This is a genomic window from Phytobacter sp. RSE-02, from assembly GCF_040578655.1.
Taxonomy (GTDB): Bacteria; Pseudomonadota; Gammaproteobacteria; order Enterobacterales; family Enterobacteriaceae; genus Phytobacter; species Phytobacter diazotrophicus.
Genome location: NZ_JBEULY010000010.1, coordinates 1 through 170,236, shown reverse-complemented (window position 1 = coordinate 170,236; position 170,236 = coordinate 1). Strand labels below are relative to the sequence as shown.

Sequence of the window (170,236 nt, the reverse complement as noted above, 5' to 3'; positions counted from 1 at the left end):
CCAACATGATTGCCACCGACTGGCGTCAGATGGGGCACACGCTGTCGCTGCAGTCGGTGGATATCCCGCTGGCGGACCCGCACTTCTGGACCATGCAGGGCTCCGTGCGTGTGGCGCAGATGTGCCACGAGTTCGGCCTGACCTGGGGCTCCCACTCCAACAACCACTTCGACATCTCACTGGCGATGTTCACCCACGTGGCGGCCGCGGCGCCGGGTAAAATCACCGCCATCGACACCCACTGGATCTGGCAGGAAGGCAACCAGCGTCTGACCCGAGAGCCGTTTGAGATTAAAGGCGGGATGGTGCAGGTGCCGACAACGCCGGGTCTGGGCGTGGAGCTGGATATGGATCAGGTGATGAAGGCGCACGAGCTGTATCAGAAACACGGTCTGGGCGCGCGCGACGATGCAATGGGGATGCAGTACCTTATCCCCGGCTGGACGTTCGACAACAAACGTCCTTGCATGGTGCGTTAATGGAATTGCCAGCCCATGCCCGGGCTGGCATTTTCCAGAAGCTTCCGGGTATATGCTTGCGGCAGTGAATATGCGTAAGGATGGCTTATGAAAATAGTTATCGCACCTGACTCTTATAAAGAAAGTTTGAGTGCTCTGGATGTGGCGACCGCGATTGAAAGCGGGTTTCGCGAAATTTTCCCGACGGCTGAATATGTAAAATTGCCGGTTGCGGATGGTGGAGAAGGGACGGTTGAAGCCATGGTTGCCGCGACCTGCGGGCGCATCGTTTCGGTTACAGTCAAAGGCCCGCTTGGCGAACACGTCGACGGATTTTATGGCCTGTCAGGCGACGAAAAATGTGCATTTATCGAGATGGCGGCGGCCAGTGGCCTTGAACTGGTGCCACCCGCGCAACGCGATCCGCTTGTCACCACCTCATGGGGAACCGGCGAGCTGATTCGCCATGCGCTGGACGCAGGCGTAAAGCATATCATCATCGGGATTGGCGGCAGCGCCACCAACGACGGTGGAGCGGGGATGGTGCAGGCGCTGGGGGCGAAATTGCTGGATAACGAAGACCAGCAGATTGGCCCGGGCGGTGCGGCACTGGAAACGCTCGCCAGGATCGATATTCGTGAGCTGGACAAACGTCTTGCGCAGTGCCGCATTGAAGTGGCCTGCGATGTGACGAACCCGCTGACGGGTAAAGAGGGAGCTTCGGCAATCTTCGGTCCGCAAAAAGGCGCGACACCGAAAATGATCGCCCGGCTGGATCAGGCGCTGGGGCACTATGCGAAGATCATTGCCCGCGATCTGGATCAGGATGTGCTGAACCTTGCAGGTGGTGGCGCGGCAGGGGGAATGGGTGCTGCGCTGTACGCATTCTGCGGCGCGGAACTGCGTCAGGGTATTGAAATCGTGACCGATGCGTTAGCGCTGGATAAACATGTTGCTGATGCCGACCTGGTGATCACTGGCGAAGGTCGTATTGATAGCCAGACGGTGCACGGCAAAGTGCCGGTTGGCGTTGCGAAAGTGGCGAAACGCTATAACGTGCCGGTTATTGGCATTGCGGGTAGTTTGACGGCGGATGTGGGTGTTGTGCACGATCACGGTATCGATGCGGTTTTCAGCGTGATTTATAAAATTTGTACGCTGGAAGATGCGCTGGCCAACGCCGGTGAAAACGTGCGTATGACCGCGCGTAACGTGGCGGCTGTACTGAAAATTGGGCAGGGCAGATAAAACGCTTTGTCCTGGTTATTACCCTCTCTTGTGGGAGAGGGTATCAGGATTATCCCATCATTTTACGGGCATCGCGGGTAACGTTATCCATCTCATCAAGCAGTTCCAGAAACTCCGGTTCCAGTTCCTCAGCAGGCACACCGCTGCGTAACTGATGCTCAATAAGCTGACAGAGGTTTTTCAGCCGCGGTACGCCGCTGTAACCACAGCTTCCATGTAGTTTGTGAATCAGATCCAGCAACCCTTCTGGCGCCTCGCCAACCAGTTGTTCTTCCACTTTGTTGCGAATCTCAGGCAGGAAAGCCACCAGCATTTGCAGCATCTCGCGCGCCAGATCCGGTTTTCCCGCCGCCTGACGCAGCGCCAGTTGCCAGTCCAGCGTCACATCCGCCGGCACATCGGGTTCGACAGGCTCCGGCGCTGCAACAACATTACTGGCCAGCGCGCCGGGCTTGTAGCGCAGCAGCAAATTGTAAAGCTTGTCTTCTTCAATCGGCTTTGCCAGATAGTCATTCATGCCTGCGCTCAGCAGCTTCTCTTTCTGCCCCGCCATAGCATGGGCGGTCACCGCAATCACCGGCGTTTGCTGTTGATGCGGAAGCTGGTGAATCAACTCACAGGCGCGGATACCGTCCATGCCTGGCATCTGAATATCCATCAAAATGAGATCGAACTGCATCTGCCTGGCCCTTTCCACCGCCTGAGGTCCACTGTCGCACAATTCAACCTGTTGCACCTGGTCTTCAAGCAGCGCACCGATCAATTTCAGGTTGGCAGGGTTGTCATCCACCGCCATCACCGTCATCGGCAGCTTGCTCATATCTACCGAGTCCATCTGACGGGTTGAACAGCAATACTCTGTCAGGGCGGGCAGCAGTCGCGTTGAGGTTAACGGTTTGAGCAGACAAGCCGCCGCGCCATCTTGTTTCAGCGCTTCGGCGTTAATCTGGGCGTGGCAGGGCAGCGCCAGCAGCAGATGATCGGTCATCGCCGCGGCGGCAGCGAGTTTCTCATGCTGCATGGTCAGCGGTTCATGGAACGTGACCGGAACAGACAACAGCAGAATGTCATAGTGATCCGGCGGTAGCGCTGAGAACGACGGACTGTAAATTACCTCAAGTGGTGTGGTGCTCAGTACATCCAGCGTGCTTTGTGCCGCGGCGGCGTTCGGTTCGATATAGGCAAGGCGTTTACCCGCCAGACAACCGGTAACAGGGCCTTCGGAAACCGCGTTCGGGTTCAGGTCCAGGTTGATATGGAACCAGAAGGTGGAGCCGCGATTAGGCTGGCTGTGGAAAGAGATGTCGCCACCCATTTCGTTGACCAGCCGTTGGGTGATAACCAGCCCCAGGCCGGTACCGCCGTGGCGACGTGAAATACTGGCATCGGCCTGGCGGAATGCCTGGAACAGGCGCGACTGATCCCGCTCCGGAATACCAATCCCGGTATCGCGGATTTGCACCTCAATTTGCACTTTATTGTTACTTATCGAGCGCCGTTCAACGTGGATATCGATATTACCGTTTTCGGTGAATTTGATGGCATTGCCCACCAGATTGGTGATCACCTGTTGCAGTCGCAGCGGGTCGCCAATGACGTTATCCGGCACATCATTTTTGATATTTAGCGTCAGCTCCAGCCCCTTATCGTGGGCGGAATGCGCCAGCAACGTCACCACATCATCCAGCGCGCTGCGTAACGGGAACGGGATACTCTCCAGAATCAGTTTCCCGGCTTCAAGTTTCGAAAAATCAAGCACATCGTTGATGATAGCCAGCAGGTTGTTGGCCGAGCGTTCAATGGTCAGCATATGGTCGCGCTGGGTGGGATTCAGCTCCGATTTCAGCGTCAGGCGGGTGAAACCGATAACCCCGTTGAGCGGCGTACGCAGCTCGTGCGACATATTGGCCAGAAACTCAGATTTAATACGCGCCGCTTCCTGGGCGCGCTTTTTCGCCAGGTCCAGTTCAACGTTCTGGATCTCCATCTGCTCCAGGGTTTCGCGCAGATCCGAGGTGGACTGATCGATATTGTGCTGCATCTCTTCGTGATAGGCCGCCAGCGACATTGCCATTGAATTAATGCCGTTCTTAAGCATGTCCAGCTCGCCGAGCATAAACCCTTCCACCCGGCTGTCCAGTTGGCCGCGGCGGATACGGTCAACCGTGTTAACCATATTGCGAATCGGCCCGGTGACATCGCGCATGAGTCGCCAGCCGAAAATGAGCGCAATACCGATACAGAACAAAATCATCAGGCTTGAGATGAAAATTTCTTTGTACTGTTGCAGACGAACGGATTTGAGATCCAGTTCCAGCGCCACATACCCCAGCATATTACCGGCGGGCTTGGCATCGGATATGGCGGACTCATCCGGCGAGTAACCCTCCGAGATGATAGGCGTGCGCAGGATCATCAGGTCTCCTTTACGCGTTACGCTTAATCGCCGGGGGAGTGCAGACCCGTCTGCGAGGCGTAACTCACCCGGATCGAGTTGAAAATTTGAGGTAACGAACAGATGATTTTGCTCATCATAAATGGAAATGCCGCGCACGATTTCGGAATGGCGACGGTGCAATACGCTAATCAGTTGCCCAATAGCCTCACGGTCTTGCAACGTCATGCTGTATTCGCTGGAGACGGCGAGCGGTTCAATGATACTGGCACCTGCGTCTTCCAGTTGACGCTGTAAGTCGTTATAGCGGTGAACGACGAAGAAGATACTCAACAGCACACCGATCAATACGGTCGGGGCGAGGATCAGGATCATCATGCGCGCACGCAGGCTGTAGTTGGTCATGGGGTTCCGTTATGGGAGAATGTGGCCATTATCTGTAATTGAGAAAATTCTCGGCAATGGCGCAATTCTACTCTGCAAAACGGCGCGTGACGACGCGTCAGATCATAACTGTCACAGTAAACGACCTCGATCCCTTTGGGCAGGGGGTTGCGCGACATAATGGTAAGGCGTTGTTTATCCCCGGATTGTTGCCGCAAGAAACGGCGGAAATTACCCTGATTGAAGACAAGCGACAGTTTGCTCGGGGTGAAGTAAAACGCCGTCTGAACGACAGTCCTGACCGTGTTGCGCCGGTATGTCCTCATTTCGGGGTCTGCGGCGGCTGCCAGCAGCAGCATGCGAGCGTGGTCCTGCAACAGCGTAGCAAAAGCGCCGCCCTTGCCCGTTTAATGAAGCACGATGTCGAAGAGATTATCTGCGCGTCGCCCTGGGCCTATCGGCGTCGGGCGCGCCTGAGTCTAAGCTGGCAGCCTAAAACTCAGCGTCTGGAGATGGGGTTTCGTAAGGCAAATGCCAGCGACATCATTAACGTCTCACGTTGCCCGGTCCTGGTGCCCCGTCTTGAGGCATTACTTGCGCCCTTGCACACCTGTCTGGCGAGCCTAAAAGCGGTGCGCCATTTGGGGCATGTTGAACTGGTGTTGGCGGATAATGGTCCGCTGATGGTTTTGCGCCATACAGCGCCGCTGAGTGCTGCTGACCGGGAAAAACTGGAACGCTTTTCGCATTCCGAGGGACTGGCGCTTTTTCTGGCGCCCGAAAGCGAGATACTTGAACAGGTTACGGGAGAATCTCCCTGGTATAACGCTGACGGGCTACGCTTAACGTTCAGCCCGCGGGATTTTATTCAGGTCAATGACGGCGTAAATCAGCAAATGGTTGCCCGTGCGCTGGCATGGCTTGATGTGCAGCCGGACGAGCGCGTACTGGATCTTTTCTGTGGGATGGGCAATTTTACCTTACCGTTGGCAAAAATGGCGGCAAGCGTGGTGGGCGTTGAAGGGGTTGGCGAACTGGTCGCGAAAGGGCGTGAAAATGCCCGACAAAATGGTTTGCAGAACGTGACCTTTTTTCACGAAAATCTGGAAGAAGATGTCACAAAGCAGCCGTGGGCGCGTCAGGGTTTTGATAAAATACTTCTTGATCCCGCTCGTGCGGGTGCCGCTGGTGTTATGCAATACATTGTAAAATTAGCGCCCGGCAAAGTAGTGTATGTTTCCTGTAATCCGGCGACGCTCGCGCGTGACAGCGAAGCGTTAGTCAATGCGGGTTACCAGATTAAGCGGCTGGCGATGCTGGATATGTTCCCGCACACTGGGCATCTGGAATCCATGGTGTTATTCGAGCACAAGTGATTAATTTCGGCTTGTCGAGTTCGACAGGCTCGGTCCCTTAAAGGAGAGGACAATGGTTGCGGTAAGAAGTGCGCATTTGAACAAAGCGGGTGAATTCGATCCTAAGAAGTGGATCGCCAGTCTGGGTATCTCCAGCCAGCCGTCGTGTGAACGCTTAGCCGAAACCTGGGAATATTGTCTGCGACAAACACAGGGACATCCTCACGCCGATCTGCTGTTATGGCGCGGTGTTGAGATGGTGGAAATCCTCTCCATGCTCAGTATGGATCTCGATACGCTGCGAGCGGCGCTGCTGTTCCCGCTGGCAGATGCCGATGTCGTCAGTGAAGATACCCTGCGTGAAAGCGTGGGCAAATCGATTGTCGAGCTTATCCATGGCGTCCGGGATATGGCGGCTATTCGGCAGTTGAAAGCCACCCATACCGATTCCGTCTCCTCTGAGCAGGTGGATAACGTGCGGCGTATGCTGCTGGCGATGGTGGACGATTTCCGCTGTGTCGTCATCAAGATTGCCGAACGTATTGCCCATCTGCGTGAAGTGAAAGAAGCGCCGGAAGACGAACGCGTGCTGGCGGCGAAAGAGTGTACAAACATCTACGCGCCGCTGGCCAACCGCTTAGGGATCGGCCAGCTCAAATGGGAACTGGAAGATTACTGCTTCCGCTATCTGCATCCGGCGGAATACAAACGCATCGCCAAATTGCTGCATGAGCGCCGTATCGACCGCGAACACTATATTGAAGAGTTTGTTGGGCACCTGCGTTCAGAAATGAAAGAAGAGGGCGTAAAAGCCGAGGTTTATGGCCGTCCTAAGCATATTTACAGCATCTGGCGCAAAATGCAGAAGAAGCATCTCGCCTTCGATGAACTGTTTGATGTCCGGGCGGTGCGCATCGTTGCCGAGCGTCTGCAGGATTGCTATGCCGCGCTCGGTATCGTCCACACCCATTATCGCCACCTGCCGGATGAGTTCGATGATTATGTCGCGAATCCGAAACCGAACGGCTACCAGTCTATCCACACGGTAGTTTTAGGGCCGGGGGGCAAAACCGTAGAAATCCAGATTCGTACCCGGCAGATGCATGAAGACGCCGAGCTGGGCGTGGCCGCGCACTGGAAGTATAAAGAGGGCGCAACGACAGGCACCAACAGCGGCGGGCGTGGTTATGAAGACCGCATCGCGTGGCTGCGTAAACTGATTGCCTGGCAAGAAGAGATGGCCGATTCGGGCGAAATGCTCGACGAGGTACGCAGCCAGGTGTTCGATGATCGGGTCTATGTGTTTACGCCGAAAGGCGACGTGGTGGATTTGCCTGCCGGCTCCACGCCGCTCGACTTCGCTTACCATATCCACAGCGATGTGGGGCACCGTTGCATTGGGGCGAAAATCAGCGGACGTATCGTACCGTTCACCTATCAGTTGCAGATGGGCGATCAGATAGAAATCATCACCCAGAAGCAGCCGAACCCGAGTCGTGACTGGCTGAACCCGAACCTGGGGTACGTTACTACCAGCCGTGGCCGTTCCAAAATCCACGCCTGGTTCCGTAAGCAGGATCGGGATAAAAACGTCCTGGCAGGGCGTCAGATCCTTGATGACGAACTGGCACATCTCGGTATCAGCTTGAAAGAGGCAGAAAAACAGCTACTGCCGCGTTACAACTTTAACGATCTGGAAGAGCTGCTGGCGGCGATTGGCGGCGGCGATATTCGCCTCAACCAGATGGTCAACTTCCTGCAGTCGCAGTTCAACAAGCCGAGCGCGGAAGAGCAGGATGCCGCGGCACTGAAACAGTTGCAGCAGAAAACCTACGCGCCGCAAAATCGCAGCAAAGATAATGGCCGGGTAGTGGTGGAAGGGGTGGGTAACCTGATGCATCACATTGCGCGCTGCTGCCAGCCGATCCCCGGTGATGACATTGTTGGTTTTATCACCCAGGGCCGTGGGATTTCTATTCACCGGGCGGACTGTGACCAACTCGAAGAGCTGCGCACCCACGCGCCTGAGCGCATCGTCGATGCAGTGTGGGGGGAAAGCTACTCGGCAGGTTACTCGCTGGTGGTGCGTGTGACCGCCAACGATCGCAGCGGATTGCTGCGCGATATCACGACCATTCTCGCTAACGAGAAAGTTAACGTTCTGGGCGTCGCCAGCCGCAGTGATACCAAAGAGCAACTGGCCACTATCGATATGAATATTGAAATCTACAACCTGCAGGTGCTGGGCCGTGTGCTTGGCAAGCTGAACCAGGTGCCGGACGTTATCGACGCGCGTCGATTGCACGGCGGTTAAATCCACTCTTCTGTAAGCCGGGTAAGGCGACGCCGCCACCCGGCATTTTTTTTCATCAGGACAGAACTATGACTCAAATCACCCGCCTGCTGGGTATCATGCAACGTCTGCGCGATCCGGAAAATGGCTGTCCGTGGGATAAAGAACAGACCTTTGCCACCATCGCACCCTATACCCTGGAAGAAACGTACGAAGTGCTGGATGCCATTTCCCGCGAGGATTTCGACGATTTACGCGGCGAATTAGGCGATTTACTGTTCCAGGTGGTGTTTTATGCACAAATGGCCCAGGAGCAAAATCTGTTCAACTTCGACGATGTGTGTGCGGCCATCAGTGACAAGCTGGAGCGCCGTCATCCGCATATTTTTGGTGACGCGCAGGCGGAAAACAGCAGTGAAGTGCTGGCCCGCTGGGAGCAAATTAAAAGCGCTGAACGCGCCGAAAAGTCACAGCATTCCGCGCTGGATGACATTCCTCATAGCCTCCCGGCATTGATGCGTGCCCACAAAATCCAGAAGCGCTGCGCAACCGTGGGCTTTGACTGGACCTCCCTGGGGCCGGTGCTGGACAAAGTCTACGAAGAAATCGACGAAGTGATGGATGAGGCAAAACAGGCTGTCGTGGATGAGGCGAAACTGGAAGAAGAGATGGGCGATTTGTTGTTCGCAACGGTCAATCTTTCGCGTCATTTGGGGGTAAAAGCGGAAGTCGCCTTGCAAAAAGCGAACCTGAAATTTGAACGTCGTTTCCGCGAAGTTGAGCGGATCGTTGCCGCTCGCGGCCTGGAAATGAGCGGAATCGACCTGGAAGCGATGGAAGAGGTATGGCAGCAGGTAAAACGCCAGGAAACTGATATCTAAAGATATTATGCTTTCAAGTGCGATTTGTATGATTTTTTAAATAACAAGCGCTTGATTTACGTCAAAATCATTTTGCTGAAAGTGGCTATTTTCTCACTCCTTATTACAGGTGAGGTTAGGGATAAGGGGTGAGAATGAAAGTTTGTGAGGCACGCCCTGTTCAGGTATACTACTTTCCCGTCCTGGTTATTCCATCGTTTCACCCTAACTTCTCAGGTTCAGCATGACAACGAACTATATTTTTGTGACCGGCGGGGTCGTATCCTCTCTGGGTAAAGGCATTGCCGCAGCCTCCCTCGCAGCCATTCTTGAAGCCCGTGGCCTCAATGTGACCATGATGAAACTGGATCCGTATATTAACGTCGATCCGGGTACCATGAGCCCAATCCAACACGGGGAAGTGTTCGTTACCGAAGACGGCGCTGAAACCGATCTGGACCTGGGTCACTATGAGCGTTTCATCCGCACCAAGATGACCCGTCGTAACAACTTCACGACTGGCCGTATCTATTCCGAAGTGCTGCGTAAAGAGCGCCGTGGCGACTACCTGGGCGCGACCGTTCAGGTTATTCCGCACATCACCAATGCTATCAAAGAGCGCATCATCGAAGGCGGTGAAGGCCATGATGTAGTGCTGGTGGAAATCGGCGGTACCGTAGGCGATATCGAATCGCTGCCGTTCCTCGAAGCGATTCGCCAGATGGCCGTTGAAGTGGGTCGCGAACGCACATTGTATATGCACCTGACGCTGGTGCCTTACATGGCCGCTTCGGGTGAAGTCAAAACCAAGCCGACCCAGCACTCAGTAAAAGAGCTGCTTTCTATCGGTATTCAGCCTGACATTCTGATTTGTCGTTCCGATCGTGCCGTGCCGGCAAACGAGCGTGCAAAGATTGCTTTGTTCTGTAATGTTCCGGAAAAGGCGGTTATCTCCCTTAAAGACGTCGATTCCATTTATAAAATTCCGGGCCTGTTGAAATCGCAGGGGCTGGACGATTATATTTGTAAACGATTCAGCTTGAACTGCCCGGAAGCAAATCTGGCCGAATGGGAACAGGTTATTTACCAGCAGGCGAACCCGGTAGACGAAGTCACCATCGGTATGGTCGGTAAGTACATTGAACTGCCGGATGCCTATAAGTCAGTTATCGAAGCGCTGAAACACGGTGGCCTGAAAAATCGTGTTACCGTCAACATCAAACTGATCGATTCGCAAGATGTTGAAACACGTGGTGTCGAAATTCTGAAAGGTCTGGATGCTATTCTGATCCCTGGCGGTTTCGGTTATCGCGGTGTGGAAGGTAAGATCGCCACCGCACGCTACGCGCGTGAAAACAATATTCCTTATCTGGGCATCTGCCTGGGGATGCAGGTTGCGCTGATCGAGTTTGCTCGCAACGTTGCAGGTATGGAGAATGCCAACTCGACGGAATTTGTGCCAGACTGTAAGTACCCGGTTGTGGCGCTCATTACCGAATGGCGTGATGAAGAAGGCAAGATTGAAGTACGTTCGGAAAAGAGCGATCTCGGTGGCACCATGCGCCTCGGCGCACAGCAGTGCCAGCTTGGCGACGACAGCCTGGTCCGTCAACTGTATGGCGAGCCGACCATTGTCGAACGCCATCGCCATCGCTATGAAGTGAACAATCTGCTGTTGAAACAAATTGAAGCTGCGGGTCTGCGTGTTGCAGGCCGTTCCGGCGATGATCAGTTGGTCGAGATCATCGAGGTGCCAAATCATCCGTGGTTTGTCGCTTGTCAGTTCCACCCGGAATTTACTTCTACGCCGCGTGACGGGCACCCACTATTTGCAGGCTTCGTGAAAGCCGCCAGTGAGTACCAGAAGCGTCAGGCGAAGTAAGAGTTAGAACGGCAGTGCACCCAAATGGGTGCACTGTTTGTCTGGAGTTTTAGTTTAACTTGTACTGAGGAAATCCTAATGTCCAAAATCGTTAAAGTCATCGGTCGTGAAATCATCGACTCCCGTGGTAACCCGACTGTTGAAGCCGAAGTACACCTGGAAGGTGGTTTCGTTGGTCTGGCAGCTGCTCCGTCAGGTGCTTCTACCGGTTCCCGCGAAGCGCTGGAACTGCGTGATGGCGACAAATCTCGCTTCATGGGTAAAGGCGTACTGAAAGCGGTTGGCGCGGTTAACGGCCCGATCGCTCAGGCAATCCTGGGCAAAGATGCCAAAGATCAGGCTGGCATTGACAAGATCATGATCGACCTGGACGGTACTGAAAACAAATCTAACTTCGGTGCTAACGCAATCCTGGCTGTTTCTCTGGCGACTGCTAAAGCTGCTGCTGCCTCTAAAGGCCTGCCGCTGTATGCACACATCGCTGAACTGAACGGCACCCCGGGCAAATACTCCATGCCGGTTCCGATGATGAACATCATCAACGGTGGTGAGCACGCTGACAACAACGTAGACATTCAGGAATTCATGATTCAGCCGGTTGGAGCGAAATCCCTGAAAGAAGCGGTACGTATGGGTTCAGAAGTGTTCCATAACCTGGCTAAGGTTCTGAAATCCAAAGGTATGAACACGGCTGTTGGTGACGAAGGCGGCTATGCGCCGAACTTGGGTTCTAACGCTGAAGCGCTGGCTGTTATCGCAGAAGCTGTTAAAGCTGCGGGTTACGAGCTGGGCAAAGACATCACTCTGGCGATGGACTGCGCGGCTTCTGAATTCTACAAAGACGGTAAATACGTTCTGGCTGGCGAAGGCAACAAAGCATTCACCTCCGAAGAATTCACTCACTTCCTGGAAGACCTGACCAAACAGTACCCGATCGTGTCCATCGAAGATGGTCTGGACGAGTCTGACTGGGCTGGCTTTGCTTACCAGACCAAAGTTCTGGGCGACAAAATCCAGCTGGTTGGTGACGACCTGTTCGTAACTAACACCAAAATCCTGAAAGAAGGCATCGAAAAAGGCATCGTTAACTCCATCCTGATCAAATTCAACCAGATCGGTTCTCTGACCGAAACTCTGGCTGCGATCAAAATGGCGAAAGACGCTGGCTACACTGCTGTCATCTCTCACCGTTCTGGCGAAACTGAAGACGCTACCATCGCTGACCTGGCTGTTGGTACCGCTGCTGGCCAGATCAAAACTGGCTCTATGAGCCGTTCTGACCGCGTTGCTAAATACAACCAGTTGATTCGTATCGAAGAAGCTCTGGGTGAACAAGCGCCGTACAACGGTCGTAAAGAGATCAAAGGTCAGGCATAAGCCTGTCTTTCTCTGAAATGAAAATGCCAGCCCTCGGGCTGGCATTTTTTTACCTGCAATAACCGTTATTTAAAATCGACAGCCATTTGCTGCGGAATGGAAAGTCCGCGGGTGGTCTGTACGCACTGAGCGATATAATCGGTAAAGCGTGGCGGCTTCGGCATGCCCAGCTCTATGAGCTTGTCATTGCTAAAGCGGACATTCAGCATGGCGAACGCACCGTACAAACGCATGGCTTTAAGCATCAAGCGCTCGTTGCAGGGCCCGAAGATGTTTTTCAATTCACGGCGCATCTTTACCAGCGTCTCGTAGCTGACCTGCGTGTAGACATCTTTAACCGGCACCGTTTCCAGCGCGGACGCCATCGCGGCATCAATATCAGAAAACTTCACGCTGTTCTCTTCGCCTGCGGAGATATGAATGACCTCACCCGCCGGGATGTCGCTTTTCAGCATCATGATCAACGCGTCGGCGCAATAGTCCACCGGCACCACGTCAATACGGTCTTCCAGTGAGCACATAAATTTTTGCAGCATCAGCGCCATGCTGAATACCCAGAAGATACTGCTGGAGGGCTGGCAGCCGTAATGCGTATGCCCCACCACGATAGAGGGACGTGCGATAACCAGCGGCAGATCCGGATAGGTTTTGCGCATCAGGTGTTCGATGGTGGATTTGGAGTGGGTGTACTCCACCAGATGCTCGGCGTTTTCTTTGAATTCCTGGCTCTCATAGACCAGCGAATCGGCTTCTGGCGCACACGACATAGCAGTACCGACATGCAGGAAACGCTGTAACCCCTGTACTTTTGCCATACGTCCGGCAAAGGCCAGAGTGCCTTCAACATTCACTTTCCAGATGAGCGGGTTGTTGCCAAAAGAGGCGACGGCTGCGCAGTTCAGCACGTGGGTGACACTGTCCAGACGTGGGTCGTTCAGAAATTGCTCCGGCGTACCCAGATCACCGATGATGATATGTTCGCAGGTCAGACGGGAGAGGATAGATTCGCTGATGTTGAATTTGCGCATGTTCTCTTTTACGCGCTCAACGCCAGCCTGGCTATCCGTTGCCCTGACTAAAAGTAAATAGTTGATTTGACTATCATCATTAAGTATTTTCTCAAACACTGCACCACCGAGGAATCCGGTGACGCCGGTGATCAGTAGAGTTTTCATGATCGCATGCTCATTGTTGTTAATTCGCGGATTGTATTCAGCGAAAATTAAACAATGCTTAAATAAGAGAGGCGGGAATAAATCGATTTCTTAAGGTAATTTTAAGCTTTAAATGCGGAACAAGGTTAATTGGACAGGCAAACGCAGAAATAAATTCATTAAAAATAAAAATATTTATAACATATTGAAATTAAATCGTTTTTATTCTCTGGTTTAGCGTTTTGTTTTAATGGTTTTTTTATTTAAATGAGCGTTATTGAAATAATTAATTACAAATAAAATGATGCTAAGCCTGTTATCCATTGTCCATTTTTTTGCTTTATTTCGATGACAATCACGCAACATTTACCCCTGCCTCAACTCGCCCTCAAGAGCGAAATCTGTAATAATTAATGTTTTCCCCGATCAGAGTTGATTATGCAGTACCCGATTAATGAGATGTTCCAGACCTTGCAAGGCGAGGGCTATTTTACCGGCGTTCCCGCCATTTTTATTCGTTTACAGGGATGCCCGGTTGGTTGCGCCTGGTGCGACACCAAACACACCTGGGATAAGCTTGAAGATCGGGAAGTCTCCCTCTACAGCATTCTGGCCAAGACCAAAGAGAGCGATAAATGGGGCGCGGCGAGCAGTGAAGATCTGCTGGCAATTATTGAGCGTCAGGGCTGGACTGCGCGCCATGTGGTGATTACCGGCGGCGAACCTTGTATCCACGATCTGATTCCGTTGACTCATCTTCTGGAAAAACAGGGGTTCAGTTGCCAGATTGAGACCAGCGGTACCCATGAAGTGCGCACATCTCATGCGACCTGGGTCACCGTGTCACCGAAGGTGAATATGCGCGGAGGCTATGACATCCTCCAGCAGGCGCTGGAACGCGCCGATGAGATCAAACACCCGGTTGGACGTACCCGAGACATTGAGGCGCTTGATGAGCTTCTGACGCAACTGACCGATGACAAACACCGTGTCATTGCACTGCAGCCTATCAGCCAAAAAGACGACGCCACCCGCTTGTGCATTGAAACCTGTATCGCCCGCAACTGGCGGCTGTCGATGCAAACGCATAAGTATCTGAATATTGCCTGATTCGGTTTCTGCCGGTGTTATTGCACCGACAAGACAGGTATTACCTGAGCGCCCGGCCTTATGGCCGGGCGTTTTCGTTTACCTGCCCGGCGGGCACGGTATAGATTTGTGAAACAACGCTGTTCGGTAAAATCAGCTTTTGCCTGCGGCGTGTTTTTATTTTTATTAATAATCAATGGGTTAATTATTCAGCTTGCGTCGATAAAATCGGTAGAATTTGAGCTGTAATAAATGATTCTATAATTCAATGGGTTATATTTAGAGTGTTCCCCGCGCGAGCGGGGATAAACCGTACCTCATCGAAACCTACAGCAACCCCGGTGAGTGTTCCCCGCGCGAGCGGGGATAAACCGCGTTTTGGTTACTGGCTTCATGCCCAGCGATGGTGTTCCCCGCGCGAGCGGGGATAAACCGCATCCCTGCTAATTACGAGCGCCTGCTCAAGTGTGTTCCCCGCGCGAGCGGGGATAAACCGCAATCGTGACTCTGCGGCGCGCGCATCCTGAAGTGTTCCCCGCGCGAGCGGGGATAAACCGTCAGATACCAGGCTACGCACTCAGCAAAAAAAGTGTTCCCCGCGCGAGCGGGGATAAACCGTGCTGGCCGTTGTGCATTCGCATCCGGATGCCGTGTTCCCCGCGCGAGCGGGGATAAACCGTCACCGTTGGTCAGGCCGACAGTCAGTACCAGGTGTTCCCCGCGCGAGTGGGGATAAACCGCAGTCATTCATTACACCGAGGGGCGGGAAGAGGTGTTCCCCGCGCGAGCGGGGATAAACCGCGTAAAGCAGCGCATCAATGAACTGACTTACAGTGTTCCCCGCGCGAGCGGGGATAAACCGCTAAATGCGATGGGGGTCAAAACCGCCCTCGAGTGTTCCCCGCGCGAGCGGGGATAAACCGGCACCGTTCAGGCTGAATCATTTATCGGTGATGTGTTCCCCGCATGAGCGGGGATAAACCGGCGGTCATTGCTATCCAGCCCACGTCGAGTTCGTGTTCCCCGCGCGAGCGGGGATAAACCGTGCCATAAAATCAGCGCACTCAGGTGCGCTGACGACACAGAAGCGAAATTACTCGCCGCGGTAGATACACCCTGCGGTGCAGGTCTCTTTGATCATCACGGCGCTCAGCAGCGGAACGATGGGTTTCAACTGATCCCAAATCCATTTTGCCAGTACTTCGCTGGTCGGGTTCTCAAGGCCCGGGATATCATTAAGATAGTAGTGATCCAGACGATCATAGGTCGGTTTGAACGCCGCCTTAAGCTCAGCAAAATCCATGATCCAGCCCGTATGCGGATCCACCTCTCCGGTGATCTCCAGACGCACCATAAATGAGTGACCATGAAGACGACCGCATTTATGCCCGGCTGGAACATGTGGCAAACGGTGAGCGGCTTCAAACATGAAATCTTTAAATAACGTGGTGGACATTCTGAACTCTCTGACTGGCTAGAAAAACCGCGGCATGGTAGCCGAAATGACCTTTTTTATCATTAACTAAAATCGGCAAAAGCGATTAACCGTTACGCTTTGCCTGATGACCTGTATTTTTCCATTATAAATCAATATATTAATTAATCTGTTTTACTGTTATAAACTATGAATAAAACAGGTTAGTTCTTTTGGTTATTTATTATTTCCAACCTTTCTTTAATTGTTATTATCCCCGCCGTTAACCTTACTTTCTCTTCTGCTTTTATGGCGCTGACAGGGCGTATAAGCAGCTTTTGCTTACTGGAACATAACGACGCATGACGACTCAGGTCCCACCTTCCGCTTTGCTTCCGCTGAACCCGGAGCAACTGGCACGCCTTCAGGCGGTCACAACCGATTTAACTCCCACCCAGCTTGCCTGGGTTTCCGGCTATTTTTGGGGCGTGCTGAACCAGCAACCCGGTGCGGCAGTTGCAACGGCAACACCAGCGGCGGCCGAGACCCCGACCATTACGCTACTTTCCGCCTCGCAAACCGGTAATGCCCGTCGCGTTGCGGAAGCACTGCGTGACGATCTGCTGGCGGCGAAACTCAACGTCAAACTGGTGAGCGCGGGCGACTATAAATTCAAACAAATCGCGAACGAAAAATTGCTGGTTGTTGTTGCTTCCACACAAGGGGAAGGTGAGCCACCGGAAGAGGCCGTTGCGTTACATAAGTTCCTGTTCTCGAAAAAAGCGCCGAAGCTTGATGGCACTGCTTTCGCCGTGCTGGGGCTTGGCGACACGTCTTATGAATTTTTCTGCCAGGCAGGCAAAGATTTTGACAGCAAACTGGCTGAACTGGGTGCCGAGCGCCTGCTGGATCGCGTCGACGCAGACGTTGAGTTCCAGGCCGCCGCCGCTGAATGGCGCGCGCGCGTAGTTGAAGTACTGAAAGCACGAGTCCCGAAAGAGACGCCGGCCCAGGCCGCTGTGACGGCAACGGGGGCGGTGAATGAGGTTTTCTCCAGCCCTTATACGAAAGAAGAACCGCTGACCGCGACTCTTTCAGTGAATCAAAAAATCACGGGTCGTGACTCAGAAAAAGACGTGCGTCATATCGAAATCGATCTGGGCGATTCCGGCCTGCGCTATCAGCCGGGCGATGCGCTGGGCGTCTGGTATCAGAACGATCCCGCGCTGGTGAAAGAGCTGGTTGAGCTGCTGTGGCTTAAAGGCGATGAACCGGTCAGCGTCGACGGCAAAACTCTGCCGCTGTCCGAAGCGCTGCAGTGGCATTTCGAATTGACGGTCAACACCGGCAACATCGTGGAAAACTATGCCACTCTGACCCGCAGCGAATCACTGTTGCCGCTGGTGGGCGATAAGGCCAAATTACAGCACTATGCGGCGACCACGCCGATTGTGGATATGGTGCGTTTCTCCCCGGCACAACTGGATGCCACTGCGCTGATTGGCCTGCTGCGTCCGCTGACGCCGCGTCTTTACTCCATCGCCTCTTCGCAGGCGGAAGTGGAAACCGAAGTGCACGTCACTGTCGGTGTGGTGCGCTATGACATTGAAGGCCGCGCGCGTGCGGGTGGGGCGTCGAGCTTCCTCGCCGATCGCGTGGAAGAAGAGGGCGAAGTGCGTGTGTTCATCGAACATAACGATAATTTCCGTCTGCCTGCCAACCCGGAAACGCCGGTCATCATGATTGGGCCGGGTACCGGTATCGCACCGTTCCGCGCTTTTATGCAGCAGCGAGCGGCAGACGGGGCAGAAGGCAAGAACTGGCTGTTCTTCGGCAACCCGCACTTTACGGAAGATTTCCTCTACCAGGTTGAGTGGCAGCGTTACGTCAAAGAAGGCGTGCTGAACCGTATCGATCTGGCCTGGTCGCGTGACCAAAAAGAAAAAGTATATGTACAAGACAAACTGCGTCAGCAAGGCGCGGAACTGTGGCGCTGGATTAATGACGGTGCGCACATTTATGTCTGCGGCGACGCGAATCGCATGGCGAAGGACGTTGAGCAGGCTTTACTGGACGTGATTGCCGAATTTGGCGCGATGGACGCCGAAGCGGCGGACGAATATTTAAGTGAGCTGCGCGTAGAGCGCCGTTACCAGCGAGATGTCTACTAATGAGTGAAAAACATCCAGGCCCACTGGTGGTCGAAGGTAAACTGACAGACGCCGAGCGCATGAAGCTGGAAAGCAACTATCTGCGCGGGACCATTGCAGAAGATCTTAACGACGGGCTGACCGGCGGCTTTAAAGGCGACAACTTTCTGCTGATCCGTTTCCACGGCATGTACCAGCAGGATGATCGTGATATTCGCGCTGAGCGTGCTGCACAGAAGCTGGAGCCGCGTCATGCGATGCTGCTGCGCTGCCGCCTGCCGGGAGGCGTGATCACCACCAAACAGTGGCAGGCGATTGATAAGTTCGCCGCTGAGAACACTATTTACGGCAGTATCCGCCTGACCAACCGTCAGACGTTCCAGTTCCACGGCATTCTGAAAAAGAACGTGAAACCGGTACACCAGATGCTGCACTCCGTTGGTCTGGACGCCCTGGCGACCGCTAACGACATGAACCGTAACGTGTTGTGTACCTCCAACCCGTACGAGTCAGAATTGCACGCCGAAGCCTATGAATGGGCGAAGAAGATCTCTGAACATCTGCTGCCGCGTACCCGCGCTTACGCAGAGATCTGGCTCGATCAGGAAAAAGTGGCGACCACCGATGAAGAGCCGATTCTCGGTCAGACCTATCTGCCGCGTAAGTTCAAAACTACCGTGGTTATTCCGCCGCAAAACGATATCGATCTGCACGCCAACGACATGAACTTTGTCGCGGTCGCGGAAAACGGCAAACTGGTGGGCTTTAACCTGCTGGTGGGCGGTGGTCTTTCCATCGAGCACGGTAATAAGAAAACCTATGCCCGCACGGCGAGCGAGTTTGGATATCTGCCGGTTGAGCATACGCTGGCGGTTGCCGAAGCCGTTGTCACCACTCAGCGTGACTGGGGTAACCGTACCGACCGTAAAAACGCGAAAACCAAATATACGCTGGAGCGTGTGGGTGTTGAGACCTTCAAAGCGGAAGTTGAGCGTCGTGCAGGTATCAAATTCGAACCGATTCGTCCGTATGAATTTACCGGGCGCGGCGATCGCATTGGCTGGGTGAAAGGGATCGATAATAAATGGCATCTGACGCTGTTTATCGAAAACGGTCGTATTCTCGATTATCCGGGGCGTCCGCTGAAAACGGGTCTGCTGGAGATCGCGAAGATCCATAAAGGCGAGTTCCGTATTACGGCAAACCAGAACCTGATCATTGCCGGTGTGCCGGATAGCCAGAAGGCGAAAATCGAAAAAATCGCGCGTCAGAGCGGCCTGATGGATGCCGTAACGCCGCAGCGTGAAAATTCGATGGCCTGTGTGTCATTCCCGACCTGTCCGCTGGCGATGGCCGAAGCAGAGCGCTTCCTGCCGTCGTTTATCGATAAAGTAGAAGAGGTGATGGCGAAGCATGGTTTGAGTGATGAGCATATCGTGACGCGCGTTACGGGTTGCCCGAACGGCTGTGGCCGCGCGATGCTGGCGGAAGTGGGCCTGGTGGGGAAAGCGCCTGGTCGCTATAACCTGCATCTGGGCGGTAACCGCATCGGTACGCGCATCCCGCGCATGTTCAAAGAGAACATTACCGAGCCGGAAATCATTGCCTCGCTCGATGAACTGGTAGGGCGCTGGGCGAAAGAACGCGAAGCGGGTGAAGGGTTCGGTGATTTCACCATCCGTGCGGGCATTATCCGCCCGGTGCTCGACCCGGCGCGCGATCTCTGGGATTAAGCTTCCTTGCCTTCCCCCTCTCCTTAGGGAGGGGTGAAGGAAGTAAACATACGAGAGGTAATTATGTCCGTACTCGATCTATCTGCCCTGAATGCTCTGTCGAAAGACGACCGCACGCTGGCGCTGGCGGAGGCTAACGCCCAACTGGAAGCGCAAACCGCAGAGGAACGCGTGGCCTGGGCGCTGGAAAATCTGCCGGGTGAGTATGTGCTTTCGTCCAGTTTTGGTATCCAGGCGGCGGTGAGTCTGCATCTGGTGAATCAGGTGCGCCCGAACATTCCGGTTATCCTGACGGACACAGGTTATCTGTTCCCGGAAACCTATCAGTTTATTGATGAACTGACCGAGAAGCTCGGCCTGAATCTGCAGATTTACCGTGCGCCGCAAAGCCCTGCCTGGCAGGAAGCACGCTACGGCAAGCTGTGGGAGCAGGGTGTTGAGGGTATTGAAAAATACAACGACATCAACAAAGTTGAGCCGATGAACCGGGCGCTGAAAGAACTGAACGCCCGGACATGGTTTGCGGGCCTGCGTCGTGAGCAGTCCAGTAGTCGTGCCAACCTGCCTGTGCTGGATATTCAGCGCGGTGTTTTCAAAGTGCTGCCGATTATCGACTGGGATAACCGTACGGTGTATCAGTATCTGCAAAAACACGGCCTGAAATATCACCCGCTGTGGGATGAAGGCTATCTGTCTGTGGGCGATACGCACACCACCCGTAAATGGGAACCGGGCATGGCAGAAGAGGACACCCGCTTCTTCGGCCTGAAACGCGAGTGCGGCCTGCACGAAGGCTGATTTTTGGCTTTTCAATAAATAGATAAGATAAGCGCCCGGCTAACCACCGGGCGTTTTTTATGGGTTATACGCTGGTGAAATGAGAGTTTGTACATGGTGTGGTTTTCTTTAATGAGTAAAATCAAATAATTACTGATCTTAAAAAAGACGGAAATGTTGGTAGAATTTTGGAAGTGGTAATTGCTGTTTAAATTTAATGAGTTACGTTTAGAGTGTTCCCCGCGCGAGCGGGGATAAACCGCATTCGCACGCAGGCCAAGCTGGCAACCGTGTTCCCCGCGCCAGCGGGGATAAACCGCTGACGCCTCAACCCAAAATTAATATCGGTGCGTGTTCCCCGCGCCAGCGGGGATAAACCGGCGGTCATTGCAATTCAACCGACGTCGAGTTCGTGTTCCCCGCGCCAGCGGGGATAAACCGTCCAGCTGAAATGATCCACAGTTCCAGGCCGGGTGTTCCCCGCGCCAGCGGGGATAAACCGGGGATTCGCTCACCCTGAAAACGGGGGCTATAGTGTTCCCCGCGCCAGCGGGGATAAACCGGATATGAGCGAAATCGGCTTCGGTGGAACCTCGTGTTCCCCGCGCCAGCGGGGATAAACCGCGGTAACTCCGATCCCGCACTGCTGAGCAAAGGTGTTCCCCGCGCCAGCGGGGATAAACCGGTACTGAGGACGCCAAGGCGGTCGCTGTCTACGTGTTCCCCGCGCCAGCGGGGATAAACCGCAACGGGCGACGCATAAAAACCCGCACATCAAGTGTTCCCCGCGCCAGCGGGGATAAACCGGCGAAATGGTTAATTGAGGCTGCGGAAACATAGTGTTCCCCGCGTCAGCGGGGATAAACCGGCTAATGAATTTCTGACTCAGTGTGAAATAGCGTGCCCCCGCCCCAAACCCCATCTCCATGTCCGATTCCGGACATATTCCCACGCACGGATTCTGCTATCGTATTGGCGCCATTTGGGATGGCGTTAATTTAATCACTCAGGGATATTACAATGAAAAAGATCGCGCTGGCGGCGCTGCTGATGGGTATGTGCGCTGCGTCTTATGCGGAAACCGAAACCTGCAAACAATACTTCGCTGAAATGGACAGCTTCATTAAAGAAGCGTCAAAACATGAAGAAGCGAAAGCGCAGGTGGACATGCTGAAAACCCAGCTCGCGGAAGGCAGAAAACAGCTTGAGACTTACAGCGTAGAGCAGCAGGATGCAGGCTGTAAGCAGGGACTGGCGGCAGTAAAACAACTGAATGCCTCACTGGGCATCAAATAACAAAAAGGGAGCCGATGCTCCCTTTTTTCGTTTTTACGAACGGCAGATTTACTTTGTCCCCGCCTTTGCCAGTTCTTTGACCAACGGCAGCATAATACGCACTACATCGCGGCTGCGTCGGTCGATACGCCCCGGCAGGGCTTGATCGATATGCGGGACGTTATCGAGCTTGATGTTATGCCAGCTCACGCCATCCGGGAAGGATTTCGATTTCGCGCGCTGCTGATAGCCATCCTTTTTCCCCAAATTCCAGTTGGTGGCCTCAACGGATAGCACCGGAATACCGGCATTATCAAAGACTTCTGCATCATTGCAGCAGCTTGTTCCCTGAGGATAATCAGGATTAAGGCCCGGATTGGAGGTCGCGCTAATCCCCAGAGAGCGTGCGATAGCCAGCGCCCTGTCCCGGGTGAGCTTACGCACCGATGCGGGGGTTTTCTTACCGCTGTTGAAATAGAGATTATCGCCGACAATAAGGTTATCGAGATTAATCACCAGCAGCGTTTGCTTTTTCTCGTGCTCACTCATGCGTTTGAGGAAGTTCTCGGCCCCGAGGTTGCCTTGCTCTTCACCGCTGGTTGCCACAAAGCGAATAGTGTATTCCGTTGGCACCGATTTCAGTTGTTCCGCCAGCTCCAGCATCGCCCCCACTCCTGAGGCGTTATCATCGAGCCCCTGTAGCGTCAGACCACCCAGATTATTGTCGGTATCCGCATCGCTGCGCGGCGCGTAGGTGTCCAGATGCGCCACAATAATGATCTGCTGTGGGTGCTTGCCTTCATGCGCGGCAATAACGGTGCTGCCGGTGACGTTCTGCCAGTTGTGCTGATTACTACGAGAAGCCCAACTGTAGCGGCTGTTGAATTTGCGGATGTCACTCTGATAGCCCATCTGCGCAAACTGCTGGCGTATATAATCCGCTGCGAGCATTTCAGCCGGCGAGCCGGTCATGCGGCCAGGAAAATAGGTGGCGATATGGCGCGCCTGATTACTTGCAAATTCACCGGGATGAGGTGCTCGTGCCTGAGCAGAAAAAATAAAGCATACGCCGAGTGCCAGGGCCGCGGTACGGTGGCGCAATGCGGAGAGCATAGAGAGTCCTTTTACGACAAAAATTTTATCGCGCTTAGTATGAAACTGTGACCCGGTTTACACAATTTCATTTGTTCTTAACTCTGCAAAAATGTGGTGGTTAAGCACTTTTTGGCATTTGCTTTTTTATCTCGTTATTCCTTTGCGGAACTACTCATTCCAATTCGTAATTTCATTCACTCTACTCTCCCCCCTATAGTCCCACTATTACTGGTTGTGAGTGAGTTGTTGCCCTGTGGATTACCTTCCTTTATTTGCTGACGTCAAAGACCGCCCCGTGTTGGTTGTCGGTGGTGGCGACGTTGCCGCTCGTAAGATTGCTTTTTTACGCCGCGCGAGGGCACGCGTGCTGGTGGTGACAAAACATCTCGAACCCTCACTACAACAGTTGGTGGATGAGCAAGAGATCCACCTGCTGGCGGATACGTTCAATGAATCTCAACTCGACAACGTCTTTCTGGTAATTGCGGCAACGGATGACGGGGACGTCAACCGTCGTGTCTTTGACGCCGCAAATGCCCGCCATCGTCTTGTCAACGTGGTTGATGACCAGCCGCTGTGCTCATTTATCTTCCCGTCGATTGTTGACCGCTCGCCGCTGCTTGTGGCTATCTCTTCCGGCGGCAACGCACCGGTACTGGCGCGATTGCTGCGTGAAAAAATTGAAGCGTTGTTGCCCGCGAACTTAGGCCGTATGGCTGAGGTGGCCGGGCGCTGGCGCACGCGCATTAAAGCATTTCGTAAAACCACCGATGAACGTCGTCGTTTCTGGGAGAGTGCCTTTCGTGGCCGCTTTGCCAGCCTGATGGCGGCGGGCAAAGAGCAGGCTGCGGAACAGGTGCTGGCTGATGAACTCGCGAAACCGGGCAGTAGCACCGGCGAAATCATTCTGGTTGGCGCGGGGCCCGGTGATGCCGGGCTGCTAACGTTGCGTGGTTTGCAGGTTATCCAGCAGGCTGACGTGGTGTTTTACGATCATCTGGTAACCGATGGCGTGCTGGAACTCGTACGCCGCGATGCGGAACTGATCAGCGTGGGTAAACGCGCAGGCTCGCACCTGGTTGCGCAGCATGACACCAATCGCATGCTGGTTGAGGCCGCGCAGGCGGGCAAAACCGTGGTGCGGTTGAAAGGCGGCGACCCGTTTATCTTTGGTCGCGGTGGCGAAGAGTTACAGGCGGCTGCGGCGGCAGGTATCCCCTTCCAGGTGGTGCCCGGCGTGACGGCGGCATCCGGCGCGACGGCTTACGCAGGCATTCCGCTGACACACCGCGACTACGCGCAAAGTGCCACCTTTGTTACCGGACATTACAAAGCCGACAGCGCACCGTTTGACTGGTCGCAACTGGCGCAAAGTCGCCAGACGCTGGCTATCTATATGGGTACGATGAAAGCGGCAGAAATTGGCGAACAACTTATCGCTCACGGGCGAGAGGTACAGACACCGGTCGCGGTGATTTCGCGCGGCACACGGGCTGACCAGCAGGTCAGAACCGGCACATTACAACAACTTGAGGAACTGGCGAAAGATGCGCCAATGCCCGCCCTGCTGGTCGTGGGCGAGGTGGTACAACTGCATCATGAACTCGCCTGGTTTCAACACACGACAGGCCCGGAAGCGTTTGACGCCTCCGTGGTGAATCTGGCTTAAGGAACGGTTATGGATCAAAAACGACTCACTCACCTGCGACAACTGGAAGCCGAAAGCATCCATATCATTCGCGAGGTGGCCGCCGAATTCTCCAATCCGGTGATGATGTATTCCATCGGTAAAGACTCCAGCGTGATGCTGCATCTGGCGCGTAAAGCCTTCTATCCTGGTACGCTGCCATTCCCGCTGTTGCATGTGGACACCGGCTGGAAATTCCGTGAGATGTATGAGTTCCGTGACCGCACAGCGAAAGCGTATGGCTGTGAGCTGCTGGTGCACAAAAACCCGGAAGGGGTGGCGATGGGCATTAACCCATTCGTCCACGGCAGCGCCAAGCACACCGACATCATGAAAACCGAAGGGCTTAAGCAGGCGCTGAACAAATACGGTTTTGATGCGGCCTTCGGCGGCGCACGCCGTGACGAAGAGAAGTCCCGCGCCAAAGAGCGAATCTACTCTTTCCGCGATCGTTTTCACCGCTGGGACCCGAAAAATCAGCGTCCTGAACTGTGGCACAACTACAACGGCCAGATTAACAAAGGCGAGAGCATCCGCGTTTTCCCGCTCTCCAACTGGACTGAGCTGGATATCTGGCAGTATATCTACCTGGAAAATATCGAAATTGTTCCGCTGTATCTGGCCGCAGAGCGCCCGGTGCTGGAGCGCGACGGCATGCTGATGATGATCGACGACGATCGTATCGACCTGCAACCTGGCGAAGTGATCGAACAGCGGATGGTGCGTTTCCGTACGCTTGGCTGCTGGCCGCTGACCGGCGCTGTGGAGTCCGAAGCGCAGACGCTGCCGGAAATTATCGAAGAGATGCTGGTTTCCACCACCAGTGAACGTCAGGGCCGCGTGATTGACCGCGACCAGGCAGGCTCCATGGAGCTGAAAAAACGTCAGGGATACTTCTAAGGAGCCGCCATGAATACCACTATTGCCCAACAAATTGCCAACGAAGGCGGCGTCGAAGCGTACCTGCACGCACAGCAGCACAAAAGCCTGCTACGTTTTCTGACCTGCGGCAGCGTCGATGACGGGAAAAGCACCCTGATTGGCCGCCTGTTGCATGACACGCGCCAGATTTATGAAGATCAACTCTCTACGCTGCACAATGACAGCAAACGTCACGGCACCCAGGGGGAAAAACTCGACCTGGCCCTGTTGGTCGACGGCCTGCAGGCGGAACGTGAGCAGGGGATCACCATCGACGTGGCGTACCGTTACTTCTCAACCGAGAAGCGCAAATTTATCATTGCCGACACCCCCGGGCACGAACAGTACACCCGTAATATGGCTACCGGTGCGTCAACCTGTGACCTCGCGATCCTGCTGATTGACGCCCGTAAAGGCGTGCTGGATCAGACCCGTCGCCACAGCTTTATCTCCACCCTGCTGGGCATTAAACACCTGGTGGTGGCGGTCAATAAAATGGATCTGGTCGGCTTTAGCGAAGAGACCTTTGAGAACATTCGTCAGGAGTATCTGACCTTTGCTGAACAGCTACCGGGCAATCTGGACATTCGCTTTGTGCCGCTGTCGGCGCTGGAAGGGGATAACGTCGCCAGCCAGAGCGCCAACATTCCGTGGTACAGCGGCCCGACGCTGCTGGAAGTCCTCGAAACCGTCGAAATTCAGCGCGTTGTGGATACCCAGCCTATGCGTTTCCCGGTGCAGTACGTTAACCGCCCGAACCTCGATTTCCGTGGCTTCTCCGGTACGCTGGCCTCGGGCAGCGTGAAGGTTGGCCAGCGCATCAAAGCACTGCCGTCTGGGGTGGAATCCACCGTTGCGCGCATCGTGACCTTTGATGGCGATCTACAGGAAGCCCATGCGGGTGAAGCGATTACCCTGGTACTTAAGGACGAGATCGACATCAGCCGTGGCGATCTGATCCTGGATGCCCAGGAGAGCGTGCCTGCGGTGCAGAGCGCGTCCCTCGACGTAGTCTGGATGGCTGAGCAGCCGCTGGCGCCAGGGCAGAGCTTTGACATCAAAGTGGCCGGTAAAAAGACCCGCGCCCGTGTCGACGCCATTCAATATCAGGTAGATATTAACAATCTCACCCAGCGTCAGGTGGATACGCTGCCGTTAAACGGTATCGGTCTGGTCGATTTGACCTTTGATGAGCCGCTGACCCTGGATGCGTATCAACAAAACCCGGTGACCGGTGGTGTTATCTTTATCGACCGCCTGAGCAACGTGACCGTAGGCGCCGGCATGGTGCGTGAAGTGCATCAGCAGGAGACGACTGTACCGTCGCAGTTCAGCGCCTTTGAGCTGGAGTTGAATCAGCTTATCCGTAAACATTTCCCACACTGGGGCGCGCGTGATTTGCTGGGAGGTAAGTAATGGCCGCTCATGATGAGAACGTCGTCTGGCATCCTCATCCGGTGACTGTTGCGCAGCGTGAGCAACTCCACGGCCACCGTGGGGTTGTGCTGTGGTTTACCGGGCTGTCTGGTTCCGGTAAATCGACGGTAGCGGGGGCGCTGGAAGAGGCATTACATCAGCAGGGTGTCAGTACTTACCTGCTCGATGGCGACAATGTGCGTCACGGCCTGTGTAGCGATCTGGGCTTTAGCGATGAAGACCGCAAAGAGAACATTCGCCGGGTCGGGGAAGTCGCCAGCCTGATGGCTGATGCCGGGCTGGTGGTGCTGACCGCGTTTATCTCCCCGCACCGTGCTGAGCGGCAGATGGTGCGTGAGCGCGTGGGGGAGGGGCGTTTTATTGAAGTTTTCGTGGATACGCCGCTGGCGATTTGCGAAGCACGCGACCCGAAGGGACTTTATAAAAAAGCGCGCGCGGGGGAGTTACGCAACTTCACCGGCATCGACGCCGTTTACGAAGCGCCTGAGACACCCGAAGTTCACCTGCAAGGTGAACAATTGGTAACAAATTTGGTGAGCCAATTATTAGACCTCATGAGACGGGACGATATGATCAGATCCTGAGACAGTGCCGGGGATACGCAGAACGTGGGGCGTATCCTGTTTCGTCGGCCAGTCAGTTAATGGGATCAGATATGCGTAATAGTCAGAACATCACCATCTCAAGGTCGGATACCATCACGACCAGCGAAGAGACCACCTGGTCCCTGCCTGGGGCCGCAGTGGGCTTTTTCGCGTGGCTGTTGGCGCTGGCTATCCCTTTTCTGATTTACGGTCCTAACACGCTGTTCTTCCTCCTCTACACCTGGCCTTTCTTCCTTGCGCTGATGCCCGTTTCGGTTGTGGTGGGTATCGCCCTGCATTCCATCGTCAATGGCAAGCTGCTCTACAGCATTGTCCTCACTGCGCTCACGGTTGTGGCCATGTTTGGCGCGTTGTTTATGTGGCTGATGGGCTAAAGCCATCCATACTTCAAACCGTAACTCACATTAAGACGATGTGTCCTGGGGACAACCCTACGGAAAGGTGCGTAAATATGTTACATTCTGTCGCGGTGACTTGTTATCACCCGGCCCCGGTGTGGAGTCTGAGAAAAAGTTATGGGATGATGATGCCGTTTTTCAGGGGGCAGGATGGGTAAACTAACGCTGCTATTGCTGGCTTTGCTGGTCTGGCTACAGTATTCACTGTGGTTTGGCAAAAATGGTCTTCACGACTATAGCCGTGTCAGCGAAGATGTGGGCGCACAGCAGGCGACAAACGCCAAATTAAAAGCGCGAAACGATCAACTCTTTGCTGAAATTGACGATCTCAATGGCGGCCAGGAAGCGATTGAGGAACGCGCTCGCAACGAATTAACGATGACCAAACCGGGCGAAACCTTTTATCGTCTGGTGCCGGACGCGTCCAAACGCAACCAGGGGTCAGTACAGAACACACAAAATAATCGATAAACAATCCCGGGTTTACGACATGTCTGTAATTATTCCGGACGTTTGTGCGGTGGTGCCGGCTGCCGGATTTGGCCGCCGCATGCAAACGGAATGTCCCAAGCAATATCTTTCCATTGGCGATAAAACGATCCTCGAACATGCGGTGGCGGCCTTGCTGGTCAACCCGAACGTGGGGCGTGTCATTATCGCCGTCAGCCCCGGTGATGAGCGCTTTGCCCGCTTGCCGCTGGCGCAACACCCCGCCATTACCGTTGTGGCTGGTGGCGCTGAACGTGCGGACTCCGTACTGGCGGGGCTGAAAGCCGCGCAAGGGGCACAGTGGGTGCTGGTGCATGACGCCGCACGTCCTTGCCTGCATCAGGATGATTTAAATCGCCTGCTACAACTGCGTGAAACCAGCCGGGTCGGCGGTATTCTTGCCGCACCGGTTCGCGACACCATGAAGCGTGCTGAACCTGGTAAAACGGCTATTGCCCACACCGTTGAGCGTAACGATTTATGGCATGCGCTCACGCCGCAATTTTTCCCTCTGGAACTCCTCCACGACTGCCTGATGCGTGCGCTCAACGAAGGCGCGACCATCACCGATGAAGCCTCGGCACTCGAATATTGTGGATTCCACCCGGAACTGGTCGCCGGACGCGCGGATAATATTAAGGTGACGCGTCCTGAGGATCTGAAACTTGCAGAATTTTATCTCACCCATTCTTAACACCAGGAGAAGGCATAATGCGCATTGGACACGGTTTTGACGTACACGCATTTGGCGGCGATGGCCCCATTATTATCGGTGGCGTTCGCATTCCCTGGGAGAAAGGCCTGCTGGCGCACTCCGATGGCGACGTCGCGTTACATGCGCTGACCGATGCCCTGTTAGGCGCGGCGGCGTTGGGGGATATTGGTAAGCTGTTCCCGGATACCGACCCGTCGTTCAAAGGGGCAGACAGCCGTGCGCTGCTGCGCGAGGCATGGCGTCGCATCCAGGCCAAAGGCTACGTGATTGGCAATGTGGACGTTACTATCATCGCGCAGGCACCGAAAATGTTGCCGCATATCCCGCAGATGCGCGTATTTATCGCCGAAGATTTGGGCTGCCATATGGACGACGTGAACGTGAAAGCAACCACGACCGAGAAACTCGGTTTTACCGGACGTGGCGAAGGTATTGCCTGTGAGGCGGTGACGCTCCTGCTTAAGGCGGCGAAATGACCGACTTCGACCAGCTCACCTATTTGCACGGTAAACCTGCGGCTAGCGGTTTACTGAAAGCCAATCCGGAAGATTTCGTGGTTATCGAGGATTTAGGCTTCGAACCCGACGGTGAAGGTGAACATATTCTGGTGCGAATTCTGAAAAACGGCTGCAATACGCGCTTTGTTGCCGACGCGCTGGCGAAGTTCCTTAAAATACACGCCCGTGAAGTCAGCTTTGCCGGGCAGAAAGATAAACACGCGGTGACCGAGCAATGGCTGTGCGCGCGCGTGCCGGGTAAAGAGATGCCGGACCTGAGCGAGTTTCAGCCGGAAGGCTGTAAAGTGCTGGAATATGCCCGCCATAAGCGCAAACTGCGTTTAGGCGCGCTTAAAGGCAACAGTTTCACCCTTGTGCTGCGCGAAATCAGCAACCGCGACGACGTGGAATCCCGCCTGCAGGCAATCCGCGAGGGCGGCGTACCGAACTATTTTGGTGCGCAACGTTTTGGCATCGGCGGCAGCAATCTACAGGGTGCGCTACGTTGGGCACAAAGCGATGTCCCGGTACGCGATCGTAATAAGCGCAGTTTTTGGTTGTCGGCGGCACGCAGTGCATTGTTTAATCAGATTGTTAGCGAGCGCCTGAAAAAAACAGACTTTAATCAAGTTGTTGACGGCGATGCGCTACAATTATCGGGGCGCGGAAGTTGGTTTGTGGCGACCGCAGAAGAGCGTGCTGAGCTGCAGACGCGCGTTGATGATAAAGCGCTGATGATTACCGCTTCAATGCCGGGAAGCGGCGAGTGGGGAACGCAGGGCGAAGCGCTGTCATTTGAGCAGGCCGCCGCTGCCGATGCGCCTGAGCTGCAGGCGTTGCTGGTGCGTGAAAAGGTTGAGGCGTCGCGCCGCGCAATGCTGCTCTTTCCGCAACAATTAAGCTGGAACTGGTGGGATGATGTGACCGTCGAGTTACGCTTCTGGCTGCCGGCAGGTAGCTTCGCCACCAGTGTGGTAAGGGAAATTATCAATACATTGGGTGATTATGCGAATATTGCTGAGTAACGATGACGGGATTCATGCGCCAGGTATTCAGACGCTGGCAAAGGCCCTGCGGGAGTTTGCCGACGTACAGGTCGTGGCTCCCGATCGTAACCGTAGCGGCGCATCCAACTCGTTAACGCTGGAATCCTCCCTCCGAACTTTCACCTTCGAGAACGGCGACATTGCGGTGCAGATGGGCACCCCGACCGACTGTGTCTATCTGGGTGTCAACGCGCTGATGCGCCCGCGCCCGGACGTTGTCGTCTCTGGCATTAACGCCGGGCCGAACCTCGGGGATGATGTTATCTATTCTGGTACTGTCGCGGCAGCGATGGAAGGACGCCATCTGGGCTTTCCGGCCCTGGCGGTGTCGTTAAACGGCCAGACGCATTACGAGACAGCCGCGGCTGTCACCTGCTCCATTCTGCGTGCGCTATCGCGCGAGCCGTTACGTACCGGGCGTATTCTGAATATTAATGTCCCGGACTTGCCGCTCAGTGAAATCAAGGGTATTCGTGTTACCCGTTGCGGTAGTCGTCATCCTGCGGATAAGGTTATTCCGCAGCAGGATCCACGAGGCAACACGCTTTACTGGATTGGCCCTCCGGGCGAGAAATACGACGCCGGGCCGGATACCGATTTTGCCGCCATCGATGAGGGTTTTGTTTCTGTCACCCCGCTACACGTGGATTTAACCGCGCATAGCGCGCATGATGTGGTTTCGGGCTGGCTGGATCGCGCCGGAGTGACTGAACGATGGTGAACAGACGCGTACAAACGCTGCTTGATCAATTACGCGCGCAGGGCATTACCGATGAGCATGTGCTGGAAGCCATCTCTCTGGTACCGCGCGAGAAATTTATCGATGAGGCGTTTGAACATAAGGCCTGGGATAACGTGGCGCTGCCTATCGGCCAGGGCCAGACTATCTCTCAGCCTTATATGGTGGCGCGGATGACGGCTTTACTCGAGCTGACGCCGCAATCCAGGGTGCTGGAAATTGGCACGGGGTCTGGTTATCAGACTGCAATACTGGCGCATCTGGTGCATCACGTTTGTACGGTTGAACGCATTAAAAGCCTGCAATGGCACGCACGACGTCGCCTTAAACAACTTGATTTACATAATGTTTCAACTCGACATGGCGATGGCTGGCAGGGTTGGCAGGCAAGGGGTCCATTTGATGCCATTATTGTCACCGCCGCACCGCCAGAAATTCCGGCGGCGTTGATGTCGCAACTGGATGAAGGCGGCATTCTCGTTTTACCTGTGGGCGACGAGCAGCAACTTCTTAAACGTGTTCGTCGGCGGGGAGGCGAATTTGTAATCGATACCGTGGAAGCCGTGCGCTTTGTGCCGCTGGTTAAAGGCGAACTGGCCTGATAAACAGATTTTTCCTGATGTTTTCATGCCGCATCAGCGTATGGTGGGCAAATTTGCCGAAACCGTTCACGGTTAATTTTAAGTCATTGGTAGCTAACACATTCCTGGGGGATAAATGAGCACGGGAAGCCCTAAATTCACCGTAAGCCGTGTTGCGGCACTATCACTGGTTTCTATCTGGCTGGCAGGCTGTACAAGCTCCAGCAACGCACCCGCTCCGGTCAGTTCGGTAGGTGGCAATACCAGCTCCAGCAGCAATTCCGGAATGTTAATCACTCCGCCACCAAAAATCGGTACCGCGTCACAGCCGCAAATTCAGCCCGTACAGCGCCCGGTACAGACCGCGCCTGTTCAGTCTGTTCCGGAACAGCCTGTTCAGACTGTTAATGGCAAAATCATCTATAACCGTCAGTATGGGAACATTCCGAAAGGTAGCTATACCGGCGGCAGTACCTATACCGTAAAACGCGGTGATACTTTATTTTATATTGCGTGGATAACCGGGAACGATTTCCGCGATCTTGCCCAGCGCAACCATGTTGCTGCACCTTACGGTTTGACAGTGGGTCAAACCTTGCAAGTGGGTAATGCATCAGGTACGCCAATAACGGGCGGAAACGCGATAACTCAGGCAGATGCGAGCGCACAAGGAATTGTCTCAAAACCTGCACAAAATTCCACCGTAGCTGTTGCTTCAAAACCAACAATTACGTATTCTGAGGATTCAGGTGAACAAAGTGCTAACAAAATGTTGCCGAACAACAAGCCTGCGACCCCTGTCACAGCGCCTGTTACGGCTCCAACTGTCAGCACGACCGAACCGACCATCAGCAGCACGTCAACCAGTACGCCGATTGCTTCCTGGCGCTGGCCGACAGATGGCAAAGTTATCGACAACTTCTCTGCTACCGAAGGTGGCAACAAAGGTGTTGATATCGCAGGTAGCAAAGGACAGGCAATCGTCGCGACCGCAGATGGACGCGTCGTCTATGCCGGTAACGCGCTTCGCGGTTACGGTAATCTTATTATCATCAAACATAACGATGATTACCTGAGTGCCTACGCCCATAACGATACGATGCTGGTCCGGGAACAACAAGAAGTTAAGGCGGGGCAAAAAATCGCTACCATGGGTAGCTCCGGAACCAGTTCTACACGCTTGCATTTTGAAATTCGTTACAAGGGGAAATCCGTAAACCCGCTGCGCTATTTGCCGCAGCGATAAATCGGCAAAGTGGTTGAACCGTTCCTCATTGTTGTCGTTGCAGCGCGCGCAGATGCCGCTGCAATGGTCAGTAATGAAGTGCTTTTCAGGTGCTTTGTCCAGGGATCACGGGTAGGAGCCACCTTATGAGTCAGAATACGCTGAAAGTTCATGATTTAAATGAAGATGCGGAATTTGATGAGAACGGAGTAGAGGCTTTTGATGAGAAAGCCTTAGTTGAAGAGGAACCCAGTGATAACGACCTGGCCGAAGAGGAATTGTTATCGCAGGGCGCTACCCAGCGTGTGCTGGATGCGACTCAGCTTTATCTTGGGGAAATTGGTTATTCCCCACTGCTAACGGCCGAAGAAGAAGTTTATTTTGCACGTCGCGCTTTGCGTGGTGACGTTGCTTCGCGCCGCCGCATGATCGAAAGTAACCTGCGTCTGGTAGTGAAAATTGCCCGTCGTTATAGCAATCGTGGCCTGGCGTTGCTGGACCTGATTGAAGAAGGGAACCTGGGCCTGATCCGTGCGGTTGAAAAATTCGACCCGGAACGTGGTTTCCGTTTCTCCACCTATGCGACCTGGTGGATTCGTCAGACTATTGAACGGGCGATTATGAATCAAACCCGTACTATCCGTCTGCCAATCCATATTGTTAAAGAGCTGAACGTCTATCTGCGTACCGCGCGTGAGTTGTCCCATAAACTGGACCACGAACCGAGTGCGGAAGAGATTGCCGAACAACTCGACAAGCCGGTCGATGATGTGAGTCGCATGCTGCGCCTCAACGAGCGTATCACCTCGGTGGACACACCGCTGGGCGGTGATTCCGAGAAAGCGCTGCTGGATATCCTGGCCGATGAAAAAGAAAACGGCCCGGAAGACACAACGCAAGATGACGATATGAAACAGAGCATCGTCAAATGGCTGTTCGAACTGAACGCCAAACAGCGTGAAGTGCTGGCACGTCGTTTCGGTCTGCTGGGATATGAAGCAGCAACGCTGGAAGATGTGGGTCGTGAAATCGGTCTGACACGCGAGCGCGTACGTCAGATTCAGGTTGAAGGTCTGCGCCGTCTGCGTGAAATCCTGCAGGCGCAAGGGCTGAATATTGAAGCGCTTTTCCGCGAATAAGTATTGAACATCAAAAGGCCGGTCAAATGACCGGCCTTTTTCTTGCGTGCTTTCCGGCTTAACGCTTATCTGCCGCCAGCAGCGGTGGGATCGTAGGCACCTGCGGCGCGTCATCAATATCTTTTTGCGTCATACGAAACGCCTCCGGATAGTGTTCGCGGCTGGTGCGGCGTAGTGGTTCGGTATCGCGCCAGGTATACAGACAATGCTGGCACTGATAAACGGTCCAGATACCTTTCACCGGTGAGGTTGCCATCACCTCAATGTGTTCATCGGCACAACGTGGACAAATCATTCTCTTCTCCTTATTTACGTGCGGCCAGCATGGCGGTCAGTTTTTCAACCCACTCTTTGGTTTCAGGGAGATCCTGTACCGGTTGGCTGTAGTGACCGCGCGTATCCGGTGCGACCGGCGTCGTCGCGTCGATAATCAGTTTGTCGGTAATGCCTGCCGGGCTTGAGCCAGGATCCAGTTCCAGCACCGACATATTCGGTAACTGCACAAGATCGCCTGCCGGGTTCACTTTTGACGACAGCGCCCACATCACCTGTGGCAGGTTGAACGGGTCAACGTCTTCATCGACCATAATGACCATTTTTACATAGCCCAGACCGTGCGGCGTGGTCATAGCGCGCAGGCCCACCGCGCGGGCAAAACCGCCGTAGCGTTTTTTGGTGGAGATGATGGCCAGCAGGCCGTGGGTGTACATGGCATTCACAGCCTGCACTTCCGGGAACTCAGCTTTTAACTGTTGATACAGGGGGACGCAGGTCGCCGGGCCAATCAGGTAGTCGATTTCAGTCCACGGCATACCCAGGTAAAGCGATTCAAAAATCGGTTTTGTGCGATAAGAGACTTTATCGATACGCACGACCGTCATATTGCGTCCACCGGAATAGTGACCGGTAAATTCGCCGAAGGGGCCTTCGATTTCGCGTTTACGCCCCTCGATAACCCCTTCGAGGATCACTTCCGAGCCCCACGGTACATCAAAACCGGTGAGCGGCGCGGTGGCGATGGGGTAAGGACTTTCGCGCAGCGCCCCGGCCATTTCGTATTCTGACTGATCGTATTTCAGCGGCGTGGCACCCATCAGGGTGATGATCGGATCGTTCCCGAGCGTGATCGCAACCGGCAAGTCTTCGCCACGCTCCTCCGCTTTATGCAGATGTAGCGCAATGTCGTGCATCGGCACCGGCTGCAGGCCCAGTTTGCGTTTGCCTTTCACTTCCATACGGTAGATGCCGACGTTTTGCTTACCAAAATGGTCAGGATCGACCGGATCGCGGGAGACAACGCAGGCTTTATCAAGATAGAAACCGCCATCGCCATCGTTCAGACGAAACAGGGGCAGGATGTCAAACAGGTTTATCTCTTCACCGTCGACGGTATTTTCCGCCCACAGCGGATTTGCGCGGCGCTCCGGTGCGACAGGGAAGGTATCCCAGCGGCGAATAAACTCGTCAATCTGCTTTTTAACCGGCGTGTTCGATGGCAAACCCATAGAGATCGCATGATTCTGCCAGGAACCAATGGTGTTCATTGCCACGCGCGCATCGGTAAAGCCGCGAATATTATCGAACCACAGTGCAGGTGCGCCGTCGCCGATACGCCCGGTGGCATTGGCCGCCGCCGCAATATCTGGCTCGGCGTTAACCTCTTCACTGATTTTCAGCAGTTGCCCCTGATCATCAAGGGCCTGCAAGAAGCTTCGTAAATCATCAAAAGCCATATTCTTTCTCCTGTGAAAAATGCTGTGCCGCCTGCAGGCCCTCCCAACGGCGTGCTTTGCGGTGCTCCAGACCAAACTGGTCAAGCACGCGGGTCACGATATGTTGGGTAATGTCATCAACGGTCTGCGGATGGTTGTAATACGCGGGCATGGGAGGGACCATCGCCACCCCCATGCGGGAAAGCGCTAACATATTTTCTAAATGAATGGTGCTAAGCGGCATTTCACGCGGGACGAGCACCAGTTTGCGGCCCTCTTTGAGCACCACATCGGCGGCGCGACCGACCAGCCCTTCGGCGTAGCCCGCACGGATACCTGCCAGCGTTTTCATGCTGCAGGGAATAATTATCATGCCGTCGGTATGAAACGAGCCTGAGGAGATGGTGGCTGCCTGATCGGCCGGGTTATGAGTGACATCTGCCAGTGCCGCCACTTCGCGGGCAGTCCAGGGCGTTTCCAGTTCAATGGTGGCTTTCGCCCACTTCGACATCACCAGATGAGTTTCAACCTCTGGCATCTCCCGTAGCGCTTGCAATAACGCCACGCCCAATGGTGCGCCGGTTGCCCCCGTCATCCCGATTATCAGTTTCATTCACCACCTCAATAATTGTTCGTATGCGAACGTTTTGAGATAACCTACTCCTGAGGATCGTCACAGGCAAGATTGTTCGTATACATGCGCATTTTTTGCTAAAAAAAGTCGCGTTAAAATTCGGCAAGTTAATGGCTATCATAGGGAGGAGAAACCCATAACGGAGCATTCATGGAGTTAAGAAAAGAGGCCTTTCACCTGCTACGTCAGCTATTCCAGCAACACACGGCGCGCTGGCAACAGGTACTGCCGGAACTGACCAAACCACAATATGCGGTGATGCGTTCTATTGCCGAAAATCCCGGTATTGAACAGGTCGCCCTGACGGAGGTGGCGGTCAGCACGAAAGCGACCCTCGCGGAAATGCTCAGCCGTATGGAGACGCGTGGTCTGGTCCGCCGTGAGCACGATCCGGACGATAAACGACGCCGTTTTTTATTTTTGACCGAGGAAGGTGAAGCGGTGCTGAAAGCGAGCATCCCGGTGGGTAATGGCGTGGACGCAGAGTTTCTTGGCAAGTTAAGCGAGGAAGAACGTGAGCAATTCACGCAGCTTGTTCGTCGGATGATGCGCTGAGTCAGTAGGGAAGGGCAGGAAACAAACCGGACGGAGTGTTTCCTGCAAAATACGACGTATTAGTTCAGCGTGTATTCCAGCGAGATTTCCGCATTCAATACTTTCGATACCGGACAACCGGCTTTGGCTTTCTGAATGGCTTCATCAAATTTAGCAGGGTCGGCACCCGGTACTTTTACCGCACTTTTCAGGGCGACTTTGGTAATCGCGAACCCGCCGTCAACCTGGTCCAGCGTGACGGTTGCCGTTGTGTCGATACTGTCTGCCGTGTAGCCTACTTCGCCCAGAATGAGCGAAAGCGCCATTGAGAAACAGGCCGCATGTGCCGCGCCGATCAGCTCTTCCGGGTTAGTCCCCTGAACGCCTTCGAAACGGGTGTTGAAGCCATAAGGAAGTTGTTTAAGGGCACCGCTTTCTGTTGAAACAGTCCCTTTCCCACGTTTCAGATCACCTTCCCAGTGAGCCTGCCCTTTCTTGTGAATTGCCATAGCATGGTTCCTTTTCATTATTGAGAGAAATCAGTCGAGACAAATAAAAAGTATAGAAGCCGATATCGGGCTTGCCTGGCATTCGGGGAAATTATTCGATAAAGCATGGCCCGCAAGGTCATTGCGGGCCGGGGGAGTTAGACGAGGCTTTTCAGGCGGTAAATCCACTCGAGCGCCTGACGCGGCGTGAGGGAATCGGGGTCCAGATTTTCCAGCGCTTCCATTGCCGGGCTGGTCTCTTCCGGTACGGCTAACAGCGACATCTGCGTACCATCAATCTGCGTGGCGCCAGCACTCGGCGACAGGCTTTCCAGCTCGCGCAATTTTCCACGCGCGCGCTTGATCACCTCTTTAGGAACACCTGCCAGTGCGGCAACCGCCAGACCATAGCTTTTGCTCGCCGCACCATCCTGCACGCTGTGCATAAAGGCGATGGTGTCGCCATGTTCCAGCGCGTCAAGATGGACATTGGCCACGCCTTCCATTTTTTCTGGCAATTGGGTGAGTTCGAAATAGTGGGTGGCGAACAACGTCAACGCTTTGATTTTATTGGCCAGATTCTCTGCACAGGCCCAGGCCAGCGACAGACCGTCGTAGGTAGAGGTGCCGCGACCAATTTCATCCATCAGCACCAGGCTGTTTTCCGTGGCGTTATGCAGGATATTGGCCGTTTCGGTCATCTCCACCATAAAGGTCGACCGCCCGCTTGCCAGATCATCTGCCGCGCCCACACGCGTAAAGATGCGATCAATAGGGCCAATTTCCACCTTCTGCGCCGGAACGTAGCTGCCGATATACGCCAGCAACGCGATCAGCGCCGTCTGGCGCATGTAGGTACTTTTACCACCCATATTCGGCCCGGTTATGATTAGCATCCTGCGCTGGGGTGAAAGGTTCAAGGGGTTGGCGATAAACGGTTCATTGAGCACACGCTCCACGACCGGGTGACGGCCTTCAACGATACGAATACCGGGTTTATCGCTGAATGTCGGACAGCAGTAGTTCAGCGTGTCCGCACGCTCTGCCAGATTGACCAGCACGTCCAGCTCTGCCAGCGCCGTGGCGCTCTGCTGCAAATCGCCAAGGTGCGGCAGCAACATGTCGAACAGTTCATCATAAAGCTGTTTTTCCAGCGCCAGCGCTTTGCCTTTTGAGGTCAGAACCTTGTCTTCATACTCTTTCAGTTCAGGAATAATGTAGCGCTCGGCATTTTTCAGCGTTTGACGGCGAACATAGTGAATGGGGGCAAGATGGCTCTGCCCGCGGCTAATCTGAATGTAATAGCCGTGTACGGCGTTATAGCCGACTTTAAGGGTATCGAGACCGAGCTTTTCGCGCTCGCGAATTTCCAGCCTGTCGAGGTAGTCCGTTGCGCCGTCTGCCAGCGCTCGCCACTCATCGAGCTCGGCATTGTACCCCGGCGCGATAACGCCGCCATCGCGCACCAGCACCGGTGGGGCATCAATGATGGCGCGTTCCAGCAGTTCACGTAACTCCGTAAACTCACCCATTTTTTCCCGCAGGTTTTGCACCGGCTCGCTCTTCACCTGCGCCAGTTGGGCGCGCAGCTCCGGCAGTTGCTGGAACGCATGGCGCATGCGCGCGAGGTCGCGGGGTCTGGCAGTTCGCAGTGCCAGACGGGCAAGAATACGTTCCAGATCGCCAACCTGACGCAGGACTGGCTGCAATTCACCGGTGTTTTCCTGCAATGCGCCAATGGTCTGCTGACGTTCCAGCAGGGTTTTGGTGTCGCGTACCGGCATATGCAGCCAGCGTTTGAGCATACGGCTACCCATCGGCGTGACCGTGCAGTCGAGCACGGATGCCAGGGTGTTTTCGATACCGCCCGCCAGGTTCTGGGTTATTTCCAGGTTGCGGCGCGTGGCGGCATCCATAATGATGCTGTCCTGCTGGCGCTCCATGGTGATGGAACGAATGTGGGGCAGGGCGGTGCGCTGGGTATCTTTGACATACTGCAACAGACAACCCGCAGCGCAGAGGCCGCGCGGGGCATTTTCCACACCAAAGCCAACCAGATCGCGGGTACCAAATTGCAGATTGAGCTGCTGGCGTGCGGTGTCGATTTCAAATTCCCATAGCGGGCGACGACGCAGGCCACGACGACCTTCAATCAGCGATGTTTCGGCGAAGTCTTCGGCATAGAGCAACTCAGCGGGGTTAGTGCGCTGCAGTTCTGCCGCCATGGTTTCACGGTCAGCGGGTTCACTGACGCGAAAACGCCCGGAGCTAATATCCAGCGTGGCATAGCCAAATCCTTTGCTGTCCTGCCAGATGGCCGCCAGCAAGTTGTCCTGACGCTCCTGCAATAACGCTTCGTCGCTGATGGTGCCGGGGGTGACGATACGCACCACTTTGCGCTCAACCGGCCCTTTGCTGGTGGCCGGATCGCCGATTTGCTCGCAAATGGCGACCGATTCACCCAGGCTGACCAGTTTTGCCAGATAGTTCTCTACCGCGTGATGCGGCACCCCGGCCATCGGGATGGGTTCACCTGCGGAAGCGCCGCGTTTTGTCAACGAGATGTCCATCAACTGAGATGCACGTTTCGCATCGTCATAAAACAGCTCGTAAAAGTCGCCCATGCGATAGAAGAGCAGGATATCCGGATGCTGCGCTTTCAGTTTCAGATACTGCTGCATCATTGGCGTGTGGGCGTCGAAATTCTCTAGTGTACTCATCAGTTTATGATGTCCATTTTCTTAAATTTTAATGAGTTAGTGATATTTGTTGTTCTCATTGAGTTTCACGTCTCATTGATTTTTATGAATGCCGGGGCATTTCATAAATGCGCAGATTGCATGATAACGGAGTCTGTGAGGGAGGAAAACCAGAGGGAAGGCCGCTGTCGTTTAAAACGAGAGAAATGATGAGGTCTGGTGACAAAGCTAAGGCTATCTGTTCTTTGCTATAACGGATCTTTTTCATGACGAGATGCCTCTCTGTAAGATGGAAGAGAGGCCGACGATTTCAGTTTAGACTGGCACTGTTTCCATGGAGAAGCGCATTCCCTCAGTTCGGTGATAGCCGGGTCAGCATCAGAATAAAGGGAATGGTCACCGCTGCCAGCACCGTTTGCACGGAAATAATCCCGGCGGAAAGCCGATGATCACCACCGAGAAGCTTGGTCATAATATAGGCAGAAGGCGTACAAGGCAGGGCATTAAATAAGACGACGGTGGCCAGTACCGGCCCGGAAATGCCCAATTCAACGCCAATAAAGAGTGTGATAACCGGCACCAGTAATAGTTTCACAAATGACGACTGTAATACTGGCCCGTGCGCCGAGCGTGCGGCTTGCAGATCGAGCCCCGCGCCTACCGCCAGTAAGCCCAGAGGCAGCGACGCGCCGCCGAGAATATGCAGAATATTGCCGATCACATCAGGAAGTTTGAGCGTACTGACATTAAACGCCAGCCCCGCAACCACCGAGATAATCACCGGATTACGTACCAATGCTCTGACAATCTGCCCTACGCCTGGCCTTTTCCCTTGCCCGTAATGCATTAAGATGATGATAGACGCGACATTCAGCAGGGGAATAGCCACGGCGATACTGATAGATGTGACCGTCAACCCGGTACTGCCGTAAGTGGACGCAGCCGCTGCAACGCCAATATAGGTGTTAGGGCGTAGCGCACCCTGAATGACGGAAGAAAAGACGGTTCCCGGCTGGCTTCGCCATATCCGCCACAACCAGAGTGAAATTGCGGCAATCACCACTGCGCCCAGAATCGACCACGCTATAGGCCTGACCGGGAAATCATTCAGGCTCGCCGTCGCCACCTGAGAAAACATCAGCGCCGGAAACAGCCAGAAATAATTAAGCTTTTCGCAAGGCAGCCAGAACTGATGATCAAGCAGGTTTTTGGCCCGCAGTACAAATCCCATGACGATCAGGAACATCACCGGAGCAAGCGAATACAACGTTGTCATCATTTCTCAAATGTATCCTTCCGTTAGTACCGCCAGACCGTAAACGGCGCTAACAAGTAAAACTGCCATGTTCATGCTCCCTGTAAATGGATATGTGTTTTATGACAGTTTTTTGACACTCTTTTAAATGATAATTTTTACTTTTATATATCATTTAATTATTTATAAAAGTTTATATTATATTGTTTCTTGTCCGCACCTTCATGACTGCGCTGCCTGACGCCAGTAATTAGAATTCAGAAGTAAAGCTAATTTTGGGGCGATAAACAACCCTTTTATCCAGGAGAGACATCAAATAAATTTATTAAGCAATTTTTATTTCTGTATTAAATACGGTATACGGTGAATATTATAGGGCGCGGATGTTCTATACGTCTGGGGTTCTATAACCATCAATTGTATATCATTTTTTAAAGGGGGATTTAATGGCGATATCATCGGTTTTTAGATGGGGCTCAATGTGTTTATGCCTCTGGCAGGATAATGTTTCATCCTTAAACCTTTGGCGCGGTTGATTTATAAAATGTCTGAACATTTATCTCCAGAGAATGAATGAGCTTCATGGACATCAAATGAGCCCGAAGAACAAAGAGATAGTTATCAATCTGTGCATCGGTTAAATGGAAAAAGGGCGAAAGATTGTGTAGCGCAACATATCTGTTTATAAATTGCTCTGCCCTGGGTGAAATATCGTGATGATTGAATGAGGGCATGACATCTAATAAAAGGACTAATTGTGTTGGCCGGTATTCAGTATTTTCCTGAACATTGCCTGACCTGATTCCCTCCAGGGTGATAAGGACAGTATCGGCTTCATCCACTACGGCCTGCACGTTATCCTGAATCCAGCAGGGAAACTTTCTTGCCAGCAGATTTGCACGTTCTGTTTCTCCGGCTGAAAGAAAAACATGAGCGTATGGATCAAGGCGGAACAATTCGACCAGAAAGTTTTCAGTCAGATCATTTACCCCAAGGATGCCAATTCGCGTCATATCGTCACCTTTTTGCCGTTATGTTTATTCAAATAAACAACGTTTTGCGCTGTTTAAAAAATTCAGAGAACTATTTACCCTGGTTTATTTACCATTTCGCCAGGTCGTAAAGATTGTCAGCCACCGCCCAGGGCAGCCTGACGGGCCTCGTCTCAGACCACCAAACAGGTCTATCTCCCGGATTGCATTGAGATTGGTTTCATATGAATTGCCGTAGCGATTATAATCCGGCGTTGAGCAGGGCACCTGACCCAACGGCGTTTCAACCGACTGATAAGCGCGGGCCGCTTGTTCGCTGATATTTCCTGAGGTAAGCCGTGCCGCCGTCGCAACTCCCGGCCTACCCGGGTGCAGGCACCCACTATCAGGGCAAATGTATATAGCGGAAACATGAAGGACCCTTGAGTCGAATTTGAATTGTGACCACATTACCAAATGGTCACTCGTTGTCAATCAGGCTTCATTGAGCTAAGCTGGAAAAATGACTAAACAGATAAATGAACACCCTTCAAGGGGACCTTCCGACCATAGCGTTCGTGAACAGGTCGTTGAAGCGGCCACAGAGCATTTCGGCCACTTTGGTTACGAAAAAACCACTGTCTCCGATCTCGCCAAAGCCATCGGTTTTTCAAAGGCTTATATTTATAAATTTTTCGACTCCAAACAGGCGATCGGTGAAGTGATCTGCGCTAACCGGCTGGCGATGATCATGGAAATTGTCGATGCCGCGATTGCGGAGGCACCGACCGCCGCTGAGAAAATAAGACGATTATTCAGGGCGTTGTCAGAATCGGGCAGCGATTTGTTTTTTCGTGACCGTAAGTTATACGACATCGCGGCCGTTGCGGCGCGTGACAAATGGCCTTCTGCGCAAGCGCATGAGCAACGACTGCGACAGCTTATTGAGCAGATCATTGTTGAAGGGCGTCAGGCTGGTGAATTCGAAAGAAAAACGCCACTGGACGAGGCGGCGGATGCAATCTTTATGGTTATGAGGCCTTATATCAGTCCGGTTCAATTGCAATATAATCTGGAAACTGCCCCGGTAGCGGCTGCGTTGCTGTCATCACTGATCCTGAGAAGTTTGTCTCCCTGAGTTTGTGACTATTGACAAATATGGTCACTAGTTAGAGTATGGGTTTCTGTCCTTTTTAATAAATTAAGGGAACCCATGCTCGGGCTTAAACCAGTCACCCTTGCTGTTTGCCTGTTGCCGTTTGCACTTGTGGCCTGCGGTGACGCTTCCGATAACAGTGACCCACGCAGCCTGCCACCTCTTGTCAGGTCGGCTGTAGCAATCAACGCAACCGATTATTCCCGCGCTTTTACGGGGGTGGTTGTTGCACGTATCCAGAGCGACCTTGGTTTCAGAGTTCAGGGCAAAATCCTGGAACGTCTTGTTGATACCGGTCAGACCGTGAAACGAGGCCAGCCGTTAATGCGTCTGGACCCCGTGGATCTGAGCCTGCAGGCTCAGGCTCAACAGCAGGTTGTCGCCGCAGCAAAAGCGCGCGCCCGACAGACAGCGGACGACGAATCGCGATATCGCGGTCTGGTCACTACCGGAGCTGTATCGGCATCCGCTTACGATCAGATTAAAGCCGCCGCAGATACGGCCAGGGCTGATCTCAGTGCCGCCCAGGCGCAGGCAAATGTGGCGCAAAACGCCATGAGCTACGCAGTCCTGGTGGCCGATGCTGACGGGGTGGTGATGGATACGCTGGCCGAACCAGGTCAGGTCGTCAGTGCCGGACAACCGGTTATCAGGCTTGCCAGAGCCGGTCAGCGCGAAGCGGTCGTCCAGTTACCTGAGACGCTTCGCCCGGTTGTTGGAAGCGCGGCACAGGCGTCTCTGTACGGTAGTGATGAACAACCTGTTTCCGCGACGTTACGGCTGCTTTCTGATGCAGCCGACCCCCTAACGCGTACGTTTGAGGCAAGGTACGTGCTCAACGGTCCCTTGTCTGGCGCCCCTCTGGGATCCACTGTCACCATCCATATTGCGCAGAGCAGAGCATCCCAGCCGTTGCTGCAGGTGCCTTTAGCCGCTGTTTTTGACGCAGGTAAAGGCCCGGGCGTCTGGCGCATTTCAGGCAATCCCGCCAGAGTGGCATGGCGTCCCGTACAGATCGTCAGCCTCGGGGATGATGCGGCAAGTGTGACCGGCAGCCTTAAGCCCGGCGAACAGGTCGTAGCGCTGGGCGCTCATCTGCTGCATGACGGTGAGACAGTCCGGTTGGCGAAGCAGAGCGATGTCAGTGTCGGCGGGAGTCAGCCATGAGTCGTGGGCGTTTTAACCTTTCCGCGCTCGCCGTGCGCGAGCGTTCAGTTACGCTGTTTCTTATCTTGCTGATCACCGTTGCTGGTATTCTCTCGTTCCTTGGACTGGGGCGTGCAGAAGACCCGCCTTTTACGGTTAAGCAGATGACCATCATTTCTGCCTGGCCCGGAGCAACGGCTCAGGAAATGCAGGACCAGGTAGCCGAACCGCTGGAGAAGCGTCTCCAGGAGCTCAAGTGGTATGACCGCACAGAGACCTACACGCGTCCCGGTCTGGCTTTTACCATGCTCTCCTTGCTGGACAGTACTCCCCCCTCAGAGGTCCAGGAAGCGTTCTATCAGGCACGCAAAAAACTCAGCGATGAGGCTAAAAATCTGCCGTCAGGGGTGTCTGGACCAATGGTCAACGATGAGTTCTCTGATGTCACGTTTGCGCTCTTTGCGCTGAAGGCAAAAGGTGAGCCACAGCGGCTACTGGTACGCGATGCCGAGTCATTACGCCAGCGCTTATTACATGTTCCCGGGGTGAAAAAGGTCAATATTATCGGTGAGCAGGCCGAGCGAATTTTTGTCTCGTTCTCCCATGATCGCCTGGCAACCCTGGGTATCTCACCGCAGGATATCTTTGCTGCTCTGAACAACCAGAACGTGCTGACGCCTGCTGGTTCGATAGACTCTCGTGGGCCGCAGGTTTTTATCCGTCTGGATGGGGCGTTTGACAAACTGGAGAAAATTCGTGAAACGCCGATTGTGGCGCAGGGAAGGACGCTGAAGCTTTCTGATGTGGTGACGGTCGAGCGCGGCTACGAAGATCCGGCAACCTTTATGGTGCGCAATCAGGGTGAACCAGCACTTCTGCTGGGTATCGTGATGCGTGAGGGCTGGAACGGTCTGGAACTGGGTACAGCGCTGGATAAGGAGGCCGCCAGCATCAATGCCGACATGCCACTCGGCATGACATTCACAAAAGTCACCGATCAGTCCGTTAACATCAGTTCCGCCGTAGACGAGTTCATGATCAAGTTTTTTGTGGCGCTACTGGTCGTAATGGTGGTCTGCTTTCTCAGCATGGGCTGGCGTGTGGGTGTGGTGGTTGCCGCTGCTGTGCCACTGACGCTGGCTGTCGTCTTTATGGTCATGGCGGCGACAGGTAAAAACTTCGACCGTATTACCCTGGGCTCGCTTATCCTGGCGCTCGGTTTACTGGTGGATGACGCCATCATTGCCATCGAAATGATGGTGGTGAAGATGGAGGAGGGATATGACCGAATAAAAGCCTCGGCGTATGCCTGGAGCCACACCGCTGCGCCTATGCTGGCCGGTACGCTGGTCACGGCCGTTGGCTTTATGCCCAACGGTTTTGCGCAATCCACGGCGGGTGAATACACCAGCAATATGTTCTGGATTGTGGGGATTGCTTTGATCGCCTCCTGGGTGGTGGCGGTAGTCTTTACCCCCTATCTCGGGGTGAAAATGCTGCCAGATATCAAAACGATTGAAGGGGGGCATGATGCTATCTACAACAGCCGACGCTACAACCGTTTCCGTCAGTTGCTGAAGCGGGTGATCGCACGAAAATGGCTGGTCGCGGGGTCTGTCGTCGCGGTATTCACCGTTGCCGTTCTCGGCATGGCACTGGTGAAAAAACAGTTTTTCCCGACGTCTGATCGGCCTGAGGTTCTTGTAGAAGTGCAGATGCCGTATGGCACTTCCATTGAACAAACCCGCGCCGCCGTGACGAAAATTGAGGACTGGCTCAAGCGCCAGAAAGAAGCAAAAATCGTGACGGCTTATATCGGGCAAGGGTCACCCCGTTTTTATCTCGCCATGGCGCCGGAACTGCCCGATCCCTCTTTTGCGAAAATTGTTATCCTGACGGACAGCCAGGAATCCCGTGAGGCGCTCAAGTTCCGTCTTCGCCAGGTTGTGGCTGACGGCCTGGCTCCTGAGGCGCGGGTTCGCGTGACCCAACTGGTGTTTGGCCCGTATTCACCCTATCCGGTTGCCTTCCGTGTGAAGGGGCCGGATCCGACTGTATTACGAGACATCGCAGATAAGGTGAAAACGCTGATGCAGGCCAGCCCGTTAATGAGAACGGTCAACACGGACTGGGGCTCACGTGTGCCGACACTGCATTTCACCCTGAACCAGGATCGTCTGCAGGCGGTGGGGCTGACGTCAAACGCGGTGGCCCAGCAGCTTCAGTTTCTGCTTTCGGGTGTTCCGGTCACTGCTGTGCGTGAAGATATCCGTTCGGTGCAGGTCATGGGACGCGCTGCCGGCGATATCAGGCTTGATCCTGCGAAAATAGCGGGCTTCACCCTGGTCGGTTCCGCAGGGCAGCGTATCCCGTTATCGCAAGTTGGCGAGGTCGAAGTGCGCATGGAAGACCCGGTCCTGCGACGTCGTGACCGTATGCCAACCATCACCGTTCGGGGCGATATCGCAGAATCCCTTCAGCCGCCGGATGTCTCCACTGCGGTTATGAAGCAACTGCAGCCCATCATCACAACGCTTCCGGATGGATACCGTATTGAACAGGCAGGCTCTATTGAGGAGTCCGGGAAAGCCACCAAAGCGATGGCACCGTTATTCCCTGTCATGATAGCCATGACACTGCTGATCATTATCCTCCAGGTGCGCTCGATGTCGGCGATGGTGATGGTCTTTATGACAGCCCCGCTGGGGCTGGTGGGGGTGGTGCCAACCTTACTGCTCTTCAACCAGCCCTTTGGCATCAATGCGCTGGTTGGTCTGATTGCGCTGTCAGGGATTTTGATGCGTAACACGCTGATTCTTATTGGGCAGATTCATCATAACGAGCAGGAAGGGCTTGCACCCTTTCATGCGGTCATTGAGGCAACGGTACAACGCTCCAGACCCGTACTGCTCACGGCGATGGCGGCCATTCTGGCCTTTATCCCGTTAACACATTCGGTGTTCTGGGGAACCCTTGCCTACACCCTGATAGGCGGGACTCTGGGGGGGACCATTATTACGCTGGTGTTCCTGCCTGCTATGTATGCCATCTGGTTTCGGATCACGAACCCGGCTTCAACCTCGTCAACGGAAAACCATTCCATCTCTGAAGGGTTAAAAAATGTCTGAACATAAAGTCGTTTTGATTACCGGCGTTTCATCATGCAAGCCTCTGATATCAAATAGATGAAAGATCGGAAGGATGAAAACCGTCGCCTCAAAACTAACATTACGGTGTATTAATTAACGGGGGCAGGTCAACGCGAATACCCAATGCGCTTTGCCCGCCCCCGCCCGTCGGGTAACGATGGTAATTTTCACCCTGCCGGGAGGCGACATCAGGGCGATAACAGCGCTGACAGCCGTTTCACCGCCGCATGTGCTTCTTGCGCACTGGTAAAATTGGTAAATCCCATCAATAGCCCGTTTTGCGGCGGGGTGCCTGCATCCCATTCACTGAGTGCCTTGACGCCCAGCCCTGCCGCCAGCGCCGCCGTTGCCAGTGCTTTATCGGATTGATGTTCATTCAGGTAAGCCAGAATCTGTATTCCCCCGGCCTGTGGCTGGATGTGCAGAGAGGAGCCGAAAACACGTTCAAGTGCCTCTACAAGATAACCACGCCTGATGGCGTACAACTGACGCATTCTGCGCAAATGGTGGGCAAAATGCCCCTGTTGCATAAACGCTGCCACCATCGCTTGCGGCAGAATCGATCCCGGCCCTGGCCAGCGGTTAACGGCCTCGTCAAAGGTCTGTTGCAAAGAGGGGGGCACCACCACATAGGCCAGACGTAAGCCGGGAAAAAGAACCTTACTGAAGGTGCCGGTATAAAGCACACGTTGCTCATGGTCGAGGCTTTTCAGGGCCGGAAGGGGGTGACCGTGGTAGCGGAACTCACTGTCGTAGTCATCTTCTATGATCCAGGCGTCTTTTTGGTTCGCCCACGCCAGCAATGCCAGACGTCGGGGTAAAGACAGCGCGACGCCCGTGGGGCTTTGGTGGGAAGGGGTGACGACGGCAAAACGGGCGTTCGGTGCCAGTTGCTCCCCGATGGAAACCTGTAGCCCCTCTTTATCTACCGGAACGGGTGTCAGCGTCATGCCCATTTGCTGCAAAAAATATCTGCCAGGGAAGTAGCCGGGGTTTTCATACCAGCCTCCGTCGCCGCTCCGTAAAACGGTGCGACACAGCAGTTCAAGCGCCCCCTGATAGCCGATGGTAATAAAGACCTGCTCCGGCGTGCAGGCGATACCGCGAGAGATGCCCAGATAGGTGGCGATGGCTTCCCGAAGCGGCGCATATCCGGCCGGATCGGGCTGATTCATCACCGTTGACTCAATCAGGCGCAGTGTTTGTGCCGACAGGCGAGACCATATTTTCCGTGGGAACGCGTCCAGCGCCGGAACACCTGGCTGAAAGGGTAAAATATTCCCCGTCAGGCGCGTCTGATACGCCTGTGCCTCGGAGGTTTTGCGTCCCCGCGGCGGACTTCCGGCGTTCGGTAGCCTCGCCAGTTGGGGGGAAACCTGGGTCCCTGCCGCTCCCTTCGTCACAAGATAGCCTTCGCTCACCAGCATCTGATAAGCCATTTCCACCGTTCCCCGCGCCACGTGAAGCTCGCTGGCGAGATTACGTATTGATGGCACGCGTTCCCCAGGACGTAACCGACCGGCAGTGATGGCGTCGCGATATCGCTGATAAAGCTGCAAATAGAGCGGCGTGTCGGGCTGCCAGGTGGCTTCAGGCATCAGTGCTTTCACGGTCTTTGTCCTGGTCATTTAGATAATTCTTGTCACTGTAGCATAGGTCATTGCGGCGATATATTGCAGCCATCAGACAGGAGAAACGTATGGCGACATTTGAAGTACATAAGGTGGAAAGTGAACGGGCGCTCCATGCCGCGTATCGGGTGATGCGGGAGTTGCGACCACACCTGACCGATGCAGAGAACTTTATCACTCGCGTTCATCGCCAGGCTGAGAAGGGGTATTGCCTGCTGGGCGTCTGGCAGGAGCAAGAGCTACTGGCTCTGGCGGGTTACCGGATCTCTGAAAATTTGCTGTACGGGCGTTTTCTGTATGTGGATGACCTTGTGACGGCGCCCCATGCCCGCAGCCTCGGTCTGGGCGCGATATTAATCGATGCTCTGCGTGAAGAGGCGCGCGCTCAGACTTGTACTCACCTGGTGCTGGATACCGGTTTAGGTAATGCGCTGGGCCAACGTTTCTACTATCGACAAGGCTTGCTGGCGGTAGGTATGCACTTTCGCCAGTCCTTAATATGACGTTTTTTAATAACCGGAGATAACCTGATGAGCACCCCGCAACGTTTACCCTATTACACCCTTTCCGCGGAAGCGTATAACGGCTTTACTGCAACCAAAAAGGCGCTCAGTAAGAGCAGCCTCGGGAAAGCGCTGATTGAGTTAGTCTGGCTGCGCATCTCGCAGATTAACGGCTGTGCATTTTGCCTTGAGATGCACGCCAAAGCCCTGCGTGCCGATGGTGAAAGCGCTGCGCGGCTGGACAGCCTGGCAGGCTGGCGGGTCAGCGAATTATTTAGCGAACGTGAACGTGCCGCCCTCGCATGGACGGAGTCGCTGACGCATGTCGATAAAACGCATGCTCCTGACGAAGACTATACCCCTCTGGCGGCCCATTTCAGCGAAGCTGAAATTTCCGATCTGACCTTTGCGATTGCACTGATGAGCGCATTTAACCGTCTGGCGATCGGCATGCGTCAGTAATTCGTATGTCCGGCTCAGGGACGTGCCGGAATGCGTACTCTGCATCTCAAATACAGCCCCCGACTCTCTGAGTCCGCTATTTTCGCCTGGCCAATCTCCTGGATACCTGTTGTTCTCCTTTGAAAATCATATCTGCGATAGGAAGCGGTTCCAGCCGCACGCCTGATCGCGTTGAAATGCTTGTTGCACGGCCATGTTGAGTGGCCTATGATTGCAATTGCAACGATTGCATTTGCAATCCAATCACGCAATAAGGATAAACATGACACAGGTAACCCGCGACCTCGCTTTTTATACGGCGGACACGCCAAACGGGCAAAAAGTCAGCATATTTCTGAAAGAAGCTGGCCTGGCGTATGAGCAGTTCGATCTTGATCTTGGCAAGGGGGACCAGCATCAACCCGATTTCCTTAAGATCAACCCTATTGGCAAGATCCCCGCGATTGTTGATCGGCAAACCGGCCTGCGCATTTTTGAGTCGGGTGCCATCCTTTCCTGGCTCTCATCGAAAACGGGGTGTTTGCTGCCCGCGACAGAAGCGGAAAATATTGCCGTGCAACAGTGGCTATTTTTCCAGGTCGGCAGTATCGGCCCAATGCTGGGGCAGTTGTGGTGGTTTTTGCATGGCGCCAAAACGGTCAATGACGAGGCAATAGCGCGATATCAGGCGCAATCACTGCGTCTGTACCAGGTTGTGGATACGCGGCTCAGTGAGTCTGCTTTCCTTGCCGGTGAAAACTATAGCATTGCTGATATTGCCGCATTCACCTGGCTGCGAACCTGGGACGAGCTGAGGCTGAACATTACGCCTTACCCGCACGTCAAGCGGTGGCTTCATGTAATCGCCGCGCGACCGGCGGTACAAGCGGGACTTCATGCGAGTAAGCCGACTTCCAGAGCAATGAGGCAACGATCGACCTCCAGTGAGGAGTAAGTCTATGGCGTGGACCTATTTGTTTCTTGCCGCAGCCCTTGAGATCGTGATGGGCGTTTCCCTCAAATTAAACGCGGGGTGGACCCGGCTCGGGGCAAGTATCATTGCCGTTATGGCTGGGCTGGGCAGTATTTACTTGCTTGCATTGGCGTTGCGTTCCCTGCCTGTTGGAATGGCTTATGCCATGTGGACCGGCACAGGAACGATTGGGCTGGTCCTGGCGGGTATGCTGATTTTTCAGGATGAGATGAGCTGGCCCCGGATGTGTTTTATGGGGCTGGCTTTTATTGGCATTATCGGATTACGTTTCTGCGAAACAACGGGGTAGCACATCATTGGCCCTGCTGGCGGTAGCGCCTCTACGTTAATGACACAGTGGCTTAACAGGCCGCTGTGCTAAAACAGAGAATATTGGCAGGAGCATTTACCTCTTATTTTAACGGTAATAACGCAAATCTTATCTTCCCCTGGCTTTTTCACCGGTCAGTGTTAACACCGTACTTGTGATAATGGCGACGACTTTACCGTCCTCGCGCGCTATTTCGCACCGGTAGTGGCTGATCGTTTTACCCCGATGTTCCACCCTGGCGGTAGCCAACAAACGTGAACGCCATACGGGGCGCAGGAACGTGGTTTTAATGTCGATGCTGGTAAAACTTTCATCCTTTTTCATTAAGGTAGAATGCGCCGTTCCAATCGCGCGTCCGCCAGTTCGCATAATAGCCCGCCGTGGACGGTACCTTGCTGATTTTCGTGAAGTGCCGGATCGGCATCAAGCGCAAGGGTCGCTGTCGCTTCACCGACATCCACAATACTGAAACCAGGCAGTCGTGAGATGGCAGTGGGATAATTCATATGCGTTGTCATTGTCTCGTCCAGTGTTCCTTGCAACTGGCGCTGCAAAAATTCCAGAACGGGGATATAAACAGGCTTTTCTTTCATGATAACCCTCTGTACGGATAAATACCGGCACTATGGAAATCGCGCAGGGCATTTGTCATTTCCCGGAAATAACCAGAAACGCCCGATGGGTATTATGTAGATGGAAATTTTCGGGAATAAATTAATATCCTCTCTCAACACTATGTCCGTTATCTGCAAACCGATTTGCCTCCGTATCCCTGGAGGCTTATAACAACTATCGCAACAGCCCAGGCTTTCTACCGGGGAATGATTTCTACTTTCGCACCGCGACTACCATTTCCAGCTCAACAGGCGCGCCCCGAGGGAGTTCAGCGACACCTACCGAGGTTCGGGTATGGGTGCCCCTTGCCCCAAGCCTTGCGACGAGTTGATCGGAAGCCCCGTTCATTACCTGGCTTTGCTGGGTAAAACCAGGCGCAGAAGCAATATACCCAACCACTTTAAGCACCTGGATAATATTCTCCTCGCCGCCTGCGGCCTCACTCACTGCCGCAATACAAAGGTCTGCACAAAAAGCAGCAGCCTGTTGGGCGGCAGGGAGATCAATGTCCATTCCCACTTTTCCTGAATAAAGTAGAGTTTCACCTTTACGCGGAAGCTGCCCGCTCACATAAGCCAGCCCGTCGTGGATAATAACGGGTACATAATTCCCACCCGGCTTATTCGTTATATGTTCAGTCATCATCTCACCTGTATTTACCGTTGCTGCATCCGAAAAAACGTATTCACGCACGGGTCAGAATACACGCTGACAACCCTGCTTGAGCGGGAATTATTTTCATATTTCAGACTTGATGCCTTTGCCCCGGGAAATCCTCACTCAGGTATCACAAGGGGACCACAATGGCTGTCGGTAATGAATGCGGCCAGCAATTCGGCGGGTTCACTCTTACAGACGTTTTCGGTAAAAAGGTGTAACGCGCCTGGCGGTTCGAACCATGTCTGTGCGGGTGAACGCCTTCATGCCAAAGGCATACGGGTGTTATTCTGTGGCGCTGTTAACGCAGCGCCTTTTGTGCGCGGGCCGCAGCAGCGACCTGGTCCAGCGCGGCAGAAAAGGTGCTCTGCTCGTCGGGATTGAACTGGCTCAGAAAAAGTTCTGCCACCGCACTTTCATAGACTTTCCACATCTTCTTGCGTAGCGCACGCCCTTCCTTAGTGATGGTGGCATACGCTGCACGACCGTCCTCGGGCGAACGGGTACGCTCGACCAGCCCTTCCTGTTCCAGGCGGTCTACCAGACGCGTGAGATTGTAGCGCTCTATCGCCAGCGCATCGGCCAGCTCATGCATCCGACGGGTGCCGCCTTGCCCACTTTCCAGCCCCCAAAGTACGTCGTACCAGGCATAGGCGGGCAGTTTTGCGGCTGCCAGACGGCTCTCCACTTCACGAATCATCAGGCGATGAGCGCGTACAAACGAAAACCAGAGATCCGTCTGATTCTTCTCCATGGCGGGCTCCTTTCATTTTTTTAGTTGCAATTGCAATTATACCTGACTTAGCATTGCGAACGCCAGGATTGCATTTGCAATTCATAATTCGGGCTTAATGGCCTCTCCTCCTACCCACCCCCCGTTTGATGCCCGACTTCTGGCAATTCCCGACGGTATCTATGGGGCCTGGCCCGTTGACTGCGGTCTATCAGGCCCGGTTTATGCGCTATCTCGAGTACCGTGGAATGCTGGAACATCAGGGGCGTAAAGTGTGGGCGTTTCTGGACGATGGCGAAATGGATCAGCCTGAATCGCTGGCAGCTATCTCGGTTGCAGGGCGAGAAAGGCTCGACAACGTCATCTTATTGACCATGGCGACCCGCTAACGCTACTGGCTGATTGCGGGCTCGATGCATCGGGTATCGCTACAGCGATTCGAACGCGTTTTCAGTTCCCCTTACCTGAAACACAGTGAAGCCCTTAGCCACGCCAGCGCCCGCAGTCGGGGGAGGGTTAAACGCTAAGCGGTGCAATAGCGCTTGACAGTATTTCAGTAATCGGCAATCTCATTTATGGGAATAAATTCTCACATAAGAGATATATCATGAACAATGAAGATTACAGAGCACGCTTAGCCGCACGTCTGGCGGCGCTGCGCTTACAACATAACTGGTCGCTTGAGGAGCTTTCCGCTGCGTCAGGCATCAGCAGGGCATCCTTGTCACGCATTGAACGCAGTGAGGTCAGCCCGACAGCAGAGGTCCTCAACCAACTCTGTATTGTATACGGAATGACGATGTCCCGGCTTATTAGCGAGATTGAACAGGCTGCGGATAATCTGTTCAGGGTTAACCAACAAACCCTGTGGCAGGATGAGCTTAATGGGTTTGAGCGACGCATGTTAATACCCCCTTCGAATCAATTCAGATGCGAGATGATTGAAGGAAAATTGCGTCCGGGTGCTTTCATTGAATATTCAAACCCTCCCGTTCAGGGGCTTGAACAATATATATGGTTATCTTCCGGTGAATTAACCATTGCGATGAACAGTGAACAGTGGACCTTGAAAGAAGGTGACAGTTTACGTTTTCATTTATCAGGCTCTTCATCATTTCGCGCTCATGAAAGCCTCGGTGCCCATTACATTTTAGTGGTATGTAAATCATGATTGAATATGAAATTCTCAGTGCTACACAGGCGCATCAATGCTTACCGGAATTAGGTGACGTATTACAGGCTTGTGTAAAGGATGGGGCAAGCGTAGGTTTTACCGATCCCAACGATCGTCGGGCAATAGATAGCTTCTGGAAAGATAAAATTTATAGTCTTGCCAGTCACGACTGTGAGTTATTTATCGCCCGCGATAACGGGTTTTTAGCCGCAACCGTTATCATTAACTATTGCAGAACGCCTAATGGGCGTCATCGTGCGGAAATATCCAAACTGCTCGTTCACCCGCAGGCGCGTCGTCAGGGGATTGCCAGAGAATTAATGAATCGGGCAGAGGCTATGGCCTGGGAAAAAGAGATTTCATTGCTCGTTCTTGATACACGCAGTGGCGATGTCGCCAGTGATTTATATCTTTCCCTGGGCTGGCAGATAGCCGGGACAATCCCCTGTTATGCAAGGTCTATCGATAATACGCTTCATACCACAACGTTTATGTACAAAATTAATAATCCAGATAGCTGATTACCGCTAAAAATAAAAGCCGTGGGCAATGGCACTGTCTGTATCAGCAGGCGGGTATCATTGCTCGCTCGCGGAATGCCTTGCGCCATTGCGTTGGCGTCGTTTTAAAGCGCCGTCTGAAATGATGGCGCAGCGTTTCAGGTGAGCCGAACCCGGCCTGCTCTGCAACATGATCGATGCTTATCCTTTCGCTTTCAAGAAGAGTACAGGCTTTTTCAAGACGAACGCTCAGCATCCACTCTCCCGGTGAGGTGCCGGTGGCGTCATAAAATCGACGTATAAAAGTTCGACGGCTCATGCCCACTTTACGAGCCAGTTGCTCAATCACCATGGGCGTATTGAGGTGATTGCGTAAATCGTCCAGCAATGGCGCGAGGCTTTTGGTCTGACGTTGCGGAACGGGTTGTTGGATTAACTGCGCCTGGCTGCCTTCCCGCAGGGGCGGGGTAATCATTCGGCGCGCACAGCGATTGGCGACTTCAATACCGTAATCGCGCCGGATAAGGTGCAGACATAAATCGACACCCGCAGCGCCGCCCGCCGAGGTGACGATACTGCCTTCATCAACATAGATCATGCTATGTTCCACCTGCACCTCAGGAAACCTCTGCGCAAGAATTTCTGTGCTGTTCCAGTGGGCAGTTGCGCGTTTGCCGTTCAGTAATCCCGTCTCTGCGAGTATAAAACTCCCGGCGCAAATCGCGACAAGCCGTGTGCCTTTCTGGTAGGCCTTTTGTAATGCCGCGATAAGCTTTTCCGGGGCCGATTCATAGACGTTGCGCCAGCCGGGAATGACAATGGTTCCGGCATCTTCCAGCAGCTCCAGTCCGCCATCAACCACCATTCGAACACCCCCCTGTGCGCCAAAAGCACCGTCTTCTAACGACGCCACACGCAGATCATAAAGGGGGCGACCCAGCACCTCATCAACGCGCCCAAACGCTTCGGCGGCAATACCAAATTCAAACGTGCAGAGGCATTCATATGCCAGCAGCACCATGCGCCGGTTTTTAAGCGTAAAAGAAGGGCGGTGAAGGGGGACAGCGATCTGCATAGAAACCTTGTTGCTGAAAATGGCACGATCTTGACGATAACTGACACGGGCATGGATTTCTACTGCCACGTAAATCTTTCATGCTGGCGCCCTGTTAACGTTTCACAGGAACTGAGTATGAAGAACATCTTAGCGCTGATGGCGGTGTGTCTGGCCGCATTAATGTCGGGACTGGAAATATCCAGTGTTCCGGTTATTTTGCCGGTGCTGGAAAAGCAGATGCAGGCCAATTTTCGCGAGCTGCAGTGGATCATGAATGCCTATACCCTTTCATGCACGGCGGTATTAATGGCGACCGGCACATTAGCGGATAGGTATGGGCGTAAACGCATTTTTATTATCAGCATCATTGGTTTTGGCCTGACCTCGGTAATATGCGGCATGGCTGAAAGCGCATTCTGGCTTATCGTTGGGCGTTTCTTGCAAGGATTAAGCGGCGGCGCGATGTTAACCAGCCTGATCGCCATACTGTCGTTCCAGTTTCCACAAGGAAAAGCACGTAGCCGGGCGTTTGCCGCCTGGGGGATTACCTTTGGATTTGGGCTTGGATTCGGCCCCATTATTGGCGGGATGTTAGTGGCGTGGTTTAGCTGGCAATGGGTATTTTTGGTGCATGGCGTTATTGCTTTACTCACCCTGGTTCTGGCGCTGAACAACGTCGTGGAATCACGTGATAACACGACAAAAAAACTCGATGTTGCTGGTTTAATGACCCTGACGATGAGCGTTGTTGGCGTCACCTGGCTTATTACTCAGGGTGGGAGTATCGGCTGGAGTAGCCTGGAAGTGCGATTAATTTTTCTTGCCACCTTAATCAGTTCTGCACTCTTTGTCATTATTGAGACACGGCATTCACACCCCATGTTTGATTTCTCTGTGTTTCGCATAAGGCCTTTTTCCGGTGCGCTTATGGGGGCGATTGGCATGAATTTCAGCTTCTGGCCGCTGATGATTTATCTGCCGGTTTATTATCAAAGTGGGCTTGGGTACAGCAGTATGGCGACCGGCATGGCGCTTCTGGCCTACACGTTGCCGACATTATTAATGCCGCCATTGGGGGAAAAGTTAGCGCTGCGATTCAACGCTTCGCGCGTCATTCCGCTGGGGCTATTTTGTATAGGCCTGGGGTTTGCGCTGATGGCGCTGGCAGTCACATATCAGCTCAGTTTGCTGCCTGGAGCGCTGCTCTCAGGGATCGCTTTGGGATTGACCAATACGCCTGTCACTAACGCCACCACGGGATCCGTCGAGCCTGACCGCGTTGGAATGGCATCCGGGATTGATATCAGCGCGCGCTTCATCACGCTTTCCATCAATATTGCCCTCATGGGGAGCCTTCTGGTCTCGGGGATAGCCGAAAGTTTGCAAAACCATATGAACACCGTGAGCGACAAGTTTGTACTGGCAGAACGCATAGCCGGTGGGGCTGAGGTTTCGCTGAGCCGCGATATCATTACAGCGGTGCTTACCGAAGGCTTTTCCGGCGTGCTGATATACGGGGCCGTGGGGGTAGGTTGCCTGTCGCTGGCGAGCTATTTACTGTTTAACCTGAAAACGAAGGCGGCGTGCGGACGAGTAACCTCATGCCCTGATTAAACAAGTGTAGCCCCGGATAAGGTGCCTGCACCGCCATCCGGGAAAACCATGAAGGCAATACCGTAACAGGCAACACTGACACTGCCCGCTTATTCCACCTTTACCGACTACCGTCTATCCGCGCTGGTGGAGGGTTGGCAGTAATTTTAATGTAATGTTTTACGGCCACAGAACGCGAAACACCACGCGGATCGCCGATAAAAGGCACTTTCACAAAGGGTGACGGAGGGATTTCAACCCGCCATGTTGTCTCACCGATAAAGCTGAATTCAACGGCATTCGGCGCTATATGCAGGTCTGCAAACGATCCTGTCAGGTACGCGCCACCCAGCGTCAGTATCTCTTTCACCCCATCATCCAGATCAATCAGCGCAATATTAAGCATTTCCTCGAAGGGCGTATCATCAGTAAGGAATAACAACAGCCGTTTGTCATCCACCTGAACAGCAGCCTCCAGTATCTGAACCGGAACGGTAATACCTGTCCCGTTTTCAGCAATCAGTACCTCGTATTTCCCCATCGCTGTCATTGTGGGTTCTTCTCTGATTTGAAGCGTAACGTTATCGAGCTGCCTGAACATCATTAACTCTGGTATCCGCTTATTTCCCGTGCTGCTATTGTGCTGCCAGCATATACGCCTGTCGCATCACTATACAAACCCGAGGCCGCATTGACATTACTGTGCGTCTGGAGATTCTCAACGCGTGGCGACGACACGACAGGTCAGAAATAAAAACGACAGCGTCTCACCAGCTCCATTACCCAGGCTAAGTATTAATGTGTTGAACAATGAAGCACGATGGCAATATATCGCGAACGTTTCTGTGCATGAACGAAACCATGAATAAACGATGACCGCATACATCCTCTGTCCTCCTGGCCGGTCGTTCAATTACGTTATTTCACTCGATGGCTAAGAGAATGCTTAATTGTGAGCAATGTCGCAAAAATAATGCGGCAAGGTATTCAAAGCGCCAGGAATCATCTGGCGCTCTCGCCTTTAGAGGTGAAAAGCACTGAAATAAAATGTCGGTTTTGCCATGTACGTTCATCTGTCGCAGGTATTACCGGAAAATTACCGGTCAACATCGGGGTTGTGCGGCTTGTATAAGTCCTTTGTTCTAATGATCACACTAGTAAAAAAACATAATTACTTAATCCAAAAACGTAATGGATTTTGCGGGCTTACCTGTGTCAGAAAGTATTCCTCATTTATAAAATAAACCGGAGATGTGATTAAAATGAGTGAAAACTTAATACACAATCGACATGATGAGTATCATAAGTTAACTCGTGTGGAACGCATTGGTTATGGGATGGGCGACTTTGCCCAAAACCTTGTTTTTGGTACGATAGGTGGTTTCCTTGCTCTTCACATGCTCACTGTGAATACGATCAGTACAGCAACCGCAGGGTTTATATTTCTTTTTGTCCGTATCATCAATGTCATTTGGGACCCGATGGTAGGAACGTATGTTGACAAAAGAAGTTCAAAAGCTGGTAAATATCGTCCCTGGCTTTTAAGAGCAGGCATTCCTCTCGTTATTCTTTCTGCTTTACTCTTTGCCCCAATTCCTGGGGTGAGAGGTTCAGTTCCCTTTGCTTTTATTATTTACCTTGCCCTGGATTTAGTCTATTCCGTTGTAAATATCCCTTATGGTTCTCTTAATGCTTCATTAACAAGGGATCCTGAATCAATTGATAAGCTTACAAGTACACGAATGATGCTGGCCAACAGTGCTAATTTGCTTGTCTATACGCTGTTCCCCATGTTTGTGCAAATGGCTGCGCCAAAAGATAGAAGCCTCAAGGATACGGGTTTTTTTGGTCTGCATCTCAATCTGGGGAATTATACCGATCCTTCTGCTAACTACGCCTGGTTTGGCGTTTACTCTATTTATATGGTTATTGGAGCCGTTGCTCTTTTCCTCTGCTATAAATTAACCAAAGAACGCGTCGTCGCTACCGAAGAACAAACAGCTAACGTAAAAACGACAGACCTCTTCCTTGAACTCAAAAATAACCGACCGCTTGTTATTCTCGGATTGTTTTTCATGCTGGCCTTTACCTTCATGTTTGTCATGAACACGGCTAATGGCTTTTTCAATCAGTTTGTTGTCGGCCATTCAGAATGGATGGGGGCTGTGGGTCTGGTAGCCTCAATTCCTGGTATCTTATTCCCGGTTTTTTGGCCAAAACTTAAGAAGATTTTCGGTAAAAAAGGTTTTTTCCATCTTTTCCTTGGCATGTTTATTGTTGGTGAATTTCTTACTTACATTTGGTCACTCGACGGAATGCATGATGCCCTCTGGCTTGCGTACATCGCCACCTTTATTAAACAGTGGGGCTTAACATCGGCTACTGGCTTTATGTGGGCGCTTGTTCCGGAAGTGATTGCCTATGGCGAATTGAAATCAGGCAAGCGAAATGCCGCAATCATTAACGCTATTATGGGGATTTTCTTCAAGATAGGTTTTACTATTGGCGGTGCGCTTCCTCTGTGGTTACTGGCCGGTTATGGCTTTAACGAAACCAGTGTATATCAACATGCCAATGCTATCGCCGGAATAAATATGACGGCTATCTGGATCCCGGTGGTGTTAGCCATTATGTCGATGGTTGCTATTCACTTCTATCCAATTTCAGATGACAATGTCAATGATATCAACCGTCAGCTTGATGAAATTCGCGTATAGTTAAAAAATTAAAAATGATAATAAATACAAAATGAATAATTTAAAAAGGTAAATGATATGTCAGTTATTCAAAACCCTATATTATCTGGATTTAACCCAGACCCAAGTATTATCCGTGTAGATGACACGTACTATATTGCGAATTCCACATTTGAATGGTTCCCTGGCGTTCGTTTACATGAGTCAAAAGACCTGGAACACTGGAATCTTCTGCCGTCGCCATTATCAACAACCGCGCTGTTAGATATGAAAGGCAATCCTTCCTCTGGTGGGATTTGGGCTCCGGATCTCTCTTATGCTGACGGCAAATTCTGGTTAGTGTATACGGATGTCAAAGTCACAGAAGGTGCCTTTAAAGACATGACAAACTACCTGACCACCGCAACCGATATTCGCGGGCCCTGGACAGATCCCATTAAGCTTAATGGCGTCGGTTTTGACGCGTCACTTTTCCATGACGACGATGGCCGTAAATATTTAGTTCAACAAACCTGGGACCATCGGGAATACCATCACCCCTTTGATGGTATCACGTTGACTGAGTTTGATACCCGCACCCTAAAATTGAAACCAGAAACCGCGCGTACCCTTTATCGGGGCACTGCCGTTGCACTTGTTGAGGGGCCGCATCTCTACAAAATAAACGGATATTATTATCTCTTTGCCGCTCAGGGAGGCACCGTTTTCACCCACCAGGAGGTGGTTGCGCGTTCGAAAACCCTGGACGCCAATAGTTTTGAAACAGAGCCCGGAGACGTTTTCTTAACGAACGTCGATACCCCGGACAGCTACATCCAAAAACAGGGGCATGGCGCGTTGGTTTCGACGCCCAAAGGTGAATGGTATTACGCCTCGCTCTGCGCTCGTCCATGGAATCGTGCCGGTGAGTCCGCCTATGATCCTCGGGGTTGGTCAACCCTGGGCCGGGAAACGTCTATCCAGAAAGTATTTTGGGATGAAGAGGGCTGGCCGCGTATCGAAGGCGGCCACGGGGGGAAAACCTTTGTTGAAGGCCCCGTCGATGCCATTTACACCGAAAGCGCAAAAGACCATAGCCAGTATGACGAGTTTAAAACCGCAACGCTCGATCCCAACTGGAATACGCTCCGTGTCCCGTTCAGCGAAAAAATGGGCACCACGGGTAATGGGAAATTAACCTTAGTTGGGCAAGGTTCGTTAGCAAATACCCATGACCTCTCGCTTATTGCGCGACGCTGGCAGGCTTTTTATTTTGATGCTCAAGTTAAAGTAAAATTTAACCCGTTTAATTATCAACAAATGGCAGGGTTAACGAATTACTATAATGATCGTCACTGGAGCTTTGTTTTCATCACCTGGAATGAAATTAATGGATCAGTGATCGAAATAGGTGAGAATAATCGCGGGAAATATACCTCGTATCTGAAAGATGAGGCCATCAAGATCCCGGAAGGCGTTGAGTATGTCTGGTTCCGCACCAAAGTTCGTAAGCAAAGTTATACCTATGAATACAGTTTTGATGGGGTGAAATTCACTGAAATCCCGGTCAAACTGGATGCCGCCATTCTCTCTGATGATTATGTTCTGCAAAGTTATGGTGGGTTCTTTACCGGGGCGTTCGTTGGTCTGGCGGTAGTGGATTACTCTGGCTATGGAGCCAGCGCAGAGTTTTACCATTTCGCTTATCAGGAACTGGGTGATTCGTTAGTTGCAAATGACACTTATAGCTGGAAGGGGAGCGAATCACGCTTTAGTTAATGGCTAAACGCAGATTCAGTTAAATCCGGAGAGCATTACTGCAAGGAAAAAAACGTTAGCGATGACCCTAAAGGATTACTGGCCAGTAGGGGGCCGGTAATCCTTTTTTTATCAGGTAAACGACTCGCTTATCGCTAATACAACAGGGTGTGGATGATGCTGCGCACCGCGATCCCGACAATCACACCGGGGATGACATAGCGGAAAAGCCTGACAAATCGGCTGGCGATCCCAAGGAAAATCCCGATACCTGGCAGGTCGAAGGTCTGGATCAGAAAGCCCGCCGAGGCGTTTACCTGTTCTGGCGTCACCAGCCCTTTTCGCAGAAGCTCTGACATCACCCCGAAGTAGGCAGTTCCACCCGCCAGACACTTGGTCAGCGTTGGCAGCACATACACCTCGGGAAGGCTGAAATAGGCCATCAGCGGCGAGAGTAGCCGGGTCAGAATGTCTATCGCTCCCGCTTCTTTTAGTATGCCGACGATGGTCAGCGAAAGAAGCAACATGGGTAGCGAGCCCAGCGCCAGGCGTATCGCATCTGCCCCCGCGCCATTAATGATACCGATCAGGCTGGACGATGACTTATCGTTAAACGCTTCGGCAGGTGCCGCGTTCTGAACGGTGCTGGAAAGTTTTTTCCCGAACAGATGATAAGTGACCGCAGCGGCGACCAGCCCACCAAAAATCGAAATGATGATGGCGTTTCCCCAGTGCAGCCCGTAAGGGATCAATGGGTAGAAGACATTGCCCTGGCCCATCGCAAATAACATTGCCAGCGCGGCGGCAAGCTGGCGCTCTGAGGTGCCTCTTTTTTCCATAATGGCCAGGGCGGCAATGGGGGCGGCAAAGCTGACGAAATTGAGTTGTATCAGGGCGAAGATGGCGATCCCGGAAATACCAAAGGGTTTGAGCACTGGCGCGGTCAGCCGAACAACGGCATCGACAACGCCTTTTGCTTCCAGGTATTTCATCACAATGAGCATGACAACCATGACGGGAATAAGCGTGTAAAGCGCAACATCAACAGACGCCTTTCCTGCTGACATAATGACATCAATAATATTCATTAAGCTATCCAGTGAAGATCCACGCAAGGCAATCTACACCTCCGCGACTGTAAGTAAAATCCATGTCGTGCTTTTATAATTTAGTCGGATGGAAGTGACGCTCTGTTGGCTGACGGACATAAGGAGAACGTCTGACGCATTGGGGAATATCATGCCAAACGCGGTAATTCTGTAGCGTATTATTTTTATTATCCCGCTTAGTTTAAGATTTTTATCGTTCAATCTCCTTTAGTGTACTACGTTCAATAATGTCACTCTGGTGAGGAGAGCGGATGAAACCATTATCTCTATTGATGTTAACAAGCCTGGCGTTAGCAGGATGTGGGGCGAATAATTCGCCGCCCAAAACCCCCGTTCCCGGCGAAAAAACCTCTGCCCAAATGCGCACCCTCGAAACCGGTGCGCAAATGATTCAATCCCGCCCGCCAGTCGATGCGATAAGCGCCTACCTCGACGGGTTCCATTTCTATAACGGCGATAAAAATGGCCAGATGGAAGCCCATCACTATGTGACGGTACTTAATGACGATGTCATGCAGGCCGTGATTTATGACAGCAACACCAAAGATGCCCGGCTGATGGGCGTTGAGTACATCATTAGCGAACGTTTATTTAAGACCCTGCCGCCAGAAGAAAAAAAGCTTTGGCATAGCCACCAGTATGAAGTGAAGTCCGGGAGTCTCATTGCCCCTGGTTTACCGGCAGTGGCGGATAAGTCACTGATGAAAAAGATTGTGAATACGTACGGGAAAACCTGGCACACCTGGCATACCGATCGTGACAAGACCCTGCCAATGGGTATTCCGGCGCTAATGATGGGCTTTACCGGGGAAGGGCAGCTTGATCCCCGGCTACTGGCAGACAGAGACCGTCGGTTTAATGTGCAAACGCAGGCTATCAAAGGTGAGCGTGAAGATCTGGTGGCCCACCCTGTCGTTGACGGTGCTAACGCATGGCAACGCGGCGAGGTGATTCAACTCAAGCGGACAACCGGGGGCGGTGAGCATGCACAGGGCGAAACCGCGCATTTTGGCGCATCCGAGCAAACCCGGCAGGCAAAGTGACTATGATCCGGAGGCCTAATGAAAATTCACCACCTCAACTGTGGTTGCATGTGCCCGTTTGGCGGCGCGTTTTATGATGGGTTTAGTAAAGGGCTTCACGCGCATCTGGTCTGCCACTGTTTGCTGATTGAAACGGACCGGGATGGGCTGATTCTGGTGGATACGGGGTTCGGTCGTGACGACATGCGCCACCCCGGCCTGCGTTTGTCTGGCTTTTTCCGCCTGATGAATAATATCCAACGGCGGCAAGAGCTGACGGCGCTTGCACGTATAGAAGCGCTCGGGTTTAACGCGGCGGATGTGCGGCATATTATTCTGACACATCTCGATTTTGACCATGCGGGTGGGCTTACCGACTTTCCTCACGCCCGGATACACCTGTTGCAACAAGAGATAAATACCGCGCATCAGCGCTACAGTTGGCTTGCGCGTGAACGCTATCGACCCGGACAGTGGGGCGGTACTTCCGGCTGGGTTGGCTACCAGCCAAAAGGGGAGAACTGGTATGGCTTTGAGGCGGTGACCGCGCTTGAAGGATTGCTGCCAGACATCCTGCTGGTTCCGCTTTCGGGTCATACGCTGGGACATGCGGGGATTGCCATTCGCCAGCCGCAGGGCTGGCTGCTGCATGGTGGCGATGCATGGTTTTATCGTGGCGAAATGCGTCAACCAACGCGCCACTGTACGCCGGGCCTGCGTTTTTATCAGTGGATGATGGCAATGGATAATGATGCCAGACGCCATAACCAGCAGCGACTTCGGGCGCTTTCCTGCCGCCATGGCGATGAAATTACCTTTTTCTGTAGCCATGATGCGCAAGAGTTGCAGACGCTAGCTGCCCCCGGACGCTAAGCGCGACGGTATTCTCGCGACCCGTTTCAGGTCGCGAGAACCGCAAGAGTGGTCGTTTAAATCAGGTTGAAACGCTTATCCGGTACAGGCAATGGCGGCAGCGGACTTTGCCCGGTGATATCCATCAGATTGCGTTCTATCGTGGTGCAGATGGCGTTCAGCGCCAGGTTATTAGGGTTTGTGCCAAACGGATGTTCCATCTCTTCGGCAATCGAATCCCATGACAGGAAAGCGTAAGAGATAAACGCTGAAACAAACGGTGTCATCAGGTGAAGGTCGGACACCAGCGCCAGCGGCAGAAGGGTACAAAACAGATAGACCGTACGCTGCAAAATCAAGGCATAAGCAAAGGGAACCGGCGTGTTGGCGATACGCTCGCAGCCTCCCAGGCAACGCGACAGCTCGTTAAGATTCTCATCAATATTCTGCCAGACAAAATCATTGATCTTGCCTTCCCGGCGCAGGCTGGCGTACTCCTTGCCAATGAAAATCAGGATGCGATGACAGGCCGAAGTGCTTTTCATCACCTCGGCCGCTACGTCCGCAGGCAGCAAACGTTGCATATCCCGCGTGGCATCTTGTTGGCGAAGCTGGTGGTTCAGGCACCAACTGAACGCGGTCAGATAGTGGGAAAGCTTTTGCTGGATCGCCGTATCGTCTGGCAGGGCGCTGATGGTCTGCCGCATCAGGCTGCGGGAGGTGATCGTCACCGAACCCCAGATCATTCTCGCTTCGGTGTAACGGCTGTAGCTGGCGTTGTTGCGAAAGCCAAGAAATATAGCAATGGCGATACCCAGCAGGCTAAACGGGGCAACGGTCAGGTGAATGTTCAGATTCTCGTAGTACGGCCAGGCAATGATCGCCACGATAGACATGAACAGGTTCAGTCCCAGCCGGAAGATAATCATCGACAGCACGGAGCCATGCCAGTTAAAGAGCCGCACAAACCAGCTCTGGGGTGGACGTATGATCATACGGATTCCTTTACGGTCTTTTGTTTTATTGTTTGCAGGTGGCCGGTGTTAATCCAGCGGGGGAATTGTAGCCTGATCGGATTTTCCCGCAAGCTGATGCGAAAGGAGGAGGTAGAACGCAGGGCTTAGTAAGGCATGGAACCCGCAGACCGGGCGCGACACGATCGCCCGGAGGGGTTATGGCTGTCGGAACCGGTAGCCGATGCCACGCACGTTGAGCAGCACCTCTGTGATTCCGGCGGATTCGAGTTTCTTGCGCAGATTATAAATATGGGTATCCACGACACGCTCAAGAGCATCGCTTTCCGGAAGGCACTGTTCCAGTAATGAGAGGCGCGACCATGCGCGAACGGGTGAGCGCATAAGCAGGGTTAATAATGAAAATTCGGTGGGCGTCAGCTCAAGTAAAACCGGTTGTTGATGGTCGACCGTTACCGTGGCGGTCATTGCTGTGGTGTCGACTTCCAGACCTTGCCAGCGCAGGATTTCTTGCGATTCAGCCTGATGATGACAGCGTCTCAATACAGCCTGGACCCGCACAACCACCTCTTTGGGATCGTAGGGTTTAACGATGTAATCATCCGCACCGTAGCGCAGGGCACCAATTTTATCGGGAAGATCGCCCATCGCCGAAATCATAATGACAGGCGTAAGCCCGTCGCGACGCACTGCGGCCAGCACCTCGCTGCCGTTCATTGACGGCAGCATGATATCAAGCAGAATAAGATCCGGCTTCCACTGTCGCGCCATATCAAGCCCGATGCGTCCGTCGCCGCAAATGGCAATGTCGAAATTTTCCCGCTTAAGATAGGCCTCAAGAACGCCCGCCGCATCGGCATCATCTTCAATTATCAGCACCCGACGTTGACTCATCGCCTCTTCCTGTAACCCAGAACCTGTTAAGCATGATGATACCCTGGGCAACGGCTTTGCGATATCGGGTGCCGCAGCGGTTTACTTAGCGGAAATCCTTAAGTTTTTTCAATTGCCGTCCCAGACCGTCGAAATTATTCTCCCTCAGCCAGGCTTTGATCGGGACTTCTAAATCGTGCCATTCGCTGGCGATGATTGAGAACAGCGCGAGGTCTTCCGAGTGGCCTTTGGTCACTTTTTTGTCCCGCAATATTCCTTCTTTGCGAAAGCCGAAGCGCTCGGCGGCTTTAATCGCTCCGTCATTGAAAATGTTTGTACGCCATTCACATCTGCGGTAGTGGAGCGCATCAATAAAATAAGCCAATACTAAATAGATCGCTTCGGTGCTGATGCGTGTCTTTTTTAACGCTGGCGTCCAGTTGATATCCGTAAGCTCGAACGTGCCGTGTATTGGATTAATCCTTGTGATGCAGAAAATGCCTTTCACGGTGTCGTCATTTTTATCAATAACCGACATGTGCATGCCATTTTTTGCGCCGATAAGCTCGCGAAAATAGTTATAACACGCCTCTTTGGTGGCAGGTCGTTTTCCAGGTAAATAGGTCCAGTCACGATCATCATCAATACTTTGCCAGGCATGAAATAAATCTTCTGCATGATCGACAGACAGCGGTGTAACCATGCAATAATTTCCGCTAAGGGAGAATTTTTCAGGGGTGCTTCTGGACGTCCAGTCTTGCATTTCTTGCCCCAGACACTGGCCGTAGCTGTTTCGGTATTGCATAATATGCCCCCCTTAAATGAAGGTCATTCTCATTGAATTAAAAATCATTGCATCGTAATGCTAATTATATCAACGGTAGCTTTTCGATAATACGATCATGATCGTATTTCCCGGCAATAAAATAATTTCATGGTACAAAGCGTAATTATTAAGAGGGTGTTTATTTCACCCATCTGGTATTTTTTTTATCGACCATAAGAAAAATTACCGTAATAAAAATATGGGAAATCATACGAGTGAATATTTTCTTGGGAATGGATTTTATCACTATTATTGTGCCAGTGTAGTGTTTGTTAACAATACTGGACAAGGGAGGCAGGAGAGTGACCTCAGCGGCTTTCACCGCCGGGATCGAACAATATATTACTGACTGGTTAAATTCTGGCATTCCGCAGCGGCGTACTGTGCGGCGCTGAGCGGCACATTATCCAGTGCCTTTTTAATGGCGGAAGAAGAGGAGAACTGGTTTACCGCGTCCCTTTGCATGATCTCAAAACTTTTTTGAATATTCGCGGTGATGTCGTCGCAATTTGCCCCCTGATTCAGGCCGCCAATCACCACGTTATTGAGGCGCTCGGACATTTCGGCCCCCATTTTTTGGCCCATTTTTGCCGGGTCTGCTTTGCCTTCTTCCGGCATGGCGCCGGTAAGTAGCGCTGACTTATACAGCGCCTGGCCCAGGGTGACTTTCGCTGCCGCGACTGTCTCTTCGTTCGATGTTGATGCCAGCGCGGATGTTGACGCTGAAAGCAAAAATAAGGTGCTAATGACTGCCAGTCTCATTGAGAAGCTCTTTGTTTATTACAGGTCTCGCCCAACTTAGCCCTGCGCCGGAAAAGGCGGCAACTGGCGGAAGGTGTTAACCAGGCCTTCCGACCAGGCTTTGCGGATACCGGTAAAATAGGGATCGTTTTCCGTGATGCGTCGCTGTTCGCTGGCATCATAGGTATTCGCGCGATAAATCATAACATCCAGCGGCATACCGACGGACAGATTACTGCGTAACGTCGAATCGATGGAGATCAAGGCGCAGCACATAGCGTGCTCCAGAGGGGTATCGACCGTCAACACCCTGTCGATAATCGGCTTGCCGTATTTGCTCTCGCCAATCTGAAAGTAGGGGGTGTCATTCGTCGCTTCAATGAAATTACCTTCGGGATAGATATGAAACAGGCGCGGGACCTCGTTGCCAATCTGCCCACCGAGCAGCATATTGCAGCCAAAATTGGTACTGCTGTTTTGCTGCGCCGCGCTGTCGCGGTGAATCACTTCGCGCACTGTCTCCCCGATCAGCGTGGCGGCGTCATACATCGTCCCCATCTGCATCAGGTTTGGCGTATGCTGGCCCTGTATCCGTTCGTTAAGCAGGCTGACAATGCTCTGTGTTGTGGCCAGGTTTCCCGCCGACTGGATCACCAGCACCCGTTCCCCCTCCTTGCTGAACACATGGAGTTTTTTAAACGTTGCGATGTGGTCGACACCCGCATTGGTGCGGGAATCGGAAGCAAAAACCAGCCCGTCGGAAAGACGCATGGCCACACAGTAAGTCATTAAAATACCTTTATTAATTCATTGTTGCTGCTGCATCTGATGTTGTCGCTCAAACAGACTTACCTCAGCAGCGGAAAACATCTCTTCGCAGCCGCCGCCAAAACGGCTACCCCGCACCGGGCAGGCATCCAGATAATCCATTCCGATAGCCAGGCGAAGATGTTGGTTCAGATCACGCGTGTTATTGGTGATATCAAAACTTTGCCAGCGGCCATCAAGCCAGGCCTCTGCCCAGGCATGCATCGCCACATGCTCGGTATCCCGGCTATAAACATAACCACTGACGTAGCGCGCCGGAATGCGCAGGCTACGGCAGCAGGCCAGGAAAACGTGCGTATGATCCTGGCACACCCCTTTTCCTTTGGCAAAAGCGACGGCGGCGGTGTCGTGAACCTGGGTGGCGCCGGGCGTATAAGGCATTTTCAGGCGTAATTCCGCCATCAATTCTCCCAGGCTGCCAACCGCATCCTCTTCGCGGTAATAACGCCGGGCAAATTCGCGGATCGGCGAGTCCGGGTCGGTTAACGGGGTCGTGCGCAGGAATACCAGCGGAGAGAGTGACTCGCTGATCTCTTCCTCTTCTTCTGCATTATCGGCGATCTCAACCACACCTTGAGCATGAATGATTATCTCTTGATGAGGGTGATCGAGGGTTAAGACATGCATCAGATTCCCGTATGCATCGGTCGTCGCTACCGCCGAGGCGGGCAACAGCAGGTTCCATTCCTTAATATACTGGCGACCAGAGGTTTGCGGCGTCAGACGCAGATACTGCGTACTGAACTTCACCTCTTCATCGTAGTGATAATGCGTCAGGTGATTAATGGTCAGTTTCATAACGCCTCCAGATAGGTCTGGCGGATACTGTCGGCCAGCTCATTGATTTTGGTAAGAAAACGGTTTAACCACGCCTGAAGGTCGTCGGCCAGGGCATCATCAAGGGAGCCGAAACGCAGCTCCACATGCAACTGATGGGCAAGACGCAGCGGAATGCGCGCCCGCTCGCTGCCAATCATCTCCAGTTGTTGGACCAGGTCGCCGACGCAGGCATGCAGCGAGCGCGGCACGTCATTGCGAAACACCAGTAATTCGGTGACGGTCTCCCGGCTGATTGGCTGGCGATAAATGCTGTGGTAGGCCTCCCTGGCGCTCACCGCACGCAATAACGTATCAAGACGGTAATATTCGCGTACCGGATCCGGGTCATTGCTGAGTTGCTGATCTTTTAGCGCCAGCAACTGGGCGGTGGCGAACGCGCGCTCAATCAGGGTACCGATACGGATAAAACACTGGGCGTCGTTACGCAGCAGGGTGCCGAACATGGCGCCACGGAACAGATGCGCACGCTCTTTCACCCAGTCAAAAAAGGCGTCGATACCAATTTTATCCACCCCGGTCTGGCGCAGATTTCGGATATCGATACGGGTGGTATTAATGCACTCCCACACTTCCGATGAAAGACTGCCGCGCACGGCATGGGCGTTGTTCCAGGCCATTTCTATACAACTGTAGATACTGCTCGGGTTCTGCCCATCAAGGGCAAAGAAATTCAGCAGATTATTCATACTGAACCGGGCATAACGCTCCTGAAACAGCTCATGCCCGAACGTCAGATTGAGCGGCAGGGCTAAATCATGCTGTTGCTGGCTGTGGCGCGGCATCATTGATAATTTGTAGGTCACGTCAAGGACGCGGGCAAAGCTCTCTGCCCGTTCCAGATAACGGGCCATCCAGTACAGTTCGCTGGCGGTGCGGCTTAACATTATTCGTCCTCCTCCATCACCCAGGTGTCTTTCGTGCCACCCCCTTGCGAGGAGTTCACCACCAGCGATCCTTCGGTCAGCGCCACGCGGGTCAGCCCGCCAGGCACCAGCCTGATCTCTTCGCCGTACAGCGCAAACGGACGCAAGTCAATGTGGCGTGGGGCCAGCCCTTCCTCGACAAAGGTCGGGCAGGTAGAGAGCGCCAGCGTGTTTTGTGCAATATAGTTGCCGGGGTTTGCCAGCAGCCGCTGACGGAACGCATCGATCTGCGCCCGGGTCGAGCGGGGGCCGACCAGCATGCCGTACCCGCCTGCGCCGTGGACCTCCTTCACCACCATCTCATCCAGATGGGCCAGCACGTAGCTCAGGTCTTCGGCTTTGCGGCACTGCCAGGTGGGGATATTGCCGAGGATAGGCTCCTCAGAAAGATAAAAGCGGATCATGTCCGGCACGTATGGATAGATGGATTTGTCATCCGCCACGCCGGTGCCAATCGCATTGGCCAGCACCACGCCACCTGAACGATAGACTGACAACAGGCCCGGTACACCCAACATTGAATCTGAGCGAAACGCCAGCGGGTCAAGGAAGGCATCGTCAATACGGCGATAAATAACATCGACCCGGCACGGGCCTTCGGTGGTGCGCATATAAACACCGCCTTCTTTGACGAACAGATCGGCGCTTTCTACCAGCTCTACCCCCATTTGCTGGGCAAGAAAACTGTGTTCAAAGTAGGCACTGTTAAAGCGACCTGGCGTCAGCACCACCACGCAGGGATCATCAACGTACGTGCTTTCACGCAGGGTTTGCAGCAGGTAACTGGGGTAACGCTCGACCGGCGCGATATGCGAACTGGCAAACAGATCCGGATACAGGCGCATCATCATCTTGCGGTTTTCCAGCATATAAGAGACGCCGGATGGGGTGCGCAGATTATCCTCCAGCACGTAGTACCCGCCGTCACTGTCGCGGACCATATCAATGCCGGTGATATGGGCATAAATATTGTTATGCAGATCGACACCCTGCATACAGGGCTGATATTGCTCATTAGCAAGCACTTGCTCACGGGGGACAATACCGGCATTGAGAATATGCTGGTGGTGGTAGATATCGTACAAGAAGGCGTTGAGCGCTTTTACCCGCTGGCGTATTCCTGCATCAAGCATCCGCCATTCGTGGGCCGGAATGATACGCGGCACGCTGTCGAACGGAATTAAACGCTCTGTTCCTCCTTCTTCACCGTAAACATTAAACGTAATGCCGACGCGGTGAAACAGCAGCTCTGCCTGCTCTTTCTTCTGGTGAATGGCATGCTGGTCAGTTTGCTGCAACCAGTGCCACCAGGCGTCATAATGCTGGCGCTGCTGACCTTCTGCGGTGAGCATTTCATCGTAGTAAGGCGCGCTCGGAAGCGTCATTTTTATCATTGTCATCCCCTGCATTCCGCTTGATGAAGATATAGTTAAAATGCAGAAAACATGCCAGCGCACCAAAAGCGCGGCTTATCACGCTATGGCGAGGCGGGGTGCACCGTTATGAGGAGCAAGTGGCGAAAAAGCGCACCACAATGGCGTATAAGCGGCAGAAAAAGGGGAGTGATGGTGCAAGTGTAAAGACGTCTGCACCAGCCGGAAAAGCGGTAATAAGTGTTCGCCTGTTCCCTTTAAAGAGGTAAAATAAATGCATCTTTAAAGGGGGCTACGATGACGGGAAAACGCATTCGCCGCGAAAAACTGACCATTCGCTCTATGATTGCGCTTTACCAGCAGCGCTGTCCGCAGGCGCTGGCGGATGATGCGCACTATCAGGCGTTGAATGATTACGCGGATAAACGGCTGGATAAATGTGTGTTTGGCGAAGAGAAACCGGCCTGCAAACAATGCCCTGTGCACTGTTACCAGCCAGCTAAACGTGAAGAGATGAAGCAGATTATGCGCTGGGCCGGGCCGAGGATGCTGTGGCGACACCCTGTGTTGACTATCCGTCATCTGATTGATGACAAACGTCCTGTTCCCGAACTGCCGGAAAAATACCGCCCTAAAAAATAACGCCGTGGCGGGCACGGCGTTATCTGTTCTCAGGCGCGAGTGGCTATAAGAATGGACGATGCTTTAATCAGGGCAATGACCCGTTTTCCCGGTGTCAGTTGCAACGCCTCGCTGCTTTCGTTGGTCACTACCGCCACTATTTCAAAACCGGCGTCTGTGGCGACATGTACGGTTGCGTTTACCGCCCCTTCGGTCACGGCGCTTACCGCTCCGGCAAACTGATTACGGGCGGAGAATTTCAGGCCGCAGTCCTCGGTTGCCAGCGTAACCCACGGCGCTTTAATCAGTGCGATGGCTTCTTTTCCGGGGTTCAAACCCAGCGCTTCCTTACTGCTGGATGTGACGATAGCGACAAGCTTCGCGCCTCCGGCGAGGGTTAATTCCACTTCATCGTTTACGGCACCGTGCGCGGTTGCGCTGACTTTACCGACAAGTTGGTTACGAGCTGAAACGGCCATGTTGCCTCCGGGATAATGAGAAAGAGTCAGTTATCTCAGGTCATTGTCTGTTTATCCATACCCATTTTCTTATCATGGGTATAGCTGTGCAGACCGATGCGGGCAACGTGGCGCTTCCACGCAGACACAACATCAGCAAATCCGCGGCAGGGGCTCGGCGTGCGGTAAGTCCAGAATACGCTTCACACCGTATAAGCCCGCCAGCCGCACCCCTTTACGCTCCACCACTTCGCCGATGATCGCGGCATCCTGGCCGAGCGGGTGGGCGCGTAACTGAGCCAGTACCTGCTCCGCCGACTGGCGCTGGACAGCAATCACCAGCTTGCCTTCGTTAGCAAAATTCAGCGCTTCCAGCCCTAATAGCTCGCACACGCCGCGCACCGCAGTTTTCACCGGCAGGTCACGTTCGTTAAGTTCGATGCCATAACCGCTGGCGGCGGCAAACTCATGCACCACGGCGTTGACTCCGCCGCGCGTCGCATCGCGCAGCGCTTTCACGCCCGGAATATCGCGCAATTGTTGAATCAACGGGGTTAACACCGCACAGTCGCTGGTCAGTTCGCCGTCCAGCCCCAGTTGTTCGCGCAAATTGAGAATGGTCGCACCGTGATCGCCGAGCGTACCGCTGACCAGCAGCACATCACCGGCCTCAAGGGTGCTGGCGCTCCAGCGAATATTGGCCGGAATGGCGCCAATACCCGCCGTATTGATAAACAGCTTATCTGCCGCCCCGCGCTGCACCACTTTGGTATCGCCGGTAACAATGGCGATATCCGCGCGGCGGGCGGTTTCCGCCATGCTGGTGACCACGGCTTTCAGGGTCTCCATCGGCAGGCCTTCTTCAAGAATAAACCCGCAGGAGAGATAGCGAGGAACGGCGCCGCTTACCGCCACATCGTTCGCCGTGCCGCAAATGGAGAGCTTGCCGATATCGCCGCCGGGGAAGAACAGCGGGTCGATAACGTAGCTGTCGGTGGAAAAGGCCAGTCGGTCGCCGCTGGCGGCGAGAGTCGCAAGATCGAGACGCGCCTGATCTTCCTGTTCACTGAGCCACGGGTTCGCGAACGCGTCGATAAAAAGCTGGCTGATAAGCTGTTGCATCGCCTGTCCGCCGCTGCCGTGCGCCAGTTGGACTTCATTCATACTTCGCACTCCTGAGCACGATATTGATACCAGGCGGCGCAGGCTCCCTCAGATGAGACCATCAATGCGCCAAACGCGGTTTGTGGGTTACAGGTATTGCCGAAAAGCGGGCACTGATGGGGCTTACATTTGCCGGTCAGTACTTCGCCGCAGCGTGCGCGTGGGTCATCGCAGGCTTGCTGCGGCGCAGGGTTAAAGTGGGCTTCGGCATCAAAGCGCTGATAGGGCGCGGTTAAGCGCACCCCGGAGTCGCCAATCATCCCCAGCCCGCGCCATTCGCTGTCGCCCCGGACCTCAAACACCTCGCTAATGGCCTGTTGCGCGAGAGGGTTGCCTTCGTCCGGTACCACGCGACGGTATTGGTTTTCTACCTGATGACGGGCGCTGATTTTCTGCTCGACCAGCATCAATACACCTTGCAGCAGGTCCAGTGGTTCAAACCCGGCCACCACCAGCGGGCGCTGGAACTCCCCGGCGATAAAACCGTAGGCTTCGGTGCCGATTACCATGCTGACGTGGCCCGGCGCAAGAAACGCGTCGATACCATTATCCGGTTCCTCCAGCAGGCTGCGCAGGGTCGGAATAATGGTAATGTGCTGGCAGAAAAAGAAAAAGTTACTCACATCCTGCAATTTTGCCTGTTGCAGCGTGATGGCGGTGGCGGGCATGGTGGTTTCGAAGCCGAGACCAAAAAAGACCACTTTGCGCTGTGGGTTCTGCTTTGCCAGGGTCAGCGCATCCAGCGGGGAATAGACGATACGCACATCCGCGCCGCGTGCTTTCGCCTGCAACAGAGAGCCATTTTTCCCCGGTACACGCATCGCGTCGCCGAAGGTACAGAAGATCACTTCCGGATGGCTGGCGATCTCCACGCAGGTATCAATGCGCCCCATCGGCAGGACGCACACCGGGCAGCCTGGCCCGTGGATAAACTCAATGTTGTCCGGCAACAACTGATCGAGGCCGAACTTAAAGATCGCATGGGTGTGGCCGCCACAGACTTCCATCACCCGTAGCGGACGCTTCGCGGTATAGGTGAGCAGCGCGGCCCGCTCACCTAAGTGAGCGATAAGCTGCATGACTTGTTCCGGCGCGCGGTATTCATCCACAAAACGCATTATCTCTCCTCACCAAACAGCAGCGCGCCAACATCCGGCTCGACATCGTACATATTTTGTAGTGCCGCCAGTGTCTCGCGGGCCTCGTCTTCGTTTATCACGCTCATGGCGAAGCCCACATGCACCAGCACCCACTGCCCAAGGCGAGAATGCCCCGCTTCGTCCGTGTTGCCCACCAGCGTTAAGTCGACGTCGCGCTGAATACCGCAGACATCGACTTTCGCCTGATTGCCATCAATGGCGCTAATTTGTCCGGGAACGCCTATGCACATCGTTGGGTCTCCAGCCAGTCCAGCCAGCGGTCCATACCTTCACCGCTGGTGGCAGAAACCAGAAAGATTTCGATAGAGGGGTTCACTTCGCGGGCACAGGCGAGGCATTTTTCGACATCAAATTTGAGGTAAGGCAGCAGGTCGATTTTATTGAGTAGCATGATGGAGGCCGCAGCAAACATGTGCGGATATTTCAGCGGCTTGTCTTCGCCTTCGGTCACCGACAGCACGGCGACTTTGTGACGTTCGCCGAGATCAAAACTGGCCGGGCACACCAGGTTGCCGACGTTTTCGATAAACAGAATGCCATTGTCCGCCAGCGGCAGGCGCGGTGCGGCGTCGGCAATCATTTGCGCATCCAGATGACACCCCTTGCCGGTGTTGACCTGAATCGCCGGGGTGCCGGTCTCGCGGATGCGCGCGGCATCGTTAACGGTTTGCTGATCCCCTTCGATTACCGCACAAGGTACACGGGCGTTCAGACGGGTCAGGGTTTCGGTCAGCAGGGTGGTTTTACCGGAACCGGGGCTGGAGACCAGGTTCAGCACTAACTGGTGTCTGGCGGCGAAGCGGGCGCGATTATGCGCGGCGATGCGATTGTTTTTATCTAACACATCGATTTCCACTTCCAGCATCCGCCGCTGGCTCATCCCTGGCGCATGGGTTCCGGCTGCGCCGTGCCCGTAATGTAAATCACCATTTTCCGCCGCCGTCGGGCTGAAATTGTCGGTCTTGACGCCTGTGATTTTCATTGTCGGACGGGCAGCGGGAGCAAAAGGCGCGCTGCGAAACGCAGAATGGGGATTATGCTCGTCGCCCTCGATATAGAGGTTACCTTCCTGACAACCACATGTCGTACACATTGCTCACTCCTCGATTTCCAGCCGCTGAATCTGCATGCCGTCGTCGGCGACGATATGCAAATTGTCGCTGTTGCATTGTGGGCAGCGACGCACGTGCTGGCTTAGTAAGGTCACGTAGTGCTGGCAGCTTTCGCACCAGCACTCCGCCTGTTGTTCTTCGATGTGCAGTGTACAGCCCTCTGCCAGGGTGCCACGGCAGACCAGATCAAAACAAAACGTCAATGCGGCAGGTTCTACACAAGAAAATGCGCCAACTTTGATCCAGACCTCAGTTACGCGCCTGGCGGCGTGCTGTTTCGCCTGTTGTTCAATAATCTCCAGCGCACGCTGGCACAAGGTAATTTCATGCATACTGCCTCCTCATTATCAGGCGCGTGTTGCAATTACAGTGCCAGGGTTATTCGCTTTATTGCGGTGAGGATCAAGGCGTTAATACATTGTTTTCCGGCAAAATAGCCGCCGCTGATAGCTTCGGGCATTCCATTGATGACGAAAATGACGATCGCGCATTTCCCGAACGTCAAAAATGACCTGGCGACAATCTATTGATCGGGTAAACACCACCAGCGGGTGGCGAGGAGAGAAGGTGACGGACGTATTGCTCTGTGTGGGAAACAGCATGATGGGTGACGATGGCGCTGGTCCGCTGCTGGCGGAGATGTGTGCGGCGACTCCGCCCGGAAACTGGCAGGTGATTGACGGTGGCAGCGCGCCGGAAAACGACGTCGTAGCGATCCGCGAACTTCGCCCCGACAGGCTGTTGATTGTTGATGCGACAGACATGGGGCTTAACCCTGGCGAGATTCGTATTGTCGATCCGGACGATATTGCCGAGATGTTCCTGATGACCACCCATAATATGCCGCTTAATTACCTGATCGATCAGTTAAAAGAGGATGTGGGCGAGGTGATTTTCCTCGGTATTCAGCCGGATATCGTCGGCTTTTATTACCCGATGACGCCCCCGGTAAAAGAGGCCGTCGAAACTGTCTATGCACGCCTTGCCACCTGGCAGGGTAACGGTGGGTTTGCGCTGCTGGAGGCCGGGGAAGAGGAGTAGTTGGCCGTCCCGGATGCGGTGCTGACGCACCTTATCGGGGTTACGGGTTCGGTGCCCGATCGTAGAGGGGGGAGGGATCCCCACACAAAATGCGAGCACTAACGGTCCCCTCTCCTCTTTGGGGAGAGGGCCAGGGTGAGGGGGAAAATGCAGCTCGGGAGGTGGGTTCCGTTCACCGTATGTTCATGGCGACATGTCACCTTCGGACACGTGAACGGGTAAAGGGGAACGCCGCGTTCCCCTTTACAATCCCCGCGGCCCCGCAAAGAAATCGGTGCTTCGCACTGCGTTCGCCTCCCGCCCCGCTGCCTGCGGTCGGTTTGACTCGACATCCCTGTCTCGACAAACCTCAGTCCGCCATCCCTGGCGGTCTGCCCTTGTCATCGGGTCTTCGTCTCACCGATTTCAGCGGGGACTCAACCCCCTCGCTGCACGCTCTGCGCCAGGGAGGCCAAAGATGTCGCTGTGGTTGTCATGCGGGAAAACGAGTCAGCCGTGGCTAAAAAGGTTGAAGACGTTCACAGTATCTACGACCTTACACGCTGCGCTGCACCTAAAGGAACAGAGAAGTGAAAAGGATAATGTGGGCAGGCTTATTCCTGCTGGGTTATGCCACCTCTACGCTGGCGACCGGGTTTGTTAGCTATCTGCCGATGAGCAATGATGAATATGCTAAAAAACGCGCGCAGCGGCATTTGCTGACTATGCCTGCTCCGGGTGAGATAACCCCCGGCCAACGCTGGCATTTTCGCCAGGTCGGTGTGGCGGGTGCAACGCTGGAGCAGGCACCGGAAGAGGCGGATGAATGGCGCATTACCGGCAACGATCGAGCGGGAAAACCCTGGTCGGTGCCTCTGGAATATTTGCATAACGCGGCGGGCAACGCGCACATTTACCGCGCCGATCTGGATCGCAATGGAATTCAGGATCTGATTGTCTGGAAAGGTAACGCCGGCCTGGGGCTGGGGCCAACGGCAAAATTAATTATCATCACATTTAAAACCGACGGGCGGCCCTGTGTATGGGAGTCCTGGGGGTTTTACACCGTCAGCGGTGCTGGCGTTGAGGATCTGCTCGACCTGCAAGGCAATGGCCGGGCACAACTGCTGGACATGCAGTTTAGCGACGGTTACTGGGTAACCGATCTATACCAGGTTAAAGAGGCGCACTGGCAGCGCGTTAACGGCTGGTTCGGGCAGTTGCAATATCCGGCATTGAGCCGTTTTACCTATCGCCCGAACCGCAAATGGGTGAAAAAACCTGGCGCGGGTCGTAACCCGGAAACGGGGAATCTGGCTGCGGGGCAGCGCTGTTTATAGTTTCGGTTTTTGCTGGTAGCCCCGGTTAGCGCAGCGCCACCAGGAATGTCCCGGATGCGGCGCTGACGCACCTTATCGGGCTACAACATAACCGGCAGCGCTTAGTCCAAATCTGCCCCGTTGCTGGCAATCACTTTTTTGTACCACCAGAACGATTTTTTGCGCTTACGCTCCAGCGTGCCGTTACCTGCGTCGTCACGGTCGACATAGATAAACCCGTAGCGCTTGCTCATCTCACCGGTGGAGGCCGCCACCAGGTCGATACATCCCCAGGTGGTGTAACCCATCACCGGAATACCGTCCTCAATGGCATCACCCATGGCACGGATATGCTCGCGCAGATAGCTGATACGGTAATCGTCTTCTATTTCACCCTGGGCATTGAATTCATCTTTTGCACCCAGCCCGTTTTCCACCAGAAACAGTGGTTTCTGGTAACGGTCATACATCATATTCATCGTGATACGCAGGCCAAGCGGGTCAATGCCCCAGCCCCATTCGCTTACCTGAATATGCGGGTTACGCAGCGATTTGACGATGTTGGCCGCCGAGGTATTTTGCGCATTCATTTCGGCAGAAGCGCAGCGCGAGGCGTAATAGCTGAATGACACAAAATCGACGGTATTTTTCAGGATCTCGTCGTCGCCTGCTTCTTTTACAATGCTGACGCCTTTTTCGCGGAACACACGGGCCGCGTAGGCCGGATAGGCACCGCGCGCCTGCACATCAATAAAGAACAGGTTTTCCCGGTCTTTTTCCAGCGCTGTCCACACATCTTCCGGCTTGCAGGAGTAGGGATAGAAATTGCCGCCTGCCAGCATGCAGCCCACCTGATTTTCCGGGTTCACCTCATGGGCGATTTTGGTCGCCAGTGCGCTGGCAATCAGCTCGTGGTGCGCCGCCTGATATTTTACCTGGTCCTGATTTTCGCCCTCTTCAAACACCAGCCCGGCACCGGAGTACGGGCTATGCAGCATGATGTTGATCTCATTAAAGGTCAGCCAGTATTTCACCAGACCATCAAAGGCTTCAAAGCAGGTGCGGGCGTAGCGGGTGAAAAACGCCACCATCTTGCGGTTACGCCAGGAGCCATATTCGGTGACCAGATGCATCGGCACATCAAAGTGGCACAGTGTCACCAGCGGTTCGATACCGTACTTTTTGCACTCTGCGAACATGTCGCGGTAAAACGCGATGCCCTCGGCGTTCGGCGTCAGCTCATCACCCAGCGGATAGAGGCGGCTCCAGGCGATAGAGGTGCGAAAGACGGTGAAGCCCATCTCCGCCATCAGCGCGATATCTTCCTTGTAACGATGGTAGAAATCGATCGCCTGGTGGCTGGGGTAGTATTCGTCTTCACGCAAAGTGAAGCGTTTTTCCAGACCGAGTTTCACCGGCAGACGGTTCGCGCCATGGGGAATGGTATCGACGGTGGTTAACCCTTTACCGCCTTCCAGATACGCCCCTTCGGCCTGGTTGGCGGCAATGGCGCCGCCCCATAAAAATCCTTTCGGAAATACAGACATGCGTTACCTCGCTTATTGTGCCCGGGCTTCATGAACAACGGCTGTGTTTGCCGCCTGCGGTTTCTGTGCCTCTGCTTCTACCGGGATATCTTCAAAACCGAGAAGCAACGTCAGAACAAAGGAGAGCACCACCGCCAGCGCCATCACGCCGAACACCCAGACAATGGTCATTGGATTAGCCGGATCGAAAAACTGTACGCTGGTAAACAGACCAGGCGCCGCCATGGAGTGGCTGGCAAGCCCGGCAATACCCGCGACGGCACCGCAGATAAAGCCGCTTATCAGGCTCGCAATCAGCGGACGTTTCAGGCGAACGGCCACGCCATACAGCGCCGGTTCAGAGATACCGGCCAGGATAGCCGAAGCCGCTGCCGCAAGGGCAGTCTGGCGCAGTTCCGGGTTTTTGGTTTTCCACGCCACCGCCAGCGACGAGCCGCCGAGCGACAGGTTAGCGCCAATCTCTGACGGCATTACCATGCCTTCTTTGCCTGTTTCGGCAATGGTTTGAATGATAGTGGGAGTAAATACGCGGTGCATCCCGGTCATCACCAGCAGCGGCCACAGGGCGCCCATAATGGCAACGGACAGCCAGCCCAGATAGCCATGAATGGTGTAGACCAGCGCGGAGATGGCGCTACCAATCCAGATCCCCAGCGGGCCAATCAGCACAATAGCCAGCGGTGCGGCAATCAGCACAATCAGCATCGGTTTCAGGAAGTTTTTCGTCACCGCCGGGGTAATTTTGTCCACCCAACGTTCGATATACGACAGACACCAGGTCATCACCAGCGCCGGAATCACGGTGTAGGTGTATTTCACCGCCGTCACCGGCACCAGCGCGAACTCCACATGCTCACCCTGCGCGGCTTTCGCCATCAGCTCGATAAAGCTTGGATGTACCAGCACGCCCGCAATGGCAATCGCCAGCGACATATTGGTTTTAAATTTCACGGCGGCAGACGCGGCCACCATCAGCGGCAGGAAGAAGAAGGCACCGTCGCCAATCACCGTCAGAATAGTCAGCGTTGAAGAACCTTTTGGCAGCAGGCCGGACATTTCCAGCACCATCGCCAGCAGTTTGACCATCGAGCCGCCGATGATCGCCGGGATCAGCGGTGACATGGTGCCGATCAGCGCATCGAGAATACCTGCGCCAATGCGCTTAAGGGTCAGCCTCTGTTTACCGACCGGCTGAGCGGGCTGCATATCGCCGGGCAGCAATGCCACCACTTCACGATAAGCATGCGACACCGTATTACCGATGATGACCTGGCACTGGCTGTCGTTGCGTACCACGCCCATAACGCCGCTAATGCCTTTGAGCGTCGCGCTGTCAATTTTGGCGTCGTCTTTCACCACGAAGCGCAGACGCGTCATGCAATGGGTGACGGCAGCGATGTTATCAACACCACCTAACGCGTTCACCACCGAGCCGGCAAGCGCCGCATAATTCTTCGACATCGGGTTATATCCTGTTTTATCAATAAGGTACAGCTTCATTGCTCTGTTTTACCCAGGCAATGAAACATCAGATAGGAAACCGGTTCCACAAAATCATGATGAGTTTCATGTGTTCAAACAAGATCAAAAATTCATCTTTATCTATTTTTGTGATGGTGATCGCTTAATATTTTTTGACCGCTTTTATCCCGTTGCGACATTCTTTAGTGGGTGAAGTACACTGCATGGCATCGAAATCAAACGGATAAGCAACATGACCACAATGCTTGAGGTGGCAAAGCGGGCAGGGGTGTCGAAGGCGACAGTCTCCCGTGTGCTATCGGGCAACGGCTACGTCAGCCAGGAGACCAAAGACCGGGTGTTTCAGGCGATCGAAGAGAGCGGATATCGCCCGAACCTGCTGGCACGCAGTCTGGCGACGAACAAAACGCAAACGCTGGGGCTGGTGGTTACCAACACGTTGTATCACGGAGTCTATTTTAGCGAGCTGCTGTTTCATGCCGCGCGGATGACCGAAGATCAGGGCCGGCGTTTAATTCTGGCGGACGGTAAGCACAGCGCTGAAGAAGAGCGCGAAGCGATTCAATATCTGCTCGATTTAAAATGCGACGCGATCATTATTTATCCGCGCTTCTTAAGCGTCGATGAAATGGACACTATTGTCAAAAGCCACAGTCAGCCCATTATGGTGCTTAATCGTCGATTACGTAAAAACAGCAGCCACTGTGTCTGGTGCGATCAAAAAGCCTCCAGCTTTAACGCGGTGGCGACATTAATTGCGATGGGGCATCAGGATATTGCATTTATTACCGGCTCGCTGGATTCCCCGACCGGTATTGAGCGGCTTTCTGGCTATAAAGACGCCCTGGCGCAGCACGGCATTGCGTTACGTAATGAGTTGATTGTACAAGGGAAGTGGTCACCGGAAAGCGGGGCGGCAGGCGTGGAAACGCTGCTGGCAAAGGGTGTCAGTTTTAGTGCGCTGGTGGCGAGCAATGATGATATGGCGATTGGCGCCATGAAGAGACTGGATGAGCGGGGAATCGCTGTACCCACGCAGGTTTCGGTTATTGGATTTGATGACATTGCCATTGCCCCGTATGTTATTCCCGCACTCTCCAGCGTTAAAATCCCGGTCACGGAGATGATTAAAGAAACCATCGAGCGGTTAATTTTTATGCTTGATGGCGGTGAGTTTAATTACCACCAGCCATTTCTTGGCGAATTAATGTTACGTGACTCACTCATTCCAGGCCCCACGCGCTAACCTCGTCAACTGTCATCGTCACTTCTGTCGATGACAGAATGTCATCTTATAAAATCTGATAAATAACAATAACATAATAACTGGCATGAAACGTGTATATCCGGCGTGATGAAACTCATTGCTGGAGAAGACGATGAACCGTTTTATTATGGCGGATGCCAGTAAATGTATTGGCTGTCGCACCTGTGAAGTTGCCTGTGTGGTCTCACATCAGGAACAACAGGACTGCGCGGCCCTTACCCCTGAAACCTTTTTACCCCGCATTCACGTTATCAAAGGCGTCAACGTATCGACGGCGACACTCTGCCGCCAGTGTGAAGACGCACCCTGCGCCAATGTCTGTCCTAATGGCGCCATCAGCCGCGACAAAGGGTTTGTCCATGTCATGCAGGAACGCTGCATTGGTTGCAAAACCTGCGTAGTTGCCTGTCCCTATGGCGCCATGGAGGTCGTGGTCCGCCCGGTCGTTCGCCATAACGGCATCGGCCTGACCATGTCCGGGCAGAAGGCCGAAGCCAACAAATGCGATTTATGCTACCAACACGAAAGTGGCCCGGCCTGTATTTCCGTATGTCCGACCAAGGCGCTGGTCTGCGTTGACCGGGAAATACTGGAACACATGAGCGAAGAGAAACGTCGTCGCACTGCGCTGGAAAGTGCCGTGTCGCTGGGTTTTTAAAAAATAACTTTCACTTTTAACAGGTCTGTTACTGATGAAAAAAATTACGAGCGTATGTCCCTATTGCGGCGCTGGCTGCAAACTGAAACTGGTCGTGGATAATGGCAAAATTATCCGTGCCGAAGCGGCGGACGGGGAAACCAACCAGAATGAACTTTGCCTGAAAGGCTACTACGGCTGGGATTTTCTTAACGATACCAAACTGCTGACGCCTCGCCTGACGCAACCGATGATCCGCTATGAGCGCGGCGGTAAACTCACCCCGGTGAGCTGGCAGGAGGCCATTCGCTATACGGCAAAACGGCTCAGTGAAATCAAAGCCAAATTCGGCCCCCGCGCCATTATGACCACCGGTTCATCTCGCGGCACCGGCAATGAGACCAACTACGTGATGCAGAAATTTGCCCGTGGGGTCTTACATACCAATAACGTCGACTGCTGCGCACGTGTTTGTCACGGTCCTTCCGTTGCCGGGTTACAGCAAACCCTGGGCAACGGCGCAATGAGTAACTCCATCGGCGATATCGAAAACTCCCGTTGCCTGCTTGTCTTTGGCTACAACTGTGCCGATTCGCACCCGATTGTGGCAAGAAGGGTGGTCAAAGCAAAACAGAACGGGGCGAAAATTATCGTCTGCGATCCGCGCCGCATCGAAACCGCACGCATTGCCGACCAGCATTTACAGCTCAAAAACGGCTGCAACATGGCGCTGGTGAACGCCTTTGGTTATGTCCTGCTGGAAGAAAAACTCTACGACCAGCGCTACGTCACGAACTTTACCACCGGGCTGGATGCCTATCGGGAAATCGTCAAAGACTATGCGCCGGAAGCGGTTGAACATCTGACGGGCGTTCCGGCACGCCAGGTTCGTGAAGCAATGCGTACTTATGCCGCCGCGCCGACCGCCACCATTATGTGGGGGATGGGCGTTACGCAATTTGGTCAGGCGGTGGACGTGGTAAAAGGGCTTTCGAGCCTGGCGCTGCTGACCGGTAACCTCGGGCGTGAGAACGTCGGCGTCGGCCCGGTCCGTGGGCAGAACAACGTGCAGGGTGCCTGCGACATGGGCGTGATCCCGAACCAGTTTCCTGGCTACCAGGATGTGGTTGATCCGCATGTCCGCGCCAAATTCGCCAAAGCCTGGGGGATCGACCCGGCGGTAATGGATGACAAAGTCGGCGTGCGTATCACCGAGGTGCCGCATCTGGCGCTGGAAGGTAAAGTTAAAGCCTATTACATCATGGGTGAAGATCCGTTGCAGACCGAAGCCGATCTCAGCCTGGTGCGCAAAGGCTTTGAGGCGCTGGATTTTGTGGTCGTACAGGACATCTTTATGACCAAGACCGCAGAACAGGCGGATGTGCTGCTGCCTGCCACCTCCTGGGGCGAGCACGGCGGCGTCTTTACCTGTGCGGATCGCGGGTTCCAGCGTTTCGAAAAAGCCATCGAACCGCAATATGACGTCAAGCGTGACTGGGAAATTATCAGCCTTATCGCTACCGAAATGGGCTACCCGATGCATTACGACAATAACCAGCAAATCTGGGACGAAATGCGCGAACTGTGCCCGCTGTTCTACGGCGTAACCTACGAAAAAATGGGCGATATGGGACACGTTCAGTGGCCGTGCCCGACGCTGGATCATCCGGGAACGCGTTATCTGTATAAAGATAACAAATTCGATACTCCGGATGGGAAAGGCCTGCTGTTCGCCGCGCCATGGCGTGCCCCAGCCGAGGTGCCGGACGCGGACTTCCCGCTGGTGCTCAGCACCGTGCGCGAAGTCGGCCATTACTCCTGTCGCTCAATGACCGGTAACTGTGCGGCGTTGCAAACGCTCGCAGATGAGCCGGGTTTCGTGCAAATAAATCCGCACGATGCCGCACAACTAGGGATTAAAAACCGGCAACTGGTGTGGGTGGAGTCACGCAGGGGGAAAGTCATCAGCCGTGCCGATGTTAATGAACGTGTTAATACTGGCTGCGTGTACATGACTTATCAATGGTGGATTGGCGCGTGTAATGAACTGACGCAGGATAATCTTGATCCCATCTCTAAAACACCGGAAACCAAATATTGCGCGGTGCGGGTGAGTGCGATCAACGATCAGGCCTGGGCCGAGGAGTACACTCAGTCGACCTATCAGCAGATGAAGACACGCTTGCGGCATGCAGCGTTGCAATAAATAACGATGACCCACAACGGCGTTTGTATTCGCGTCTATGGAAAAGTACAAGGGGTGGGCTTCCGCCCCTTTGTCTGGCAACTGGCGCAACAGCTCAATCTCACCGGTGATGTCTGTAATGACGCCCAGGGCGTCGAAGTACGCTTATGGGGCGATGAACGCCGTTTTCTCCCGTTGTTGTATCAGCAATGCCCGCCGCTGGCGCGCATTGACGATACGCTGGTTACGCCCTATCAGTGGCCACAAGCGCCGCTCAGTTTTACTATCCGCGAGAGCGCGGGCGGCACGATGAATACGCAAATTGTGCCCGATGCCGCCACCTGTCCTGCCTGTCTGGCGGAGATGAATGACCCGACAGAACGTCGCTATCGCTATCCATTTATCAACTGTACCCACTGCGGCCCGCGTTTCACCATTATTCACGCCATGCCTTATGACCGCCCCTACACCGTGATGGCGGCATTTCCCCTGTGCCCTGCCTGCGAGGCGGAGTATCGCCATCCGGCTGACCGCCGTTTTCATGCCCAGCCCGTTGCCTGCCCGGCGTGCGGCCCGCAGCTTGAGTGGCGCAGCGGAAAACAGCAGTTGACCGGCGAGGCGGCGCTACAGGCCGCCATTGCGCTGCTCAAATCCGGCGGTATCGTTGCGGTAAAAGGTATCGGCGGTTTTCATCTGGCATGTGACGCACAGCGGCAGACAGCGGTGGAGCATCTGCGCGCCCGTAAGCATCGCCCGGCGAAACCGCTGGCGGTGATGCTCCCCTCAGCAAGCGGGCTGAGCGAGGCGGCCATCCGTTTGCTGACCACGCCCGCGGCGCCCATCGTGCTGGTGGCGAAAACATCGCTGCCCGAGCTGTGCCCGGCTATTGCTCCGGGGCTTGATGAGGTGGGGGTGATGCTGCCCGCCAATCCGTTACAACATCTGTTAGCCCAGGCGTTGCAGCGCCCGCTGGTGATGACGTCCGGCAACCTGAGCGGCAAGCCGCCTGCGCTGACAAATCGCCAGGCGCTTGACGACCTGGCAGAGATAGCGGATGGGTTTCTGTTGCACAACCGCGATATCGTGCAGCGTATGGACGATTCGGTGGTACGCGAGAGCGGCGAGATGTTACGCCGCTCGCGTGGTTATGTGCCGGATGCCGTGCAACTGCCGCCCGGATTTCACCATATCCCGCCCATGTTATGTCTGGGGGCGGATATGAAAAACACCTTCTGCCTGGTGCGGGATGACAGCGCCGTGTTAAGTCAGCATTTCGGTGATTTAACCGATGAAGGGGTAGAGACACAGTGGCGTAACGCCCTGCGTCTGATGCAGACGATTTATGACTTCACCCCACAGCAGGTGGTCGCCGACGCGCACACGGGCTATCGCGCCACCCACTGGGCACAGGAGACGGGGCTTTCGCAGCACACCGTGTTGCACCATCACGCACATATCGCGGCAACGCTTGCAGAGCATGGCTGGCCACGCGACGGGGGAGATGTGATTGCCCTGGCGCTGGACGGTATCGGCATGGGGGAGAACGGGGCGCTGTGGGGGGGCGAATGTCTGCGCGTGAATTATCGCGAGGTTGAGCATTTGGGTGGGTTGCCCGCCGTGGCGCTCCCCGGCGGGGATCTGGCGGCAACCCAGCCGTGGCGCAACCTGCTGGCACAGATGCTGGCGTTTGTCCCTGACTGGCAGAATTTCCCGGAAACCGCCGTGCTGCAACGGCAGAACTGGCCTGTGCTGGCGCGGGCCATGGCGCGCAATATCAACGCGCCGCTGGCGTCATCGACCGGGCGGCTGTTTGATGCCATCGCCTGTGCGCTGGACTGCGCGCCGCTGCAGTTAAGTTATGAGGGGGAGGCGGCCTGCCGACTGGAAGCGCTGGCGATGGGCGGCGCGGATGTTACGCATCCGGTCACGCTGCCGCTTGATGGCGAGCAGCTTGATTTAGCCACCTTCTGGCAACAATGGCTGGCGTGGCAGGCTCCGGCCGCGCAGCGCGCCTGGGCCTTTCACGATGCGCTGGCGTGCGGGCTGGCGCAGCTTGCCCGTAAGCAGGCGGATGCGCGGCAGATTACTACGCTCGCCTTTGGCGGCGGCGTGTTGCATAACCGTCTGCTGAAAGCCCGTTTGTCGCATTATCTTGCGGATTATACGTTGCTCTTCCCGCAGCGTTTTCCCGTAGGCGATGGCGCAATTGCGTTGGGGCAGGGGGTTATCGCCGCCGCGCGGTGTCTGGCGCAGGGGTGAGGCATCGTCCCCGGTGGTGCCCCGCTAACCGGGGCTACGGGCCGGTGTGATTGCACATGCCGGGGCACGACCGTTGCCCTGCTCTCAAACGGGCAACGTTTTCAACAACGCGAACGCTTCCTTCATACGATCTTCGCTCACGACAAAAGCGCACAACTGCCCTTCATCGTTCAGGCCGCGGGCGACCATACCCTGAGCTTCGGTGGTGATATGCCAGTTCAAATCGCGGCGCGCGGTCTCGCCTGCCAGATGCAACGGCATCTCCGGCGTTTTGACCTTCACCAGCATGGCAGGCAGCTTAAGCGGCACAGCCACGCCAGACAGATTTTTCGCCAGATACATGGCGCTAAGCTGAATCGGCTGCAGGAACGGCAGCAGCTTACCGTCAATCTCCGCACAGTCGCCGAGCGCATAAATATCCGGATTGCTGGTTTGCAGATAACTGTTCACACAAACCCCATGATTCACCGTCAGCCCGGCGCTCCGGGCCAGCCCGGTTTCTGCGCGCAGCCCGGTCGCGGCAATCACCGCATCTACTTCTATACCGCGCTGCCTGTCCAGCGTGGCGCAGATGCCAGTTTCTGTTTTCTCAAGCGCCATAAGCTGTGATTTCAACAGCAGATGCACGCCCATCCCGGTCAGTCGATGCTGCAGACGGCTACTCACTTCTGGCGGCATCAGCGAAGAGAGAATACTGGCTTCGCTATCCACCAGCGTCACCGCTTTCCCCGCGCGACAAAAATCCATCGCCAGTTCGCTGCCAATCAATCCGCCGCCGATAATCAGCACCCGCTGCGCGTCACGCAGTTGCGCTTCACAGGCCTGGTACTCCTGCTGGCTATTAAGGGTAAGCATCAGTTCGCTGCCCGCGACGGGCGGAACAAACGCACGGGCCCCGGTTGCCAGCACCAGCTTGTCGTACTGCCACTGTTGATCTGCGCTTTTGATGACTTTCGCCTCTGCATCCAGCGCCGTCACACGCGTGTGGGGAAACAGGCGCAGGTTGAACTGCTCAGCGAAATCCCCCGCCGACTGGCGGGTGAGATCTCTGGCGCGCTGCCCAAGGCTGATGACATGGCTCAGATCCGGCTTGTTGTACTCATCCATACTGTCGCTGGCAATCAGCGTCAGCGGTGTGCTGCTGTCGGTCTTGCGGATGTTTTTTACCAGTTGGCGGGCGGCAAAGCCCGACCCGATAATCACAATACCTGCGCTCATACTGCCTCCGTTGCCAGCACATCGAAGACCTCTTTGCCAAGCGAACATTCAGGGCAAAGAAAATTATCCGGCACATCACACCAGGCGGTTCCTGGCGCGACATCCTGCATGGGTTCGCCTTTTGCCGGATCGTAAACCCACTGGCAAACGCTGCACTGCATAGACGGGCCTGAATCAGCGGCGGCTTTCGCGGCACAGGCGCAGGCGGACGCCTCAACCGGTGTAGTGTTAAGCGGTGTAGGTAGCGGAGCGAGCGCCCACTGGCGGGCAATGTCCCGGCCGTGTTGACGGCAGAGTTCCAGCGCATCGATATCCGGACGCCATTTGGCTTTCAGGCTCAGCGACATCTCAAAGCCCGCATCCTGTAATCGGGTGGACAGACGATCCACCGCGCCGCCGCTCCAGCCGTGGGAGCCGAAAGCGCTGGCACGTTTGTTACGAAAACGCAGGCCGGTTATCTCTTCGACCAGGCCCGCAATTTTCGGCATCATCACGTTGTTCATGGTGGACGTGCCGACCAGCACACCTTTGGAGCGGAAGACGTTGGTCAGAATGTCGTTTTTGTCGCTGCGGGAGACGTTGAAAATTTTCACCGCCACGTTCGGGTCAACTTCATTGATGCCCTGAGCAATCGCGTCCGCCATCATGCGGGTGTTGTTCGACATGGTGTCGTAGAAAATGGTGATACGGTCTTCCTGATAATCCGCGGCCCATTTCAGGTACAGCTCAACGATCTGCGTCGGATTTTCGCGCCATACCACACCGTGGGAAGTGGCAATCATCTCTACCGGCAAGTTGAAGCCAAGGATCTCGGTGATTTTTGGCGTCACCAGACGGCTGAACGGCGTGAGGATGTTGGCGTAGTATCGCTGGCACTGCTCGAACAGTTCGGTCTGGTCCACTTCGTCGTTGAACAGGCGCTCATCACAGTAGTGCTGGCCGAAGGCGTCGTTACTGAACAGCACGGCATCGCCGGTCATATAGGTCATCATGCTATCCGGCCAGTGCAACATCGGCGTTTCGACGAAGATAAGCTGTTTGCCGTTGCCGATATCCAGTGCGTCGCCGGTTTTCACGGTGTGGAAATTCCACTCCGGGTGGTGGTGGTGACCGTTAATGGAGTCGATGGCATTGGTGGTGCAATAAATCGGGGTGTCCGGAATCCAGGACATCAGTTCGGTGAGTGCGCCCACGTGGTCTTCTTCCGCGTGGTTAATAATGATGTAGTCAATCGCGTTGAGGTCGATCTCCGCGCGCAGGTTCTGCACAAACTCGCGACTGAATTTATGATCGACGGTATCAATCAGTACGTTTTTGCCTTCACGGATGAGGTAGCTGTTGTAGCTGCTGCCGCGCAGCGTTTTGTATTCGGTACCGTGGAAATCACGAACTTCCCAGTCACGTTGCCCAACCCAATGAATGTTATTTTTTACGTGAATAGCCATTTTACTTACCTGTTCTGTATTAAATAAGATGTGATAGCTATTTCAAGATGCGTGCCAGTTTTTATTTTATTGATTTTTATAAATTTATTTTTATTTAACCCCTGATGGGTAGTCAAAAAGACTATGAAAAAGACTGTCATTATGACAACCTGTATTGTCAAAATGACTGCGAGGCGACGATGAGTTTTTCCGTGAACGTGCTGGCGGGTATCGCCATTGAATTACAGAGCGGCATAGGCCATGCCGACCGTTTTCAGCGCCTGATGACCACCCTGCGTCAGGTGCTGGAGTGTGACGCTTCAGCGCTGCTGCGCTATGAGGCACGGCAATTTATCCCGCTGGCGATTGATGGCCTGGCCCAGGATGTGCTGGGGCGGCGCTTTACGCTGGAAGGGCACCCGCGGCTGGAGGCGATTGCCCGCGCCGGGGATGTGGTGCGCTTCCCTGCCGACAGCGCATTGCCGGACCCCTATGACGGGCTGATCCCCGGACAGGAGAGCCTGAAAGTCCACGCCTGTGTGGGCCTGCCGCTGTTTGCCGGGCAAAGCCTGATTGGCGCGCTCACTCTGGATGGCATGGCGCCGGATCAGTTCGATAGCTTTAGCGATGAAGAACTGCGTCTGATTGCGGCGCTGGCGGCAGGGGCGCTCAACAATGCTTTGCTGATTGAAAAGCTCGAAAGCCAGAACATGGCGCCCGGCCTGCCGACAACCTTTGAACAGGTCGCGCATACCGAAATGATCGGTCTTTCGGAGGGTATGGCGCAGCTTAAAAAAGAGATAGAGATTGTCGCCGGTTCCGATTTGAACGTGCTGATAAGCGGTGAAACCGGCACCGGTAAGGAGCTGGTGGCAAAAGCTATCCACGAAAACTCGCCCCGCGCGGCAGATGCCCTGGTCTATCTGAATTGCGCCGCACTGCCGGAAAGCGTGGCGGAAAGCGAGCTGTTTGGCCATGTGAAAGGGGCGTTTACCGGGGCCATCAGCAACCGTAGCGGCAAGTTTGAAATGGCCGATAAAGGCACGCTGTTTCTGGATGAGATTGGCGAGTTGTCGCTGGCGCTGCAGGCCAAGCTGCTGCGAGTATTGCAATACGGCGATATTCAGCGTGTCGGGGATGATCGCAGCCTGCGGGTGGATGTACGCGTGCTGGCCGCTACCAACCGCGATCTGCGCGAAGAGGTACTGGCCGGGCGTTTTCGCGCTGACCTGTTTCACCGCCTGAGCGTCTTTCCGCTGGTTGTCCCGCCGCTGCGTGAACGCGGTGAGGATGTGGTGTTACTGGCGGGGTATTTTTGCGAGCAGTGCCGTCTGCGCCTTGGCCTTGGTCGTGTCGTCCTTAGCCCCGGTGCGCGGGCGCATCTGCTGGCGTACCGTTGGCCGGGAAATGTGCGTGAGCTGGAACATGCTATTCACCGTGCGATTGTGCTGGCGCGCGGTACGCGAAGCGGGGATGACATCGTACTGGAAACGCGCCATTTTGCGCTGAGCGATGAGCCGGAACAGAGTGTTGTCACTGCGCAGACATTGCCCGTGGAGAGACAAAATTTGCGCGAAGCGACCGATAATTTTCAGCGTACCGCCATTCGCCAGGCGCTGGAACAAAGCCAGCATAACTGGGCAGCCAGTGCGCGGCTGCTGGAGATGGACGTCGCCAACCTGCATCGGCTGGCGAAACGTCTGGGATTGAAGGATTAAATAATTCCGGCCTGATAAAAGGCCTGCAGGTTAATCGCGCCAACCAGTTTACCGCTGTCATCCACCACCGGAGCCGCGGAGATTTTGCGTTTCATTAGCACCTCTTTGGCATCGATAGCGCGGCTCCCGGCGTTAAGGGTGATGCCCCCTTTTGTCATTGCGTCACTGATGTTCGCATCCAGCGCGCCGCCTGCAACCAGCCAGCGTCGCAGGTCGCCATCAGAGAAGATACCCAGAATATCCTCCGCGTCACCGCAGACGGCCACCATCCCCATCCCTGTGTGGCTAAGTTCCAGCATCGCGTCCATTACCGTGGCGTCAATGCGTACATGGGGGACATCTTCTTTACGCATCAGATGATGGACCTTGTTGAGCAGACGCGCACCCAGCGCCCCTGCCGGGTGTGAACGGGCAAAATCTTCCTCGTTAAAGCCGCGCGCCTGCATAACGGCCATCGCCAGCGCGTCACCGAGCATCAATGTATTGACGGTGCTGGAGGTAGGGGCCAGCAACATTGGGCAGGCTTCACGTTCAACGGAAATATCCAGCACTGCGTCTGCCGCCAGCGCCAGCGGCGACAAAGATTTGCCGGTCATGGCCAGCACGGTCACCGACCGTTCCTTTAACTGCGGCAGGATCAGATCCAGCTCTTTAGCCGATCCGGAATAGGAGATAAAGAGCAGCACATCGCGGCTTTCAATCATCCCTAAATCGCCGTGCAGGGCTTCTGCCGCATGGACAAAGAAGGCAGGGGTGCCAGTGCTGGCGAGGGTGGCGGCAATCTTTTTGCCAATATGCCCGGATTTACCAATCCCCGAGACAATCACTTTGCCCCGGCAATGAATAATGGCATCAGCGGCGCGTAAAAACGCCTCGCCCAGACGCTCCGGCAGGCGGCTGGCTTCTTGCAACTCTAGCAGCAGTGTCTGACGTGCGGTGTTCAGTAAAAGCTCACTCATTTTTTTCTCCGGCTACGATCACTTCGATCCCTTTCTCTTCCAGTGCGGCGCGAAAATCTGCCGGGATCCCGGCATCGGTAATTAATTTATCGACGCTTTCCAGGCTGCACACAATGTTCGGGCTTTTGCGGCCAAATTTGGACGAATCCGCCATCAGGATCACTTCCCGTGCCGCGTTGCACATGGCTTTACTGACGGTGAAAACTTCATTGAAGGTGGTGACCCCTGCATTCAAATCGATGCCGTCGGTACCCATAAACAGTTTGTCGAAGCTGAAATGCTCGAAGGCGTTTTCCGCCAGTTGCCCATGAAAGGAGGCGGATTTTTTACGAAAGGTCCCGCCCGGCATCAGGATGGTTTGCTCGTTATCGAGTTCGGATAGGGCATTGACGATATGCAGGCTGTTGGTCATCACGGTGATGTTATTGAAATGGCTCAGTAAAGGAACCATTTGCAGCACGGTGCTGCCCGCGTCGAGAATGATGGAATCGCCATCCTGAATAAAGCCCACGGCGGTTTCGGCAATCAGCCCTTTTTGCAGGGTGTTGATGAGGGTCTTATGGTCGATCGGAGGATCGGCTTCGTCTTTATTGAGCACGACACCGCCATAGGTGCGGATGACCGCGCCGGAGTGTTCCAGCACCACTAAATCTTTCCGTATGGTGGTGCCCGTGGTGTCGAAGTGTGCTGCCAGCTCTTCAACAGAACATTTTCCCTGCTTTTGCAGATGCTCAAGAATGGCTGCCTGCCGCTGACGTGGTTTCATGGGCGCTTTTATCCTGCGTTAAGTTGCAAAATGATAATTTCGCAAGCTCATTGCGTTCACAACGAAATTATCCATGTTTCAATTTAAGCGCCAATAATAGAGCATTCTGACAGCCCGGATCATGGGGAAAGATCACATCAGGCTCTAATTCCTCACGTTTCATGCCGAGCAGGGCGTCGATTTTTGCGGGTCTGGCAAAAACGGTGAGTCCGCGCATGAGCAACGTATCGGTGACGCGGTCTTGTTTATCGAAGGCAACCGCAAGGATAACGCGTGGTTTGAAACGCCCGCCAGAGCGCCCGACGCCAACGCGCCCTTGTTGGCAGAGCGCATCAAAGGCGCGGTTAAACTGGCGAATCTGCCAGCCGCCCAGTGCCAGTTGGCTGAGCCAGGCGATGACAGCTACGGTGATGAGTGCAGAAACCATCATGTCTCCTTTTCCCGGATGGCGGCGCGAGCGCCTTATCCGGGTTACGTTTTATGTGCCGGGTGGTGCCCGGTTTCCTCTCTCTCCCTGTGGGAGAGGCTACGGTTTGGTAGCCCCGGTAAGCGTAGCGCCACCGGGGGATACCCTCAGGAACGGGCGGAGGGCATCAGGCCATCCGGTTCAGAACATCACCTGCCCGCCGGTAATATTGATTGATTGCCCGGTACAGTAAGAGGCCTTCGTGCTTGCGTAAAACAGCAGCACATCCAGCACATCCTGATAATCACAGCCACGTTTAAGCGGAACCTTATCAATGTAATGCTGCTCTACCTGATCGGCGGCAATCCCCAGTTTGCTGGCATATTGCGGGATCAGGGACTGGAACATCGGTGATTTCAGCAGGTTGCCCAGCATCAACGAATGAACCGTAATCCCATATTCCGCGAGATCCAGCGCCAGGGATTGTGTCAGGCCCACGCCGCCAAACTTCGCCGCGCTATAGCCCGAGTTGTGCTTACTGCCCACCTTGCCGGACTTCGAGTTGATCTGAATAATCCGCCCCTTAATCCCGTCGCGAATCATCAGCCGTGAAAACTCACGGGCACACAGGAAATAACCCACCAGATTGACCTGCAATGAGCGGTCAAAATCCCCGAGCTGCACATCGCTGATAAACGCCGCTTTGGCAATTCCCGCGCTATAGACCAGCAAATCCGTGCGGCCAAAAATCTCATCAACGCCACGGGCGAGCGCCAGTACGCTCTGCTCGCTGGTGGCATCAGCGCCAAAACCGTAGGCCATGCCTTCACCGAACTCCGCGTTAATTTCGTGTGCCACGGTTGCGGCTTTATCACTTTGAATATCCACTACCGCCACGCGATAGCCCTCTGCGGCCAGCCCACGGCTGAGGAACGCCCCGAGTGTTTGTCCCCCACCAATGACAACGGCAACCTGTTTCATACTTTTCTCCTTACGACTTAAGCGACAAATTTCAGTGTGCAACCAGGATTAATGCTTTCCGGCACGTCACCTGCGACGTGTACCGTGCCGGGATATTCCGCCTGCGTCTGTCCATCGAAGCGCAGGGTAATATGGCCAAGCTCGCGCAGATTCAGCTCTGCCACCTCACCGACGGCGGTAACCGGATACTGCTTACCGCCCAGCTCGAAGCGGGCGCCAGGCGTAAGATGTCCGCAAAAGTCGCCATGACAGTGGATAAAACAAAACTCAGCCACATCGGCGGGCGCGCCTTCCCGGAAGGTAATCAACATCCGGTCGCTAAGCGCGTCGCGTGCGCAGTCGCCAATCTGAGTAATGGTGGTTTGATAAATCACGCTCATGAGCAACCTCTTATTGATAAATAAAGCCCGAAACAAACCAGGCGATAAGCACCGTTGGCGCACCCGTTAAGAAGCGGCTAACCAGTACAGACGGCACGCCGACGCGAACGGTGTCCTGGCGTGCTTCTGCCAGGGAAAGCCCAACGGGGATAAAGTCACATGCGGCCTGGGCGTTAATGGCGAACAGGGCTGGCAGGGCAAGGTGCGGTGGGATATTTCCCTGGCCGATTTGTACACCAATCAACACGCCAATAACCTGAGCAATGACCGCCCCTGGACCGAGGAACGGTGACAGCAACGGGAAGGAACAAATCAGCGCCAGCGTCACCAGCCCTAACGGATGACTGGCAAGGGGGGCCAGGCCGTGGGCTATCCAGTCACCCAAACCGGAGGCCATAATGATCCCGATAAGTGCCGAGACGAATGCCATAAACGGCAGGATGGTTTTCAGCACCGTATCGATGGTGTCGCGCCCGGCCTGGAACAGTACAGCGACGGCTGAGCCCATACCCATGCCAACTTTGGCCAGCAGACCATCGCTCTGCTCGGTGATTTTTTTGCTGGTGTCATAACCACGGGCAGTGGCTTCGCGTTGTGCCGGTGTACGGGGCAACTCGCCGTCCTGCCAGTAGATATTTTCCTCTCTTACGCCAGAGACATAGATATCTTCCAGGATGTACTGCGCCAGCGGGCCTGACTTGCCGGTGGCATGGATATTGATGGTGGGAATGCGCCGTTTCGGGTAAATGCCGCAGCGTAACGTACCGCCGCAGTCGATGACTGCTACGCCGATTTCCGCTTCTGCCGGTTCCCCTTCTTTAAAGCCATCCACCGCTTCCCAGCCGGTCATTTGTGCCAGCTTGTCGACGATCGCCGGTCGCGTTCCGGCCGTGATATAGACGATCTTCTTGTTCGCGGTGGGATCGAGTGCCAGTGGGCCGCCCCAGCCGCCGGTACCTTTTTCAATCACAATGCGGCTCATGATGTTGCTCCTGCCAGTTGTACTTTCTGCTCAAGCTGAATGCCCATTTTTTTCTCGAAAATCGCGGTCGTCAGATCGGTAATCCAGCCACGGAAGAAGTTAGTGACCAGACCAACCAGCAGGTAGCTCACGGCAAGCGGCCCCAGCGGCAAACCGAGGGTAGTCAGGCCGTTGGCGATGCCTAAATAGACGAACAATTCGCCGGGATTGATATGGGGGAACAAGCCATTCATTGAGTGGCAACTGTAAGAGGCGGCGGCGTAATAACTGGGTTTGTAACGTTCCGGCATAAAGCGTCCGAGACTGAGCGTCATCGGGTTGCAGAAAACAAAGGTGCCCACGCACGGCAGCAGCAGATAACGGGTCACCGGATTACCAGCGCAGCGCTGCGCCAGCCGCTCAATACGGTGCTGACCAATGAAATTGATCAGTGCGTTCATGATAACCAGCAGACTTATCAGCAGCGGCAGAATACCGGTCACCATCCCGGTAAACACAACCCCGCCTTTCTGAAACAGCCCGATGAACCATTCGGCACCATGAGTAATGGTTTCGATCATTGTTCTCTCCTGTAGGGTTTTCTCGTTGTTGCAAAACTGGGACTTATAATAATCATTATGAAAGGTTAAAAAGTGTTATTTAGATCTCAATATGAAAGATAAAATGATCATTGTGAAAGTTTTTGGTAAGTGAAAGGTGTGAAGTGAAGACAACCGCGGCATTTCAGATAAGAGGAGAGAGAAGAAACATGGAAGCCGCTTCCTTGTGGAAGCCCGCATGCTTTACCATAATTCCTCCTGGTTGAATGAATTGTTAAATGGATGTCCCATGTTTAAGCGTCGTTACGCAGCGCTCCTCCCTGCGCTCGTTTTACTTGCCGCCTGCAGCAGCAAACCTCATCAAACCGCAGCATCTACCGACGGTGTGATAACCGGTCAACCTGCGGAACCCTCTGGCGGTTTCCTGCTCAAGCCGCAGCATAATGTGATGGCAATGGGCGGCGACTTCGCCAATAACCCGGCGGCGGAGCAGTTCATCAATGAGATGGTGAGCAAACACGGCTTTGACCGTCAGCAGTTACACGAAATTCTCTCTCAGGCGAAGCGACTCGATTACGTGCTGCGCCTGATGGACCGCCAGGCACCAACCGGCCCGGCACCGGTAGGGCCGAATGGCGCCTGGCTGCGCTATCGCAGCCAGTTCATCACTCCGGATAACGTGCAAAACGGCGTGGCGTTCTGGAATCAATATGAAGACGCGCTGAATCGCGCATGGATGGTCTACGGCGTACCGCCGGAAATTATCGTTGGCATTATCGGCGTGGAAACCCGCTGGGGCCGCGTGATGGGCAAAACGCGTATCCTTGATGCGCTGGCGACGCTCTCCTTCGACTATCCACGCCGCGCCGCGTATTTCTCCAGCGAACTGGAAACGTTCCTGCTAATGGCGCGAGATGAAAGTGATGATCCGCTCGATTTGAAAGGTTCGTTCGCCGGTGCGATGGGCTACGGTCAGTTTATGCCGTCGTCTTACAAACAGTATGCCGTTGATTTTAATGGCGACGGGCATATCAACCTGTGGGATCCGGTCGATGCCATCGGCAGCGTGGCAAACTACTTTAAAGAACATGGTTGGGTGAAAGGCGATCTGGTGGCGGTGCCTGCTAATGGCCAGGCGCCGGGGCTGGCGAATGGCTTTAAAACCAACTACAGCGTGGCGCAACTGGCATCAGCGGGCTTAACGCCGCAGCAACCGTTGGGAAACCACCAACAGGCCAGCCTGTTGCGCCTGGATGTTGGCACCAATTATGAGTACTGGTACGGCTTACCCAACTTCTACACCATCACCCGTTACAACAGCAGCACGCACTACGCGATGGCGGTCTGGCAGCTTGGTCAGGCGGTTGCGCTGGCGCGCGTTCGCTAATTGTCAGCCCCTCCTGCGGGAGGGGCTGAAACATTTCGACGCATTCACCCGATAAATTCCCGTTTACTTCATCACTGCTTCTGATTATTGTTATGTTATAACATTATGAAGGTTCAGTGATGATGGATGTAACCCTTTTCTCCTGCGCCAGCGCGGTCCGGCTTGGACTGGCTGCGGCGTTGTTAGTTGTGCTGTGGCTGCTTACGGCATGGTCGGTGGCGCTGGCATGATTGAGCTTGATCATCTGGTGGCGGGCTACGGCTCGCGCGCCATTACCCCCTCTCTGTGCGGTGTCATTGAAGCCGGCAGCATGACCGCGATTGTCGGGGCCAATGGCTGCGGCAAATCGACATTACTCAAAACGCTGGCAGGCATACTGCCGCCGGTCAGTGGCACGCTGCGCTGGACGCCTTCACGCCCGGTTATCGGCTGGCTGGCACAGCGGCAGACGCTGGACCCGCATTTTCCCATTACGGTGCAGGATGTGGTCAGCATGGGTGCCTGGCCGCGTATCTCGCTGTTTCGCGGTCTCAATCGCCAGGCCAGAGCGCATGTTGCTGAAGCGTTGGAGCGGGTGGGGCTGCTGATGATGGCGCGCACCACCGTTGAAGCCCTCTCCGGTGGCCAGTTTCAGCGCATGCTTTTTGCCCGCATGTGGTTACAGCATGCGCCGCTCGTCATGCTCGATGAACCCTTTACCGGCATTGATGAGGCCACAAGCCAGGTGCTGATGGAGCAGATTGTCGATATGCATCAGCAGGGACAAACCATCCTCGCCGTGTTGCACGATAGCGAACGTGTCAAACGCTATTTCCCTCAGACGCTGCGTCTGGATACAGAAAGCGCCCATTGGGGGGCGACTGACGTGACCCTGACGCAGAACAGCGGAGCGTGCCTGGCATGATATGGCATCTCTTTTTCCAGCCGTTTATTGAGTTCGGCTTTATGCGCCGCGCGCTGGTGGTGTGTCTGGCTTTATCCGTCAGCACCACGGCGCTGGGTGTCTTTTTGCAACTGCGGCGTATGAGCCTGATGGGCGATGCGCTCTCGCACGCGATTTTACCGGGCGTGGCGGCAGGCTACTTACTCAACGGCATGTCATTACTGGCGATGAGTCTGGGCGGTTTTTTGGCCGGAATTATCGTGGCTCTGGTGGCCGGGATCATCAGCCGACGCACGCCGCTCAAAGAGGACGCCAGCTTTGCCGGTTTGTATCTCGCATCACTGGCGCTGGGCGTGACGCTGGTATCGCTGCGTGGCTCAAGCGTTGACCTGCTGCATTTACTGTTTGGCTCGGTCCTGGCGGTCGATCAGGACGCGGCGTTGTTTGTCGCGGGCGTCGCCAGCCTGACGCTCCTGTGCCTGGCGCTGTTTTATCGCGGACTGGTGAGTGAAGCCTTCGACAGCAGTTTTTTGCAGATTAACGCGCCGCGACTTCCCGCTCTGCTTCACAGCTTGTTTCTGGCACTGCTGGTGTTGAATCTCGTGGCCGGGTTTCAGGTGCTGGGCACATTAATGGCGGTGGGGGGGATGATTTTACCGGCGGTAGCGGCACGCTGTTGGGCGCGGACACTCCCTGGCCTGCTTTTATTTGCAGGCGTTAGCGGCGCGCTGTGCGCATGGTTTGGTCTGAGTCTTTCGTGGATGGCAGGGCTACCGGCGGGGCCATCTATCGTCCTGAGCGCGAGCGTCGTGTTTATTTTTTCCATCTTATTCGGCGTGCGCAGCACCTTACGCGCACAAAAAACAGGCAAGGAGACATGATGAAAAAGGCAGGTGTGGTTCTGGCATTAGCGCTTGGGCTGATGACGCAAAGTGTCATGGCGAAAACATTAAACGTGGTAGCCAGTTTCTCGGTACTGGGGGATATCGCCGCCAAAACCGGTGGCGATCATGTGAAAGTCACTACGCTGGTCGGGCCGGATGGCGACCCGCATACCTTCGAGCCGAGCGCCAAAGATAGCGCGTTGCTCAATAAGGCCGATGTGGTGGTGGTCAATGGTCTGGGGCTGGAAGGCTGGCTGGACCGGCTGGTGAAAGCGTCTGGCTTTAAAGGGGTTGTGGTTGTCGCTTCTGAGGGCGTTTCTACCCATACGTTGGAAGAAGACGGCAAAACTGTGACCGACCCGCACGCCTGGAACAGTGCGGCTAACGGCGCGCTCTATGCGAAGAATATTCTTGCGGCGTACGTCAAAGCCGATCCGCAGGATGAAGCGGCGCTGAAGGCGACCGGCCAGCGTTATATTGAGCAGGTTCAGCAGCTCGATAGCTGGGCGAAAACCCAGTTTGACGCGGTACCGCAAGAGAAACGCAAAGTGCTGACCAGCCACGACGCGTTTGGTTACTTTGGCCGGGCGTACGGCGTAACGTTCCTCGCCCCGCAGGGTATCTCCTCGGAAAGTGAAGCCAGCGCGCAGCAGGTGGCCGAGCTGATTAAGCAGATTAAAGCCGACGGCGTGCATACCTGGTTTATGGAAAACCAGCTTGATCCGCGCCTGGTCAAACAGATTGCCAGAGCGACCGGCGCACAGCCTGGCGGAGAGCTCTATCCTGAGGCGCTGAGCAAAAAAGGGGGCGTGGCGGACTCATACGTCAAAGCGTTTCGCCACAATGTTGAAACCATCGCTAACAGCATGAAATAACCTCTCTAAGCCAGCGAAAGCTGGCTTTTTTCTGAAGCCTCCTCGTAAATTCGTCACCGCATCCCCACCTTTATCCTGAAAGTGGTATCTTTTGCGCCACGGTTTTTGCACGACAGGGGTCACTATGACTGACAGCGAATTAATGCAACTAAGTGAGCGTGTGGGGCTGGCGCTCAAGGCGCGCGGGGCGACCGTCACCACGGCGGAGTCCTGTACGGGGGGCTGGGTGGCAAAAGCCATTACCGATATCGCCGGGAGTTCCGCCTGGTTTGAGCGTGGCTTTGTCACCTACAGTAATGAGGCCAAGTCGCAGATGATTGGCGTCAAGGCCGAAACGCTCGCGGCACATGGCGCAGTGAGTGAACCCGTAGTGGTAGAGATGGCGATTGGCGCGCTAAAAGCCGCGCGGGCGGATTACGCTATCTCAATAAGCGGCATTGCCGGGCCGGACGGTGGCAGCGACAGCAAGCCTGTCGGCACCGTGTGGTTTGGGTTTGCCAGCGTTAGCGGGCAGGGCATTACCCGCCGCGAGTGCTTCGATGGAGACCGCGAAGCGGTGCGTCGTCAGGCGACGGTGTATGCGTTGCAAACACTGTGGCAACATTTTCTACAAAATACTTGATACTGTATGACCATACAGTATAATTGCGACAACAGAACAGAAATTCACGGCGGAGCATAGTCGCTTCACCTTGCATGACAGGAGTAATAATGGCTATCGACGAAAACAAACAAAAGGCGCTTGCGGCCGCACTGGGTCAGATCGAAAAGCAATTCGGTAAAGGCTCCATCATGCGTCTGGGTGAAGACCGTTCTATGGATGTCGAAACGATCTCCACCGGTTCACTTTCGCTGGATATCGCACTGGGTGCGGGCGGTCTGCCAATGGGCCGTATTGTTGAAATTTACGGGCCAGAATCGTCCGGTAAAACGACGTTGACCCTCCAGGTTATCGCCGCGGCACAGCGTGAAGGCAAAACCTGTGCGTTTATCGACGCCGAACACGCGCTGGACCCTGTATACGCACGTAAGCTGGGCGTTGATATCGACAATCTGCTGTGTTCTCAGCCGGATACCGGTGAGCAGGCGCTGGAAATCTGTGATGCGCTGGCACGCTCTGGTGCCGTTGACGTTATCGTTGTCGACTCCGTTGCGGCGCTGACGCCGAAAGCAGAAATCGAAGGTGAAATCGGCGACTCTCACATGGGCCTCGCGGCACGTATGATGAGCCAGGCGATGCGTAAACTGGCGGGTAACCTTAAGCAGTCCAACACGCTGCTGATCTTTATCAACCAGATCCGTATGAAAATTGGCGTCATGTTCGGTAACCCGGAAACCACCACCGGTGGTAACGCGCTGAAATTCTACGCCTCTGTTCGTCTGGATATTCGTCGCGTTGGCGCGGTGAAAGAGGGCGACAACGTGGTGGGTAGCGAAACCCGCGTGAAAGTGGTGAAAAACAAAATCGCTGCACCGTTCAAACAGGCTGAGTTCCAGATCCTCTACGGCGAAGGTATTAACTTCTACGGCGAGCTGGTTGACCTGGGCGTGAAAGAGAAGCTGATTGAAAAAGCGGGCGCCTGGTACAGCTACAACGGCGAGAAAATCGGTCAGGGTAAAGCGAATGCGACAAACTGGCTGAAAGAAAACCCGGCAACGGCGAAAGAAATCGAGAAGAAAGTGCGTGAGATTCTGCTCAGCAACCCTTCCTCCGGTGCTGATTTCTCGGTGGACGACAGCGGTGAAGGTGTCGAAGAAACCAACGAAGATTTCTGATAATCTGAATAACAATCAAGGGCTGCGGATGCAGCCCTTTTGTTTTTCAGAGTCTGCCAGGATTTAACCATGTCTGACAACACGCCCCGACGCTCCGCTTACGCCCGCCTGCTTGACCGCGCCTTACGCATTTTGGCCATGCGTGACCATGCGGAGCAGGAACTTCGCAGAAAACTTACCGCCCCGGTTATGGGGAAAAATGGTCTGGAAAAAACGGATGCCACGCCGGAAGATGTCGATAAAGTCATTGCCTGGTGCATGGAAAATAACTACCTCGACGATGTGCGCTTTGCCCGTCAGTTCATTGCCAGCCGCAGTCGCAAGGGATACGGCCCTGCGCGTATCCGCCAGGAAATGGGTCAGAAGGGGCTGGCGCGGGATATCTGCGAAAGCGCGATGCGAGAATGCGATATCGACTGGTGCGAACTTGCCCGGGAACAGGCGCAACGCAAATTCGGCGAGCCGCTACCCGTGGCTTTTGCGGAGAAAGTAAAAGTGCAACGCTTTTTACTCTATCGCGGTTATTTACTGGAAGATATTCAGGAAATCTGGCGAAATTTTGCCGGTTGACCGCATACGGGATTTTACTTCGTAGTAAAGAAAACTTATCTTATTCCCACTTTTTCCAGTAGCGGGTTGCTGTCTGTCAAAGGGCAGTAATCCGTTACGACATTTCGTTAGCTTGATTTCAGGATAATTATGAGCAAGAGCACCGCTGAGATCCGTCAGGCGTTTCTCGATTTTTTCCATAGCAAGGGCCATCAGGTAGTTGCGAGCAGCTCCCTTGTGCCGAATAACGACCCGACTCTGCTGTTTACCAACGCCGGGATGAACCAGTTCAAGGACGTATTCCTTGGGCTCGACAAGCGTAATTATTCCCGTGCTACTACCGCGCAGCGCTGCGTGCGTGCGGGTGGTAAACACAACGACCTGGAAAACGTCGGTTACACCGCGCGCCATCATACCTTCTTCGAAATGCTGGGTAACTTCAGCTTCGGCGACTACTTCAAACACGATGCTATCCAGTACGCATGGGAACTGCTGACCGGTGATAACTGGTTCAAACTGCCAAAAGAGCGTCTGTGGGTAACGGTGTACGAGACCGACGACGAAGCCTACGAAATCTGGGAAAAAGAAGTCGGAATTCCGCGCGAGCGCATTATCCGTATCGGAGACAACAAAGGCGCGCCTTATGCTTCCGATAACTTCTGGCAGATGGGCGATACCGGTCCGTGCGGCCCTTGTACCGAGATTTTCTACGACCATGGCGACCATATCTGGGGTGGCCCTCCGGGAAGCCCGGAAGAAGACGGCGACCGTTACATTGAGATCTGGAACATCGTCTTTATGCAGTTCAACCGTCAGGCTGACGGTACCATGGAGCCGCTGCCGAAACCGTCCGTTGATACAGGTATGGGGCTCGAACGTATCACTGCGGTGCTGCAACATGTGAATTCCAACTACGAAATCGACCTGTTCAGCAAACTTATCAAAGCGGTCGCTGATGTGACCGGCGCGACCGATTTGAGTAACAAATCCCTGCGCGTGATCGCGGACCATATTCGTTCCTGTGCCTTCCTGATTGCTGACGGCGTGATCCCGTCGAATGAAAACCGTGGCTATGTGCTGCGTCGTATCATTCGCCGTGCAATCCGTCACGGCAACATGCTGGGCGCGAAAGATACGTTCTTCTATAAACTGGTTGGCCCACTGCTCGACGTCATGGGATCTGCCGGTGAAGAACTGAAACGCCAGCAAACGCAGGTTGAGCAAGTTCTGAAAACCGAAGAAGAACAATTTGCCCGTACGCTGGAGCGTGGCCTGGCGCTGCTGGACGAAGAGCTGGCGAAACTCAAAGGCGACACGCTGGACGGCGAAACCGCTTTCCGCCTGTACGACACCTATGGCTTCCCGGTGGATCTGACGGCTGACGTATGCCGCGAGCGTAATCTGAAAGTCGACGAAAAAGGCTTTGAAGCCGCAATGGAAGAGCAGCGTCGTCGTGCGCGTGAATCCAGCGGTTTTGGCGCCGACTATAATGCGATGATCCGTGTTGATGGCAGCTCAGAATTTAAAGGTTATGACCATCTGGAACTGACCGGCAAAGTGACCGCGCTGTTTGTTGATGGTAAAGCTGTGAATGCGGTGAACGCTGGTCAGGACGCTGTTGTGATTCTGGACCAGACGCCGTTCTATGCCGAATCCGGTGGTCAGGTGGGTGACAAAGGTGAGCTTAAAGGCAACGGCTTTACGTTCACCGTCAATGATACGCAGAAATACGGCCAGGCGATCGGTCATCTGGGGCGCGTTGCCACAGGTTCACTGAAAGTGGGCGACGGCGTGAAAGCCGAAGTCGACGAAGCTCGTCGTCTGCGTATTCGTCTGAACCACTCTGCAACGCACCTGATGCATGCCGCACTACGCGATGTGCTGGGGACGCATGTGGCGCAGAAAGGCTCACTGGTTAACGATAAGGCGCTGCGTTTCGACTTCTCACATTTCGAAGCGATGAAACCGTCTGAAATCCGTGCGGTAGAAGATCTGGTGAACGCGCAAATTCGCCGCAACCTGCCTATCGAAACCAACATCATGGATATCGACGCGGCAAAAGCCTCTGGCGCAATGGCGCTGTTTGGTGAGAAATATGATGACCGCGTGCGTGTTCTGCGCATGGGCGATTTCTCCACTGAACTGTGTGGTGGTACTCACGCATCGCGTACAGGCGACATCGGCCTGTTCCGCATTGTATCTGAGTCCGGCACGGCAGCGGGCGTCCGCCGTATTGAAGCGGTTACTGGCGAAGGCGCTATTGCGGCCCTTCATGCGCAAAGCGACCAGTTGCAGGATATTGCACAATTGCTGAAAGGCGATAGTGCCAATCTCGGTGACAAAGTCCGTTCCGCGCTGGAGCGTACTCGTCAGCTTGAGAAAGAGCTGCAACAGCTTAAAGAACAACAGGCCGCTCAGGAAAGCGCAAGCTTGACCGGGAAGGCTGAGGATATCAACGGCGTTAAACTCCTTGTCAGCGTGCTGGAGGGTGTTGAACCGAAGATGCTGCGTACCATGGTCGACGATCTCAAGAACCAATTAGGTTCTGCCGTTATCGTTCTGGCCACAGTGGCAGAAGGTAAGGTTTCTCTGATTGCGGGTGTGTCTAAGGATGTGACCGACCGCGTTAAAGCAGGGGAGCTGGTTGGGATGGTTGCCCAGCAAGTGGGCGGTAAAGGTGGCGGGCGTCCAGATATGGCGCAAGCCGGTGGCACGGATGTGGCAGCACTTCCGGCAGCAATGGCCAGCGTAAAAGGCTGGGTCGGCGCGAAACTGTAAAAATTACAAAGCGAATAGCAGTCGCCATGGCCTTGTCGCCATGGCGTTCTTGCCACTACGCTATTGAAAACGATAAAGTCAGGTTGAAGTTGTGTATATCGGCTAAACTTACGTCTAACAGAATGTGATGCCGTGACTGCTTACACTTAACGTGTTTGTCATCGCTTACTTTTTGGCGTTATATGATGGAGAATGCCGGGATACAGAGAGACCCGACTCTTTTAATCTTTCAAGGAGCAAAGAATGCTGATTCTGACTCGTCGAGTTGGTGAGACCCTCATGATTGGGGATGAGGTCACTGTGACTGTTTTAGGGGTTAAAGGTAACCAAGTGCGTATTGGCGTTAACGCTCCTAAAGAAGTATCTGTTCATCGTGAAGAAATCTACCAGCGTATCCAGGCTGAAAAATCACAGCAGTCCAGTTATTGATATTACCGCGTCTCGCCGTTCCGGCGAGACGCAACATTTTTCCCCAATTCTCTCTTAATCGCGTTACCTTTTTATTTCACACTCTCTATTCTCACTTCTTTTTCTCAGCCTTTTGTCCGTACTGGCGTACGGGGCGCATCGGTAATTTCTGCTGATAAAACATCCTTTTTGCACTTTTAACCGGCTAATTGTCTGCGAAGTGTGCAAACGATTCAGGGGCTGGAAAAATTGTTTGACTTATAAGTCCCAGAAAGTAATATGTGCGCCACGCAGCGACGATGAGCAGAAACAAGTTCTTCGAAGCACTCGTAAGAGGCGTGTGGTGAGGTGGCCGAGAGGCTGAAGGCGCTCCCCTGCTAAGGGAGTATGCGGTCAAAAGCTGCATCCGGGGTTCGAATCCCCGCCTCACCGCCATTTGCATCCATAGCTCAGCTGGATAGAGTACTCGGCTACGAACCGAGCGGTCGGAGGTTCGAATCCTCCTGGATGCACCATCTTTCTCAGTGTTGCGGCTTGTTGAGCGGCATTGAATCGGTAGTAAAGCAGTAAATCCTGATGCATCCATAGCTCAGCTGGATAGAGTACTCGGCTACGAACCGAGCGGTCGGAGGTTCGAATCCTCCTGGATGCACCATCTTTATCAGGTATCGCTTTAAAAGGGATATTTGATATCAGTAGTAAAGCAGTAATCCCGATGCATCCATAGCTCAGCTGGATAGAGTACTCGGCTACGAACCGAGCGGTCGGAGGTTCGAATCCTCCTGGATGCACCATCTTCTCCGGAATAACATCAGCATTGTTGTTTCATGGTCTGCGCGATAATTGCCAGGATCAGGGAAGATAACGTTGTGTCAGCAACGGCCCGCAGGGCGAACGCAGTACGTCATCCTCCTGGATGTACCCTCTTTTGTCAGGTAGCGCTTCAAAAGCGGTATTTGATATCAGCAGTAAAGCAGTAATCCCGATGCATCCATAGCTCAGCTGGATAGAGTACTCGGCTACGAACCGAGCGGTCGGAGGTTCGAATCCTCCTGGATGCACCATCTTCTCCGGAATAACGTCAGCATTGTTGTTTCATGGTCTGCGCGATCATCGCCAGCATCAGGGAGGATACGTTGCGTCAGCAACGGCCCGCAGGGCGAACGCAGTGCGTCATCCTCCTGGATGCCCCCTCTTCTCCGAAACAACGTTCTCTTCTCCGCCATCTTATTTTTCGTACACATTTTTTACGTATGCTTTTTCCTTCCCTGACAGATTTTTATTGGCAGGTTGTTCTTTCCTCTATAATTTATCTGCTCGTAACGATGTAAATTGAGTAAGGCGAAGGCAAGGAGAGATATCATGAAAGGGTACAAAGCTATTTCTGCGTTTTGCGCAATGTTACTTTTCGCACTGACCCTGAGCGGTTGTGCGGGCTCGTCTAAAAAGGAAAGCACCGGCGGCTATATAGACGACACCGTCGTGACAACTAAAGTCAAAACCGCGCTCTTCAATGATAAAAACATTAAATCTTCGGAAATCAGCGTTGAAACCTTTAAAGGGCGTGTGCAACTGAGTGGTTTTGTCTCCTCGGCTGAAAGTGCTAAGCGCGCGGTGGAGGTCGCTCGCCGGGTTCCGGGCGTGCGGGTGGTCGAGAACGATTTGAGGATCAAATAATCCTCCGCAAAACACAAAGGCGCCCCAGGGCGTCTTTGTTGTCTCTACGTCGGGCAGCGACAAAAATCTTTGTTTACGATAAAGTAACGTTTTGTTATCCGCTCGATGAGAACACGATGTACGAACGTTACGATGGTCTGATTTTCGATATGGATGGCACCATCCTGGATACCGAACCGACTCACCGTAAAGCCTGGCATGAGGTGCTTGGGCATTATGGTCTGCGTTACGATATACAGGCGATGATTGCGCTGAACGGTTCTCCTACCTGGCGCATCGCACAGTCGGTAATTGAACTCAATCAGGCCGATCTTGACCCTTATGCGCTCGCACGTGAAAAAACAGAAGCGGTAAAAGCGATGCTTCTGGATACCGTTCGTCCGCTACCGCTGATTGATGTTGTCAAAGAGTGGTATGGTCGCCGTCCGTTATCGGTCGGGACGGGGAGCGAAAGCGCGATCGCCGAAGCACTGTTATCCCATCTTGGTCTGCGTCACTATTTCGCGGCCGTGGTTGCAGCCGATCATGTAAAAAACCATAAACCGGCACCCGATACTTTTTTGCTATGTGCGGAAAAAATGGGTGTCGCACCGGAAAGATGCGTGGTTTTTGAGGATGCGGACTTTGGCCTGCAGGCGGCACGCGCGGCCGGGATGGATGCTGTGGATGTGCGCCTGTTGTGAGTGAAGCGCTTTCTCTTGTTTCACTGTTTGCCAGCAGTTTTCTTAGCGCCACCTTGCTTCCAGGTAACTCTGAGGTGGTGCTGATTGCTATGCTGCTTTCCGGCCTTAGTCAGCCGTGGTTACTCGTATTAATAGCAACAATGGGTAATAGCCTTGGAGGGTTGACTAACGTTATTCTTGGGCGCTTCTTTCCAGTGCGTGAAAAGTCGCGCTGGCAAGAAAAAGCAACAGGTTGGCTAAGACGCTATGGTGCAGCCACACTGTTATTAAGCTGGATGCCTGTAATCGGCGATTTGCTGTGCCTGCTGGCGGGATGGATGCGCATTCCCTGGGGGCCAGTCGTGTTTTTTTTGTGCCTTGGGAAAGCGTTGCGTTATGTGATTGTCGCGATGGCAACGCTCCAGGGTATGACGTGGTGGCACTAATTGGACTGAGTGAGTGACCTTTAATCGTCAACCATTACAATTATGCTTAATAAAATGAATATTACAGGCGGGAGGTCAATTTGATCCCGGACGTATCACAGGCATTGTCCTGGCTGGAAAAAAATCCTCAGGCTCTAAAGGGGATTCAACGTGGTCTTGAGCGCGAAACGCTGCGCGTCAAGGCAGATGGCACGCTGGCAACCACCGGCCATCCGCACGCACTTGGTTCCGCGTTGACCCATAAATGGATTACGACAGATTTTGCCGAAGCATTGCTGGAATTTATTACTCCGGTAGACGGTGATATTCAGCATATGCTGACCATCATGCGTGATATTCACCGCTTTGCTGCTCGTGAAATAGGTGATGAGCGCATGTGGCCGCTCAGCATGCCGTGCTATATCGAAAACGGCCAGGATATCGAACTGGCGCAGTATGGCTCGTCAAATATCGGTCGTCTTAAAACGCTGTACCGTGAAGGGTTGAAAAACCGCTATGGCGCGTTGATGCAGACCATTTCAGGCGTGCATTACAATTTTTCGCTGCCGATGGCCTTTTGGGAAGCGAAATGTGGGGAAACTGATAAAGAATCCGTTTCTGACGGTTACTTCCGTCTGATCCGTAACTATTACCGTTTTGGTTGGGTCATTCCGTATCTGTTTGGCGCGTCCCCGGCGATTTGCCCCTCTTTCCTGCAGGGCAAACCTTCGACGCTACCTTTCGAGAAAACCCCTGGCGGCATGCATTATCTGCCGTATGCCACTTCACTGCGTTTGAGCGACCTGGGGTATACCAACAAGTCGCAAAGTAATCTTGGCATCACCTTTAACAACCTGTCTGATTATGTCGTGGCGCTGAAACGCGCGATTAAAACGCCCTCTGAGGAATACGCGAAGATTGGTCTGAAAAAAGAGGGTAAGTACCTGCAGATCAATACCAATATCCTGCAGATTGAAAACGAACTTTATGCCCCGATTCGCCCGAAACGCGTAACGTGTAGCGGTGAGTCGCCGTCAGATGCGCTGTTGCGCGGCGGAATTGAATATATTGAAGTGCGTTCGCTGGACATCAATCCGTTCACCCCGATTGGCGTGGATGAGCAGCAGATCCGTTTCCTCGATCTGTTCATGGTGTGGTGTGTGCTAGCGGATGCGCCGGAAATGAGTAGCGACGAGCTGCTGTGTACGCGTAAAAACTGGAATCGCGTGATTCTGGAAGGGCGTAAACCGGGTCTGACGCTGGGAATGGGCTGCGAAACGGCGCAATTCCCACTACCACAAGTCGGGAAAGATCTGTTCCGTGACCTTAAACGTGTCGCGCAGACGCTTGATGGACTGTATGGCGGCAACGATTACGAGAAGGCTTGCGATGAGCTTGTGGCCTGTTTTGACAACCCGGAACTGACATTCTCGGCGCGCATTTTGCGTTCTATGCTTGATAAAGGTATTGGCGGTACGGGCAAAGCGCTCTCAGAAGAGTATCGTTCTATGTTGCGTGAAGAACCGCTGGAAATTTTGCGCGAAGAGGATTTCAGAAAAGAGTGCGATGTATCCTGGGCGCGCCAGAAAGAGGTTGAAGCCTCGGACACTGAAACATTCGAGGCGCTGGTCGCGAGACACGCCTGACAGAAAAGAAAAAGGCCACATTACTGTGGCCAAAATATTCATCTCTGAAAACAGGGATGATGATAACAAATGCGCGTCTTTCATATACTCAGACTCGCATCAGAATGAAGAGTTCATTTTATTTTAAAAAAAATCACTGCGGAGGTGACTAAATGCCATTGTTGGATAGCTTCACTGTCGATCATACCCGTATGGAAGCGCCTGCGGTTCGTGTTGCAAAGAGCATGAACACTCCCCATGGCGACGCTATTACCGTTTTCGACCTGCGTTTCTGCGTGCCTAATAAAGAAGTCATGCCGGAAAAAGGTATCCATACACTGGAGCACCTGTTCGCAGGTTTCATGCGTGATCATCTGAACGGGAATGGCGTGGAGATTATCGATATCTCCCCGATGGGTTGCCGTACTGGCTTCTATATGAGCCTGATCGGTACGCCTGATGAGCAACGTGTGGCCGATGCCTGGAAAGCGGCGATGGCTGACGTCCTGAAAGTGCAGAACCAGAATCAGATTCCGGAACTTAACGTCTATCAGTGCGGCACATATCAGATGCACTCGCTGAGCGAAGCGCAGGACATTGCGCGCCATATTCTCGAAAAAGACGTGCGTGTAAACAGCAATGAAGAGCTGGCGCTGCCGAAAGAGAAACTGCAGGAACTGCACATCTAGTGCGAATGTTCCCTCTCCCAACGGGAGAGGGATGGGCAAAGGAGGTTAAGTGATGTCCACAACCTTAACCTTCTCCTTTACCCATCGTCCTCTGGTCCCCTTTGCCCATGATTATGAACACGGAGAAAGCGAGCCGTGGCATCAGCATGAGTGCGCCCAATTGCTGCATATCTTAAGTGGCGTCGTCCGGGTGGAAACGGCATCAGGTTGTTGGGTCGTACCGCCAGGGCGCGGCGTCTGGTTGCCTGCCGGAACACAACATGCGATTCGCATTACGGGTAAAGTTGCCGCACGCACGCTGTTTATTGATCCACTTGCCCGCGCGGATTTACCCGCCTCCTGCCAGATTGTGCAAATTACGCCACTGCTACGCGAGCTGATTGTCGCCTCGTTTTCTCTTGCCGAAAAATATGCGCCGGCCAGTCGTGATGAGCATGTTTATGAGCTGATACTCGATGAAATCCGCGGTATGCGCGTGCTGCCCTTTTTCTTGCCGGAGCCCGAGAGTGAGGTGCTGAAAAATCTGTGTCTGCGCATTCGCGAGTCGATATCCCAGCCCTGGAGCAGCACACAGGCGGCGGCGCTGATCGGCATGAGTGAAAAGACCCTTAACCGCCATTTTCAACGGCAAACGGCGTTAACTTATGGCGAATGGGTTCGGCAGGCAAAGCTGATGGAAGCGCTGGTCAGGCTTGCGCAAGGTCACTCAGTGTTACGTGTCGCGCTGGATCTGGGATACGGCAGCCATAGTGCGTTTACGGCGATGTTTCGCCGGGTGATGGGGATATCACCCAGCGATTATTTCCGCGCACCGGAAAACGAGTGATGTTAGCTCAGCGCATTCAGTAACGCCTGTAACGATGCCCTCGCCACATCATTATCGATACCCACCCCCCAGCTTCCGCTACCGTCCGGATACAGACAGTGAATGTAGGCCACAGAGCGGCTGTCGCTACGTTCTCCGAGCGTATGTTCGTGATAATCCTTAATGCTGAAAGGCTGTTTAAGCAACTGGCTTAGCGCGCCGGCGGCGGCAGACAGTAATCCATTGCCCAGACCTTCGATTTTACGATGGGTCCCCTGTAGCAGTAATGTGGCCTGCAAATGTAACTGACCATCCTGGCGGCTTTCGCTTTTATAATCCACCAGGGCCAGCGCAGGCTGCGCAACCAGACCATAGCGCTGGCGGAAGAGTCGCCACAGTGCATTTTGCGTCATCTCTTTACCGTGGCTGTCCGTTTCGCGCTGTACATGCTGGCTAAAATCCTGCTGTAACGCGCGGGGTAATTTCAGCCCATGATTTTGCTCAATCAGCCACGCGCTACCGCTCTTACCGGACTGGCTGTTCACGCGGATCACCGCTTCGTAGGTACAACCAATGTCCTGCGGATCGACGGGCAAATAGGGCATCTCCCAGCGCTCGTCAGCTTTGCGGGCATCGAAGCCTTTTTTAATCGCATCCTGATGCGATCCAGAAAAGGCGGTATAGGCCAGGCGTCCGGCCCACGGGTGACGTGGGTGAACGGGCAACTGATTACAGTTTTCCACCACATCGACCACCTGCTGCATATTGCTGAAATCGAGTTCCGGAGAGATACCCTGGCTATAAAGGTTCATCGCCAGCGTAACCAGACAAACATTGCCGGTGCGTTCGCCATTACCGAACAGACAGCCTTCAACGCGATCGGCACCTGCCAGCAGCGCCAGCTCAGCACTTGCCACGCCAGTTCCGCGATCGTTATGCGGATGCACGCTGATACTCACCGTCTGGCGACGGGTAAAGTGGCGGCAGAAATATTCAATCTGATCGGCGTAAACGTTGGGCGTGTTGACTTCTACCGTCGCGGGCAGATTAATAATCATGGGGCGTTCAGCGCCGGGTTCCCATACATCGGCCACGGCTTCACAGATTTCCAGTGCAAATTCCGGTTCGGTAAAACAGAAGGTTTCCGGGGAATACTCGTACTGCCAGCGGGTCTGTGGATGCTGTTCGCAGAGTTGACGAATGAGCCGTGTAGAGCGTACCGCAAGGGCGATCACGTCGGCCTTTTCCATGCCAAACACCAGCTTGCGAAACAGCGGTGCCGTCGCATTGTAGAGGTGAATGGTGGCGCTGTGCGCTCCCATTAATGAAGCGAAGGTTCGGTGAATCAGATCCTCGCGCGCCTGGGTCAATACCTGGACAGTGACATCCTGGGGAATGCGGTTTTCTTCAATCAACTGGCGTACAAAGTTAAAGTCGGTTTGCGATGCAGACGGGAATGCCACTTCGATCTCTTTAAAACCGCAGGCGAGGAGCAGATCCCAGAACTGCAACTTACGCTCACTGTCCATGGGCTCTGCAAGCGCCTGGTTGCCATCGCGCAGGTCTGTAGAGAGCCAGCGTGGCGCGTGGGTTTGTTGCTTTTCAGGCCAGCGACGATCGGGTAACGAAATCGGCGTATAGGGTCGGTATTTTTGTGCAGGGTCTTTAAGCATTGTCTTCTCCTTTGGTCTGTGAATTATCCTGGCGGCAGACGAGAAACGATGCTTTAGTGCAGCAGACAGAAACTACCGAGAAACGGACAATCTGGCTGTCAACACCCAATGTAAAAGTCCTGGCGCCTGTACGCATATTTTATTTATTACGATTTTCATTAATTCTTTTCTGCGATTGGTTTATTTTTATAATAAATATTATTGTGCTTTAAATCTATTATCTGAATGCTTTTATTGGCAGGATTCTGATTGCTAACCACCTGTTTAATTTCTGCTTGTTGTCATTTTCTTTCTGTCGTGGTAGGTTTTATTTTTTTGTGGTTAATAACCAATCGAGAATGAATGTATTCATGTTATGGATGCATTCACAGGGAATATTATGCTCAGGTATGAGGCTATTATGCGGTCATCACACGTCAGATTAATAATAATGACACTCGCACTACTGCTGGTAGGGTGCTCAGCGAAAAAATCATCGATACCTCTGACTTCAACATCGGGAAAGCAGAATGAAGTTCAGTGCTATCAAATGTTTACGGCATTAAAGTCACTCGATAACGTATCCTTTAAAAAGTACCAGCAACAATTCAGTGTTATCAATAATAATTATGCAATATATAAAAAGAATCAATCCCTTATAGATGGAAATTCTTCTGAGATCATTAAGCTTGAGCTAAATAATAAGGTTGATATTGTTTGTGCTCGTGTGCGTAGCGCCGTGTTTGCCAATATGTCAAGGCGTGCAAATGAATTGAATAAATTATGAGAAAATTATTATCTATTGCTGTAATAATGTCGGGTGTGATTTTCTCAGATATGGTTAAGGCTGACTCAACGTTATTAATTGAACGGCTGCAGCAAGAAGGGATGTTGGCACCCGAACCGAATATTCTGTTTAAAAATGCGGGTGAAAAATCGCAAAGTACTACGCCTGCTGTTCCTTTGATGACGCCTTCTGCACCTGCAACGCAGGCAAAAAGTACCGCAGGCGTCAAAAAGAGTGCCGCACAACAATCGGAACTCAATAACCTTAAACGAAAGATCAGTACTCTGCAGCGTGAGTTGCAGGCGCTTCGTAAGCAGAATGAATCGCTCAAGCATCGACAGCCGGGCCTTATGACGGAACAGGGTGAAGCATTCCGGGATGAAAACAAACAGTTACACCAGCAACTTATGGCGAGTGAGAAACAACTGGCTGAAAATGCGCGTCGCTATGAAAAACAGGTTGGCGTACTGACCGCGCGGGCAGAAGAATTACAGACGCTGTTGACCCGCCTTCAGCTGACTGCCAATGAGGCCGCCAGCCAGAAAGCGCTGCTGGAGCAACAACTGGCGAAGCAGTCTGGCAGCGATAAAACGCTGGCGACGCAGCGTGCGGAGGCTGAAAAGCTGCGCACCCAGCTTGCCGCAGCGAATGAGAAAACCGCGACGCTTGGCAAGAATATCGCAGAACTGGAGAAAACCGCGCAGGCGAATACCGCGCGCACCGCCGCACTCGAACAGAGCCTGAAAGAGGCCACCAGCCAGAAAGCGCTGCTGGAGCAACAACTGGCAAAGCAGTCTGACAGCGATAAAACGCTGGCAACGCAGCGGGCGGAGGCTGAAAAGCTGCGCACCCAGCTTGCCGCAGCGAATGAGAAAACCGCGACGCTTGGCAAGACTATCGCAGAACTGGAGAAAACCGCGCAGGCGAATACCGCGCGCACCGCCGCACTCGAACAGAGCCTGAAAGAGGCCACCAGCCAGAAAGCGCTGCTGGAGCAACAACTGGCGAAGCAGTCTGACAGCGATAAAACGCTGGCGACGCAGCGTGCGGAGGCTGAAAAGCTGCGCACCCAGCTTGCCGCAGCAAATGAGAAAACCACGACGCTTGGCAAGAATATCGCCGAACTGGAGAAAACCGCGCAGGCGCATACCGCGCGCACCGCCACGCTCGAACAGAGCCTGAAAGAGGCCACCAGCCAGAAGTTATTGCTGGAGCAACAACTGGCGAAGCAGTCTGACAGCGATAAAACGCTGGCGACGCAGCGTGCGGAGGCTGAAAAGCTGCGCACCCAGCTTGCCGCAGCGAATGAGAAAACCGCGCAGGCGAATAGCGCGCGCACCGCCACGCTCGAGCAGAGCCTGAAAGAGGCCACCAGCCAGAAAGCGTTGCTGGAGCAACAACTGGCGAAGCAGTCTGACAGCGATAAAACGCTGGCGACGCAGCGTGCGGAGGCTGAAAAGCTGCGCACCCAGCTTGCCGCAGCAAATGAGAAAACCGCGGCGCTTGGCAAGAATATCGCCGAACTGGAGAAAACCGCGCAGGCGAATACCGCGCGCACCGCCACGCTCGAGCAGAGCCTGAAAGAGGCCACCAGCCAGAAAGCGTTGCTGGAGCAACAACTGGCGAAGCAGTCTGACAGCGATAAAACGCTGGCGACGCTACTTGAGCAAGCCAGTAAACAAAACAGCGAACAGCTCGCTCAGCTTAATACTGCCAAAGACAAGATCGCAGAACAGTTCGCACGTCTTGCTAAACTTGAGCAGCAGGCCAAAAAAGCCGACGAAGAGAAAAGGCAGGCGCTGGATAGTCTGGCAACGTTACAAAAGGAGCACGATGCGACTTCCCTTGAACTGGTAAAAGCAAAGCAGTCCGCCTACTCACTCAAAAAGCACAAGTCTGAAGAAGCAAAAATAAACTATGCCTACGGTGCGTATTACGCGGTTAAGGTTCTCTATGAATTCAAAGTGCTGGAGAATGCCGGGCACAAGTTCTTACCTCTGGCCTTTCAGCAGGGGTTCAAAGATAAGCTCGCCAACACGATGCAACTGAGCGAAGAAGACATTGGCCAGACTTTAACTCGTTTTGATCAGCAGGTGGGGGCGGCGAACGAGCGAGAACGGGAGCGTAACAAAAAACAGAGCATCCAGTTTGTTGCGCAGGCTGCGAAAGTCAAAGGCGCTGAGCGGACCCACAACGGCGTGGTTTACCAGGTTATCAAAAAAGGCAAAACACCGCTATTAACCGCAAACGATACGGTTCGTTTCCGGCTTGATGAAAAAATCAGTACCGGAAAGAACATTTCTGTCGGCGAAGTACGAATTGGTATGGTGAGTAAGCTTCCGGAATTAATGCAGCAAGGTCTGCTGCGTGTCGGCAGCGGGGGCAAGGTCAGGATCACCGTTCCGAGTGAACTTGCTTATGGTGAACAGGGGATACCCGGTTCTGTGCCACCAGGCGTGGCCTCAGAGATAACCCTCGAAATTCTTGGCATCGTGAAATAACAAAAGAAGCGCCTCCTGACTGGAGGCGCTTAGGTTATGTATCCGTGACCCGGTACTCAACGCAATGTGCTTCATCGGGCTGAGGAACCTCAAGCCTGGACGACATGCGCAGAATGACCTCTTCCGGTACGGCATGCTGGCGATTGGCATTCTGCGTTTTCCATTGCGGCCAGGGCACTTCCAGATAAACAATTTTTACCCTCGCCCCGTAAGCCGTGAACAGACTGATAAGCTGAGTTCGCAGTTGCCGACTGATGTTTGTTGCATTCCACACGAAGGGCGTTTTTTGCCGCAAAAGCACGCGCGCTTCCTCTTTCGCCAGTTGTACGACTTGCCCGGTTGCTGAGCGATCGGCGGGGCTTACGCCCAGTCGCCTGCGAATATCATCCAGGCTTATGACGGCCAATCCTTTGCAATGTTCGCTGATATAGCGATCTTTTCCCATTCCGGGCAGCGCGCTAAGCAAGGTCACCTCGAAGGACTCTGTGTCCCAGGGCACGAAATCTGCCGGGCTGTTCTCATGCGTCAGGTAATGCCAGCGCGCGGTATCGGATACAAAGGGGCGCGCTTGCCCCCAGCAGTGCTGCTCCTGACAAAAGAGCTCAAACAAAGCAATGCGATCAAGCATCTCCTGTTTGTCTTCGCAATGACGCCCCTCCATATCGGCACGCGCGAGCAATGCCAGCAGTCGAGTGTCAATACGCATCGCAGCACTCAGCAGTAAGCGCTCAGGCGACGGGCGTTCCAGCAGCCATAAGGGGAGGCCATGCAGACGCACCAGCGCTGCAATCTGCTCGCGCAGGGCAAATGGCGTCGGGATGTCACGCCACAAAATATGCCGTGCAGTGAGCTCACCTTTGCGGGCATGGCCAGGCGAGTGGATACGTCCTTCATCGTCCTGGTGCGTGGTACTGCGCTTTTCGACATCGTGCAGGAGCGCCGCGGCCCACATTATTTCCTGCTGCTGGCGTGGCAGTTGCTGATACGCATCCATTTCTGTCAACGCATTGAGGACCATCTCGGTGTGGATCCCTACATTGCCTTCCGCATGGTGAAAGGGATCCTGTGGAACCTGATGCATCTCTTCCACCCAGTTAAAACGCTGGCGTAAAGTGGCCCAGTTTTTGTCTTCGCTTAGCTGCCAGATCATCGTGTGCCTCCTGCTGCAAACTCATACGCCATACGGGCGCGTTGCCAGTTGCGCTTCCAGTGTTCGGTGGTTTTCACATGATTTTTGCGCACAAACTTGAAGACATTATGCGCAAATTCATCAACAGGAAATTCTTCACTGTTGCGGGTGACCACACCTTCGAGCGTACACGGCTTGCCGGTCTGGGTATCCCAGGGCGCAAATGCGCCACTGCCGGTTGTGAGCGCCAGAAACTCACGCTGCCACGCCTTTTCATCGTTTCCAGGCTGTGGGCCTTTCATCTCTGGTACGCAGGGAAAATCAAAGAGCGCAGCATAAAATTTGACCTCTTCCCAGCTTAACCAGACGTCCCGGCAGCGGATCGCAAAGAGGAAGAAATCCTGCTCCAGCGCGTGATATTCAATGGAATGGACGGCGTAAAGATTCTCACCAAAGAGTTCGAGATCGCCGAGATCGTTTTTCAGCAATTGCCAGCGCTGGCGAATTTTATGTGTCCATGCGGATTGGGTAGGCGCAGCGTGCGAGCGCGCAAAAACGCCATAGCGGTTCAGGCAGTTATTCTCACCGTCCAGCTTTTCCGTATGGACCAGCGACGCGATCGACTGCACATCACGCCAGTAATCGGCATTGATGCGATCATCGCTGGTGGTGCCAGGGGAGAAAGGATAGTGCCAGGTTCTCCCGTATTTTCGTTGTGAATTCATGATAATCCATTATTTTTTGTGTAATTATTGTTCGCCCGCGCGGCGTGCGAATGCCAGGTTGAGTGGGTTAAAAATGTGAGGTTAACAATCACCCGCAAAAGGGGTGGACGACGTCAGAGGGATAAACAACCTGAGCGCGTTGCTCAGAACCGGTTAAGGTGAATGGAAGATTTCGGGGCGGGCGTAAAGATACACGCGTTATGATGATAAAACAACCACCTGAGAGTGCGGGCATAAAAAAGGGATCCGAAGATCCCTCAGGTGAAAGCTTTTTTCTGCCGGAATGAGCGGTGCTTAGTGCGCGCCACCACCGCCACCGCCAGCACCAAACGGCGGTCTGGCAAACCACACAAGGCCCAGCAAGACCAGGAATACCGCGGCCGACATCCAGAAAATCTCATTGGCGGAAATAATCAGCCCCTGATTGGTGATTTGCTGGGCTATCCAGCCGGATGCCTGCTGCTGTGTCATCCCCAGCCCCTGCAACTGGTTATACATTTCCTGCGCGTTCGGGTTGTAAGGGTTTACCGACTCGGTTAACTGCGCGTGATGCATCGATTCCCGGTTGGTCCACATGGTGGTGGTGATCGATGTCCCGATGGAACCTGCCAGCGTTCGGGCAAAGTTCGACAGGCTCGACGCCGCCGCCAGACGCTCTGGTGGCAGACCGGACAGGGTAATCGTCGTCAGCGGCATAAAGAAGCAGGCCACGGCGAAACCCTGAATAAATTGCGGCCATGCGGAAGCGCCAAAATCCATTCCCGGCTCAAAGGTATATGCACGCCAGTAGAAGCAGACGGCGTACATAATAAAGCTGAATGTAACCAGCCTGCGCATATCGAGCTTATGGGCAAAACGACCAATGATCGGCGACAGCAGGACCGGGATCACCCCAACTGGCGCAGAGGCGAGCCCCGCCCATGTCGCGGTGTAGCCGTAAACTTCCTGCAATAGCTGCGGCAACAGAACAATCGCGCCGAAATAGAGCATATAGGCGAGACTGATACACAAACAGCCGATGGTAAAATTCCGCGACTTAAAGAGCGACAGGTCAACTATCGGGTTCTCATCCGTCAACTCCCACACCACAAGAAAGCTTATCGCCACCACGGCGACAATGGTCAGGATGATGATCTCGCGGGAGTTGAACCAGTCCAGCTCTTTACCCTGGTCGAGCATCACCTGCAGGCTACCGATACCAATCACCAGTAACGCCAGGCCCACACCGTCGATGCGGCGCTGTTCGGTGCGCGTTTCACGGCCACGCAGCGATTGCAGAGTCAGCAGTACGACCAGTACGCCGATAGGGACGTTGATAAAGAAGATCCAGCCCCAGTGGTAGTTATCACTGATATAACCGCCTAGGATCGGGCCGCAAATGGGGGCTACGATCACCGTCATCGACCACAGCGCCAGCGCAATGGAACGTTTAGCGGGCGGGTAGTTACTCAGCAACAGACTCTGTGAGAGTGGAATCAACGGTCCGGCGACAATCCCCTGAATGACGCGGAAGAAGATCAGCATGCTCAGGCTATTGGAGACACCGCACGCCCAGGAGGCGATAGCAAAAGCGACGGTAGACCAGAGGAACAGTTTGACCTCACCCACACGCTTCGCCAGCCAGCCGGTTATCGGAATCGAGATGGCGTTTGCCACCCCGAAAGAGGTGATAACCCAGGTACCCTGGCTCAGGGAAGAGCCAAGGTTGCCGGCAATCGTTGGGATCGCGACGTTAGCGATGGTGGAATCCAGCACCTGCATGAAGGTCGCCAGTGACAGCGCAATGGTCATAATGACCAGTTGCGCTCCTTCCAGCGGTTTTCTCTGTTGCATTACGCGTACCTCGGATTAACCCGCGTTGGCCTTCACGATATTTTCAATCAGGGTATTGACCGGTTTCAGGTCAAGCTCACGTGCGTTGCTCTCATAGGCCGGGCTGGTGCGAACCTGGCTAGACAGTACCTGGCCGTCACGGTTCGTGGTATCAACATTGACCAGCGTAGAGAGGCCAATACGCAACGGGTGATCGCTCAACTGTTTTGCATCGAGTTCGATACGTACCGGCAGGCGCTGAACCACTTTGATCCAGTTACCGGTGGCGTTCTGGGCCGGAAGCAGAGAGAAGGCGCTGCCTGTACCCATATCCAGACCCACCACTTTGCCGGTGTATTTCACTTCATCACCGTAAAGATCGCTAACGACGGTAGCTGTCTGGCCGATACGCATATGCGCAAGCTGAGTTTCTTTGAAGTTTGCGTCCACCCACAAACCCGTGGCCGGTACGACGGCCATCAGTGAGGTTGTCGGGCTTATCTGCGCGCCAGGCTGAACGGCACGGCGAGAAACATAGCCGGTGATCGGGCTGACAATTTTGGTACGTTGCAGCGCAAGCCAGGCGTTACGCAGTTCAGCGGCGGCCTGTTTTACCGCAGGCTGATCTTCCAGACGGGTATCCAGGATCATCGCCTGATTGGCGTTATATTGCTGAATAGCAACATCCAACTGCGCCTGTGCGGTGGCGACAGCATCACGGGCATGTTGCAGCTCTTCACGGCCAATTAAGTTGGCGTTGCCCAGCGGCACACGGCGATTTAAATCCGTTTGCGCCTGAGCCAGAGCGGTACGTTGCAGTTCGATGCTTGCCTGAAGCTGCTTGCCGTTGATCATCAACTGACGCGTCTGGCGAACGCTTGAGGCCAGCGCGGTCTGCGCTTTTTCAAATGCCTGTTGGGCATCGGTAGCATCGAGGGTGACCAGCACATCCCCTTGTTTGACGTAGTCGGTATTGTCAGCCCAGACTTTCGTCACGCTGCCGGATACCTGTGCCATGATTTGAACCTGGTTCCCTGCCACGTAGGCGTCATCGGTTTCCTCAAAATGACGCAGTACTAAAAACCAATAAATCCCATATGCCACGGCAATAACAATAAAGAGCAAGGTCAACAGCAGAAGGGCGCCTTTGCGTTTGCCTTTCTTTTTGACCGGTTGCTGCGGGGTTTGGCTCTCCGCATTTGCGCTCATGCTTTTCTCCACGATCTTATTATTTCATATCGGCAAGGCCGACCTGTTTTGTCAGAAAGGCCAGCAGTGTGACGTGCCGGCCTGACGGAATTCTTATTCAATCTGGATGTTCGAGCGGATCTCAGCGTTAGCGCAGCGCCTCAAGGATGGTGCCGTCTTCGTCCATTTGATCCAGGCGAGTGAGCAACTTGCGTGTGATGTGCTCGAGTTGGTCTTTTTCAGCGGTAGTCAGCGAAGACCAGAGTTGGTGCAGACAGTTGTGCTGCGGTGGCAGAACCTGACGCAGGAATTCATGCCCTTTTTCGGTCAACTGCAGATGCAGGCAGCGACGGTCATTGTCGCTTTCACGGCGTTCAATCCAGCCGCGTTTTTCCAGCTCATCGGCGATACGGGTCGCATTGGTGCGGGAAGAGCCTAGCGCGCTGCTCAGTTCCGATGGCTGAATACTGTGATTTTCCTGCGACTCCAGGGTGATTAACGCCATAAATAATGTTTCGTTAATCCCTTGAGCTTTCAGCATTTTGTTGCGGTTTTCCAGCAGTTTGCCCTGCATGTGCATACACAGGCGGGTGAGCAGAATTTCCTGGAACGGGAAATCTTCATAGCGGCTGGCGCGGAATTTAAGCATTTGTTCAATGGGCGTAAACGAACTATCCATTTGGGCATAACCTCATTAATTGCAGTCGATATAGTAACGACAGTGACAAATAAAGTAAATGTATTATTTTCTCTAATAAATTTGCTTTAGTTATGGAACTGTCAGTAATTTCCAGACGATTCCGTAAGCGAGCGCGCGCAATAATCCAGCAAGAATCAGGCTGCGCGTTTTCCAGAAACGCAGCCCCAGAAAGATAAATAAAACGTTAACGCAGCCCGTAAGGGGCGCGGCGGGGATGGAGAACAGAGTGATGCGGGAGATGAACTCGCCGGGTGGCGAAAAACCTGGCTTCGTGGCATTCAGGACGAATGGGAATGCCACAGGAACGTAACGTAATACGTCAGGAAGGCGGTTTCTGAACCCTTCCGGAAAGGTTGCCAGTGCAACGGGGAAGGGATCGGTTGTTGTATCTCTACTATCCATAGTATTTGTTAAATATCACCCACGTTAAAATCACCGGGATAAATAAGTTGCATAACCATATCAGACTCAGGGGCACCTTAACACCCCGGTTTTTTGGTGTTGCGACCTGGCGTGGGCGGGATTTTATTCTGCTTTTTGCGGGGGCTGATAGCCTCGCCACCAGACCAACAGGTTAAGGGCAGCGAAACTGCCGCCTGCAACACTCACCCCGGTCCAGCCTGCATGCTGCCATGCCGATGCGGAGATAAGAGATCCGGCCGCGCCACCGACGAAATAACTGGTCATATAACCGGCGGTCAAACGGTTACGGGCTTCTGGCTTGAGGCGATAAATGACGGTCTGGTTGGTAATGTGGACACCCTGTACGGTCAAATCCAGTACCAAAATACCGACGATCAGTGCCAGCACCGAGCTTTGCCCCCAGGCAATCGCCAGCCAGGAGAGAAGCAGTAACCCCAGTGAGACGGTGGTGGTCAGGTGAGCTTTGCCTTTGTCCGCCAGGCTACCAAAAGGACGCGCGCCCAGTGCGCCTGCTGCGCCTACCAGGCCAAACAGCCCAATCACTCCTTCTGAGAAGTTAAAGGGCGGCGAGGCGAGTAGAAAGGCCATCGAGGTCCAGAGAATGCTGAAATTGGCGAAGGAGAGGCAGCCCAGCAGGGCGCGGGTGCGCAGCACTTTCTCTTTGGCAAACAGGGTGAAGATCGATCCCAGAAGCTGCGGGTAATTCAGGTGATTGTCCTGTTTGACCTTTGGCAGACCACGCCATAGCGCAATCGCCATGATAACCATCAGCACGCTGGCTACCCAGTAGACCGTACGCCAGCCGCCGAGGCTTGCCAGTAATCCGGCAACGGTGCGCGCCAGCAGAATGCCAAGCAGCAGGCCACTCATAATGGTGCCGATGACTTTGCCACGTTTTTCCGGCGCGGCAAGGGTGGCGGCCAGCGGAACGAGGATTTGCGCCACCACTGAGAAAAGTCCCGTCAGTGCGGTTCCAAGAACCATCATCCCAAGCGTGGTGCTGCTGGCCGTGATCAACATCCCCCCCGCGGCCAGCAGGGTCATGGAGACGATGAGCCGTCTGCGCTCAAACATATCGCCCAGGGGAACCAGGAACAGCAAGCCAGCCGCATAGCCGAGTTGGGCCGCGGTGACAATAAAGCCAGCCTGATTGGGAGAAAGCGCGAAGGCGCGGGCAATCGCATCGAGCAACGGCTGCGCGTAATAGTTGCTGGCGACGGATAGACCGGTGGCGACGGACATAAGCGCGATCAGCGCCGGGCTAAGCCCTTGATGTTGTTTGGTCATTTTTCTGTGACAGATTCATTAGCTGATTATTTTCGTGGATATCAATAATAACTAATGAAGAGAAAAAGGTGGGAGGGATCGCGTGTCGCTTAGTGCGGTTAAGAATTTGTGCGGTTTATTGCCCTCACCCGAACCCTCACCCCGCAGGGGCGAGGGGACCGATAGTGCTCGTATTATTTTGTGGGGATTCCTTTCCCACGGGGAGAGGGAGAAAACCGAGGGGAAGAGCGACTAAAAAGCCAAACCCTTACTTCTGCGCGGCCAGCGCCTCTTTCACCCAACCGTCAAACTGCTGCTGGTGGGCTTTGATCCAACCATCAACATGACCCTGAATATCCGCTTCGGAGGCGTGACCGGCGTGCATCATCGCATTCTGCGCATTGATATCAGAAATCGGCAGCTTCATTACGGAAAACAGTTTCGCCGCCGCCGGGTTTTTCTCGGCCCAGGCTTTATTGGCGACAATGTGCATTGTGTTCACCGGGAAGCCGTAGTTCATACCGTTAGGCAGTTTGGTGTCGATATTTTTCTGCTCGCCCGGCAGAGAAGAGAATGGCACCTGCAGCCAGACCACATCTTTCCCCGGTTTCAGTACGTCACTAACCCAGTACGGCGTCCAGGTGTAATAGAGCACCGGTTTGCCTTCTTTAAAGCGAGTAATGGTATCGGCCATCATCGCCGCGTAATTGCCCTGGTTATGCACCACGGATTTACTCAGACCAAAGGCGTCAATCTGGTGGTTGATCACCGCTTCACAGCCCCAGCCCGGCGTACATCCGGTCAGGTCTGCTTTGCCGTCGCCGTTGGTATCAAACAGTTTGGCAATGTTGGGATCTTTAAGCTGGTCGATGCTTTTAATATTGTACTTCTCCGCGGTCTTCTTATCGATCAGATACCCCTGTGCTGCGCCGGTAACGAAATCCCCCTCGCGATAGAACTTTTTATCTCCGCCGGCCGCCGCGTACATATCATCATGCAGTGGTTGCCAGTTCACGGCGGTAAAGGTCACATCGCCCGCCGCCAGTGAGGTGTAGCCGACGTTGTAGTCCACTTCGCTGGGCTTATTGACGGTGTAGCCGAGTTTTTCCAGCCCACGGCTGACCAGCAGGGTCTGGAATGTTTCTTCAGAGATAGTGCTCTGGAAAGGTTGTACGGTGATGCCTTTGCCGGGCAGGTCGGCCGCAAATGCGCTGGTGGAGACAAGGGTGGCAAACGCTGTGGCGAGAATAATGTTCTGTCGCATCGTTGTTATTCCTTCAATTTTAGGCAGGACTCAGTAGGCCCGGAGCGCGTGTCTCCGGGCGGCTACATCGTTACTTAATGAATGGGCGAGTAATCAACCCAAGTGGGCCGGTGCTGTACCAGCGACGATTACCCCGGCTGCGGGCATCGCGACCCATCGCCTGTGTCAGGCGGTCGAGGATGATGGCGAGGATAACAATCCCCACGCCACCGACGGTTGCCAGCCCCATATCGAGGCGGCCAATACCGCGAAGTACCATCTGACCAAGTCCACCGACGGCGATCATCGATGCGATCACTACCATGGAGAGGGCAAGCATAAGCGTCTGGTTGATCCCCGCCATAATGGTGGGCATGGCCAGTGGTAACTGTACTTTGAACAACATCTGGCGCGGGCTGGCGCCAAATGACCGTGATGCTTCAATTAAATCTTCCGGCACCTGGTTAATACCCAGGATAGTCAAACGCACCACCGGCGGCAGGGCGAAAATAATGGTTACCACCACGCCCGGCACGTTGCCGATACCAAACAGCATCACAATCGGTACCAGGTAGACAAACGCAGGCGTTGTCTGCATGGCGTCGAGCAGCGGACGTATGATCTTCGCCGCACGTTCACTGCGCGCCAGCCAGATGCCAAGCGGTAGCCCGATAATGATGCAAAACAGCAGGGCGGTCAGCACCAGTGCCAGCGTGACCATCGCCTGCGACCAGGCGCCAATAGCGCCGATCAAAATCAGTGACACCAGTGCCGCGATGCCCATTCCGGCGCTGCTAATCTGCCAGGCGATCAGTGAAAAGACAATGATCGCAACCGGTGCAGGCATCCCCAACAGCAATTGCTGGAAGGCGCTTAAGATGTAATCCACCGGGACACGGATGCCCTGGAACACCGGGCGGAAGTGCGTCACCACCCAGTCGATCCCCTGTGTGACCCAGCTATCCAGTGGGATCAGCGTCTTATGGAAGGGATCCATAATATTAAAATGCTCCGGCGCAGGTGCCGGGGCATTGGCGAGCCAGTCGGCACCGCCGCCATCCGTTGGTGCGGGGGCGGGTGATGATCCCCATGCGTCAGCCGATTGTGCCGCGCTGTCGGTTGCCGGTGCGCTCTCCCACGGGTTATTTTGATCAGCCATTGTTTGCTCCCTCGCGATCTAAAGCCTGTAGCAGCATCCGTTTGGAGATGATGCCGACGTATTGTTGTTCTTCACCGACCACCGGTACCGCACAGGGTGCCTGGCCAACATGAGAGAGCAACTCGCTGAGCGGCGTTTCCGCTTCCACGGCAAGCGGGGAGTCGATTAACGCCGCATCGATACCCTGATTCTGGCTTAGCGCCGTTTTCAGAGAGTCGATGGAGACAATGCCAACAAATTTATTACCGCGTTCAATCACATAACCATATTCACGGTCTTCATCCTGCAACATCTTCAGCGCTGAACGTGGGCCAAAACCTGGCGTTCTGCGAATAAGGCCGACCGGCGTGCGGCGGGCAATATCTTTTGCGCTGAATACCTGGCTAATATCCACGCCACGGAAGAAGGTTCGCACATAATCATTCGCCGGATTATTCAGAATTTCATCCGGTGTTCCGACCTGAACAACTTCGCCGTTTTGCATAATGGCAATCCGATCGCCGATACGCATTGCTTCATCCAGATCGTGGGAAATAAAGACCACAGTGCGTTGATGGCGCGACTGTAATTTCACCAGTTCATCCTGCATCTCGGTACGGATTAATGGATCGAGCGCCGAGAAAGCTTCGTCCATTAATAAGATGTCGGGATTAATCGCTAATGCGCGAGCGAGACCTACGCGCTGGCGCATACCACCAGAGAGTTCATCCGGATAAGCATGGGCATAATTCTCCAGCCCGACCTGACGCAATGCATCTAAGGCTTTTTCCTGACGCTCACTGGCGCTCGCACCCGCTAATTCCATGCCAAACGCAGTGTTATTTAACACTGTCATATGCGGCATTAGCGCGAATGACTGGAAGACCATCGCAATCTTTTTCCTGCGCACCTCACGGAGTTCGGCGTCTGATATTTTGGCGATATCCACGCCATCAATCAGTACCTGTCCGCGGGTGGGTTCAATCAGGCGATTGAGAAGGCGTACCATTGTGGACTTACCCGAACCGGATAATCCCATGATGACAAATATCTCGCCTTCTTCAATGGCCAGACTGGCGTCTTTAACGCCAAGCGATAGCCCTGTTTTTTCCAGAATTTGTTCTTTCGAAAATCCTTTTTCAATATATTTGAAAGCCCGCTGAGGATGCTCGCCAAATACTTTATATAGGTTTTTAACTTCTAATTTAATTGCCATGCAATAGAACGTTTCCTGTTATTTATTTATGTCGATATGTTACCTGATGCGAATAATTGACCGCGTATACCCTAGCATACTGAGATTCTGTGACAACCCTCATGACTTGTATTGGCGGAATTTTGCAAGGGTAAAATCGCCTGAATTTCCCATGAGATAAGGGCTGAGCGGTGATCTCATTTTTATGAGATTTTTCGTATTCGCTGCTGAAATTACGGTGCGATGATGGTGATTGTGGGTGAATATGGCGAAAGAATGACGGAAGAAATATTACGGAATGTTTGTAGTGAGTGAGTGGGAATAATATTGAACAATGCGCGGGTATTTCCCCTCACCCTAACCCTCTCCCCAAAGAGGAGAGGGGACCGATCGTGCTCGCATTTTTGTGGGGATTCCTCAGCCTCAGGGGAGAGGGGATTGTCCGTGCTCGTACTATTTGTGGGGCTCCTTCAGTTCCAACGGGGCGAGGGGACCGGATCGGTGCCGGTTAGATAAGCCGGGTACGGCCTGTTTTTCTCCCTCTCCCCCGGGGGGAGAGGGCCGGGGTGAGGGGAGACGGGCGGCTCAGAAATCCCAGTCCTCATCCTCGGTTTCCACTGCTTTACCCATCACATAAGACGAACCGGAACCCGAGAAAAAGTCGTGGTTTTCATCCGCCCCCGGTGAGAGGGCTGCGAGAATTGCCGGGTTTACTTCTGCCATTTCCGCCGGGAACAAGGGCTCATAGCCCAGGTTCATTAGCGCTTTATTGGCGTTGTAACAGAGGAAGGCTTTCACATCTTCGGCCCAACCCGACTCCGCATATAAGTCCTCGGTGTAGGTCACTTCGTTATCGTAGAGATCCATCATCAACTCCAGCGCGAAATTCTTTAATTCTTCACGCTTTTCACTGCGGACTTTTTCCAGCCCTTTCTGATACTTATAGCCAATGTAATAGCCGTGAACCGCCTCGTCGCGAATGATCAAACGAATCAGATCCGCCGTATTGGTTAGCTTGCCGCGGCTGGACCAGTACATCGGTAGCCAGAAGCCGGAATAGAATAAAAATGACTCCAGGAAGACGCTGGCAATTTTCTTCTTCAGCGGATCATCGGCACGGTAATACTCCAGAATGAGCTGTGCCTTGCGCTGCAACGCGCTGTTTTCTTCACTCCAGGCGTAGGCCGCATCCACATCTTTCGTCTGGCACAGCGTGGAGAAAATCGAGCTGTAAGAGCGGGCATGCACCGCTTCCATAAAGCTGACGTTCGACAGCACCGCCTCTTCATGGGGCGTCAGCGCATCGGCCATTAATGTCGGCGCACCCACGGTATTCTGAATGGTATCGAGCAGCGTCAGCCCGGTAAAAACGCGGATCGTCAGTTGCTGTTCCGCGTGGCTCAGCGTCTGCCAGGCGGGGATATCATTCGACAACGGTACCTTTTCCGGTAGCCAGAAGTTACTGGTCAGGCGGTTCCAGACCTCAAGATCTTTATCATCCTGAATCTTGTTCCAGTTGACGGCGCTCACGCGTGATAGTGGTTTCATCCTTTTCTCCTTACAGCGCGCAGGACACGCAGCCCTCGATTTCAGTACCTTCCAGCGCCAGTTGGCGCAGGCGGATGTAGTACAGCGTCTTGATACCTTTCTTCCACGCATAAATCTGCGCTCTATTAATGTCGCGCGTGGTGGCGGTGTCCGGGAAGAACAGCGTCAATGACAACCCCTGATCCACATGACGCGTGGCCTCAGCGTAGGTGTCGATGATCTTCTCCGGCCCGATTTCATAGGCATCCTGATAAAACGCCAGGTTTTCGTTGGTCATAAACGGGGCAGGGTAGTAAACGCGCCCGGTTTTTCCTTCCTTGCGAATCTCAATTTTCGACACGATTGGGTGGATACTCGACGTGGCGTGATTGATGTAAGAAATAGACCCGGTGGGCGGAACCGCCTGCAGGTTCTGGTTGTAAATGCCGTAGCGCATCACGTTCTCACGCAACTGCTCCCACATATTGCGGTCAGGGAGAGTGATGCCGCTTCGGGCAAAAAGCGCACGGACTTTCTCTGTTTTTGGCTGCCAGTCCTTTTCCAGGTACTGATTGAAAAATTCTCCGCTGGCATAGCGCGACTGTTCGAAGCCTGCAAAACGCTGGTTGCGTTCGCGGGCCATCATCATCGAGGTATTCAGCGCGTGCCAGGTGATGGTGTAAAAATAGAAGTTAGTGAAATCCAGCCCCTCTTCACTGCCGTAGGCAATGCCTTCACGCGCCAGATAGCCGTGCAGGTTCATCTGCCCCAGGCCAATAGCGTGTGATGCAGCATTCCCGGCTTCTACCGAGGGAACCGAGCGGATATGGCTCATATTTGATACCGCGCTCAGGCCCCGCACCGCCGTTTCCACCGTGCGGCCAAAGTCAGGCGAATCCATGGTATGGGCGATATTGAGCGAGCCGAGGTTGCAAGAGATATCGTGACCAATATCCACGTAGTCCAGGTTTTCATCCAGCGTGGACGGGCTATTCACCTGCAAAATCTCGGAGCACAGGTTGCTCATATTGATACGCCCGGCAATGGGATTAGCGCGGTTCACCGTATCTTCAAACATGATGTACGGATAGCCTGATTCGAACTGGATTTCCGCCAGCGTCTGGAAGAAATCGCGGGCGTTGATATATTTCTTACGTACGCGGTCATCAGCGACCAGTTGCTCATACATCTCGCTTACTGCGATATCACCGAAGGGTTTGCCGTACAGGCGCTCCACGTCATAGGGGGAAAACAGCGCCATGTCAGCATTGTCTTTTGCCAGACGGAAAGTGATATCCGGGATCACCACACCCAGTGAGAGCGTTTTAATACGAATTTTTTCGTCGGCGTTTTCCCGTTTGGTATCGAGAAAACGCAAAATATCCGGGTGGTGCGCGTTGAGATAAACGGCACCCGCTCCCTGACGCGCGCCTAACTGGTTTGCATAAGAGAAGGCATCTTCCAGCATCTTCATCACCGGAATTACACCCGACGACTGGTTCTCAATGCGCTTAATCGGCGCACCGGTCTCGCGCAGATTAGAGAGCAAAAAGGCCACGCCACCGCCGCGTTTGGACAACTGCAACGCTGAGTTCACCGCGCGGCCAATGGATTCCATATTGTCTTCAATACGTAACAGGAAGCAGGAGACCAGCTCGCCGCGCTGCTTTTTGCCGCAGTTGAGGAAGGTCGGTGTTGCAGGCTGGAAGCGACCGGCCAGGATCTCATCGGTCAACTGCCGCGCCAGGACTTTATCTCCCTGGGCGAGGGTAAGCGCGACCATGCACACGCGGTCTTCGAAATGCTCAAGATAACGTTTGCCGTCGAAGGTTTTCAGCGTATAGCTGGTGTAGTACTTCCATGCGCCAAGGAACGTCTGGAAACGGAAACCGCTGGCATGGGCGTGAGCAAAAAGGTCGACCACGAAAGCGCGATCATAACGCGCCAGCACGCTTTCATCGTAATACTCTTCCTGCACCAGATAGTTAAGGCGCTCATCCTGGCTGGCGAATGTCATGCTATTGGGCAGGACATGGTTGTTGTAGAACGCGTCTACCGCCTGGTGGTCTTTGTCGAACTGGATGCGGCCTGCTTTATCGTACAGATTCAGCATGGCGTTCAGCGCATGGTAATCCGGTGCGGCTTGCATTACGCGCTCTGCGGTTGTCGTTGCCAAAATTCGCTCACTCCTTTACGCACGTTTTCAATGTCCTGCTGGGTTCCCATCAGCTCAAAACGGTAGAGATACGGCACACCGCATTTCTGCGAGATCACATCTCCCGCTCGCCCGTAGGCTTCGCCAAAATTGCGATTGCCGGAGGCGATCACGCCGCGAATCAGCGCACGGTTATGCTGATCGTTTAAAAAGCGGATGACCTGACGCGGCACGGCACCTGCCGTACCGCCGCCGCCATAACTGGGAACAACAAGAATGTAAGGTTCGTCTACCCGGATGCGCTCACGCTCATTGAGTGGAATACGCACCGCCGGCATCCCCAGTCGCTCAATAAACCGCTGCGTGTTTTCCGAGCTGCTGGAGAAGTAGACGAGGATGCTCATGCGCTGGCCACACGCGGCGCGGTGTGCAGGCGGTTGATCATATCCGGGCGGAAGCCAGACCATTGGGTTTCACCTGCAACCACGACCGGTAACTGACGAAAACCCATTGCGCGCAGTTCATCTGCGGCGTCCGGTACAAGATCGACATTCACCATTTCGAATTCAAGGCCACGGCTTTCCATTGCCCGTTTTGTGGCGTGGCACTGTACACAGTCATTTCGAGTGTAAATAATAATGCGCATGATTCGTGTTTCCATTTAAAATAAGAGAACGGCGCGAAGGTTCGCGTCAGTCGTGTGCTCGTCACTAAAAGGAATACTAGATGTAGTTGATAAAAGTTTCAACCACACAACATATAGGAAATTGAGATAAGTTTTTCCTGGTTGATGAGCGCAACGAGGAGGGGGCTGTATATGCGTAAAACAGGCCAGCAGGCAATAAAAAACCCCGCACGTGCATCACGTCCGGGGTTGAGGAGGGGAGAGTAAACGGGGGTTAACGGCGGTTACAAATCAGCGCACCCAGGAAAATCCCGACGGCGGCAACTGCCCCCAGGGCATAGACCGGATTCTCTTTCACATAGGTACCCGCACAGCTTACCGCGTCACGCGCTGCCTGATGTGCAGGTGTCCGACCATGCAGACGCGCCCGGGTCTCTCTTAACAGCGCCTGCGCTTTACGACGCGCGGTATCCGCTTCGTCTTTTGCATCGCTACCCAGAGACTTGAGTACATCTTCCAGGCTATCGGCCAGTTTATGAACATCATTCTGGATATCATGAACGCCATCATCTACATCACTGCGATTAGGTCTGTTAAACATCGGATCCTCCTTTGTTTTCGATGTGAATTTTAGTTTAGACCATAATTTTGTGCCGCTAATCACCGAAACGGCATTTGCCCTCGTTTATGGACTTTTCTGAAAGCGTTGCTAATGCTGAGTAATGTAAGGTTGCGGTGCAGTAAAAAGATGACGAGGAAAATATATGTATTTACGACCCGATGAGGTGGCACGCGTTCTTGAGAAAGTGGGTTTTAGAATGGATGTTGCGACGACGAAAGCTTATGGTTACCGCCGTGGTGACAATTATGTGTATGTAAATCGAGAGGCGCGAATGGGACGTACGGCGCTGATCATTCACCCCACGCTAAAAGAACGAAGCCTGTCCCTTGCGGAGCCCGCCTCGGAAATCAAGACGTGCGATCACTATCAAAACTTCCCGTTATATTTAGGCGAGGACGCGCAGGAACATTACGGTATTCCACACGGTTTCAGTTCCCGGCTGGCGCTTGAGCGTTTTTTATCGGGCCTGTTCGGCGAGTTTCAATAAGCAGTGACAGGCGCAGGCCTGTCACTCTACCCTCAGGCTTTCGCCTGCTGAAAGCTCACGCCAAACAGACGGCGGCAATAATCCAGGAAGTAGCCGTACAGCGCACCCATCAGCATCGACAGTACCGCATTTGAACTCACCGCTGCGACAATTTGGTGCCAGTCGGCGCCGACAGTCAGCAAAATAGCGACATATACCGGTGACTGGAAGGTGACATACGCCACAACATCGGCCAGTGTTCGCATTCCGCTTTTCGGGCTAATACGGCGGGCATAACGCATGATCGCATCGCGATACAGACCATAAGGCCAGGCAATAATAATGTTGACCGGGATAGCAACCAGACGTGATGAAAGTGACTGCTCGAAGGTCATTCCAGAGAGGAATATTTCAATGAGCATGTTCACTACCGAACAATAGACAACCATTGCAAAGGTGTCTGCTACGGCATGACGCAGGCGGGACTGCGAAGAGAACATGGTACTGCTCCTTGAAAAGAGAAAATAAGCTGATACCGGACGGTAACTAGCGGTTTGCTGTGGTACATTTGATGGTGCTAGATTATATGTCTGGATATAAACTAACAACTAGCTAATAATTTTTATTTATTTTCTTTTTCTGGATAAATTGCTCTGCCTTTGCCTGTTTTTTGCGCATTTCGTTATTTTTGTTGGGAAGGGCAATAAAAGCATTTGATATCATTAGCTTATGGAGGATTTGTGATGTTATTCACAAAATGACTCACTATGGCAACGCGTACTTTTAGCAAACAATCCTTCCCTGATGTTCATAATTCAATCAGCAGCATTTTTTATGCTATACAAACGCTTTTTCTAGCGTTAAATGCTGTTTCTCTGGTTGGGTAAATATGCGGATTCTTTGCATAAAGAAAGGTGATGAAGGGTGGGGAAATACAGATAAGTTGCGGTGAGAAATGCTCACCGCAAAAAGGAATTAGCAGACGCCGAAATCGCCGTCTTCTTTATAAAGAGATACGTCCGCAGCTTTGAGGGTAATTTTCTCTGCCGCGTCATTATGCACCGGTACGGCAACGATTTGGTCTTCATGCACTTCAATGACTTTTAACTTCGGTCCGCCAATACGCGGCTGCACTACATCACCAACAGTAATCATATTGTCCTCCTTATTTCCTGGTCATTAAACCTTAGCGCGAACTGCCCGCAAGGTACAGTTGGGCCGGATGATGACTGCTATTGATGAAATGTTGTTTTGCGTAAAAGAGGGTAAAAGCGCAAGGCTCGGCTGGCGGTGTTCCGTAAACTGGCTAAGCTTTTACATTAAATTCCTTTTTTAACAATCATCTGCATTTGTATCGCAATGGAGAAGTTATGGGTTTCTGGCGTATTATTTTTACGATTATTCTGCCCCCGCTGGGCGTACTCATTGGTAAAGGCTTTGGCTGGGCTTTCATTCTCAACGTAATTCTGACGTTGCTTGGCTATTTCCCTGGCCTGATTCACGCTTTTTGGGTTCAGTCACGTGACTAAGAGGCGAAGGGCGAGAGCTTTCGCCCTTATGTTTTCATAACGTATTGTTAACCTAATATTTTCTCCAATTTTTTGTGCAAGTCCGTAAAGTTCTTCGCCATTGAGACGATAAAAAATACGTTTGGCATCAATTCTAAGGAGAAGATATGAGCATTAAGGATGTAAGTTCGGCTGCCTCGTTGAGGGACATGCCTGCCACTACCCGTTTGGAAACGGTGCATGCCGTGACGGGGAAAAACGTTGATCCAGTGGATTCTGTTGAGGTCAGTCTGTCGCCGGAAGCGATGGCGCAAGCAAGGGATAACTTAACGCCGCCGACGCAGGAAGAGATAGACGCGAGCGCCCGCGAAGCGCTCAACCTGCGTAACCAGGCGATAGCGCGTATGCCAACGGGACCAAGCCTTGCCAGTGATTTCTATTCCGATCCCGCCACCGCTAATGACGCGGTCAGTTTTCAGGCCTTTTTCCAGAACGCCACGGTTAACGCCGATGAGATGGCTGACGCACTGCATAAAGCCCTGACATCCCCAACCCAAAACGGGGATTACACCACCAATGCGATGGATCTGGCCTTAACACAAGCCAAGCTGAATCTGGTAGTACAGAAGTATGTGGCAACGGATTACCAGACTGAGGCAAGCGCATTTGTCGCCCAGTTTATTAGTGATAAATCTTCACAGGCCGATCAGATGACCAAAGTGGTCCTGACTCAGGCGAGCAGACTGTCGGAAAGCCTGGGGGATCGCGACCAGGCACAGCATCATCAGGATGCCCTCGCACAACTGGCCGAAGGAACGCACTCTTCCCAGACAGTCCGCAATGCAATGCTGAGCCTCACCGCCAGTACCACAGACAGTGATGCCTGGTTCTCTTCAATCAACAATTGGGTTGAGAAAAATCGCTCGTTACCCTACATCCGTGAAATTGAGCAAGGCCATCTCAGCGCACTACAGGAGCAGTGGCAGAGTTTTGTCACGGGCCTGAAAACGGATGTCTAATCCGCAGCCCCCTCATTGACGGATGAGGGGCGATTAATATCCCACGGTATAGACACGCCCTGTCTGCACGCCTTCAATACTGCGGCGATAAGCCAGCGCCACCCGCGCGGCTGGCACGCTCTCAAACCCCGGAAAGAAGGAGCCGTAGGCTTCTTGCGATTCGCTCAGCATGGTCGGGCTAACGACATTTATACGCTGCCCGTGTTTCAGTTCGCACGCCGCTGCCTTCACAAAACCTTCCAGCGCGGCGTTGACCGTGGTGGCATTTACCCCTTGCGCGATAGGCTCCTGGCCAACAATCCCGCTGGTTAGCGTAATCGAGCCACCCTCGTTCAGGTAATGTTGCCCTGTCAACGCCAGACGTACCTGGCCGAGCAATTTATCCTGCAGGCCAATCGAAAAATCCCGGCTGGTCATTTTCTCCAGCGGCCCAAAGAAAAGATTGCCGGTGGTGGCGACGATAGCATCGACTCTCCCCACATTTTCAAACAGTGCTGCCACGCTCTCATCGGACGTGATATCAACATGGAAATCACCGCTGGTGCGCCCTGCGCGGATAATGTCATGCTGACCCTGGTTCAGCTCCTGCTCAACCGCCCGACCTACGGTACCACTTGCGCCAATCAGTAAAATTTTCATCGCTATGCTCCTCTGTTGCAGTAGTGGCTATTCTTCCTCTAATTATTTATAAGATAAATGAGCTAAACGTTAATTGATTACTAACTGTGGGTTAGCAATATGGATAAGCTGCGCAGTATGGAAGTGTTCGTTACCGTTGCGGATTGTGGCAGTTTCACCCAGGCGGCAAGTCAATTGAATCTGTCGGCGGTGATGGTGGGGAAATACATCGGTGCGCTGGAGGAGCAGCTTGGCGCAAGGCTGGTGGAGCGCAATACCCGGCGACAAAGTCTGACGGATGCCGGGCGTGTCTATTATGAAGAAGCACGCCGGGTGCTTGAGCAGGTACATATGGCGGATACCTCCATTGAACGGCTGCGCGATACTCCCGCCGGTACGTTGCGGGTAAGTGCCTCCACGACGTTTGGCGCCTGCGTGGTGGCTCCACTGACTGCTTCCTTTCTTAACGCGCACCCGCAGGTACGCGTCGAACTGGATCTGAGCAACCGACGGGTTGATCTGGTTGATGAAGGATTCGATCTGGCGATCCGCATTGGTGGGTTACACAACGATGACGTGGTTGCAAAGCCACTGTGCCTTTATCGCATGGTGATTTGTGCTTCACCCGATTACCTGGCGCGGCACGGTGAGCCACGTACGCCGGATGATTTACAGCATCATCGCTGCCTGTCGCATATGGTCTGGAACGCGAATAACGAATGGAAACTACCGGGAACTGACGGCGACATGTCCTGGCGGCGAGACCCGGTATTTCGTTGTAATGACGGGCAGGCATTGCGCCTTGCCGCTGTTGCGGGAGCGGGATTATTACTCCAGCCGGAGATCTTACTGACCGATGAACTGGCAAGCGGCAAACTGGTACGCGTGTTAACGGACTTTGCGCCACAGCCGCGCCAGGTGTGGCTGCTTTATCGCCAGCAGCGCCGTCCGTTACCTAAGCTCACTCGCTATGTTGCCCATTTGCTCGACCATATCAACGCGTGGGTTGCCCCTTCCTGAGAGTGACGGCACGCAATATAGAGGGCTCCAGCAGCCGGGCGACCGCAGCAAACACCGGCACCACCACGGAGTTACCAAACTGACGATAGGCCTGCGTGTCCGACACCGGAATGCGAAACGGTTTTTCGCCAGGTTTCTCAAAACCCATCAGGCGCGCGCATTCGCGTGGCGTTAGCCTGCGCGGACGACGCTGCTGGTTGGCGGCGTCGCTAAAGTTACTTTCACCCAGCGCTTTATCCCAGCCGCGATCGACCAGAATTTCTGAGCCATCTTTGTGATAGCGGGCAGATAAGGTTCGTGCCACGCTAGCTGCATTAGTAGGATCAACTAGTCCAAATCCAAAACCGTTGCCTTTTGCCGCGTGCTTCTTCGCATAATGGAAAAGGTAATCCCACAGTTTAGGCGACAGCACATACTTCGCATCAACAGTGGGCTCAAGGAGCTCACCGAAGGTCGGTCTGCTGCGCGGATAGAAGCGGTCGATATTACGCAGGGTAAAATCTTGCTTTAGCTGTAAATCGCGGCGAAAACCCACCAGAACAATACGTTCGCGGTGCTGGGGCAGAAAGTGTTTGCCATCCACAATCTTCGGGTCGTCTTTACCAGTCGCTTCTGCGTCGGCCACGTCGTACCCCAGTTCATCAAGGGTATTCATGATCACGGTAAAGGTCTTCCCCTGATCGTGGCTTTTCAGGTTTTTGACATTTTCCAGCACAAAGATGGCCGGGCGTTTGGCTTTAATAATCCGCGCGACATCGAAAAAGAGCGTGCCTTGCGCTTCGCATTCAAAACCATGGGCGCGACCGAGGGCGTTCTTTTTACTCACCCCGGCTAAGCTGAACGGCTGGCACGGAAATCCTGCCAACAGGACGTCATGATCGGGGATCTGTTCGTCGATATGCGCATAGGCCTGCGCGTCGGTGACGTCCGGTTTACCGCTCAGCGTAACTTCGCGGATATCCTGATTAAAACGATGGCTGCTTTCGTCGTTGTACCAGTTAGCTTTATAAGTCCGCACCGCATTTTTGTTCCATTCGCTGGTAAAGACACACTGTCCGCCAATGGCTTCAAAACCATTGCGGATACCGCCAATACCGGCGAACAGGTCAATAAAGCGGAATTGATAATGCGGATGGTGTGCAGGCGGCGAGGGAAGCATTTTGCGCAGTAAGGCTTCCTCGGCGGCGGTCAATGGCGCAGGGGTGCCTTTGCCGTTGACCCGCCGGTTTAATCTTTCACGACTCCATTCGTTTTGACCCAGTTTGCGTAACTGTTCCGCCACATACTTTTGTCCGTAGATTTCCAGTACCCGGCCCAGCAATGCGTTGTCGTCTTCTCGTTGCCGTTTGTCTTCTGCTTCGGCCTGGCGCTGAAGCTCCTGCGCGATTGAATCAAATTCCGACATGACGTCTCCTTGGGTTAATGCGTGAAAATATATCACTCATTTGACCCAGAGGAGAGTGTTACCTGCTGTTATCAGTGAATGTCGGGACGGCACGCAAAACCGCGCGCTGTCTGCGTGTTGTGCAGCAAAAGGTGCGGCATACGTTTAATGGTGGGGCAGCGACACCCATTTATAGCCCAACAGCATGGTACCCAGGATGATCGTTGCCGTGGCGCTGAGATGCATCAGAAAATCCAGCGCACTCACATGGGTTGGGTGGCAAAGGGCCAGTAATGTCAGCGCCATGCAGGCGACGCCAGCCCCGGCGGCTGCCAGGCTCCGGGCGGGAAATAACGTGCGGGTACGGCGCAGATAACCAATCACGATCGCCATCATCGGCACGCTCACCACAACCATAAAGAGATAACAATTTGTTCCCACCTCGCTGCCTTGTACCGGGAGGTGGTGATGCAACTGCATATTGGCAAAGGAAAGTGCGAGCCAGAGGCTAACCAGCGGCGTAAACCATTTCCAGCTCAGGGATTGCTGCCCGGCAATGCTCAGCAGAAAGGCGTTACGGATAGCCAGCGCGCCGGTAATAAAGGTCAGAAATAGCTGCAAGATAACCCACGCGGCGCCTGTCTGAGACCAGTCGGTAAAGGTCCGGTGCACCAGTAAACTGGCAAGCGCCCCACAGGGCAATGCCATCACGATCCACGCTACAACCCGCCATCCTGGCTGCCACGGACGTTTTACGGGCTCGATAGTACGACTTAACTGCTCAATAAAAAGATCATGATCGGCCATGATGCGCTCCTAACCGACGAAGGTTACTTAATGCGCGATGCAGCAGAGACTTAACGGCCGCCACCGTCAGGTTGTTGCGCGTCGCGGTTTCTGAAAGGGTCATTTCGTGCAGGTGTACATGTTCAATTACCTGCCGCTGGCGCGCCGGAAGCTGGTTTAACAGCATGGCGAGTTCTTCCCGGGACTGGTGTTGTTCAACGCTGGCGGCCAGATAACGGTCTTCGCTTGCGTACTCAGGCGCCTCGCTGCCGTCTTGCTCGCGCTGGCGATGACGGCCACGACGGCGCAGCGCATCAACCGAACGGGCATGGGCAATTGCCATCAACCACGGTAAGAAAGGCGAAGCGGGATCGTAGGTGTGACGTACCCTGTGCACGGTCAGCAGCACATCCTGAATGACATCTTCAACCAGCATGTCATCGTCAACCTGCTTACGCACCAGCGAGCGAATAACCGGTACCAGCGCCTTTAGCAACTGCGTGTAGGCCGCCTGATCGCCGGCCTGGGCAAGCGCCATCAATTGCGGCCATTGCTCACGTGTTGCCTCATATTTTTGCATATCCCGCCTTATTTACGGCTTCATGTCTTTTTACCGCTGGCCTGTGTCAGGGCGTTGACCACTATCGACGGGGTAAGCACCTGCGGCAAAATTTTCGGTTCGCTGCCATCTGCCGGATAGACCACATACAGCGGCAGGCTGCCCTGACCCAGGGCGTTCATCGTGTCATCGATATCGGCATTAAATTTGGTTGAATCGGCCACCATATAAAGTGTGCCCGTGCGCGCCAGTGTCTCTTTCACGGCCTGCGTAGACAGCGATGTCTTCTCGTTTACCTGACAAGTGATACACCAGGATGCGGTGAAATTGACGAAAATCGCTTTGCCGTGGCCACGATTATCCGCCACATTTTGCGGCGACCATTTTACCTCTTCGACATGTGCCGTCGTCTCAAGCGGGGCGCCATTTTTGATTACCGACGGCAGCGGAACAATCACTGCCAGAATCAGCGCAGCGGTGACTGCAAACAACGCGAGATGCCGCTTACCGGCAAAGCGCCGTTGCTGCGCCATACCATAGAGCCAGGCGGCGAAACTCAGCACTACAGCGGCCGCCAGAATCGCGGCGAGCGCGGTGGTTCCTGCCTGCTGAGCCAGCACCCATACCAACCAGCCGAAGGCGCCGAACATCGGAAACGCCAGGCCACGTTTTAACGTATTCATCCAGGCACCGGGGCGCGGTAGCCATTTTCCCAACGCCGGGAAGAGGGAGATAAGAGTGAATGGCGCGGCGAAACCGAGTGCGAGTGCAAAAAAGATAACCAGCGCCATGGCAGGTGGTTGCACCAGCGCATAGCCAATAGCACCCGCCATAAACGGGGCGGCACAGGGGGTTGCCACAATGATCGACAGCGCCCCGGTTAGCGCCGCCCGGACAAACGCGCCGCGATCAACGGAAATTTCCCCGGCGCGCTGCATCGACAGACCCACTTCAAACACGCCAAGTAAATTCAGCGCAGCGCCCAAAATAACCAGTGCGAGGAAGGCAATCACCAGCGGCGACTGGAGCTGAAACCCCCAACCGACGGCGGTACCGCCCGCGCGCAGGGCTAACAAAACCGCGGCCAGTATCAGCATGGTAACAACCGTGCCGAGTAAGAAGCCAAGCCCTTCTTTGCGCGTCTGCACCGTACTGTGTGAATGGCGAACCAGCCCCAGCGCCTTAAGCGAGATTATCGGGAAAACGCAGGGCATAAAATTAAGGATAATGCCGCCTGCGAAGGCGGCCAGCATTGCGGTTAACATAGTGAGTCTCTGATGGCTAATGGGGTGGTTGACGTCCGCTTTTTACGAGTGCGAATTTGCGTACTGTTTCACCGCATCCATCGTTTTCTGGATATGCGTTTCCGGGTTTCTGTCAGTGTAGCTCAGCAGGATCTTACCGTCCGGCGCGATAACAAATGAGGTCCGGTCAGAAAGGGTTTTGCCATTCATCTGCATCAGCGTCTGGTACTCCGAGGCGACTTTTGCGCCTGGGTCAGCCGTGACGGTGAACTTATCGCGGCACTCCAGTTTAGAGAACTCATCTACCTGGTCCACATTACCTGCGGTCACGCCAATGACGGTCGCGCCCAGTTTTTTGAAGTCATCCGTGGCTTCGGCAAAGGCGTGGGCTTCGATGGTGCAGCCTTTACTGAATGCCGCCGGGAAGAAATAGAGCACAACCGGGCCTTTTTGCAGTGCCTGTTTCAGTGAGAACGTCAGAGGCTTGCCCGCCAGTGCGCCCTGCAATTGAAAATCGGGGGCCTGCGCACCGGTTGGCAATGCGGCCTGGGCATTGAACATCGGCATTGAGACGCTAAGCAGTACGGCAGAGGTAAGGCTCAAAAAGAGTTTTTTCATCGGTGTCATGTTGCGCTCCACGGGGTTAGGGAATTTAACGCTCATAGACAGTTCGCTGGATGTCGCGGGAAAGTTTCGCCTGGGGTAAAAAATTTTCCTCGCTGAAAAAGCGATTTAACGGCGGGGTTGTTTCGCAATACGCCAGGTATGGGGAGCGAGGAAGACTTTCGTGGCTGGCTGCCATTTTATCCTGCCTGGTTATTTGACAGTCGGGTGTCAGCATCGGCTTGATGCTGAGCCGTTACGTTTCAAAAGTATATTGCACCGGGTATTAATTTTAATGGTCCGGCCTTACGGGAACCGACCCGGGATGTTATTGGTCCGTCTTGACCTAGTAACCTGAACATCTGTTTATCAGGCTCTGTTGCTTATATTAGGCACGGATAGTTTTATTGTAATGGAGAGTAAAGGATTACACAGCTAAACCGACTTGCCGCGACGGGGATATGAATATATCAGGAGAGTGCGATAAAGCGCAGTAGTACAAGGGAGAATATGGCGGTGGGTTTTAATTTACTGCCACGCACTTAAGATTATTCCCTAGTTGATGGTCAATCATCTTGTGTTATCGGCAGGGCGGGCGAGTTCCGCTATAGAAAGAATTTCATAGCGTTGCGGGGGAGCATTACTCCCCCCATTGCTGGATATTAGATTGCGAAATCTTCCAGTTTTTTCCCTTTCTCGAGCGCGGAGGTAATCGCTTTAGGCGTGCGGCCCTGGCCTGTCCAGGTTTTTTCGCTGCCGTCTTCATCGATATATTTGTATTTCGCCGGGCGAGGCTCACGGGTCGATTTTGTTTTTGTCGCCTGTCCTTTTAAGGAGGAGATGAGCTCTGCCGGGTCAATGCCTTCCTCAAGAAGTTTCACACGAAAGGCTTCGAGTTTTGCCTGTTTATCCTCGAGTTCCTTACGCTGAGAGGCTTCTTCTTCGCGGCGTTCTTCAACGATGACCGTGAACTTTTCGAGAATATCTTCAAGATATTCCAGGCTAACTTCACGCGTTTGAGCACGCAGTGTGCGAATGTTGTTTAAGGCTTTCAGTGCTTCTGACATTTGCAGATCCTTTTACTTGAATTTGGTGGTGTTTCGAATTGCTTCTTTGCGAATGGTTCCTGGAAACCAAACGAGCGTATCACTTTTGTTTCTCAGGTGGACACAATATATATACCGCCGATGCAAAATAATTTATAGCAAATTATGAATGGAAATGTCTGTCTTTTAGTGTCATTACTCTTTTTTTTCTAAGTAGAGTATTTCGCTGCTCAGTAAAAAGCATAACCACTTCTCTCATCCTTATCAATTTTATGGGTAGTCATCGCAGAAAACCCCTTTCGTAACGGGTCTTTTTTCTCATCAATACCGTTACTCCCGGTAATTGGCCGTCACGCTTTGCTTATATTCGAAATAGAATGAGAAAGATTTGTGCGCTTTGTCGCGAATTCAAAATCATGTCGCACAGTTTGTTCAGGCCAACCCGTCGCGTCAGGAAGATGTAGGGTACTTGATAAGCGGCAAGCTAAGCGTGTGAAATAGCGCTTTAAGAAATACCAACTGCAGGTCGTCTTCTCTTCACGCTTTTTGCAAAGTGCATTTATCCAACTCGACAAGAAGTCTGTTTAGCTCATAGTGAATGTGCTTCCGACGCTGTTTTAATAGCAAGCGGGCCGGAATGATCCGCTCGATGATTGTCGGTTTTTTCTTTATATACTCAGCTACACGCTTTTTAATATCTTCTACTGACCAACCTTCCATTACCGGTGTTGGGTTATAAATAATATTAACCTGGAGGACTGGGGCAACCTCCTCATCCAGGATCATGAAGATGGTTTCCCGGCTAAGCCCGGATTCCTTTATTACTTGGGCCATCCATCGATAGTCATAGTCCTGGAGTTCCCGCCCCGTGAAAAGCTCTGATAACGCATACCAGACAGGGACGCGGCTCGACAGCGCGGTTTCGATAATATGCATTCCTTTCTCCCCTGCGATGGAACAGACAAGGCGCAGGGATAAGTTTTGCTAAACGAACGGAACGTGTCAATCCTATGCAGGATCGGGCGTATACAACAAAAAAGCCCGCAGGGCTTACGCCGTGCGGGCTCTCAGGACTTCATCGGATGACTCTGGTAATCACCGATGGAGAATTTTGGTGGAGCTGGCGGGAGTTGAACCCGCGTCCGAAATTCCTACATCCTCGGTACTACATGCTTAGTCAGTCTTTACATTCGCCTGGCACCTGCGGACAGACACGCCACTACCAGACTAGCCTGATTAGTTTTAACGCTTCAACCCCAGGCAGGGCCTCCACGCGATCTCTTTTGGGTTTGACCTCTCTTTGATCCCCGTCTTAAGAGCGGAAGCTAGGGAGAGAGGGCTCAGAGCAGGTTATTAAGCTGCTAAAGCGTAGTTTTCGTCGTTTGCGACTATTTTTTGCGGCTTTTTACGAGGCAAACCGCCCCTCGGCATGCACCTTGGGTTTCGCAAATCCCGTCGAATCCAGAATCAGCCCCAAAAGTGTTGCGCTAAGTATAACAGATTTATGACGCAGCACACCAGTCCATATCGCTGTAACGCTTTTTGCCAGAGTTGTCTGGCGAGAATGTGAACAATAACCACTGATATCGTTACGAATAAAGATGATTACGTTCAGAGAGTAAATTCAGAGAAGCGATATGGGAAGAGAAGGGCATGACATACGAGAAATCTTGATGTTCAAACATTTCTCTACACCCAAAGTGAGAAAGGCGCTGCGGGAAAGTTGTGTTGCCCGGACACTCCCGCTGCGGAAGCATCCGGTGGGCGTCATTAGCGGCCTGCGTTTTTCATAATGCGGGCTTTATCCAGTTGCCATTCACGTTCTTTAAGATCGGAACGTTTATCATGCTGTTTCTTGCCTTTCGCAACGCCGATTTTGACTTTACACCAGGCATTTTTCCAGTACAGCGAAAGCGCGACAACGGTATAACCTTCGCGGTTTACGCGACCATAGAGGCTATCCAGTTCACGTTGGTTAAGCAGCAACTTACGCGTACGGGTTGGGTCGCAAACATAGTGGCTCGAAGCCACCGCCAGCGGGGTGAAGTTGGCACCGAACAGGTATGCTTCGCCATCTTTCAGAATCACATAGCTGTCGCCGATGTTGGCTTTGCCCGCTCGCAGGGATTTGACTTCCCAGCCCTGCAGAGACAGACCCGCCTCAAACTCTTCTTCGATAAAATATTCGTGGCGGGCGCGCTTATTCATCGCGATGGTGGCGGAACCGGGTTTGTGTACTTTTTTCTTCGTCATAAGTGTCGTGAAGCCATTGGTAATCTGATATCCAAAAAGACCTCATTGCATCCTGTGAGGTTCAACGCGTTATCTTAGCACGAGTTCCGGCGTAGCGTTTTCCTTTCATGTATGGGAAATGTTATTATTTGATGATTGTGTGATCGCAGGAAATGCTATGCCTCAGATTAGTCGCTCTGCACTGGTGCCTTACAGCGCGGAACAAATGTATGAATTGGTTAACGATGTGAAATCTTACCCGCAGTTTCTGCCGGGGTGCACGGGTAGCCGCGTGCTGGAGTCCGGCCCTACGCAGATGACGGCGGCAGTGGATGTCTCGAAAGCGGGAATCAGCAAGACTTTCACAACGCGAAATACCTTAACGGCAAACCAAACCATTTTGATGCACCTTGTCGATGGTCCATTCAAGAGGTTGATGGGGGGCTGGAAGTTTACGCCGCTATCAGCGGATGCCTGCCGCATCGAGTTTAACCTTGATTTTGAATTTACCAATAAGCTGATTGAGCTGGCGTTTGGTCGTATTTTCAAAGAGCTGGCCGCCAATATGGTAGATGCCTTTACCGTACGTGCGAAAGAGGTCTACAGTGCCGGGTAAGATTGTGGTGGAAGTGGCGTATGCGTTGCCGGAAAAGCAGTACCTGCAGCGGGTGAGCCTGGAAGAAGGGGCAACCATCGAACATGCGATTGTTGCCTCTGGCCTGCTTGAGTTACGTACAGATATCGATCTCAGCCGCAACAAAGTGGGCATTTATAGTCGCCCGGCGAAACTGCAAGATGTTGTTGCTGATGGTGACCGTATCGAAATTTATCGCCCGTTGATTGCTGATCCGAAAGAATTGCGCAGGCAGCGCGCGGAGAGAGCGGCGAAGAAATAGGTCTGTTCAGGCTTCGGCGAGCGTTTTTAACAGGCTGTTCAGCCTGGCGCTGGCATTCTTATACGGTGAGGCGCTGTTGAATTGAATCATACGTCCTCGTGTCCATTTTCCGTACCAGAGTTGGTGGTACAACTCATCGTCACTAAAGCCATTCACCAGTGATACCAGTTGCTGTTGATTCTCTTCCAGCATGGCAAGCAGCGTTGGCCATGACGTAATATGCTGGTAATCAGCGTAGTATTTTTGTGCAAGTTTCCCCAGTTCATTCCATTTAAAGCCTTTTGCCGGGAAGTCTACTTCTTCGCCCGCGGCTTCCTGTTGGTGCCAGATGAGAACTTGCTCTCCCCAGCCAATCAGATAGCTGACAAGATTAGCAACACTCATGCGGCTACCGGCCACGTGCCCTTCCAGACATTGCTGATAAGCGATGTCCGCCGGAATGCGGATGAGTTTTTTGCGCAGAGCGCTTGCCGATTTTTCCATTGCTTCCAGTAAGGCAGTTTTGCTTTCTGGCACGGCCATCTTCTCTTCCCCTGAAATGAAAAATGGCGCCATTGGGCGCCATTTCTAATCCTGCGATTACTCTTTTGTCAGTGCGGGTTTGTTATCAATGTTGGTTAATACGCCGCTGCTGTTAAAGGTAAGAGTCAGCGTCTGCTGGGTCACACCTTCGTGCCCTGGCTGCTGACGGAATACGTAGAACCAGGTACTGCTTCCGAACGGATCGGTCATCATCGGCGTACCCAATGCGTATGCAACCTGCTGTTGCGTCATCCCTACGCGGATTTTAGAAACGTCATTCGGAGTCAGGTAGTTCCCCTGATTGATATCAGGACGGTAAACCACTCGCTCCAGAGTGGAACAGCCTGCGGTCAACATCAGAAGAACCGCTGCGGCAGCAGTCAGCATTTTACAGCGCATAGTGATTTGATTCCTTTTCGGGCCCGAACAGTACGTGGCTCATTTGTAATGTGCCGATAATAATAGACCTTTAGCCAGTTTAAAACCTTTGCTACCTGGTCTGACGGCGAATTTATCGTGTACTGAGACCTTACTAATGGCAAAAAGTTTACGCAGCGAGTAGCTCTTTCGCATTTGCCAGTGTATTTCGGGTGACTTCACTACCGCCTAACAGCCGTGCCAGTTCCTGTAAACGTGCGCGTTTATCTAAAGGCAGCATATGTGTTTCGGTCATTGCGCCATCGGTCTCTTTGCTAACAAAGAAGTGATGGTGCCCACAGCCCGCAACCTGAGGCAGGTGAGTTACGCACATCACCTGGGTAGATTCGCCTAACTGGCGGAGAAGTTTGCCAACGACCGCTGCCGTTGGACCACTGATCCCTACATCCACTTCGTCGAAAATCAGCGCCGGGGTTTCCATTTTCCGCGCGGTGATGACCTGAATGGCTAATGCGATACGTGATAACTCACCGCCGGAAGCGACTTTAGAAATAGCCTGTAAGGGCTGGCCGGGGTTTGTTGTAACGCGGAACTCAATACGGTCTGCACCATCTGCCGTGAGCGTGTGCTCATCAAAGCTGACGTCGATATCAAATACCCCATGGGGCATCGAGAGCATATGCATGCTGTCTGTAATTAATTGTCCCAGCTCTTGCGCGTAGTGTACCCGCTGCGTATGAAGCTGACGGGCTGCGTCCAGTGCCAGTTGGTGGTGCTTCGCCACCGCAAGCTTCAGGGTTTCCTGGGAGTCAGCCTGGTCATCAAGCTGTTGCTGTTCTTCCAGCAATGCCTGATGAAATTGCGGCAGTGCTTCCGGACTGACATGGTGTTTGCGTGCCAGCGAAATCTGTTTTGAAATACGCTGCTCAAGCTCATACAAGCGGTTCGGGTCGAGGTCCAGACGGTCACAGTAATGACGCAGTTCATCGCTGGCCTCGCTGACCTGAATTGCCGCTTCTTCGAGCATCGTGAGAACGCCGGACAGGCTGGCATCCATACCTGCCAGTTCGGTAACCATTTGGCGTGCGTTATAGAGCTGGCTTTGCAGATTGGCATCTTCGCCGTCGGCCAGCAAATTCAGCGCATGCTGACTGGTACTAAGTAACTGACCGCTGTTGGCGAGGCGTTTGTACTCTTCATCGATCTGTTCAAATTCACCCGGCTGCGGGTTGAATTCGTTCAGCTCTTTCAATTGATAATGCAGCAGTTCGGCACGCGCGGTACGCTCCTGACTTTGCTGCTGATGCTGCGCCAGCTCGCGGCAGCTTGTATGCCACTGACGGTAATGTTCTGTCATCTGTTGAGTAAGTGCATACTCACCTGCGTAGCCATCCAGCAACGCTTTCTGATGCTCAGATTTTACGAGCAACTGGTGCGCGTGTTGGCCGTGGATTTGAATCAGCAACTGCCCCAACTCGCGCAATTGCGAAAGGGGAACTGCCGTGCCGTTGATAAAACCACGAGAGCGCCCGTCACTGCTGATAACGCGACGAAGTAAACACTCACGCCCGTCTTCAAGCTGGTTTTCTTCCAGCCAGCGCTGTGCCGCAGGCGTATCTTTCAGGGCGAAACGCGCGCACAGGTCAGCGCGTGCAGCTCCCGCGCGCACCATGTCGGCATCGGCACGACCACCCAGGCAAAGCCCCAGCGCATCAATAGCGATGGATTTACCTGCGCCGGTCTCACCCGTGATAGCCGTCATTCCGCTATGGAAGTCGATCTCGAGTTCACGAACAATCGCAAAGTTGCTGATAGTCAGTTGTGCCAACATGGTTGCTTTCCTGTATGAATAACCATAACTGTGTTTAAATACAGTATAAACTGGTTTTATATACAGTAAAGCCCTGGGGCACGTTTTCAGAACAATTTTTTTGACCAGCCGAGTTTCGAGCTTAATGTATTGAAATAACTGTAGTCTTTAGGGTGTATCAGATTGAGATGGTAGTCGCAGCGTCGAATCAATACATCTTCGCCTTCCTGAATAGGCAGCGCGATTTGGCTGTCGCAACTTACTTCCAGATCGCTACGACGGTGTGAGAAACGCAGGCGAATGGTGCTGCTACTGTTAATGACCAGCGGGCGTGCTGAGAGCGTATGCGGGAACATGGGCACCAGAGTGATGGCATCCAGTGAAGGGGTCAGGATTGGGCCGCCCGCTGAAAGCGAGTAGGCTGTGGAACCTGTCGGCGTGGAGATGATCAGGCCGTCTGAACGTTGGGAGAATGCAAAAACCTCATCAATATAAACTTCGAACTCAATCATATGGGCAACTTTACCCGGATGGAGAACGACTTCATTGATGGCAGTGCTGATGCGCTTCTGGCAGTCCTGCTGGCAGACTTGTACTTCCAGCAAAAAGCGCTTTTCCGCAATATAATAACCTTCCAGAACGTCAGCCAACTGCTGCTGTGCGTTGTCGGGGTCAAGGTCTGTCAGAAAGCCCAGATTGCCACGGTTGATGCCAATGACTTTAATATCGTAGCGCGCCAGCGTGCGTGCGGCGCCAAGCATATTACCGTCACCGCCGACGACAACCGCGAGATCCGCCTGCTGACCAATTTCGGCCAGCGTACCGGTACGCACGTTTTTAAGCTGTAACTCTTGTGCAATCTGCTGCTCGACAATGACGTCATACCCTTTTGTACACAGCCAGCGATAGAGCATTTCATGTGTGGTCAGCGCGGTGGGGTGACGTGGATGACCGACAATACCAATACACTTGAAATGATGAGCCATTTTCTGGTGGTCCTTGTGCCAAATGAATGATGACAATCTGTCGCGTTCCCTTGAAACCCGGAAACTGATCCCCATAATAAGCGAAGTTAGCGAGATGAATGCGAAAAAACGCGGAGAAATTCATGAGTAGTAAAGAACAGAAAACGCCTGACGGGCAAGCCCCGGAAGAAATTATCATGGATCAGCACGAAGATATTGAGGCGGTTGAACCAGACGCTTCTGCTGAGCAGGTGGATCCGCGCGATGAGAAGATTGCCAACCTCGAAGCGCAACTGATTGAAGCGCAGAACCGTGAGCGTGACGGTATTCTGCGTGTGAAAGCAGAAATGGAAAACCTGCGTCGTCGTACCGAGCTGGACGTTGAAAAGGCGCATAAATTTGCGCTGGAAAAATTTATCAACGAACTGCTGCCGGTAATTGATAGCCTGGATCGCGCACTGGAAGTTGCGGACAAGAACAATGCCGACATGTCCTCCATGGTCGAAGGTATTGAACTGACGCTGAAATCTATGCTGGATGTGGTGAAAAAATTCGGCGTGGAAGTCGTGGCCGATACCAACGTTCCGCTGGATCCGAATGTGCATCAGGCTATCGCGATGGTGGAGTCAGAAGAGGTGGCGCCGGGCAACGTACTGGGCGTGATGCAAAAAGGCTTTACCCTCAATGGCCGTACGATTCGTGCCGCGATGGTGACGGTGGCGAAAGCGAAGGGTTAACTTTCCCCTCACGTTAACCCTCTCCCTGCCGGGAGAGGGTTATAAGCATTATTCCGCCACGCTGTCGCGAAGGGATTTGACCGGAATAACCCGCACCTGCTTAATCATATTGTCCTGCACATCGAGAATATCGATATCATAGTGTTCAATGCGCACACGGGTGCCGGCGGCCGGGATCTCTTCCAGGGCTTCAAGTAACATCCCGTTAATTGTCCGGGCCTCTGCTTCCGGTAACTGCCAGTTAAAGGCTTTATTCAACTCACGTACGTTGGCGCTGCCATCAATGATCACAGACCCGTCATTCTGCGGTGTTACCTCTTCGGCCAGCGACGGTGACATAGATGTCGTAAAGTCCCCAACAATCTCTTCAAGAATATCTTCAACCGTAATCAGCCCCTGAATATCGCCGTATTCGTCCACGACCAGGCCGACTTTCTTTTTATTGCGTTGGAATTTCACCAGTTGAATGCTGAGCGGCGTACCTTCCGGCACATAATAAATCTCATCAGCGGCGCGCAGCATGACCTCTTTGGTGAACTCTTTTTTCTCCGTCATCAGGCGGTAGGCTTCGCGCACGCGAAGCATGCTGATGGTATCGTCAAGCGAATCCCGGTAGAGCACGATACGGCCATGCGGCGAATGGGTAAGCTGGCGCACGATCGACTTCCAGTCGTCGTTGATATCGATACCAACGATTTCGCTACGCGGCACCATGATGTCATTGACGCTTACTTTTTCCAGATCCAGTATCGACAACAGCATGTCCTGGTTGCGTCGGGAAATCTGGGAGCGGGATTCGTTCACGATGGTACGCAACTCATCCTTACTGAGGGCCCCGCTGATAACGACATCAGCTTTGATACCCACCATCCTCATCAGAACCCGCGTCACACCATTAAGCAGCCAGACCAACGGCATCATAATGATTTGCAGCGGTACTAACAGAACGCTACTGGGAAAAGCGACTTTTTCGGGATAAAGAGCGGCGATGGTTTTTGGCAGGACTTCGGCAAATACCAGCACGACAAAGGTCAGCACACCGGTTGCAATTGCCACGCCAGCGTTACCGTATAAACGCATACCAACAATAGTCCCCAGCGCAGAGGCGAGGATGTTGACGAGGTTATTGCCAATCAATACCAGGCTGATAAGTCGGTCAGGTTTACGCAGCAGTTTTTCGACGCGCTTAGCGCTTCGATGGCCCTGCTTTGCCAGATGACGCAGGCGATAACGGTTAACGGTCATCATACCGGTTTCAGAACCGGAGAAGTACGCCGAAATCACCACCATGATGATCAGGGTGACGATCAGCGTCGTGGTGGAAATGTGTTCCAGGGGGAACTCCTTATTAACTTAGGAAATGCTGCAGAACGCGGCTACCGAAATAGGCCAGCGTTAAAATGCCCGCGCCTGCGACGTTAAACCACACGACACGGCGCCCGCGCCACCCTTTATGGTAATGGCCCCACAGCAATACGATATAGACGAACCAGGCGATGATCGACAGGACAGCTTTGTCGATATTCTCCATGCTGAACAGGTTCTTGAGGAAGAAGAGACCTGTACAGAGCGTTAAAGTCAGCAGAACCACGCCAATCTGCGTGATATGAAACATTTTGCGCTCAATACTCATTAACGGCGGCATTTCGCTGCTGAATGCCAGTCGTTTATTCTTCAGTTGGTAGTCAATCCACGCCAGTTGCAGCGCATACATCGCCGCGATAATCAGCGTGGCATAGGAGAAGAGTGAAAGCCCAATATGAATCATCATACCAGGCGTGGTTTCGAGATGCGTGATGTACTCGTTCGGCACAAAAATAGCGAAGGCGAGGTTGATTAGCGCAAAGGTATAGACGATGGGCAACAGCAGCCAGCCGCGGTTTTTCGACGCCACAATGGTCATGACCGTACAGATCATCAAACTGACCAGCGAACCGACGTTTAATAAGCTTAGGTTTTGCCCACCATCGTCCGGGAAAATCCGCTCTTTAAGCGCGAAGCCGTGAAACATCAGCGCGACAACCGCTGATAAAATCGCCATGCGGCGCCAGCCGCTGTTTTTCTGCAGCAAACCGGGAACGATCAGTGCGAGGCTGATGGAATAAGCGGCAAGAGAAATTAAGGCGAACACGGGCATAGTGACGTCGACAGTTGACCTAAGAAGAAAGAGAAGCAGTATAACGTTACGTGACTCTGGCTCCAACCGTTGCATCACATACATCACGAATGTCTTCATGTTATACTGACGCAAATTTCTGTTATGCGTCGCCCTGGCGGCCCATCGTTTTACCTCAGGCGAGAGACAATGTTTGATAATTTAACCGATCGTTTGTCGCGCACCCTGCGCAATATCAGTGGTCGTGGACGCCTCACTGAAGACAATATTAAAGACACGCTACGCGAAGTGCGTATGGCGCTGCTGGAAGCGGACGTCGCCTTGCCGGTCGTGCGTGATTTCATCAACCGCGTAAAAGAAAAAGCGGTTGGTCATGAAGTGAATAAGAGCCTGACCCCGGGTCAGGAGTTCGTCAAAATCGTGCGCAACGAACTGGTTGCGGCGATGGGTGAAGAGAACCAGAGCCTTAACCTGGCCGCTCAGCCGCCAGCCGTTGTATTGATGGCGGGTTTGCAGGGGGCTGGTAAAACTACCAGCGTAGGTAAACTGGGTAAGTTCTTGCGTGAAAAACACAAGAAGAAGGTAATGGTAGTTTCCGCGGACGTTTATCGCCCGGCGGCGATCAAACAGCTGGAAACCCTTGCGCAACAGGTGGAAGTCGACTTCTTCCCCTCTGATGTCGCGCAAAAGCCGGTGGATATCGTTAATGCGGCGCTGAAAGAAGCGAAGCTTAAGTTCTACGACGTGCTGCTGGTGGATACCGCCGGTCGTCTGCACGTTGACGAAGCGATGATGGATGAAATCAAACAGGTTCATGCCGCGATTAACCCGGTAGAAACCCTGTTTGTTGTTGATGCGATGACCGGTCAGGATGCGGCGAATACCGCGAAAGCGTTTAACGAAGCGCTACCGCTGACGGGTGTTGTATTGACCAAAGTGGACGGTGACGCCCGTGGCGGTGCGGCGCTCTCCATTCGCAATATCACCGGCAAACCGATCAAGTTCCTCGGTGTCGGCGAGAAGACCGAAGCACTGGAGCCGTTCCATCCGGACCGTATTGCTTCGCGTATCCTCGGCATGGGTGATGTCCTGTCGCTGATTGAAGATATCGAAAGCAAGGTTGACCGCGCTCAGGCTGAGAAACTGGCGTCCAAACTGAAAAAAGGCGACGGTTTCGATCTGACCGACTTCCTGGAACAGCTGCGTCAGATGAAAAACATGGGCGGTATGGCGAGCCTGATGGGCAAGTTGCCGGGCATGGGGCAGATTCCGGACAACGTGAAAGCGCAGATGGATGACAAAGTCCTGGTGCGTATGGAAGCGATCATCAACTCAATGACCTTTAAAGAGCGTGCGAATCCTGAAATCATCAAAGGCTCTCGTAAGCGCCGTATTGCTGCAGGCTGCGGGATGCAGGTGCAGGATGTTAACCGCCTTCTGAAACAGTTCGACGACATGCAGCGCATGATGAAGAAAATGAAGAAGGGCGGTATGGCGAAGATGATGAGAAGTATGAAGGGGATGATGCCGCCGGGGTTCCCTGGCCGTTAAGACTAAATCGGCCTGGCTTATTGGCCATTTTGGTGCCGGGGTGTGCTCGCCATCCTCATGTACTGCGTGTACGCTCCGGTGGCTGCGCGCACGCCGGCACCAAACTGACTGCAACGCCTACGGTCTTGATATCACAGTTTCTAAACTGTTGATTGCAATTTCCCCAGAAATCAGTAAAATTTTCGGGCTTTTAATATGACACCGGGCTCCGTTCCTCGATGGGGTCCGGTTGTTTTATTCACACAAGAGGATGTTATGGTAACTATTCGTTTAGCACGTCACGGCGCTAAAAAGCGTCCGTTCTACCAGGTTGTTGTCACCGACAGCCGTAATGCACGCAACGGTCGCTTCATTGAGCGCGTTGGCTTCTTCAACCCGATCGCGTCCGAGAAAGAAGAAGGCACCCGCCTGGATCTGGATCGTATCGCTCACTGGGTTGGCCAGGGCGCTACCGTTTCTGATCGCGTAGCTACGCTGATCAAAGAAGTAAACAAAGCAGCTTAATCTGTCACGGTGGTCATGATGAGCAAGCAACACGCCGCGCAGAGCCCTGTTAATCCTATCGTTCTGGGTAAACTGGGATCTTCCTACGGTATCCGTGGTTGGCTCAGAGTGTTTTCCTCCACCGAAGACGCCGAAAGCATTTTTGACTATCAGCCCTGGTTTATTGAACGGGCGGGTCAGTGGCAGAGCATTGAGCTGGAAAGCTGGCGCTACCACAATCAGGACATTGTCATCAAACTGAAAGGTGTTGATGACAGAGATGCCGCGAATCTGCTGACCAATTGCGAAATTGTCGTAGATTCATCGCAGTTGCCGGAACTGGAAGAGGGTGACTACTACTGGAAAGACCTGATGGGCTGCCAGGTAGTGACCACCGAAGGTTATAGCCTCGGTAAAGTCATCGATATGATGGAAACCGGGTCAAATGACGTTCTCGTCATCAAGGCAAACCTGAAAGATGCATTTGGTATCAAGGAGCGGTTGGTTCCGTTCCTCGATGGGCAGGTTATCAAGAAAGTCGATCTCGCTACTCAAACCATTGAAGTAGATTGGGATCCTGGTTTTTAAACCTCCGGATATACGGTAAAAGACGGCGCTATGTGGATTGGCATAATTAGCCTGTTTCCTGAAATGTTCCGCGCGATTACCGACTACGGGGTAACTGGCCGGGCAGTTAAAAATGGCCTGCTGAGCATCCAGAGCTGGAGTCCACGTGACTTTGCTCATGACCGGCACCGTACCGTGGACGATCGTCCTTACGGCGGCGGACCGGGGATGCTAATGATGGTGCAACCTTTGCGGGATGCCATTCATGCAGCAAAAGATGCGGCCGGTGAAGGCGCAAAAGTGATTTATCTGTCACCTCAGGGGCGTAAGCTTGATCAAGCGGGCGTCAGCGAACTGGCAACGAATCAGAAACTGATTCTGGTGTGCGGGCGCTACGAAGGGATAGATGAGCGCGTAATCCAAACCGAGATTGACGAAGAATGGTCTATCGGCGATTACGTTCTCAGCGGTGGTGAGTTACCAGCCATGACGCTGATTGATTCGGTCTCCCGGTTTATTCCGGGTGTTCTGGGACATGAAGCTTCGGCAACGGAAGATTCCTTTGCTGATGGATTACTGGACTGCCCACACTATACTCGACCTGAGCTGTTAGAAGGGATGGAAGTACCGCCAGTGTTACTGTCGGGAAATCATGCCGAGATACGTCGCTGGCGTTTGAAACAGTCGCTGGGCCGCACCTGGCTTAGAAGACCTGAACTTCTGGAAAACCTGGCTCTGACTGAAGAGCAAGCAAGGTTGCTGGCGGAGTTCAAAAAAGAACACGCATAACAGCAACATAAACATGATGGGACAGCGTAAGCCCCCAATATCAGTTTACCCAGGATAAGAGATTAAATTATGAGCAACATTATTAAGCAAATTGAACAAGAACAGATGAAGCAGGACGTACCTTCCTTCCGTCCGGGTGATACCGTGGAAGTGAAAGTATGGGTTGTTGAAGGTTCCAAAAAACGTCTGCAGGCATTCGAGGGCGTGGTTATCGCTATTCGTAACCGCGGTCTGCACTCTGCATTCACTGTTCGTAAAATTTCCAACGGCGAAGGCGTTGAGCGTGTCTTCCAGACTCACTCTCCGGTAGTTGACAGCATTGCTGTTAAACGTCGTGGTGCTGTACGTAAAGCTAAACTGTACTACCTGCGTGAGCGCACTGGTAAGTCTGCTCGTATCAAAGAGCGTCTTAACTAAGATTCGCTTTCGCGACATCCTGTTAGAAAGGGCTGGCCTGTGGGCTGGCCCTTTTTTTATGGTTTAAAAAGGGACAATGGAATTGCATTTACCCGTATGACCCGGAGTGGTAATGGTTATCCAAAGCCCCAGCATCATGTTCTTGCTCCCCCAATTCAGACAATGGCTTCGTCGTCGAACACCTGTGTAACGTCCATACGATGAATGCTTATTGCTTGCCCTGCATGATACTTTTGCGCAAGCCTTCATATGCGCTCTTACAGACTTCTGGAAAATGCGTGTGTATTAAATTGTTTACATATTACCGCCATGCAATGAGGCTGTAAATTGGTATGTAAAGATAAATGTACGTATTTTGGATTGAATTCTTTACTGGTTATGATATCGTGTCACCTCCTCACTGAGGAATAACTATCGCAAACGAGTCATACAGGATCACCAATCATGCAAAAAGACGCGCTGAATAACGTACACATTACCGACGAACAAGTTCTGATTACTCCGGATCAACTGAAAGCCGCTTTCCCGCTGAGTATTGCTCAGGAAGCGCAGATCGCGCAGTCCCGCCAGACGATTTCCAACATCATCGCCGGAGAAGATCCGCGTTTGTTGGTCGTTTGCGGCCCCTGCTCAATTCATGATCCAGAAACCGCACTTGAATATGCTCGTCGATTTAAAGCACTTGCCGCAGAGGTCAGCGATAGCCTCTATCTGGTGATGCGCGTCTATTTTGAAAAACCCCGTACTACCGTCGGCTGGAAAGGGTTGATTAACGATCCCCATATGGATGGCTCGTTTGATGTTGAGGCCGGGCTGAAAATTGCTCGCCAGTTATTGGTGGAACTGGTCAACATGGGGCTGCCGCTGGCAACCGAAGCGCTCGACCCCAATAGCCCGCAGTACCTGGGCGACCTGTTTAGCTGGTCCGCCATTGGTGCACGCACCACGGAATCACAAACCCACCGTGAAATGGCTTCCGGTTTATCAATGCCAGTGGGCTTCAAAAACGGTACTGACGGTAGCCTGGCAACAGCGATTAACGCGATGCGCGCTGCAGCAATGCCGCACCGTTTCGTCGGTATTAACCAGGCCGGCCAGGTCTGCCTGTTGCAAACGCAAGGCAACCCTGATGGTCACGTGATTCTGCGCGGTGGTAAAGCGCCAAACTACAGCCCTGCGGATGTTGCTCAGTGTGAAAAAGAGATGGAGCAGGCGGGACTCAAGCCAGCACTGATGGTAGATTGCAGCCATGGCAATTCGAATAAAGATTACCGCCGCCAGCCAGCAGTGGCTGAATCGGTTGTTGCGCAGATCAAAGACGGAAACCGTTCAATTATTGGCTTGATGATTGAAAGTAATATCCACGAAGGCAATCAATCATCCGAGCAGCCGCGTAGTGAAATGAAATACGGCGTATCCGTCACCGATGCTTGCATTAGCTGGGAAACCACTGAGGTGTTGCTTCGTGAAATCGGCAATGACTTGCGCAGTAGCCTTGCGGCACGTCTGGCTTAAGAGGGTGTTATGGTTGCAGAGCTGACCGCGTTACGCGATCAAATAGATGAAGTCGATAAAGCGTTGCTGGAACTACTGGCTCGCCGTATGTCGCTGGTTGCCGAAGTCGGTGAAGTAAAAAGCCAATACGGCCTGCCGATCTATGTTCCGGAACGCGAGGCCTCGATGCTGGCGTCCCGTCGTCAGGAAGCTGAGGCCCTGGGGGTGTCACCGGATTTGATTGAGGATGTTCTGCGTCGCGTTATGCGTGAATCCTATTCCAGTGAAAACGACAAGGGGTTCAAAACTCTCTGTCCTTCGCTACGACCGGTCGTACTTGTCGGTGGCAACGGGCAAATGGGGCAGTTGTTTGCCAAAATGCTGACGCTTTCTGGCTACCAGGTGCGTATTCTGGAAAAAGATGACTGGGCACAGGCGCAGACAATCGTCGCTGATGCGGGCATGGTCATTGTGAGTGTTCCTATTCATATCACTGAAAAGGTTATCGCACAGTTACCGCCGTTACCGGACGATTGTATCCTTGTCGACCTGGCGTCAGTAAAAAGCGGGCCATTGCAGGCGATGCTGGAAGCACATAAAGGACCTGTCGTCGGTCTGCATCCGATGTTTGGCCCTGACAGCGGTAGCCTGGCGAAACAGGTAGTCGTGTGGTGCGATGGTCGAAACCCGGATGCTTACCAGTGGTTCCTGGAGCAAATTCAGGTATGGGGTGCGCGCTTACATCGGATCAGCGCCGTAGAGCATGACCAGAATATGGCGTTTATCCAGGCGTTACGCCACTTTGCCACTTTTGCATATGGGCTGCATCTGGCCGAAGAGAATGTACAGCTTGAGCAGTTACTGGCACTCTCGTCGCCTATTTATCGTCTTGAACTGGCGATGGTTGGCCGCTTGTTCGCGCAGGATCCACAACTCTATGCCGACATTATTATGTCGTCGGAAAATAACCTGGCACTTATAAAGCGTTATTACCAGCGTTTCGGTGAGGCGATTAGCCTGCTGGAGCACGGCGACAAGCAGGCGTTTATTGACAGCTTCCGTAAGGTAGAACACTGGTTTGGCGATTATGCTAAACGTTTCCAGAATGAAAGCCGCGTCTTGCTGCGTCAGGCGAATGACAGCCGCCAATAAATAAAAAGCCGTTTATACTGAAAAGCCAGTGGTATACCGCTGGCTTTTTTCTTTTTAAGGGACAGATATGGCTGAACCGCAACTGCTGTTTGATTACACCGGGCACCTCCCGGAATGCCCGACATGGAGTGAAGAGGAGCAGGCGCTCTGGTGGGCCGATATTCTTGAAGGCGAACTCCATCGTTATCATCCTGCTACCGGTGAGCACTCGGTGCTTTGTTTTCCCGAGGAGGTTGGCTGCTTCGCATTGAGAGAGAAGGGCGGTTTTATTGTCGCGATGCGCAACGCTATCTGGCTCGCCGATAAGCGAGGGTTGCTGGTACAAAAAGTGTGTGATAACCCGTCAAACCCGCAACTGGCGCGTTTTAACGACGGTGGCACCGATCACCTTGGCCGTTTCTATGCAGGGACATTCTGGGGGCCGGGCGATTACAACGGTGCGCTTCTGATGCGTATTGATAATGACCTTAAACCCAGGGTGATCCAATGCGATATTCAAGGCCATAACGGTCTGGCGTTCAGCCACGACAAGCAGTGGATGTTTACGTCTGATACACCAAACGGGGTTATCTATCGAATGCCGCTGGATGAGCAGGGGGAGCCTGGTGTGCGCGAAGTCTTCCGGCGATTTCAAGTCGGTGAAGGTATCCCGGACGGTGCGGCAATGGATGTTGAAGGCTGCTACTGGAGCGCAATGTTCGATGGCTGGCGTATTGCACGATTTTCACCGCAGGGAGAGCAACTGGCAGAGTATCGCCTGCCGGTGCGTTGCCCGACAATGGTCTGCTTTGGCGGAACCGATATGAAAACGCTGTTTATTACGACCACGCGGGAGAATATGGATGAGCAGGAGATCGCGGATTATCCTCTTTCAGGGGCGATCTTCATCCTGCCGGTTGAGGTGGCAGGAATGAAGAAATCACCGTTTATAGAATGTTAAGCCGGATCGACAGGTACGACGTTTTCACTGGGATAACAGCCGAGCACCTTAAGCGAGCGGGTAATGGATGTCAGCTCACGCAGGGCTTTTTGCACATCCAACGCGTGTAAGTTCGCCTGAATATCCAGGTAGAACATCTCTTCCCACGGGTTGCCGTGGATCGGGCGCGATTCCAGTTTAGTCATGATCAGGTTGTGATTACGCAGCACCAGTAATGCTTCAACCAGAGCACCGGCCTGTTGACCGGTTGCAATCAGCAGTGTGGTTTTGGCCGGGACCTGATCGGAGACATCAATCGCTTTGCGGGCAAGTACTACAAAGCGAGTGATATTCTGCGTTTGGTTTGCCAGATTGCGTTCCAGTACTTGTAATCCATACAACGCCCCGCCGGCTTCATTACCCAGTGCGGCCACATGCGGAGAGTTTTCCTGTGCCACACGTTCCATGGCGGAGGAGGTACTTTCGCAATATTCAATTTTCCAGTGCGGGTAGCGATTCAAAAACTGGCTACATTGTTGGAAAGGCTGCGGATGGCTGTAAACGGTCTGGATTTTATCCAGGTCGGTGGAACCGGATACCAGGACGCAGTGGTCAATTGGCACGGTCAGCTCACCCACAATCGACAGGCTGGTGTGTTGTAGCAAATCGTAAACGTCATTGATGGCCCCGGAACTGGTGTTTTCCAGTGGCACGACCGCGTAGTCAGCCTGACCTGTTTCAACCTGATTAAAGATATCGTGAAATTTCAGACAGCCGCTCTCGATAAATTGCTCGAAATGACGCGCGGCATACTGACGCGCAGCCAGATGAGAGTACGAACCTTTCGGGCCGAGGAAAGCGATACGGGCAGAGTGTGGGTTAATTTTGTTGAGATGCTGCTGGAGCAGCGCCTGCTGGGTAAGAACGGAATCTTCGATAATAAGCTGGAACAGGCGAGTGATGTAATGGGCGTCGAGGTGATGCGTTTTACCTAATTGAATTAGACGTTCCAGCAGGTCGCGTTCACGATCAATATCCCGAACAGGGCGGTGAGAAGCCAGTTTTGCTTTACCCACCTCAACCGCCAGTTGACGCCGCTCGGCCAACAGGGAAAGTAACTGCTCATCCAGGGCGCTTATTTTTACACGTAAATCCAGTAAAGGGTTATCCGCTGTCATGTTGTTGCCTTAATTGTTATCAATAAAAAAGGCCTCCCGGAGTGGGAGGCCTTGTTGTTCGTCTTCGCATTCTTTATCACAAAACGAATCGCCTCCCAGTCAGGGGAAGGTAAAAAAGAATGCGAAGAAGAACGGAACATGTTTCATGAAAATTTCCTTTTGAGTGTCAGACTAAAGTACCTGTACTGTTTTCTCTCTGTCAATAAAAAACGCGCCCGAAGGCGCGTTGCTGATTAACTCAATGCTGTGAGGTTATTCTTCTTCAACGAAGTCCGCGTCTTTCACCGAGGTAGTGGCGCGACGCGCTTCACCCTTGTGCTGCACTTTATTGAGCTGCCGTTCCAGCTTGTTGATCAAATCGTTAATAGCGGTATACATATCTTCGTGTTTTGCGCTGGCGACCAGATGTCCGTTTGGCGTATTAATAGTGGCATCTGCAATGAAGCCCTGCGGTTCTTTCGACAGGATGATATGTGGATTAATAAGATGTGTTTGCCATTTTTCCAGTTTGGCGAGACGGTCTGCGACATGTTGGCGAATTGCTGGGGTGATTTCCATTTGTTTGCTGGTAATGTTCACTGTCATAAATTTTACCTCTTGTCTTTCCGTCTTGGTGATTCCAGCATACCTCGGCCAATGTCAAAATGTGTGATTTAAATCACATTATTTTGTCACTTTTTGTCAAGGGAGATGTTTTGTGAGGCAGGGCAGGAAGAGGGCAAATATTACTTGTCGAAGGCGGGAATACCCGTCATAGTTGATAGGATGACTTGAAGCTAAACCGCTTCAGCTCTGCCTTGCAGGCATAAAAAACGGCAGCTCATGGCTGCCGTTTTGCGTTTTGGAATGACTCAACTGCTGGAACCATTGCTGGCAATAATTTTTGCCACTTTATCGGCCTGAGCGGTCATCTGCATTTCACGATAGGCATTTTCCATCAGCGGCAGCGCATCGCGAGTTGCTTTGGTATCCGGGAAGTCACGCATCATACCTTCAACACGATTTACCACTGCGACCCATGCGCCGCGTTTGGTGTAGTACTCCGCAACAGAGTACTCATACTTCGCGAGGCGGTCTTTCAGGAAAACCAGACGTTTGGTTGCATCGGTAACGTATTGACTACGCGGATAGCCACGAACCAATTTAGAGAAATCTTTAAATGCTTCACGCGCATGTTGCGGATCGCGATCGCTGCGATCAACGCCAAAGAAACCCTGCAGAGCGCTGTCATCTAACGCCATATTAGTCAGACCACGCATATACATGACATAATCAATGTTAGGATGGGTTGGGTTCAGACGTATGAAACGGTCGATTGCGGCCTGAGCCAGCGGAAGATCGGCATTTTTGTAATAAGCGTAGATCAGATCCAGCTGCACCTGCTGCGAGTAAGGTCCAAACGGATAACGGTTATCCAACGCTTCCAGTTGCGTTATGGCTGCCTTCCAGTTACCGTCTTGCAGTTTTTGCTGGGCAGTCGCGTAGATTTCATTTGGCGGATTATCAGGCACCACTTCCTTTGAACCGGAGCAACCCGCCAAAGCCAGGCTCAACGTGGCGGCTGCCACCAGATATTTCATGCGCGTCATGACGATTAGACTTTCCTCAGAATGTGTATGCGGGAGATTGTCTTTCCTGCTCCCGACTAAGACCAGCTACAATAGCACACTATATTAAACGGCAAAGCCGTAAAACCCAACGTTAACGAAGAAGCTGTATATGGCACAACGAGTACAACTCACCGCAACGGTTACCGAAAATCAACTCGGTCAACGCTTAGATCAGGCTTTGGCCGAATTGTTCCCGGATTATTCGCGTTCGCGTATAAAAGAATGGATTCTCGACCAGAAAGTACTGGTCAACGGTAAAATGTGTGACAAACCCAAAGAAAAAGTGTTGGGTGGAGAAAGCGTTGCTATCAACGCCGAGATAGAAGAAGAGGCGCGTTTCGAACCGCAGGATATCCCGCTTAATATCGTCTATGAAGATGACGACATTATTGTTATTAACAAACCGCGTGATTTAGTGGTTCACCCGGGCGCCGGCAACCCCGACGGGACGGTGCTGAATGCGTTATTGCATTATTATCCCCCTATCGCGGATGTTCCGCGCGCCGGGATTGTTCACCGTCTGGACAAAGATACGACCGGTCTGATGGTGGTGGCAAAAACAGTCCCGGCACAGACGCGCCTGGTGGAGTCTTTGCAGCTGCGTGAGATAACTCGTGAATATGAAGCAGTGGCGATTGGTCATATGACATCAGGCGGTACGGTTGAAGAACCTATTAGTCGCCACCCGACCAAACGTACGCATATGTCTGTACACCCGATGGGTAAACCGGCGGTGACGCACTATCGCATCATGGAACATTTCCGTATTCACACGCGCCTGCGTTTGCGTCTGGAAACGGGGCGTACCCACCAGATCCGCGTTCATATGGCGCACATCACGCATCCGCTGGTCGGTGACCAGCTCTATGGTGGTCGCCCGCGTCCGCCAAAAGGTGCGTCGGATGAATTTATTGCCGCGCTGCGTAAGTTCGACAGACAAGCGCTGCATGCGACGATGCTGCGTCTGTACCATCCAATCACTGGCATTGAGATGGAATGGCATGCGCCAATCCCGCAGGACATGATTGACCTGATTGACGCCATGCGTGCCGACTTCGAAACCCATAAGGATGATGTGGCCTGGTTATGACCAAACTGATTGTCCCTGACTGGCCGCTACCCTCAGGCGTAGCGGCATGCAGCTCTACACGTATCGGTGGCGTGAGCCTGCCACCTTATGATTCGCTCAACCTGGGGGCGCACTGCGGTGACGACCTGACACATGTTGAAGAGAACCGTAAGCGAGCGTTTATGGCGGGAAATCTTCCGTCAAAACCGGTGTGGCTTGAACAGGTGCACGGTAAGGATGTCCTTAAACTTACCGGCGAACCATATGCCAGCAAGCGTGCCGATGCCTCGTACAGCAATTCACCAGGGACAGTTTGTGCCGTAATGACCGCGGACTGTCTGCCCGTACTTTTTTGCAATCGCGCGGGTACAGAAGTGGCAGCGGCTCACGCAGGATGGCGTGGGCTTTGTGCGGGTGTACTGAAAGAGACCGTGAACTGCTTCGCTGATAAACCCGAAAATATTCTTGCCTGGCTGGGGCCGGCTATTGGGCCTGATGCTTTCGAAGTCGGCCCGGAAGTACGCGATGCTTTTATGGCAGTGCAGTCTGTTGCAGACAGTGCGTTTCGCCCGGCAGGGGAAAAATATTACGCGGATATCTACACCCTTGCGCGTCAGCGCCTGGCAAGCGTCGGCGTGACGCAAGTCTTCGGCGGCGATCGTTGTACTTTCAGCCAAAAGGATGATTTTTTCTCATATCGTCGGGACAAAAACACAGGCCGTATGGCAAGTTTCATTTGGCTGATATAACCTATCGAATCAAGACGATCCGGCACGTGTAACTTTCTTTTCGCATAATTCAGGTCATTCACCTTGAATAATTGAGGGATGACCTCATTTAATCTCCAGTAGCAATTTTGACCTGTTATGGGGGGAGTTATGCGTCTGGATCGTCTTACCAATAAATTCCAGCTTGCTCTTGCCGATGCCCAGTCGCTTGCACTGGGGCACGACAACCAATTCATCGAACCTCTTCATTTAATGAGCGCCTTGCTGAATCAGGAAGGGGGATCGGTACGTCCTTTATTAACCTCTGCTGGCGTTAACGCCGGGCAATTGCGTACGGCTATTGAGCAGGCGTTAAGCCGTTTGCCGCAGGTGGAGGGCACCGGTGGCGATGTGCAGCCTTCGCAAGACCTCATGCGAGTACTGAATCTCTGCGACAAGCTGGCGCAGAAACGAGGGGACAACTTTATTTCGTCAGAGCTTTTTATTCTGGCGGCGCTTGAATCACGCGGCTCGCTTGCCGACCTGCTGAAATCAGCCGGTGCGACGACGGCAAATGTGACTCAAGCAATTGATCAAATGCGTGGAGGTGACAACGTGAACGATCAAGGGGCCGAAGACCAACGTCAGGCCTTGAAAAAATACACGGTCGATCTGACTGAGCGCGCTGAACAAGGCAAGCTCGATCCGGTTATCGGGCGTGATGAAGAAATTCGCCGTACCATCCAGGTACTGCAGCGTCGTACCAAAAACAACCCCGTTCTTATTGGTGAACCTGGTGTCGGTAAAACCGCCATTGTTGAAGGGCTGGCACAGCGTATTGTTAACGGTGAAGTCCCGGAAGGTTTAAAAGGCCGTCGGGTACTGGCACTGGACATGGGGTCGCTGGTGGCCGGGGCGAAATACCGTGGTGAATTTGAAGAGCGCTTAAAAGGTGTGCTTAACGACCTCTCCAAACAGGAAGGTAACGTTATTCTCTTTATTGATGAGTTACACACCATGGTGGGAGCAGGGAAAGCAGATGGTGCCATGGACGCCGGGAACATGCTGAAACCGGCGCTGGCACGTGGTGAGCTTCACTGCGTGGGGGCCACGACGCTTGACGAGTATCGCCAGTACATCGAAAAAGACGCGGCACTGGAACGTCGCTTCCAGAAAGTGTTTGTTGCTGAGCCTTCTGTTGAAGACACGATCGCGATCCTGCGTGGCCTGAAAGAACGCTACGAGCTGCATCATCACGTGCAGATCACTGACCCGGCTATCGTAGCGGCTGCAACTTTGTCGCACCGCTATATTGCTGATCGCCAGTTGCCGGATAAAGCGATTGACCTGATCGACGAAGCAGCGTCCAGCATTCGTATGCAGATCGACTCTAAGCCGGAAGAACTGGACAGACTCGATCGCCGTATTATCCAGCTCAAACTTGAACAGCAGGCGTTGCTGAAAGAATCGGATGATGCCAGTAAAAAACGTCTGGAGATGCTCAACGACGAGCTTTCAGATAAAGAACGGCAGTATTCCACATTAGAAGAAGAGTGGAAGGCTGAGAAAGCTTCGCTTTCCGGTACTCAGTCGATAAAGGCCGAACTTGAGCAGGCAAAAATCGCTATTGAGCAAGCGCGTCGTGTTGGTGACCTGGCGCGGATGTCTGAGCTGCAGTACGGCAAGATCCCGGAACTGGAAAAACAACTGGAAGCGGCCACTCAGTCTGAAGGTAAAACGATGCGTCTGTTACGTAATAAAGTGACGGATGCAGAAATTGCCGAAGTGCTGGCGCGCTGGACCGGTATTCCGGTTTCCAGAATGATGGAAGGCGAACGAGACAAACTGTTGCGTATGGAGCAAGAACTGCATCAGCGTGTGATTGGTCAGGATGAAGCTGTTGAAGCTGTATCGAATGCCATCCGCCGTAGCCGCGCCGGGCTGTCCGATCCGAATCGGCCGATTGGTTCCTTCTTATTCCTTGGGCCGACCGGGGTAGGGAAAACCGAACTGTGCAAATCGCTGGCTAACTTTATGTTTGATAGTGATGACGCCATGGTGCGTATCGATATGTCTGAGTTTATGGAGAAACACTCAGTATCGCGTCTCGTCGGTGCTCCTCCGGGATATGTCGGGTATGAAGAGGGGGGGTATCTGACCGAGGCGGTCCGCCGCCGTCCTTATTCCGTCATCTTGCTTGATGAGATCGAGAAAGCGCATCCGGATGTATTTAACATCCTGTTGCAGGTATTGGATGATGGCCGCCTGACCGACGGGCAGGGGAGAACTGTAGACTTCCGTAACACGGTGGTCATCATGACCTCTAACCTTGGGTCGGATTTAATTCAGGAGCGGTTTGGCGAACTGGATTACGGCCATATGAAAGAGCTGGTGTTAGGTGTGGTCAGCCATAGCTTCCGTCCGGAATTCATCAACCGTATAGATGAAGTGGTTGTGTTTCATCCGCTTGGTGAAAAACACATTGCTTCTATTGCTCAAATCCAGTTGCAGCGTTTGTACAAACGCCTGGAAGAGCGTGGGTATGAAGTCAACCTTTCCGATGAAGCTTTGAAACTGCTGAGCGAGAATGGTTTTGATCCGGTGTATGGTGCACGGCCTTTGAAACGTGCAATTCAGCAGCAGATTGAAAACCCGCTGGCGCAGCAAATTTTGTCTGGCGAACTATTACCGGGCAAAACAATTCAGTTAGTTGTGAAAGATGATCGGATTGTGGCAGTGCAGTAAGTCACAAAACAGCAAAAACGAGCCTCCAGGGGCTCGTTTTTGTTTAAAAACCAGGCAAGAATTGCCTCTCAATATCTGTTTTGCCTGGAAAGTGAGCAAACGATATTTTTTTTGAATTTTATACTTGTCACTTCCTGAGAACTCCCTATAATGCGCCTCCACTGACACGGAACAACGGCAAACAAGCCGCCGGGTCAGCGGGGTTCTCCTGAGAGTCCCGGCAGAGAAAAGCGAAAATAAACGCTTGACTCTGAAAGAGGAAAGCGTAATATACGCCACCTCGCAACGGTGAGCGAAAGCCGCGTTGCACTGCTCTTTAACAATTTATCAGACAATCTGTGTGGGCACTCAAAGTGACATGGATTCTTGATGTCTTCGGACACTAAATGAATACCAAGTCTCATAGAGTGAACACGTAATTCATTACGAAGTTTAATTCTACGAGCATCAAACTTTTAAATTGAAGAGTTTGATCATGGCTCAGATTGAACGCTGGCGGCAGGCCTAACACATGCAAGTCGAACGGTAGCACAGAGGAGCTTGCTCCTCGGGTGACGAGTGGCGGACGGGTGAGTAATGTCTGGGAAACTGCCCGATGGAGGGGGATAACTACTGGAAACGGTAGCTAATACCGCATAACGTCGCAAGACCAAAGAGGGGGACCTTCGGGCCTCTTGCCATCGGATGTGCCCAGATGGGATTAGCTAGTTGGTGAGGTAATGGCTCACCAAGGCGACGATCCCTAGCTGGTCTGAGAGGATGACCAG

At 53.4% G+C, this 170,236-nt stretch carries 164 protein-coding genes, 5 tRNA genes, 1 rRNA gene, 1 other RNA gene, 2 pseudogenes, 2 CRISPR repeat arrays and 1 other annotated feature; of the genes and pseudogenes, 90 read left to right on the top strand and 83 right to left on the bottom strand.

Features of this window, described 5'->3' with window-relative positions; all coding sequences use genetic code 11:
- Both ABU190_RS20005 and ABU190_RS20000 read left to right on the top strand, forming a co-directional pair.
- Positions 1–479: enolase C-terminal domain-like protein (locus tag ABU190_RS20005; RefSeq protein ID WP_354692227.1), on the top strand; the 479-nt coding region annotated here is incomplete at its 5' end.
- 87 nt (positions 480–566) lie between these two features.
- Positions 567–1,706: a glycerate kinase gene (locus ABU190_RS20000; protein WP_071193826.1), complete on the top strand. Its 1,140-nt coding sequence runs from the start codon at positions 567–569 to the stop codon at positions 1,704–1,706.
- Between the two features lie 49 nt (positions 1,707–1,755).
- Here the strand turns inward: ABU190_RS20000 and barA are convergent, their stop codons facing one another.
- Complete coding sequence (gene barA, locus ABU190_RS19995) at positions 1,756–4,506, bottom strand: two-component sensor histidine kinase BarA (protein ID WP_039077705.1); 2,751 nt, start codon at positions 4,504–4,506, stop codon at positions 1,756–1,758.
- A gap of 56 nt (positions 4,507–4,562) precedes the next feature.
- On the opposite strand from barA, the gene rlmD reads away from it, so the two are divergent.
- The 5 genes from rlmD (at position 4,563) to eno (ending at position 12,252) form a co-directional block, all read left to right on the top strand.
- Positions 4,563–5,861 carry a 23S rRNA (uracil(1939)-C(5))-methyltransferase RlmD gene (gene rlmD / locus ABU190_RS19990; protein ID WP_354692226.1) on the top strand — a complete coding sequence of 433 codons (1,299 nt, stop codon included), beginning with the start codon at positions 4,563–4,565 and terminating at the stop codon, positions 5,859–5,861.
- A gap of 52 nt (positions 5,862–5,913) precedes the next feature.
- Complete coding sequence (gene relA / locus ABU190_RS19985) at positions 5,914–8,154, top strand: GTP diphosphokinase (protein ID WP_039077703.1); 2,241 nt, start codon at positions 5,914–5,916, stop codon at positions 8,152–8,154.
- 68 nt (positions 8,155–8,222) lie between these two features.
- Complete coding sequence (gene mazG / locus ABU190_RS19980; RefSeq protein ID WP_108700705.1) at positions 8,223–9,014, top strand: nucleoside triphosphate pyrophosphohydrolase; 792 nt, start codon at positions 8,223–8,225, stop codon at positions 9,012–9,014.
- 223 nt (positions 9,015–9,237) lie between these two features.
- Complete coding sequence (gene pyrG / locus ABU190_RS19975) at positions 9,238–10,875, top strand: glutamine hydrolyzing CTP synthase (protein WP_039077701.1); 1,638 nt, start codon at positions 9,238–9,240, stop codon at positions 10,873–10,875.
- Between the two features lie 78 nt (positions 10,876–10,953).
- The gene (gene eno, locus ABU190_RS19970; RefSeq protein WP_039077700.1) at positions 10,954–12,252 is read left to right on the top strand and encodes a phosphopyruvate hydratase; all 1,299 of its coding nucleotides are present in this window, start codon (positions 10,954–10,956) and stop codon (positions 12,250–12,252) included.
- Positions 12,253–12,317: 65 nt separating this feature from the next.
- On the opposite strand, the gene ABU190_RS19965 is transcribed toward eno, so the two are convergent.
- On the bottom strand, positions 12,318–13,427 hold the full coding sequence (locus tag ABU190_RS19965; protein ID WP_354692225.1) for an SDR family oxidoreductase: 1,110 nt from the start codon (positions 13,425–13,427) through the stop codon (positions 12,318–12,320).
- Between the two features lie 417 nt (positions 13,428–13,844).
- On the opposite strand from ABU190_RS19965, the gene queE reads away from it, so the two are divergent.
- A complete protein-coding gene (gene queE, locus ABU190_RS19960) occupies positions 13,845–14,516 on the top strand; it encodes a 7-carboxy-7-deazaguanine synthase QueE (protein WP_039077698.1) in 672 nt (223 codons plus the stop codon).
- 263 nt (positions 14,517–14,779) lie between these two features.
- Positions 14,780–15,540: a CRISPR direct-repeat array (repeat unit 29 nt; unit sequence GTGTTCCCCGCGCGAGCGGGGATAAACCG).
- A gap of 48 nt (positions 15,541–15,588) precedes the next feature.
- Here the strand turns inward: queE and queD are convergent.
- Positions 15,589–15,951: a 6-carboxytetrahydropterin synthase QueD gene (gene queD, locus ABU190_RS19955; protein ID WP_079497739.1), complete on the bottom strand. Its 363-nt coding sequence runs from the start codon at positions 15,949–15,951 to the stop codon at positions 15,589–15,591.
- A gap of 320 nt (positions 15,952–16,271) precedes the next feature.
- On the opposite strand from queD, the gene cysJ reads away from it, so the two are divergent.
- The 4 genes from cysJ (at position 16,272) to ABU190_RS19935 (ending at position 21,865) form a co-directional block, all read left to right on the top strand.
- The gene (cysJ, locus tag ABU190_RS19950; protein ID WP_039077696.1) at positions 16,272–18,080 is read left to right on the top strand and encodes an NADPH-dependent assimilatory sulfite reductase flavoprotein subunit; all 1,809 of its coding nucleotides are present in this window, start codon (positions 16,272–16,274) and stop codon (positions 18,078–18,080) included.
- The gene (gene cysI, locus ABU190_RS19945) at positions 18,080–19,792 is read left to right on the top strand and encodes an assimilatory sulfite reductase (NADPH) hemoprotein subunit (RefSeq protein ID WP_039077695.1); all 1,713 of its coding nucleotides are present in this window, start codon (positions 18,080–18,082) and stop codon (positions 19,790–19,792) included. Before cysJ ends, cysI begins: the two co-directional genes overlap by 1 nt.
- A 63-nt stretch (positions 19,793–19,855) precedes the next feature.
- Entirely contained in the window at positions 19,856–20,590 is a 735-nt protein-coding gene (gene cysH, locus ABU190_RS19940; protein ID WP_039077694.1) for a phosphoadenosine phosphosulfate reductase, read from the top strand.
- Positions 20,591–20,802: 212 nt separating this feature from the next.
- A CRISPR array of direct repeats spans positions 20,803–21,437; the repeat unit is 29 nt; unit sequence GTGTTCCCCGCGCCAGCGGGGATAAACCG.
- Between the two features lie 152 nt (positions 21,438–21,589).
- Positions 21,590–21,865: a DUF5339 domain-containing protein gene (locus tag ABU190_RS19935; RefSeq protein ID WP_354692224.1), complete on the top strand. Its 276-nt coding sequence runs from the start codon at positions 21,590–21,592 to the stop codon at positions 21,863–21,865.
- Positions 21,866–21,913: 48 nt separating this feature from the next.
- On the opposite strand, the gene ABU190_RS19930 is transcribed toward ABU190_RS19935, so the two are convergent.
- Positions 21,914–22,957 (bottom strand): aminopeptidase, encoded by a 1,044-nt coding sequence (locus ABU190_RS19930; RefSeq protein ID WP_335255457.1) that lies wholly within the window; start codon positions 22,955–22,957, stop codon positions 21,914–21,916.
- Positions 22,958–23,192: 235 nt separating this feature from the next.
- Here ABU190_RS19930 and cysG point away from each other — a divergent pair, with 235 nt between their 5' ends.
- From cysG to rpoS, 13 genes are all read left to right on the top strand, one after another.
- On the top strand, positions 23,193–24,608 hold the full coding sequence (cysG, locus tag ABU190_RS19925) for a siroheme synthase CysG (protein WP_354692223.1): 1,416 nt from the start codon (positions 23,193–23,195) through the stop codon (positions 24,606–24,608).
- Positions 24,609–24,617: 9 nt separating this feature from the next.
- The gene (gene cysD, locus ABU190_RS19920) at positions 24,618–25,526 is read left to right on the top strand and encodes a sulfate adenylyltransferase subunit CysD (RefSeq protein WP_039077690.1); all 909 of its coding nucleotides are present in this window, start codon (positions 24,618–24,620) and stop codon (positions 25,524–25,526) included.
- A gap of 9 nt (positions 25,527–25,535) precedes the next feature.
- Complete coding sequence (gene cysN / locus ABU190_RS19915; protein ID WP_039077689.1) at positions 25,536–26,963, top strand: sulfate adenylyltransferase subunit CysN; 1,428 nt, start codon at positions 25,536–25,538, stop codon at positions 26,961–26,963.
- The gene (gene cysC, locus ABU190_RS19910; RefSeq protein WP_039077688.1) at positions 26,963–27,568 is read left to right on the top strand and encodes an adenylyl-sulfate kinase; all 606 of its coding nucleotides are present in this window, start codon (positions 26,963–26,965) and stop codon (positions 27,566–27,568) included. Before cysN ends, cysC begins: the two co-directional genes overlap by 1 nt.
- A gap of 71 nt (positions 27,569–27,639) precedes the next feature.
- Entirely contained in the window at positions 27,640–27,963 is a 324-nt protein-coding gene (locus ABU190_RS19905) for a DUF3561 family protein (RefSeq protein WP_296441860.1), read from the top strand.
- 174 nt (positions 27,964–28,137) lie between these two features.
- Complete coding sequence (ftsB, locus tag ABU190_RS19900; protein WP_039077686.1) at positions 28,138–28,458, top strand: cell division protein FtsB; 321 nt, start codon at positions 28,138–28,140, stop codon at positions 28,456–28,458.
- A 19-nt stretch (positions 28,459–28,477) separates the two neighbouring features.
- A complete protein-coding gene (gene ispD, locus ABU190_RS19895) occupies positions 28,478–29,170 on the top strand; it encodes a 2-C-methyl-D-erythritol 4-phosphate cytidylyltransferase (protein WP_354692222.1) in 693 nt (230 codons plus the stop codon).
- Positions 29,171–29,187: 17 nt separating this feature from the next.
- Positions 29,188–29,667 (top strand): 2-C-methyl-D-erythritol 2,4-cyclodiphosphate synthase, encoded by a 480-nt coding sequence (gene ispF, locus ABU190_RS19890; protein ID WP_354692221.1) that lies wholly within the window; start codon positions 29,188–29,190, stop codon positions 29,665–29,667.
- Positions 29,664–30,713, top strand: a complete 1,050-nt coding sequence (gene truD / locus ABU190_RS19885; RefSeq protein ID WP_354692220.1) for a tRNA pseudouridine(13) synthase TruD — start codon at positions 29,664–29,666, stop codon at positions 30,711–30,713. Before ispF ends, truD begins: the two co-directional genes overlap by 4 nt.
- Positions 30,694–31,455, top strand: coding sequence for a 5'/3'-nucleotidase SurE (surE, locus tag ABU190_RS19880; RefSeq protein WP_039077682.1), 762 nt, complete (start codon positions 30,694–30,696; stop codon positions 31,453–31,455). Before truD ends, surE begins: the two co-directional genes overlap by 20 nt.
- Complete coding sequence (locus tag ABU190_RS19875; RefSeq protein ID WP_039077681.1) at positions 31,449–32,075, top strand: protein-L-isoaspartate(D-aspartate) O-methyltransferase; 627 nt, start codon at positions 31,449–31,451, stop codon at positions 32,073–32,075. Before surE ends, ABU190_RS19875 begins: the two co-directional genes overlap by 7 nt.
- 175 nt (positions 32,076–32,250) lie before the next feature.
- A complete protein-coding gene (nlpD, locus tag ABU190_RS19870) occupies positions 32,251–33,300 on the top strand; it encodes a murein hydrolase activator NlpD (protein ID WP_228008002.1) in 1,050 nt (349 codons plus the stop codon).
- A gap of 125 nt (positions 33,301–33,425) precedes the next feature.
- A complete protein-coding gene (gene rpoS, locus ABU190_RS19865; RefSeq protein ID WP_039077679.1) occupies positions 33,426–34,418 on the top strand; it encodes an RNA polymerase sigma factor RpoS in 993 nt (330 codons plus the stop codon).
- Positions 34,419–34,476: 58 nt separating this feature from the next.
- Here rpoS and ABU190_RS19860 read toward each other — a convergent pair whose 3' ends face one another.
- The 3 genes from ABU190_RS19860 to ABU190_RS19850 are packed head-to-tail and all read right to left on the bottom strand — an operon-like array spanning position 34,477 to position 36,743.
- Positions 34,477–34,713: a non-oxidative hydroxyarylic acid decarboxylases subunit D gene (locus ABU190_RS19860; protein WP_039077678.1), complete on the bottom strand. Its 237-nt coding sequence runs from the start codon at positions 34,711–34,713 to the stop codon at positions 34,477–34,479.
- Positions 34,714–34,723: 10 nt separating this feature from the next.
- A complete protein-coding gene (locus ABU190_RS19855) occupies positions 34,724–36,151 on the bottom strand; it encodes a non-oxidative hydroxyarylic acid decarboxylases subunit C (RefSeq protein ID WP_039077677.1) in 1,428 nt (475 codons plus the stop codon).
- A complete protein-coding gene (locus ABU190_RS19850) occupies positions 36,141–36,743 on the bottom strand; it encodes a non-oxidative hydroxyarylic acid decarboxylases subunit B (RefSeq protein ID WP_354692219.1) in 603 nt (200 codons plus the stop codon). Before ABU190_RS19850 ends, ABU190_RS19855 begins: the two co-directional genes overlap by 11 nt.
- Before the next feature lie 171 nt (positions 36,744–36,914).
- On the opposite strand from ABU190_RS19850, the gene ABU190_RS19845 reads away from it, so the two are divergent.
- The gene (locus ABU190_RS19845; RefSeq protein WP_039077675.1) at positions 36,915–37,319 is read left to right on the top strand and encodes a MarR family transcriptional regulator; all 405 of its coding nucleotides are present in this window, start codon (positions 36,915–36,917) and stop codon (positions 37,317–37,319) included.
- Positions 37,320–37,378: 59 nt separating this feature from the next.
- Here the strand turns inward: ABU190_RS19845 and ABU190_RS19840 are convergent, their stop codons facing one another.
- The 5 genes and pseudogenes from ABU190_RS19840 to ABU190_RS19820 form a co-directional block, all read right to left on the bottom strand.
- Positions 37,379–37,807, bottom strand: coding sequence for an OsmC family protein (locus tag ABU190_RS19840; protein ID WP_296441873.1), 429 nt, complete (start codon positions 37,805–37,807; stop codon positions 37,379–37,381).
- A 137-nt stretch (positions 37,808–37,944) separates the two neighbouring features.
- Positions 37,945–40,506, bottom strand: a complete 2,562-nt coding sequence (mutS, locus tag ABU190_RS19835) for a DNA mismatch repair protein MutS (protein ID WP_334633372.1) — start codon at positions 40,504–40,506, stop codon at positions 37,945–37,947.
- 331 nt (positions 40,507–40,837) lie between these two features.
- Positions 40,838–41,764: an AEC family transporter gene (locus ABU190_RS19830; protein ID WP_354692218.1), complete on the bottom strand. Its 927-nt coding sequence runs from the start codon at positions 41,762–41,764 to the stop codon at positions 40,838–40,840.
- 491 nt (positions 41,765–42,255) lie between these two features.
- Positions 42,256–42,753, bottom strand: coding sequence for a hypothetical protein (locus ABU190_RS19825; protein WP_354692217.1), 498 nt, complete (start codon positions 42,751–42,753; stop codon positions 42,256–42,258).
- A 144-nt stretch (positions 42,754–42,897) separates the two neighbouring features.
- A pseudogene (locus tag ABU190_RS19820) lies at positions 42,898–43,107 on the bottom strand (TolC family protein); the annotation flags it as partial.
- 127 nt (positions 43,108–43,234) lie between these two features.
- Between ABU190_RS19820 and ABU190_RS19815 the strand changes: the two are divergent.
- The 3 genes from ABU190_RS19815 to ABU190_RS19805 all read left to right on the top strand — a co-directional run bounded on the left by ABU190_RS19815 (position 43,235) and on the right by ABU190_RS19805 (position 48,141).
- The gene (locus ABU190_RS19815) at positions 43,235–43,849 is read left to right on the top strand and encodes a TetR/AcrR family transcriptional regulator (RefSeq protein ID WP_296441906.1); all 615 of its coding nucleotides are present in this window, start codon (positions 43,235–43,237) and stop codon (positions 43,847–43,849) included.
- 75 nt (positions 43,850–43,924) lie between these two features.
- Positions 43,925–45,034 (top strand): efflux RND transporter periplasmic adaptor subunit, encoded by a 1,110-nt coding sequence (locus ABU190_RS19810; protein WP_354692216.1) that lies wholly within the window; start codon positions 43,925–43,927, stop codon positions 45,032–45,034.
- Positions 45,031–48,141, top strand: a complete 3,111-nt coding sequence (locus ABU190_RS19805) for an efflux RND transporter permease subunit (RefSeq protein ID WP_354692215.1) — start codon at positions 45,031–45,033, stop codon at positions 48,139–48,141. Before ABU190_RS19810 ends, ABU190_RS19805 begins: the two co-directional genes overlap by 4 nt.
- Positions 48,142–48,350: 209 nt before the next feature.
- Here the strand turns inward: ABU190_RS19805 and ABU190_RS19800 are convergent, their stop codons facing one another.
- Positions 48,351–49,790, bottom strand: a complete 1,440-nt coding sequence (locus ABU190_RS19800) for a PLP-dependent aminotransferase family protein (RefSeq protein WP_354692214.1) — start codon at positions 49,788–49,790, stop codon at positions 48,351–48,353.
- A 71-nt stretch (positions 49,791–49,861) separates the two neighbouring features.
- Here ABU190_RS19800 and ABU190_RS19795 point away from each other — a divergent pair, with 71 nt between their 5' ends.
- The 4 genes from ABU190_RS19795 to ABU190_RS19780 all read left to right on the top strand — a co-directional run bounded on the left by ABU190_RS19795 (position 49,862) and on the right by ABU190_RS19780 (position 52,020).
- Positions 49,862–50,296 (top strand): GNAT family N-acetyltransferase, encoded by a 435-nt coding sequence (locus tag ABU190_RS19795; RefSeq protein ID WP_354692213.1) that lies wholly within the window; start codon positions 49,862–49,864, stop codon positions 50,294–50,296.
- A gap of 27 nt (positions 50,297–50,323) precedes the next feature.
- Positions 50,324–50,758, top strand: a complete 435-nt coding sequence (locus tag ABU190_RS19790) for a carboxymuconolactone decarboxylase family protein (protein ID WP_039077671.1) — start codon at positions 50,324–50,326, stop codon at positions 50,756–50,758.
- Positions 50,759–51,020: 262 nt separating this feature from the next.
- Positions 51,021–51,692: a glutathione binding-like protein gene (locus ABU190_RS19785; protein ID WP_354692212.1), complete on the top strand. Its 672-nt coding sequence runs from the start codon at positions 51,021–51,023 to the stop codon at positions 51,690–51,692.
- Positions 51,693–51,696: 4 nt separating this feature from the next.
- Positions 51,697–52,020, top strand: a complete 324-nt coding sequence (locus ABU190_RS19780; RefSeq protein ID WP_108700734.1) for a multidrug efflux SMR transporter — start codon at positions 51,697–51,699, stop codon at positions 52,018–52,020.
- Positions 52,021–52,149: 129 nt separating this feature from the next.
- On the opposite strand, the gene ABU190_RS19775 is transcribed toward ABU190_RS19780, so the two are convergent.
- The 4 genes from ABU190_RS19775 to ABU190_RS19760 all read right to left on the bottom strand — a co-directional run bounded on the left by ABU190_RS19775 (position 52,150) and on the right by ABU190_RS19760 (position 54,067).
- On the bottom strand, positions 52,150–52,365 hold the full coding sequence (locus tag ABU190_RS19775) for a PaaI family thioesterase (protein ID WP_354692211.1): 216 nt from the start codon (positions 52,363–52,365) through the stop codon (positions 52,150–52,152).
- Complete coding sequence (locus tag ABU190_RS19770; protein ID WP_354692210.1) at positions 52,365–52,634, bottom strand: hypothetical protein; 270 nt, start codon at positions 52,632–52,634, stop codon at positions 52,365–52,367. Before ABU190_RS19770 ends, ABU190_RS19775 begins: the two co-directional genes overlap by 1 nt.
- 235 nt (positions 52,635–52,869) lie before the next feature.
- Positions 52,870–53,301: a RidA family protein gene (locus ABU190_RS19765; protein WP_354692209.1), complete on the bottom strand. Its 432-nt coding sequence runs from the start codon at positions 53,299–53,301 to the stop codon at positions 52,870–52,872.
- Between the two features lie 313 nt (positions 53,302–53,614).
- A complete protein-coding gene (locus ABU190_RS19760; RefSeq protein WP_354692208.1) occupies positions 53,615–54,067 on the bottom strand; it encodes a MarR family transcriptional regulator in 453 nt (150 codons plus the stop codon).
- Positions 54,068–54,166: 99 nt separating this feature from the next.
- On the opposite strand from ABU190_RS19760, the pseudogene aceE reads away from it, so the two are divergent.
- The 3 genes and pseudogenes from aceE to ABU190_RS19745 all read left to right on the top strand — a co-directional run.
- Positions 54,167–54,417, top strand: a pseudogene (gene aceE, locus ABU190_RS19755) (pyruvate dehydrogenase (acetyl-transferring), homodimeric type); the annotation flags it as partial.
- Positions 54,418–54,653: 236 nt separating this feature from the next.
- A complete protein-coding gene (locus ABU190_RS19750) occupies positions 54,654–55,217 on the top strand; it encodes a helix-turn-helix domain-containing protein (RefSeq protein WP_354692207.1) in 564 nt (187 codons plus the stop codon).
- Positions 55,214–55,741 carry a GNAT family N-acetyltransferase gene (locus ABU190_RS19745; protein WP_271850037.1) on the top strand — a complete coding sequence of 176 codons (528 nt, stop codon included), beginning with the start codon at positions 55,214–55,216 and terminating at the stop codon, positions 55,739–55,741. The genes ABU190_RS19750 and ABU190_RS19745 overlap by 4 nt, the downstream gene beginning before the upstream one ends.
- A 43-nt stretch (positions 55,742–55,784) precedes the next feature.
- On the opposite strand, the gene ABU190_RS19740 is transcribed toward ABU190_RS19745, so the two are convergent.
- Complete coding sequence (locus tag ABU190_RS19740; RefSeq protein ID WP_354692231.1) at positions 55,785–56,795, bottom strand: helix-turn-helix domain-containing protein; 1,011 nt, start codon at positions 56,793–56,795, stop codon at positions 55,785–55,787.
- A gap of 117 nt (positions 56,796–56,912) precedes the next feature.
- Here ABU190_RS19740 and ABU190_RS19735 point away from each other — a divergent pair, with 117 nt between their 5' ends.
- Positions 56,913–58,391 (top strand): MFS transporter, encoded by a 1,479-nt coding sequence (locus ABU190_RS19735; RefSeq protein ID WP_354692206.1) that lies wholly within the window; start codon positions 56,913–56,915, stop codon positions 58,389–58,391.
- A gap of 100 nt (positions 58,392–58,491) precedes the next feature.
- Here the strand turns inward: ABU190_RS19735 and ABU190_RS19730 are convergent, their stop codons facing one another.
- Positions 58,492–58,974, bottom strand: coding sequence for a hypothetical protein (locus ABU190_RS19730; RefSeq protein ID WP_354692205.1), 483 nt, complete (start codon positions 58,972–58,974; stop codon positions 58,492–58,494).
- Between the two features lie 673 nt (positions 58,975–59,647).
- Between ABU190_RS19730 and ABU190_RS19725 the strand changes: the two genes are divergently transcribed.
- On the top strand, positions 59,648–61,087 hold the full coding sequence (locus tag ABU190_RS19725; protein ID WP_162303324.1) for an MFS transporter: 1,440 nt from the start codon (positions 59,648–59,650) through the stop codon (positions 61,085–61,087).
- A 57-nt stretch (positions 61,088–61,144) separates the two neighbouring features.
- Positions 61,145–62,824, top strand: a complete 1,680-nt coding sequence (locus ABU190_RS19720) for a glycoside hydrolase family 43 protein (RefSeq protein WP_354692204.1) — start codon at positions 61,145–61,147, stop codon at positions 62,822–62,824.
- A gap of 134 nt (positions 62,825–62,958) precedes the next feature.
- Here ABU190_RS19720 and ABU190_RS19715 read toward each other — a convergent pair whose 3' ends face one another.
- Positions 62,959–63,891 carry a nucleoside recognition domain-containing protein gene (locus ABU190_RS19715; RefSeq protein WP_354692203.1) on the bottom strand — a complete coding sequence of 311 codons (933 nt, stop codon included), beginning with the start codon at positions 63,889–63,891 and terminating at the stop codon, positions 62,959–62,961.
- Between the two features lie 272 nt (positions 63,892–64,163).
- Between ABU190_RS19715 and ABU190_RS19710 the strand changes: the two genes are divergently transcribed.
- Together ABU190_RS19710 and ABU190_RS19705 are read left to right on the top strand one after the other, a co-directional pair.
- On the top strand, positions 64,164–64,955 hold the full coding sequence (locus ABU190_RS19710) for an OBAP family protein (protein WP_354692202.1): 792 nt from the start codon (positions 64,164–64,166) through the stop codon (positions 64,953–64,955).
- An 18-nt stretch (positions 64,956–64,973) separates the two neighbouring features.
- Positions 64,974–65,807, top strand: coding sequence for an MBL fold metallo-hydrolase (locus ABU190_RS19705; protein WP_354692201.1), 834 nt, complete (start codon positions 64,974–64,976; stop codon positions 65,805–65,807).
- A 56-nt stretch (positions 65,808–65,863) separates the two neighbouring features.
- Here ABU190_RS19705 and ABU190_RS19700 read toward each other — a convergent pair whose 3' ends face one another.
- The 8 genes from ABU190_RS19700 to ABU190_RS19665 all read right to left on the bottom strand — a co-directional run bounded on the left by ABU190_RS19700 (position 65,864) and on the right by ABU190_RS19665 (position 73,185).
- The gene (locus ABU190_RS19700) at positions 65,864–66,781 is read right to left on the bottom strand and encodes a bestrophin family ion channel (protein WP_271850030.1); all 918 of its coding nucleotides are present in this window, start codon (positions 66,779–66,781) and stop codon (positions 65,864–65,866) included.
- A 177-nt stretch (positions 66,782–66,958) separates the two neighbouring features.
- Complete coding sequence (locus ABU190_RS19695; RefSeq protein ID WP_354692200.1) at positions 66,959–67,654, bottom strand: response regulator; 696 nt, start codon at positions 67,652–67,654, stop codon at positions 66,959–66,961.
- A gap of 85 nt (positions 67,655–67,739) precedes the next feature.
- Positions 67,740–68,438, bottom strand: coding sequence for a GNAT family protein (locus tag ABU190_RS19690; protein WP_354692199.1), 699 nt, complete (start codon positions 68,436–68,438; stop codon positions 67,740–67,742).
- 363 nt (positions 68,439–68,801) lie between these two features.
- Complete coding sequence (locus ABU190_RS19685) at positions 68,802–69,221, bottom strand: hypothetical protein (protein WP_354692198.1); 420 nt, start codon at positions 69,219–69,221, stop codon at positions 68,802–68,804.
- Between the two features lie 36 nt (positions 69,222–69,257).
- Positions 69,258–69,989, bottom strand: coding sequence for a proteasome-type protease (locus ABU190_RS19680; RefSeq protein ID WP_271850026.1), 732 nt, complete (start codon positions 69,987–69,989; stop codon positions 69,258–69,260).
- A gap of 18 nt (positions 69,990–70,007) precedes the next feature.
- Positions 70,008–70,826, bottom strand: coding sequence for a transglutaminase family protein (locus tag ABU190_RS19675; RefSeq protein ID WP_039077655.1), 819 nt, complete (start codon positions 70,824–70,826; stop codon positions 70,008–70,010).
- Positions 70,823–71,752 (bottom strand): alpha-E domain-containing protein, encoded by a 930-nt coding sequence (locus tag ABU190_RS19670; RefSeq protein WP_354692197.1) that lies wholly within the window; start codon positions 71,750–71,752, stop codon positions 70,823–70,825. Before ABU190_RS19670 ends, ABU190_RS19675 begins: the two co-directional genes overlap by 4 nt.
- A complete protein-coding gene (locus ABU190_RS19665) occupies positions 71,752–73,185 on the bottom strand; it encodes a circularly permuted type 2 ATP-grasp protein (RefSeq protein ID WP_039077653.1) in 1,434 nt (477 codons plus the stop codon). The genes ABU190_RS19670 and ABU190_RS19665 overlap by 1 nt, the downstream gene beginning before the upstream one ends.
- A 276-nt stretch (positions 73,186–73,461) precedes the next feature.
- On the opposite strand from ABU190_RS19665, the gene ABU190_RS19660 reads away from it, so the two are divergent.
- Positions 73,462–73,806: a nitrous oxide-stimulated promoter family protein gene (locus ABU190_RS19660; protein ID WP_079497795.1), complete on the top strand. Its 345-nt coding sequence runs from the start codon at positions 73,462–73,464 to the stop codon at positions 73,804–73,806.
- 29 nt (positions 73,807–73,835) lie between these two features.
- Here the strand turns inward: ABU190_RS19660 and ABU190_RS19655 are convergent, their stop codons facing one another.
- The 6 genes from ABU190_RS19655 to hypA form a co-directional block, all read right to left on the bottom strand.
- A complete protein-coding gene (locus tag ABU190_RS19655) occupies positions 73,836–74,264 on the bottom strand; it encodes a TOBE domain-containing protein (protein WP_354692196.1) in 429 nt (142 codons plus the stop codon).
- Positions 74,265–74,396: 132 nt separating this feature from the next.
- Positions 74,397–75,407: a hydrogenase expression/formation protein HypE gene (gene hypE, locus ABU190_RS19650; protein WP_354692195.1), complete on the bottom strand. Its 1,011-nt coding sequence runs from the start codon at positions 75,405–75,407 to the stop codon at positions 74,397–74,399.
- A complete protein-coding gene (gene hypD, locus ABU190_RS19645) occupies positions 75,404–76,525 on the bottom strand; it encodes a hydrogenase formation protein HypD (protein ID WP_354692194.1) in 1,122 nt (373 codons plus the stop codon). The genes hypE and hypD overlap by 4 nt, the downstream gene beginning before the upstream one ends.
- The gene (locus ABU190_RS19640) at positions 76,525–76,797 is read right to left on the bottom strand and encodes a HypC/HybG/HupF family hydrogenase formation chaperone (RefSeq protein ID WP_354692193.1); all 273 of its coding nucleotides are present in this window, start codon (positions 76,795–76,797) and stop codon (positions 76,525–76,527) included. The genes hypD and ABU190_RS19640 overlap by 1 nt, the downstream gene beginning before the upstream one ends.
- Positions 76,788–77,660, bottom strand: coding sequence for a hydrogenase nickel incorporation protein HypB (gene hypB, locus ABU190_RS19635; RefSeq protein WP_039077646.1), 873 nt, complete (start codon positions 77,658–77,660; stop codon positions 76,788–76,790). Before hypB ends, ABU190_RS19640 begins: the two co-directional genes overlap by 10 nt.
- Positions 77,661–77,663: 3 nt before the next feature.
- Positions 77,664–78,011 (bottom strand): hydrogenase maturation nickel metallochaperone HypA, encoded by a 348-nt coding sequence (hypA, locus tag ABU190_RS19630; protein ID WP_039077645.1) that lies wholly within the window; start codon positions 78,009–78,011, stop codon positions 77,664–77,666.
- Positions 78,012–78,246: 235 nt separating this feature from the next.
- Here hypA and hycI point away from each other — a divergent pair, with 235 nt between their 5' ends.
- Together hycI and ABU190_RS19620 are read left to right on the top strand one after the other, a co-directional pair.
- Positions 78,247–78,720 (top strand): hydrogenase maturation peptidase HycI, encoded by a 474-nt coding sequence (gene hycI, locus ABU190_RS19625; protein ID WP_354692192.1) that lies wholly within the window; start codon positions 78,247–78,249, stop codon positions 78,718–78,720.
- Positions 78,721–79,301: 581 nt separating this feature from the next.
- Positions 79,302–80,039 (top strand): hypothetical protein, encoded by a 738-nt coding sequence (locus tag ABU190_RS19620; protein WP_354692230.1) that lies wholly within the window; start codon positions 79,302–79,304, stop codon positions 80,037–80,039.
- Between the two features lie 101 nt (positions 80,040–80,140).
- On the opposite strand, the gene ABU190_RS19615 is transcribed toward ABU190_RS19620, so the two are convergent.
- The gene (locus tag ABU190_RS19615) at positions 80,141–81,565 is read right to left on the bottom strand and encodes a 6-phospho-beta-glucosidase (protein ID WP_354692191.1); all 1,425 of its coding nucleotides are present in this window, start codon (positions 81,563–81,565) and stop codon (positions 80,141–80,143) included.
- Between the two features lie 12 nt (positions 81,566–81,577).
- Complete coding sequence (ascF, locus tag ABU190_RS19610) at positions 81,578–83,026, bottom strand: PTS cellobiose/arbutin/salicin transporter subunit IIBC (protein WP_039077642.1); 1,449 nt, start codon at positions 83,024–83,026, stop codon at positions 81,578–81,580.
- A gap of 253 nt (positions 83,027–83,279) precedes the next feature.
- Here ascF and ABU190_RS19605 point away from each other — a divergent pair, with 253 nt between their 5' ends.
- The 4 genes from ABU190_RS19605 to hypF all read left to right on the top strand — a co-directional run bounded on the left by ABU190_RS19605 (position 83,280) and on the right by hypF (position 89,395).
- Positions 83,280–84,293 (top strand): LacI family DNA-binding transcriptional regulator, encoded by a 1,014-nt coding sequence (locus tag ABU190_RS19605; protein ID WP_071194744.1) that lies wholly within the window; start codon positions 83,280–83,282, stop codon positions 84,291–84,293.
- A 133-nt stretch (positions 84,294–84,426) separates the two neighbouring features.
- A complete protein-coding gene (hydN, locus tag ABU190_RS19600; RefSeq protein WP_039077640.1) occupies positions 84,427–84,972 on the top strand; it encodes an electron transport protein HydN in 546 nt (181 codons plus the stop codon).
- Between the two features lie 34 nt (positions 84,973–85,006).
- Positions 85,007–87,157 (top strand): formate dehydrogenase subunit alpha, encoded by a 2,151-nt coding sequence (fdhF, locus tag ABU190_RS19595; RefSeq protein ID WP_071194743.1) that lies wholly within the window; start codon positions 85,007–85,009, stop codon positions 87,155–87,157.
- Positions 87,158–87,163: 6 nt separating this feature from the next.
- Positions 87,164–89,395: a carbamoyltransferase HypF gene (hypF, locus tag ABU190_RS19590; RefSeq protein ID WP_354692190.1), complete on the top strand. Its 2,232-nt coding sequence runs from the start codon at positions 87,164–87,166 to the stop codon at positions 89,393–89,395.
- 84 nt (positions 89,396–89,479) lie between these two features.
- On the opposite strand, the gene norW is transcribed toward hypF, so the two are convergent.
- Positions 89,480–90,613 carry an NADH:flavorubredoxin reductase NorW gene (gene norW / locus ABU190_RS19585; RefSeq protein ID WP_354692189.1) on the bottom strand — a complete coding sequence of 378 codons (1,134 nt, stop codon included), beginning with the start codon at positions 90,611–90,613 and terminating at the stop codon, positions 89,480–89,482.
- Complete coding sequence (gene norV / locus ABU190_RS19580; protein ID WP_354692188.1) at positions 90,610–92,058, bottom strand: anaerobic nitric oxide reductase flavorubredoxin; 1,449 nt, start codon at positions 92,056–92,058, stop codon at positions 90,610–90,612. The genes norW and norV overlap by 4 nt, the downstream gene beginning before the upstream one ends.
- 179 nt (positions 92,059–92,237) lie before the next feature.
- On the opposite strand from norV, the gene norR reads away from it, so the two are divergent.
- Positions 92,238–93,755: a nitric oxide reductase transcriptional regulator NorR gene (gene norR / locus ABU190_RS19575; protein ID WP_354692187.1), complete on the top strand. Its 1,518-nt coding sequence runs from the start codon at positions 92,238–92,240 to the stop codon at positions 93,753–93,755.
- On the opposite strand, the gene gutQ is transcribed toward norR, so the two are convergent.
- The 7 genes from gutQ to srlA form a co-directional block, all read right to left on the bottom strand.
- Entirely contained in the window at positions 93,752–94,714 is a 963-nt protein-coding gene (gene gutQ / locus ABU190_RS19570; RefSeq protein WP_354692186.1) for an arabinose-5-phosphate isomerase GutQ, read from the bottom strand. The genes norR and gutQ overlap by 4 nt on opposite strands.
- Positions 94,707–95,480, bottom strand: coding sequence for a DNA-binding transcriptional repressor (locus ABU190_RS19565; protein WP_039077633.1), 774 nt, complete (start codon positions 95,478–95,480; stop codon positions 94,707–94,709). The genes gutQ and ABU190_RS19565 overlap by 8 nt, the downstream gene beginning before the upstream one ends.
- A 67-nt stretch (positions 95,481–95,547) precedes the next feature.
- Positions 95,548–95,907, bottom strand: coding sequence for a transcriptional regulator GutM (gutM, locus tag ABU190_RS19560; RefSeq protein WP_039077632.1), 360 nt, complete (start codon positions 95,905–95,907; stop codon positions 95,548–95,550).
- A gap of 180 nt (positions 95,908–96,087) precedes the next feature.
- A complete protein-coding gene (srlD, locus tag ABU190_RS19555) occupies positions 96,088–96,867 on the bottom strand; it encodes a sorbitol-6-phosphate dehydrogenase (protein ID WP_039077631.1) in 780 nt (259 codons plus the stop codon).
- Positions 96,868–96,884: 17 nt separating this feature from the next.
- A complete protein-coding gene (gene srlB, locus ABU190_RS19550; protein WP_354692185.1) occupies positions 96,885–97,247 on the bottom strand; it encodes a PTS glucitol/sorbitol transporter subunit IIA in 363 nt (120 codons plus the stop codon).
- A gap of 10 nt (positions 97,248–97,257) precedes the next feature.
- Positions 97,258–98,229 carry a PTS glucitol/sorbitol transporter subunit IIB gene (locus ABU190_RS19545; protein WP_354692184.1) on the bottom strand — a complete coding sequence of 324 codons (972 nt, stop codon included), beginning with the start codon at positions 98,227–98,229 and terminating at the stop codon, positions 97,258–97,260.
- The gene (gene srlA / locus ABU190_RS19540; protein ID WP_039077628.1) at positions 98,226–98,789 is read right to left on the bottom strand and encodes a PTS glucitol/sorbitol transporter subunit IIC; all 564 of its coding nucleotides are present in this window, start codon (positions 98,787–98,789) and stop codon (positions 98,226–98,228) included. Before srlA ends, ABU190_RS19545 begins: the two co-directional genes overlap by 4 nt.
- Positions 98,790–99,057: 268 nt before the next feature.
- Here srlA and mltB point away from each other — a divergent pair, with 268 nt between their 5' ends.
- The 20 genes from mltB to ABU190_RS19440 all read left to right on the top strand — a co-directional run bounded on the left by mltB (position 99,058) and on the right by ABU190_RS19440 (position 114,212).
- Entirely contained in the window at positions 99,058–100,155 is a 1,098-nt protein-coding gene (mltB, locus tag ABU190_RS19535) for a lytic murein transglycosylase B (RefSeq protein WP_172600622.1), read from the top strand.
- 226 nt (positions 100,156–100,381) lie between these two features.
- On the top strand, positions 100,382–101,059 hold the full coding sequence (locus tag ABU190_RS19530) for a metal ABC transporter ATP-binding protein (protein WP_354692183.1): 678 nt from the start codon (positions 100,382–100,384) through the stop codon (positions 101,057–101,059).
- Positions 101,056–101,919 carry a metal ABC transporter permease gene (locus ABU190_RS19525; RefSeq protein ID WP_354692182.1) on the top strand — a complete coding sequence of 288 codons (864 nt, stop codon included), beginning with the start codon at positions 101,056–101,058 and terminating at the stop codon, positions 101,917–101,919. Before ABU190_RS19530 ends, ABU190_RS19525 begins: the two co-directional genes overlap by 4 nt.
- On the top strand, positions 101,919–102,797 hold the full coding sequence (locus ABU190_RS19520; protein ID WP_354692229.1) for a metal ABC transporter substrate-binding protein: 879 nt from the start codon (positions 101,919–101,921) through the stop codon (positions 102,795–102,797). The genes ABU190_RS19525 and ABU190_RS19520 overlap by 1 nt, the downstream gene beginning before the upstream one ends.
- Positions 102,798–102,921: 124 nt before the next feature.
- Positions 102,922–103,419, top strand: coding sequence for a nicotinamide-nucleotide amidase (gene pncC, locus ABU190_RS19515; RefSeq protein ID WP_039077623.1), 498 nt, complete (start codon positions 102,922–102,924; stop codon positions 103,417–103,419).
- Positions 103,420–103,508: 89 nt separating this feature from the next.
- Positions 103,509–104,573 carry a recombinase RecA gene (gene recA / locus ABU190_RS19510; RefSeq protein WP_039077622.1) on the top strand — a complete coding sequence of 355 codons (1,065 nt, stop codon included), beginning with the start codon at positions 103,509–103,511 and terminating at the stop codon, positions 104,571–104,573.
- A gap of 69 nt (positions 104,574–104,642) precedes the next feature.
- Positions 104,643–105,143, top strand: a complete 501-nt coding sequence (gene recX / locus ABU190_RS19505; protein ID WP_079497810.1) for a recombination regulator RecX — start codon at positions 104,643–104,645, stop codon at positions 105,141–105,143.
- A gap of 129 nt (positions 105,144–105,272) precedes the next feature.
- Complete coding sequence (alaS, locus tag ABU190_RS19500; protein WP_071194733.1) at positions 105,273–107,900, top strand: alanine--tRNA ligase; 2,628 nt, start codon at positions 105,273–105,275, stop codon at positions 107,898–107,900.
- 243 nt (positions 107,901–108,143) lie between these two features.
- Entirely contained in the window at positions 108,144–108,329 is a 186-nt protein-coding gene (gene csrA, locus ABU190_RS19495) for a carbon storage regulator CsrA (RefSeq protein ID WP_000906486.1), read from the top strand.
- 321 nt (positions 108,330–108,650) lie between these two features.
- Positions 108,651–108,743: transfer RNA gene (locus ABU190_RS19490), tRNA-Ser, on the top strand.
- 3 nt (positions 108,744–108,746) lie between these two features.
- A tRNA-Arg gene (locus tag ABU190_RS19485) sits at positions 108,747–108,823 on the top strand.
- 63 nt (positions 108,824–108,886) lie between these two features.
- Positions 108,887–108,963, top strand: a tRNA-Arg gene (locus ABU190_RS19480).
- Between the two features lie 62 nt (positions 108,964–109,025).
- Positions 109,026–109,102 (top strand) — tRNA-Arg (locus ABU190_RS19475).
- Positions 109,103–109,295: 193 nt separating this feature from the next.
- Positions 109,296–109,372 (top strand) — tRNA-Arg (locus ABU190_RS19470).
- A 298-nt stretch (positions 109,373–109,670) separates the two neighbouring features.
- Positions 109,671–109,985, top strand: a complete 315-nt coding sequence (locus ABU190_RS19465; RefSeq protein ID WP_354692181.1) for a BON domain-containing protein — start codon at positions 109,671–109,673, stop codon at positions 109,983–109,985.
- Positions 109,986–110,101: 116 nt separating this feature from the next.
- Positions 110,102–110,668 (top strand): fructose-1-phosphate/6-phosphogluconate phosphatase, encoded by a 567-nt coding sequence (yqaB, locus tag ABU190_RS19460; RefSeq protein ID WP_079497813.1) that lies wholly within the window; start codon positions 110,102–110,104, stop codon positions 110,666–110,668.
- On the top strand, positions 110,665–111,093 hold the full coding sequence (locus ABU190_RS19455; protein WP_354692180.1) for a YqaA family protein: 429 nt from the start codon (positions 110,665–110,667) through the stop codon (positions 111,091–111,093). Before yqaB ends, ABU190_RS19455 begins: the two co-directional genes overlap by 4 nt.
- Positions 111,094–111,173: 80 nt before the next feature.
- Positions 111,174–112,718 (top strand): glutamate--cysteine ligase, encoded by a 1,545-nt coding sequence (gshA, locus tag ABU190_RS19450; protein WP_354692179.1) that lies wholly within the window; start codon positions 111,174–111,176, stop codon positions 112,716–112,718.
- Positions 112,719–112,870: 152 nt separating this feature from the next.
- On the top strand, positions 112,871–113,386 hold the full coding sequence (gene luxS / locus ABU190_RS19445) for an S-ribosylhomocysteine lyase (RefSeq protein ID WP_039077615.1): 516 nt from the start codon (positions 112,871–112,873) through the stop codon (positions 113,384–113,386).
- A gap of 52 nt (positions 113,387–113,438) precedes the next feature.
- Positions 113,439–114,212 carry a helix-turn-helix transcriptional regulator gene (locus tag ABU190_RS19440; RefSeq protein WP_354692178.1) on the top strand — a complete coding sequence of 258 codons (774 nt, stop codon included), beginning with the start codon at positions 113,439–113,441 and terminating at the stop codon, positions 114,210–114,212.
- Between the two features lie 2 nt (positions 114,213–114,214).
- On the opposite strand, the gene leuA is transcribed toward ABU190_RS19440, so the two are convergent.
- A complete protein-coding gene (gene leuA, locus ABU190_RS19435) occupies positions 114,215–115,864 on the bottom strand; it encodes a 2-isopropylmalate synthase (protein ID WP_354692177.1) in 1,650 nt (549 codons plus the stop codon).
- A gap of 430 nt (positions 115,865–116,294) precedes the next feature.
- Here leuA and ABU190_RS19430 point away from each other — a divergent pair, with 430 nt between their 5' ends.
- Together ABU190_RS19430 and ABU190_RS19425 are read left to right on the top strand one after the other, a co-directional pair.
- The gene (locus tag ABU190_RS19430; RefSeq protein ID WP_354692176.1) at positions 116,295–116,630 is read left to right on the top strand and encodes a hypothetical protein; all 336 of its coding nucleotides are present in this window, start codon (positions 116,295–116,297) and stop codon (positions 116,628–116,630) included.
- Positions 116,627–119,131, top strand: coding sequence for an FKBP-type peptidyl-prolyl cis-trans isomerase N-terminal domain-containing protein (locus ABU190_RS19425; RefSeq protein ID WP_354692175.1), 2,505 nt, complete (start codon positions 116,627–116,629; stop codon positions 119,129–119,131). Before ABU190_RS19430 ends, ABU190_RS19425 begins: the two co-directional genes overlap by 4 nt.
- Positions 119,132–119,165: 34 nt before the next feature.
- On the opposite strand, the gene ABU190_RS19420 is transcribed toward ABU190_RS19425, so the two are convergent.
- From ABU190_RS19420 to ABU190_RS19350, 15 genes are all read right to left on the bottom strand, one after another.
- Positions 119,166–120,281: an AAA family ATPase gene (locus ABU190_RS19420; protein WP_354692174.1), complete on the bottom strand. Its 1,116-nt coding sequence runs from the start codon at positions 120,279–120,281 to the stop codon at positions 119,166–119,168.
- Positions 120,278–120,985, bottom strand: coding sequence for an RNA ligase family protein (locus ABU190_RS19415; RefSeq protein ID WP_354692173.1), 708 nt, complete (start codon positions 120,983–120,985; stop codon positions 120,278–120,280). Before ABU190_RS19415 ends, ABU190_RS19420 begins: the two co-directional genes overlap by 4 nt.
- Positions 120,986–121,279: 294 nt before the next feature.
- Positions 121,280–122,818 (bottom strand): multidrug efflux MFS transporter permease subunit EmrB, encoded by a 1,539-nt coding sequence (gene emrB / locus ABU190_RS19410; RefSeq protein ID WP_354692172.1) that lies wholly within the window; start codon positions 122,816–122,818, stop codon positions 121,280–121,282.
- Between the two features lie 15 nt (positions 122,819–122,833).
- Positions 122,834–124,006, bottom strand: a complete 1,173-nt coding sequence (gene emrA, locus ABU190_RS19405; RefSeq protein ID WP_039077608.1) for a multidrug efflux MFS transporter periplasmic adaptor subunit EmrA — start codon at positions 124,004–124,006, stop codon at positions 122,834–122,836.
- Positions 124,007–124,133: 127 nt separating this feature from the next.
- Positions 124,134–124,664: a transcriptional repressor MprA gene (gene mprA, locus ABU190_RS19400; protein ID WP_039077607.1), complete on the bottom strand. Its 531-nt coding sequence runs from the start codon at positions 124,662–124,664 to the stop codon at positions 124,134–124,136.
- A 90-nt stretch (positions 124,665–124,754) separates the two neighbouring features.
- Positions 124,755–125,087: a hypothetical protein gene (locus tag ABU190_RS19395; protein ID WP_354692171.1), complete on the bottom strand. Its 333-nt coding sequence runs from the start codon at positions 125,085–125,087 to the stop codon at positions 124,755–124,757.
- A gap of 123 nt (positions 125,088–125,210) precedes the next feature.
- Positions 125,211–126,395 (bottom strand): MFS transporter, encoded by a 1,185-nt coding sequence (locus ABU190_RS19390; protein WP_354692170.1) that lies wholly within the window; start codon positions 126,393–126,395, stop codon positions 125,211–125,213.
- 247 nt (positions 126,396–126,642) lie between these two features.
- A complete protein-coding gene (proX, locus tag ABU190_RS19385; protein WP_039077604.1) occupies positions 126,643–127,638 on the bottom strand; it encodes a glycine betaine/L-proline ABC transporter substrate-binding protein ProX in 996 nt (331 codons plus the stop codon).
- Positions 127,639–127,708: 70 nt separating this feature from the next.
- Positions 127,709–128,776 carry a glycine betaine/L-proline ABC transporter permease ProW gene (gene proW, locus ABU190_RS19380; RefSeq protein WP_354692169.1) on the bottom strand — a complete coding sequence of 356 codons (1,068 nt, stop codon included), beginning with the start codon at positions 128,774–128,776 and terminating at the stop codon, positions 127,709–127,711.
- Positions 128,769–129,971, bottom strand: coding sequence for a glycine betaine/L-proline ABC transporter ATP-binding protein ProV (gene proV, locus ABU190_RS19375; protein WP_039077602.1), 1,203 nt, complete (start codon positions 129,969–129,971; stop codon positions 128,769–128,771). The genes proW and proV overlap by 8 nt, the downstream gene beginning before the upstream one ends.
- Before the next feature lie 564 nt (positions 129,972–130,535).
- Positions 130,536–131,498 carry a class 1b ribonucleoside-diphosphate reductase subunit beta gene (nrdF, locus tag ABU190_RS19370; RefSeq protein ID WP_354692168.1) on the bottom strand — a complete coding sequence of 321 codons (963 nt, stop codon included), beginning with the start codon at positions 131,496–131,498 and terminating at the stop codon, positions 130,536–130,538.
- 10 nt (positions 131,499–131,508) lie between these two features.
- Entirely contained in the window at positions 131,509–133,653 is a 2,145-nt protein-coding gene (gene nrdE, locus ABU190_RS19365) for a class 1b ribonucleoside-diphosphate reductase subunit alpha (protein ID WP_354692167.1), read from the bottom strand.
- Complete coding sequence (gene nrdI, locus ABU190_RS19360) at positions 133,626–134,036, bottom strand: class Ib ribonucleoside-diphosphate reductase assembly flavoprotein NrdI (RefSeq protein ID WP_354692166.1); 411 nt, start codon at positions 134,034–134,036, stop codon at positions 133,626–133,628. The genes nrdE and nrdI overlap by 28 nt, the downstream gene beginning before the upstream one ends.
- Positions 134,033–134,278, bottom strand: coding sequence for a glutaredoxin-like protein NrdH (gene nrdH / locus ABU190_RS19355; RefSeq protein WP_354692165.1), 246 nt, complete (start codon positions 134,276–134,278; stop codon positions 134,033–134,035). The genes nrdI and nrdH overlap by 4 nt, the downstream gene beginning before the upstream one ends.
- Positions 134,279–134,531: 253 nt before the next feature.
- Positions 134,532–134,858, bottom strand: coding sequence for a DUF883 family protein (locus ABU190_RS19350; protein ID WP_354692164.1), 327 nt, complete (start codon positions 134,856–134,858; stop codon positions 134,532–134,534).
- Positions 134,859–135,021: 163 nt separating this feature from the next.
- Between ABU190_RS19350 and ABU190_RS19345 the strand changes: the two genes are divergently transcribed.
- Positions 135,022–135,366, top strand: coding sequence for a DUF2002 family protein (locus ABU190_RS19345; RefSeq protein ID WP_354692163.1), 345 nt, complete (start codon positions 135,022–135,024; stop codon positions 135,364–135,366).
- 32 nt (positions 135,367–135,398) lie between these two features.
- Here the strand turns inward: ABU190_RS19345 and alaE are convergent, their stop codons facing one another.
- Together alaE and ABU190_RS19335 are read right to left on the bottom strand one after the other, a co-directional pair.
- Positions 135,399–135,845: an L-alanine exporter AlaE gene (alaE, locus tag ABU190_RS19340; RefSeq protein ID WP_047369158.1), complete on the bottom strand. Its 447-nt coding sequence runs from the start codon at positions 135,843–135,845 to the stop codon at positions 135,399–135,401.
- 475 nt (positions 135,846–136,320) lie between these two features.
- The gene (locus ABU190_RS19335; protein WP_071194717.1) at positions 136,321–136,500 is read right to left on the bottom strand and encodes a hypothetical protein; all 180 of its coding nucleotides are present in this window, start codon (positions 136,498–136,500) and stop codon (positions 136,321–136,323) included.
- Positions 136,501–136,715: 215 nt separating this feature from the next.
- Between ABU190_RS19335 and ABU190_RS19330 the strand changes: the two genes are divergently transcribed.
- Both ABU190_RS19330 and ABU190_RS19325 read left to right on the top strand, forming a co-directional pair.
- Positions 136,716–136,874, top strand: a complete 159-nt coding sequence (locus ABU190_RS19330) for a YqaE/Pmp3 family membrane protein (protein ID WP_039077593.1) — start codon at positions 136,716–136,718, stop codon at positions 136,872–136,874.
- 146 nt (positions 136,875–137,020) lie between these two features.
- Positions 137,021–137,872 (top strand): hypothetical protein, encoded by an 852-nt coding sequence (locus ABU190_RS19325; RefSeq protein ID WP_354692162.1) that lies wholly within the window; start codon positions 137,021–137,023, stop codon positions 137,870–137,872.
- A 33-nt stretch (positions 137,873–137,905) separates the two neighbouring features.
- On the opposite strand, the gene ABU190_RS19320 is transcribed toward ABU190_RS19325, so the two are convergent.
- On the bottom strand, positions 137,906–138,511 hold the full coding sequence (locus tag ABU190_RS19320) for a short chain dehydrogenase (RefSeq protein ID WP_354692161.1): 606 nt from the start codon (positions 138,509–138,511) through the stop codon (positions 137,906–137,908).
- Between the two features lie 99 nt (positions 138,512–138,610).
- On the opposite strand from ABU190_RS19320, the gene ABU190_RS19315 reads away from it, so the two are divergent.
- Positions 138,611–139,510, top strand: a complete 900-nt coding sequence (locus ABU190_RS19315) for a LysR family transcriptional regulator (protein WP_354692160.1) — start codon at positions 138,611–138,613, stop codon at positions 139,508–139,510.
- Here the strand turns inward: ABU190_RS19315 and ABU190_RS19310 are convergent.
- The 9 genes from ABU190_RS19310 to smpB all read right to left on the bottom strand — a co-directional run bounded on the left by ABU190_RS19310 (position 139,485) and on the right by smpB (position 147,385).
- Positions 139,485–140,915, bottom strand: a complete 1,431-nt coding sequence (locus tag ABU190_RS19310) for a DNA cytosine methyltransferase (protein WP_039077589.1) — start codon at positions 140,913–140,915, stop codon at positions 139,485–139,487. The two genes, ABU190_RS19315 and ABU190_RS19310, sit on opposite strands and share 26 nt — an antisense overlap.
- A 144-nt stretch (positions 140,916–141,059) precedes the next feature.
- The gene (locus ABU190_RS19305; protein WP_354692159.1) at positions 141,060–141,701 is read right to left on the bottom strand and encodes an NrsF family protein; all 642 of its coding nucleotides are present in this window, start codon (positions 141,699–141,701) and stop codon (positions 141,060–141,062) included.
- Complete coding sequence (locus ABU190_RS19300) at positions 141,688–142,260, bottom strand: sigma-70 family RNA polymerase sigma factor (protein ID WP_354692158.1); 573 nt, start codon at positions 142,258–142,260, stop codon at positions 141,688–141,690. Before ABU190_RS19300 ends, ABU190_RS19305 begins: the two co-directional genes overlap by 14 nt.
- Positions 142,261–142,280: 20 nt before the next feature.
- Positions 142,281–143,504, bottom strand: coding sequence for a cytochrome c biogenesis protein CcdA (locus tag ABU190_RS19295; RefSeq protein ID WP_354692157.1), 1,224 nt, complete (start codon positions 143,502–143,504; stop codon positions 142,281–142,283).
- A gap of 42 nt (positions 143,505–143,546) precedes the next feature.
- Positions 143,547–144,110 carry a peroxiredoxin gene (locus ABU190_RS19290; RefSeq protein WP_039077585.1) on the bottom strand — a complete coding sequence of 188 codons (564 nt, stop codon included), beginning with the start codon at positions 144,108–144,110 and terminating at the stop codon, positions 143,547–143,549.
- Between the two features lie 638 nt (positions 144,111–144,748).
- A complete protein-coding gene (locus tag ABU190_RS19285; protein WP_039077584.1) occupies positions 144,749–145,153 on the bottom strand; it encodes an H-NS family nucleoid-associated regulatory protein in 405 nt (134 codons plus the stop codon).
- A 516-nt stretch (positions 145,154–145,669) separates the two neighbouring features.
- On the bottom strand, positions 145,670–146,068 hold the full coding sequence (locus tag ABU190_RS19280; RefSeq protein WP_354692156.1) for a hypothetical protein: 399 nt from the start codon (positions 146,066–146,068) through the stop codon (positions 145,670–145,672).
- A 176-nt stretch (positions 146,069–146,244) separates the two neighbouring features.
- Positions 146,245–146,607: a transfer-messenger RNA gene (ssrA, locus tag ABU190_RS19275) on the bottom strand.
- 295 nt (positions 146,608–146,902) lie between these two features.
- Positions 146,903–147,385, bottom strand: coding sequence for an SsrA-binding protein SmpB (gene smpB, locus ABU190_RS19270; protein ID WP_039077570.1), 483 nt, complete (start codon positions 147,383–147,385; stop codon positions 146,903–146,905).
- A 157-nt stretch (positions 147,386–147,542) separates the two neighbouring features.
- Here smpB and ABU190_RS19265 point away from each other — a divergent pair, with 157 nt between their 5' ends.
- Positions 147,543–147,980 (top strand): type II toxin-antitoxin system RatA family toxin, encoded by a 438-nt coding sequence (locus ABU190_RS19265; RefSeq protein WP_197718602.1) that lies wholly within the window; start codon positions 147,543–147,545, stop codon positions 147,978–147,980.
- On the top strand, positions 147,970–148,260 hold the full coding sequence (locus tag ABU190_RS19260; RefSeq protein WP_296414773.1) for an RnfH family protein: 291 nt from the start codon (positions 147,970–147,972) through the stop codon (positions 148,258–148,260). Before ABU190_RS19265 ends, ABU190_RS19260 begins: the two co-directional genes overlap by 11 nt.
- Before the next feature lie 6 nt (positions 148,261–148,266).
- Here ABU190_RS19260 and ABU190_RS19255 read toward each other — a convergent pair whose 3' ends face one another.
- The 4 genes from ABU190_RS19255 to nadK form a co-directional block, all read right to left on the bottom strand.
- Positions 148,267–148,782 (bottom strand): ClbS/DfsB family four-helix bundle protein, encoded by a 516-nt coding sequence (locus ABU190_RS19255; RefSeq protein WP_354692228.1) that lies wholly within the window; start codon positions 148,780–148,782, stop codon positions 148,267–148,269.
- A gap of 57 nt (positions 148,783–148,839) precedes the next feature.
- Positions 148,840–149,181 carry an outer membrane protein assembly factor BamE gene (gene bamE / locus ABU190_RS19250; RefSeq protein ID WP_039077567.1) on the bottom strand — a complete coding sequence of 114 codons (342 nt, stop codon included), beginning with the start codon at positions 149,179–149,181 and terminating at the stop codon, positions 148,840–148,842.
- A 148-nt stretch (positions 149,182–149,329) separates the two neighbouring features.
- Positions 149,330–150,991 (bottom strand): DNA repair protein RecN, encoded by a 1,662-nt coding sequence (recN, locus tag ABU190_RS19245; protein WP_354692155.1) that lies wholly within the window; start codon positions 150,989–150,991, stop codon positions 149,330–149,332.
- Between the two features lie 86 nt (positions 150,992–151,077).
- The gene (gene nadK / locus ABU190_RS19240) at positions 151,078–151,956 is read right to left on the bottom strand and encodes an NAD(+) kinase (RefSeq protein ID WP_039077565.1); all 879 of its coding nucleotides are present in this window, start codon (positions 151,954–151,956) and stop codon (positions 151,078–151,080) included.
- Positions 151,957–152,078: 122 nt separating this feature from the next.
- Between nadK and grpE the strand changes: the two genes are divergently transcribed.
- The gene (gene grpE / locus ABU190_RS19235; RefSeq protein ID WP_039077564.1) at positions 152,079–152,672 is read left to right on the top strand and encodes a nucleotide exchange factor GrpE; all 594 of its coding nucleotides are present in this window, start codon (positions 152,079–152,081) and stop codon (positions 152,670–152,672) included.
- A gap of 48 nt (positions 152,673–152,720) precedes the next feature.
- Here grpE and ABU190_RS19230 read toward each other — a convergent pair whose 3' ends face one another.
- Positions 152,721–154,007 (bottom strand): HlyC/CorC family transporter, encoded by a 1,287-nt coding sequence (locus ABU190_RS19230; protein ID WP_090088910.1) that lies wholly within the window; start codon positions 154,005–154,007, stop codon positions 152,721–152,723.
- A 13-nt stretch (positions 154,008–154,020) separates the two neighbouring features.
- Positions 154,021–154,809 carry an inner membrane protein YpjD gene (locus ABU190_RS19225; RefSeq protein WP_296414770.1) on the bottom strand — a complete coding sequence of 263 codons (789 nt, stop codon included), beginning with the start codon at positions 154,807–154,809 and terminating at the stop codon, positions 154,021–154,023.
- A 168-nt stretch (positions 154,810–154,977) separates the two neighbouring features.
- Between ABU190_RS19225 and ffh the strand changes: the two genes are divergently transcribed.
- The 8 genes from ffh (at position 154,978) to ABU190_RS19185 (ending at position 162,181) form a co-directional block, all read left to right on the top strand.
- Complete coding sequence (ffh, locus tag ABU190_RS19220; RefSeq protein ID WP_039077561.1) at positions 154,978–156,339, top strand: signal recognition particle protein; 1,362 nt, start codon at positions 154,978–154,980, stop codon at positions 156,337–156,339.
- Between the two features lie 255 nt (positions 156,340–156,594).
- Positions 156,595–156,843, top strand: coding sequence for a 30S ribosomal protein S16 (rpsP, locus tag ABU190_RS19215; RefSeq protein ID WP_039077560.1), 249 nt, complete (start codon positions 156,595–156,597; stop codon positions 156,841–156,843).
- Positions 156,844–156,861: 18 nt separating this feature from the next.
- On the top strand, positions 156,862–157,410 hold the full coding sequence (gene rimM / locus ABU190_RS19210; RefSeq protein ID WP_047369183.1) for a ribosome maturation factor RimM: 549 nt from the start codon (positions 156,862–156,864) through the stop codon (positions 157,408–157,410).
- A 30-nt stretch (positions 157,411–157,440) separates the two neighbouring features.
- On the top strand, positions 157,441–158,178 hold the full coding sequence (trmD, locus tag ABU190_RS19205) for a tRNA (guanosine(37)-N1)-methyltransferase TrmD (protein ID WP_039077558.1): 738 nt from the start codon (positions 157,441–157,443) through the stop codon (positions 158,176–158,178).
- 69 nt (positions 158,179–158,247) lie between these two features.
- Positions 158,248–158,595 carry a 50S ribosomal protein L19 gene (rplS, locus tag ABU190_RS19200; RefSeq protein ID WP_006178051.1) on the top strand — a complete coding sequence of 116 codons (348 nt, stop codon included), beginning with the start codon at positions 158,248–158,250 and terminating at the stop codon, positions 158,593–158,595.
- 444 nt (positions 158,596–159,039) lie between these two features.
- The gene (gene aroF / locus ABU190_RS19195; protein WP_039077557.1) at positions 159,040–160,110 is read left to right on the top strand and encodes a 3-deoxy-7-phosphoheptulonate synthase AroF; all 1,071 of its coding nucleotides are present in this window, start codon (positions 159,040–159,042) and stop codon (positions 160,108–160,110) included.
- Positions 160,111–160,119: 9 nt separating this feature from the next.
- Positions 160,120–161,241, top strand: a complete 1,122-nt coding sequence (gene tyrA / locus ABU190_RS19190) for a bifunctional chorismate mutase/prephenate dehydrogenase (protein WP_165158099.1) — start codon at positions 160,120–160,122, stop codon at positions 161,239–161,241.
- A 67-nt stretch (positions 161,242–161,308) separates the two neighbouring features.
- Positions 161,309–162,181: an SMP-30/gluconolactonase/LRE family protein gene (locus tag ABU190_RS19185; RefSeq protein ID WP_354692154.1), complete on the top strand. Its 873-nt coding sequence runs from the start codon at positions 161,309–161,311 to the stop codon at positions 162,179–162,181.
- On the opposite strand, the gene pheA is transcribed toward ABU190_RS19185, so the two are convergent.
- The 4 genes from pheA to bamD all read right to left on the bottom strand — a co-directional run bounded on the left by pheA (position 162,178) and on the right by bamD (position 164,927).
- On the bottom strand, positions 162,178–163,338 hold the full coding sequence (gene pheA, locus ABU190_RS19180; protein WP_039077554.1) for a bifunctional chorismate mutase/prephenate dehydratase: 1,161 nt from the start codon (positions 163,336–163,338) through the stop codon (positions 162,178–162,180). The two genes, ABU190_RS19185 and pheA, sit on opposite strands and share 4 nt — an antisense overlap.
- A gap of 22 nt (positions 163,339–163,360) precedes the next feature.
- Positions 163,361–163,486, bottom strand: a sequence feature (Phe leader region).
- On the bottom strand, positions 163,438–163,485 hold the full coding sequence (gene pheL, locus ABU190_RS19175; RefSeq protein ID WP_103245904.1) for a pheA operon leader peptide PheL: 48 nt from the start codon (positions 163,483–163,485) through the stop codon (positions 163,438–163,440). It overlaps the preceding feature by 48 nt.
- A gap of 104 nt (positions 163,487–163,590) precedes the next feature.
- A complete protein-coding gene (gene raiA, locus ABU190_RS19170) occupies positions 163,591–163,923 on the bottom strand; it encodes a ribosome-associated translation inhibitor RaiA (RefSeq protein WP_039077553.1) in 333 nt (110 codons plus the stop codon).
- Between the two features lie 266 nt (positions 163,924–164,189).
- Positions 164,190–164,927, bottom strand: a complete 738-nt coding sequence (gene bamD, locus ABU190_RS19165) for an outer membrane protein assembly factor BamD (RefSeq protein ID WP_039077552.1) — start codon at positions 164,925–164,927, stop codon at positions 164,190–164,192.
- Between the two features lie 130 nt (positions 164,928–165,057).
- Between bamD and rluD the strand changes: the two genes are divergently transcribed.
- The 4 genes from rluD to ABU190_RS19145 form a co-directional block, all read left to right on the top strand.
- A complete protein-coding gene (rluD, locus tag ABU190_RS19160) occupies positions 165,058–166,038 on the top strand; it encodes a 23S rRNA pseudouridine(1911/1915/1917) synthase RluD (RefSeq protein ID WP_039077551.1) in 981 nt (326 codons plus the stop codon).
- On the top strand, positions 166,035–166,766 hold the full coding sequence (yfiH, locus tag ABU190_RS19155; RefSeq protein ID WP_354692153.1) for a purine nucleoside phosphorylase YfiH: 732 nt from the start codon (positions 166,035–166,037) through the stop codon (positions 166,764–166,766). Before rluD ends, yfiH begins: the two co-directional genes overlap by 4 nt.
- Positions 166,767–166,895: 129 nt before the next feature.
- Complete coding sequence (clpB, locus tag ABU190_RS19150) at positions 166,896–169,469, top strand: ATP-dependent chaperone ClpB (protein ID WP_039077549.1); 2,574 nt, start codon at positions 166,896–166,898, stop codon at positions 169,467–169,469.
- A gap of 457 nt (positions 169,470–169,926) precedes the next feature.
- Positions 169,927–170,236: ribosomal RNA gene (locus ABU190_RS19145) — 16S ribosomal RNA — on the top strand; the annotation flags it as partial.

What these genes read in the sequence shown, in the direction of transcription:
- ABU190_RS19395 (WP_354692171.1), bottom strand. Translation starts at nt 125,087, where the DNA reads ATGGATAGTAGAGATACAACAACCGATCCCTTCCCCGTTGCACTGGCA.
- aroF (WP_039077557.1), top strand. Translation starts at nt 159,040, where the DNA reads ATGCAAAAAGACGCGCTGAATAACGTACACATTACCGACGAACAAGTT.
- ABU190_RS19845 (WP_039077675.1), top strand. Translation starts at nt 36,915, where the DNA reads ATGGAGTTAAGAAAAGAGGCCTTTCACCTGCTACGTCAGCTATTCCAG.
- pyrG (WP_039077701.1), top strand. Translation starts at nt 9,238, where the DNA reads ATGACAACGAACTATATTTTTGTGACCGGCGGGGTCGTATCCTCTCTG.
- srlD (WP_039077631.1), bottom strand. Translation starts at nt 96,867, where the DNA reads ATGAAACAGGTTGCCGTTGTCATTGGTGGGGGACAAACACTCGGGGCG.
- ABU190_RS19830 (WP_354692218.1), bottom strand. Translation starts at nt 41,764, where the DNA reads ATGATGACAACGTTGTATTCGCTTGCTCCGGTGATGTTCCTGATCGTC.
- ABU190_RS19520 (WP_354692229.1), top strand. Translation starts at nt 101,919, where the DNA reads ATGAAAAAGGCAGGTGTGGTTCTGGCATTAGCGCTTGGGCTGATGACG.
- ascF (WP_039077642.1), bottom strand. Translation starts at nt 83,026, where the DNA reads ATGTCGAAGAATTATGCGGCGCTTGCCGGCTCGGTGGTGAACGCGTTA.
- cysN (WP_039077689.1), top strand. Translation starts at nt 25,536, where the DNA reads ATGAATACCACTATTGCCCAACAAATTGCCAACGAAGGCGGCGTCGAA.
- proX (WP_039077604.1), bottom strand. Translation starts at nt 127,638, where the DNA reads ATGCGACAGAACATTATTCTCGCCACAGCGTTTGCCACCCTTGTCTCC.
- ABU190_RS19800 (WP_354692214.1), bottom strand. Translation starts at nt 49,790, where the DNA reads ATGACCAGGACAAAGACCGTGAAAGCACTGATGCCTGAAGCCACCTGG.
- ABU190_RS19565 (WP_039077633.1), bottom strand. Translation starts at nt 95,480, where the DNA reads ATGAAACCACGTCAGCGGCAGGCAGCCATTCTTGAGCATCTGCAAAAG.
- ABU190_RS19730 (WP_354692205.1), bottom strand. Translation starts at nt 58,974, where the DNA reads ATGATGTTCAGGCAGCTCGATAACGTTACGCTTCAAATCAGAGAAGAA.
- ABU190_RS19735 (WP_354692206.1), top strand. Translation starts at nt 56,913, where the DNA reads ATGAAGAACATCTTAGCGCTGATGGCGGTGTGTCTGGCCGCATTAATG.
- queE (WP_039077698.1), top strand. Translation starts at nt 13,845, where the DNA reads ATGCAGTACCCGATTAATGAGATGTTCCAGACCTTGCAAGGCGAGGGC.
- eno (WP_039077700.1), top strand. Translation starts at nt 10,954, where the DNA reads ATGTCCAAAATCGTTAAAGTCATCGGTCGTGAAATCATCGACTCCCGT.
- ABU190_RS19255 (WP_354692228.1), bottom strand. Translation starts at nt 148,782, where the DNA reads ATGGCCGTGCCAGAAAGCAAAACTGCCTTACTGGAAGCAATGGAAAAA.
- ABU190_RS19815 (WP_296441906.1), top strand. Translation starts at nt 43,235, where the DNA reads ATGACTAAACAGATAAATGAACACCCTTCAAGGGGACCTTCCGACCAT.
- ABU190_RS19315 (WP_354692160.1), top strand. Translation starts at nt 138,611, where the DNA reads ATGGATAAGCTGCGCAGTATGGAAGTGTTCGTTACCGTTGCGGATTGT.
- rimM (WP_047369183.1), top strand. Translation starts at nt 156,862, where the DNA reads ATGAGCAAGCAACACGCCGCGCAGAGCCCTGTTAATCCTATCGTTCTG.
- hypD (WP_354692194.1), bottom strand. Translation starts at nt 76,525, where the DNA reads ATGCGTTTTGTGGATGAATACCGCGCGCCGGAACAAGTCATGCAGCTT.
- ABU190_RS19545 (WP_354692184.1), bottom strand. Translation starts at nt 98,229, where the DNA reads ATGAGCCGCATTGTGATTGAAAAAGGTACCGGCGGCTGGGGCGGCCCA.
- proW (WP_354692169.1), bottom strand. Translation starts at nt 128,776, where the DNA reads ATGGCTGATCAAAATAACCCGTGGGAGAGCGCACCGGCAACCGACAGC.
- surE (WP_039077682.1), top strand. Translation starts at nt 30,694, where the DNA reads ATGCGAATATTGCTGAGTAACGATGACGGGATTCATGCGCCAGGTATT.
- mazG (WP_108700705.1), top strand. Translation starts at nt 8,223, where the DNA reads ATGACTCAAATCACCCGCCTGCTGGGTATCATGCAACGTCTGCGCGAT.
- ispD (WP_354692222.1), top strand. Translation starts at nt 28,478, where the DNA reads ATGTCTGTAATTATTCCGGACGTTTGTGCGGTGGTGCCGGCTGCCGGA.
- cysH (WP_039077694.1), top strand. Translation starts at nt 19,856, where the DNA reads ATGTCCGTACTCGATCTATCTGCCCTGAATGCTCTGTCGAAAGACGAC.
- ABU190_RS19660 (WP_079497795.1), top strand. Translation starts at nt 73,462, where the DNA reads ATGACGGGAAAACGCATTCGCCGCGAAAAACTGACCATTCGCTCTATG.
- ABU190_RS19790 (WP_039077671.1), top strand. Translation starts at nt 50,324, where the DNA reads ATGAGCACCCCGCAACGTTTACCCTATTACACCCTTTCCGCGGAAGCG.
- ABU190_RS19415 (WP_354692173.1), bottom strand. Translation starts at nt 120,985, where the DNA reads ATGAATTCACAACGAAAATACGGGAGAACCTGGCACTATCCTTTCTCC.
- ABU190_RS19225 (WP_296414770.1), bottom strand. Translation starts at nt 154,809, where the DNA reads ATGCCCGTGTTCGCCTTAATTTCTCTTGCCGCTTATTCCATCAGCCTC.
- srlA (WP_039077628.1), bottom strand. Translation starts at nt 98,789, where the DNA reads ATGATCGAAACCATTACTCATGGTGCCGAATGGTTCATCGGGCTGTTT.
- ABU190_RS19700 (WP_271850030.1), bottom strand. Translation starts at nt 66,781, where the DNA reads ATGATCATACGTCCACCCCAGAGCTGGTTTGTGCGGCTCTTTAACTGG.
- ABU190_RS19530 (WP_354692183.1), top strand. Translation starts at nt 100,382, where the DNA reads ATGATTGAGCTTGATCATCTGGTGGCGGGCTACGGCTCGCGCGCCATT.
- recN (WP_354692155.1), bottom strand. Translation starts at nt 150,991, where the DNA reads ATGTTGGCACAACTGACTATCAGCAACTTTGCGATTGTTCGTGAACTC.
- norW (WP_354692189.1), bottom strand. Translation starts at nt 90,613, where the DNA reads ATGAGCGCAGGTATTGTGATTATCGGGTCGGGCTTTGCCGCCCGCCAA.
- nrdH (WP_354692165.1), bottom strand. Translation starts at nt 134,278, where the DNA reads ATGCGCATTATTATTTACACTCGAAATGACTGTGTACAGTGCCACGCC.
- ABU190_RS19420 (WP_354692174.1), bottom strand. Translation starts at nt 120,281, where the DNA reads ATGATCTGGCAGCTAAGCGAAGACAAAAACTGGGCCACTTTACGCCAG.
- mltB (WP_172600622.1), top strand. Translation starts at nt 99,058, where the DNA reads ATGTTTAAGCGTCGTTACGCAGCGCTCCTCCCTGCGCTCGTTTTACTT.
- hydN (WP_039077640.1), top strand. Translation starts at nt 84,427, where the DNA reads ATGAACCGTTTTATTATGGCGGATGCCAGTAAATGTATTGGCTGTCGC.
- ABU190_RS19350 (WP_354692164.1), bottom strand. Translation starts at nt 134,858, where the DNA reads ATGTTTAACAGACCTAATCGCAGTGATGTAGATGATGGCGTTCATGAT.
- clpB (WP_039077549.1), top strand. Translation starts at nt 166,896, where the DNA reads ATGCGTCTGGATCGTCTTACCAATAAATTCCAGCTTGCTCTTGCCGAT.
- ABU190_RS19930 (WP_335255457.1), bottom strand. Translation starts at nt 22,957, where the DNA reads ATGCTCTCCGCATTGCGCCACCGTACCGCGGCCCTGGCACTCGGCGTA.
- bamE (WP_039077567.1), bottom strand. Translation starts at nt 149,181, where the DNA reads ATGCGCTGTAAAATGCTGACTGCTGCCGCAGCGGTTCTTCTGATGTTG.
- ABU190_RS19675 (WP_039077655.1), bottom strand. Translation starts at nt 70,826, where the DNA reads ATGAAACTGACCATTAATCACCTGACGCATTATCACTACGATGAAGAG.
- cysD (WP_039077690.1), top strand. Translation starts at nt 24,618, where the DNA reads ATGGATCAAAAACGACTCACTCACCTGCGACAACTGGAAGCCGAAAGC.
- ABU190_RS19825 (WP_354692217.1), bottom strand. Translation starts at nt 42,753, where the DNA reads ATGACGCGAATTGGCATCCTTGGGGTAAATGATCTGACTGAAAACTTT.
- nrdF (WP_354692168.1), bottom strand. Translation starts at nt 131,498, where the DNA reads ATGAAACCACTATCACGCGTGAGCGCCGTCAACTGGAACAAGATTCAG.
- bamD (WP_039077552.1), bottom strand. Translation starts at nt 164,927, where the DNA reads ATGACGCGCATGAAATATCTGGTGGCAGCCGCCACGTTGAGCCTGGCT.
- ABU190_RS19810 (WP_354692216.1), top strand. Translation starts at nt 43,925, where the DNA reads ATGCTCGGGCTTAAACCAGTCACCCTTGCTGTTTGCCTGTTGCCGTTT.
- ABU190_RS19770 (WP_354692210.1), bottom strand. Translation starts at nt 52,634, where the DNA reads ATGAAAGAAAAGCCTGTTTATATCCCCGTTCTGGAATTTTTGCAGCGC.
- ABU190_RS19690 (WP_354692199.1), bottom strand. Translation starts at nt 68,438, where the DNA reads ATGCAATACCGAAACAGCTACGGCCAGTGTCTGGGGCAAGAAATGCAA.
- ABU190_RS19425 (WP_354692175.1), top strand. Translation starts at nt 116,627, where the DNA reads ATGAGAAAATTATTATCTATTGCTGTAATAATGTCGGGTGTGATTTTC.
- alaS (WP_071194733.1), top strand. Translation starts at nt 105,273, where the DNA reads ATGAGCAAGAGCACCGCTGAGATCCGTCAGGCGTTTCTCGATTTTTTC.
- rlmD (WP_354692226.1), top strand. Translation starts at nt 4,563, where the DNA reads ATGGCGCAATTCTACTCTGCAAAACGGCGCGTGACGACGCGTCAGATC.
- ABU190_RS19745 (WP_271850037.1), top strand. Translation starts at nt 55,214, where the DNA reads ATGATTGAATATGAAATTCTCAGTGCTACACAGGCGCATCAATGCTTA.
- ABU190_RS19330 (WP_039077593.1), top strand. Translation starts at nt 136,716, where the DNA reads ATGGGTTTCTGGCGTATTATTTTTACGATTATTCTGCCCCCGCTGGGC.
- ABU190_RS19185 (WP_354692154.1), top strand. Translation starts at nt 161,309, where the DNA reads ATGGCTGAACCGCAACTGCTGTTTGATTACACCGGGCACCTCCCGGAA.
- proV (WP_039077602.1), bottom strand. Translation starts at nt 129,971, where the DNA reads ATGGCAATTAAATTAGAAGTTAAAAACCTATATAAAGTATTTGGCGAG.
- ABU190_RS19325 (WP_354692162.1), top strand. Translation starts at nt 137,021, where the DNA reads ATGAGCATTAAGGATGTAAGTTCGGCTGCCTCGTTGAGGGACATGCCT.
- ABU190_RS19320 (WP_354692161.1), bottom strand. Translation starts at nt 138,511, where the DNA reads ATGAAAATTTTACTGATTGGCGCAAGTGGTACCGTAGGTCGGGCGGTT.
- recA (WP_039077622.1), top strand. Translation starts at nt 103,509, where the DNA reads ATGGCTATCGACGAAAACAAACAAAAGGCGCTTGCGGCCGCACTGGGT.
- rluD (WP_039077551.1), top strand. Translation starts at nt 165,058, where the DNA reads ATGGCACAACGAGTACAACTCACCGCAACGGTTACCGAAAATCAACTC.
- cysC (WP_039077688.1), top strand. Translation starts at nt 26,963, where the DNA reads ATGGCCGCTCATGATGAGAACGTCGTCTGGCATCCTCATCCGGTGACT.
- ABU190_RS19720 (WP_354692204.1), top strand. Translation starts at nt 61,145, where the DNA reads ATGTCAGTTATTCAAAACCCTATATTATCTGGATTTAACCCAGACCCA.
- alaE (WP_047369158.1), bottom strand. Translation starts at nt 135,845, where the DNA reads ATGTTCTCTTCGCAGTCCCGCCTGCGTCATGCCGTAGCAGACACCTTT.
- ABU190_RS19860 (WP_039077678.1), bottom strand. Translation starts at nt 34,713, where the DNA reads ATGATTTGTCCACGTTGTGCCGATGAACACATTGAGGTGATGGCAACC.
- ABU190_RS19685 (WP_354692198.1), bottom strand. Translation starts at nt 69,221, where the DNA reads ATGAGACTGGCAGTCATTAGCACCTTATTTTTGCTTTCAGCGTCAACA.
- ABU190_RS19840 (WP_296441873.1), bottom strand. Translation starts at nt 37,807, where the DNA reads ATGGCAATTCACAAGAAAGGGCAGGCTCACTGGGAAGGTGATCTGAAA.
- ABU190_RS19805 (WP_354692215.1), top strand. Translation starts at nt 45,031, where the DNA reads ATGAGTCGTGGGCGTTTTAACCTTTCCGCGCTCGCCGTGCGCGAGCGT.
- ABU190_RS19785 (WP_354692212.1), top strand. Translation starts at nt 51,021, where the DNA reads ATGACACAGGTAACCCGCGACCTCGCTTTTTATACGGCGGACACGCCA.
- ABU190_RS19775 (WP_354692211.1), bottom strand. Translation starts at nt 52,365, where the DNA reads ATGAAAAAGGATGAAAGTTTTACCAGCATCGACATTAAAACCACGTTC.
- nadK (WP_039077565.1), bottom strand. Translation starts at nt 151,956, where the DNA reads ATGGCTCATCATTTCAAGTGTATTGGTATTGTCGGTCATCCACGTCAC.
- recX (WP_079497810.1), top strand. Translation starts at nt 104,643, where the DNA reads ATGTCTGACAACACGCCCCGACGCTCCGCTTACGCCCGCCTGCTTGAC.
- ABU190_RS19855 (WP_039077677.1), bottom strand. Translation starts at nt 36,151, where the DNA reads ATGGCTTTTGATGATTTACGAAGCTTCTTGCAGGCCCTTGATGATCAG.
- ABU190_RS19300 (WP_354692158.1), bottom strand. Translation starts at nt 142,260, where the DNA reads ATGCAAAAATATGAGGCAACACGTGAGCAATGGCCGCAATTGATGGCG.
- norR (WP_354692187.1), top strand. Translation starts at nt 92,238, where the DNA reads ATGAGTTTTTCCGTGAACGTGCTGGCGGGTATCGCCATTGAATTACAG.
- ABU190_RS19615 (WP_354692191.1), bottom strand. Translation starts at nt 81,565, where the DNA reads ATGTCTGTATTTCCGAAAGGATTTTTATGGGGCGGCGCCATTGCCGCC.
- gutQ (WP_354692186.1), bottom strand. Translation starts at nt 94,714, where the DNA reads ATGAGTGAGCTTTTACTGAACACCGCACGTCAGACACTGCTGCTAGAG.
- queD (WP_079497739.1), bottom strand. Translation starts at nt 15,951, where the DNA reads ATGTCCACCACGTTATTTAAAGATTTCATGTTTGAAGCCGCTCACCGT.
- ABU190_RS19765 (WP_354692209.1), bottom strand. Translation starts at nt 53,301, where the DNA reads ATGATGACTGAACATATAACGAATAAGCCGGGTGGGAATTATGTACCC.
- ABU190_RS19780 (WP_108700734.1), top strand. Translation starts at nt 51,697, where the DNA reads ATGGCGTGGACCTATTTGTTTCTTGCCGCAGCCCTTGAGATCGTGATG.
- csrA (WP_000906486.1), top strand. Translation starts at nt 108,144, where the DNA reads ATGCTGATTCTGACTCGTCGAGTTGGTGAGACCCTCATGATTGGGGAT.
- ABU190_RS19280 (WP_354692156.1), bottom strand. Translation starts at nt 146,068, where the DNA reads ATGCATATTATCGAAACCGCGCTGTCGAGCCGCGTCCCTGTCTGGTAT.
- ABU190_RS19710 (WP_354692202.1), top strand. Translation starts at nt 64,164, where the DNA reads ATGAAACCATTATCTCTATTGATGTTAACAAGCCTGGCGTTAGCAGGA.
- fdhF (WP_071194743.1), top strand. Translation starts at nt 85,007, where the DNA reads ATGAAAAAAATTACGAGCGTATGTCCCTATTGCGGCGCTGGCTGCAAA.
- barA (WP_039077705.1), bottom strand. Translation starts at nt 4,506, where the DNA reads ATGACCAACTACAGCCTGCGTGCGCGCATGATGATCCTGATCCTCGCC.
- ABU190_RS19305 (WP_354692159.1), bottom strand. Translation starts at nt 141,701, where the DNA reads ATGGCCGATCATGATCTTTTTATTGAGCAGTTAAGTCGTACTATCGAG.
- raiA (WP_039077553.1), bottom strand. Translation starts at nt 163,923, where the DNA reads ATGACAGTGAACATTACCAGCAAACAAATGGAAATCACCCCAGCAATT.
- ABU190_RS19740 (WP_354692231.1), bottom strand. Translation starts at nt 56,795, where the DNA reads ATGCAGATCGCTGTCCCCCTTCACCGCCCTTCTTTTACGCTTAAAAAC.
- emrB (WP_354692172.1), bottom strand. Translation starts at nt 122,818, where the DNA reads ATGCAACAGAGAAAACCGCTGGAAGGAGCGCAACTGGTCATTATGACC.
- grpE (WP_039077564.1), top strand. Translation starts at nt 152,079, where the DNA reads ATGAGTAGTAAAGAACAGAAAACGCCTGACGGGCAAGCCCCGGAAGAA.
- ABU190_RS19760 (WP_354692208.1), bottom strand. Translation starts at nt 54,067, where the DNA reads ATGGAGAAGAATCAGACGGATCTCTGGTTTTCGTTTGTACGCGCTCAT.
- srlB (WP_354692185.1), bottom strand. Translation starts at nt 97,247, where the DNA reads ATGAGCGTGATTTATCAAACCACCATTACTCAGATTGGCGACTGCGCA.
- ffh (WP_039077561.1), top strand. Translation starts at nt 154,978, where the DNA reads ATGTTTGATAATTTAACCGATCGTTTGTCGCGCACCCTGCGCAATATC.
- ABU190_RS19850 (WP_354692219.1), bottom strand. Translation starts at nt 36,743, where the DNA reads ATGAAACTGATAATCGGGATGACGGGGGCAACCGGCGCACCATTGGGC.
- ABU190_RS19795 (WP_354692213.1), top strand. Translation starts at nt 49,862, where the DNA reads ATGGCGACATTTGAAGTACATAAGGTGGAAAGTGAACGGGCGCTCCAT.
- hypF (WP_354692190.1), top strand. Translation starts at nt 87,164, where the DNA reads ATGACCCACAACGGCGTTTGTATTCGCGTCTATGGAAAAGTACAAGGG.
- pheA (WP_039077554.1), bottom strand. Translation starts at nt 163,338, where the DNA reads ATGACAGCGGATAACCCTTTACTGGATTTACGTGTAAAAATAAGCGCC.
- smpB (WP_039077570.1), bottom strand. Translation starts at nt 147,385, where the DNA reads ATGACGAAGAAAAAAGTACACAAACCCGGTTCCGCCACCATCGCGATG.
- ABU190_RS19655 (WP_354692196.1), bottom strand. Translation starts at nt 74,264, where the DNA reads ATGGCCGTTTCAGCTCGTAACCAACTTGTCGGTAAAGTCAGCGCAACC.
- ABU190_RS19905 (WP_296441860.1), top strand. Translation starts at nt 27,640, where the DNA reads ATGCGTAATAGTCAGAACATCACCATCTCAAGGTCGGATACCATCACG.
- ABU190_RS19310 (WP_039077589.1), bottom strand. Translation starts at nt 140,915, where the DNA reads ATGTCGGAATTTGATTCAATCGCGCAGGAGCTTCAGCGCCAGGCCGAA.
- trmD (WP_039077558.1), top strand. Translation starts at nt 157,441, where the DNA reads ATGTGGATTGGCATAATTAGCCTGTTTCCTGAAATGTTCCGCGCGATT.
- ABU190_RS19680 (WP_271850026.1), bottom strand. Translation starts at nt 69,989, where the DNA reads ATGACTTACTGTGTGGCCATGCGTCTTTCCGACGGGCTGGTTTTTGCT.
- gutM (WP_039077632.1), bottom strand. Translation starts at nt 95,907, where the DNA reads ATGGTTTCTGCACTCATCACCGTAGCTGTCATCGCCTGGCTCAGCCAA.
- ABU190_RS20000 (WP_071193826.1), top strand. Translation starts at nt 567, where the DNA reads ATGAAAATAGTTATCGCACCTGACTCTTATAAAGAAAGTTTGAGTGCT.
- ABU190_RS19935 (WP_354692224.1), top strand. Translation starts at nt 21,590, where the DNA reads ATGAAAAAGATCGCGCTGGCGGCGCTGCTGATGGGTATGTGCGCTGCG.
- luxS (WP_039077615.1), top strand. Translation starts at nt 112,871, where the DNA reads ATGCCATTGTTGGATAGCTTCACTGTCGATCATACCCGTATGGAAGCG.
- leuA (WP_354692177.1), bottom strand. Translation starts at nt 115,864, where the DNA reads ATGCTTAAAGACCCTGCACAAAAATACCGACCCTATACGCCGATTTCG.
- pncC (WP_039077623.1), top strand. Translation starts at nt 102,922, where the DNA reads ATGACTGACAGCGAATTAATGCAACTAAGTGAGCGTGTGGGGCTGGCG.
- ABU190_RS19715 (WP_354692203.1), bottom strand. Translation starts at nt 63,891, where the DNA reads ATGAATATTATTGATGTCATTATGTCAGCAGGAAAGGCGTCTGTTGAT.
- ABU190_RS19750 (WP_354692207.1), top strand. Translation starts at nt 54,654, where the DNA reads ATGAACAATGAAGATTACAGAGCACGCTTAGCCGCACGTCTGGCGGCG.
- ABU190_RS19430 (WP_354692176.1), top strand. Translation starts at nt 116,295, where the DNA reads ATGACACTCGCACTACTGCTGGTAGGGTGCTCAGCGAAAAAATCATCG.
- nrdI (WP_354692166.1), bottom strand. Translation starts at nt 134,036, where the DNA reads ATGAGCATCCTCGTCTACTTCTCCAGCAGCTCGGAAAACACGCAGCGG.
- ABU190_RS19670 (WP_354692197.1), bottom strand. Translation starts at nt 71,752, where the DNA reads ATGTTAAGCCGCACCGCCAGCGAACTGTACTGGATGGCCCGTTATCTG.
- mprA (WP_039077607.1), bottom strand. Translation starts at nt 124,664, where the DNA reads ATGGATAGTTCGTTTACGCCCATTGAACAAATGCTTAAATTCCGCGCC.
- ABU190_RS19705 (WP_354692201.1), top strand. Translation starts at nt 64,974, where the DNA reads ATGAAAATTCACCACCTCAACTGTGGTTGCATGTGCCCGTTTGGCGGC.
- ABU190_RS19265 (WP_197718602.1), top strand. Translation starts at nt 147,543, where the DNA reads ATGCCTCAGATTAGTCGCTCTGCACTGGTGCCTTACAGCGCGGAACAA.
- mutS (WP_334633372.1), bottom strand. Translation starts at nt 40,506, where the DNA reads ATGAGTACACTAGAGAATTTCGACGCCCACACGCCAATGATGCAGCAG.
- ABU190_RS19605 (WP_071194744.1), top strand. Translation starts at nt 83,280, where the DNA reads ATGACCACAATGCTTGAGGTGGCAAAGCGGGCAGGGGTGTCGAAGGCG.
- ABU190_RS19875 (WP_039077681.1), top strand. Translation starts at nt 31,449, where the DNA reads ATGGTGAACAGACGCGTACAAACGCTGCTTGATCAATTACGCGCGCAG.
- hypA (WP_039077645.1), bottom strand. Translation starts at nt 78,011, where the DNA reads ATGCATGAAATTACCTTGTGCCAGCGTGCGCTGGAGATTATTGAACAA.
- ABU190_RS19440 (WP_354692178.1), top strand. Translation starts at nt 113,439, where the DNA reads ATGTCCACAACCTTAACCTTCTCCTTTACCCATCGTCCTCTGGTCCCC.
- ABU190_RS19695 (WP_354692200.1), bottom strand. Translation starts at nt 67,654, where the DNA reads ATGAGTCAACGTCGGGTGCTGATAATTGAAGATGATGCCGATGCGGCG.
- hypB (WP_039077646.1), bottom strand. Translation starts at nt 77,660, where the DNA reads ATGTGTACGACATGTGGTTGTCAGGAAGGTAACCTCTATATCGAGGGC.
- ABU190_RS19295 (WP_354692157.1), bottom strand. Translation starts at nt 143,504, where the DNA reads ATGTTAACCGCAATGCTGGCCGCCTTCGCAGGCGGCATTATCCTTAAT.
- norV (WP_354692188.1), bottom strand. Translation starts at nt 92,058, where the DNA reads ATGGCTATTCACGTAAAAAATAACATTCATTGGGTTGGGCAACGTGAC.
- cysI (WP_039077695.1), top strand. Translation starts at nt 18,080, where the DNA reads ATGAGTGAAAAACATCCAGGCCCACTGGTGGTCGAAGGTAAACTGACA.
- ABU190_RS19465 (WP_354692181.1), top strand. Translation starts at nt 109,671, where the DNA reads ATGAAAGGGTACAAAGCTATTTCTGCGTTTTGCGCAATGTTACTTTTC.
- relA (WP_039077703.1), top strand. Translation starts at nt 5,914, where the DNA reads ATGGTTGCGGTAAGAAGTGCGCATTTGAACAAAGCGGGTGAATTCGAT.
- cysJ (WP_039077696.1), top strand. Translation starts at nt 16,272, where the DNA reads ATGACGACTCAGGTCCCACCTTCCGCTTTGCTTCCGCTGAACCCGGAG.
- tyrA (WP_165158099.1), top strand. Translation starts at nt 160,120, where the DNA reads ATGGTTGCAGAGCTGACCGCGTTACGCGATCAAATAGATGAAGTCGAT.
- ABU190_RS19640 (WP_354692193.1), bottom strand. Translation starts at nt 76,797, where the DNA reads ATGTGCATAGGCGTTCCCGGACAAATTAGCGCCATTGATGGCAATCAG.
- truD (WP_354692220.1), top strand. Translation starts at nt 29,664, where the DNA reads ATGACCGACTTCGACCAGCTCACCTATTTGCACGGTAAACCTGCGGCT.
- ABU190_RS19290 (WP_039077585.1), bottom strand. Translation starts at nt 144,110, where the DNA reads ATGACACCGATGAAAAAACTCTTTTTGAGCCTTACCTCTGCCGTACTG.
- ABU190_RS19285 (WP_039077584.1), bottom strand. Translation starts at nt 145,153, where the DNA reads ATGTCAGAAGCACTGAAAGCCTTAAACAACATTCGCACACTGCGTGCT.
- rplS (WP_006178051.1), top strand. Translation starts at nt 158,248, where the DNA reads ATGAGCAACATTATTAAGCAAATTGAACAAGAACAGATGAAGCAGGAC.
- ABU190_RS19620 (WP_354692230.1), top strand. Translation starts at nt 79,302, where the DNA reads ATGTGGGCAGGCTTATTCCTGCTGGGTTATGCCACCTCTACGCTGGCG.
- ftsB (WP_039077686.1), top strand. Translation starts at nt 28,138, where the DNA reads ATGGGTAAACTAACGCTGCTATTGCTGGCTTTGCTGGTCTGGCTACAG.
- hypE (WP_354692195.1), bottom strand. Translation starts at nt 75,407, where the DNA reads ATGAATGAAGTCCAACTGGCGCACGGCAGCGGCGGACAGGCGATGCAA.
- ABU190_RS19390 (WP_354692170.1), bottom strand. Translation starts at nt 126,395, where the DNA reads ATGACCAAACAACATCAAGGGCTTAGCCCGGCGCTGATCGCGCTTATG.
- ABU190_RS19335 (WP_071194717.1), bottom strand. Translation starts at nt 136,500, where the DNA reads ATGATTACTGTTGGTGATGTAGTGCAGCCGCGTATTGGCGGACCGAAG.
- ABU190_RS19965 (WP_354692225.1), bottom strand. Translation starts at nt 13,427, where the DNA reads ATGAAAACTCTACTGATCACCGGCGTCACCGGATTCCTCGGTGGTGCA.
- ABU190_RS19665 (WP_039077653.1), bottom strand. Translation starts at nt 73,185, where the DNA reads ATGATAAAAATGACGCTTCCGAGCGCGCCTTACTACGATGAAATGCTC.
- ABU190_RS19345 (WP_354692163.1), top strand. Translation starts at nt 135,022, where the DNA reads ATGTATTTACGACCCGATGAGGTGGCACGCGTTCTTGAGAAAGTGGGT.
- ABU190_RS19525 (WP_354692182.1), top strand. Translation starts at nt 101,056, where the DNA reads ATGATATGGCATCTCTTTTTCCAGCCGTTTATTGAGTTCGGCTTTATG.
- yfiH (WP_354692153.1), top strand. Translation starts at nt 166,035, where the DNA reads ATGACCAAACTGATTGTCCCTGACTGGCCGCTACCCTCAGGCGTAGCG.
- rpsP (WP_039077560.1), top strand. Translation starts at nt 156,595, where the DNA reads ATGGTAACTATTCGTTTAGCACGTCACGGCGCTAAAAAGCGTCCGTTC.
- rpoS (WP_039077679.1), top strand. Translation starts at nt 33,426, where the DNA reads ATGAGTCAGAATACGCTGAAAGTTCATGATTTAAATGAAGATGCGGAA.
- ispF (WP_354692221.1), top strand. Translation starts at nt 29,188, where the DNA reads ATGCGCATTGGACACGGTTTTGACGTACACGCATTTGGCGGCGATGGC.
- emrA (WP_039077608.1), bottom strand. Translation starts at nt 124,006, where the DNA reads ATGAGCGCAAATGCGGAGAGCCAAACCCCGCAGCAACCGGTCAAAAAG.
- yqaB (WP_079497813.1), top strand. Translation starts at nt 110,102, where the DNA reads ATGTACGAACGTTACGATGGTCTGATTTTCGATATGGATGGCACCATC.